The sequence below is a fragment of the Chryseobacterium camelliae genome, from assembly GCF_030818575.1.
In the GTDB taxonomy this organism is placed as follows: Bacteria; Bacteroidota; Bacteroidia; order Flavobacteriales; family Weeksellaceae; genus Chryseobacterium; species Chryseobacterium camelliae_A.
In genome coordinates this window covers 2825522-3056207 of the sequence record NZ_JAUTAL010000001.1, presented here as the reverse complement: position 1 = coordinate 3056207, position 230686 = coordinate 2825522, and the positions used below count along the sequence as shown (strand labels likewise).

General features: G+C 39.8%; 217 protein-coding genes, 9 tRNA genes and 4 pseudogenes (2 of these 230 cut by a window edge). 118 read left to right on the top strand and 112 right to left on the bottom strand.

What is annotated here, in order from left to right; all coding sequences use genetic code 11:
• From QE404_RS13990 to QE404_RS13955, 8 genes are all read left to right on the top strand, one after another.
• Positions 1-227 carry the 3' portion of an HPF/RaiA family ribosome-associated protein gene (locus tag QE404_RS13990; RefSeq protein WP_100075658.1) on the top strand. 64 nt of this gene lie to the left of the window's left edge, so only the last 227 of its 291 coding nucleotides appear in the window; its start codon lies beyond the left edge, outside the window; its stop codon occupies positions 225-227.
• A 106-nt stretch (positions 228-333) separates the two neighbouring features.
• Positions 334-407, top strand: a tRNA-Thr gene (locus QE404_RS13985).
• 18 nt (positions 408-425) lie between these two features.
• A tRNA-Tyr gene (locus QE404_RS13980) sits at positions 426-506 on the top strand.
• Between the two features lie 86 nt (positions 507-592).
• Positions 593-665: transfer RNA gene (locus QE404_RS13975), tRNA-Gly, on the top strand.
• A gap of 85 nt (positions 666-750) precedes the next feature.
• Positions 751-824, top strand: a tRNA-Thr gene (locus QE404_RS13970).
• Positions 825-842: 18 nt separating this feature from the next.
• Positions 843-923, top strand: a tRNA-Tyr gene (locus QE404_RS13965).
• An 86-nt stretch (positions 924-1009) separates the two neighbouring features.
• A tRNA-Gly gene (locus tag QE404_RS13960) sits at positions 1010-1082 on the top strand.
• 41 nt (positions 1083-1123) lie between these two features.
• Positions 1124-1195, top strand: a tRNA-Thr gene (locus QE404_RS13955).
• A gap of 165 nt (positions 1196-1360) precedes the next feature.
• Here QE404_RS13955 and QE404_RS13950 read toward each other — a convergent pair.
• Positions 1361-1828, bottom strand: coding sequence for an OsmC family protein (locus QE404_RS13950; RefSeq protein WP_307451438.1), 468 nt, complete (start codon positions 1826-1828; stop codon positions 1361-1363).
• Positions 1829-2235: 407 nt separating this feature from the next.
• Here QE404_RS13950 and QE404_RS13945 point away from each other — a divergent pair, with 407 nt between their 5' ends.
• From QE404_RS13945 to QE404_RS13925, 5 genes are all read left to right on the top strand, one after another.
• The gene (locus QE404_RS13945) at positions 2236-2916 is read left to right on the top strand and encodes a response regulator transcription factor (RefSeq protein ID WP_307451436.1); all 681 of its coding nucleotides are present in this window, start codon (positions 2236-2238) and stop codon (positions 2914-2916) included.
• Positions 2917-4281, top strand: a complete 1365-nt coding sequence (locus QE404_RS13940) for a HAMP domain-containing sensor histidine kinase (protein ID WP_307451434.1) — start codon at positions 2917-2919, stop codon at positions 4279-4281. It begins immediately after the preceding gene.
• 230 nt (positions 4282-4511) lie between these two features.
• Positions 4512-5753, top strand: a complete 1242-nt coding sequence (locus tag QE404_RS13935) for a TolC family protein (RefSeq protein WP_307451432.1) — start codon at positions 4512-4514, stop codon at positions 5751-5753.
• 1 nt (position 5754) lies between these two features.
• Positions 5755-6840 carry an efflux RND transporter periplasmic adaptor subunit gene (locus QE404_RS13930; protein WP_307451431.1) on the top strand — a complete coding sequence of 362 codons (1086 nt, stop codon included), beginning with the start codon at positions 5755-5757 and terminating at the stop codon, positions 6838-6840.
• 45 nt (positions 6841-6885) lie between these two features.
• Entirely contained in the window at positions 6886-9984 is a 3099-nt protein-coding gene (locus QE404_RS13925; protein WP_307453950.1) for an efflux RND transporter permease subunit, read from the top strand.
• An 84-nt stretch (positions 9985-10068) separates the two neighbouring features.
• On the opposite strand, the gene QE404_RS13920 is transcribed toward QE404_RS13925, so the two are convergent.
• Positions 10069-11580 (bottom strand): DUF4394 domain-containing protein, encoded by a 1512-nt coding sequence (locus QE404_RS13920; protein ID WP_307451429.1) that lies wholly within the window; start codon positions 11578-11580, stop codon positions 10069-10071.
• A 231-nt stretch (positions 11581-11811) separates the two neighbouring features.
• Here QE404_RS13920 and tuf point away from each other — a divergent pair, with 231 nt between their 5' ends.
• The 5 genes from tuf (at position 11812) to QE404_RS13895 (ending at position 15222) form a co-directional block, all read left to right on the top strand.
• Positions 11812-12999 (top strand): elongation factor Tu, encoded by a 1188-nt coding sequence (gene tuf, locus QE404_RS13915; protein WP_307451428.1) that lies wholly within the window; start codon positions 11812-11814, stop codon positions 12997-12999.
• Between the two features lie 52 nt (positions 13000-13051).
• Positions 13052-13122 (top strand) — tRNA-Trp (locus QE404_RS13910).
• A 12-nt stretch (positions 13123-13134) separates the two neighbouring features.
• Positions 13135-13341 carry a preprotein translocase subunit SecE gene (gene secE, locus QE404_RS13905; RefSeq protein WP_002976410.1) on the top strand — a complete coding sequence of 69 codons (207 nt, stop codon included), beginning with the start codon at positions 13135-13137 and terminating at the stop codon, positions 13339-13341.
• Between the two features lie 23 nt (positions 13342-13364).
• Positions 13365-13907 (top strand): transcription termination/antitermination protein NusG, encoded by a 543-nt coding sequence (gene nusG, locus QE404_RS13900; RefSeq protein WP_294205091.1) that lies wholly within the window; start codon positions 13365-13367, stop codon positions 13905-13907.
• Positions 13908-13986: 79 nt separating this feature from the next.
• A complete protein-coding gene (locus QE404_RS13895; protein WP_307451422.1) occupies positions 13987-15222 on the top strand; it encodes a hypothetical protein in 1236 nt (411 codons plus the stop codon).
• A 44-nt stretch (positions 15223-15266) separates the two neighbouring features.
• On the opposite strand, the gene QE404_RS13890 is transcribed toward QE404_RS13895, so the two are convergent.
• Positions 15267-15623: a helix-turn-helix domain-containing protein gene (locus QE404_RS13890; RefSeq protein ID WP_307451420.1), complete on the bottom strand. Its 357-nt coding sequence runs from the start codon at positions 15621-15623 to the stop codon at positions 15267-15269.
• A gap of 139 nt (positions 15624-15762) precedes the next feature.
• Here QE404_RS13890 and QE404_RS13885 point away from each other — a divergent pair, with 139 nt between their 5' ends.
• The 34 genes from QE404_RS13885 to QE404_RS19350 all read left to right on the top strand — a co-directional run bounded on the left by QE404_RS13885 (position 15763) and on the right by QE404_RS19350 (position 55555).
• Complete coding sequence (locus QE404_RS13885; RefSeq protein ID WP_307451417.1) at positions 15763-16041, top strand: hypothetical protein; 279 nt, start codon at positions 15763-15765, stop codon at positions 16039-16041.
• A 10-nt stretch (positions 16042-16051) separates the two neighbouring features.
• Positions 16052-16840: a GLPGLI family protein gene (locus QE404_RS13880; protein ID WP_307451414.1), complete on the top strand. Its 789-nt coding sequence runs from the start codon at positions 16052-16054 to the stop codon at positions 16838-16840.
• Between the two features lie 304 nt (positions 16841-17144).
• On the top strand, positions 17145-17588 hold the full coding sequence (gene rplK, locus QE404_RS13875) for a 50S ribosomal protein L11 (protein ID WP_050022254.1): 444 nt from the start codon (positions 17145-17147) through the stop codon (positions 17586-17588).
• Positions 17589-17599: 11 nt separating this feature from the next.
• Positions 17600-18292: a 50S ribosomal protein L1 gene (gene rplA / locus QE404_RS13870; RefSeq protein ID WP_034702035.1), complete on the top strand. Its 693-nt coding sequence runs from the start codon at positions 17600-17602 to the stop codon at positions 18290-18292.
• Positions 18293-18310: 18 nt separating this feature from the next.
• Positions 18311-18895, top strand: a complete 585-nt coding sequence (gene rplJ, locus QE404_RS13865) for a 50S ribosomal protein L10 (RefSeq protein WP_307451409.1) — start codon at positions 18311-18313, stop codon at positions 18893-18895.
• A 47-nt stretch (positions 18896-18942) separates the two neighbouring features.
• Complete coding sequence (gene rplL, locus QE404_RS13860; RefSeq protein ID WP_027380919.1) at positions 18943-19311, top strand: 50S ribosomal protein L7/L12; 369 nt, start codon at positions 18943-18945, stop codon at positions 19309-19311.
• 165 nt (positions 19312-19476) lie between these two features.
• Entirely contained in the window at positions 19477-20124 is a 648-nt protein-coding gene (locus tag QE404_RS13855; RefSeq protein ID WP_307451407.1) for a hypothetical protein, read from the top strand.
• A gap of 97 nt (positions 20125-20221) precedes the next feature.
• On the top strand, positions 20222-22285 hold the full coding sequence (locus QE404_RS13850) for an L-type lectin-domain containing protein (RefSeq protein WP_307451405.1): 2064 nt from the start codon (positions 20222-20224) through the stop codon (positions 22283-22285).
• A gap of 19 nt (positions 22286-22304) precedes the next feature.
• On the top strand, positions 22305-22739 hold the full coding sequence (locus QE404_RS13845) for a hypothetical protein (protein ID WP_307453948.1): 435 nt from the start codon (positions 22305-22307) through the stop codon (positions 22737-22739).
• Positions 22740-22743: 4 nt separating this feature from the next.
• Positions 22744-22899 (top strand): hypothetical protein, encoded by a 156-nt coding sequence (locus tag QE404_RS13840; RefSeq protein ID WP_307453946.1) that lies wholly within the window; start codon positions 22744-22746, stop codon positions 22897-22899.
• Positions 22900-23043: 144 nt separating this feature from the next.
• Positions 23044-23688 (top strand): hypothetical protein, encoded by a 645-nt coding sequence (locus QE404_RS13835; RefSeq protein WP_307451401.1) that lies wholly within the window; start codon positions 23044-23046, stop codon positions 23686-23688.
• 926 nt (positions 23689-24614) lie between these two features.
• Positions 24615-25781 (top strand): hypothetical protein, encoded by a 1167-nt coding sequence (locus tag QE404_RS13830; protein WP_307451400.1) that lies wholly within the window; start codon positions 24615-24617, stop codon positions 25779-25781.
• 34 nt (positions 25782-25815) lie between these two features.
• Positions 25816-28407, top strand: coding sequence for a T9SS type A sorting domain-containing protein (locus QE404_RS13825; RefSeq protein ID WP_307451398.1), 2592 nt, complete (start codon positions 25816-25818; stop codon positions 28405-28407).
• 474 nt (positions 28408-28881) lie between these two features.
• Positions 28882-32703: a DNA-directed RNA polymerase subunit beta gene (rpoB, locus tag QE404_RS13820; RefSeq protein WP_307451396.1), complete on the top strand. Its 3822-nt coding sequence runs from the start codon at positions 28882-28884 to the stop codon at positions 32701-32703.
• 84 nt (positions 32704-32787) lie between these two features.
• Positions 32788-37053, top strand: coding sequence for a DNA-directed RNA polymerase subunit beta' (gene rpoC / locus QE404_RS13815; RefSeq protein WP_307453945.1), 4266 nt, complete (start codon positions 32788-32790; stop codon positions 37051-37053).
• A gap of 105 nt (positions 37054-37158) precedes the next feature.
• Entirely contained in the window at positions 37159-37467 is a 309-nt protein-coding gene (locus tag QE404_RS13810; protein ID WP_034685220.1) for a DUF3467 domain-containing protein, read from the top strand.
• Positions 37468-37936: 469 nt separating this feature from the next.
• On the top strand, positions 37937-39541 hold the full coding sequence (locus QE404_RS13805; RefSeq protein ID WP_307451393.1) for a T9SS type A sorting domain-containing protein: 1605 nt from the start codon (positions 37937-37939) through the stop codon (positions 39539-39541).
• Between the two features lie 7 nt (positions 39542-39548).
• The gene (locus QE404_RS13800; RefSeq protein ID WP_307451392.1) at positions 39549-42881 is read left to right on the top strand and encodes a hypothetical protein; all 3333 of its coding nucleotides are present in this window, start codon (positions 39549-39551) and stop codon (positions 42879-42881) included.
• Positions 42882-42893: 12 nt separating this feature from the next.
• Complete coding sequence (locus QE404_RS13795) at positions 42894-46322, top strand: DUF6443 domain-containing protein (RefSeq protein WP_307453943.1); 3429 nt, start codon at positions 42894-42896, stop codon at positions 46320-46322.
• An 11-nt stretch (positions 46323-46333) separates the two neighbouring features.
• The gene (locus QE404_RS13790) at positions 46334-46777 is read left to right on the top strand and encodes a DUF4265 domain-containing protein (RefSeq protein WP_307451386.1); all 444 of its coding nucleotides are present in this window, start codon (positions 46334-46336) and stop codon (positions 46775-46777) included.
• Between the two features lie 257 nt (positions 46778-47034).
• Positions 47035-47571, top strand: a complete 537-nt coding sequence (locus tag QE404_RS13785) for a hypothetical protein (protein ID WP_307451384.1) — start codon at positions 47035-47037, stop codon at positions 47569-47571.
• Between the two features lie 10 nt (positions 47572-47581).
• Positions 47582-48001 (top strand): DUF3805 domain-containing protein, encoded by a 420-nt coding sequence (locus QE404_RS13780; protein WP_307451382.1) that lies wholly within the window; start codon positions 47582-47584, stop codon positions 47999-48001.
• Between the two features lie 119 nt (positions 48002-48120).
• On the top strand, positions 48121-48570 hold the full coding sequence (locus QE404_RS13775) for a DUF4265 domain-containing protein (RefSeq protein ID WP_307451380.1): 450 nt from the start codon (positions 48121-48123) through the stop codon (positions 48568-48570).
• A gap of 193 nt (positions 48571-48763) precedes the next feature.
• Entirely contained in the window at positions 48764-49486 is a 723-nt protein-coding gene (locus QE404_RS13770; protein ID WP_307451378.1) for a polymorphic toxin type 8 domain-containing protein, read from the top strand.
• Positions 49473-49859 (top strand): DUF2750 domain-containing protein, encoded by a 387-nt coding sequence (locus QE404_RS13765; protein WP_307451376.1) that lies wholly within the window; start codon positions 49473-49475, stop codon positions 49857-49859. Before QE404_RS13770 ends, QE404_RS13765 begins: the two co-directional genes overlap by 14 nt.
• A 181-nt stretch (positions 49860-50040) precedes the next feature.
• Entirely contained in the window at positions 50041-50277 is a 237-nt protein-coding gene (locus QE404_RS13760; RefSeq protein ID WP_307451374.1) for an RHS repeat-associated core domain-containing protein, read from the top strand.
• A gap of 85 nt (positions 50278-50362) precedes the next feature.
• On the top strand, positions 50363-50731 hold the full coding sequence (locus QE404_RS13755; RefSeq protein WP_307451372.1) for a hypothetical protein: 369 nt from the start codon (positions 50363-50365) through the stop codon (positions 50729-50731).
• A 59-nt stretch (positions 50732-50790) separates the two neighbouring features.
• Positions 50791-51774 (top strand): RHS repeat-associated core domain-containing protein, encoded by a 984-nt coding sequence (locus QE404_RS13745; RefSeq protein ID WP_373462512.1) that lies wholly within the window; start codon positions 50791-50793, stop codon positions 51772-51774.
• Between the two features lies 1 nt (position 51775).
• Positions 51776-52519 carry a hypothetical protein gene (locus QE404_RS13740; protein WP_307451367.1) on the top strand — a complete coding sequence of 248 codons (744 nt, stop codon included), beginning with the start codon at positions 51776-51778 and terminating at the stop codon, positions 52517-52519.
• A gap of 253 nt (positions 52520-52772) precedes the next feature.
• Positions 52773-53309 (top strand): hypothetical protein, encoded by a 537-nt coding sequence (locus QE404_RS13735; RefSeq protein ID WP_307451365.1) that lies wholly within the window; start codon positions 52773-52775, stop codon positions 53307-53309.
• A 10-nt stretch (positions 53310-53319) separates the two neighbouring features.
• On the top strand, positions 53320-53739 hold the full coding sequence (locus QE404_RS13730) for a DUF3805 domain-containing protein (protein ID WP_307451363.1): 420 nt from the start codon (positions 53320-53322) through the stop codon (positions 53737-53739).
• A 119-nt stretch (positions 53740-53858) separates the two neighbouring features.
• The gene (locus tag QE404_RS13725; protein ID WP_307451362.1) at positions 53859-54308 is read left to right on the top strand and encodes a DUF4265 domain-containing protein; all 450 of its coding nucleotides are present in this window, start codon (positions 53859-53861) and stop codon (positions 54306-54308) included.
• Positions 54309-54368: 60 nt separating this feature from the next.
• On the top strand, positions 54369-54926 hold the full coding sequence (locus tag QE404_RS13720; RefSeq protein WP_307451360.1) for a suppressor of fused domain protein: 558 nt from the start codon (positions 54369-54371) through the stop codon (positions 54924-54926).
• A gap of 122 nt (positions 54927-55048) precedes the next feature.
• Positions 55049-55555, top strand: coding sequence for an RHS repeat-associated core domain-containing protein (locus tag QE404_RS19350; protein WP_373462511.1), 507 nt, complete (start codon positions 55049-55051; stop codon positions 55553-55555).
• Here the strand turns inward: QE404_RS19350 and QE404_RS13715 are convergent.
• From QE404_RS13715 to QE404_RS13700, 4 genes are all read right to left on the bottom strand, one after another.
• On the bottom strand, positions 55491-55799 hold the full coding sequence (locus QE404_RS13715; protein WP_307451358.1) for a hypothetical protein: 309 nt from the start codon (positions 55797-55799) through the stop codon (positions 55491-55493). The genes QE404_RS19350 and QE404_RS13715 overlap by 65 nt on opposite strands.
• A gap of 148 nt (positions 55800-55947) precedes the next feature.
• A complete protein-coding gene (locus QE404_RS13710; protein ID WP_307453941.1) occupies positions 55948-56757 on the bottom strand; it encodes a FecR family protein in 810 nt (269 codons plus the stop codon).
• 211 nt (positions 56758-56968) lie between these two features.
• Positions 56969-57493, bottom strand: coding sequence for a sigma-70 family RNA polymerase sigma factor (locus QE404_RS13705; RefSeq protein WP_307451353.1), 525 nt, complete (start codon positions 57491-57493; stop codon positions 56969-56971).
• A gap of 160 nt (positions 57494-57653) precedes the next feature.
• Positions 57654-58109, bottom strand: a complete 456-nt coding sequence (locus QE404_RS13700; RefSeq protein ID WP_307451352.1) for a S24 family peptidase — start codon at positions 58107-58109, stop codon at positions 57654-57656.
• 40 nt (positions 58110-58149) lie between these two features.
• Here QE404_RS13700 and QE404_RS13695 point away from each other — a divergent pair, with 40 nt between their 5' ends.
• The 6 genes from QE404_RS13695 to QE404_RS13670 all read left to right on the top strand — a co-directional run bounded on the left by QE404_RS13695 (position 58150) and on the right by QE404_RS13670 (position 62625).
• The gene (locus QE404_RS13695; protein ID WP_307451350.1) at positions 58150-58755 is read left to right on the top strand and encodes an HNH/ENDO VII family nuclease; all 606 of its coding nucleotides are present in this window, start codon (positions 58150-58152) and stop codon (positions 58753-58755) included.
• Positions 58742-59224 (top strand): ankyrin repeat domain-containing protein, encoded by a 483-nt coding sequence (locus QE404_RS13690; RefSeq protein WP_307451348.1) that lies wholly within the window; start codon positions 58742-58744, stop codon positions 59222-59224. The genes QE404_RS13695 and QE404_RS13690 overlap by 14 nt, the downstream gene beginning before the upstream one ends.
• 912 nt (positions 59225-60136) lie before the next feature.
• The gene (locus QE404_RS13685) at positions 60137-60928 is read left to right on the top strand and encodes an SDR family oxidoreductase (RefSeq protein WP_307451346.1); all 792 of its coding nucleotides are present in this window, start codon (positions 60137-60139) and stop codon (positions 60926-60928) included.
• Positions 60910-61395: a GlcG/HbpS family heme-binding protein gene (locus QE404_RS13680; protein WP_307451344.1), complete on the top strand. Its 486-nt coding sequence runs from the start codon at positions 60910-60912 to the stop codon at positions 61393-61395. The genes QE404_RS13685 and QE404_RS13680 overlap by 19 nt, the downstream gene beginning before the upstream one ends.
• A gap of 20 nt (positions 61396-61415) precedes the next feature.
• Positions 61416-62219, top strand: a complete 804-nt coding sequence (locus QE404_RS13675; protein ID WP_307451341.1) for a helix-turn-helix domain-containing protein — start codon at positions 61416-61418, stop codon at positions 62217-62219.
• A 4-nt stretch (positions 62220-62223) separates the two neighbouring features.
• Complete coding sequence (locus QE404_RS13670) at positions 62224-62625, top strand: hypothetical protein (protein ID WP_307451340.1); 402 nt, start codon at positions 62224-62226, stop codon at positions 62623-62625.
• A 71-nt stretch (positions 62626-62696) separates the two neighbouring features.
• Here the strand turns inward: QE404_RS13670 and QE404_RS13665 are convergent, their stop codons facing one another.
• The 3 genes from QE404_RS13665 to QE404_RS13655 form a co-directional block, all read right to left on the bottom strand.
• Positions 62697-62966 (bottom strand): hypothetical protein, encoded by a 270-nt coding sequence (locus QE404_RS13665; RefSeq protein WP_307451338.1) that lies wholly within the window; start codon positions 62964-62966, stop codon positions 62697-62699.
• Between the two features lie 84 nt (positions 62967-63050).
• A complete protein-coding gene (locus QE404_RS13660) occupies positions 63051-63737 on the bottom strand; it encodes a response regulator transcription factor (protein ID WP_307451336.1) in 687 nt (228 codons plus the stop codon).
• A complete protein-coding gene (locus QE404_RS13655) occupies positions 63727-65025 on the bottom strand; it encodes a sensor histidine kinase (RefSeq protein ID WP_307451334.1) in 1299 nt (432 codons plus the stop codon). Before QE404_RS13655 ends, QE404_RS13660 begins: the two co-directional genes overlap by 11 nt.
• Positions 65026-65152: 127 nt before the next feature.
• Here QE404_RS13655 and QE404_RS13650 point away from each other — a divergent pair, with 127 nt between their 5' ends.
• The 8 genes from QE404_RS13650 to QE404_RS13615 all read left to right on the top strand — a co-directional run bounded on the left by QE404_RS13650 (position 65153) and on the right by QE404_RS13615 (position 73373).
• A complete protein-coding gene (locus QE404_RS13650) occupies positions 65153-67525 on the top strand; it encodes an outer membrane beta-barrel family protein (protein WP_307451332.1) in 2373 nt (790 codons plus the stop codon).
• Positions 67526-68168: 643 nt separating this feature from the next.
• Positions 68169-68783 (top strand): Crp/Fnr family transcriptional regulator, encoded by a 615-nt coding sequence (locus QE404_RS13645; protein WP_307453939.1) that lies wholly within the window; start codon positions 68169-68171, stop codon positions 68781-68783.
• Between the two features lie 113 nt (positions 68784-68896).
• Positions 68897-69739 carry a DUF5777 family beta-barrel protein gene (locus tag QE404_RS13640; RefSeq protein ID WP_307451329.1) on the top strand — a complete coding sequence of 281 codons (843 nt, stop codon included), beginning with the start codon at positions 68897-68899 and terminating at the stop codon, positions 69737-69739.
• 1 nt (position 69740) lies between these two features.
• On the top strand, positions 69741-70082 hold the full coding sequence (locus QE404_RS13635; RefSeq protein ID WP_307451327.1) for a hypothetical protein: 342 nt from the start codon (positions 69741-69743) through the stop codon (positions 70080-70082).
• A gap of 12 nt (positions 70083-70094) precedes the next feature.
• Positions 70095-70640 carry a YceI family protein gene (locus QE404_RS13630; protein ID WP_307451326.1) on the top strand — a complete coding sequence of 182 codons (546 nt, stop codon included), beginning with the start codon at positions 70095-70097 and terminating at the stop codon, positions 70638-70640.
• A complete protein-coding gene (locus QE404_RS13625; RefSeq protein WP_307451324.1) occupies positions 70637-71158 on the top strand; it encodes an ankyrin repeat domain-containing protein in 522 nt (173 codons plus the stop codon). The genes QE404_RS13630 and QE404_RS13625 overlap by 4 nt, the downstream gene beginning before the upstream one ends.
• Positions 71159-71161: 3 nt before the next feature.
• A complete protein-coding gene (locus QE404_RS13620) occupies positions 71162-71935 on the top strand; it encodes a T9SS type A sorting domain-containing protein (protein ID WP_307451323.1) in 774 nt (257 codons plus the stop codon).
• Positions 71936-72098: 163 nt separating this feature from the next.
• On the top strand, positions 72099-73373 hold the full coding sequence (locus tag QE404_RS13615) for an alkaline phosphatase family protein (protein ID WP_307451321.1): 1275 nt from the start codon (positions 72099-72101) through the stop codon (positions 73371-73373).
• Positions 73374-73480: 107 nt separating this feature from the next.
• Here QE404_RS13615 and QE404_RS13610 read toward each other — a convergent pair whose 3' ends face one another.
• Entirely contained in the window at positions 73481-74359 is an 879-nt protein-coding gene (locus QE404_RS13610; RefSeq protein ID WP_307451319.1) for an NAD(P)H-binding protein, read from the bottom strand.
• A gap of 81 nt (positions 74360-74440) precedes the next feature.
• On the opposite strand from QE404_RS13610, the gene QE404_RS13605 reads away from it, so the two are divergent.
• Complete coding sequence (locus QE404_RS13605) at positions 74441-74800, top strand: winged helix-turn-helix transcriptional regulator (RefSeq protein WP_307451318.1); 360 nt, start codon at positions 74441-74443, stop codon at positions 74798-74800.
• Between the two features lie 34 nt (positions 74801-74834).
• Here the strand turns inward: QE404_RS13605 and QE404_RS13600 are convergent, their stop codons facing one another.
• A complete protein-coding gene (locus QE404_RS13600) occupies positions 74835-75896 on the bottom strand; it encodes an NAD(P)-dependent alcohol dehydrogenase (RefSeq protein WP_307451316.1) in 1062 nt (353 codons plus the stop codon).
• 286 nt (positions 75897-76182) lie between these two features.
• Here QE404_RS13600 and QE404_RS13595 point away from each other — a divergent pair, with 286 nt between their 5' ends.
• Together QE404_RS13595 and QE404_RS13590 are read left to right on the top strand one after the other, a co-directional pair.
• Positions 76183-77091 carry a helix-turn-helix domain-containing protein gene (locus QE404_RS13595; protein ID WP_307451315.1) on the top strand — a complete coding sequence of 303 codons (909 nt, stop codon included), beginning with the start codon at positions 76183-76185 and terminating at the stop codon, positions 77089-77091.
• An 18-nt stretch (positions 77092-77109) separates the two neighbouring features.
• Positions 77110-78474, top strand: coding sequence for a carboxylesterase family protein (locus QE404_RS13590; RefSeq protein WP_307451313.1), 1365 nt, complete (start codon positions 77110-77112; stop codon positions 78472-78474).
• 135 nt (positions 78475-78609) lie between these two features.
• Here the strand turns inward: QE404_RS13590 and QE404_RS13585 are convergent, their stop codons facing one another.
• The 6 genes from QE404_RS13585 to lpxK all read right to left on the bottom strand — a co-directional run bounded on the left by QE404_RS13585 (position 78610) and on the right by lpxK (position 84263).
• On the bottom strand, positions 78610-80082 hold the full coding sequence (locus QE404_RS13585) for an alpha-amylase (protein WP_307451311.1): 1473 nt from the start codon (positions 80080-80082) through the stop codon (positions 78610-78612).
• A 44-nt stretch (positions 80083-80126) separates the two neighbouring features.
• Positions 80127-81224 (bottom strand): DNA polymerase IV, encoded by a 1098-nt coding sequence (dinB, locus tag QE404_RS13580; RefSeq protein ID WP_307451309.1) that lies wholly within the window; start codon positions 81222-81224, stop codon positions 80127-80129.
• Positions 81225-81299: 75 nt separating this feature from the next.
• Positions 81300-81755, bottom strand: a complete 456-nt coding sequence (locus tag QE404_RS13575) for a GNAT family N-acetyltransferase (RefSeq protein WP_307451308.1) — start codon at positions 81753-81755, stop codon at positions 81300-81302.
• A 77-nt stretch (positions 81756-81832) separates the two neighbouring features.
• Positions 81833-82348, bottom strand: a complete 516-nt coding sequence (locus QE404_RS13570; protein WP_307451307.1) for a TlpA family protein disulfide reductase — start codon at positions 82346-82348, stop codon at positions 81833-81835.
• A gap of 90 nt (positions 82349-82438) precedes the next feature.
• Complete coding sequence (locus QE404_RS13565) at positions 82439-83254, bottom strand: purine-nucleoside phosphorylase (protein ID WP_307451305.1); 816 nt, start codon at positions 83252-83254, stop codon at positions 82439-82441.
• Positions 83238-84263 (bottom strand): tetraacyldisaccharide 4'-kinase, encoded by a 1026-nt coding sequence (lpxK, locus tag QE404_RS13560; RefSeq protein WP_307451304.1) that lies wholly within the window; start codon positions 84261-84263, stop codon positions 83238-83240. Before lpxK ends, QE404_RS13565 begins: the two co-directional genes overlap by 17 nt.
• A gap of 69 nt (positions 84264-84332) precedes the next feature.
• Here lpxK and truA point away from each other — a divergent pair, with 69 nt between their 5' ends.
• Positions 84333-85106, top strand: coding sequence for a tRNA pseudouridine(38-40) synthase TruA (gene truA / locus QE404_RS13555; protein WP_307451302.1), 774 nt, complete (start codon positions 84333-84335; stop codon positions 85104-85106).
• Positions 85107-85149: 43 nt separating this feature from the next.
• Entirely contained in the window at positions 85150-85488 is a 339-nt protein-coding gene (locus QE404_RS13550; protein ID WP_307451300.1) for a hypothetical protein, read from the top strand.
• 131 nt (positions 85489-85619) lie between these two features.
• Here QE404_RS13550 and QE404_RS13545 read toward each other — a convergent pair whose 3' ends face one another.
• Positions 85620-86198 carry a DUF6705 family protein gene (locus tag QE404_RS13545; RefSeq protein WP_307451299.1) on the bottom strand — a complete coding sequence of 193 codons (579 nt, stop codon included), beginning with the start codon at positions 86196-86198 and terminating at the stop codon, positions 85620-85622.
• 380 nt (positions 86199-86578) lie between these two features.
• On the opposite strand from QE404_RS13545, the gene QE404_RS13540 reads away from it, so the two are divergent.
• Positions 86579-88339, top strand: a complete 1761-nt coding sequence (locus QE404_RS13540; RefSeq protein WP_307451296.1) for an ABC transporter ATP-binding protein — start codon at positions 86579-86581, stop codon at positions 88337-88339.
• Here QE404_RS13540 and QE404_RS13535 read toward each other — a convergent pair.
• Positions 88334-88681: an FEKKY domain-containing protein gene (locus QE404_RS13535; protein WP_307451294.1), complete on the bottom strand. Its 348-nt coding sequence runs from the start codon at positions 88679-88681 to the stop codon at positions 88334-88336. The two genes, QE404_RS13540 and QE404_RS13535, sit on opposite strands and share 6 nt — an antisense overlap.
• Positions 88682-88937: 256 nt before the next feature.
• Between QE404_RS13535 and QE404_RS13530 the strand changes: the two genes are divergently transcribed.
• Entirely contained in the window at positions 88938-89150 is a 213-nt protein-coding gene (locus QE404_RS13530; RefSeq protein WP_307451292.1) for a hypothetical protein, read from the top strand.
• A gap of 58 nt (positions 89151-89208) precedes the next feature.
• On the opposite strand, the gene QE404_RS13525 is transcribed toward QE404_RS13530, so the two are convergent.
• The 7 genes from QE404_RS13525 to QE404_RS13495 form a co-directional block, all read right to left on the bottom strand.
• On the bottom strand, positions 89209-89958 hold the full coding sequence (locus QE404_RS13525; RefSeq protein WP_307451290.1) for a DUF3575 domain-containing protein: 750 nt from the start codon (positions 89956-89958) through the stop codon (positions 89209-89211).
• A 172-nt stretch (positions 89959-90130) separates the two neighbouring features.
• Positions 90131-91111 (bottom strand): T9SS type A sorting domain-containing protein, encoded by a 981-nt coding sequence (locus QE404_RS13520; protein ID WP_307451288.1) that lies wholly within the window; start codon positions 91109-91111, stop codon positions 90131-90133.
• A gap of 249 nt (positions 91112-91360) precedes the next feature.
• On the bottom strand, positions 91361-91534 hold the full coding sequence (locus QE404_RS13515; RefSeq protein WP_307451286.1) for a hypothetical protein: 174 nt from the start codon (positions 91532-91534) through the stop codon (positions 91361-91363).
• Positions 91535-91733: 199 nt separating this feature from the next.
• On the bottom strand, positions 91734-94193 hold the full coding sequence (locus QE404_RS13510) for a glycoside hydrolase family 3 C-terminal domain-containing protein (RefSeq protein ID WP_307451284.1): 2460 nt from the start codon (positions 94191-94193) through the stop codon (positions 91734-91736).
• 23 nt (positions 94194-94216) lie between these two features.
• Entirely contained in the window at positions 94217-95095 is an 879-nt protein-coding gene (locus QE404_RS13505; protein ID WP_307451282.1) for an alpha/beta hydrolase, read from the bottom strand.
• A 70-nt stretch (positions 95096-95165) separates the two neighbouring features.
• Entirely contained in the window at positions 95166-97466 is a 2301-nt protein-coding gene (locus tag QE404_RS13500) for a glycoside hydrolase family 3 protein (RefSeq protein ID WP_307451280.1), read from the bottom strand.
• Between the two features lie 11 nt (positions 97467-97477).
• Positions 97478-99742 (bottom strand): TonB-dependent receptor, encoded by a 2265-nt coding sequence (locus QE404_RS13495; protein WP_307451278.1) that lies wholly within the window; start codon positions 99740-99742, stop codon positions 97478-97480.
• A gap of 545 nt (positions 99743-100287) precedes the next feature.
• Here QE404_RS13495 and QE404_RS13490 point away from each other — a divergent pair.
• The gene (locus tag QE404_RS13490) at positions 100288-101037 is read left to right on the top strand and encodes an NUDIX hydrolase (RefSeq protein ID WP_307451277.1); all 750 of its coding nucleotides are present in this window, start codon (positions 100288-100290) and stop codon (positions 101035-101037) included.
• Between the two features lie 56 nt (positions 101038-101093).
• On the opposite strand, the gene QE404_RS13485 is transcribed toward QE404_RS13490, so the two are convergent.
• The 6 genes from QE404_RS13485 to QE404_RS13460 form a co-directional block, all read right to left on the bottom strand.
• Positions 101094-101453, bottom strand: a complete 360-nt coding sequence (locus QE404_RS13485) for a hypothetical protein (protein WP_307451275.1) — start codon at positions 101451-101453, stop codon at positions 101094-101096.
• Between the two features lie 226 nt (positions 101454-101679).
• The gene (locus tag QE404_RS13480) at positions 101680-102186 is read right to left on the bottom strand and encodes an SMI1/KNR4 family protein (protein WP_307453937.1); all 507 of its coding nucleotides are present in this window, start codon (positions 102184-102186) and stop codon (positions 101680-101682) included.
• 47 nt (positions 102187-102233) lie between these two features.
• Positions 102234-102584 carry a TfoX/Sxy family protein gene (locus tag QE404_RS13475; protein WP_307451271.1) on the bottom strand — a complete coding sequence of 117 codons (351 nt, stop codon included), beginning with the start codon at positions 102582-102584 and terminating at the stop codon, positions 102234-102236.
• A 152-nt stretch (positions 102585-102736) separates the two neighbouring features.
• On the bottom strand, positions 102737-103063 hold the full coding sequence (locus tag QE404_RS13470; RefSeq protein WP_307453935.1) for a hypothetical protein: 327 nt from the start codon (positions 103061-103063) through the stop codon (positions 102737-102739).
• A complete protein-coding gene (locus tag QE404_RS13465; protein ID WP_307451269.1) occupies positions 103060-103449 on the bottom strand; it encodes a DUF4267 domain-containing protein in 390 nt (129 codons plus the stop codon). The genes QE404_RS13470 and QE404_RS13465 overlap by 4 nt, the downstream gene beginning before the upstream one ends.
• A 71-nt stretch (positions 103450-103520) precedes the next feature.
• The gene (locus QE404_RS13460; RefSeq protein WP_307451267.1) at positions 103521-104093 is read right to left on the bottom strand and encodes a Crp/Fnr family transcriptional regulator; all 573 of its coding nucleotides are present in this window, start codon (positions 104091-104093) and stop codon (positions 103521-103523) included.
• A gap of 267 nt (positions 104094-104360) precedes the next feature.
• Here QE404_RS13460 and QE404_RS13455 point away from each other — a divergent pair, with 267 nt between their 5' ends.
• The 5 genes from QE404_RS13455 (at position 104361) to QE404_RS13435 (ending at position 107843) form a co-directional block, all read left to right on the top strand.
• Positions 104361-105059, top strand: coding sequence for a helix-turn-helix transcriptional regulator (locus QE404_RS13455; protein WP_307451266.1), 699 nt, complete (start codon positions 104361-104363; stop codon positions 105057-105059).
• 146 nt (positions 105060-105205) lie between these two features.
• A complete protein-coding gene (locus QE404_RS13450) occupies positions 105206-106339 on the top strand; it encodes an epoxide hydrolase family protein (RefSeq protein ID WP_307451264.1) in 1134 nt (377 codons plus the stop codon).
• Between the two features lie 122 nt (positions 106340-106461).
• Positions 106462-107007, top strand: a complete 546-nt coding sequence (locus QE404_RS13445) for a Crp/Fnr family transcriptional regulator (RefSeq protein WP_307451262.1) — start codon at positions 106462-106464, stop codon at positions 107005-107007.
• 43 nt (positions 107008-107050) lie between these two features.
• Positions 107051-107443, top strand: a complete 393-nt coding sequence (locus QE404_RS13440) for a tautomerase family protein (RefSeq protein ID WP_307451260.1) — start codon at positions 107051-107053, stop codon at positions 107441-107443.
• Between the two features lies 1 nt (position 107444).
• The gene (locus QE404_RS13435) at positions 107445-107843 is read left to right on the top strand and encodes a cupin domain-containing protein (RefSeq protein WP_307451258.1); all 399 of its coding nucleotides are present in this window, start codon (positions 107445-107447) and stop codon (positions 107841-107843) included.
• A gap of 12 nt (positions 107844-107855) precedes the next feature.
• Here the strand turns inward: QE404_RS13435 and QE404_RS13430 are convergent, their stop codons facing one another.
• The 10 genes from QE404_RS13430 to QE404_RS13385 all read right to left on the bottom strand — a co-directional run bounded on the left by QE404_RS13430 (position 107856) and on the right by QE404_RS13385 (position 114877).
• Positions 107856-108257: a DUF1761 domain-containing protein gene (locus QE404_RS13430; protein WP_307451256.1), complete on the bottom strand. Its 402-nt coding sequence runs from the start codon at positions 108255-108257 to the stop codon at positions 107856-107858.
• 186 nt (positions 108258-108443) lie between these two features.
• Positions 108444-109079: a LysE family translocator gene (locus QE404_RS13425; RefSeq protein ID WP_307451254.1), complete on the bottom strand. Its 636-nt coding sequence runs from the start codon at positions 109077-109079 to the stop codon at positions 108444-108446.
• A 97-nt stretch (positions 109080-109176) separates the two neighbouring features.
• Positions 109177-109506, bottom strand: coding sequence for a DUF2834 domain-containing protein (locus tag QE404_RS13420; RefSeq protein ID WP_307451252.1), 330 nt, complete (start codon positions 109504-109506; stop codon positions 109177-109179).
• A gap of 36 nt (positions 109507-109542) precedes the next feature.
• Positions 109543-110229: an aspartate/glutamate racemase family protein gene (locus QE404_RS13415; protein ID WP_307451249.1), complete on the bottom strand. Its 687-nt coding sequence runs from the start codon at positions 110227-110229 to the stop codon at positions 109543-109545.
• A gap of 196 nt (positions 110230-110425) precedes the next feature.
• On the bottom strand, positions 110426-111079 hold the full coding sequence (locus tag QE404_RS13410; RefSeq protein WP_307451247.1) for a suppressor of fused domain protein: 654 nt from the start codon (positions 111077-111079) through the stop codon (positions 110426-110428).
• A 243-nt stretch (positions 111080-111322) separates the two neighbouring features.
• Positions 111323-111889 (bottom strand): hypothetical protein, encoded by a 567-nt coding sequence (locus QE404_RS13405; protein ID WP_307451245.1) that lies wholly within the window; start codon positions 111887-111889, stop codon positions 111323-111325.
• A gap of 12 nt (positions 111890-111901) precedes the next feature.
• On the bottom strand, positions 111902-112747 hold the full coding sequence (locus tag QE404_RS13400; RefSeq protein ID WP_307451243.1) for a hypothetical protein: 846 nt from the start codon (positions 112745-112747) through the stop codon (positions 111902-111904).
• A gap of 346 nt (positions 112748-113093) precedes the next feature.
• The gene (locus QE404_RS13395; protein WP_307451242.1) at positions 113094-113585 is read right to left on the bottom strand and encodes a hypothetical protein; all 492 of its coding nucleotides are present in this window, start codon (positions 113583-113585) and stop codon (positions 113094-113096) included.
• 1 nt (position 113586) lies between these two features.
• Positions 113587-114324, bottom strand: coding sequence for a carbon-nitrogen hydrolase family protein (locus QE404_RS13390; protein ID WP_307451241.1), 738 nt, complete (start codon positions 114322-114324; stop codon positions 113587-113589).
• Between the two features lie 73 nt (positions 114325-114397).
• Entirely contained in the window at positions 114398-114877 is a 480-nt protein-coding gene (locus QE404_RS13385; RefSeq protein WP_307451239.1) for a pyridoxamine 5'-phosphate oxidase family protein, read from the bottom strand.
• A 254-nt stretch (positions 114878-115131) separates the two neighbouring features.
• On the opposite strand from QE404_RS13385, the gene QE404_RS13380 reads away from it, so the two are divergent.
• Both QE404_RS13380 and QE404_RS13375 read left to right on the top strand, forming a co-directional pair.
• Positions 115132-115557, top strand: coding sequence for a MarR family winged helix-turn-helix transcriptional regulator (locus tag QE404_RS13380; protein ID WP_307451237.1), 426 nt, complete (start codon positions 115132-115134; stop codon positions 115555-115557).
• Positions 115558-115622: 65 nt separating this feature from the next.
• Entirely contained in the window at positions 115623-116648 is a 1026-nt protein-coding gene (locus tag QE404_RS13375) for an FUSC family protein (RefSeq protein WP_307451235.1), read from the top strand.
• 117 nt (positions 116649-116765) lie between these two features.
• Here the strand turns inward: QE404_RS13375 and QE404_RS13370 are convergent, their stop codons facing one another.
• Complete coding sequence (locus tag QE404_RS13370; protein WP_307451233.1) at positions 116766-117395, bottom strand: hypothetical protein; 630 nt, start codon at positions 117393-117395, stop codon at positions 116766-116768.
• Between the two features lie 109 nt (positions 117396-117504).
• Between QE404_RS13370 and QE404_RS13365 the strand changes: the two genes are divergently transcribed.
• Entirely contained in the window at positions 117505-118182 is a 678-nt protein-coding gene (locus tag QE404_RS13365; RefSeq protein WP_307451231.1) for an SDR family oxidoreductase, read from the top strand.
• A 10-nt stretch (positions 118183-118192) separates the two neighbouring features.
• Positions 118193-118666, top strand: a complete 474-nt coding sequence (locus QE404_RS13360; RefSeq protein ID WP_307451229.1) for a hypothetical protein — start codon at positions 118193-118195, stop codon at positions 118664-118666.
• Between the two features lie 130 nt (positions 118667-118796).
• Here QE404_RS13360 and QE404_RS13355 read toward each other — a convergent pair whose 3' ends face one another.
• From QE404_RS13355 to QE404_RS13340, 4 genes are all read right to left on the bottom strand, one after another.
• Positions 118797-119177: a VOC family protein gene (locus tag QE404_RS13355; RefSeq protein WP_307451227.1), complete on the bottom strand. Its 381-nt coding sequence runs from the start codon at positions 119175-119177 to the stop codon at positions 118797-118799.
• A gap of 45 nt (positions 119178-119222) precedes the next feature.
• A complete protein-coding gene (locus QE404_RS13350) occupies positions 119223-119645 on the bottom strand; it encodes a VOC family protein (RefSeq protein ID WP_307451226.1) in 423 nt (140 codons plus the stop codon).
• A gap of 289 nt (positions 119646-119934) precedes the next feature.
• A complete protein-coding gene (locus QE404_RS13345; RefSeq protein WP_307451224.1) occupies positions 119935-120813 on the bottom strand; it encodes a carboxymuconolactone decarboxylase family protein in 879 nt (292 codons plus the stop codon).
• Positions 120814-120905: 92 nt separating this feature from the next.
• A complete protein-coding gene (locus QE404_RS13340) occupies positions 120906-121319 on the bottom strand; it encodes a DUF6157 family protein (protein WP_307451223.1) in 414 nt (137 codons plus the stop codon).
• Positions 121320-121562: 243 nt separating this feature from the next.
• Between QE404_RS13340 and QE404_RS13335 the strand changes: the two genes are divergently transcribed.
• Complete coding sequence (locus tag QE404_RS13335; RefSeq protein ID WP_307451222.1) at positions 121563-121931, top strand: helix-turn-helix domain-containing protein; 369 nt, start codon at positions 121563-121565, stop codon at positions 121929-121931.
• A gap of 118 nt (positions 121932-122049) precedes the next feature.
• On the opposite strand, the gene QE404_RS13330 is transcribed toward QE404_RS13335, so the two are convergent.
• From QE404_RS13330 to groES, 27 genes and pseudogenes are all read right to left on the bottom strand, one after another.
• Entirely contained in the window at positions 122050-122829 is a 780-nt protein-coding gene (locus QE404_RS13330) for a GLPGLI family protein (protein ID WP_307451220.1), read from the bottom strand.
• Positions 122830-122856: 27 nt separating this feature from the next.
• A complete protein-coding gene (locus tag QE404_RS13325) occupies positions 122857-123192 on the bottom strand; it encodes a hypothetical protein (protein ID WP_307451218.1) in 336 nt (111 codons plus the stop codon).
• 172 nt (positions 123193-123364) lie between these two features.
• Positions 123365-123841 carry a GNAT family N-acetyltransferase gene (locus QE404_RS13320; RefSeq protein ID WP_307451217.1) on the bottom strand — a complete coding sequence of 159 codons (477 nt, stop codon included), beginning with the start codon at positions 123839-123841 and terminating at the stop codon, positions 123365-123367.
• 129 nt (positions 123842-123970) lie between these two features.
• Positions 123971-124147 (bottom strand): hypothetical protein, encoded by a 177-nt coding sequence (locus QE404_RS13315; RefSeq protein WP_307453934.1) that lies wholly within the window; start codon positions 124145-124147, stop codon positions 123971-123973.
• A 175-nt stretch (positions 124148-124322) separates the two neighbouring features.
• Positions 124323-124865 (bottom strand): GNAT family N-acetyltransferase, encoded by a 543-nt coding sequence (locus QE404_RS13310; protein WP_307451214.1) that lies wholly within the window; start codon positions 124863-124865, stop codon positions 124323-124325.
• 43 nt (positions 124866-124908) lie between these two features.
• Entirely contained in the window at positions 124909-125271 is a 363-nt protein-coding gene (locus QE404_RS13305) for a DUF4180 domain-containing protein (protein ID WP_307451211.1), read from the bottom strand.
• A complete protein-coding gene (locus tag QE404_RS13300; RefSeq protein WP_307451209.1) occupies positions 125237-125731 on the bottom strand; it encodes a GNAT family N-acetyltransferase in 495 nt (164 codons plus the stop codon). Before QE404_RS13300 ends, QE404_RS13305 begins: the two co-directional genes overlap by 35 nt.
• Positions 125732-125805: 74 nt before the next feature.
• The gene (locus QE404_RS13295) at positions 125806-126339 is read right to left on the bottom strand and encodes a dihydrofolate reductase family protein (protein ID WP_307451208.1); all 534 of its coding nucleotides are present in this window, start codon (positions 126337-126339) and stop codon (positions 125806-125808) included.
• A 116-nt stretch (positions 126340-126455) separates the two neighbouring features.
• Positions 126456-127136 carry a hypothetical protein gene (locus QE404_RS13290; RefSeq protein ID WP_307451207.1) on the bottom strand — a complete coding sequence of 227 codons (681 nt, stop codon included), beginning with the start codon at positions 127134-127136 and terminating at the stop codon, positions 126456-126458.
• Between the two features lie 161 nt (positions 127137-127297).
• The gene (locus tag QE404_RS13285; RefSeq protein WP_307451204.1) at positions 127298-127873 is read right to left on the bottom strand and encodes a DUF6273 domain-containing protein; all 576 of its coding nucleotides are present in this window, start codon (positions 127871-127873) and stop codon (positions 127298-127300) included.
• Between the two features lie 171 nt (positions 127874-128044).
• The gene (locus QE404_RS13280) at positions 128045-128590 is read right to left on the bottom strand and encodes a cysteine hydrolase family protein (protein ID WP_307451202.1); all 546 of its coding nucleotides are present in this window, start codon (positions 128588-128590) and stop codon (positions 128045-128047) included.
• Positions 128591-128655: 65 nt separating this feature from the next.
• A complete protein-coding gene (locus tag QE404_RS13275; protein ID WP_307451199.1) occupies positions 128656-128790 on the bottom strand; it encodes a hypothetical protein in 135 nt (44 codons plus the stop codon).
• 7 nt (positions 128791-128797) lie between these two features.
• Positions 128798-129526 carry a hypothetical protein gene (locus QE404_RS13270; protein WP_307451197.1) on the bottom strand — a complete coding sequence of 243 codons (729 nt, stop codon included), beginning with the start codon at positions 129524-129526 and terminating at the stop codon, positions 128798-128800.
• Positions 129527-129846: 320 nt separating this feature from the next.
• Positions 129847-130287, bottom strand: a complete 441-nt coding sequence (locus QE404_RS13265; protein ID WP_307451195.1) for a hypothetical protein — start codon at positions 130285-130287, stop codon at positions 129847-129849.
• A 125-nt stretch (positions 130288-130412) separates the two neighbouring features.
• On the bottom strand, positions 130413-131507 hold the full coding sequence (locus QE404_RS13260) for a hypothetical protein (RefSeq protein ID WP_307451193.1): 1095 nt from the start codon (positions 131505-131507) through the stop codon (positions 130413-130415).
• A 168-nt stretch (positions 131508-131675) separates the two neighbouring features.
• On the bottom strand, positions 131676-132038 hold the full coding sequence (locus QE404_RS13255) for a hypothetical protein (protein ID WP_307451191.1): 363 nt from the start codon (positions 132036-132038) through the stop codon (positions 131676-131678).
• Positions 132039-132244: 206 nt separating this feature from the next.
• A complete protein-coding gene (locus QE404_RS13250) occupies positions 132245-132904 on the bottom strand; it encodes a DUF2461 domain-containing protein (RefSeq protein ID WP_307451189.1) in 660 nt (219 codons plus the stop codon).
• Between the two features lie 431 nt (positions 132905-133335).
• The gene (locus tag QE404_RS13245) at positions 133336-133740 is read right to left on the bottom strand and encodes a helix-turn-helix domain-containing protein (protein WP_307451187.1); all 405 of its coding nucleotides are present in this window, start codon (positions 133738-133740) and stop codon (positions 133336-133338) included.
• 350 nt (positions 133741-134090) lie between these two features.
• Positions 134091-134561, bottom strand: coding sequence for a hypothetical protein (locus QE404_RS13240; RefSeq protein WP_307451185.1), 471 nt, complete (start codon positions 134559-134561; stop codon positions 134091-134093).
• Entirely contained in the window at positions 134554-135930 is a 1377-nt protein-coding gene (locus QE404_RS13235; RefSeq protein ID WP_307451183.1) for an AAA family ATPase, read from the bottom strand. The genes QE404_RS13240 and QE404_RS13235 overlap by 8 nt, the downstream gene beginning before the upstream one ends.
• Before the next feature lie 227 nt (positions 135931-136157).
• A pseudogene (gene groEL / locus QE404_RS13230) lies at positions 136158-136367 on the bottom strand (chaperonin GroEL); the annotation flags it as partial.
• A gap of 14 nt (positions 136368-136381) precedes the next feature.
• Positions 136382-136693 (bottom strand): putative quinol monooxygenase, encoded by a 312-nt coding sequence (locus tag QE404_RS13225; RefSeq protein ID WP_307451181.1) that lies wholly within the window; start codon positions 136691-136693, stop codon positions 136382-136384.
• A 114-nt stretch (positions 136694-136807) separates the two neighbouring features.
• On the bottom strand, positions 136808-136969 hold the full coding sequence (locus QE404_RS13220) for a hypothetical protein (RefSeq protein ID WP_307453436.1): 162 nt from the start codon (positions 136967-136969) through the stop codon (positions 136808-136810).
• Entirely contained in the window at positions 136936-137817 is an 882-nt protein-coding gene (locus QE404_RS13215; protein ID WP_307451179.1) for an alpha/beta hydrolase, read from the bottom strand. The genes QE404_RS13220 and QE404_RS13215 overlap by 34 nt, the downstream gene beginning before the upstream one ends.
• Positions 137818-137905: 88 nt before the next feature.
• Positions 137906-139531: a chaperonin GroEL gene (groL, locus tag QE404_RS13210; protein ID WP_307451177.1), complete on the bottom strand. Its 1626-nt coding sequence runs from the start codon at positions 139529-139531 to the stop codon at positions 137906-137908.
• A gap of 54 nt (positions 139532-139585) precedes the next feature.
• Complete coding sequence (locus QE404_RS13205; protein ID WP_307451176.1) at positions 139586-139945, bottom strand: four helix bundle protein; 360 nt, start codon at positions 139943-139945, stop codon at positions 139586-139588.
• A 26-nt stretch (positions 139946-139971) separates the two neighbouring features.
• On the bottom strand, positions 139972-140250 hold the full coding sequence (gene groES / locus QE404_RS13200; RefSeq protein ID WP_100075570.1) for a co-chaperone GroES: 279 nt from the start codon (positions 140248-140250) through the stop codon (positions 139972-139974).
• Between the two features lie 212 nt (positions 140251-140462).
• Here groES and QE404_RS13195 point away from each other — a divergent pair, with 212 nt between their 5' ends.
• The gene (locus tag QE404_RS13195) at positions 140463-141017 is read left to right on the top strand and encodes a hypothetical protein (protein ID WP_307451173.1); all 555 of its coding nucleotides are present in this window, start codon (positions 140463-140465) and stop codon (positions 141015-141017) included.
• A 38-nt stretch (positions 141018-141055) separates the two neighbouring features.
• On the opposite strand, the gene QE404_RS13190 is transcribed toward QE404_RS13195, so the two are convergent.
• Positions 141056-143440, bottom strand: coding sequence for a M1 family metallopeptidase (locus tag QE404_RS13190; protein ID WP_307451171.1), 2385 nt, complete (start codon positions 143438-143440; stop codon positions 141056-141058).
• Positions 143441-143507: 67 nt separating this feature from the next.
• Entirely contained in the window at positions 143508-144086 is a 579-nt protein-coding gene (locus tag QE404_RS13185) for a HupE/UreJ family protein (protein ID WP_307451169.1), read from the bottom strand.
• 67 nt (positions 144087-144153) lie between these two features.
• Here QE404_RS13185 and QE404_RS13180 point away from each other — a divergent pair, with 67 nt between their 5' ends.
• Genes QE404_RS13180 through QE404_RS13170 form a run of 3 tightly spaced genes read left to right on the top strand, consistent with a single transcriptional unit; the run spans position 144154 to position 145180 of the window.
• A complete protein-coding gene (locus QE404_RS13180) occupies positions 144154-144405 on the top strand; it encodes a hypothetical protein (protein ID WP_100075566.1) in 252 nt (83 codons plus the stop codon).
• Positions 144381-144683, top strand: coding sequence for a hypothetical protein (locus QE404_RS13175; RefSeq protein ID WP_307451167.1), 303 nt, complete (start codon positions 144381-144383; stop codon positions 144681-144683). The genes QE404_RS13180 and QE404_RS13175 overlap by 25 nt, the downstream gene beginning before the upstream one ends.
• On the top strand, positions 144680-145180 hold the full coding sequence (locus QE404_RS13170) for a DUF6702 family protein (protein ID WP_307451165.1): 501 nt from the start codon (positions 144680-144682) through the stop codon (positions 145178-145180). Before QE404_RS13175 ends, QE404_RS13170 begins: the two co-directional genes overlap by 4 nt.
• Before the next feature lie 37 nt (positions 145181-145217).
• Here the strand turns inward: QE404_RS13170 and QE404_RS13165 are convergent, their stop codons facing one another.
• From QE404_RS13165 to radA, 5 genes are read right to left on the bottom strand one after another with little or no spacing between them, the layout of a single operon-like run.
• A complete protein-coding gene (locus QE404_RS13165) occupies positions 145218-145814 on the bottom strand; it encodes an acyl carrier protein phosphodiesterase (RefSeq protein WP_307451163.1) in 597 nt (198 codons plus the stop codon).
• A complete protein-coding gene (locus QE404_RS13160) occupies positions 145811-146518 on the bottom strand; it encodes a VanW family protein (protein ID WP_307451161.1) in 708 nt (235 codons plus the stop codon). Before QE404_RS13160 ends, QE404_RS13165 begins: the two co-directional genes overlap by 4 nt.
• Entirely contained in the window at positions 146515-147183 is a 669-nt protein-coding gene (locus QE404_RS13155) for a class I SAM-dependent DNA methyltransferase (RefSeq protein WP_307451159.1), read from the bottom strand. The genes QE404_RS13160 and QE404_RS13155 overlap by 4 nt, the downstream gene beginning before the upstream one ends.
• Positions 147184-147205: 22 nt before the next feature.
• Positions 147206-148753: a M12 family metallo-peptidase gene (locus QE404_RS13150; protein ID WP_307451157.1), complete on the bottom strand. Its 1548-nt coding sequence runs from the start codon at positions 148751-148753 to the stop codon at positions 147206-147208.
• Between the two features lie 60 nt (positions 148754-148813).
• Positions 148814-150163 carry a DNA repair protein RadA gene (gene radA, locus QE404_RS13145; RefSeq protein ID WP_307451156.1) on the bottom strand — a complete coding sequence of 450 codons (1350 nt, stop codon included), beginning with the start codon at positions 150161-150163 and terminating at the stop codon, positions 148814-148816.
• A gap of 502 nt (positions 150164-150665) precedes the next feature.
• Here radA and QE404_RS13140 point away from each other — a divergent pair.
• The 3 genes and pseudogenes from QE404_RS13140 to yidC all read left to right on the top strand — a co-directional run bounded on the left by QE404_RS13140 (position 150666) and on the right by yidC (position 155110).
• The gene (locus QE404_RS13140; RefSeq protein WP_307451154.1) at positions 150666-151235 is read left to right on the top strand and encodes a YceI family protein; all 570 of its coding nucleotides are present in this window, start codon (positions 150666-150668) and stop codon (positions 151233-151235) included.
• Positions 151236-151423: 188 nt separating this feature from the next.
• Positions 151424-153037 (top strand): CTP synthase, encoded by a 1614-nt coding sequence (locus QE404_RS13135; protein ID WP_307451152.1) that lies wholly within the window; start codon positions 151424-151426, stop codon positions 153035-153037.
• Between the two features lie 272 nt (positions 153038-153309).
• Positions 153310-155110: pseudogene (gene yidC / locus QE404_RS13130) on the top strand (membrane protein insertase YidC).
• A gap of 122 nt (positions 155111-155232) precedes the next feature.
• Here yidC and QE404_RS13125 read toward each other — a convergent pair.
• Entirely contained in the window at positions 155233-155817 is a 585-nt protein-coding gene (locus tag QE404_RS13125) for a ribonuclease HII (RefSeq protein ID WP_307451148.1), read from the bottom strand.
• A 123-nt stretch (positions 155818-155940) separates the two neighbouring features.
• Here QE404_RS13125 and QE404_RS13120 point away from each other — a divergent pair, with 123 nt between their 5' ends.
• From QE404_RS13120 to argS, 3 genes and pseudogenes are all read left to right on the top strand, one after another.
• Positions 155941-158976 carry a SusC/RagA family TonB-linked outer membrane protein gene (locus QE404_RS13120; RefSeq protein WP_307453932.1) on the top strand — a complete coding sequence of 1012 codons (3036 nt, stop codon included), beginning with the start codon at positions 155941-155943 and terminating at the stop codon, positions 158974-158976.
• A 10-nt stretch (positions 158977-158986) separates the two neighbouring features.
• On the top strand, positions 158987-160441 hold the full coding sequence (locus QE404_RS13115; RefSeq protein ID WP_307451142.1) for a SusD/RagB family nutrient-binding outer membrane lipoprotein: 1455 nt from the start codon (positions 158987-158989) through the stop codon (positions 160439-160441).
• A 122-nt stretch (positions 160442-160563) separates the two neighbouring features.
• A pseudogene (argS, locus tag QE404_RS13110) lies at positions 160564-162334 on the top strand (arginine--tRNA ligase).
• Positions 162335-162373: 39 nt separating this feature from the next.
• On the opposite strand, the gene QE404_RS13105 reads toward argS, so the two are convergent.
• From QE404_RS13105 to ccoN, 5 genes are all read right to left on the bottom strand, one after another.
• Positions 162374-163303, bottom strand: coding sequence for a YihY/virulence factor BrkB family protein (locus QE404_RS13105; protein ID WP_307451138.1), 930 nt, complete (start codon positions 163301-163303; stop codon positions 162374-162376).
• A gap of 1 nt (position 163304) precedes the next feature.
• Entirely contained in the window at positions 163305-165632 is a 2328-nt protein-coding gene (tamL, locus tag QE404_RS13100) for a translocation and assembly module lipoprotein TamL (RefSeq protein ID WP_307451136.1), read from the bottom strand.
• On the bottom strand, positions 165633-170663 hold the full coding sequence (locus QE404_RS13095) for a translocation/assembly module TamB domain-containing protein (protein WP_307451134.1): 5031 nt from the start codon (positions 170661-170663) through the stop codon (positions 165633-165635).
• A gap of 289 nt (positions 170664-170952) precedes the next feature.
• Positions 170953-171840: a cbb3-type cytochrome c oxidase N-terminal domain-containing protein gene (locus tag QE404_RS13090; RefSeq protein ID WP_307451132.1), complete on the bottom strand. Its 888-nt coding sequence runs from the start codon at positions 171838-171840 to the stop codon at positions 170953-170955.
• Between the two features lie 19 nt (positions 171841-171859).
• On the bottom strand, positions 171860-174139 hold the full coding sequence (gene ccoN, locus QE404_RS13085; RefSeq protein ID WP_307451130.1) for a cytochrome-c oxidase, cbb3-type subunit I: 2280 nt from the start codon (positions 174137-174139) through the stop codon (positions 171860-171862).
• A 182-nt stretch (positions 174140-174321) separates the two neighbouring features.
• Here ccoN and QE404_RS13080 point away from each other — a divergent pair, with 182 nt between their 5' ends.
• Positions 174322-174618: a helix-turn-helix domain-containing protein gene (locus QE404_RS13080; RefSeq protein ID WP_307451128.1), complete on the top strand. Its 297-nt coding sequence runs from the start codon at positions 174322-174324 to the stop codon at positions 174616-174618.
• Positions 174619-174644: 26 nt separating this feature from the next.
• Here the strand turns inward: QE404_RS13080 and QE404_RS13075 are convergent, their stop codons facing one another.
• On the bottom strand, positions 174645-175847 hold the full coding sequence (locus tag QE404_RS13075) for a GAF domain-containing sensor histidine kinase (RefSeq protein WP_307451127.1): 1203 nt from the start codon (positions 175845-175847) through the stop codon (positions 174645-174647).
• A gap of 467 nt (positions 175848-176314) precedes the next feature.
• Between QE404_RS13075 and QE404_RS13070 the strand changes: the two genes are divergently transcribed.
• The 4 genes and pseudogenes from QE404_RS13070 to QE404_RS13055 all read left to right on the top strand — a co-directional run.
• Entirely contained in the window at positions 176315-177700 is a 1386-nt protein-coding gene (locus QE404_RS13070) for a T9SS type A sorting domain-containing protein (protein WP_307451125.1), read from the top strand.
• A gap of 141 nt (positions 177701-177841) precedes the next feature.
• Positions 177842-188155, top strand: coding sequence for an RHS repeat-associated core domain-containing protein (locus tag QE404_RS13065; RefSeq protein ID WP_307453930.1), 10314 nt, complete (start codon positions 177842-177844; stop codon positions 188153-188155).
• 3 nt (positions 188156-188158) lie between these two features.
• Positions 188159-188728: a hypothetical protein gene (locus QE404_RS13060; protein WP_307451119.1), complete on the top strand. Its 570-nt coding sequence runs from the start codon at positions 188159-188161 to the stop codon at positions 188726-188728.
• 89 nt (positions 188729-188817) lie between these two features.
• Positions 188818-188997: pseudogene (locus tag QE404_RS13055) on the top strand (IS3 family transposase); the annotation flags it as partial.
• 288 nt (positions 188998-189285) lie between these two features.
• On the opposite strand, the gene QE404_RS13050 reads toward QE404_RS13055, so the two are convergent.
• On the bottom strand, positions 189286-189720 hold the full coding sequence (locus QE404_RS13050; protein WP_307451117.1) for a hypothetical protein: 435 nt from the start codon (positions 189718-189720) through the stop codon (positions 189286-189288).
• Between the two features lie 571 nt (positions 189721-190291).
• On the opposite strand from QE404_RS13050, the gene QE404_RS13045 reads away from it, so the two are divergent.
• Positions 190292-190774, top strand: a complete 483-nt coding sequence (locus tag QE404_RS13045) for a hypothetical protein (protein ID WP_307451115.1) — start codon at positions 190292-190294, stop codon at positions 190772-190774.
• 201 nt (positions 190775-190975) lie between these two features.
• Here QE404_RS13045 and QE404_RS13040 read toward each other — a convergent pair.
• Positions 190976-191046, bottom strand: a tRNA-Gln gene (locus QE404_RS13040).
• A gap of 104 nt (positions 191047-191150) precedes the next feature.
• Here QE404_RS13040 and QE404_RS13035 point away from each other — a divergent pair.
• The 5 genes from QE404_RS13035 (at position 191151) to htpG (ending at position 196429) form a co-directional block, all read left to right on the top strand.
• Positions 191151-192161 carry an AMP-binding protein gene (locus QE404_RS13035; protein WP_307451113.1) on the top strand — a complete coding sequence of 337 codons (1011 nt, stop codon included), beginning with the start codon at positions 191151-191153 and terminating at the stop codon, positions 192159-192161.
• A 37-nt stretch (positions 192162-192198) separates the two neighbouring features.
• Positions 192199-192591, top strand: coding sequence for an alternative ribosome rescue aminoacyl-tRNA hydrolase ArfB (gene arfB / locus QE404_RS13030; RefSeq protein WP_307451111.1), 393 nt, complete (start codon positions 192199-192201; stop codon positions 192589-192591).
• 40 nt (positions 192592-192631) lie between these two features.
• On the top strand, positions 192632-193303 hold the full coding sequence (locus QE404_RS13025) for a hypothetical protein (RefSeq protein WP_307451109.1): 672 nt from the start codon (positions 192632-192634) through the stop codon (positions 193301-193303).
• 26 nt (positions 193304-193329) lie between these two features.
• Complete coding sequence (locus QE404_RS13020; protein WP_307451107.1) at positions 193330-194301, top strand: deoxyhypusine synthase family protein; 972 nt, start codon at positions 193330-193332, stop codon at positions 194299-194301.
• Between the two features lie 235 nt (positions 194302-194536).
• Positions 194537-196429 carry a molecular chaperone HtpG gene (gene htpG, locus QE404_RS13015; RefSeq protein WP_307451105.1) on the top strand — a complete coding sequence of 631 codons (1893 nt, stop codon included), beginning with the start codon at positions 194537-194539 and terminating at the stop codon, positions 196427-196429.
• A gap of 191 nt (positions 196430-196620) precedes the next feature.
• Here htpG and QE404_RS13010 read toward each other — a convergent pair whose 3' ends face one another.
• Genes QE404_RS13010 through QE404_RS13000 form a run of 3 tightly spaced genes read right to left on the bottom strand, consistent with a single transcriptional unit; the run spans position 196621 to position 198031 of the window.
• The gene (locus QE404_RS13010) at positions 196621-196944 is read right to left on the bottom strand and encodes a hypothetical protein (protein WP_307451103.1); all 324 of its coding nucleotides are present in this window, start codon (positions 196942-196944) and stop codon (positions 196621-196623) included.
• 44 nt (positions 196945-196988) lie between these two features.
• Positions 196989-197771, bottom strand: coding sequence for a GLPGLI family protein (locus tag QE404_RS13005; protein WP_307451102.1), 783 nt, complete (start codon positions 197769-197771; stop codon positions 196989-196991).
• A gap of 50 nt (positions 197772-197821) precedes the next feature.
• Complete coding sequence (locus QE404_RS13000) at positions 197822-198031, bottom strand: hypothetical protein (RefSeq protein ID WP_307451100.1); 210 nt, start codon at positions 198029-198031, stop codon at positions 197822-197824.
• A 137-nt stretch (positions 198032-198168) separates the two neighbouring features.
• Between QE404_RS13000 and QE404_RS12995 the strand changes: the two genes are divergently transcribed.
• Positions 198169-198546 carry a helix-turn-helix domain-containing protein gene (locus QE404_RS12995; protein WP_307451099.1) on the top strand — a complete coding sequence of 126 codons (378 nt, stop codon included), beginning with the start codon at positions 198169-198171 and terminating at the stop codon, positions 198544-198546.
• A 5-nt stretch (positions 198547-198551) separates the two neighbouring features.
• Here the strand turns inward: QE404_RS12995 and QE404_RS12990 are convergent, their stop codons facing one another.
• Positions 198552-198848, bottom strand: a complete 297-nt coding sequence (locus tag QE404_RS12990; RefSeq protein WP_307451097.1) for an MGMT family protein — start codon at positions 198846-198848, stop codon at positions 198552-198554.
• A gap of 105 nt (positions 198849-198953) precedes the next feature.
• On the opposite strand from QE404_RS12990, the gene QE404_RS12985 reads away from it, so the two are divergent.
• Entirely contained in the window at positions 198954-199100 is a 147-nt protein-coding gene (locus QE404_RS12985) for a hypothetical protein (RefSeq protein WP_307451095.1), read from the top strand.
• 78 nt (positions 199101-199178) lie between these two features.
• Here QE404_RS12985 and recA read toward each other — a convergent pair whose 3' ends face one another.
• The 3 genes from recA to QE404_RS12970 all read right to left on the bottom strand — a co-directional run bounded on the left by recA (position 199179) and on the right by QE404_RS12970 (position 202435).
• Positions 199179-200180 (bottom strand): recombinase RecA, encoded by a 1002-nt coding sequence (gene recA, locus QE404_RS12980; protein ID WP_307451093.1) that lies wholly within the window; start codon positions 200178-200180, stop codon positions 199179-199181.
• Positions 200181-200374: 194 nt separating this feature from the next.
• Positions 200375-201562, bottom strand: coding sequence for an oxygenase MpaB family protein (locus QE404_RS12975; protein WP_307451090.1), 1188 nt, complete (start codon positions 201560-201562; stop codon positions 200375-200377).
• Positions 201563-201637: 75 nt separating this feature from the next.
• Positions 201638-202435 carry a response regulator transcription factor gene (locus QE404_RS12970; RefSeq protein WP_307451089.1) on the bottom strand — a complete coding sequence of 266 codons (798 nt, stop codon included), beginning with the start codon at positions 202433-202435 and terminating at the stop codon, positions 201638-201640.
• 181 nt (positions 202436-202616) lie between these two features.
• Here QE404_RS12970 and QE404_RS12965 point away from each other — a divergent pair, with 181 nt between their 5' ends.
• Positions 202617-203561: a hypothetical protein gene (locus QE404_RS12965; RefSeq protein ID WP_307451087.1), complete on the top strand. Its 945-nt coding sequence runs from the start codon at positions 202617-202619 to the stop codon at positions 203559-203561.
• A gap of 57 nt (positions 203562-203618) precedes the next feature.
• On the opposite strand, the gene gap is transcribed toward QE404_RS12965, so the two are convergent.
• From gap to QE404_RS12945, 4 genes are all read right to left on the bottom strand, one after another.
• Entirely contained in the window at positions 203619-204623 is a 1005-nt protein-coding gene (gap, locus tag QE404_RS12960; RefSeq protein WP_307451085.1) for a type I glyceraldehyde-3-phosphate dehydrogenase, read from the bottom strand.
• 30 nt (positions 204624-204653) lie between these two features.
• Positions 204654-205640: a 6-phosphofructokinase gene (gene pfkA, locus QE404_RS12955; protein WP_307451083.1), complete on the bottom strand. Its 987-nt coding sequence runs from the start codon at positions 205638-205640 to the stop codon at positions 204654-204656.
• 218 nt (positions 205641-205858) lie between these two features.
• On the bottom strand, positions 205859-206617 hold the full coding sequence (locus QE404_RS12950) for a TIGR03915 family putative DNA repair protein (RefSeq protein WP_307451081.1): 759 nt from the start codon (positions 206615-206617) through the stop codon (positions 205859-205861).
• Positions 206618-206950: 333 nt separating this feature from the next.
• Entirely contained in the window at positions 206951-208210 is a 1260-nt protein-coding gene (locus QE404_RS12945) for a putative DNA modification/repair radical SAM protein (RefSeq protein WP_307451079.1), read from the bottom strand.
• Between the two features lie 146 nt (positions 208211-208356).
• Here QE404_RS12945 and QE404_RS12940 point away from each other — a divergent pair, with 146 nt between their 5' ends.
• From QE404_RS12940 to QE404_RS12930, 3 genes are all read left to right on the top strand, one after another.
• On the top strand, positions 208357-209685 hold the full coding sequence (locus QE404_RS12940; protein ID WP_307451078.1) for a hydroxymethylglutaryl-CoA reductase, degradative: 1329 nt from the start codon (positions 208357-208359) through the stop codon (positions 209683-209685).
• Between the two features lie 166 nt (positions 209686-209851).
• Positions 209852-210922 carry a hypothetical protein gene (locus tag QE404_RS12935; protein WP_307451076.1) on the top strand — a complete coding sequence of 357 codons (1071 nt, stop codon included), beginning with the start codon at positions 209852-209854 and terminating at the stop codon, positions 210920-210922.
• 1 nt (position 210923) lies between these two features.
• Positions 210924-211310: a DUF423 domain-containing protein gene (locus QE404_RS12930; RefSeq protein WP_307451074.1), complete on the top strand. Its 387-nt coding sequence runs from the start codon at positions 210924-210926 to the stop codon at positions 211308-211310.
• Between the two features lie 162 nt (positions 211311-211472).
• On the opposite strand, the gene QE404_RS12925 is transcribed toward QE404_RS12930, so the two are convergent.
• The 4 genes from QE404_RS12925 to QE404_RS12910 are packed head-to-tail and all read right to left on the bottom strand — an operon-like array spanning position 211473 to position 216525.
• The gene (locus tag QE404_RS12925; RefSeq protein ID WP_307451073.1) at positions 211473-212876 is read right to left on the bottom strand and encodes a TolC family protein; all 1404 of its coding nucleotides are present in this window, start codon (positions 212874-212876) and stop codon (positions 211473-211475) included.
• Positions 212860-214173, bottom strand: coding sequence for an HlyD family secretion protein (locus QE404_RS12920; protein WP_307451071.1), 1314 nt, complete (start codon positions 214171-214173; stop codon positions 212860-212862). Before QE404_RS12920 ends, QE404_RS12925 begins: the two co-directional genes overlap by 17 nt.
• Positions 214174-214183: 10 nt before the next feature.
• Complete coding sequence (locus QE404_RS12915; RefSeq protein ID WP_307451068.1) at positions 214184-215848, bottom strand: peptidase domain-containing ABC transporter; 1665 nt, start codon at positions 215846-215848, stop codon at positions 214184-214186.
• A gap of 5 nt (positions 215849-215853) precedes the next feature.
• Positions 215854-216525, bottom strand: a complete 672-nt coding sequence (locus QE404_RS12910; RefSeq protein WP_307451066.1) for a TetR/AcrR family transcriptional regulator — start codon at positions 216523-216525, stop codon at positions 215854-215856.
• 96 nt (positions 216526-216621) lie between these two features.
• On the opposite strand from QE404_RS12910, the gene QE404_RS12905 reads away from it, so the two are divergent.
• From QE404_RS12905 to QE404_RS12890, 4 genes are all read left to right on the top strand, one after another.
• A complete protein-coding gene (locus tag QE404_RS12905; protein WP_307451065.1) occupies positions 216622-216762 on the top strand; it encodes a hypothetical protein in 141 nt (46 codons plus the stop codon).
• Positions 216763-216835: 73 nt separating this feature from the next.
• Positions 216836-218026, top strand: a complete 1191-nt coding sequence (gene sucC / locus QE404_RS12900; RefSeq protein ID WP_307451062.1) for an ADP-forming succinate--CoA ligase subunit beta — start codon at positions 216836-216838, stop codon at positions 218024-218026.
• A gap of 109 nt (positions 218027-218135) precedes the next feature.
• A complete protein-coding gene (locus QE404_RS12895) occupies positions 218136-218579 on the top strand; it encodes a hypothetical protein (protein ID WP_307451059.1) in 444 nt (147 codons plus the stop codon).
• Between the two features lie 14 nt (positions 218580-218593).
• Positions 218594-220792: a reprolysin-like metallopeptidase gene (locus QE404_RS12890; RefSeq protein WP_307451056.1), complete on the top strand. Its 2199-nt coding sequence runs from the start codon at positions 218594-218596 to the stop codon at positions 220790-220792.
• Between the two features lie 46 nt (positions 220793-220838).
• On the opposite strand, the gene QE404_RS12885 is transcribed toward QE404_RS12890, so the two are convergent.
• Entirely contained in the window at positions 220839-221720 is an 882-nt protein-coding gene (locus QE404_RS12885; protein ID WP_307451054.1) for a mechanosensitive ion channel family protein, read from the bottom strand.
• 93 nt (positions 221721-221813) lie between these two features.
• Between QE404_RS12885 and QE404_RS12880 the strand changes: the two genes are divergently transcribed.
• Entirely contained in the window at positions 221814-222449 is a 636-nt protein-coding gene (locus QE404_RS12880; RefSeq protein WP_307451053.1) for a peroxiredoxin, read from the top strand.
• 100 nt (positions 222450-222549) lie between these two features.
• Here the strand turns inward: QE404_RS12880 and QE404_RS12875 are convergent, their stop codons facing one another.
• From QE404_RS12875 to QE404_RS12865, 3 genes are all read right to left on the bottom strand, one after another.
• Positions 222550-223140 (bottom strand): hypothetical protein, encoded by a 591-nt coding sequence (locus QE404_RS12875; protein ID WP_307451051.1) that lies wholly within the window; start codon positions 223138-223140, stop codon positions 222550-222552.
• 128 nt (positions 223141-223268) lie between these two features.
• On the bottom strand, positions 223269-223784 hold the full coding sequence (locus QE404_RS12870) for a PepSY domain-containing protein (RefSeq protein WP_307451049.1): 516 nt from the start codon (positions 223782-223784) through the stop codon (positions 223269-223271).
• An 82-nt stretch (positions 223785-223866) separates the two neighbouring features.
• Positions 223867-226056 (bottom strand): TonB-dependent siderophore receptor, encoded by a 2190-nt coding sequence (locus QE404_RS12865; RefSeq protein WP_307451047.1) that lies wholly within the window; start codon positions 226054-226056, stop codon positions 223867-223869.
• A 174-nt stretch (positions 226057-226230) separates the two neighbouring features.
• Here QE404_RS12865 and QE404_RS12860 point away from each other — a divergent pair, with 174 nt between their 5' ends.
• A complete protein-coding gene (locus QE404_RS12860; RefSeq protein WP_307451046.1) occupies positions 226231-227295 on the top strand; it encodes a Gfo/Idh/MocA family oxidoreductase in 1065 nt (354 codons plus the stop codon).
• Between the two features lie 33 nt (positions 227296-227328).
• On the opposite strand, the gene QE404_RS12855 is transcribed toward QE404_RS12860, so the two are convergent.
• Complete coding sequence (locus QE404_RS12855) at positions 227329-229209, bottom strand: ABC-F family ATP-binding cassette domain-containing protein (protein ID WP_307451044.1); 1881 nt, start codon at positions 229207-229209, stop codon at positions 227329-227331.
• Between the two features lie 108 nt (positions 229210-229317).
• Here QE404_RS12855 and QE404_RS12850 point away from each other — a divergent pair, with 108 nt between their 5' ends.
• Positions 229318-230454, top strand: a complete 1137-nt coding sequence (locus QE404_RS12850) for an 8-amino-7-oxononanoate synthase (RefSeq protein WP_307451042.1) — start codon at positions 229318-229320, stop codon at positions 230452-230454.
• Here QE404_RS12850 and QE404_RS12845 read toward each other — a convergent pair.
• A protein-coding gene (locus QE404_RS12845) for a glycoside hydrolase family 25 protein (RefSeq protein WP_307451040.1) crosses the window boundary here: on the bottom strand, positions 230451-230686 show its 3' end. The gene runs 628 nt beyond the window's last position; only the last 236 of its 864 coding nucleotides appear in the window; the start codon falls outside the window, past its right edge; its stop codon occupies positions 230451-230453. The genes QE404_RS12850 and QE404_RS12845 overlap by 4 nt on opposite strands.

Sequence of the window (230686 nt, the reverse complement as noted above, 5' to 3'; positions counted from 1 at the left end):
AAAAAGTAACGAAACTGGAAACATTCTATGACAAAATCCATGAATGCAAAGTGTTTCTTAAAGTAGAAAATACCTCGGACAGGGCCAACAAAACTGCCGAAGTAATCCTGGCGGTTCCGGGAGAAGATATCGTGGTAAAAAAGACCAGCACCACCTTTGAAGAAAGCCTGGATCTTTGTGTAGATGCAGCTAAAAAGCTACTAATCAAGAAAAAAGAAATGGCTTAGATAAAAAACTCAAAAAAAAGCCCTGAAAAATTTGAGAATTCAAAAAATCCGTTCTATATTTGCACTCGCAAAAAGGAACAGCGATCTTTTGAATTCTTTTTAATTTGCCTCCATAGCTCAGTTGGCCAGAGCACGTGATTTGTAATCTCGGGGTCGTGGGTTCGAATCCCTCTGGAGGCTCATTAATATAAAATATCTGGGGAGATTCCAGAGTGGCTAAATGGGACTGACTGTAACTCAGTTGCTTCGGCTTCGTAGGTTCGAATCCTGCTCTCCCCACATTTTATATTAGAAAAAAAAGTTGCAGATTTCATTGGATTTTCCTAAGTTTGCACAGCGTTACCAATAATTTTGGAAACAGAATTGCGGAAGTAGCTCAGTTGGTAGAGCGTCAGCCTTCCAAGCTGAATGTCGCGGGTTCGACCCCCGTCTTCCGCTCAAAATCACACCAGAGGGCGTGATTTTTTTTTAACTACTGATCCGCTTCGGGTAGCATTTCCCACAAGCTTCAGTCTTTTAATTTGCCTCCATAGCTCAGTTGGCCAGAGCACGTGATTTGTAATCTCGGGGTCGTGGGTTCGAATCCCTCTGGAGGCTCATTAATATAAAATATCTGGGGAGATTCCAGAGTGGCTAAATGGGACTGACTGTAACTCAGTTGCTTCGGCTTCGTAGGTTCGAATCCTGCTCTCCCCACATTTTATATTAGAAAAAAAAGTTGCAGATTTCACTGGATTTTCCTAAGTTTGCACAGCGTTACCAATAATTTTGGAAACAAAATTGCGGAAGTAGCTCAGTTGGTAGAGCGTCAGCCTTCCAAGCTGAATGTCGCGGGTTCGACCCCCGTCTTCCGCTCACATAAAAATCACGCTCACAGTGTGATTTTTTTGGTTCAGGCCGACTTAGCTCAGCGGTAGAGTGCTTCCTTGGTAAGGAAGAGGTCACGGGTTCAAGTCCCGTAGTTGGCTCAGAAGAAATCCCGGATTGTCCCGGGATTTTTTTATGCACTCATAGCTGCAACGTTATTCTGGATTTTTCTATTCAAAAGACTTTCTCCAGCAAACCTTCTTCTTATTACTTTCCATTTTTGTGCCTGCCGGAAGGTTTTATTTTTATCAGAAGTCACTCACAGTTCAAAAGGTAATTTCAGGCTCATGGCGGACTTTAAAGTTAAGTGAATTGGCGATGAAGCAGTATTCACCAGCCGAATGATGGAGTTCAACGGCCTTTTCCACCATATCTTTTTGAGCGACTTTGATTTTAGGTTTTAATACGATATCTGTAAATCGTCCGCTGCCATTTTCATGCTCCTCCATGAAACCTTCCGCACAATCGGTATATTCCTCTACCAATATATGATGAACGGAGCACAGGTGCAGGTACCATAAGAGATGACATGAAGAAACGGAAGCCAATAAAAGATCTTCAGGATTATGAAGCTGCGGGTTTCCTAAAAACGCAGGATCAGAAGATCCGCTAAGGTCAGCTTTCCCTTCAACAGAGATGGTATAGGTCCTTTCATACGAACGGTAATTTTTTGTAGATAACCCGGTGTTTCCGGTCCATATTGTCTTGTTGTGATAATGGTGTGTTTTTTTCATTTCGTGTAACATTTTAGTATTAATACGTTAGGGGATGTTATTTCACTGTATGGATAAAAATTAACTTTTAACAAGCAGGTTTCATCCCAAACAATGATACAAAAAAAAGTATAAGCCAGATAATGGACAACCGTATTTACCGAAACTTTCTTATCATGCTTAAAGGTATTCATGGTAAGCAGTATGATCAGGATAGATGTGAAGGAATACTCCGTAAACCATTTAAAATTACAGAAATTATTATGTTAAATTTTATGCTATCATAAAAAATATATTAATACCGTGGTGTGGAGTTGAGTAAGAATTTAAGATATCTAAACTTAAAATAATATTATAATTCAGGACATATTTCCCAGGCGTGGTAGATATCACAAAATTTTATTTAATTTAGTGGAAAATAATTTTTGATGAACATTCTTTTATTGGAAGATGACCTGATCCTATCCGCGGAATTGTGTAAATTTTTAGAATCCAATCATTTCAGCTGTCAGAGGGTATATGACGGCGAAACTTTCCTGAATCAGATCAAGGACAGCGGTTATGACCTGTACCTGCTGGACATCAATGTTCCCAAGATCAACGGCCTGGAAGTATGTCAGACCATCCGTTCTTTCGATAAGAATACTCCCATCCTGATTATTTCGGCTTACGGCGATATTTCCGATAAAAAGGATGCTTTCAACAGGCTTGCTGATGACTACCTTGTTAAGCCCTTCCAGTTTGAAGAACTGCTGTTACGGATCAATTCCTTACTGAGACGTAAGGCTCCTTCTGAAAATTCAGATCAGGAAATCATCCGGATCGATGATCTTATCATCAACAAAACCGAACAGAAAGTATACCGCAGCGGCCATGAGATCAGCCTCACCCTGAAAGAGTTCCAGCTGCTCGTCTATCTTGCGGAAGCCCAGGGAAGGACTGTTTCCAAACAACAGATTACTGAGCACGTATGGGAACATAATTTCAATACCAATACCAATACGGTAGAAGTATACATCAACTTCCTGCGGAAAAAGATTGACAAGGACTTTAAAGTAAAACTGATCCACACCCGTTCGGGCTTCGGATATTACCTAAGCCCTTTATAAATGTCTTTAAAACGGAAACTGGCCCTCAACCTCAGCATTGCCTTCTCACTGCTCTTCGGTATCGTGATGGTGGTAATCTATATGTCTTTTAACGATTTCAGGAAAGAAGAGTTTAAGGAGCGGTTCAGGCAACGCCTGGAATTTACCTCTCACTTCATTTCCCGGTCCAAAGATTTTGAAGAGGAAGCGCCGCTCTTTTTCAATGAGAATTCCGATAATATCCTCCTTAACGAAACCATCCTGATATTTAACAGTAAAAAAGAGCTGATATACAGTACGATTAAGGACCAGAATGTATCCTGGGACGACGGCTTACTCCAGCGGCTGGATGAAAAAAAGATCATCTATGACGAAAATTCGGTGCCGGAAATCTATGCCGCCTTACGCACCATCAAAGGGGAGAATTATTATATCTTGACAAGTGCCTATGATTCCAACGGCAACTCTAAACTCCTGTACCTGAAGTACCTCCTCATTACAGCATATGTCATGAGCACACTGCTCATCGGCCTTTTCAGCTACTATCTCCTGGAGCAATTCCTAAGGCCTCTGGAAGAGCTGAACCAGGAAATTTCAGAAGTAACGGCCCACAAGCTCACGACCCAGATTCCGGTGAAAGAATCCAATGACGAGATCAGTGTTCTGGCCAACTCTTTCAATACGATGATAGCCCGGCTGAATGATGTATTCCAGTCGCAGAGAGATTTTACGGCCAGTGCTTCCCATGAGATTCGCACGCCCATCACCAGAATGGCTTTCCAGCTGGAAAACATGATTAAGCTTGGAAATCACAGCCCTGAAACCATTTCCTCACTGAAACAGATCCAGCAGGACGTATACCAGCTGTCCGATCTTACAAATTCCTTGTTGCTGCTTACGAAATTTGACAAAGAAAATATCCAGAGCCTTTACGAAGAAGTGCGTATTGATGAAGTGATCTTTGAATCTTTTGAAACCGTAGAGAAAAGCTATCCGGATCTGAAAATGGATTTCCTCATATCCGAAGACACTTCCGAGCATGCCCTTTTTACGGTAAGCGGAATACAGTCGTTGCTGGATATCGTCTTTATCAACTTATTTAAGAATGCAGCGATCTATTCCGATGATATGGAAGTGAATGTGCTGCTTACTGAAACGGAGTCTTCCATCATCATAGATGTGATCTCCAAAGGAGCTACCATTCCTGAAACGGAACAGCAGAAGCTTTTTGAAGCCTTTACCAGAGGAAACAATGCCCAGAATATTTCCGGCTCCGGCCTCGGGTTGCGCATTGTGAAGAGGATTATTGAATACCATGGTGCCCACATCGGCTATCTGGCTCCGGATGAATATACCAATACATTCCGGATTACATTCAATATATGAATTCCGGCTGCTGAAAAATGCTTCCGGGTATTGCTGGCAAGAAAGGAACCCATTTCTGAAACTGCGATAATAAAATTCTGAGTTTTTAATTATAAAGTTAAAAAATTAAATATAATTTCTTTAAAGACACTGTTTTAACAGATGTGTCTCTGAAATTTAATTTTTTTTTAATTATGATTTAAGTTGTTTTTAAGAGCATAAAACCATTTTTGTAATATAAAATTGAAAGAATGAACAGAATAGCAGGGCTGTTGCTCGTTGCATCCTCTTTGATGGCGGCACAACAGCAGATGTCACTGGCAGACTGTGAAGAGGCTTTTCAGAAAAATAATCTTCAGCTTCTTGCCGAACAGTACAACATCAACATGGCTGATGCGGATATCTTACAGGCTAAAATCTGGGAGCTTCCTCAGCTCAGCGGGCAGATCAATGCCTATAATCCGGAAGGCAAAAAACTTTTCGATGCCGGGCATGCGAAAGGGGCCCAGGTAACCCAACTGATTTATATGGGAGGCAAAAAGAAAAATGAAATTGCCTTTGCCAAATCCAACAAAGAACTAGCCCAGCTCCAGTTTTCCCAGCTTATGGTAGACCTCAGGACCCAGCTGAGAACCACATACTTCAACCTCTATTATGAAAAACTGAAACTCGACAATGTCAACAGGCAGCTTGGTTATATGAATGACCTGCTGAGTGCTTACCGGGTTCAGACCGCCAAGGGAAACGTCTCGCTGAAAGACCAGGTCCGCCTGCAAAGCATCGTTATCCAGCTGAACAGTGATAAAGTGGAAATCAATAAAAATATCCTTGAATTTGAAGAAGACCTGAAAATTTTAACCGGCATTACCGATGATATTGATCCGCTCCTTTCCGAAAGCGAAGCAAAAGACCTGCTTGCTGCCCAGCCTTTCGGAGATACTGAAGAGCTGAAGAAAGTAGCCCTGGAAAACAATGCAGATTACCGGTATTATCTGAAACTGATTGATAACAGTAAGCTGTACTCCCAGTGGCAGAAATCCCTTAATGTACCGGACGTGAATATAGGGGCAGGATGGGACCAGAACGGAGGGACATTTAAAAATGAAGTCAACCTGATGGTGGGAATACCGCTGCCGTTATGGAAAAGCAACCGCGGCAATGTTGAAAAAGCCAATTATGCCATTCAGCAAAATCAGAAAAATGCGGATTTTCAGAAGCTGAGCCTCGAAACAAAAGTACAGGCGGCCTATCAGACATGGAAAAACCAGTATGACCAGCTTACCGGTATCCACTCTACAGACCTCGATAACCTTGAGCTGGTATATACCGGAATGCTTAAAAACTTCAGGAGCGGCAATATAAGCCTCATTGAATTCACCGACTTTATGGATAGCTACAGGGATGCTGTGCTTCAGGTGTACGACATGAAAAACAATGTGATACAGTCTGCTGAAAAACTTAATGAATTAGTACAAACAAAAATCTTCTATTAACATGAAAAGATATATTATCCCTTTATTTATTGCCCTGTCACTGGCTTCATGCTCAAAAAAGCAGGCAGAACAGAAACCTCAGGCCAAAAAAGGCTTTGAGCTGAGCAATACCATGCTGAAATCTATTGCTTTGGCAAAGGTGGAGAAAAAATACATAGAAGATGATTATAATTTTTACGGGAAAATATCAGCAGATAAAAACAGCTATATAGACGTTTATCCTCTGGTGGGTGGCAACGTGCTGAGCGTCAATGTTGAGCTGGGAGATTATGTAAGGAAAGGGCAGGTACTGGCTACCATCAGAAGTACAGAGCTGGCTGAGGTGCAGAAAGACGTAAGTGATGCCAGGACAGACCTGGTGGTCGCCCAGAACAATCTCAGGGTAGCCAAGGAAATGTATGAAGGCAAGCTGAATACCGAAAGGGATGTCCTTGAAGCTAAAAGCCAGTTGCAGAAAGCTGAGGACCAGCTGCAGAGAGCGGCAGCGGTAAGTACGGTCTATAATGTGAAGAAAGGAAACATCTACAGTGTTGTAGCGCCCATCAGTGGCTACATCGTCCAGAAGAACATTAACAAGGATATGCAGCTGAGGAGCGACCGCAGCGATAATATTTTTGATGTGGCCAATACTACGAATGTTTGGGCGATTATGAATGTGAACGAATCTGATATAGACAAAATAAGCCTCGGAATGAAAGCGGAGGTTTCCACACTCTCATATCCGGATAAAATATTCTACGGGAAAATAGATAAAATATTCAAGATCATCGATCCTCAGACCAATGCTATGCAGGCACGGGTGGTACTTGATAATGCCAACGGGTTGCTGATCCCGGACAGTAAGGCAACCATCAAAGTATCTACCTCCGAAAACAATATGGCACTGGCCGTTCCATCCAAAGCCGTCATATTTGATGACAACAGGAATTTCGTTGTGACATTCAAGTCCAGAACCGAAGTGAAAGTGAAGGAAATAAAGGTGCTGAAACAGGTTGGTGACGTTACGTATGTTTCGGAAGGCCTGTCTGAAGGAGAACAGGTGGTAACCGAAAACCAGCTTCTGATCTATCGTTCACTGAACAGCTAAATGAAATGTTATCAAGACTTTTCGGAGTCGTAAATTCAATCCGTCATGAATAAATTCATAAAAAATATAATTGCTTTTTCATTAAAGAATAAGGCATTCACATTCATCTGGGTAGCCATCTTAGCGGTTTCAGGTTTTATCAGCTTCAAAAATATGCCTATTGAAGCCTTTCCGGATGTTACCAATACCCAGATTGTAATCATTACCCAATGGAACGGGCGAAGCGCAGAGGAGGTGGAACGTTTTGTAACCACCCCAATAGAGCTGGCCATGAGCCCGGTCCAGAAGAAAACCAGCGTGAGGAGTACCACTATGTTCGGTTTATCCATCGTTAAAATCCTTTTTGATGACGGTGTGGATGACACCTTTGCCAGAAACCAGGTAAATAATCAGCTGAGGACCGTCAACCTTCCTGATGAAGTAGATCCTGAAGTGCAGCCGCCCTACGGGCCTACCGGTGAAATCTTCCGTTATACCTTACAGAGTAAAACCAAAGATTCCCGCGAACTGCTGACTTTGCAGAACTGGGTGATTGACCGTGCCCTGAGAGGCGTTCCCGGCGTAGCGGATATCAATGTGTTCGGAGGACAGGATAAAGTCTTTGAATTGAGTATCGATCCAAGAGCACTCGATAAATACAACCTTACCCCGTTGCAGGTCTATGATGCGGTTACCAAAAGCAACCTGAATGTGGGTGGCGATGTCATTGAGAAAAACGGCCAGGCTTATGTGGTGCGAGGGATCGGACTGGTAAAATCCGTGGCCGATATTGGTAATATTACCATACAGAACGATAGCGGAAACCCGGTTCTGGTGAAGAATGTTGCTGATGTTCATGAAAGCTCCATGCCTAGGGTAGGACAGGCCGGCCTGAATAATCAGGAAGATACCGTAGAAGGGATCGTTGTGATGAGAAAAGGAGAGAACCCGCGTGAAGTGCTGGTGGGGGTAAAAGCGAAAATCAAGGAGCTTAATGAAAAGATCCTGCCTAAAGATGTGAAAATGGTGACGTTCTATGACCGTGACAACCTGATGGATTTCACTACCCATACCGTAATGCACAACCTGATTGAAGGAATTGTGCTGGTAACGGTAATCGTGCTGATCTTTATGGCCGACTGGAGGACAACACTTATTGTTTCCATCATTATTCCGTTGTCTTTGCTCTTTGCATTCCTGTGCCTGAAAATGGCGGGAATGAGTGCCAATTTACTTTCTTTGGGTGCCGTAGACTTCGGAATTATCATCGATGGGGCCGTCGTCATGGTGGAAGGGCTCTTCGTAATGCTCGACCACAAAGCCCACAAGTACGGACCTGAAAAATTCAATAAAATGGCTAAGGCCGGATGGATCAAGCAGACCGGGACCGGATTGGGGAAAGCCATTTTCTTCTCAAAACTGATCATCATTACATCCCTGATCCCGATTTTCTCATTCCAGAAAGTTGAAGGAAAGATGTTCTCGCCATTAGCGTTTACTTTAGGATTTGCTTTAACGGGAGCCCTTATTTTTACTCTTACCCTGGTGCCCGTTCTGTCACATATCCTTTTAAATAAAAATGTAAGGGAAAAGAATAATCCGTTTGTCAACTTCTGGGACAGAATTGTGCTCAAAGGGTTCAACTATACTTTTAAGCATAAAAAATTAAGTCTTATCGTTGCCCTGCTATTCCTGGCCGCAACTTTATTTTCCGGTAAATTCTTAGGAACTGAATTTTTACCACAATTGAATGAAGGCTCGCTCTGGATTACTGCAGAGATGCCGATGAGCTCCTCGCTGAAAGAATCCCTGAAAACAGCGGATCTCCTGAAGAAAGATATCAGGAGTTTCCCTGAAGTGACGGATGTACTGGCACAGACCGGAAGAAGTAATGACGGTACAGACCCCAACGGATTCGGATTCGTGCAGTTCGCGGTCAACCTTAAGCCTAAAGAAGACTGGAAACGGCATATTACCTATGAACAGCTGATCGAAGAAATTGATAAGAAGCTGAGATCTTATCAGGGAATCACGTTCAATTATTCCCAGCCGATTTCCGATAATGTAGCTGAAGCCGTGGCAGGTTTCAAAGCAGAAAACGGAATCAAGATTTATGGGGACAACCTTCAGACCCTGAACCGCTTGGCAGAAGAAGTCCTGAAGCAGGTAAAAGATATCAACGGAGTGAAGGATGCCGGGATCATCAAAAATATCGGACAGCCCGAAGTGAGCGTGGTACTGGATCGTGATAAGATGGCTGCTTACGGCGTGATGCCGGATGATGCACAGTCGGTTCTTGAAATGGCATTCGGGGGGAAAACGGCGTCAGAAATGTTCGACGGTGAAAGAAAGTTCCCGATCCGCCTCCGGTATGAAAAAGAATACAGGAAAGATGAAAACGATATCGCTGCATTGATGGTTCCTACACAGGACGGGTCTAAGATTCCTTTAAAAGAGATCAGCACGATAGTCAAGGATAACGGAGCCGCATTTATTTACCGGGACGATATCAAACGGTATATCGGGATTAAATTTTCCATCCGCGACCGTGATTTGGGAAGTACGATTGCCGATGCACAGAAAGCGGTTTCAAAAATCGATCTTCCGGATGGATATTCTGTAGGATGGACCGGCCAGTTTGAAAACCAGCAGCGGGCTTCAAAAAGGCTGACTCAGGTAGTGCCGATCAGTATCCTGGGAATTTTCTTCCTGCTGTTTGTACTGTTCGGGAACATGAAAGATTCACTTCTGGTGCTGGCCAATGTGCCGTTTGCCCTGATCGGTGGCATCATTGCCCTTCATGTAACCGGAATTAATTTCGGGATTTCCGCCGGGGTGGGAATGATTGCCCTGCTGGGAATCTGTATCCAGAACGGAGTCATCCTCATTACGGAATTCCATCAGAACGTCAAGAACGGGCTGCATCTGGACCAGGCCATCCTGAATGGCGTAAAATCCAGGACAAGACCCGTGATCATGACGGCCCTGATGGCTTCCATAGGACTGATGCCGGCAGCATTGTCTACAGGAATCGGTTCAGAATCCCAGAAACCCCTTGCGATTGTGATCATCGGAGGATTGATTACGGCAACCGTTCTTACTTTGCTCATCTTCCCGATTATTTTCTGGATCTTTAACAGGACCAAGAAATCCCAACAAATCTGATCATTCTTTCATTTTATAAACAGAATCCCGGAAACATAATGTTCCCGGGATTCTTCGTTAGAGGAGAAAAACATAAATTTATCTTTAAAATCCTAGTCCTATTGTAAATGCCTTTACCGAATTAGGATAGTCGGATACTGCAGTAGCAGCCCCTGTAGTGGTATTCACCGTATAGATCTTTGTAGCTCCATTTACTGTGGCCATCAGGTACGCCTTCTGGCTCATGCTTCCGATATCAAAACCGTTAGCACTGCTGATATTAATGCCCAGTGAACCGGTTTCTACCAGAACACCGTTGTTGGGAGGAGTCTGCTGGTACAGTTTATCTGTATTATGATCGATCACGAAGAGGGTAGTGGCTGTAGCGCCTGCTACATTATTGGTGTAAGCGGCTGCACTTACTGCCGGAGTTCCCGGATTGATCGTGAGGTCAACCGCTGAAATGGTTCCGTCATTAGGATTCAGCCTTAAATTCTGCCCTGTATTGCTCACCACACGGATCCTGTCTACGGTAGGATTGAAATCAAATCCGAAATCCGTTCCGGAAAGCTGTGTGCTGAATGCCGAAGACCCTACAGCGGTCAGTGTTCCCGTGCCCAGGTTGACCGTATACATCCTGCTTGAGCTGCCCATGGCATACAATTGTCCGTTTGCTGGCCGGAAATCGATGCCTACGATACTTTCACCGCTTTGCATTCCTGTCATGGATTTAGAGACCGGCATAGGATTGTTAGGGTTAAAGATCTGGAGATTATTGGAGTTATCTACGGCATAGGCTACGGGATCCGTAGGAATGGCAAGATCTATGACCGTTTGTGGCAAAGTACCGATATTAGAGGCTTTCCCGGAAGTGAGGTCAAGCGTGTACAGGATATTTTGGTTGCCGGCCTGCACTGCCATCAGAGCAGCGGTATTGCCTGGATTGATGTCAAAAGCAGCCTGTCCTGTGAATGTAAAACCAAGGCTGCCCACTTCAACTAAGGTTCCGTTATTAGGCGGATCCTGCTTGAAAAGCTTGCCCGATGCCGCATCAATATCATACAAAGTTGTTGACGAAGCTCCGGATTTGCTGTTGGTATACGCAATACCGGTAACGGAAGGCATTCCCGAACCGTTGATGTTGCTGTCTGTAGCAGCGGTGACACCGGTTTCAGGGTTGATGCGCAGGTTCTGTCCCGTATTGCTTACCAGACGGATGCGGTCAACCGTAGGATTGAAGTCAATAGAGATGATGCTTCCGGAAACAGATGGGCTGAAAGCCGTACTGCTCACGGCTCTTGCCGAAAAAGACGAGGTATTGATGACATAAATTTTACTAGCGCTGGAAACAGCATACAGTTCCCCTGTCGCAGGCCTGAAATCAACACTCATTAATTTCTCTCCGGAGCCTATTCCGGTGATGGTATTTTTTGACGTAAAGCTTGACGGATTGGAAGCATTAAAGGAAACCAGCTCATTGTTAGATGTAATGCCGTACACCATGAGATCAGGTCCAGGATTTGATGCCGGCGGATTTAAGCTGTCTTCATTGTCATTGCAGGATAACAGGGCAAAAGAAGCAAACAGTACCGTGCTCAGGTAAGATAGTTTTTTCATACGTTTATACTTAAAGGTTTAAAAGGATATACGAGAAAAAACACAGACCAGATTTTTTCAATTGAGAAAATTGTGTAAATTTGCACTTCAATACATTGAAATATAAGGTTTGTACTTCTATGGATCTGAATATTGAAACATTTTTTTCATTAAAAAGGTTTTGGTATTTAAAAATTCATTATATTTGCACACCGAAAATTTGAATAAACAATAAATAAATAATTTTAAATCATGGCAAAGGAAACGTTTAATCGTAACAAACCACACTTGAACATTGGTACTATTGGTCACGTTGACCATGGTAAAACTACTCTTACTGCTGCAATCAGTAGTGTATTAGCAAACAAAGGTCTTGCTGAGAAAAAAGACTTCTCTGCTATTGACTCTGCTCCAGAAGAAAAAGAAAGAGGTATCACAATTAATACAGCTCACATCGAATACGAAACTGAAAACAGACACTATGCTCACGTTGACTGTCCAGGTCACGCGGACTATGTAAAAAACATGGTTACTGGTGCTGCTCAGATGGATGGAGCTATCCTTGTATGTGCTGCAACTGATGGACCAATGCCTCAAACAAGAGAGCACATCCTACTTTGCCGTCAGGTAAACGTACCAAGAATCGTTGTTTTCATGAACAAAGTGGATATGGTGGATGATGCTGAGCTTTTAGAGCTTGTTGAATTAGAACTTAGAGATTTATTATCTACTTACGAATATGACGGAGATAACTCTCCAGTAATCCAGGGATCTGCTCTTGGTGCTCTTAACGGAGATGAGAAGTGGGTTAAGACTGTTGAAGAATTGATGGATGCAGTTGATACTTGGATCGAGCAGCCTGTAAGAGATCAGGATAAGCCATTCTTGATGCCAATTGAAGACGTATTCTCTATTACAGGTAGAGGTACTGTTGCAACTGGTAGAATCGAGGCTGGTGTTATCAACACTGGTGATCCAGTAGATATCGTTGGTATGGGTGATGAAAAATTAACTTCTACAATTACAGGGGTTGAGATGTTCAGAAAAATCCTAGACAGAGGTGAAGCTGGTGATAACGTAGGTCTATTGTTGAGAGGTATTGAAAAAACTGACATCAAGAGAGGTATGGTTATCGCTAAGAAAGATTCTGTGAAGCCACACAAAAAATTCAAAGCTGAGGTTTATATCCTTTCTAAAGAAGAAGGTGGACGTCACACTCCATTCCACAACAAATACCGTCCTCAGTTCTACGTAAGAACTACTGACGTTACAGGTGAGATCTTCTTACCAGAAGGTGTAGAAATGGTAATGCCTGGTGATAACTTAACAATCACTGTAGAATTGTTACAACCAATCGCTCTTAACGAGGGTCTTAGATTCGCGATCAGAGAAGGTGGTAGAACAGTAGGTGCTGGTCAGGTTACTGAAATCTTAGATTAATCATCTTAAAATAATAATGGCTTCCGTAAGGAATTGCGGAAGCTTTTTATCTACGGGCATCGTCCAATGGTAGGATACCGGTCTCCAAAACCGTTGATCAGGGTTCGAATCCTTGTGCCCGTGCAAATAATAATTATGAGTTCATTTGTCGATTTTTTAAAAGGTTCTTATAACGAATTCAGACATAAAGTTGAATGGCCGAAGTGGGCTGATCTGCAGTCTTCCACTATTGTAGTGACTATTGCAACCGTTATTCTGGCATTGTTTACCTTTGGAGTTGATGAATTGTTTTCTAAAGCAATCAGCAACATCATAGGAATGCTAATTAACTTGTTCAACTAAAAAAACAAAAGTATTTTCCCATAATGAGCGAATTGAAATGGTATGTGCTGAAAGCCATCAGCGGACAGGAAAATAAAGTGAAAAACTATATTGAGACGGAAATCAAGCGTTTAGGCTTTGAACAGTACGTTACTCAAGTGGTTATTCCTATGGAAAAGGTAATTCAGTTAAGGAACGGAAAAAAAGTTCCTAAGGAAAGACCTTATTATCCTGGCTACCTAATGGTGGAGGCTGACCTTATGGGAGAAATTCCTCACATCATTAAAAATATTCCGGGTGTTATCTCTTTCTTAAGTTTAACCAAAGGAGGAGACCCTGTTCCGATGAGGAAATCTGAAGTAAACAGGATGCTGGGAAGAATGGACGAACTTTCCGAATTTGCCAGCGATGTGGAAATTCCTTATGTAGTTGGAGAGAATGTAAAAGTAATCGACGGTCCGTTCAACGGATTCAACGGTACGGTTGAGAAAATTCTTGAAGACAAGAAGAAAATTGAAGTTTCAGTATTGATTTTCGGAAGAAAAACACCTATGGAACTTAGCTACATGCAGGTAGAAAAAGTATAATAATAAAAACACTCCATATAGTAAGGTAGACATTTGTCTGCCTTTTTTTATTTTTGTATCCACCTATGCCTATCGACAGATGAAAAACATTTCCGCCATACCGCTCATAAAGAAGATCCTTAACTGGAAATTTTTTCTTGTCTGTAACCTGATGATCTTTGTCCTGAAAATTATTTTTTCAGTGAGATCAGGTTTTAAGGCTGAGCATTTCGAGGATTGGTCCATTGCCGAAAATATTGCCGCCTACGGAAGGTATGCCATGGATATGAAGTTTGGAAGTTCTGCCTACAAGCTTCCTGTATATCCTCTCTTTCTGAGTGTCTACATGAAGATTTTCGGGAGCGGGCCTGCAGCCGAGTGGATCATCATTACACAACATCTTTTTTATTTCATTATTCCTGTATTGCTTATCAGGATTTTTCAAAATTTCAAATTTCAGGAAGCAGGATTTTTGGCTGCCTATTTTTTTATTTTCTCACCGGCGTATTTCTATTATTCCAATATTATGGAAGCCACCAATATCTTCTTGCTCCTTTTTACAGGATGGCTGTATGTATATTCAATGATCTGGATGAAGGGATATTCTGTCCGGACACTTTGCCTGTTTTCATTGTTAACTGCTACCGTAGGATTGACGCAGGTTGTGGCTGTGCCAATTATGGCTTTGCTGTTTGTAGTCCTGATACTCTGCCGTAAGATATCCTTTAAAAATGCTCTTATCGTTGCTTTGGGGTCTATACTATTGTATTCCCCATGGGTAATCAGGAATTACAGGGCTTTTGATACCGTAATAGTGAGTAAGTCGCCTGTATGGCAGAATATGTACCTGGGCTACCTTCCGGATTACCAGATTCTTGATTATCGCTTTATTTCGGAAAAACATAAAGAAGAAGTTTTTTCCCGTATAAGCAAGTATAACGAATTTGAAGATGAAAACATTTACAGAAACGAGGTCGAAAAGATTATTCAGCACGATCGGTGGGCACCCTTTAAAAAAGCTGTGAATAATACCATCAGTCTATGGTTTGTCCCTAAAAGGTATTTTGATGATCACAGCTTATCTGTTCTGGTAGGAAGAAAATGCTATGTGATCATCATTAATTTGGCATTGCTGATAAGCCTGGTTTATTTTTACCGTACGAATAAAAAACTTTTTTTCATATTGATTCTGGTTTTTTCGGGATTCACCTTTCCTTATCTTATCGGGCATGCTGCAAACATCAGGTTCAAGCTTGACTTTGAGTGGATCCAGACTGCTGTCATCGCTTTGTTTGTCGCTTCGTATTTTTTTAAAAGTTCTTATAATGAATTATAATCTTTACTTTCAATATAAATAAAGACTACTTTTAAGTGGCTTTTTTATGATTTGAGAAATTTATCAATCATTTTTGTTAATAATGAAATTTGATCATCTTTGCTTTGTAGTAGCTTTTCATAAACTTCTTTACTTTCAACCGTCATATTTTGTACTACTCCGTTTGAATGATCATAGTTATTTTGATTTTGAATAGTAATTTTATCGGTATCAAAGAAATCTATTATACTTGTTTCTAGGATTTCAGCTATCTTATGTAATCTGTCAACTGTTACTTTAGTATCTTCGTTTTCCAGTCTTGCATAAGAGGCTTGACTTATATCTAATACATTAGCCATATACTCCTGTGAAAATCCTTTGGACTCTCTTATCTTTCTGATATTAAAACCAATATTATTCATATTCTGTATAATTTCATACGTAAATTGAATACAAATATACGTATTATATTAAATATCATAAAGTCAGTTCGTATAGGTTTGTAATATAAAATTTCGCGAAAAATTATTTGAAATATTACTAACTTTAAACCTACGAATTATGAAAAAATTATTAACAGTTGCTTGTATAGTATGTGGAACAATATCAGTGTTTTCTGCAACTAATGAAGAAGCTAGTGTAATTGAAAACAAAAATTTATGTAAAATGATGTTGATCTATGATCCTATAATACCTATTACTTCTTCATGCGGATATACAGAATATATTGATTTAGCCGGTTCTCCTATATCATGTCTTGAGGTTGAAATTAATAGAATGGAAGAAGAGTGTGCTGCTCCAGTTGAAGGATCGGGATATGCATATAATGGTTATTCTTAATAATTGATTTGTGAAGTCTATTTTATTTTTTTTATCTGCTGTCTTTATTAATACTTTTCTTTTTGGGCAAAATGGTGGAAGTAAAAATTTATCTGAAATGGAGGTGAAGTATACATATACTTTTGTTCGTGATACTATTGATTCAGATCAAAGTCATAGAGCAATTGAAACTATGATCTTAGATTTAAATACGAATTCTTCAATCTACTATAGTGAAGGTTTTATGAAAAGACGCAGGGCTCTTGAAAATATTGTTAATACAGCCAGAAGTTCAAAGGTATCCGCTGAAATTAAAATTGAAAATTTACCAAAATATACGATTGGATATTCTGTATATAGGAATGGTACTCAAATTTATGTTACAAATAATTTGTACAGGGATTTCTATACTTTTGAATCTGCATTTTTAAAATGGAATGTAGATTTTAATGAAGTAAAGAATATTTTAGGATATAAATGCTATAAAGCAACTACAATATTTAACAAAAGATTGTATACTGCTTGGTATACGAAGGATATTCCAATTTCAGAAGGACCTTATAGATTTAAAGGTTTGCCAGGGCTAATCTTAGAGCTTAGGGATAAGAAGGGATTGGATACTTTTCAGGCGGTGGAAATTGAGAAAAAGCAGGTTGAGATTATTCCTCTTCAAAAAGGAATTCCTGTTACGAGAGAACAATATATTCAGAAACGTGAAGAATTTAGGAACAATCCTTATCCTGGAAGAATAATGGATAAAGTAAAAAAGGAACAATTAATGGAGATGAATAAAAAGAATAATAATCTTATAGAAAGATAAAATTTAATCAAACTTTATAGGGTGGCCGTCTCACAACTTGTGAAAACGGCCTTTTTTATGATTTTTATCGGCCTCCTGTTGTAGACTGGTGCTCATCAAGACAATCCTCAACCTACATTATTGAATCGTGAGATTGACCTTTTATTTTATAATCTTTCTAAAAATCAGTCGATTAATTTGCTAATTAAAAAATATTTTATACTTTTGCAATCCGAAAAGTAGGCTTATCTAATGTGAGAATGGATAACCTACTGAATAATAATGCTTCCAAACTCATTCATTATTCAAATTTAAAAAACAAACAATGGCTAAAAAAGTCTTTAAAATGGTAAAGCTTCAGGTGAAAGGTGGCGCAGCTAACCCTTCTCCACCAGTAGGTCCAGCATTGGGTTCTGCAGGTGTGAACATCATGGAGTTTTGTAAGCAATTTAACGGAAGAACCCAGGACAAGCCAGGTCAGGTTTTACCTGTAGTAATTACAGTATACGAGGACAAATCTTTTGAATTCGTAATTAAAACCCCGCCTGCAGCAATTCAGTTAATGGATGCGGCTAAGATCAAAGGAGGTTCCGGTGAACCAAACAGAAACAAAGTAGGTTCTGTAACTTGGGATCAGGTAAAGAAAATCGCCGAAGATAAAATGGCTGACCTTAACTGCTTCACAATGGATTCTGCTCTTTCTATGGTTGCAGGTACTGCCCGATCTATGGGATTAAGAGTAACAGGAACTAAACCAACTAACGCTTAAAACTTAGAGAAATGGCAAAATTGACTAAAAAGCAAAAGGAAGCTTTAAGCAAAGTAGAAAAAGGAAGAATCTATAACCTAGAAGAAGGTTCTGCTCTTGTAAAAGAAGTAAACACAACTAAATTTGATGCTTCTGTAGATATCGCTGTAAGACTTGGGGTAGACCCAAGAAAAGCTAACCAGATGGTAAGAGGAGTAGTATCCCTTCCTCATGGTACCGGTAAAGATGTTAAAGTATTGGCATTGGTAACTCCGGATAAAGAAGCTGAAGCGAAAGAAGCAGGTGCTGATTATGTAGGTTTAGACGAGTACTTACAGAAAATAAAAGAAGGCTGGACAGATGTTGACGTTATCGTTACTATGCCGGCTGTAATGGGTAAATTAGGACCATTAGGTAGAGTATTAGGACCAAGAGGTCTGATGCCAAACCCTAAATCCGGTACTGTTACCATGGAAATCGGTAAAGCGGTTACTGAAGTGAAAGCAGGTAAAATTGATTTCAAAGTAGACAAGTACGGTATTATCCACGCTGGTATTGGTAAAGTATCTTTCGATGCTGCCAAAATCAAGGAAAATGCTCAGGAACTGATCTCTACACTGATCAAAATGAAGCCTACTGCCGCTAAAGGAACTTATGTGAAGAGCATTTATTTGTCTTCTACCATGAGCCCGGGTATTGCAATTGATACTAAATCTGTTAACTAATTATAAATCCTTAAGACAATGACAAAAGACCAAAAAGTTGTAGCAATACAAGAGATCAAAGATTTGCTTCAGGATGCTAAAGTAGTTTATGTAGCAGATTTGGAAGGTTTGAACGCTGCTAAATCTTCTGACTTCAGAAGACAGGCTTTCAAGCAAAATATCAAAGTGAAAGTTGTTAAAAATACGCTTTTACAAAAAGCAATGGAACAAATGGAAGGAGTAGATTACTCTGAAATGTTCCAGTCTTTCAAAGGTAACTCAGCATTAATGATTGCTGAAACTGCCAATGCTCCTGCGAAATTAATCCAAGGGTTCAGAAAGAAAGAAGAAAAGCCGGCGCTTAAGTCTGCATTTGTTCAAGAAACATTCTATGTAGGTGACAATAACCTGGATATGTTGGCTAACATCAAATCCAGAGAAGAAATGATCGGTGAAATCATCGGATTACTTCAGTCTCCAATCCAGAGAGTGGTTTCTGCTCTTCAAAACAAACCTGAAACCGTAGAAGCCAAAGCTGAAGAAGCGGCTCCTGCTCAGGAAGAAACCCCAGCTACCGAAGCTCCGGAAGCTGCTGCAGAAGGAGAAACTCCGGCTGCTGAATAATTACACTCAAAAAATTAAATAAATAATCAACAACAAACATTACAACAATGTCAGATTTAAAAAATTTAGCTGAAACGCTAGTAAACCTAACTGTAAAAGACGTAAACGAATTAGCTGCTATCCTTAAAGATGAGTACGGAATCGAGCCTGCTGCTGCTGCAGTAGTAATGGCTGGTCCTGGTGCTGGTGAAGCTGCTGAAGAAAAGACTGAATTCGACGTAATTCTTAAGTCTGCAGGTGCTTCTAAATTAGCTATCGTTAAATTGGTAAAAGATTTAACTGGTGCTGGTCTTAAAGAAGCTAAAGATATCGTAGATGGTGCTCCTGCTCCAATCAAAACTGGTATCTCTAAAGACGAAGCTGAAGCGCTTAAGAAGCAACTTGAAGAAGCTGGTGCTGAAGTAGAATTGAAGTAATTAGTTTACTTTATACATCATAGAGCTGTCCTGAATTAAGGACAGCTTTTTTTTGCATTAAAAAAAGGTTTTATTATTGTTAATTTGAAAATATACTTAAATTAATAATGATTTAATGTTAAATATTCGGAATTTATAAGTAAATTTGCAATAAGTTCCCTGTTGTTGAAAAAAAGAATACAAACGTTCCCTGTCCGTGTTCCCAATACCGCCTTTCCACCCGGATTGAAGGGATTTGCTGTGGTTATTCTGCTTCTCTTTTTTGGACCTTTATATTCACAGGAAGGGGTTGGGACAACTCCTGTTATAAGTCTTCATGAGGATGCCAAGATATATTCTGCTGATCCTAATTTAAACAGGCAGCTTATTTCGCAGGGGAATGTGGATTATAAACTGAATGCGGGTAAGAAGGGTGTCGTGTTCAACGCAAAGAATACATCGTTCCGTAAGAAGGTTAAAAAACTACAGTCAAAGATTTATGTCCGGAACAAAGACCAGGAAAGCTTACAAAAAATAAAGCAACAGGTCTCCAATTTTGAAAAGCGTAAAAAATCTTTTGATCTTTACGGTATTCATTCCTTTCCTTCCCCACACGAATTTCTTTCTTCTTCTTATTTTAACCGGGATTATACAGTTCCTACCCGAGACTCCAACGACTTTTCAAAAATAATTTTCCAGGATTATAATAACCTGGCCAGGATTCCGCTGGATTATCTTTATCCCCGGGAATACCATTATTACAACAATAATCCCCTGGATTTTTGTTATTCCAGTGTGTACTCTGTGAGGCCACCGCCCGTCGCCTTACTTTAACAGAAACAATTTCTAAAGTTTTTATTATGGCTTTTTCTTAAAGAGAAAGACACACACGATCTATTACCTTATGATAATTAAATACGTTTTTACACAAATGAAAAATACAGCAATACTTTTAATGGTATTGATGGGGCACATTGCTTTTGCACAGTCCACTCCGTGCACGGCTAAGGCAGAAGGAGCCCCTATTTACAAAAATGATTTTGGAACTGGAAATGCAACAACTACAGATGCCAATGTCGTAGGACATTCTTATCAGGCTATTACTCCTCCTGACGGTTCCTATACAGTTACCCGGTCACTTGCCCAAACTGAAATGTATACCCGGACCGACCTTACCGGAGACAAGGATGCCGGATATAATACAATTACCGCCGGGTCCACAGATGGCAGATATTTGATGATCAATATCGATTCCCCCGGAACAGTTAATCAGGCTATTTACCGTATCGGCAGTGTAAGTGTTGTACCCGGACAAGAATACCGGTTTAGGCTCGATATGGCAGGATTATGCAATAGCTGCAGTGACGTTCCTAATTTACAGTTGAGTATCAAGGATACCAACAACAACACTCTTGCCAGCGCTAACTCAGGCAATCTGGGGATGGTTAATGATGATGTATGGAGAAGGCTCATGCTTTCGTTTACACCTACTACATCTACTGTTAAACTTGAAATCGTTAATCTGCAGGCTAACGGAAATAATGGGAATGATGTAGGGATTGATAATATTGTCTTTACTCCTATTGAATGTGATTCGGATGGGGATGGGATTGCCAATTCTCTTGATCTGGATGACGATAATGACGGTATCGATGATTGTACTGAAAAAGGATTTGATGCCAACTCTTCAGTGAGCACCATTTTCAAACTCAACGGCAATGCTACACAGGTCAATTCAAAACAGGTTAGGCTGACCGAAGCACTGACTAACGAGGCAGGACAAATGTGGTCTTACGGAAAGGTAGACTTCACCAAGAGCTTTACGTTGAGCTACGAGGCCAATTTCGGAAGCAGTGATGCCGGAGCAGACGGAATTGCAACGGTATTCCATAATTCACCAGCAGGCGTTAATGCTGTTGGAGCTTCAGGTGGCGGATTGGGTGCTCTGGGAATCCAGAATGGCATTGTATTGGAGGTAGATACTTATGATAACGGAACCGGCGTAGGCGATATTCCTAATGACCACGGCCAGATCTGGGCTTCTGCCAGCCAGAGTGGCGCTAATTTACTGACGACCGCAGTAGATCTTGGAAACGTTGAAGATAATACGTGGAGATCTGTTGTGATTACCTGGGATTTTCCCACTAAGAAGCTATCGTATACGGTGGGTGGTGTTTTAGCAGGAGCTTATACTTTCCCGTCTTCTAATCCTATAACCAGCTATTTTGGCGGAGCCAGTAAAGTGTATTTCGGATATACCGCATCTACGGGAAGCGCGGTAAATGAACAAAGTGTACGATATACCGATTTCTGTTCCCAGCTTCCGCTGGAACTTGATACAGATGGAGATGGTATCCCGAATCACCTGGATACGGATTCCGACGGTGATAGCTGTCCGGATGCCCTTGAAGGTGCAGAAAATGTATCCTATACTATGATTTATCCAATGACGTCATCCACATATCCCGGACAGATCAGGGTAAGGTATGACGGGGTAACTGTAGGCACGCCGGATCAGATCATCAGTACCGCATCTGCGGCAAACGGTATTCCACAGGTGGTTAACAATGCGGCAAACAATACCAATTCAGGGATCGGTTTATCAAACGTTCAGGGAGCTGCTGATGTTGGCTTCAATACCATTGGGCAGGGTGTAGGTACTTCCCAGAATGCTTCCCAGAAAGATCTGGACTGCAGATGCTTCCGTCCTGCTACATCGCCCGGGACAGGAGGTTTGTCAACTTCGTATGGAATAACAGCACTTCAGAGAGGAGGCGCTAACAGCGGTGGCTGGCCGATGAAGATCACGGGAGCTCTTATGGTCTTGGATGCCAAAACTAACGGATTTGTTATAAACAGGTTAACTACTACTCAGATCAGTCAGCTTACTGCTGTAAAAGGCATGATGGTCTATGATACAACTGCCAACTGCCTGAAAATTTATGATGGTACTGTTTGGGCATGTTATACACAACAGACTTGTGACCAGTTTTAATATTTAAAGATTTATGAAAATGAAAAAATTTATAGCATTCATGATGATTCTGGGTTCAGTGAAGGGCTGGAGCCAGATTACAATCGGTAAAACCGATAATTCGGCTGCCCCTTCTAACAGTTCCGTATCCCTGGAACTGGGAAATGCCACCGGAGGCGCCAAAGGACTTGTGCTGCCTTGGGTAACTTCTGCTGCTGCTGTAGTGGGAACTTCCCCTACACCGGCTCCTGCACTGGGTACACTGATTTTTGATACTTCAGTACAAAAAGTGATGTACAGGAGAATTGTTTCAGGATCAACAGTTTGGGAAGATCTTTCGAGAGGTGCTCAGACACCGGTATCGTCCAGTATTCCTGATTCCAATGCTGAAAATATTTCAGCCAAGGTTATTATCGGAGGGGTTCCGGCTTCGGACGCCACAAGAGGTGTGCTGGTTTTTAGCGGATACCAATAAGGCTATGGTTTTGCCAAGGGTAAGTTCGGTGGCTGACATTGTCAATCCGAGCGCAGGAATGATGGTGTACGTAACCGGTACTTCTAACGGGACAGGATCCAATGCCAATCAGCTTGCTGTTTTCAACGGAAGAGAATGGTCGTTCTGGGCAAAACAGTGATATAATAAATATTGTACTACCAAGGCTGTCTCTTATGAGGCAGCCTTTTTTGCCTCTTCTATCTGCATGGGTTGTTAATGTATAAAAAACCATTTTAACTTATGTAAGGATATTTAATCCTACAGATATAAATGACTATCTTCAATGAGACATAAATTACTGTTTGTGATGTTTTTTATTGTCAGTCTGTTTTACGGACAGGACAGCCTTCAGGTAACAAACTGCGGCGAACAGCTGAAATCATTCTACCTGGGTATGGATGTCCTCCATAAATGGCAGTCTGGGCAGCACATCGACTGGCAGACAGGCGAGCCGGATGATCCTGATGCTGTTTCAGGAATCAGAACGCATTGCAGCGCATTTGTAGCAGCAGCTTGCGAACGGATGGGAATTTACATCCTCAGACCTCCTGAACACCGGCAGGAACTGTTGGCCAATGCTCAGTTCAGCTGGCTGAATTCAAAACAGGCAAAAAATTACGGTTGGCACCGTATTGATACCAATGTTCTGTACGAGGCTCAAAGGTTGGCGGATCAGGGGTATATGGTTGTAGCCTGTGCTCAGAATCCGGACAGGCATAAGCCGGGGCATATTGCACTGGTAATGCCTTCAGACAGATCTGGCGAGAACCTCAGAGAAAATGGTCCTGTACTTATTCAGGCTTCAGGAAAGAATTCCGTTGACAAATCCTTCCGGGATTCGTTCCGTCATCATATCTCAGACTGGAATACTTTTTCAGATGATGTACGTTTCTATTATAACGACAAGAACTTTAACTGCCAAAGATAAACCCACAAATACAACCAAATCAAAATCCCAGGTATGATATAAGTTGCTGGTGGATAAAGCTATATCATTCATTATAGCAGTGATATGATTTAATTTGCTTTTCAAACAACAACCATAATCCAATATGAATTAACAAAAAAACAACATATTTGTTTATATTTAAATATTTGGCAATTTATTTTGTGTTTTATTGATTATTATTTCTTTGATTGAAATTTTTATTGAAAAAATTTTGTATAAATATTTTTTTTATTAAAAAGTTACTATATTTGTATGTACAAAAACACACAAATTGAAAAGAATTTATTTTCTTTCCTATAGCCCTATTGCCGTCTGCTCAATAAGGAGATTGACGGTATCAGTTATAGGAAACATGAGCACGAAACCAGGGCTGCTGTTCCAACAGCCCGTTGCATCATTTTTTCCTTCCATACTGTCTGGAACTCTATACACGCAGTTTTGGAAAAAACAAGATTCTCCCTCAGAATCAGGATATCTAAAAACCTTCATTAATGATCTGTACCTTAATGGTAGCAGAACTGTATTACAACCATCATTACGCAGTAATATGGATCATTCCGGATCTTTATTGCATGAAAAGGTCTGTTTGAAGTCTATGGCTATCTGTTTTACAGGACTTTACTCAAGAATTTTTGTTAATCCCTTTCTGTCAATTGCAATAGGAAGTTATAATACTGTAATAGGTTTGTTATTTCAGCCTAAAAAACCTTCTTTATTACCGGTTGACTGATAATATAGTGTTCTATATATAAAATTCCGGACCAGTATACCTTCTGCTTCGGATTAGCACCACCTTTATTTCTACCACCATATACTGTATTAAATATTGTTTTTCCATAAAAGGAAGAGCATGCTTGCTGCGTGACATTGAGCCAATATATAAAAACAACAAATATCATTAGAAAATGAAAAACAAATTATTTACAATCGCAGCATTGTCTATGAGTATCTGGGCATGCGCACAAGTGGGTATCAATACTTCGGATCCTCAGGCTACCCTTGATGTGGTAGGCTTTCCATCTGTAACGACAAAATTAGACGGGGTTATTGCCCCGAGACTTTCCGGTTACCAGCTGAGGCAGAAGACCTATACCGGGTCACAGACAGGAGCTCTTGTATACGTAACTTCGGCAGACGGCAATCCAGATGGACAGACTGCCAGTGTCTTATCCGCAGGTTATTACTATTTTGACGGTTCCAAATGGTCGCAGTTAGGAGCGGACTGGCATACTATGGGAAATATAGGAACTTCAGCCACCACATCTGCACTGGGAACGGATATTACATCCGGGAATTACCTGGGAACGGCAGATGATCAGAAGCTCATCCTGGCGACTAAAAAAAATGTAAAAGGAATTCTGGATTCCAATGGGAATTTCCAAGGCGGAAATATGAATGCTTCCGGGCCATATGCTTCTTTTACCTGGGGCTCCAATAATACGCTGGGGAATACCGCCTCCTCCAATATTGCTTTAGGAAGAGAAAATACGGTGTATGCCCAGGGGGCCAATTTTCCGGGTATAACCATTGGTATGAAGAATAAAGCAGGCAGCGGTGCTAAATTAATCGGAAATAACAATTATGGAATCGGAGCCAATACCCTGGTATTCGGAAATGGAAATGGGAGTGATACTTTTGATGTAGCAGGCATTACTGTTGGGAACGGTAATACCAATGACGGCGGAATTATTGTGGGGAGCGGAAATACGGCTGGCACAAATACGATGGCTTTTGGTGCCAATGCATCAGCCAGCGGCAGTTATGCACTGGCATTCGGGTTTTCTGCACAGGCATCTGCAAGCCAGTCTGTGTATGGAAATACAGCGCATGTCTTTTCCGGGCAGGGTGCGGCAGGTACTGCTATTACCGATGTAGGGGTGAATATGGTTCCCAATGAAAATAATTTTGCGGACCTTGAAGTAAGCAAAGCAATTCTTATTAAGGCGAGTACGAGACCTGCATGTAATGCTTCAAATGCCGGGACCATTATTTACGAGCTGTCAGGGAACACAGGCAGTTTTGTAGGCTGCAAACAGACCGGGGCCAATACTTTCGCCTGGCAGACCCTTTAACAAAGAACACAATTTTAAACAAAAATACAAAACAATGACAAAAAAATTATTTGAGAGGATTGCTGTAGTCGTTATGGCATTCGTACTTTCGGCAACAGCATTTTCACAGCAGGGGTATGAGCCCATCCGCGGATTGGGAGTAGAGGCAAAACCTGTTAACAATTCGGGGATTTGCCTTGCATGCTACAACGGGAGCATGAATGCGGTAGTTGACGCGGACCTTAATAACAATGTGAATTTAGGGAACTTTATATCCGTGGTAAGCGGAAATGGGATCTCTGTTAAGAACAACAACAGTGTGTACCCGGCAGGATACATTACGGGCTTTAATGTGGATCTCGGAACCAGTTTTATTACATTGGATCTTTTGAGTTCCATAAGGATCAGTACCTATAAAAACGGAGTCCTTCAGGAGAGCACTACAAGTGGTACCCTGCTTTCGGTGCCTGCTTTCGGCGGAAGTAAAAACCGGGTGTTCCTGCATTTTAAGACGACAAAAGAGTTCAATGAGGTAAGACTGTACCAGACGAATGTGCTCTCGCTGTTCAGTGCGCTTAATGTATATTATGCCTTCGCTTTCGATCCGGCCAAAGTACCTGTGGATAACAATGGGATCTGTGATGATATCATTGCCGGAAGCGGTGTAGACGGTAATATTTCTGCCAGCAGCAGTTTCATCGCTCCGCTTTCTTATGTTCAGAACAGGGAAAGGATCGGTGACGGTGACAAGAACTCTTATGGTTCCATTGTGCTTCCTGCCGGTATTTTAGGATCCTACTCCGTTGGAGTGCTGGATAAAAACCAGGTGTATCCTGCTGGAAACAGGGCCGGATTTGTGATCTCTCCCGATGACGAAGGTAAGCTTATCAGTGCTGAGTTTCTAAAAAATATTACCATTGAAACCTATTTATACGGACAGCTTCAGGATTCAAAAACCTTATTAGACGGAGGAGGGCTGATCAATATCAAGGTTCTTGGTTTTGGATCAGGAAAACAAAAAGTAACGGTTACTACAACTAAGCCTTTCAATGAAGTGCGTTTAAAAGTAACCCAGACAGCCGGTATCAACCTTGGTTCGCTCAAAGTATATTATGCATTTGAAGAGCCTGTGGCATGTGACTGTGATGACAAGGTTCAGACAAGCGGTTCTGCGATTGCAGGAAATATTGTGACCGGAAACAACTGGACATCCGGACCTGGCTTTTTAGGAATCATTGTTGCGAAGCTAACCAATCTCGGAGCGATTGTAGACAATGACCCTTCCAATTATGCCACCGCAACAGTGCCGGCAGCATCTCTGTTCAGTATTTTCTCAGCATATGCTACCGTAGGGGTCAATACTACCTTGCCTGCCAATACCTATGCCGGATTCACTCTGGAAAAGGCAGCCAACCTTATCGGAATCAGTGTTCTGGATAATATTACGGTGACATTCTATAAAGACAATACCGTAACGGATACCTTTACCGGTGCGGGAAGCCTTTTCAGCGGTAACTTATTCACGCTTAATTCCAACAAATTCTATGTAGGGGGTAAATCGACCAAGCCTTTTAACAGGATGAAGATTACCTTTAACAGCGGAAGCGCTTTGCGCATCCCTCAGAGTTACAATATCTACAATGCTTTCGCCAGCAAGGATGATGATAATGATGGCGTACCGAACTGCTTCGATCAGTGCCCTAACGGAGATGACAGCATCGATAATAACGGGAACGGTATTCCCGATTGCGCCGAAGGATGCACTGCGGTAACTGACAAATCTCCTGTCCTTGATACTGACGGGGACGGAATTGTAGATGCCTGCGACCTCGATTCGGATAATGACGGCATTCCGGATTCAGTAGAAGATGCCAATGCCAATGGTAAATACGAAGATGACGATGCTGAAGGAGACTTACTGCTCACTCCTGTCCTCGGAGATTCAGTTCCTAACTACCGCGATCTGGATTCGGATAATGACGGTATCCTTGACCTTTTTGAAGCCGGCATTCCTGTTTCGGTTATCAACCAGATTGATGCGGACCATAATGGTGTTGTGGATGCTAATGTAGCAGTGGGTCAAAACGGTATTGCCGATGTCCTGGAAACATATCCGGATTCAGGTGTGATGAAATATCCGGTTCAAAATACTGATGGCGACGATAAGCTGGACTTCCTGGATCTTACTTCCAATGGTTCAGATTATGATCTGTATGCAATCGGTAAGAGCGACCTCGATGATCTTGGCGGCGGATTCATTTCCAGGATCAGTGACCAGGATAAAGATGGTATCCAGGCGGTAGTAGATACAGATCTCGTAGAAAGAGGTGCGCCTGATTCTCCATTGTCTCCGTATGCTGTACAGGCTAAAAATGCACAGAAAACATCCAAAGCATCAGACACCGGCATCAGGACAGCAGCAGATGATATAAAAATTTACCCTAACCCGGTAAGATCCGGTGAAAGCCTGACCATACGATCACAGCAAGAGGGAATTTACAGTCTGTTCTCTGCCCAGGGACAACTGATTAAAACCGGACAGTTTAAAGGTAATGTGGAAATAACCAATACTTTGCCTGCGGGGATTTACATCATCAAGATAGAAACCCAATCGGCTGTAAAATCATATAAGGTACTGGTAAAATAAAATAGTGCCACTCACTATTCATGATTGATATGCAAAAGCCACCCGCAAGGGTGGTTTTTTTATTGTGTCAAAATAATTTAACCGGATGGAGTCCAGACTTTAACTTATTTATATTAAAGCACTTTGTTTGTGTGTTGTGAAAATATTTTGTATCTTTGCTAACTCTTTTGGCGCGAATAATTGATTGTAAATCTGTAAAATACTAAAACCCAGACTCTTTCATTAAGATGGAAGGGCTTTCGTATTTATGGTTGCAGGAAGTTACAGCCTCAGAAGTGATAAAAATATTTTGCATTACGCTGTGAAAAGATATACCAGTGTTGCAGTTAGAAAGAGCCAAGTACAAAGTAAAGAAGCCAAGGTCTTTCGTGAGCGCCAAAAACACTTACCTTACTGCTTTTGCCTTGTTTCTCAGTTCTTTTCTGATATTTTTTAATGAATCAAAATATTTTTTAACCCTTTCTTAAAAGTTTTATGAGTAAAACAAAAACAGCAACTCAGGGAAATCCGAGAATCAATTTCTCATCGGCGAAAGGAAAAATCATCACTCCGGACTTCCTGGACATCCAGATCGAGTCTTTTAAAGAGTTTTTCCAGCTGGATACCCTTCCTGAAGACAGGAGAAGCGAAGGTCTTTACAAGACTTTTCAGGAAAACTTCCCTATTACAGATTCCAGAAACCAGTTTGTATTGGAATTCCTGGATTACCTGGTAGATTCACCACGATATTCCATCGATGAATGTGTGGAAAGAGGACTGACGTATTCAGTGCCTTTGAAAGCAAGACTTAAACTATATTGTACAGACCCTGAGCACGAAGATTTCCAGACTGTGGTTCAGGATGTATATCTAGGCCCGGTTCCTTACATGACGCCTAGTGGTTCTTTCATCATCAATGGTGCTGAAAGAGTTATCGTTACGCAGTTGCACCGTTCACCGGGTGTATTCTTCGGGCAGACTTACCACGCTAACGGAACCAAACTGTACTATTCAAGAATTATTCCTTTTAAAGGATCTTGGATGGAATTTACAACCGATATCAACAGCGTAATGTACGCGTATATCGACCGTAAGAAAAAATTACCTTTAACTACCCTGTTAAGAGCGATCGGTTATGAATCTGATAAGGATATCCTTCAGATCTTCGACCTTGCTGAAGAAGTGAAAGTTTCTAAAGCTGCCCTGAAAAAAGTAGAAGGAAGAACATTGGCTGCGAGAGTTCTGAACACATGGTTCGAAGACTTCGTAGACGAAGATACAGGTGAGGTGGTTTCTATCGAAAGAAACGAAATCATCCTGGATAGAGAAACTATTCTTGAAAAAGAACATTTGGATCTGATCCTTGATGCCGGTGTGAAATCTATTTTGATTCACAAAGAAAACAGCAATGAGTTCTCTATCATCCAGAATACATTACAGAAAGACCCTACCAACTCTGAAAAAGAAGCGGTAGAATATATCTATCGTCAGTTAAGAAACGCAGATCCGCCAGATGAGGAAACGGCAAGAGGAATTATTGAAAAATTATTCTTCTCTGAGCAGAGGTATTCATTAGGTGAGGTAGGACGTTACAGGCTAAACAAAAAATTAGGTCTTAACATTCCTACTACAACTGAAGTTCTTACTAAAGAAGATATCATCGCAATCGTAAGACACTTGATCGAGCTTGTAAACTCTAAAGCTGAGGTTGATGATATCGACCACTTATCCAACAGAAGAATTAAAACTGTAGGTGAGCAGCTTGCGGGACAGTTCGGGGTAGGTCTTTCAAGAATTGCAAGAACCATCAAGGAAAGAATGAACGTTAGAGATAACGAGATCTTTACTCCGCTGGACCTTGTTAATGCGAAGACATTAACGTCGGTGATCAACTCCTTCTTCGGAACCAACCAGCTTTCTCAGTTCATGGACCAGACCAACCCACTGTCAGAGATTACTCACAAGAGAAGATTGTCTGCACTAGGGCCTGGTGGTTTATCAAGAGAAAGAGCAGGTTTCGAGGTACGTGACGTTCACCATACCCACTACGGAAGAATCTGCCCGATTGAAACTCCGGAAGGACCAAACATCGGTTTGATTTCCTCTTTAGGAATCTATGCAAAAATCAACAGGCTTGGTTTCATCGAAACTCCATACAGAAAAGTAGAGAACAGCAAAATCGATCTTAATTCTGATCCGATCTACCTGAATGCGGAAGACGAAGAATCTAAAGTAATTGCCCAGGCAAACGTTGAACTGAGCGATAACGGTGAATTTGAAACAGACAGGATTATCGCAAGGCTGGATGGTGACTATCCGGTAGTGGAGCCTAGCCAGGTTGACCTTATCGACGTGGCACCAAACCAGATTTCCGGTATTTCCGCTTCATTGATTCCATTCCTGGAACATGATGATGCGAACCGTGCATTGATGGGATCCAACATGATGCGTCAGGCCGTTCCGTTATTGAAGCCGCAGGCTCCGATCGTAGGTACAGGGCTTGAGCAGCAGGTGGCAAGAGATTCAAGAATCCTGATCAATGCTGAAGGTACCGGTACTGTAGAGTATGTGGACGCTGATAAGATCACTATTAAATACGAAAGAAGCGAAGACGAGGATTTAGTACAGTTCGAGTCTGCTACCAAGACTTATAACTTGACCAAGTTCAGAAAAACCAACCAGAGTACTACCATTACCCTGAGACCAAACGTAAGAGTAGGTGATGTGGTAGAAAAAGGACAGGTTCTTTGCGACGGGTATGCTACCGAAAAAGGAGAATTAGCTCTGGGTAGAAACCTTGTGGTTGCGTTCATGCCTTGGAAAGGATACAACTTTGAGGATGCGATCGTAATCAACGAAAAAGTAGTACGTGAAGACTGGTTTACTTCAATCCACGTAGATGAATATTCCCTTGAGGTTCGTGATACCAAATTAGGTATGGAAGAACTGACTGCGGATATTCCTAACGTTTCCGAAGAAGCCACCAAAGATCTTGATGAGAACGGTATGATCAGAATCGGTGCTGAAGTGAAGCCTGGAGACATCATGATCGGTAAAATTACTCCGAAAGGGGAATCTGACCCGACTCCTGAAGAAAAACTCCTTAGAGCGATCTTCGGTGATAAAGCCGGTGATGTGAAAGATGCTTCACTGAAAGCTGACTCTTCACTGAGAGGGGTGGTAATCAATAAGAAGCTGTTCTCCAGAAATATCAAAGACAAAAAGAAGAGAACTGAAGAAAAACTGAAGCTTGAAGAGATTGAAAATACCTACAAAGCTAAGTTTGATGATCTGAGAAATACATTAATTGAAAAATTAAATACGCTGGTAAGCGGTAAGACTTCTCAGGGGGTTAAAAATGACCTTGATGAAGAGATCATCGGTAAAGGAGTGAAATTCACACACAAATTACTGACTTCAGTTGAAGATTACGTGAATGTAAGCGGTTCAGACTGGACGGTTGATGCAGATAAAAACGAATTGATCAAACAGCTGATCCATAACTATAAAATTAAGTTTAACGATATTCAGGGAGTTAAGAACCGTGAGAAATTCGCTATTTCCATCGGGGATGAACTACCGGCAGGTATCATGAAGCTGGCTAAAGTTTACATCGCTAAGAAACGTAAACTAAATGTAGGGGATAAAATGGCAGGACGTCACGGTAACAAAGGTATCGTTTCAAGAATCGTTCGTGAGGAAGATATGCCGTTCCTGGAAGACGGAACACCGGTGGATATCGTACTGAACCCACTTGGGGTACCTTCCCGTATGAACATCGGGCAGATCTACGAAACCGTTTTAGGATGGGCAGGTCAGAAGCTGGGAATGAAGTTTGCGACGCCGATCTTTGACGGAGCAACGCTTGATCAGATTACTGAATATACTGAAAAGGCAGGTCTTCCTAAATTCGGACATACGTATCTGTATGACGGAGGTACCGGAGAAAGATTTACTCAGGCGGCTACCGTAGGGGTAATCTATATGCTGAAACTGGGTCACATGGTTGATGATAAGATGCACGCACGTTCTATCGGTCCGTATTCATTGATTACGCAGCAGCCGTTAGGAGGTAAAGCACAGTTCGGAGGTCAGAGATTCGGAGAGATGGAGGTTTGGGCTCTTGAAGCATTCGGTGCATCCAACATCCTTAGGGAAATCCTTACTGTGAAGTCGGATGACGTAATTGGAAGAGCCAAAACTTATGAAGCAATTGCTAAAGGGGAAGCAATGCCTGAACCAGGTATTCCGGAATCTTTCAACGTATTGCTCCACGAGTTACAAGGTCTTGGATTAGACGTAAGACTAGAGGAATAATTTTAAATTTTAAATTATCAATGCTGAATGGAAACATTCGGAAATTAATCTAAAATCTAAAATCTAAAATTTAAAATCTAACAAATGTCAAATAAAAATAAATCAAGTAGATTTAATAAAATTTCAATCGGTTTGGCCTCACCCGAATCTATTCTTCAGGAATCGAGAGGAGAGGTTTTAAAACCTGAAACCATAAACTACAGAACACACAAGCCTGAAAGAGACGGGTTATTCTGTGAAAAAATCTTCGGTCCTGTAAAGGATTATGAGTGTGCCTGTGGTAAATACAAGAGGATCCGTTATAAAGGGATCGTTTGTGACCGTTGTGGAGTGGAAGTTACTGAGAAGAAGGTAAGAAGAGAAAGAATCGGGCATATTAATCTTGTAGTTCCTATTGCACACATCTGGTATTTCCGTTCTTTACCGAACAAGATCGGGTACCTTTTAGGATTACCTTCCAAAAAGCTGGATATGATCATCTACTACGAAAGATATGTAGTGATCCAGCAGGGTATTGCTAAAAAACTGGACGGTTCGGATTTTGAGGAAATGGAATTCCTTACTGAAGAAGAGTACCTGGATATCATGGAAACCCTTCCGGTGGAAAACCAATACCTTGATGATTCAGATCCGAACAAATTCATCGCCAGAATGGGTGCTGAAGCTGTAGAAGATCTTTTGAAGAGAATCGATCTTGATGCCTTGTCTTTCGACCTGAGACACAAAGCACACAATGAAGGTTCTAAACAAAGAAGGACTGAGGCTTTAAAAAGACTGAACGTTGTAGAAGCCCTGAGAGGTGCCAATACAAGGATGATCAATAAGCCAGAGTGGATGATCATGCGTGTGCTTCCTGTAATCCCGCCGGAACTGAGACCATTGGTTCCTTTGGATGGAGGGCGTTTCGCTACTTCTGACCTTAACGACCTTTACAGAAGGGTAATCATCAGAAACAACCGTCTTAAGAGACTGTTGGAGATCAAAGCTCCGGAAGTAATCCTAAGAAACGAGAAGCGTATGCTTCAGGAATCTGTAGATTCACTATTCGATAACACCAGAAAATCATCTGCTGTAAAATCTGAATCCAACAGGCCGCTGAAATCACTTTCAGATTCATTGAAAGGTAAGCAGGGACGTTTCCGTCAGAACTTGTTAGGAAAAAGGGTAGACTACTCTGCACGTTCCGTAATTGTTGTAGGTCCTAATTTACAGCTTCACGAGTGTGGTATCCCCAAAGATATGGCGGCAGAATTGTACAAACCGTTCATCATCAGAAAACTGATCGAAAGAGGAATTGTAAAAACTGTAAAATCAGCCAAGAGAATCATCGACAGAAAAGAGCCTGTAGTATATGATATCCTTGAAAATGTGATGAAAGGACACCCGGTTCTTTTGAACAGGGCACCTACGCTCCACAGACTTGGGATCCAGGCATTCCAGCCTAAGATGATCGAAGGGAAAGCAATCCAGCTTCACCCGTTGGTAACTACGGCATTCAACGCTGACTTTGACGGTGACCAGATGGCGGTACACTTACCGCTGGGCCCTGAAGCCATCCTTGAAGCACAGTTACTGATGCTGGGATCTCAGAACATCCTGAACCCGGCCAACGGTTCTCCGATCACCGTACCTTCTCAGGACATGGTTCTTGGTCTTTATTTCATGACCAAAGAAGCCAGCTCTACGGATGATTATAAAGTGAAAGGTGAAGGCCTTGCTTTCTATTCTCCGGAAGAAGCGGAAATCGCTTATGCAGAAGGAAGAGTATCTTTAAATGCTAAGGTAAGATGCCGACTGCCGGTTAAAGAAAACGGAGAACTTGTAACAAGATTAATTGAAACTTCTGTAGGTAGAATCCTGTTCAACCAGATTGTACCTAAGAAAGTAGGATATATTAATGAACTTCTTACCAAGAAGTCATTAAGAAACGTTATCGGTAAAATCCTTGCGGATACAGACTTCCCTACCACAGTGAAGTTCCTGGATGATATGAAGAACCTAGGGTATTCCAATGCATTCAAAGGGGGTCTTTCCTTCTCATTGGGTGATATTGTGGTACCGGTAGAGAAAAAGCAGATGATTGCCCAGGCTGTAGAGAATGTAGATGAGATCAGAGCCAACTATAACATGGGTCTTATCACCGATACAGAACGTTACAACCAGGTAATTGACGTTTGGACGAACACCAACGCCGGATTGACGGAAATGATCATGAGCAGAATGAAATCCGATCAGGGTGGATTCAACTCAGTATATATGATGCTTGATTCCGGGGCGAGGGGTTCCAAAGAACAGATCCGTCAGTTATCCGGAATGAGAGGGTTGATGGCAAAACCGCAGAAAGCCGGATCTACCGGAGCGGAAATCATCGAAAACCCGATCGTTGCAAACTTTAAAGAAGGTCTTTCGATCCTTGAGTACTTCATCTCTACCCACGGTGCCCGTAAAGGTCTTGCGGATACCGCTCTTAAAACGGCGGATGCCGGTTACCTGACCAGAAGGCTGGTAGACGTTGCACAGGATGTTATCGTTACCGAAAACGACTGTGGTACTTTAAGAGGAACAGAAGTTACTGCCCTTAAAAAGAATGACGAGATCGTTGAAAAGATCTCCGAAAGAATTTTAGGTAGGGTATCCCTTCACAATATCTATGATCCTGAAACTGATGAGCTGATTGCTGAAGCAGATCAGGTAATCATTGAAGCCGTTGCCAAGAGAATCGAAGAAGCAGGACTGGAAGCCGTTGAAGTACGGTCTCCGTTAACCTGTGAAGCGAAAAAAGGAATCTGTGCAAAATGTTACGGTAGAAACCTGGCAACAGGTAAGATGATCCATATGGGTGAAGCAGTAGGAGTAATCGCTGCCCAATCCATCGGGGAACCGGGTACACAGCTTACCCTGAGAACCTTCCACCAGGGAGGTACCGCAGGAAACGTATCTGAAAACCCATCTATCGTTGCAAGAAGAGACGGTATCGTTGAAATGGATGAAGTAAGAACCATTACTTCTGAAGATGAAAACGGAAACACTGCTGAAGTAGTGGTATCGCGTTCAACGGAATTCAGGTTAGTAGCTGATAACGAAGTAAGAACTCCGTTAATGGTGGCTAACGTTCCTTACGGTTCCGTACTGGCTGTGAAGCCGGGTGATAAAGTGAAGAAAGGAGATATAATCTGTAAGTGGGATCCGTATAACGCGGTAATCATTGCAGAGACATCCGGTAAGGTTGAATATGAAGATATCATCCAGGGTATTTCCTTCCAGCTTGAAATTGACGAACAGACCGGTTTCGAGGAGAAAGTAATCTCTGAATCCAGAAATAAGAAAGCCGTTCCTACCCTGAGAGTAGTAGACTCTAAAGGAGTGGAGCAGAAGTCATACAACTTACCGGTTGGTGCCCACTTGATGGTTAATGACGGTGAGAAGATCAAAGCAGGAAAAATCCTGATCAAGATCCCTAGAAAATCTGCGAAAGCAGGGGATATTACAGGGGGTCTACCGAGAGTTACCGAATTGTTCGAAGCAAGAAACCCTTCCAACCCGGCAGTGGTGACAGAAATCGACGGGGTGGTATCTTACGGAAAAATCAAGAGAGGTAACCGTGAATTGATCGTTGAGGCTAAAACAGGGGAAAGAAAGATTTACCTGGTAAAACTTTCCAACCAGATCCTGGTTCAGGAGAATGACTTCGTGAGAGCAGGTTCACCGCTTTCCGACGGATCCATCACTCCGGATGATATCTTAAGAATCAAAGGCCCTACCGCTGTTCAGGAATATCTTGTTAATGAAATCCAGGAAGTATACCGTCTTCAGGGGGTAAAAATTGACGACAAGCACTTCGAAATCATCGTAAGACAGATGATGACCAAAGTATCTATCGTTGACGGTGGAGACACCCAGTTCCTTGAAGGAGCCCTTGAGCACAAATATGACTTCCTAGAAGAAAACAACAGAGTATTCGGACTGAAAGTAGTGGTAGATGCAGGAGATTCCAAGGTATTCAAGCCGGGTCAGATGATCACTGCAAGAGAGCTGAGAGACGAAAACTCCAAACTGAAGCGTGAAGACCAGGCTTTGGTTGAGGTAAGAGAAGCTTTGCCTGCTACGGCTACACCTGTATTACAGGGGATCACCAGAGCAGCGCTTCAGACGAAATCTTTCATGTCTGCCGCATCCTTCCAGGAAACTACCAAAGTGCTTAATGAAGCAGCGGTTGCCGGTAAGGTAGATGACCTGAACGGCCTTAAGGAAAATGTAATTGTGGGACACAGAATCCCTGCAGGTACAGGTCTTAAGGAATACCAGAATGTGATCGTAGGTTCCAGAAAAGAATTCGAAGATATTAACTAAAATATAGAAATTGGAAGTCAGACTTAAAAATTAGAATTGTACATTTGCAACCGAAGTTTTTAATCTGACTTCTAAAATCTAACATCTAAAAAATTTAAAAAAGACATGGACAATCAAAATCAAAACCCACAAGACGGGAACATTAACATTGAACTGAACGAAATGGTAGCAGCTGGAATCTATGCTAACTTAGCATTGGTAAACCACTCTCCATCTGAGTTTGTTGTAGACTTCATTCAGTTAATGCCGGGGGTTCAGCAGGCGAAAGTAAGATCAAGAGTGATCCTTGCTCCGCTTCACGCTAAAAGAGTATTAAGCGCTCTTCAGCAGAACATCGCTAACTACGAGCAGCAATTCGGAGAAATCAAAGAAGTTGAGCCTTTCGTATTGGGAGGAAACAACGTACAAGCTTAAGATTTCCCTTACATACATAAGAATACCCTGGTTTTACCGGGGTATTTTTGTTTATACTACCTGATTTATCTAACCGAAAAATAGATCCGTAAAATCACGGATGCATTTACCGTGAAAACCCGGATGTTTTGCTAGGAAATTAATCATTATATTTGTCCCGAAATTTTTAACGAAAACATAGCGTAAGCTATCGTGTTAGATTGGGAAACTGCGAATCTTCTGACTTCTAAACTCGATAGACTTACGCCCGTGCTTACAATATGGGTGCGGGCTAAGTCAATCTAGAAGTCGGGTTCTTCGCAGTACCTCCAATCAGTTTGTATTTAGTCCCGCACCTTCTGATTTTAAATTATAATAGTAGGTTATTTAGGGATTTAGATCAAGAGTATAATAGCTGGTAGGACAGGTATTAAAAATTTTAAGCTAATAAAATTGAAAGACAATAATAATAACATCAAACTCAATAGATATGAGAAAACTTTATTCAGGCATCATCTTGTTATGTGCTACTTGGGAGCTATCAGCTCAGAATGTACTCTGGCAGAAAGATATTAAATCTTCTTCGCAAGATTTCCTATCACAGGTAACTACCACCATTGATCAGCAGTACCTAATTAGCGGCAGTTCAATCCAATCAGAAAAACGTATTGCTGGAAAGAATCAAAACAATGGTTTCGATTATCACTTGGTTCAATTAAATCAAGCAGGAGAACAGGTCTGGGAAAAATACTTTTCAGGGCAGAACCATGATTTTCTTTCGGCTACGGTCAATACACAAGAGGGAGGATATCTTATTGCAGGGACGAGTTTTTCAGGCAAAGGCCTGGATAAGAAGGATGATTCTAAAGGTGGCAGTGATTTATGGCTCATAAGGCTTGGAAGCGCTGGACAAGAGATATGGCAGAAGACCATCGGCACTGTCTCCGACGAGGAAGCTAAAGCCGTTGTACAAGGAACCGATTTAGGCTTTTTTGTTGCCGGAAATACCCAGAACTCCGAAAAAGGATACAGGTCCAAGGATGCCTTAATAGTCCGTTTAGACAAAGATGGCAAAGAACTTTCCCAATTGATTTTAGGAGGCAAAGGATTAGATGAAGTGGAAAAAATGATTCCTACTACAGATGGTGGCGTTTTGGTAGGGATGTATTCCCGAAGCGGCGCTAACGGATCAAAGAAGACTGATAACTACGGCGAAGGCGACTATTGGGTTGTCAAGCTGAGCAAAGACAACAAGGTTGAGTGGGAAAAGAATTTCGGAGGTAAGGCAGACGATCATTTGAGAACTCTAGCCCTGACTTCTACCGGCTATCTCATCGGTGGTGAATCCAGATCAGAAAGATCAGGCAATAAAACCGTAGGGATAGAAGAAGGAACTGATATCTGGCTGATCGCTTTAAATGAAAGAGGGGAAGAAGCCTGGCAGAAATCCTACAACTTTAAGAACCGGGATGTCTTGATGGGCATGAGTGTGGTGAATAAGAGACAAGAGTCAAGAACCAAGAGCCAAGAGTCAGGAACCAAGAATCAAGATGGGCAAGATACAACAAAAGGTATTTTACTGGGCGGTTACACGCAGGCAGAAGGAAGGATAGAATCCAATGATGAAAAATTCTGGATGCTGTATGTGGACCAGAATGGCAGTGAACAGTGGCGCAAGCATGTGAAGGGAGAATCCAGCAAGAAAGAGGAAAGGTTATCAGATATTAAGCTGAACCGTGACGGCTCCATTATCCTGGCAGGAACCAGTGCAGAGGAATTAGGAAAGGAAAACTGGAAGATCGTGAAGCTTGGCGACAGCCAGATTGATGAGCTGATTGAGAAGGCGGATATTAAGATCTACCCGAACCCGGTCTCAGATTACGCGTACGTAGAAATAGGGCTTGAGGACCAGAGAGCTGGCGTGTTTGATGCTGAGATCAGCGTATATGATATGGGCGGAAGGCAGCTTCAGAGCATCAGGACTAAAAACAAGGTGACGAAGATCAACACCCAGGCCTTGGTTCAGGGCGCTTACCTGGTGAGTGTAAAAACTAATGACAATAAAACGGCAAGTGCTAAACTAATAAAGAAATAAAACTCAGATGAAAAGAACCTTACTTCCACTTGGATTCTTACTTCTTGCTATGAGCAACTTGAATGCCCAGCAGCAAGCCACTAACGGCAATATCAATATTGCCAATATAATTCCTCCTTCGCCCACAGCCTACAGCTTAGGTAATTATGGGAATGTACCTGTCGGTCAATTTACCGGTACTGCTAATGTCTCAGTTCCTCTACTATCTTTTAAAACCAATAACATTGAACTTCCGCTTAGTCTTTTTTACGGTTCCAACGGACTTAGATTAGATGAAGTTTCTACCAATGTAGGATTGGGCTGGGGCCTGAATTGTGGCGGTGTTATATCCAGGACGGTGAGGGATAAGCCTGATGATACATCCCAAAAACTACAGGTTCCGGCCAATGCATTTGCTGCCAATAATACACCAGCCTTTCAGAATTTCATCTATAACGTAGGAAACGCAAGTGACGGCATTGATATGGAGGCGGATATCTATTCCTTTAATTTTAATGATGTCTCAGGTAAGTTTTTCTATGACAGGGATAACCAGATCCACCTTATCGATCAGAAAGCGCTGAAGATTGAGAAGACGACCAATGGTTTTTCCATTACCAAAGACGATGGTGAGAAATATTATTTTGAAGAAAAAGAAATTACCAATTCTAAAACAACGGGAGCCGGGCACCAGCTTCCTAACATTGGCGTAACAGCCTGGTACCTGACCAAAATCGTACACCCCAAAGGTGATGAAATCTATTTTACCTATGAATCCATGTATCTGGATTATGTCTCCTCCCAATCTCAAAATTATAATGTCACAACGCCGTACACGACCTGTTTAGGTGCAGCAATTCAAACACCCAGCGGTGCTGCGAGCGTAGTCATGCAGAATCTCTTAAATATCCAGGGTAAAAGGATTAAGACAATCAGCAGCAACAATCCGGTAGATGGTTCTATTACTTTTACATATAGCACAAATACTACCAATATTGATGTCGATGGAAACCAAAAAATTCAAACCATCTTACAGACTGATAAGAATGGGAATGTGATCGAACAGGTTGGACTCAGTTATTTACATACCGATAACAAAAGGAATTTCTTAACGGCAGTTACTTTTAAAGATCCGAATAAATCTTATGTGTTTGATTATGTAAGCCCTGAGCAACTTCCTGCGAGGCTGTCATTGCAAAGGGATTATTGGGGCTACTATAATGGCAAAGCCAACACAACATTACTTCCCTTGGTTAAAGATTATAACCTGGACACTTTTAACTATTCTAACGCAGATCAAAGCCCTGATCCTAATTTTGCCAAAATAGGACTTTTAAGAAAGATTACCTATCCAACGAAAGGATATACAGAACTTGATTACGAATCAAATACCTATTGGGGGACTAAAACGGTTAATCCACCATATACTACCCTGAATATGACGGCTGCCAATAACAGTGTCGCAGGAATAGTAACTCAGACGTATTCGATAACGTCACCTGTTGCTCAGCCCATCAAGCTATCAGGCTATAGTAATTTCAATGGCAATTGCAACGAACAGGAGCAGACCCATAATCCGATTGGACGTGTAGAAATAGTTGGAGGGGGTAGTTTTCAAGGTTCAGGTAACGGTGGTTCATCCAACTATGGATCATCGTATCAATTCACACCTAACCAAACGAGCAATATTTACTTTAATGCAAGTGCAGGTACCACATATACCTTGAAATTGTCCGCTTCAAGGTGTACGTACTTAGATATAGATGCCAAATATTTTGCTACTGCACCACAGGTATTTGACACGAATCTGGAGACCGGAGGTATCAGGATAAAGTCTACGAACGATTATGATGCTCCTTCTTCTGCTCCAAGGTACACCAGGTATTATTACGGGCCGCTCAATGATAAGGATCATTCATCCGGAGATAAAGGGACCGATCCTTATTTTGTCTATACCTATTCATCATCTGAAAGTTGCCAAGGCGGAGAAAACACATCTGCCTGTTCCATCATAACAAAGCAGATCATCACGTTAACGTCAAACAGCCTGCTTCCGCTTTATGATACGGATAAAAATACTTCTACATTTTACAAATATGTCACTGTAAGCTACGGAGGAGATCAGTTTGAAAGAGGGGGTGAAACAAAAGAATTCACCATTAACAGAGATTATTCCGGCTCGCATCTTTGGGGATCTAACCAGATACTTAATACCCCATATACCAACCACGGGTGGAATAATGGAAATGAAGTCACAGCACAATTGTTGGTGAAGAAAGCCGATAACAGCATAGAGCCCGTACAGCGCATCGATAAAACGTATGAAAAAGATGATGCCAGCACTTTTATATTCAAGAACTATACGCACAGGAGGAATGATCTGAATACCTGCCAGACTTCAACCACCTATAACTGTACTCAGTATGATGTTGCTAATTCCGATCATGCGTGTTACGGAAAAGCAGTAGGGACTACAATCAGCTTACCATATATTGAAAATCTGGATGTCAATGAATACCGCACAATATCATACCGCACCTACCTGAAATCCCAGAACAAAACCGACTACCAAAATGGTGTACCTGTCCTTACACAGACGGAGTACTTTTATAATAACCCGGTCAATTACCAGCTTAGCAGGCAAAAGGTTACTGCTGCGGATGGCACTATAACCGAAACCAATTACAGCTACGCCCACGAGAAAGGCAACCAGCTGATGATTGACAGGAACGTGATTGGTATACCGCTGGAAACAGTCACTACCCAAACTGTGGGGAATGCTACTAAAACCCTTGCCAGGTCAGAAACCCTCTATCCTACATCGCTGCCTACGTCCCAATCCGGAAACTTAGTCGTTCCATTATCGGACAGGTCATACGACAAGCTCGGAACAAGCAACTACACCGATATAACGTACGATAAATATGATGCTAAAGGGAACATCCTTCAGTACACTACCAATGATGGCACGCCGGTAAGCTTTATTTACGGATATAGCAACAATGAGGTTATTGCTAAAGTAGAGGGGATAAAATACGATGACCTGGTGGCAGCGCTTTCTCCTGATTCCATAGTCTCTGCTTCCAATGATGATGCATCAGACCCAACCAAAGAAAATCTTTTACTTGATGCTTTGAGTAATTTTAGAAAAGATGATACACTGAAAGGAAAACTGGTTACTACCTATACCCACGACCCTTTGATCGGGGTAACATCTGTTACTCCGCCATCCGGCATCAGGGAAGTCTATCAGTACGATGATTTTGGCAGGCTGAAAGAGGTAAAAGTCCGGGAAAAAGATACAACCGGAAACTATGTGCTGCGCACTATTAAAAACTACAATTACAACTATAAACCATAAGGGAAGCATACGATGAGAAAACATATTATCACAACAGTTTTATCTGTATTCAGCTTTTTTTGGGCGGGTGCTGCCTTTGCGCAGACTTCTGCCGAGAACTATGTGCAGTCGAAAACCTGTCTGAACGCAGATTGTTCGAAGATATCCGAGACGATCACTTACTTTGATGGCCTGGGCAGGCCAAAGCAAATCGTTAGTGTCAAAATTACCCCAACCGGAAAAGATCTGGTGACTCCTATTACCTACGATGGATTCGGAAGGCAGGTCAAAGATATTCTTCCTGTTCCGGTAACGACCCAAAATTCAAACATACACAGCAGTATTACAAGCGAAAATGCTGCTAATACTTACTACGGTGTTTCCAATGCGTTTGCGGAAAAGGAGATTGAAAACTCACCGCTGGATAGGGTTAAGCAGGTTGCTGCTCCCGGTGAACCGTGGAAGCTTCAGTCCGGCCATACCAGGAAATACCAGTATGAAGCCAACGCAGCCAATGAAGTAAGGAAATTTGTTACATCTACGTCTGTTAATACCGTAAATGGTGTTTCCAATACCGTATCTGCGCTGTCCATTTCTTCTGACAATAGTGGCTATTATCCTGCGGCGGTACTTTATAAAAATACGGAAACGGATGAAGACGGCAATCCTGTGGTGACCTTCAGGAACGGAAACGACCAGACGCTTTTAATCCGCAGGAACGATGGCAGCCAGAATATCGATACGTACTATGTGTACAATGAATATGACCAGCTTGCGTTCATTATTCCCCCAAAAGCAGTAGAACAGATCTCGCAGAATGGAAACAGCATCGCATCTTCCGTTTTAGATGAGCTGTGCTACCAGTACCGTTATGATGGCAAAGACAGGGAGGTGGAAAAGCATATTCCGGGTAAAGACTGGGAATATACCGTTTATGACAAACAGGACAGGGTGGTTCTTACACAAGACGGGGTGCTAAGAGGGACTGCCAATAACTTTGGCTCTAAAGGTTGGATCTTCACAAAGTACGATGAATTCGGGAGAGTGGTGTATACAGGATTCTTCTCCAATACGGCTAGTAGACAGGCAATGCAGAATGCCTTGAACAGTATGGCCGCCAATCCATACAATAATGAAAAGAGAAGCAGCAGTTCGTTTACGCTCCAGGGCCAGCAGGTGTTTTATGACAAGCAGGCTTTTCCTACAGGAAGTATGACCTTGCTTACGGTTAATTATTATGATACGTACCCAGCGGAGATAAATGCTATCCCTGCACAGGTTCTTGGAGAGTATACCCTTCAGCAATCATTAACTACCAGTGAAGATCCGTCTACCAAAAGCCTTTTGACGGCATCATTTGTCAAAAACATAGAAGATGACAACTGGACCAGAACCTATCACTTTTATGATACCCGGGGAAGAATTATCCGGACAAAAACTGACAACCATTTTGGTGGCCATACCAATTACGAGTATAAGCTCAATTTTTCCGGACAGCCCTTAGAAAAATATACCTATCACCAAAAATCGGCATCAGATCCCGAAGTTCTGGTCAAAGAACGGTTTATTTATGATGATCAGGAAAGATTGGTGCAGCAATATCACCAGTTCGGGAACAACCCGGAGGAATTGCTGGCTGAAAATACGTATAACGACCTCGGACAGTTGGTTAATAAGAAGACAGGAAACCAGACTGGCACTTCGCTTCAGTCAGTAGACTATACTTACAATATCAGAGGCTGGCTTTCTTCCATGAATAATCCTAATTCCGCGGCTGGGAACGGGAAGTTATTCGGCTATGAGCTGAAGTTTGAGAAGCCTTCGGGCAACAGCCCGGCTGATCCGAGATTTAACGGCAATATTTCTGAATTTGACTGGAAGACGACCAACGATAATATACTGAAGAGATACGCCTACGAATATGACAGGCTGGACCGGATGAAAAACGCCTTTTACCTGGAACCTGAGGCAACCACTCCGGTAAACAATGCTTTTTCTGAATTCGTAACCTATGATACGGGCGGAAATATCCAGACCCTCAAAAGATACCGGAAATTTAATACCACCCCTATCCTCGTTGATGACCTGAATTACCAAAGCTATCTGGGTAACCAGCTTCATATCGTGACCGATGCCAGCGGAAATGGTTCCGGCTATCCTTTGGGCGGCAATAACATGGAGTACGATCCCAATGGCAATATGACCAGCCATCCGGATAAAGGCATCGAAAACATAAGCTATAATTTCTTAAATTTACCCAGGAAGGTAACTTTTCAGGAAAGCGTTCCTAATTTTAAGCCAACCCTTAGTTTTCTGTATCGGGCGGATGGCGTTAAGGTAAGAAAATCATTCATCTATTATGAGCCGAGCGCCGCAAGCCGTCGAACGGAAAATACCGATTACCTGGACGGCTTCCAGTATGTAGATGATGTATTACAGTTCTTCCCGACCAGTGAAGGGTATTACGATGTAGCGAACAGCCGATATGTCTACAATTACCTGGACCAGGTGGGCAATGTAAGGGTAGCGTATTACAGGGATGCCTACAACTCGGTCATAGCTGACCGGGAAACGAATTATTACCCTTTTGGACTGGAGTATCCTTTTAGCTGGGTGTGGACGCAGCAGTATAATTACCGATACGGTTTCCAGGGACAAGAAAAGCAGATTGAAACCGGATGGAGCTCTTTTAAATGGCGAAACAGCATCCCGGAACTGGGCAGGTTCTTTAATATAGATCCACTTTCTGAAGATTACCATGATTGGTCTGTTTATGCGTTCAGCGGTAACAGAGTGGTCGATTCAAGGGAACTAGAAGGGCTAGAGCCTAAAAAAGTAACAGAAGTTAGTCTTCCTGATGATCCTACAGAATTTGCTGAAATGATTGGCGGTGGGATTAATAGTTTAAGGTCTTCAGTTTCCAATTTATCTGCAAGAGCATATAATGTCCTTATTAGTGATAGGGTTAGAAATAAATATGAAGTTGATGAAAGCGGATATCTAAATCTTGTCACTGGCGTTCCAAAGGAAACAAAAAAAGAAAAAATTGTAAATACAATCGGCGATTTAGCGACTATCGGCCTTGCAGCGATTGGTGGTCCGGAAGGTATGTTGACAGCGCAAGGAACGAAACCAACATTTCTTAGAGCATTTGAATCAGTACGAGCTTATCAAAAAAATGAAGCAAGAGCCGCTAGATTGAATAAAGTGGATCGATCAGGAATGGATTTCACCAAAGCGGGGAAACAAGTTGTTATAAAAAGAAATGAAATCAAATATGGAAAGGTTAAATGTGAGAGATGTGGAGTTGCAACTACACCTGCAAAGCAGTCGAAGAAGGGCATAGTTCCTAAGAAAACAGAAACACAAGTTGATCATATTAAAAGAAGAAGAGAAGGTGGACGTGGCAATCCTGATAATGGGCAGGTATATTGTAGAAAATGTAATTTAGAAAAACATTAAGTAAAATAAATATGGATAGTAAAATCGTTTTAACGTATTACGATGTTGAAGATAATATAGCAGAAGAATTAGTGAATGCAGATCAAATTGATGAACTGAAATTTCAAGTAAAGAATGTACCATTCTTTGCGCCAAACATATCTTATGATGATATAATAGCAGTGGAAAATGATGAGGGGATATTATACTTTGAAGAATTGTTAGAACCATCTGAGCATAGCACAGTTCAAATTGTATTTTTTAATCTGGTAGAAATTCCTAATGTCATCAAAGGAATTGAAGAACTAGAATGTAATTGGGAAGGATTTTCTGAGCAAACAATAATAGCCATAGATATTCCGCCATCTATAGATTATAAAATGGTTAAACACTATTTAGATACCAAAGCTAATGAGGGCGTTCTTGATTATAAAGAGGCTTGTCTGTCCGATACTCATAAAAGTAATTTAAGTTAAATAATATAAACTTAAATGAGTAACCTTCTGCTGTTAAAGAAGCGGCTGAGTGATTAGCCGCGTTATTCTCAAATAAATGAAAATGGGTATGAAGTAGTTAGAGTTCTTTTAAATGGCGAAACAGCATCCCGGAACTGGGCAGGTTCTTTAATATAGACCCGTTAAGTGAAAAGTACGCTTACCAATCCCATTATAACTTCTCTGAAAATGCAGTAGTAGCCCACAGGGAACTTGAAGGTCTTGAGAAGCAATATGTTTTGTATACGCCATTTGGTGTTATTACCTATACATCAGCAGCGGCCGGAAGCCGAAGCCAGGCAGGAATTTATGAAACGGCCAAAAGCAATGCAATCAGCAACTATAATGGGTTAGTAAGAATTGCGGGCAATAATTACAATATCATTAAAGGCAGTATTGTAGCGGGAGTAGCGCTAACTGAAAGAGTGTTAAACAGTGAAGGTGAGAGCAAAAAAGAAAACGGAAATAGTGACAGTAAGAAAGTTAGAAATCCAAATGGCGCAAAGGGAAAGCCAGATCATCAAGCCAAAGTAAAAGAACTTGAAGAAAAGGCTAGAGCAGAACATCCCGATAAGGATGTTGTCACTGAAAAAAAGATTAAAAAAGAGGGTTCAAATAGACGTCCAGATGTTCAAGTAGTTAACCGCGAAACCAAAGAGACAGAGCAAATCTATGAGGCAGAAAGAAAGCCTAACAGTGCCAGAAATAAAAAACGTGAAGCGGAATATAAAAGATTAAACATTCCTAACGAAACTCATCCTGTAGGAGGAAACTAAAAATAATATTATGAATTATAAAAAATTTAAATCCAATCAAGGTTGGCTATCATTTGAATATCCTTCTAGCATGATCCAAATTGAAGAAGATGAAGGTACCTATTTATTTTATACTGAAGATACAGGAAGTTTTAGAATTACTCCGCTATTATTGGAAGGCAAAGGAAATTTTGATACTGATCAGTTTTTACGTAATCGTCAGCGAGAGTATGGAGGAGAAATTAAATTAAATAGTGCTCAAAATGAATATTTATATTACAAATCGCTTGATGAAGATGACGATCTGATCATCTATAATTGGATTTTTGCCAAAAATGATAAAATCATCTATTGTAGCTACACTATTGACGTTGACACGGAAGAACAGGAAAAAATTATTATTGAAAAACGCGAAGTGCTGACAATTATAGAGAATCTGAATTTTGTATAACGAAAGCTAGAATTAAAGGATAAAAAATTTAAAAATATCAGGAAAGAGATATATAATATTAGAACTACTGTAATCCCTTTAAATGTACAACCTGTAACAGAATCCATAATCAATTAAATATGGAAAACGAAATTAAAAGTATAAAAGTAGCCTTTGTACAAAAAGTAGGAGACGATCAATACGAAACAGAAACAATGTGGTGTGACATTGTAGATAATAATAACTATAAGATTGCTAATATCCCGGCTATCGTCAAAAATGTTTCATTGGGAGATATAATCGAGGTCGAGTATGATATTGATGAAGAACGTTATTATTTTGAAAACCTTGTTTTGGCATCTGGTAATTCTACTGTACATATATTCGTATATAGAGATGAAGATGTAGACCCAGTAAAAATATGGTTAGAAGATAATAAATGTGAATCAGAAGTATTGCGACAACGCAATATTGTTGCAGTAAATATTCCAAAACAGATTAATTATTCTCCTATTAAAAAATACCTAGATCAGGGAGAGGAAAAAGAAATTTGGACTTATGAGGAATCTTGCTTGGAACATGACTATTAATTCTGAATAATTGCACTGCAGCTGACCGGGAAACGAATTATTACCCTTTTGGACTGGAATATCCATTCAGTTGGGTGTGGACGCAGCAGTATAATTACCGATACGGTTTCCAGGGACAGGAAAACAGATTGAGACCGGGTGGAGTTCTTTTAAATGGCGAAACAGCATCCCGGAACTGGGTAGGTTCTTTAATGTGGATCCCCTTTCAGAGGATTACCATGATTGGTCCGTTTATGCTTTCAGTGGCAATAGAGTAGTCGATTCTCGTGAACTTGAAGGCTTAGAACCTAAAAAAGTAACGGAAGTTAGTCTTCCTGATGATCCTACGGAATTTGCTGAAATGATTGGCGGCGGGATCAATAGTTTAAGGTCTTCAGTTTCCAATTTATCTGCAAGGGCCTATAATGTCCTTATTAGTGATAGGGTTAGAAATAAATATGAAGTTGATCAAAATGGATATTTAAATCTTGTTACTGGTGTTCCAAGGGAAACCCGTAGAGAAAAAATCGTTAATACAATTGGCGATTTAGCAACGATTGGCCTAGCAGCTGTTGGAGGGCCAGAAGGGATGTTAACAGCGCAAGGTGGCAAAGCTTCGATTTTGAGAACAGTAGAAGAAGCTAAAACTTTGGCTAAAACTGGTAGGTCCGGCAAGCAAGCGAGACTAAGAGAACTTGGAAGTGACATGAAAGTCAGCCGCTTCAATAGAGGATGGATTAAGAATGAAATTAGGCATATAAAAACCGGTAATAGAAAAACAATTCGTAATCCTAGAAATTCCCGAAACTCGAGGACAAGAGGTACGGAATTGGCTCATCCACGAGGAAAAAGAGCTAAAGATGGTAATAGCTACAAAGATGCTAAACTTCAAGATGCAGATTTACATAAATTAGAACATAAATATGGCGGATATTAATAAAAAAATTGGGAACATTCTAAGAATGTCTGAAAATGAGAGATATGACTACTTTATTAGAAAAGTAGCTGATTTTGAAGTGCTGTGGGGATTAGATGATAATGGCTGGGCTTTACTAGGGGATAATGAGGGCAGGCAGGTTTTACCACTATGGCCAGAAAAAGAGTTTGCGGAATTATGTGCTATAGATCAATGGGAAGGTTTTAAACCTAAAGAAATCTCCTTAAATGATTTTTTCGAAAAATGGATTCCTGGAATGACAAACGATAATACTCTAGTAAATATTTTTTTAACTCCTGAAGAGAAAGGTTCAGTGATATCACCTAAAGATTTAGGCGTTGATTTACAAAACGAAGCAGAGCAATATGAATAGTTAAACTTTGATATTGGAGGAACAATGTTCCAAGGGTAAAATATTTTTCATTATGTAGATTAGCTATTAATCAACCTCATGGCACTCCTGAGGGAAGAGCGCATATGCTATTAACTAACGAAGTTTTTTAATGAGTTTCAACCGATAAGTCTATAATTTTTACGGTCATTTAAGCAACATAATGATAGCCTATTACAAGAATGGTTTTAATGCATCAGTTCTTGACCGTGTTACCGATTATTATCCTTTTGGGTTGGAATATCCTGAGAGCGGAGTATGGCCACAGCAGTATTTATACCATTATGGTTTCCAGGGCCAGGAAAAGCAGATTGAAACCGGATGGAGCGCTTTTAAATGGCGAAACAGCATCCCGGAACTGGGCAGGTTCTTTAGTGTAGATCCATTAAGTGAAAAGTAAGCTTATCAATCTCACTACAATTTTTGTGAAAATCGCATTGTTGATGGCAGAGAGAAAAGTACCTAATTGTATATAAGAAAATATTATGACGGAAATAGATTTAACAGGAATTCAAAAAATTGTTGAAACAGCAACAAAGTTCTTGGAAGAGTTAAAGGAGTTTGCTCCATTTGGATTAATTTTCAAAAATGGAGAGTGGATTGACTTGGCAACTTATGACGATTCGATGGATTCTGATAAGATGAAAAGTTTTTTGATTGAAACAATTGTCAAAGATTTTGAACACGAAACAACCAAATTTGGTGCAGTATGTGTAAACGCAACTATAAAGAACGTTGGTGATGTAATTATAATTTATAATACTTCTAACGGAAAAGATTGGTACGAATTAGTTTATAAATATGAAATAAGAGGGAATAGTGTTGATATCATAATGAAAAATGTCAAATACTAATATGTGATTTGATCAATTTCGTTTAATTGAAGTTTTCAATGCTAGTCACCAACATTTAAATTCTAGTAGGCAATGTAAGGGTAGCCTATTACAGGGATGCCTACAACTCGGTAATAGCTGACCGGGAAACGAATTATTACCCTTTTGGACTGGAATATCCTTTCAGCTGGGTATGGTCGCAGCAGTATAATTACCGATACGGTTTCCAGGGACAGGAAAAGCAGATTGAGACCGGATGGAGTTCTTTTAAATGGCGAAACAGCATTCCGGAACTGGGCAGGTTCTTTAATGTAGATCCACTTTCTGAAGATTACCATGATTGGTCTGTTTATGCGTTCAGCGGTAACAGAGTGGTGGATTCTCGTGAACTTGAAGGCCTAGAGCCTAAAAAAGTAACAGAAGTTAGTCTTCCTGATGACCCGATGGAGTTCGGTGAAATGATTGGTGGTGGGATTAATAGTGTGAGATCGTCCGTATCAAATTTAAGTGCGAGGGCTTATAATGTCCTATTTAGTGATAGGATTAGAAATAAATATGAAGTCGATCAAAACGGATATTTAAATCTTGTTACTGGCGTTCCAAGGGAAACCCGACGCGAAAAAATTGTCAATACGATTGGTGATTTAGCAACAATTGGTATGGCAGCTGCTGGAGGACCAGAAGGAATGCTAACGGCTCAAGGTGGCAAAGCATCAATTTTAAGAACATTTGAAGAAGTTAAAACAACCTTAAAGGCTACAAATGGAAATTCTAAATCTAGTACCAAGGCTCAACACCTTTACGAAATATTTAGAAAATCAAATGGAGATGTCATAAAAACTGGTGTTAGCGGAGGGAAAATTTCGAAATCCGGAAAGTCGTATCGAGCTACAAGTCAGGTTAATAGAATTAATAAAAAAGCAGGAAAAAAAATAGTTGATTCCAGAGTTATAAAGAAAGAGCCTGCCGGACCAAATGCGAGAAAAAATATCCTTGAAGCTGAAGTAGCGAACGCGGAAAAAAACAGAGCAACATTAGACCCAAATTATCATAAAAGACCATAATATGAATTTAAGATATATAGCTATAGGATTAGATTATAATACATATATTGAAAGAGATAACAAATTGCGATATCAATTTCAACTCAACACGAGATTTATATCAAATTATTTATCAAAGGAGGTAAGAAAAATCAAATTTCAAACAGATGGAACTTTCAACATGATTACAATCGCACTAACGGAAGATAAATTAAAGGAAACTGACATTGTGCCAATAGATGTTTTACAAACTTATCTTCCATTTGATCGTAATAAATACGAAAAAATTCGAGGTACCGATGATTGTCAATATTATATAGAACTATTTCAAAAAGGATTCGTAAAGGCTTCTAAATTCAAAAAATTACCTTTAGAAAGCTTATTAGAAATTTTAAGAAATTTTGAAGATGGTGGTTGTAAGAATGAGTGGCTACACAAAACGAAAAAGTTTAAAGAACAGAATCTTGAAATTAAGCTAGTTTGTGATTTTAATACAAACTTCTTTCAACTAACTGCAATCATCAATCAACTATCTGATAAAAAGGAAATCTTTAATAAAGCAATTATCAAAACAGAGCCTGATGAAGTTCTATTTGATAAAATGTTCAAAGATATAAAGATTGCAAACGGAGATATAATTATTACTGATAAGTCTGATAGTCCCCGAATAAAAATCAGTATTGATGATCTTTATTCAAACAATTGCAAAGCTGAGATCATTGGAAATAAGGAGATAAAGAGGATACTTTCTTATAAGTTATCCTGAGAGTGATTTAAAGAAGGTACCTATAGAATATCTAAAAGTGGAGGATACCTAAGTAGCTTTAGTTTTCAGAGTGATACCACGACTTTTAGCGGGGTAGAGTTCTTTCCAATGGCGAAACAGCATTCCGGAACTGGGCAGGTTTTTTAACATAGACCCGTTAAGCGAGCAGTATGCTTATCAATCCCATTATAATTTCTCTGAGAATGCGGTTGTAGCCCACAGGGAACTTGAAGGTCTTGAAAAGCAATATGTTTTGTATACGCCATTTGGTGTTATAACATACACATCAGCAGCGGCCGGAAGCCGAAGCCAGGCAGGAATTTATGAAACGGCCAAAAGCAATGCGATCAGCAACTATAATGGGTTAGTAAGAATTGCGGGCAATAATTACAATATTATTAAAGGGAGTATTGTAGCGGGAGTAGCGCTAACTGAAAGAGTGTTAAACAGTGAAGGTGAGAGCAAAAAAGAAAACGGAAATAGTGACAGTAAGATAGTTAGAAATCCAAATGGCGCAAAGGGAAAGCCAGATCATCAAGCCAAAGTAAAAGAACTTGAAGAAAAGGCTAGAGCAGAACATCCCGATAAGGATGTTGTCACTGAAAAAAAGATTAAAAAAGAGGGTTCAAATAGACGTCCAGATGTTCAAGTAGTTAACCGCGAAACCCAAGAGACAGAGCAAATCTATGAGGCAGAAAGAAAGCCTAACAGTGCCAGAAATAAAAAACGTGAAGCGGAATATAAAAGATTAAACATTCCTAACGAAACTCATCCTGTAGGAGGAAACTAAAAATAATATTATGAATTATAAAAAATTTAAATCCAATCAAGGTTGGCTATCATTTGAATATCCTTCTAGCATGATCCAAATTGAAGAAGATGAAGGTACCTACTTATTTTATACTGAAGATACAGGAAGTTTTAGAATTACTCCGCTATTATTGGAAGGCAAAGGAAATTTTGATGCTGATCAGTTTTTACGTAATCGTCAGCGAGAGTATGGAGGAGAAATTAAATTAAATAGTGCTCAAAATGAATATTTATATTACAAATCGCTTGATGAAGATGACGATCTGATCATCTATAATTGGATTTTTGCCAAAAATGATAAAATCATCTATTGTAGCTACACTATTGACGTTGACACGGAAGAACAGGAAAAAATTATTATTGAAAAACGCGAAGTGCTGACAATTATAGAGAATCTGAATTTTGTATAACGAAAGCTAGAATTAAAGGATAAAAAATTTAAAAATATCAGGAAAGAGATATATAATATTAGAACTATTGTAATCCCTTTAAATGTACAACCTGTTACAGAATCCATAATCAATTAAATATGGAAAACGAAATTAAAAGTATAAAAGTAGCCTTTGTACAAAAAGTAGGAGACGATCAATACGAAACAGAAACAATGTGGTGTGACATTGTAGATAATAATAACTATAAGATTGCTAATATCCCGGCTATCGTCAAAAATGTTTCATTGGGAGATATAATCGAGGTCGAGTATGATATTGATGAAGAACGTTATTATTTTGAAAACCTTGTTTTGGCATCTGGTAATTCTACTGTACACATATTGGTATATAGAGATGAAGATGTAGACCCAGTAAAAATATGGTTAGAAGATAATAAATGTGAATCAAAAATATTGCGACAACGCAATATTGTTGCAGTAAATATTCCAAAACAGATTAATTATTCTCCTATTAAAAAATACCTAGATCAGGGAGAGGAAAAAGAAATTTGGACTTATGAGGAATCTTGCTTAGAACATGACTATTAGTTCTGAATAATTGCACTGTCACACAATATTTTTCGTATTTCCAAAGATAGTTGATAAATAATGGAATTAATAAAACACATAGAGAAATACTTAGGTGTAATCACTAAAGGAGAATCAATAAGCCATGAGAAAGACCAAAAATTTCTATTTGCAAAGTTTAGAGATCTACCTATTGAGAATGTTACAACATATACATCTTTAGGGTTAAGCAATCATGTACTTGCCATTAAAGATGATAAAAATGTAAGAATCGAAATCCTATTTAGTATTTATACTGAGCAGGAAAGTGAGCGAGTAACTGACCTTTTATTTTATGTAGCGAATAAAATAATCGATAAACATAAGTTTCCTTTACGTGGTCAGATTATTGATATACCGGAAAGTATTCTAGAAGATAGCTCTCTAACGTCATTATATGTTAGCATACCCGTGTTTTTTGACGAAAATTTTGCTGTGCTAAAAGGTACAAATCCAGATACTGTTTTTGCTTGGCTGTTTCCAATTTATAAAGAGGAAAAGGATTTTATAGTAAAACATGGATGGTCTAAGTTTGAAGATATCTTAGAGAATGGAGAATGCGACTTCTGGGACCTAAATAGAGAGAATATAGATTTGTAGTAATAGTATCTCTAAAAGATTAACTGGATGGTAGCTTTTAGTCTGTTGATGATAATTTTAAGTGTGTTCCTACAAGGGAAAGTTACTACGATGTAGCGAACAGCCGCTATGTCTATAATTACCTGGACCAGGTAGGCAATGTAAGGGTAGCGTATTACAGGGATGCCTACAACTCGGTAATAGCTGACCGGGAAACAAATTATTACCCTTTTGGACTGGAATATCCTTTCAGCTGGGTATGGACGCAGCAGTATAATTACCGTTATGGTTTCCAGGGACAGGAAAAGCAGATTGAGACCGGATGGAGCTCTTTTAAATGGCGAAACAGCATTCCGGAACTGGGCAGGTTCTTTAATGTAGACCCGTTAAGTGAAAAGTACGCTTATCAATCTCATTACAATTTTTCTGAGAATAGAGTTGTTGATGGTAGAGAAATAGAAGGTCTTGAATGGGCATCTACAAAGGACGAGAATGGAAAAACAACTACTCGACAACTTACAGTGTCGATAAACAATAAGAGTACTAAACTTAATGATAAGCAATTTAACAAGCTAGTTGAATCTATTAAAAAGGATTTTTCGTGTTCTCGTAGATCAATGCCTCAAATGGCAATCCCTTTAGTATTTTAGCAAGGCAATTCAGTACACTTTCGTTGGTGCATTTTACCGGTCTAATGCGGTAATCTTTAAGCGACTCTCTTGAGTAGGCAAATTGTTTAAATTTGTTTTCTTCCAAAAAGCGCTCTATAGCTTCGCTTGCAGGAATGGAGCCTGCTTGATAAGTGACCCTCATCGCTGAGGTCTTTTGTTGCTGTCCGTTCAGGGTGGTTAATCCCAATAGAAAGAAAACGGCAGTGGTGCAAAGATTTTTCATACTTTTGCAGTGTATTTAAGATTGATAATTCAGTTAGACGTCTTATTTATTTCTAAGTACTTCGACCGGTGGGTGCAACCATCGGTCTTTTTGTACTAATGGTGGCTATCTGTCGGGTATCATGGCAGGGGTGATCAGGCACCACAGCTTATTTCTCCAGTTCAAATGTTGTATCATTCTTCTTCTTAAATGTTAGGTTCAGTTGCAAGGCAAGGGTTTGTACCAGTAATCCGGCCGCAGCATCCGGCAGGGTGACCGATATTTTTTTCTCGTCTAGTTCAGCAGGATATGTTATATGGATGCCATAGCCCTGTTCTATTGCATGAACAGCATCTTTTAAGCTGCATTCCTTAAATGTAAAACTTGCTGTTGTTGCCTTTGGCTGTACACTTTTATTATCTGATATGGTGATCACAGAAGCGACATGGAGATTACCAAAATTGGTAAATTGCTCTTTTGGCTTAAGTTTTACAACTTCCTCCGTACGATCTTTCCGGTATACCAGTACTTTACCTTCATAAAGGTGGACCTTATATGTGGCACCGTTTTGTACGACCTTAAATATGGCTCCCAACACTTTTGTATCATAGCTTGCACCATGAACTATAAAGGGATGTTCTTTGGATTTTGTTACTCTAAAAACTGCGTCACCTTTCAAAGTCACCTCCCTCGTATCAGCCGGAAACGATTTTTGAACGGTGAGTTGGGCGCCTGCGGATAGCGTTACTTTTGAGCCGTCTTTCAGGGTGATTTCTGTGGGATTGCCGTTAGCCATATAAACGTCTGGCATAACAAAGCTTCGGTAGCCGATCGCACAGCAAAATATTAATAGAAGTCCAATTGCTCCATAAGCAATATTTCGACGTCTGCGTTTTCTGCGTATTCTGTCAAATACTTTTGTCCATACTTCTTCATTTTTTTCTTCGTGCGTTAACGGTAGATGGTCATGATCTGTCATAATTTCTCTTTTAGTTTTTTTTGGCTTGATTACGCTGCGCTTTGAAAAGTCATAACATTTGTTGGCCGAATGCCATAACGTGAAGGCTACTCACAAAGCCACAGTTGTAACTGTTCTCTATATAGTAATATGCAGAGTTTAGAAAATTGAACACGGTTCTTTAAAACTTTAACTATTTTTAAGAATATTTAACTCTTTTTAAGATGAAAAGCTAATCGTTTTTATGAAGATCACGTAAGAATTGCATAGCGTGATCCAGATGGTGTTGTACAATTCTCCTTGTAAGTTTTAACTGCAAAGCGATTTTGTGCTGCGAGAATCCCTGTAGTTTATTCATTTTAAAAATCGTCTGGCGAATAGGAGGGGTGATTATTGCTATGCTTGTGTCCAAAACAGTCAATAACTGTTCTTTATAGTCGGCAGAGTCACTATCATCCCATAGATCATCCGATAAATCACCAAAGTCATGATCGTTATGAAGCACATTTCTGTTTTTCCTGAAAAATTCAGCGATCTTCTGATGGCAGGTATTAAATACGATACTTTCCCAGCGGTCAGATTTCATTTCGGAACGATGGTTCCAAAGGTGCACAAGAACATCCTGCAACACGTCTTTTGCATTTTCACGATCTTTAATTCTAGAGGTGATTCTTGAAAATAATTGAGTGTTGTAGGTATCAAGAAGCGTTTTAAACTGATACTCCTCGCTGGTAATATGGCGGCGGGAAAAGCCCACTTTGTTAATTTTAGATGTAACAAAATTTAGTTTATTTTTAAATACAACAATGTTTCATTGATGAAAATTTAGTTCCTCACCTTAAAATTTTGCAACTTGATAAAAGCTAAATTTCATCTTCTGTCAAAATTATATCAGCTTGCTGAACGAATAGTCTATTTTAAGATTTACCTTTCAACTCCTCCCGCATCTTCTTCATATCCTCTTTTAAAGACAAAAACATATCCTTAACCACGTTATTGGTAAGATCAATTAGTTCGTATTCATCGGTCAACGCCTTTACAAATTTCCATACTTCCAAAATTTCACTAAATAAAATGTCGTAGGTTTCATAAAATGTATTCTTAGAGCGGACTGTAATGGAATCAGGATTGATTTTTTCAAGAGATTTATAAACGAGACCACCTTGTGTAACAATAAGGTATGTTTTATCTACCTTTAGTTCGGATAGCTCCTCTACAAATTCACCAATAATATAGGTACCATCTTTAAATGGCGGCATAGAATCACCTTCTGCAGGAAAGGCTCTGTATTTTCCATTTCTTAGAAACGGTAGTGACATATATTGAAGACTCTCAATATATTCCGGATCAGCATAACCATTAATATACCCCATTGAAGCTTTGTAAGGTGAGGACTACCGTTTCAGAATGGCTATGAAACAAAAAGGTGGGATACAAGCCAGGGCAGAGGCAGAAGATCAGCAGGCACATAGTGCAACCTTCATGGCCGTTATAAAAACAGTAACTCCTGTCGAAGAATTATATACCTTAGCGACTGGAAGAGATTTAGATGGAAACGCTGCAAGCAGAAAAGATGCAGCAATTTTACTGGGACTAAATTTAGTTCCTGAAGTCAAAGCAGAAGTTAAAGCAGCCAGTACTGTAGTGAAGGCAGAAGCGAAGGCGGAGGCTAAAGCATCAGCTAAAGCTGAGGCTAAGGCTTCTACTAAAAAGCCCTATACTAAGCATAGGCCATCTTATTCTAAGGACCAAGTTGAAGAAGTGTGGCAAAATGCTAAACAATTGGATGGGAAGGTTTATGACCCTAATACAGGAGAAGAGTTAACATGGGATAAGGCAAAAAAAACCAGACAATGGGATATGGGCCATAAGCCTGGTAAAGAATATAGAAAATTACATAAAGATTATATGGAGGGAAAAATTTCTAAAGAAGAGTTTTTAAAAGAATATAAGAAGCCTTCAAATTATCAACCTGAATCAAAATCAGCAAATAGAAGTGGAAAATATGAACAAAAATAGTATAAAGGAAGCCTTTCAGCATGTGAGATATGGAGAAATTGACGAAATAAAGTCAAATGTTAATAAAAATAATGTTAATGACTTTATAAATGAATATAATGAAAATCTGCTTCAAGAAGCGATTTCCAGCAATTCAGAAAGTATTTTTGATTATTTGCTGAATTGTGGTATTGATGTAAATCATCAGGATAAGAATGGTAAAACTGCTTTACACTTTAGTGTTGCGCACGGCAACTATCTATTTACAAAAAAATTGCTGGATTTTAAGCCAACGCAAATTGATTTGAAAGATAACTATGGAAATAATGCAATGTGGGTTGCTACTTTTAATGCAAGAGGTAAATATGATTTTGTTGAATTATTAAAAAAGTATGGAGCTGACTCAAATTCTAAAAACAACAGTCATAGATCTGCGATTGATTTCGCTAATCAAATTGGAGATAATGAATTAATTAAAATTTTAACGTGATTCGATTTAATAGTTGTTTTATTATACAAAATTAAACAGATTTCAAAAGAAAGGATACACATTAACATCTGTCGAATTGATATTTGTATTAATTCTTATTACTATAAGTAGCTTTGGAAAGGCACATCCAAAAGAACTACTGTCATGTTCTGCATTTAGGAGAGGGACCTTCCACATAATAAATAAGAGCATCAACAAGAAGTTTGTAATTGAAAGAAAGAATGACTTTCAAATCGAAAGCACATATGATTTGGTTACAAACCAAAAGATAAAAGCTGATAGAATTTATAAGATATCATGGAAGAATGATTGTGAATATGTATTGAAACTGGACACCTCAAAAAGCAAATATGACGAAACCGATCTGTATATTAACGCAAATGGAGGATTAAATTGTAAGATAGTCAGTATTAAAAACAAATGCTGTACTATTGAAACAAAGTTCGCAGAAAACACAACAGTTTCTCAATTATGTAAGATTCGGTGAATAGCTGGTAGTAAAATTAGTTTTGAATGAGTACAGATGTTGTAAACCAAAGCGGCAAATTCATCTGCCGCTTTGGTTTTAAGAGATATCAAAAACAGTTTGAAACTGAGTGGAGTTACTTCAAATAGAGAAACAGCATTCCGGATCGTACTAATTTTGATATCGAATTTGGTTTAAAGATTGATGATGGCGACGATTTTTTCTATCCTGACTTTTCAACACCTGAAGGAGTAATAATTCAATTGGAGAAGGCTTACAATGCTAAGTCACTTGAAGGTGTTTTATAATGTAAAGACTTCATAATGGATGCTGAAAACGTCTTGAACTATCCTGAACGTCTTAGCAATATCATTTTGAACCTCTCACAAACTAATTTTATATCTAATTGGCTCAATTTTGCTCTATAATCTTTAAATATAAAAAATATGAGCAAGAGAATTTTAATTACAGGAGCTGCAAGCGGTTTTGGAAAAATCGTCGCTTTTGATTTAGCAAAAAAAGGCCACAAAGTAATTGCAACGGCACAAGTTTATCCGCAAATGAGCGACTTGATAAGAGAAGCCAAAGAGCAAGGCATAGAAATGTCTGTGGATAAACTGGATGTAACCAATGCTACAGACATCGCCTACATTACTGAAAAATATGACATCGATATTCTAATCAGCAACGCTGGAATTATGGAAGGTGGCCCAATTGCGGAACAACCCATAGATTTAATCCGTTCGATGTTTGATGTCAATGTTTTTGGTGGATTGCAACTGGCTCAAGGTTTCATTAAGAAATTTATTGACGAAAAAAGGCCGGGTAAAATTGTTTTCACGACATCAATGGGCGAATTATGGACGGTTCCTTATGTGGCTGCCTATTGCGCGTCCAAACACGCAATGGGTTCAATCGCTGAAGGTTTGAAAACCGAATTAGCACCATTTAATATCAAAATTGCCACTTGTAACCCAGGTGTTTTTGGAACTGGTTTTAACGATCGTGGTGTGGATACCATTTCTCGCTGGTACAATCCTGAAACCAATTTCACCCCTCTGTCTGCGTTCGACGGTACTGCTGAAGCGCTGGCTAATCAGCTAGACCCACAATCTATGGCTGATTGTATAGTTGATGTGGTTTTGGACGAAAACTCTAACTTTAGAAATGTACATCCAAAAGAAACCGAAGATTTTGTAAAACAATTGCAGGCAGATGCTTGGACAGCAAAAAGCTAAATAAAATTTCTAAAAGTGCAGTCCAACAAACTGTACTTTCTTTTTTCATTAATAAAATCAAAAAAATGAACATAAGCTATAAAGAAGCGACAAAGGCATTGAATGCTTCCATAGAAAAAGCAAAAGCACTAAATATTCCCGTAAGTATTGCAGTGGTAGATACTGGCGGACATTTGGTCGCATTTGCAAGATTAGACAGTGTTTTTGGTGTGATAGAATTTGCCGTAAAAAAAGCCAAGACTGCTGTAATGTTTGGCGTAGATAGTGACATTATGGGAACAATCGTTTCTGGAGCAGACATTCACGGCTATGGAATGTTGAATTCAAACGACGGACTATTAACTATTGCAGGTGGTGTGGTTATTAAAAACAAAGAGGGCAACATCCTCGGCGCCATTGCTTCTTCGGGTGGTTCACCAGAACAGGATAAAGAAATTGCGAGTGCAGGAATGGTTGCGCTCAATTAAAAATGTAAGATATTTGTAGTATGGATGCAAAGCGTGAAATCATTTTTGATAAATTGGTCTATTCCTGTCTTTTTGAGAAGGACAGAGGGAATGAAGAATTTATTCCCGAGCATTTTTTAGGATTTCAATTATCGGGTGAAACACAGGCTTTTCACGCTGATGGGAATACGGTAATTTCTGAAAACACAATCATATTGGTTCGGAAAAATCAATTAATAAGAACGATAAAATATCCTGCAAAATCTGGGAAATACCAATTTTTATCAATTACATTAGATAAGGAAACATTGCAACAATATGCCTTGGAAAACAAAATTGTGGTTGACAAAAAATATGCAGGTAAGCAAAAATTATTTTTTGAACCTGATGATTTTCTGCAAAATTATTTCATTTCATTAGCGCCATATATCAATAAGAAAAAAGAAGCAACGCCACGATTAGCAGATTTAAAAATCAGGGAAGCCATAGAATTATTACTTCAATGCAATCCTGATTTTAAACAAATTCTATTCGATTTTTCTGAGCCTTACAAAATGGATTTGGAAGAGTTTATGAACCAAAATTATATGTTCAATGTATCAGTCGCATCTTTCGCAAAACTAACAGGGAGAAGTCTTTCAGGCTTTAAACGAGATTTTGCCAAAATATTTGGGACAACACCCAAAAAATGGCTGTTGGCAAAACGTTTAGACGAAGCGCATTATTTAATCAAGCATAAAAAACAAAAGCCGACTGATTTTTATTTGGACTTAGGCTTTGAAAACCTCGCTCATTTTTATGTTTCATTCAGAGAAAAATTTGGTATAACTACTTCGCAAATTTAAAATAATGGAACTTTTACAGCAATTTCATATTTGGACAAAAGGAGAAATAATGCAAGGACGATTGATGCTGGCATTTTCTATCCTTTTGCTGCCAATCATCTTATTAGTCATCAAAAGCACTCATTCTTTGCAAAGAGGAATAACAATACCATTTGTTCTTTTATTCGTTGTACAGTTTAGCTATGGAAGCTATTTGTTAATTTCAAGAACCAAACAGCAACAACAAAGTGAAAGTAGATTCCAACAAAACCAGCAACAAGCAATTACTAATGAGCTATCCAAAGCAGAAAATGACAGTAAAACTTATACATTATTAAAATATGCTTGGGGAATATTTACTGTTATTTCTTTAATAGGATATCTTTCGATTTCTAGCGAATATTGCAAAGGTCTGGCTCTAGGTTGAATAAGCCAATACTTAATCTGTTTTAAAGTTATTTAATTTGATTATAACTGTCAGATTAAGTATTGACTAATTCAGTTTAGCGATGGTTTTGGCAAAGAAATGGTCGCTGCTGATGACGTTTTTAATAATATACTTACAGGTGTATGAAAATTTTTGGAAACTTTTAAAATTAATCCATCTAGTAAAGTTCTAAAATCTGTTAGTTTTTCAATTTTTGACTCAGCAATTTTATATTTTTCATTTGATCTTATTCTAGAATTATCTGATTTTGAAATAAAATCTTCAATTTCCATAAAATAATCAATAATTATTAACTGAAATTTTTCTTTAGAATTTTTCATCGTTTTGTGAGACTATAACTTATTTCAATATGGACTAAAACATAATATGATTTTACTAAACATCCGAAAAGTAGCCCAAACAATTTAGCTTTCCGGAAATTCCAGTTCAAAACCAACCCCTCTGATGGATATAATTTTAATACTTTCGTCGTGGCGAAAATATTTTCTAACTTTGCTGATATAAACATCAAGACTTCTTCCGGTAAAATAGTCATTGGTCTTCCATATTTTGTCCAGGATTTCGTCTCGTTTTATCGTTTGACGATTATAATTTAAAAACAAGATTATTAAATCTTTTTCACGCATGGTAATGCGAACATTTTCTTTGTGATGGGACAATGATAATTTTTCAGCATTCAAAATATATTCTCCAATCTTTATTTCACCTTTCGTATTTTTTACAATTGATCTTTTAAGAATGTTTTTAATTCTAAGGATTAATTCTTCAGGATCACAGGGTTTGGAGATATAATCATCGGCTCCAATTTTAAGACCTGTAATTCTGTCGATCTGCTGATTTTTTGCTGTCAAAAAAAGAATAGGAAAATCAGGATGTCTTTCTAAAATTATTTTAGCAAGAGAAAAGCCATCTATATTAGGAAGCATGATATCAAGAATCCCTATATCGAATGATAGTAGATTGATGCCTTTTCGCAAAACATCCTTAGGATCTTGAACCCAATATATTTCAAAGCCACTTAATTCAAGATATTTTTTTAAGATCAGACCAAAGTCATGATCGTCTTCTACCAAAAGGATCTTAGTCTTCATAAGGCAATGTGATTGTAAAAGTTGTTCCAATATTTTTCTCGCTGTTTAGATCTATTTTTCCGTCATATTTCTCAACGATATTTTTAACCAAAAAAAGTCCTAGTCCCAATCCTTTTGTATTATGAATATTATCGGACTGAATCCTGTAGAATTTTTCAAAAACATATTTTTGCTCAGATTTTGAAATCCCATTTCCATTGTCCGATATTTTAATTTGTAAACGATTGTAGACTGAATCAACATCAATGTCAACTTTTTGAGCTCCATATTTTACACTGTTATCGCAAAGATTCTTGATGATGGTCTCCATATCTGTTTTGTTGAAAGGCAGACTGTCGAATGTGTTATTCCTAAAGCAAAATTCAGTGTCTGAATGTAAAAACTTCAGATCTTCAAAGAAGTCGCTCCAATCTCTGTTGAATGTTTTTTGTATTTCAGAGGCATTCTTTTCATCACTACTAAGCTGGATCATTAGATTTTCCAAACGATTGATCTGTCTTTGTACCAAAGGGAGATCATTTCTGTCCCAGTCTATATCCAAAGCTTTTGCAGCAATTTTCAAAGTTGCAATCGGTGTTTTGAACTCGTGGGCGATATTGTCCACTACGGTGTGAAGGACTTCAACCTTTTTTTGCTGAATCATTAAATTCCGTATGGTCAAAACGAAGATCCATAATACGGCTGTTAAGATTAATATACAGCAAAGAATTAATGCCCATAGGTCTCTGAACACAATTGACTCAATATTCTTTATTTCATAATAATTTGCGATCGTTGTCCTGTATGTATTTTTATTTTCAGTATCGTTTTCTATGGCTGAAGTATCCCACACGCCTTCTTCGGTCTTGCCGGGTTTTACTACTTTTCGATTTGTTTCAAAGAGCGTAACAGGCTCATCAAAAAGGTATTTGCCAGTAGGAAGGTATTTGGTGCTCAGTAGATCATATCTGTTGGCTACCTCGTATTTTGAATTGCTGAAGATGCTGTCAACCTTATTACTGTAGGAGGTTGTTGATTTCGTATTCAAATGGCCAACATCCTTAATAAACTGACTCTTTGAAATTTTTCCTTCTCGAAATTTTACGAACAGATCATGAAGCTTGTGATTGCGAAGTCCATATTCATTTTTAGAATCGTCACGGTAGATATCCAATTTTTCTGTAACAGAGCTATAGATCTGGCTTTCTTTTATTTTATAGGTTTTATATAAAAAGTAGACCTGTATAATCGCTAAAATAAAGAAAAGCAAAGCAAAAATACCAATCAACTTTCTATTATTGTTAATCATAGGTCAAATATAAAATTTTCTGTAATGCTAAATCGGCATTAACCGCTTCTTAACCTTCTTTTAACCTAAATTCTTGCTTTCAAAGTTCAATTTTGCGGTACTAAAATCAAACTTTAAACGAGATCAAATGAAAAACATTCTTTTAACATTATGTTTACCTATTATTACTTTTGCGCAGCAACATAAAATAGAAGGCAAGGTGACTAATGAGGAAAATCAATCAATTCCTCAGGCCACGATAGAAATTTATAACACCAATAATGTACTGATAAAAACATTATTAAGTAATGAGCAAGGTGTTTTTACGATAGAAGAGATTACCGGTAATCAGGTAAAACTGATCGTTAACGACTTAGAATATAATGGTTTTGAAAGGCAGATCGATTTGCTACAACCTAACCAGGTCATCAATATCAAGCTCAAAAAATCGGCCGTTTCTGAAATTGCCGAAGTTGCAATCGTCAAGAAAAAACCGGTCATTAAAAGGAAAATTGACCGTTTGGAATTCAACGTACAAGATAGTAATATTTCCAATCTCAGTGCATGGGCAATCCTGAAAAAGACACCAGGCGTTGTTTTCTCAAACAATGAGTTCAAGATAAAAGGAAGTTCTGACATCCTTATTACCATCAATGATAAAAAAGTAATGGTAACAGGAGATGAGCTGAAAACACTTTTGGAAAACACGCAAGGAAGTGACGTTAGATCTGTAGAGGTCATCACCAATCCGCCTGCGAAATATGAAGCCTCCGGAAGTGCAGTGCTTAATTTTGTGATGAAAGAAAATAAACTCGAAGGTTATCGTGGATACATTTCCGGAAAGTATGAGCAATCCATATATCCAAAGGGAACAGGAACCATCGCCCAATATTATCAGAAAAAAAGAATATCGGCTATGGCAAGCTATACGCGCGGATCAGGCACCTATTATCGTGCACAGAATACTCATATTTATTATCCCGAAGATCAAACCACGTGGAAAGGGGTTTTTAATAGAAAGGATATTGATGATCAACAAAATTCACTCAATACCTCCATAAAATACCAGGCTGATGAGAATACCTCCATTGCCTTGGAATACCGTGGTTTTTATGATCCCAAATCTTACGGAATTTATGATGTTCCCACAAACATCCACAATGCCCAAAATATGTTGGAGTCCTATTATAGAACGATCAATGATCATCATAGCAGAACGGCAAAAAACAATGTTAGTTTACAGGCCGATCATCAATTTGGGAAAAGTAAATTATCTTTTATCACCTACTATATTTCGAATACCAGTAAAAATTATCAAAATATTTTCACGGCACTTAATTTTGCCAATCAGTTGCCGTCTTCTCAGACTTTTATCAATGACAGTGGTCAGGATGTCAGATTGTTCTCACAACAGACAGATTATAACTGGAAGAATGAAAAATGGGAAGTGGATGCCGGTGGAAAATACAGCGTAGTAAAAACAAACAGTATCTTGAATTTTTCCGATGACGACAAAGGCATTTTAGCTTACAAACCAGAAAAAAGCAACGTTTTCGATTATCGGGAATCTAATTTGTCGGCCTATGCATCATTGTCTTTAAATTTGGATAAATGGATTTTCAAAGGCGGTTTACGAGCAGAAAATACGGATTTAAGAGGAACAGTTAGTGAACCTTATGAAAACAACAGCAACCAATATTTAAAGTTGTTTCCTACTGCCTATATTCAGTATACTACAGAAAGCAAACATCAGTTTGGTTTAACCTATGGCAAAAGGATCTCACGACCTAATTATTCATGGTTAAATCCTGCCAGATCCTACTTCAATCTCTTTTCTTATTTTCAGGGAGATCCCAACTTAAAGGCTACAATTAGGCACAATGTCAATTTCACATACGATTATAAAGGCTGGAGCTTCGAAGCGTTTTATCGTAAGAAAACCGATCCTTCGATGGAGCTTAATTTCCAGATTCCGGAGACGAAAATGCTGGTGTATCGTTACACCAATATTAAAAAATCCAGTGCTTACGGCTCAAGCATTGCCAAGGACTTTGAAATAAAACCGTGGTGGACGTTAAGTACATCAGCAGACCTGTACCACGATGAAAACTACTTTTATGGTTTTGATCAGCAATTGTACAAAAAACAGATCTGGGTCTTTAACTCAAGCATGTCAACAAATTTTACGTTAGACAAAGCTTTAGACTGGACATTGGAGTTTGGAAACCAGTACTCCTCACCTGGAATACAGGGGACTTTTGAATACTCAGGGGTTTGGACTGCTTATCTTGTAATGAGCAGAAAATTCTTCAATAAAAAACTGGAGGCAACTCTCTTTTTTGATGATATCTTTAAAACTTCAAAGCAAAAAATTTCGACTAAATATTCTGATCAGAACAGTTCCTTTAGTGATTATCAAGACACACAGCTATTCTCTTTAACCTTAAAATACAACTTCGGAAATCAATCTGTTAAAACTGCAAAATCAATTAAGAAATCTGATGAACAGAGCCGATTATAAAATTATATAGGTAATTAAACTCTAATATTATTAAGTATATAAGACACATCAATGTTCATTAGATTAAATTTATAAAATTGCGAGTAAATATTAACCGATTGGAAAGATTATTATTCTACAAAAAAGTGATATTAAAGGGGCATTAAACTTGAAAAATTATCAAGCGTCAATCATTATCCAACTTTTTTAGATACTGATAATAGTTTTCAAAAAAGGGATAATGTTATCAAAGTCTCTTTTGTTAATTTAATAATAAGCAATAATAATCAATACGCCGCTATTGAAGTTATTAAATCTTTAGGTCATGGTGCAAAGCTTGAACTTTATTATTTTAAGCAAGTAGATGGAAAGTGGGTTTTTGATAGTAAAGAAGTCCTGGCATTAGGATAAAATCGGAAATAATTTTTAGAAAACAGGTTGCCTCATTTGAGACAGCCTGTTTTCTAAAATCATAGATCTATAACCATCAGGTTCAATAGCTTGAAAATAAACCTGAAAAAATTTAATATTAATTTTTTTTAAGATTAATAATTTTAATAGATTAAAAAATAGGATACAGACTTTACAATTGTATATCTTTGTGGGTAGATATGATACAAAGGATATGGTGAATAATCAATTTATTCTCAATAAATTCGGCTTTATGGGTGCGGAATTTTTAAAAGAGATAGAACAGCATGCTGTGATCGTTACTATTAAATCGAAAACAGAAATCGTAAGGGAGGGGCAAAAGAACAAATTTATACCTTTTCTCATCAAAGGCTCAGTGAGGGTTTTTACACTTAACGACGGCAGGGAACTAGTTTATTATTACATCAGGAACAGTGACAGCTGCCTGATGACTTTCACATCCATTTTTAAAGACTACGTCAGCCGTGTGTATGCCGTAGCCGAAGAAGACTCTGAAATCATGCTCATCCCCGTCTCCGTTATCCATGAATGGCTGATCCGGTTTCCTGAAATTAACCGCGTGTTCTACCAGGAGTATGACAAAAGGTTTTCCGACGTGATGAATATGGTCAATGATGCCGTATTCCACAGGCTCGATAAAAGAGTACTCAATTATATCCGCCAACAGATTTCGCTCACCGGAAACAATCCTGTAAAACTCACTCACCGGGAAATTGCCAGTAATCTGGGGACTTCAAGGGAAGTGGTGAGCAGGGTGCTGAAGAAAATTGAAAATGAAGGCGAGATCATTCAGACCAAATCAGGCATTAAGGTATTGATGAATGACGGAATAAGCATGATTCAATAAAATATTACTATTAATAGCGTTTATTGATAAAAACTATTCGCCCGGTGACTTTTATCACACAATTCTGAACCTTTATCTCTCTAAGTTTGTTGTACAAAATTTATCTGATTTGTATGACAAAAACTCTCTTATTTTTGTCGATGTTTGCTTCAACGCTTGCCTTCTCACAGGAGGATCTACTGAAGGACATTGACACCGCTGCTACCCGTCAGGATACATCACAGCCCGCATTTAAAGGGTTGCAGATCGTTACGGGGCAATCTACAAAACTTACGGCTAAAAATGAATGGTACATTGTGGTAGCCCACCGCTTCGGGGACCTCAGTACCGGTTTTAAAAACTTTTTCGGCCTTGATGACGCTTCCACGAAATTAGGCGCTATTTATGGAATTACGGACCGTATATCAGTCAGCCTCTCCAGGGAAACCAATATGAAAACGTTTGAAGGCACGGTAAAATACCAGCTGGCCAAACAAAACGAGCACTTTCCGGTAGATGTTGTAGGATACAACGTATGGGCAGTAAATACCGATCTGGATAAAGACAGGTATCCTTACCTCCGCTTCAGCGACCGGTCTTCATACTTAACCCAGGCTCTCATCTCCAGAAGGTTCAGTGATAAGTTCTCTCTGCAGCTCAGCCCTTCCTACATTCATAAAAATCTGTATGATCCTTCGATTGAAAACAATAACCAGTTCCTTACAGGTCTTGGCGGACGGTACAAGATTTCCAAAAGGGTTTCTATCAATGCGGAATACTTTGTGAATTTTGATTCCCACAGCTATTACAAAAATCCGTTATCGCTGGGAATGGATATTGAAACCGGAGGACACGTATTCCAGCTGCTGCTGACCAATTCTCAGCTCAATTCGGATATAGGATACCTGTCCAATGCCACCGGGAGTTGGGGGAAAGGACACATTTTTTTCGGGTTTAACCTTTACAGAGTTTTTTAGCATGAAAAAGTTTTTATACATACTGCCGGTCTTGGCTTTCCTGGTTTCATGTGAAAGCAGGACTTATGAAGAGATTTCAGACAATACGCCTATAACTGCTGTGATCCGATATAATTCTGATATCAAGCCGATTATGGAAAGCAACTGCATATCCTGCCATTCTGCGGCAAGCTCAATTCCGCTGGCTAGCTATGCACAGGCAAAAAACAATATTGAAGGAATACTGAACCGCATTCAGAGGCCAGCCGGTGATCCGCTGAAAATGCCTCAGGGCGGCTCTCTATCTGCCACACAGATCAACATATTCATCAAATGGAAGGCGGACGGCCTTTTAGAAAACTAAACAGAATAAAATATGAAAAAATTAATTGTAATAAGCTGTACAATACTGTTTTCAGGCATTTTATCAGCGCAGAAATACAGTTCCAAATCAGGAAAGGTGACTTTTGAAGCCTCAGTGCCTATGTTTGAAGACATCTTTGCACAGGATGACACCAATGTGGTGATTCTGAATGCGGATACCGGGGATATTGCTTCCGTATCGATGGTGAAAAACTTTCATTTTAAAACGAAACTGATGGAGGAACATTTCAATGAAAACTATGCTGAAACCGGAAAGTATCCTAAATCCATTTTTACCGGAAAGATCCTGAATTTTGATAAGTCCAAGCTGACTGCTTCACCTCAGAAATACACGGTTCAGGGTAAGATGAATTTTCATGGTGTTGAACGGCCCGTAACTTCTACGGCTACTTTATATGCCAAAGATGGTAAGATTTTCATGCAGGGAGGATTCGTGGCCAGGCCTGCAGATTATAACGTAACCATTCCTAAGATGGTCACCAAGAAGATTGCTGAAAATGTGAATGTACAGTATAACTATAAACTGGTAAAACAATGAAAAAAACACTAGCGGCGTTTTTTATTTTTATTACGCTTACTTTTTTGTCTGCCCAGGAAAAATCAATTTATGATTTAGCCAGGAGTGGCACCGTGGCGGAGGTAAAAACACTGATGAAAAAAAATCCTGACATCATCAATCAGGCTAATGAAAACGGCTTTTCGCCATTGATCCTGGCATGCTACAGAGGCAATGTTGATGTGGCTAAGTTTTTGATAGACAACGTTAAAGACGTTAATTACAAAAGCAAAGAGGGGACAGCTTTATCAGGACTGTCGGTAAAATATAACAAAGAACTCGTACAGTATCTCCTCAATAAAAATGCGGACCCTAATATTGCAGATGCCACAGGGGCTACCCCTTTATTCTGGGCGGTAAAATTTGGCAATAAAGAACTGGTGGAGCAGCTGCTTCAGCATAAGGCGGATAAAACCATCAAGGATGAGATGGGAATGACACCTTTTGAATACGCACTCCAGACCAACAACCAAGAAATTATTAATCTTCTAAAAAATTAAAGTATGAAAAAACTTTTACTGGCTTTATCAATTGCCGCAGCTTCATCGTTAAGTGCGCAATTTTTCTCTACCGGAACCGTAAACTTAGGATCTTCCGGTATGACGGTGAAGATGGTTACTTCTTCCAGCAATGTTACCTTAACCCTTACCGGAACTTCTACCGGATATCTGGGATTAGGTTTCGGCGGTACAGGGACAAGCGGAGGAATGGCTTCCGGAGTTGACGGATTTATCTACAATTCAAATTCAACCACAAACACCAACCTGGATTATACTTTCGGAGGTATAGGGGTAACACCCAGCGCTGATGCATCCCAGGACTGGACCATTACATCGAATACCGTCTCCGGAGGAGTAAGGACGATTGTAGCCACAAGGTCACTGGCCGGAGGAACGGGTGATACGGCTTTCACCAATTCTAACAGTTCTATTAACATCTTCTATGCGGTAGGACCCAGCTTAACTTTACAGAATAATCAGCATTCCAATAGAGGATATGCTGTTTTAACGAGAAGTTCTGCCCTTGGAACGAGTGATATTACGGTTGAAAATAAAGGAATTGTCTTATATCCGAATCCTGCCAGAGAAACGGTAAGCTTCAAAAATGCAGACAAGATAAAATCTTTAGACATTTATGAAACGACAGGAAAAAAGGTAAAATCTGTCGAACTCAACTCAAAGGATCTGGATGTTTCAGATTTAACGTCAGGAACATATTACCTGGAGCTTCGTTTGAAAGACGGAACTACAGCCTATGAAAAATTGATTAAGGAATAATTCAGGGACGGTCTTTTCAGGCGGCCTGCTGATATTGAAAGCTGATTCAGATCTGAATCAGCTTTTTTTTATGTACACTGATAAGCAGGCATTTAATATTTTTTTAATCCTGAGTATTTTTTGTTTGTTCCGTACAGGTAGTACCTTTGCATAAATTTTTATTATGAAGAAAGGAATGCTGTTTTTACTGCTGATGCTGTCCGTAACGGTATGGGCACAGAAAGGAGAGGTCGACACGGCCCAGATAGTGGTTGCAGGCAGATACAATACTGCTGAGGCTGAGGCAAAACCCTATGTAATTATGATTTCCGCAGACGGGTTCCGATATGATTATGCCAGGAAATACCATGCAGAAAACCTGCTGAAGCTTTCCTCGCAGGGGGTTAAGGCAAAAGCAATGATCCCGGCATATCCAAGCATTACATTTCCCAATCACTGGAGCCTTATAACCGGGCTTTATCCTGCTCATCACGGATTGATCGATAATTATTTCTACGATTACCGCAGGAAGGAACCCTACGCAAAAAGCAACAGAAAAAATGCTGAAGACGGCAGCTGGTACGGAGGTACCCCTTTATGGGGACTGGCTGAAAAGCAGGGTGTGCTGTCAGCTTCCATGATGTGGGTAGGTTCGGCAAGTGATGCAGGGGGAACCAGGCCAACATATTACTATCCATACCATGAAAAGTTCAGTCCACAGGAAAAAGTAGACAAGGTCATCAACTGGTTGAAAATGCCTGCTGACCGGAGACCGCATTTTATTTCGCTGTATTTTCCTGAAGTGGATGCTGCCGGTCACCATTACGGACCGGAGGCCAAGCAGACGGAAGAGGCGGTTCACCTGGTTGATCAGGCAGTGGGAAGCCTGGTGGAAAAAGTACGGGAGACCGGATTAAAGAATGTCAATTTTATCTTTGTTTCAGATCATGGAATGATTGGAGTCAATACAGAACATCCGCTGGAAATTCCGGCGATGCTGATGGATAAGAACAGGTTCGATTATTACAACTCCGAGGTCCTGCTGAGCGTTCATGTAAAAAATCCTGCTGAGGTACCATCTGTTTACAAGGCATTGAAAGCTGCCAAAACAGCTGATTATGAAGTTTATCTGGATAAAAAACTTCCGCGGTATCTCCACTTTGCTGAAAGAGATGACCGTTATCACCGGATCGGGCAGATCCTGCTTCTTCCGAAAGCCCCTGAGATTTTCCTGGAAAAAGGCAAGAAAACAACGGTGGGAAAACATGGATACGACCCCAGGACAACTCCTGAAATGAAAGCGACATTCTTTGCATGGGGACCTGAGTTTAGAACCGGAATGACTGTAAATGAATTCGGTAATGTGAATGTCTATCCGCTCGTAGCGGAACTTTTAAAACTGAAAATTACCCAGCCGGTTGACGGTACTATTAAAGTTTTACGGAAAACACTGCAATAAGCCTGGTGTCATTTTTCAATTGGTGATACGATTGATTGGTATCCTGAAATCAGTGTTCTATTAAAGTGTTTCGGCGCGCCACAGGCGCGCCGGAACACTTTAATTATTTATTTAAATCTCGCTGCAAATTCCTCTGCAAAATCTTCCAGCCTGATTCCGCCTTGTACCGGCAATCCATACTGGATAAAATCTTTCTGTACGACACCGTTTCTTATTCCTCTTCCCATTTCTTCATACAGTTTTGCCATTTCCTCGGGAAGTCCGGCCTGAAGCATGCCTTCAAAAGCCTCTTGGTCCGTGAACTCGATCCATGGCAGTGATGGATTGCTGATGGCTGAACCCAGTACCGTGGCAAAGTCTCCGGCTTCACGGTAATCACTTACAGCATACCGGATTGTTTTATCCGGTGAAGTCCTTACCAGTTCCTCAGCCGCAGCTTTGGCGATATCAGCTGGATGTACCAAAGGGATTTTAACGCCAGCAGGATAATTACCTCCTATGATCCCGGCATTTTTAATCAGGGGAATATCATTGAACAAATTAATGTAAAAGTAACCGGCCCTTAGAAAAGCAGCCGATGCATTCAGCTCCCGGTAGATATTTTCGATATGGTGAAGGCCTGCAATAGGCCCGTTTTCCACCGGTGAGTCTGCACCTACACTACTGAGCATCACGATACGCGGAACATGAGCTGCTGAAATAGCTTCCGCATAGCTCTTTCCTGTGTCAATTGTATTTTTAATGATGTTTTGATTGCCCAGCATAGGTGGCGTCATCAGGAAGGCAGAATCTGCTCCTCTAAACGTTTCTGTAAGAAAGGATACATCTGAGATAGATCCGATGGCAGCCGTGGCTCCTAAACGTTCTATTTCATTTTTTCTGCTTTCCTGACTGCTGATCACGGTAATTTCATGACCTTCGGATACGAGTTGTTGTACTAATGGCCTGGCTACATTACCTAAAGAACCTGTAATAATAATTTTCATAATAAATAAGGTTTGTTTCTGAAAACAAAGGTATATTTGTACTTACTTTTTTACAAGTACTTACCCTAAAGTATGTATTATATGACTGCTATTAAAGAAAATTCTACCATTCAGGAGAACAGGAAAGATATGCTTGACCAATGCCCGGTGATGTATGTCATGGAAAAGATATCAGGATTCTGGAAGCCGATTATTTTATTTCAGCTTTCAACAGGGGAAAAGAGGTACAGTGAACTTAAGAAGGCCATTCCTAAAGTCACTGAGAAAATGCTGATCCAGCATCTGAAGCAGCTGGAGGCTGATGGGCTGATTATCAGGACCGCAAGGCCGGTGGTACCGCCCCATGTTACCTATGAGCTGAGTGAAGCCGGCAAAAAGCTGTCTCCGGTTATCGATGCGATGGTAGACTGGGCGTATGAGGATATGAAAACTATTCAGTAAATAAAAATGCCCTTCAGGTGAAGGGCATTCTGTATTAATTTTGCAGGGACTGCATGTCAATCACAAAACGGTATTTGACATCGCTTTTCAGCATTCTTTCGTAAGCGGTATTGATATCCTGCATTTTAATGACTTCAATGTCAGAAACAATATTGTGTTCTCCGCAGAAGTCCAGTAATTCCTGGGTTTCAGCAATTCCGCCGATCAGGGATCCTGCAATGGAACGGCGCTGAAAAATCATCGGTACGGAACTTGGCTTAACCTCTTCAAATTGTCCCACGAAGCCCACCAGAACCAAAGTGCCGTTCAGGGTCAGGGTTTGCATATAAGGATTAACATCGTGCTCATAAGGAACCGTATCAATGATCAGATCAAATTTTCCGGCTACAGATTTCATTTCTTCATCATCAGTAGAAATCACGATATGATCTGCACCAAGCCTTTTTGCATCCTCAGTTTTTCCCGGTGTCCTGGAAAAAAGGGTTACCTCGGCGCCCAGTCCTTTTGCTAATTTGATTGCCATATGTCCCAGTCCGCCTAATCCTACTACTGCTACCTTGGAATCCGGCCCGGCTTTCCAGTGTCTTAATGGTGACCAGGTAGTAATTCCGGCGCAAAGTAGTGGCGCCACTGCTGCCAGGTCCAGGTTTTCAGGAACTTTCAGAACAAAGTGCTCGTCTACCACCACTTTTTGAGAATATCCTCCGAAAGTATGCCCGCCAAGATGTTTGTCTTTACCGTTATAGGTACCGGTAAAACCGTTGAGGCAGTATTGTTCCAGGTCTTGCTTACAGCTGTCACATGTCCTGCATGAATCTACCATGCATCCTACAGCTGCAAGATCGCCTACCTTAAGCTTGGATACTTCGCTTCCCACCGCTGTTATTCTTCCTACGATTTCATGACCCGGAACTACCGGATACTGGGAGCCTCCCCAGTCATTTCGTACCGTGTGGAGATCCGAATGGCATACGCCGCAGTACAGGATTTCAATCTCGATATCCTTGGCCGTAACTGTCCGTCTGTCAATATTCATTTCTTTCAGGTCTGCAGTGGTGGATTCTGCGCCATAAGCTTTTACAGTAAAAGTATTCATGCAATTTTTATATTTAGTTAATGTTGTAAATCATTCAGTAAAATCAAAAGGCTCAAATGTAAAGCAGCTGTAATTCAAAATATATACCTAACCGATTCATTAAAAGAAACTTCTGTTATTAAATCATTGTTCTTGAGTAAAATTTTAATATTTATAAATATATACAAAAATCAGCACTTTTCAGGGAAAATGGCTTATATAAATTACAGAATGATGTACCACTTTTACGGTTATTGTTCAATCTGTAAATGAAATCGTATTTTTGATCTGCAATAAAGCAAAGGATATGAGCAGTCAGAAAGTTGATGTTATTAACAGTGTTTCAGAATACAATGCACTCATGCAGCATGAAACGCGTCATCCGCTGGTCAGTATTGTGGATTTTTCAAAATGTGGTCCGGTAAATCAGTTCAGGAGGACCTATGGATTTTACACCGTTTTTCTCAAAGACGTTGTCTGTGGGGATCTTCATTACGGGAAACACAGCTATGACTATCAGGAGGGAACACTGGTATTTATAGCTCCGGGACAGATTTATGGGATAGTTAATGACGGAGCCCCGATTCAGCCGGCCGGTTATGCGCTGATCTTTCATTCCGACCTCATTAAAGGCACGCACCTGGGTAAAAATATCAGCGAATATAATTTCTTCTCCTACGATGTTCATGAGGCTTTACACCTATCGGAAAAAGAACGGCAGGTAGTGTTGGAATGCTTCAGGAATATCAGGCTGGAATTAGAACAGTCCATCGACAAGCACAGCAAGGCTTTAATAGTGAGCAATATCGAACTTTTCCTCAACTACTGCATGAGATTTTACGATCGTCAGTTTGCTACCCGAGACCATATCAACCAGGGTGTCATAGGAAAGTTTGAAGCTCTTCTGGTGGAATACCTCAAATCTGACAAACCAAAGAGCATCGGATTCCCAATGGTAAGTTATTTTGCCGGTAAGCTGCATCTGTCTGCCAACTATTTCGGCGACCTTATTAAAAAAGAACTTGGGATTTCAGCCCAGGAATACATCCATAATACGCTGATCAGCATCGCTCAGGAGCAGATGGAAGATACACAAAAGGCCATCAGTGAGATTTCCTATGATCTCGGATTCAGGTATCCGCAGCATTTTACCAGGCTGTTCAAAAGTAAAGTCGGGATTTCTCCGAGCCAGTATAAAGTTTTGCACCATTCATAATTCCTGATTTCTGTAATTATGTTATCTTTATCTGAAAGAGCATTGCAGACTACAGTGAAGAATCAGACAATACACCTTCATACATTTGATACCCCATTCGGAAAAATACAGGCCCTGAAAGAAAACGGAGTCCTTAAGGCGGCAAGCATCAGGTATGCCCGTTCAGAACGGTTTAAAATGCCTGTTCCGCTACCATATGCTGAAACCGAATCGGTTCCGGATAAAACACCGGTCTGTCCCCAAAATATCAGCCCGTTGCTGGAAAGGCTGATCGGCAGTACGGATCCGGAAAAGTTTGAGGTCAATGAATCACCCCAGTTTTTAACGGTCACCCGGCCAGAAACTTTTTCAGAAAATGAAAAGCTTCCCGTAGTTGTATGGATTCATGGCGGTTCTTATGAAATAGGCTGCGGCGACCTGCCTACTTCGGATCCTGCTGCCTGGGTGAAAGAACAGAACATCATTGTAGTTTCAGTATCTTACAGGCTGGGCTTGTTCGGCTTTCTGGGCGGTGATGAAAGGCGGCCTGCCAATTTAGGGCTGTTTGATATTATTGAGGCACTGAAGTGGATCAGAAACTATATCACCTCCTTTGGCGGTGACCGGGAAAATATTACGCTTTTCGGGCAGTCTTCCGGAGGGGATGCAGTAGCTCACCTGATGATTTCGGAAGGCATTGAAAACCTTTTCAGAAGGGTGATTATCCACAGTGCACCTTTAGGGTTCAGGCATAAAAGGCAGAAGATGTCTGCCGAGTTTTTAAGAAATACCGCATTGATGCAGGATGAAAAGGAGGTGTTGAAAATGACGGAGCAATACACCAAATTTTTGCCTTCTACCTTACGCTACGGACTTAAATCAGCCATGCCGTTCTGCCTGCAATACGGATACGCTCCTTTATGCAAAGAAGAGGAAAGCCTTGCATTGTGGAGGGAAAGGGCCCGCCAATACGATGTCCTTATCGGTTCTAACCATGATGAAACAGCTTTCTATGTAAAAACGGCTGAAAAAGGAATCTATACGTATCTTCCTAACAGCGTTCTTGACAGGATTGTTCGCATCACCACCGTATCCATTTACGAAAAGCCTGCACGTATATTCGCGGAAAATTATGCAGCCGGTGGCGGGAATATCTATACATTCAGGATTCATTCCAAAATTAGAAATAATGCTGTGGGAGCATCGCACTGCGTCGACCTGCCACTGATTTTTGAGAACCGTGAAGCATGGAAGCATTCCGAATTGCTAAAAAATGTTCCTTGGGAATATATCCGGAACAACGGAAGGAAGCTCCGCACTTTGTGGGCGGAGTTTGCCCGGACCGGACGTATAAGCAATGATTCTGATCTACCGGAGATCCTGGAACTGCATAAAATACAGTAAGGGAGTTTCAGCCGATTCAGAGAAGATCAACCATCTGTAAAAAATAATCACTCCGGAGAAATCCTTCATGGGTTGAACTTATTCATAGGGCAACCGGATCAGACTTCTGCGGAGTGGTTGTATAGTATATTTCTTTTATTCAGCGATCCAGACACTGACATTTCCTGCCGGAACAGGGAACGTTCCCCAACCGTTTTCGTCAATAGTCACTTTATCTTCTGTTCTTCCCAATACATCGTAAAAGGTTTGCCCGATATACCTTTCACCCATTTCCATAGGTTTTTCGTAGGCATCCTTATTGCTCAGCACGACTGCACATCCAGAATGCTCATCATCGCCTTCACGCACCCAGCCCAGGCAGTTGGCATCCTCGAAATAATCACTCTGCTCACCGTAGGCATGATCTTTCCGTACTTTAAGCATTTCCTCAATGCCGTCTACTTTATCCAGGAATATCTCCTGATCATTGCCTTCCTTATCCTTATCTACATAATGGGCACCATACAGGTCAGGATAAAAAACGCATGGATAACCGTCCTGCCTCAATAGGATAAGCGCATAAGCCAGGGGTTTAAACCAGGCTTCCACAGGAGCTTCCAGGTCCTGTAATGGCTGCGTATCATGGTTATCCACCAGCGTAACCGAGTGAAGCGGATCTTCTTTGGTTAACGTCTCATCGAAAATTCTTCTCAGGTCATATGCATTGCCTTCGTTGGAAGCATTATGGAAATTGTGATGGAGCGAGCTGTCAAAAAGGCTCATGCATCCTTCGGTTGCTGCAATGTATTTTCGGAGCAGCGGCAGGCGGCCCGGAGCCCAGTATTCACCTACGGCAAAAATATTCTTGCCGGAATTGGACCGCAGTAAAGTCAGCCATTCTTTATAAAAATCATAGGAGATGTGTTTTACGGCATCCAGGCGGACTCCGTCAAAATCAGTCTGTTCAAAATACCATTTTGCCCAATAATTGAGCTCTTCACGCACATGAGGATTTCTGTGTTCGATATCGTTGAACATAAGGTAGTCATAATTTCCTTTTTCATCACCGATCACTTCCTCCCATGTATCCCCATATTCGGATTTGATCTTATAAATATGCGTATCCATGCCCTCTGCATAGTCTACGCCGCTAAAACAGGTAAAGTTCCATTCAAAGTCAGAGTACTTTTTATTCCTTCCAGGAAATGTAAATTTTGTATAGGATTGTATTTCAAATTCATCCGAGATAATTTTATCCCGGTCGTTTTCATCTACCTTAACCACAGGAAAAGTTTCCAGCTCGTCACCGCCTCCTTTGTGGTTGAGCACTATATCCACGATTATCTGGATATTGTGTTCTTTCAGTGTTTTGATGGCAGCGAGATATTCATCCTTGGTTCCGTATTTGGTAGCGACGGTACCTTTTTGGTCAAATTCTCCCAGATCAAACAGGTCATAGCTATCATATCCGATAGAGTATCCGCCACTTGCTCCTTTATATGCCGGTGGGAACCACACGGAGGTAATTCCCAGTTCTGCTAAATGTTGTGCTTCTTCTTGCGCGTGTTTCCAGAGTTTTCCACCTTGTTCTGTATACCAGTGGAAATATTGAATCATCGTTTGGTTCATAAATTCTTGAAATTTGGTTACTACAAGATAGTGAAAAAAATTCATTAATCCCTTTCGAATTCTTTAAACGGGATTTTTAGTTGAACTGAAACCTGCTTTTTTTCTTCGGTATTCAGCTGCGATACTGAAAGGCCCAGTAACCGGACAGGTTTATCAAACGGGCGGAGTTCCCAAAGTTTTTTCCCGGTTTCAAGGTATTTTACGGGTGAATTGAAGTATTCTTCCTGGGTGATGCTACGGGTAAACAGAGAAAAATCTTTGTACTTGATCTTCAGGGTCAGAGAACGTCCGAGAATATTATTTTTCTGAAGCCTTTGATGGAGCTCCTGACTTAAGCTTTCCAGTTTATCATTGATTTGCTGGTCATCCATCAGGTCTTCGGAAAAGGTACGTTCCACAGCCACACTTTTCTGGATGCGGTGGGGCTTTACCTCGGAATTATGGACTCCGCGTACCACATGGTAATAATATGATCCTGACTTGCCGAAAAGCCGGGTAAGTTCCTCCAGTGTCTTTTTCTTCAGGTCTTTGCCTTTAAAAATACCTAAGGTAAACATTTTATTAGCGGTAACTTTTCCTACGCCGTAGAATTTCTCTACCGGAAGTTCTTCCAGGAAACTTTCTATGCGGTCCGGATGGATGGTCTTTTGCCCGTTCGGCTTGTTGATGTCTGAGGCAACCTTGGCTAAAAATTTATTTACGGATATTCCGGCGGAAGCGGTAAGTCCGGTTTCCTCGAAAATCCTGCGGCGGATGTCCCTGGCAATCTGATTGGCAGATTCTATTCCTTTTTTGTTTTCAGTAACATCCAGATACGCCTCATCCAGCGATAGCGGTTCCACCAGATCGGTATATTCATAAAATATTTCCCTGATTTTGGCTGAAATTTCCTTGTAGCGGGGAAAGCGGGGAGGAACAAAAATAAGATGCGGGCATTTTTCCTTCGCTGTTTTGCTGGGCATAGCAGAGCGGACGCCGTATTTCCTTGCTTCGTAACTGGCCGCAGCTACTACGCCACGGTGCTGGCCGCCCACGGCTATGGCTTTCCCTTTCAGTGCCGGGTTGTCATGCTGCTCTACAGATGCGTAGAACGCATCCATATCCACATGAATGATTTTGCGTATCTGAAAAGGAAGATCCATATCACAAAGATATGGATCATTTATTATTTCATAGGGCGATTGGCAAAGTATTGCCAGGCCTAAAGATGCTTCTTTTTAAGGTTTTAAGCGCATAGTGACCAATAAGGGTTCGAATCCTGCCTTCTCATATGCCTTCAGTGCAGGCTCATTTTGAGCATAGACATCCAGTCGTATTTCTGAGATATTTTTTGATTTTGCCCACGAAATTAAAGCGTCGGTAATCATTTTATTGACATCTTTTCCTCTGTATTCCGGCAGCACATACATAAATCCCAGGTAGGCATATTCCTTGAACTGATTATAATCTTTCTCAGCTTTTTTAATCAGGGCATATCCGGATCCGATCACCTGATCCTGATCTTCCACTACTATTACAGCAGCATCAGGAGACAAAATAAAGCTGCGGAGATCATAATAGTGGATCTTACCTTCTTTCAGGGTGCTGTCAAAAGGCCTTTCTGCAGTAATTATACCCTGTTCAAATTCAAGAAGAGTATCTAAATCCTTTAAGGTAGCTTCTCTGGTGATCATGAGATAATGATTAAAAGTTATCAGTCATAAATATAAGCATAATGATCTATACAATGACGGCCTGGGATATCTGTTCCTTATTTTGACAGTCTGTCAATGGTTGATTGGATTTCTGGATCTTCAGGAGATATTGCATAATATTTGGCAATACCAGATTTTTGATCAATCACCATATATCTTGGAATCCAGTTCAGGTCTACATAATTGTTGAATTCATTTTTCCATCCGGAAGCAAACCAGTAATTGGCCTTATCTTTCATGTTAAATCTTTCCAAGCTTTTATCAAAACCTTCTTTCGACCTTTCAAGTGAGAGGAATACAAAATCAACATTCGGGTTGTTCTTTTCCAGTTCTTCGGCTTTGGGCAGCGCTTTCAGGCAATCTCTGCACCATCCTGCCCAGAAATCGAGTACTACGACTTTGCCTTTATGCTGATCCAGGATCTGCTGAATGGTAATGCTTTTACCCTCTTCGTCTTCGAGTTTCTGCTGTAAAGCCTCTTTTGAAAATCCTGTTTTAAGAACTTTAGGAGCCTGTTGTGAACAGCCCAACCCGAATATACCCATCATTAATAACAGCAACAACTTTTTCATTTGAATAAAATTTTGTACAAATCTAAATAATGAATTGCAATTGAGAAGTCTTCGTGAGAAATTTAAGAGATTGAAAATTTCTATAAATGATCAGCCAAGCTTTTTCAGCAATCCTTTAACAAGAGAAATTACATCCGGCATAGCCTTGTTGGCTGCGTTGAGTACTTCTTCATGTGATACAGCATACGCGATATCCGGCCCTCCAAGATCTGTGATTACGGAAATACAGAATACTTCCATATTCATGTGCCGGGCAACGATAACCTCAGGCACAGTGCTCATTCCTACCATATCGCCTCCGATGGCTTTAATCATCCCGTATTCTGCCGGTGTTTCAAAAGTAGGACCCTGAAGGGCAACATATACCCCTTGGTGCACATGGATGTTGTTTTCACGGGCTACCTCTTCTGCAGTGGCGATCATGCTTCTGCTGTATGGTTCGCTCATATCTACAAACCTGGGACCGAAAGCGTCAATATTCTTACCGCGGAGCGGATGTTCCGGCATCATGTTGATGTGGTCTTTTACAATGGCAATATCACCTATTTGGTAATCCTTATTCACGCCGCCTGAAGCATTGGAAAGGATCAGTTTTTTAATGCCCAATACATGGAAGAGCCTGATTGGGAATACTACTGTTTCCATGGAATGCCCTTCGTAATAATGGAAACGACCGCTCATCATCAGTACTTTTTTGCCTTCCAGCAAACCGTAGATCAGCCTTCCGCTATGTCCGGCCACCGTAGTCTGGGGGAAATCCGGGATGTCCTTGTATTCAAGGATGTAGACTGGCTGTATTTCATCCTGTAATTTTCCCAATCCTGAACCCAGCACAATGGCAAAATCAGGGGTTTCCTGAATGATATTCCTGATGAATTCAGATGTTTTTTTAATTTTTTCTAACATAATCAAGGATCATTTGGTTGAACTCTTCTTTGCGGTCGATAATGACATTGATAGGCCAGTAATATACAATATCCCTGAGATAATCAAAGGTCTTCAGGCGTACATAATCTTTTTCCGTGGTCAGGATCAGCTTGTATTCACCCAGTTTCTTATATTCCGCTATGATTTTTTTGATATCGTCATCAGAAAAATTATGATGGTCCCGGAATTTCAGGTGCTTGACCCGTTGTGAAAATTTTGCTAGATGCTGCAAGAGGGGTTTTGGATTGGCAATGCCGGTAATCAAAAGGATATCGTAATAATTAAGGTTGTTATCCGGGAGCATTTTTTCTTTTCCATACACATTCTCATCATACCCGATCGAAGAAAAGAATACCTTTTGGCTGCGCTCCGGTCTGATCCTGGAGATATAATACTGTTTTGTTTCCTCAGTAAGTTCATCTGGGCATTTGCTGACCATGATGATGTCTGCCCTTCGGACACCTTTCCTGGATTCCCTGAGGTCGCCGGCAGGAAGCAGGTGGTCCCTGAAATACGGATCATTGAAATCTGTCATCAGTATGGTAAAGCCGGGCTTTATTGCCCTGTGCTGGAGGGCATCATCAAGGATAAGCACATCCAGGTCCATTTCTGAAATCACTTTCTTGGCGCCCGGAACACGGTCTTCACAAACGGCAATCACAAAACGGTTTTTAAAGCGTTCAAACAGCTGCATGGCCTCATCGCCTACCGTTTTATAGTTGCTTTCGTAGTTGGTCACGGCATATCCTTTCGACAGCCTTCCATAGCCGCGGGACAGGACCCCTGTTCGGTAATGCTTGGAAAGATACTGCGCAAGGTACATCACCATAGGTGATTTTCCGCTGCCGCCCACAGAGAGATTCCCGACATTAATGATCGGGGTTTTGAATTTCGTAGATTTAAAAAGCCCGAGGTCATACAGGGTGTTCCGGAAGCCGGTTACGACATGATAACCAAGGGAAAAAGGATACAGATACCATCTTTTCATACGCTTACAAAAATAATAATTTTTGGCAGGATTTGCTTCACTATTCCGTGTACTTTTCTGTAATAATTCATGAAATTAAAGTATTTTTGCTCACTTATTCAGATTACATTGAGGTACTTCATAGAATTTTCATACAACGGCAAAAATTATTTCGGTTACCAGATCCAGCCGGATGCCGTTTCCGTGCAGGAGGAGATGGAAAAAGCACTGTCCACAATTTTAAGGGAGGAAATTAAGACCACGGGAGCCGGGCGAACGGATACCGGTGTACATGCCAGAAAGATATTTGCCCATTTTGATACCCAAACAGAAATTGATGCAAACCTTCCGCACCGGCTGAACAGCTTTCTCCCACCCGATATAGCCGTGCACAGAATTTTTCCGGTAAAGGATGATTTCCATGCACGTTTTGATGCTACCTACCGTACCTATGAATATTATATTTCCCTGGAGAAAAATCCTTTTACCCAGGATTCTGCCTGGCAGCACTGGAAAAGGCCGCTGGACATCACTCCCATGAATGAAGCATGCAGAATCCTGTTTGAATATGAGGACTTCACCAGTTTTGCCAAGCTGAAGACGGATAATAAAACCAACATCTGTAAAATCTATAGGGCTGAATGGGAGCAGAGCGGCAGCGAGCTGAAATTTACCATATCAGCCAACCGTTTCCTGCGCAATATGGTACGGGCTATTGTAGGAACGATGGTGGAAATAGGGGCCGGAAAAATACAACCTGACGACCTGCGCAGAATCATTGAAGACAAAAACCGGAATGCCGCTGGAACTTCGGCACCCGGCCATGGCTTGTATCTGGTGGATGTCGGGTATGAATTTGATTGAAATAGAGCAACTAAATCTGTATAAAAAACTAAAAACTAATACTATGATAGGAATATTTATCCTGATTGCCGCTTACCGGTATTATGCAAGCCTTGCTGAACGATTTGGGAAAACAAAATGGCAGTATGGCCTTCTGGCCTTAGGAATTTATCTGGGAACACAGTTGGCTTTCGGATTCTGTTATGGGATGTATAAAGCTATATCTGATCCCGCATCTCTTGATGACAATAACTATATGGCATTTTCGGGAATCAACCTGGTAAGCTGGATCCTTTCTGTTATTGCGGTCTGGGGCTTCTATAAGATCCTGGAAGATCGACTCACAAAAGAAAGCCTGAAGAAGCCTTCGCTGGAGATAGAGGAAATAGGGAAGGGAGAATGATGGGATGCAGGAATGGCTTTGGGGATCTCGCTTGTTTCTACAAATGAATGGTCTTTAATGAGGTGAAATTTACAAACAGAAGGTTGCCCTTCCGGATAATCTTCAAAAGTATCTCATATAATATTTATGTTTTATTGCTTTGTGAAAATCAAATCTTTCGTTTCAGGAAGATAGATCGTGGTATCCGTTCCTGGCGGACAGTCGCTGTTGTCGATTATGGTACTGTCAGGAACGTATTCCCAGGATATCTGTGAGGAATTAATTTTCTTTAAATAAATATCTCCCCAGCCAACGCCACAGTTGGTGCCTCCATAGATAAATGCACTATTATTTAAATTATATACTGGTCGGGTTATCAAGCTATAAATTGTATGTTCATGTTGATCGGATTGAAAATTCATATTCTGTGTATCCTGCAATATTGCTCCTGAGGAATTCTTTATCTGATATCTTATTGAAAGGATATCCTGATAAAATTTTCTATTTCCCAAGTGTATGAACTTCTTAGGCTGTTTAGTTATAAATAAATTGATTTGTCTGCCTTCAAAATCAGCTTTATAATTTCCGACTAATTGGTCAAGCTCATTATTCATATCCTTTATATAGGAATAATTCGGAATCGTTGTAAAGTCTGTATTTAATGGATATACTTGCTGGGCTTTGCAAATAAACGCAGTAAATGTAATCAGAAATATTATTAAACTTTTCATTGTTGTTTTGTGAAAATTAAATCTTTTGTTTCCGGAAGATAGATGGTTGTATCCGTTCCTGGTGGACATTTGCCGTTATCGACTATAATGAAGATGGCATCTTCCTTTCACAGGCTTTTGGAATGGTATTCCTTAGAAGCCGGATCAGATTTTTAATTATTAAATGTAATAATTTTTGTCATATAAAAACATGCTTTCTACTTTTTTTCGAAAAAACGTAGAAATAGTCCCTGATTAAATATAAGCCGACTATAAAAAGATATAGTAAATAACAGTGATCATAAATTTTCATTATGAATTCATCAAGTTGTAAAGCCTGACAATTTTTAAAGTCTTATTTTTGCATAGAATTTTATGTAATTCTTTCTTCAATTCGTACAATGAAAAAACAAGATACCGGAGGAATCATCAGAAGGCTCTTCTTTATCGGAATGAAGTTCCGCTCGTGGTTCATCCTTACCCTAATTATTTCAATCATATTGTCTGTCGTTTCCACTTACCGGCCATACCTCACTATGGAAGTTGTGGACAATGACATTACCAGGCTTAAAGATAAAGGGCTGATGATGCAGCACATCTACATTTTGGTAGGACTGGTGTTTGCGGAAACGATCCTTAACTTTTTCCTGGTGTATTTTTCCAACTTCATTTCGCAGAACGTAATCCGGGATATTCGGGAAAGGCTGTACGCAAAACTGATCTATTTCAGGACTTCCTTTTTTGATAAGACCCCTATCGGACAGCTGGTAACCCGTGCCGTGGGCGATGTTGAAACCATTGCCACAGTGTATACGGACGGATTCCTGATGGTCTTCGGAGATATCCTGAGGATTGTGTTTGTGCTCGTGATGATGTTCAGCACCAACGTGCATCTGAGTTATATTACCCTGGCGATCCTGCCTCTGATGGTAGTTATTACCAGGTTTTTCCAGAAAAGGCTGAAGAAAGCTTTCGGGGATGAAAGGACATGGACGGCTACCCAAAACTCCTTCGTGCAGGAAAGGCTTGCCGGGATGCCGATCATCCAGGTATTCAACAGGCAGGAAGCTGAGTTCAAAAAATTTGATGAGATCAATATAACGCTGAAAGAAGCCTTGTTGAGGACCGTATTTATCTTTTCTCTATTCTTCCCTGTAGTAGAATTGATTTCTTCACTATTTATCGGTTTCATATTGTTTTATGGGGGATATATTACCATCAGTGCCGGGGTGGTGATTGCTTTTATCCAGTATATTTCCATGCTGATCCGCCCGTTACGTCAGATTGCCGACCGTTTCAACAATATCCAGCGCGGTATTGTAGGAGCTGAGCGGGTACTTGGACTAATGGACGAAGACAACTCGATGCCCAATAACGGGACGGTGGCTAAAGATCATTTTGACGGTAAAATAGAGTTCAGCAATGTACATTTTGCTTATGACGAAAAACAGGAAGTGCTGAAAGGGATAGACTTCAAAGTAAATCCTGGTGAAACCGTAGCGATCGTAGGGGCTACCGGTGCCGGTAAATCTACGATCATTAGCTTGATTACCAGGTTGTATGATATCAATTCGGGAAATATTCTCATTGATGATATTGATCTAAAGGATTATGAACTGTATAATCTCCGGAGCCATATCGGAGTGGTTCTGCAGGATGTTTTCCTGTTCCATGGAAGTATTTTTGAAAATCTTGCCTTCGGTGACGATACCATTACGCTTGAAAAAATCAAAGCAGGAGCCAGACAGATCGAAGTAGACCAGTTCATCGAACAGCTTCCCGGAGGTTACGATTATGTCGTGAGCGAAAGAGGGTCTTCCATCTCACTAGGCCAGCGACAGTTATTGTCATTCCTAAGAGCTTATCTTTCTGATCCTAAAATCCTTATTCTGGATGAGGCAACTTCCTCTATTGACCATGAGAGTGAAAAGCTTATTCAGCGTGCTACAGAAAAACTGACTAAAGGCAGGACGTCCATTATCATTGCGCACAGACTTTCCACCATTGAGAAAGCAGATAAGATCATTGTTATGGAGCACGGTAAAATTGTAGAGGAGGGTAAGCATCTGGAGCTCCTGGATAAAAACGGGTATTATGCCACTTTATACAAAGCCCAGCTCAGGCATGAAATAGAGGTGGAAGCAGAGCAGGACAAATTATAGTCCGTACGGGATAATCTCCAGGTCTTTTTTCCAGCTTTCACCGTACTTTTTTGTCAGGAATGCTGCAATTGCCCTATTATTTTCCTTTGCCTGTTGTGAACGCAATGGGCCAATGACGCAGTTTTCATAGACTACATCCACCTTATACTTTTCCCTGAACTGATCATGGGAATGTGACATGATGCCGAACTGAATGAAGTGAGGCATATTCTGCTGACGGGATGTGTTTTCAATAGCATGTCTTTTTTTATCTTTTATGATGATCTTCGTGTCATTCTGCTGGGCAGAAATAACGCCGGAAATCAATAATAAAATCAGTACTGCTGTCCGCTTTGTTTTCATAGCATATATTTATTTCTATGATGGATAATCGATGCTCAGGTTAAATCTTATGACAGTGAAAAATGCGGTTGCCCATCTATAGCCGATTGAACATTTTTAACCTTTAGGTAATTCAGAATGATCGGATACCGTTTTTAAAATGTTTTTGCTCTATGTACGGTTGATTATATTATTGATAATCAAAAAATCACTACATTTATTTAATATTTGTGATTTTCTTATTTATAAAGCAATAAACCTAACTAAAACCACATCGATGAATAACATACATGACGAGTTTCAGGATTTTAAAGACGAACTGAAAAAACTGAATATTGAAGTACAGAAAATAACAAAAGTGGGCAACGGAAGCATGGATTTTTATGAGGTTTTCTATAAGTCCCCGCGCTATAAAGAAGTAAAAAGCGTATATGTACAGCGCCATAGAATAGACAATATCCTGGAAAAATTCAGGCTGGCTTACCGGTAACATCGTTTCGGCGCAGGGAACCTGCGCCGAAACTCATTTATATCCTATTGACTGAATTCTAAAACCTATAACCCAGTGAAAGCCCGCTCCTGAACCCGATCCATGGACCATCTACAATAACTCTTGCTCCGCGTTCATTTGTTTCTACAGAGTAGTTGACATAAGGAATATCCAGGTCTTCAATCTCGCGTTTAAGCTGCGCCTGCATTTCAGGAGTGAGGATATAATCGCTGGTCATCGTAAAATCCCCCTTTCCTGCACCGTAATGGGCGCCTGCTATCCACAGATCCAGGACCAGATTTTGCCTCCTGGTCAGCAGGAATTGTACGCCGACCATTACTCCGCCGCTGTTTCCGTTTACACTTCCGAATCCTTTAAGCGGTATCCGGTAAGAAATGCCGTTTGGCCCGTTATAGTCGTAATAAAAATCAAATGTATTGGAGGTTACTTTTGAATACCGGTAATAAGGAGCTGCATAAAAACCTTTGCCGTAGCCGTGGCCGAGATAAAAACGCGGTTCTATGGTGAAATTGAATGCCTTTATGTCAAGGTTCTGGAACCTTTTCTCATCCTCATCATTCAGGAAAGAATTGATGAAGGGTACTTTTCCTTCAGGTACCGCCCCGAATCCCATATTGACGGAAAACCATCGTGTAAATGCCCTTTCATAGGTCAGATTGATGTTCCGGAAGACATAACCTGTTACATTCGTTTTAATGATATTCATCTTTTCTGAAGCATCCGTGCCGGTTTCCTGTGCCGAGACTGTTGAGAAAAGAAAGGGTAAAAAAAGCAGATATTTTTTCATGATTCTGGATTTAATAATTTAAGATATTTACCTGAATACAAAAAGTGGGCAATATTATTAATTTTTAACACAACAAGTGTAATATTTACATTAAAAAATAATGAATTTTTATTTAAAAAATAAAAAATCCGTCCAGAAATCTGAACGGATGTTGTTGTTGTTGTAAGCAGACTTATTTTTTGATCAGCTTATGTGCCTCTTTAGTTTCCTTTCCTGTAAATTCAATAAAATAAGTGGCAGAAGGAAGTTCTGAAACATCAATTGTACCGGAATTCAACGCAGATGTTTTTAGGATTTTCCCGTCAAGGCTGTAAATACGCGCTGAGGAAAATGCTGCTGTATTGCCTCTGATCTGAACAGCATCTTGAGCAGGATTAGGGTATATGCTTAAACGCTCCTTATTGAAATGCTGGTCCAGAACGGCCAGGAATGTTTCATTTAAAGCCTGCGCTGTGTTGGTCGTCTGGTTGATGTTCAGTAATGATATATTGATATTGGCAGTAGTAGAGCTCAGCAACGGAAACTTGTGGGTGGCGTCATAATACATATAAGAAGTATTGGAAACCGTACCCAAAGGAAAGCCGCTGCTGGTAAGGTTGAAATTCTGTACTGATTTTATTCTCAGCACGTTAGTATAAGTTTTATTCCCGATAATAAGCGTTCCTGAAGCATCAGCCGAAATATTAATGGTTCCGCTGAAATTTCCGGATGCACCTGACGCAGTGAAGGTTCCCTGTGCAGTATCCGTTTCAGCATAACCATAAGCCGCAGGATAGGAGATATAGGTTCCGTTATTGGCCGAAAAGTTCAGGGTAGCGTCGGGAGTCACCAAAGCGGTGATTTCAAGTTTAGAAGCCGATGCTTTAAAATAGGCGGTTGTGGTCCCGTTGACCATTTTAATGGTCGTTCCAGGATAACTGCTTATTTCAGAAGCGGTAGGTGCAGAATAGGTAGAAGGAGAGGCAGAACCGGCAGTAAGACTGCCGTTGGAAAAGGTCGCATTGCTTCCTGTAGCGGAATTATTCACGGTTCCGTTAACATTCACATTGTTCACGACATCTCCGGTAACGGGATCATTGAATGCTTTGGTAATGGTGGTTTGGGCTGTGCATAATCCGCAGGCAGCCAATACAGTAAGTAGAGTTTTTTTCATATCTGAAATTTTTGTTAAAGATAATTAAAAAGCAATTCCGCTGATGAATTATTTCATTCTTTTGATGCAGAAATGGTATTTCATTCAGTTCATATAGGGATAAAAGCGGATGGTTTTTCATGAAGGAATACATCATGAACGAGATCATTCAGAGGATGGTAATCTTTTATAAGCACTTTTGGATGCCCTGCTGGTTCCAAAAGGACAGACAAATATGCGTTCGAAAGCCGGATTGCAGCACTCATGATTTTACCTTTCCCACTGAACGGTTCTACAGGCCAGTATCCCCGTGCTTGCAGGAGGACCTATAAAAAGAGAATCTTTTTCATATTCCGGGGCATACAATTCAATTGTGAACTGGTTATTCTGAGCAAAAATTCCATGGCTGAGCATGATGATAAAAAGAAGGATTGTGTTTTTCACTGATTTGTTATATACAGTAACAAATGTAACCAATATACCAATAGGCAGCTCTGGTTTTTATTCTATCCTTGAAAAACAATTGTTGGTAGGGTCATATCCCTGAAAAATCCCGCCCTGAAATCAGGACGGGATCAGACTACATAAAAAAGATAACCATATATATGTAGAGAATATTTGGTGTGCGTCAGTTCCGGAAAAATTATGGCTTCAGCTCGTTAAACGGCTGGTCTTCCGGAAGTACATGCTGTACTTTTTCAACTGTGATTTCCTTAGGAAGCTGTAAATCTGCAGATTGCCTGATATCCAGGGATGAGGACCCCACTGATACAGTATATTTTCCTGCTTCCGCAATCCATGCACTTCTTGCTGTAACATATGAAGCGAGGTCTTTCGGGGAAAGCGTCATAGTAACGGTTTCGGTTTCTCCGGGTTTCAGCAGCTTTGTTTTGGCATAAGCTTTTAATTCAGCTTTCGGTTTATCGGTCAGTTGATGCGGAGCCGATAAATAGAGCTGTACCACTTCCTTTCCATCTGTTTTTCCCGTGTTTTTCACATCGATGCTTATGGTAAAAGAAGAATTGGATGTTGGTGAACTGATTTTGATGTTTCGGTAGGTAAAATCGGTATAAGATTTTCCATATCCGAATTCATAGGATGGCTTTACATTAAATGTGTTAAAATAACGGTACCCGACATAGATGCCTTCTTCATAGGTAACCTCTTTAGGATTGTCCGCAGGAATGCCCGGGAAATTCTTTGCTGAAGGCGTATCTGTATAGTTTACCGGGAATGTCATCGTCAGTTTTCCGGATGGATTAACTTTTCCGGAAAGCACATCAGCTACCGAATGTCCGCCTTCCTGTCCCGGCTGCCATGCCAGGAGGATGGCATCGGCTTTTTCTTTCCAGGAAGCTGTTTCAATAACACCGCCGATATTCAGGATTACCACCACTTTTTTCCCTTTGCTATGGAATGCTTTAGAGATTTTATCCAGCATGTCAAGCTCATCTGAAGCCAGGTTGAAGTCGTTGTCTATTTTCCGGTCACCACCTTCACCCGAATTTCTACCCAGGGTTACGAAAGCTATTTCTGATGTCTCGGCTTTTTTAGCGATAAAGGCATCATCCATTTTCATTTCGGGAAGCCTTTCCGGCAGGGCCAGTATTCCTTTGGCCTTCCTTCTGTCTTTTTCAGCGGCCACTTCCTTATCAGCATATGGTATGTACAGGTCAGCCAGTTCCTTATCCAGCCTGTATCCGGCTGATCTAAGCCCTTCCAGCAGGGAAACCGTATGCTTGTTGTTGACGCTTCCGCTTCCGGTTCCTCCCGTAATCCATGCATAAGAAGTTACCCCGAACAAGGACACTTCTTTCTGTTTATTGCTGAAAGGAAGCGTGTTATTTTCATTTTTAAGCAGAACCATGCCTTCGGATGCTGCATTTCTTGTCACCTCAGCATGCTTGTTGAGCTCAGGTTGGTTGCTGTATTGGTAACCGGCAAAAGTAGGCGTACGGAATATATACTCCAGGATTCTTTTTACATTGAGGTTTGCTGTTTCCTGGGATACTTTTCCGGAATCAAGGGCAGCCAGCAGCACCTTTTTCTGAGCCGGAATCCCGGGCATCAGCAGGTCATTGCCCGCATTCATCTGTGCGATGACATCGGAAATTCTGCCGCTCCGGATAGACTCAAAGCCCGGGAATCCCCCGAACCAGTCTGTCATCACAATGCCTTTGAACCCCCATTCTTTCCTCAATACCTGGGTAAGCAGATCTTTGCTGGCTGATGTATAAACCCCGTTTACTTTATTGTAGGAGGACATTACCGTCCATGGTTGTGATTCTTTCACGGTAATTTCAAACCCTTTCAGGTAAAGCTCACGCATTGCACGCTCAGAAACATGTACATTAATCGTCAGGCGGTTGGTTTCTTCATTATTGGCGGCAAAATGCTTGATGGACGTCCCTACGCCCTGGGACTGGATACCATTAACGATAGCGGCCGCTGTCTTCCCTGAAATCAGGGGGTCTTCTGAATAATACTCAAAGTTTCGTCCGTTGAGCGGATTTCTGTGAATGTTGAGGGCGGGAGCCAAAAGCACGTCTACTCCGTATTCTTTCACTTCATTACCCATAGCTTTTCCGACCTGCTCCAGTAAAGACTTGTTCCACGTGGAAGCTAAGGCCGTGCCTACAGGAAATGCAGTTGCGTAATAGGTTTTTGAATCGTTTTTCCGGGTGGGCGATATTCTGAGGCCGGCAGGTCCGTCCGCTACTACTGTCGGAGGAATTCCAAACCGGTCCAGGGAAGCGGTTCCACCGGCTGCGCCGGGAACCGCCCCCTGTTTAGAGTCGCCTACAGGTCCGGTAAGCACTTCGATGCCGGGCATGCCCGTCCCGATCAGGAGATCTGCTTTTTCAGCATTGGTCATCTGCCGGATGATCGCATCTATTCTCTGGTCTGTTGTAAGCCTCGTATCTTCCCACGCGTCAAGCTTTCCGTTTCTGTTGAAATCTTTAAAGCTCTTTCCGTCGGCTTTTACTACAGGATATGTGTCCTGTCCTTTTGCGTAAGGTGAAGAAACCACCAGGGCAAGGAATAATCCGGAATATTTTACTTTCCGGGAAACACCGTTCAGCGTAAATGTGTTCTTGTTCATAGGTGCTATTTTGTAATTGGATGTTATAAATACTTGTGGAAGGCTAGCCATTCCATATAAATGTCAGACCAATGGTCTACAGGCAGATTCTGCTTTCCCATGCCAAATCCGTGGCCGCCTTTCTCATAGATATGGAGTTCGGCAGGCTGTCCGGCTTCGGTCCATTTGTTATACAAAAGGATGGATTTAGGAGCCAGCTTTAACTGGTCATCACTGGCAGCACAGATAAACAAAGGAATGGGAGGTTTAGGTATTTCAGCCTTGAGTAAGTCTTCTGAAGGACCTCCGTATATAGATGCTGCGAAGTTCGGGATTGTAGAGGCGTCACTGCTGTGAAGCACGCTTTCCAAAATAACGGTTGAGCCGGCAGAAAATCCGATGACACCTAAACGGTCTGCTTTGATATTCATTTCTTTAGCATGCGTTCTTAGGTAAGAAATCGCAGTCCTGATATCTTCTCCGGCCATCATTTTAATGGGCGCGGTACGCTCATCAAATGAAGTTCTGCTTTTAAGGTTCTCCATCATTTCGCGGGCAGGGTCATTGGACTTGGTCTCCAACAGCCTGTATTTCAGAACAACGGCAGTAATACCTTTTGCGGAAAGCTTCTTAGCCAGATCAATTCCTTCACGGTTAATGGAAAGGCTCTGAAACCCGCCTCCGGGAGCAATAACAATGACGGTTCCGTTAGCTTTGGCCTTATCTGCTTCAAAAACCAGCATGGATGGCTGTGCGACGTTATAAACGACTTCTGTTTTGAAGAGGTCCGAATACTGCTGGGCTTCTTTTTGGGTCCAGCTTTCGGTGCCGGGTGCCTTGCCCTGGTAAAGTGGTATGGTCTTCTGGGCATCAATGCTGCCCGCTGCCATTAAGAATAGTCCTGCTATGATTAATTTTTTCATGTGATTAATGTATTAATAATACTGGTTTCAATATTTAAATTGCTAACGGATGATATTTGCTGATCCGTTTTTATTTTTTGTATTTTACGGTCCTGGCATCTTTGATCACCCCTGACCAGTTCATCCCGTACCCGAAATCATAATGATGGCCTTCGGAATCCAGATGCGTTTCCATATCGTAAGGTACGTCTTCTTTCTGTTCTTCTACTGTTTTCATATCAGCAGGCATCTGAAGCGGAAGCAGGCCGGAAGGCTCGTATGTTCCTGAAACGATGTCTACCACTGCCTGGTTGGAAACATTAAAATTCATCAGAATAGCATCGGCATGCTTTTCAAATTCATTAAAAACCATAGGCTTTGAAGCCGTTACCGAAACTACCACAGGTTTTCCGTTCATTGCCCTGTAGGTATTTTCAATGGTTTGCAGATCTGTGAAATTGGCTGCCGTAGATGTTTTATTCTTAAAAGTACGGTCCTTTACCGTAGGAGCTACCACAGGATCCCCGGCAGCAATGCTTTTCGCACGTGCTTCTGTTGCTGTATACGTCTGATACTGGAGGGAAATCGGGAGGTATCCGTTTCCGCCTTCTGCGGCATCGATATCACTGTAACCACCTTCTTCGCTATGAGGGCTTTTTACAAAAACCAACGCAAAATCGGCTTTGGCGGGATCATCCGTTATATTGAAATATTTTTTTACTTTTTCTGTATCTACAGGATAATCGAGGGATGGCGCTGTATATATTCCCCACCAGTTGAAGGTAGCGGGAGAATACCTTTTGGGGATATAAACGGTTTTTCGTTCCTTCACGGGAAGGATGTTGCCTTTGTTTTTCAGCATTACAATAGACTTTACCTGCGCTTCATAACCTGCTTTCATAAAATCAGGGTTCCCAACGATCTTTTTCGTTTCCTCTACATTTACATAAGGGTTTTCAAACAGGCCTGTCCTGAAGAAATTTTTCAGCAGCCGGACTGCCGACTGCTCAAACCGGTTGCGCATATATTTCTCGCCGTGCTCTTTTACGCCCATCTGATAAGCCTCTAAAACAGGGCCTTTGTCATTATTGCCACCGAACTGGTCTACACCAGCTTCCAGGACTTTGTAATGGCGCTCGGCGATAGACATTTTCTCAACGCCCCACGGTTTCCCGGCAAATAGTCCCGGAGTTTTAGGCTCATTTGCCGTAATCAACCAGTCTGTGCATACCACGCCGTCATAGCCGTATTTTCCGCGGAGCAGGTCGGTAATGATATATTTGCTGAAACCATTGCCAACATTTTCCCTGTTTTTTTGGTCCTGGTTGTAGCTGATGGTGTAGTAAGGCATTACGGCAGCTGCTTCGCCTGTTCCTCCATTCAGCTTGAAGGCTCCTTCAGTGAAGGGTTTCAGGTGGGTCTGAAAATTATTTCCGGGGTACACGGCATATTTACCCATGGCCCAGTGTGCATCACGACCGCCTTCTTCCGGACCTCCTCCGGGCCAGTGTTTTACCATAGCATTGACGCTTTTATTTCCCCATCCGTTTTTAGCCGTTCCTTTTCCTGTCGTGGTTTGGAAACCGTCTATATAGGCCCTTGCCATATCTGTAGTCAGTTCAGGGCTTTCACTGAATACGTAGGCAATCCTATACCATCGGGGTTCCGTACCCAGGTCAATCTGAGGCGAAAGAGCAGTTGAAATCCCCAGAGCCCGGTATTCCTGTGCTGCAATATTCCCGAATTTCTTTACCAGTTCCGGATCAAATGTAGCTCCCATGGCCAGTCCGTCCGGCCAGAGAGAAATCTGTCCGCCGGCCCCTTCATTAAATTCTGCGGTAACGGTAGCCGAATGCCTTGGATCGGTACTGTTATTGGCCGGGATTCCGAGACCGAGACCTTCCACATAAGCCTGCAAGGTATTGCTCCAGCGGGCAGCTATTTCGGGAGATTCCACAGTAGTCACCAATACATGGCGGAGGTTATCTTCTTTCAGGAATTTTTTCTGCTGGTCGGTAAGGTCCCAGGCGTTTGCGCCGCTCTCTTTATACAGCTTTCCATTGTATTTTCCCGCTCGTATGCCATCCGCCGGCGCCGGAACCGACTGGTGTCCGCTGTACAACATCAGGCCAGCTATCTGTTCAACCGACATTTTAGCGGCAAGGTCTTTTGCCCTTTCTTCGGCAGTCAGGCGCCAGTCCTCATACCGGTCTAGCCGGCCGTTTCTGTTTAGATCTTTGAATTTTTTTCCATTGACTGTCAGGATTTTAATTCCTGAATCTGCTGAATAGCCTAAAACAGGGCCTTCAGAATTCGATACAGTCTGAATGTTCTGGGCAAAAACCGTGACACCCAGGAACAATGCTGATATTTTTAGAACTGATTTTTTCATTGGATTAAAGGCTAGAAATTAAAGCTTACAGATAACTGGCCTGTGAGAGGCATGATATAGGTTCCGGTGAGCAGTTTTCCATAGTACGGACTGGCATCGGTGATCAGCTCGGCACCGTTGATGGTTCCGCTGGCCCCTCTCTGGTTGAGGAAGTTGATTACCGTAGCACCAATATTAATGTTTTTATTAACGGTGTAGCTTACCCCTCCGAATGTTTCCCATCGTGGCGCAAAGTAAAGTGCATTGGTAAGGTTGGCATACTGTTTTGAAAAATACCTGAAGCTGGCCCAGAACCTCCACTTGTCCACCGTATAGCTGGGATCTATTTCCATCAGGATTTTAGCTACGCCTAATACATTGTTGTCATTGTAGTTGTAATCTTTTCCGAAAGCAGTGAATGTAAAGTTTTTGTATACCGGGTTTTGTAGAGTAATCAGATAATGGAGGTTAAATCCTTTGAATGGCTTCAGCACGAAATCTGTCGTCCATCCTATGGTCTGGATGTCATAGTAAACCGTGACATTCTGAGACTGGGTGGTATTGGCAGGATTAACCAGGTTGTACCGGCTGAGGTTGTTGTTCTTCTTCAGGATGGTAGCCTGGGAAATCAGCTGGATATAGTCTGTATTCCAGAATATCCCTACAGCACCCAGCGGGCTTTTGATTTTATTGGTATTGGGATTGAATGCCTGGGAATAGCTTTCCAGCCTCCTGTTTTCCTCTGTATACAGGAAATTAGCTAAGACACCAAAGTTCTTGCTGATGTTGTATGTTGCATTTAAGCTTCCTGCCACTTGCAGCCAGTTGGTTTTGATGCTCTGAAAATCGTTAGCCCCAAATACAAATCCCGGTGTCCTTGGTGCCATGGAAAACTCACCGTCAATCAGGTGGTTTCTAAGATGCAGTCCGTAGCTTAAGTTAAGATTGTCTGTAACTTTCCACTCATCGGTAGCATACAGGGAAAGCTTGTTTTCTGTTCCGCTGTGAAATTCACCGCCGATGTTGTAATTATAGAAGCCATCTGCATCCGTAGAAGGCCCGATCAGTCTCTGCGGCTGTGCCTCTACCGTCTGGAAGAAAAAGGACCGGTTGGAAGTATACTTATCTATATGATAATATTGTTCCAGTAATCCGATGGTTAGGTGGTGATTACCGATCTGCTTATCCACTGAAAACCTTCCCGCAATATTGGTGGTAGGGGTTTCAGGGGTGTGCATTGCCAGCTGTGTTCCTACGGCACCTGAATACGGTTGCCCGTTGGAAGCCAGCCTGTATCCCGCGGATGCATCTGCGTTGAATATGCTTAAAGGAATGATTGTAGACATTTTCACTTTCCCGAAGTGGGCCAGCGCGGAAAATTTAAAATCCCAGCCATTGTCAAGCTTGTAATTTCCGAATACACTGAAGTTGTGGGCTTGTGATCTGTTATCATCACCGCTCATGGAAGCCCAATAGGTTTGTCCGGAAAGGATATCTTTCATTTTAATTCTGCCGTCACGCACAACATAAGAATCCCTGCCGATTCTGAAGTTGTCAAGTTCTGTTACTTTTCCGTTCTCACCGTACTGAAAAACGGCATAGTTGCCTACACTGTAAGAATCTGAATACTTATAGAGCAACGAAATTTTCCCTTTATTTTCTTTGAAATATTTGGTAATCCCGGCCCTGAATATTTTAGTCTCATCTACATTTCTGGCAAATCCTAGCTTAAAGGTGCTGGGATCATAATTGACCAGAGCTCCTGCAGTATAGGTCCAGCTTTTATCTTTTGACATTGGCCCTGAAACATTGGCATCGCCCTGAAGCCAGCCGAAAGTACTGGTAGTAAACTTACCTTTTATCTTCAGGTCCTTAGTGCCGGTTTGGGAATAGGAATTTACGGCAAAGCCAAGATCACCCATGGTATTGGCCAGTTGGTCCATTTTCAGGAGACCTGTTTTTTCCAGTCCCACACTCTGGCGCCATGTTTTATTGGGAAGTTCGGGCCAGAAAAAATAAACTACCGGCAGGTCATTTTCCAGGATGGTGATTCCTCCTACAGTAGATGGTAGGCCGATATTCACATCTCTCGGACTTGTGTTGTTAGCTGCATTCAGCATTACATTCCTGTTATTATCTTCCTTGGATGATGAAGTAACCGTCTTGATTCCTTCTTCGTTCTTTGTGGCAGCCTTTACTGCTTTTTTTATTGCCAGGCTGTCGGTTTGCTGTCCTGATGCTGCTCCGAATGAAAGCATCAGTGCCAGTGCTGAAAATTTTACGCTCAGTCTATTCATTGCTTTGAATTGTGTATTTTCATTTTAATTTCTTTTTTTTTTTGACATGACTTTACCTGCATCCAATATGTACGGGATGAGCATTGTTTTAATTATTCAGCACCAGTTAGATTATTTCCAAAGCAGTCTTTTCATCAGCATGATACCGGTGGTTACAAGAGCATTTTTCAAATGAACTCTTAGTATTTTTGTAATAATCAATTCAAAGAACGATCATTAAACAATTATTACTTTTTAACTGTAAATCCTGAACTTTTTCTTAGATTCAAAATCATTTTACCATTGCTTCAATATGAAACATTACAATACTACATTCTTTCTTCGGGATTACCAAAAAAAATGTTAACAAAATTTAATATTGAGTTTAATTATTTGATTTATAGCTAATTAAAATTATTGTTGTGCGTGTAATTTCTATTGTTTCTATAGGAAACAATAGAAATTAATGATGAAAAAAATTCCCAAAATATACCTCATGGCGCATACTTTGAACGGAACAATTATATTATCATTAAATTTGTCATTCAAACATCATCAATAAGAGAATGGATTCCAAAGACCTGATTTTACAACGATCCGAAGAGGCAAAACAGAAATACCTTCCCCATTTATCTGCTGACCCCGTGATTTTTGGTTTCGACCAGAATGAACTGAAAGTTTTGCTGCTGAAAATGAACTACCGGAAGCAGTGGCTGCTGCCAGGCGGATATGTGCAAAAGGATGAAGATCTGGAGGATGCCGTTGCGAGAATCCTTAAGAACAGGGTAGGCGTTACTGATGTGTATCTTGAACAATTTGGGGTTTTTGGAAAGAAGAACAGGAGCGAATTTTATTTTGAAGATTTTGACGAAACGCTTTTCAACAAACAAAGGTTCGTAACAATAGGATACTATGCATTATATAATCCGGACCGTTTCAGCCTGGTTGCCGATGAGTTAAGCGAAACCTGCGAATGGGTATACCTGAGCCGGCTTCCTGACATTGAACTTGCCATGGATCACCGGGAAATCATCAATCAGGCATTGTTGACACTCCGTGAAAAAATTTCATATAAGCCTATAGGTTATAATCTCCTGCCTGAAAAGTTCACCCTTTCCGAACTTCAGAAGCTGTATGAAGTCATCCTGGGTAAAACCCTGAACAGGGGAAATTTCTACAGGAAAATAAAAAATATGGGGATCTTGACAAAGCTTGACGAAAGCAGGAGAGGAGGTGCACACAAAGCCCCTGATTTATACTCATTTAATGAAGAGAATTATTTAAAAGCACTGGAAAACGGACTGAACAACTGGTAAGTAAAACTTTTATCTATCATATCTGGAAATGATCTTAAAACTTTAAAATAGCCGGATCATTCTATGACCAGTTTTACGTAGATTCGTCCGTCCTTACCTGTATACTCAGTATTGTAAACTCTTTTTCCTATGATAGCCTGCAGCGCTCTATGCATATCTTCCTGTTCGCCGGCTAACTCAACAACCATACTGCCGGACTGTTTGGAAAAATCTGTAACGCTAAAATCAGAAATGTAGAGGCAGAATTCCTCCAGCACATCTTCCAATGGGTACTGGGAATTGTCCCCTTCTTCAAGATCGAAATTTAAAGTGCAGACAAAAATATTTTCCTCAGTATTCTCGAAAATATTATTTCCTACAGACTTATAAATTGGATCCTGGTACTTATCAGGGAGAATGGGATGTATATTTTTCATAAGTATAAGGTTACTTTTCAATCAATCCACTACAAATAGTTTTTAAAACTGTTGATGAAACTTCATGATTTAAAAGGGCTTTTATCGATAAGTTGATGAAATCTACAGCAAAGAAATCCGATGCTGTTATTCAAAATCATATTCATGAATGAAGTCATAACCTTTATCCATAAGCATTTTCAGGTATGCTTCAAAGCTGTCCGCAATCACGCTGAACTCATCCGGGTCATGCAGGAACCGTACGATCTGGCCATAAGTCCCTTTTTTCAGAAGGACTGAAATCGATGAACAGCTGTGAACTCCCGCCACCGTTCATGCAATCTGAAAAATGCAGCCAGTTCAGTGCATCTGCACGTTCAGCGATCCTGTTGTCTATTTCTACCTCCTCATATTCCCTGTTGATATAACCGGCATAAAACTTAACGGCCAGATTGCGATTCTCAATGATTTTATCTGAAGGCAAAAGGTAATAGGGATATTCTTCAACATCTGAGCCCAGAAAGTAAAAGGTCATTCGCTCACCGGCATATTGCCTCCTGTATGTACCGTCTGCATACTCTAAAAGACTGATCAGAGCATCAGGGATTTCGGGATATATCCTTTTAAGCTCCTGAATATTGGTATCCGAAAGGCCATGTTTGATCTTTTCAAAATGATCCCAGGCTTCTCCTCCGTGATGATCAAAATAAGCCTGTTTAAGTCCTGCTATGTATTGGTCTGCTATAGGATTCATAAGAATATTTTAAAATTTTGGATTGGTATTGTAATCTGATGAAAATGCTAGTCTTTCTTTTTCTTTTTTTTTGATGCTTTGGCTATTTTGTTAAAGTCAAGGCACAGGTGTACCAGCCGGTTAAAATCTTTTGGGTTTTTATAACCTTCTTCGTCAACGAAGATGTATCCTTTCATCGTTTTACCGTTATGGATCATCGGCCTGCAATTTCCTTTTTCAAGTTCAGCTTCAGCCTGTCCGGGATCCATCCGGCATATGAGTTCAAGGTCTCTTACGCATATACACATTTTATTATCAACCATGAAGCAAAGCCCCTGAAACATGTTTTTTTCGGTTACGTCTTTCGGCTTTACAAGGGCTTCCCTTACCCGGTCTGCAAGCTGTTCATCAAAAGCCATACATCTGTGTTTTTTATTGTTGTTAAGGATAGCCGTTTTCTGATTATTTTGATATCCTTTGTTTAAAACTAAGGTACAAAAAACTAAAATTAAAGATGAAAGAACATCGTATATCAAACACAACTTTAACAAATTTTACCATTGCTTTACTTTCAGCTTTTATATACTGCAATCAGACTGGCCAGGAACGTAAAAAGAAACAGTAGATAATGGACCTTATCCGGAACGGGCTTTTTGCTATAGATAGCGCAGAATACTGAGATCAGTATAAATAAGACGGATTTTGGGATGATTTTATAATAGTTGATATGAGGGTAGCGCAAAACGGACAGTAAGATTCCGGTAAGTAAAATAACTGCACCTACTATGATGGAGTGTTTGTTCAGTATCTTTTTTTCCTGAAAAAAAAGCTGTGTCAGCATCATAAGGAAAATCAGAAATGCTGAAAAGTGTATGATAAGGACTGTATTGAAAATCATAGTGTGTAATTTCTGGAATAATAAATACCGCATGCCATGCATATCACAATAGCAATGGCATGGGCGATCAAATGACCGGAGCTGAAATCTGGATGGGAGATTACGATTCCTAAATCTGCCGCGGGAATCGTGGTTCCGAAAAGAAGGACCCATCCCAAAGCATTCAGTTGTTTACGGAGCAAAAGGCAGATGATTATAAAACCGAAGAAAAAATCCCTTATTCCTTTTATGTAATGAAACGAATAATCTGAAGCAGTTGAAGTGGAGATTCCGTAATTCAGTTCGGCCTGGACCGGATTCACATAGAAGTTGATGCCAATGTACATAAGCGATATTCCTGAGAGCAGACAAAGCCAGAAAGCTATTTTTGTAAATGAATTTTTCATACTGTAGTATTTTAGTACAGCAAAATTCAGAAAGGCTATGATTTTATTAATGCACCTCGGTTAATAAATTGTCAGAACGAGATTCTTTTGCGGATTCGGCTTAAGGATTGAGGCTTTACTCCTACATATGAAGCGATATAATATTGTGAAATTCTCTGCTGCAGATCAGCATTTTCACGGATGAAATTTTCGTAACGGGTTTGTGGCGAGTCTGTATACAGTGAGTTCAGGTTTTGTAATGTTTCTATAAAAACTTCACTCATCATAATTCTTCCGAACCGTTCACCGTTTCGTACTTCAGCATAAAATTTTTCCAGATCCTGAAATGAGATGACGTATATGCTGCTATCTTCCAGAACCTGTATGGATTGTTTTGAAGGTTTCTGAGGCCCAAAGCTTTCATAGTTGCTGGTAAACTGGTTTTCTTTTGAAAAGCTATATATTTTCTCTTCCCCGTCATCGTTGATAAAGTACCGTACGAGACCTTTCTCAATAAAACCAATCTGTTTGCATACCTCTCCTTCACGAAGGAAAAAGTCACCGGCTTCAAACCGTTTAAGTCTGAACAGGCCTGCTATCAGGGATTTTTCTGAATCGGTGATGGCAACTACATTCTCTATGGCTGAAAGGAGTGAATGGACCAAGGCTTTAATTTGTTATTGTTATTAAGAACATCATTTTTCTACTCTAAAATACAAAAACTAAAATTACCGATAAAAGAATATCATACAGAACTTTAATGAATTCGTCTTTATAAAAGGGTATGGATGTAATGAGTATCGCAATTCAATTCAAAGAAGTAAATTTATTATCTTTAGTTCATTCTTAACATCCGTTTTTCTCACTGCAAAAAACATAAAGAACGGTCACTTTAATCTGACATGTGAATTCAATATTATATTTGAAAATATATGAATGATAATCATACTATAAAAAGACTTCCCCGGTTAACGGCAATTTTAAACCATTTACAATCCAACAAGGTCATAACTGCTGGATCGCTGTCTAAAAAATTTAATGTGAGTATCAGGACGATCTACAGGGACATCAGATCACTTGAAGAATCGGGTGTTCCGGTAATCACTGAAGAAGGTAAAGGCTTTTCTTTAATGGATGGATACAGGATTCCACCAGTCATGTTTACGGAAAAAGAAGCACTTTCATTAATTACACTTGAACAGATTGTTTTAAAAATGTACGATGAATCCTTGAAAAAAGAATTCATATCATCAGTCGAAAAAATTAAAGCTGTTCTCAGATTGTATAGTAAAGAAAAATCCGAGATCATATCCCAGAGACTTTATATCGGAAAAAATTTTGAAAACATTATAAAGAGTTCCTGCCTTGTCGATTTGGAGGGTGCTTTGGTTAACAGGCTCTGCGTAAGGATTTTCTATAAGGCTTTAGATGAAACAATGAGTGAAAGGATAGTTGAGCCTTTTTCATTCTATCACAATCCTGAAGAAAACTGGCTTATGGCAGCATTTTGCAGATTGCGGAGTGATTTCCGAATTTTCCGGATAGACCGGATAGAATCATTTACTGTGTTAGACGAAGTGTTTCCTCCACATAAGATATCAATGAAACAATTTGTAGAAAAATATTTGTGAGCCTAAGATGAGGTATGACATACCCTTGTCTTATACCTGTCTTATTTTTGTGTAAAGAATTATAAAAGAAAGGCCAGCCTTTCGCCTGCGGTTTTTTTAGCAGGAGTACAAAATAAATTATATACACAAAATTAAAGTCTTACACAATGGAAAAATTTGAAATCAATGTTCCGGAAAGCGAACTTACAGAACTTCAATGGAGACTAAAACAAACACGATGGACAGATGAGCCTCTAAATGCTGGCTGGGACTATGGAACGAACCCGGAGTACCTGAAAATCCTGGTTGATTATTGGAGGAATGGTTACGATTGGCGGAAACAGGAACTTTTGCTCAATCAGTTTCCTCAATTCATTGCTGAAATTAAAGGGATAAAAATCCATTTCCTGTATATAAAAGGAAAGAGTAAAAATTCAAAACCCCTGATCTTAACGCACGGATGGCCGGACAGCTTTTACAGATTTTATAAAGTAATACCAATGCTGACAAATCCCGGAAGTACAGGTGATTATCCTGATGTATCGTTTGACTTGGTTATCCCTTCTATCCCCGGCTTTGGATTTTCAGAAAAAATAGCTGTAAATACTGACGAAACCGCAGCAATCTGGGCAAGATTAATGACAGAGGTTCTGGGATACAATCACTTTTTTGCTGCCGGAGGAGATCTGGGAACACCTATTACGAAATCATTGGCAAACCAATTCCCTGAATGTGTTAAAGCAATTCATCTTACGGATGTTGGCTATCCTACAGGTGAAGAGGATTGGTCTCAAATGTCAGCTGCTGAGCAGGCATTCGGACGTTTTATTCAGAACTGGTGGTATACAGAAGGAGCATACAATATGATTCAGTCAACCAAACCGCAGACTTTAGGATATGCGCTTAATGACTCTCCTGTGGGTTTGGCATCCTGGATCATTGAGAAGTTTAATTCATGGAGTGACCATAGAGGACATATTGAAAATACCTTTACCAAAGATGAGCTGATTACCAATATTATGATTTATTGGATAACACAAACAATAAATACTTCTATAAGAACCTATGCTGAAGATGCAAGGACTTCATGGATGGGAGGATTGAGGTCACAAAAAAGAGTTGAGGCTCCTACAGGAGTTAGTGTTTTCCATGCAGAAGCCCCTATTCCCGAAGAATGGGCGAATCGAATGGCGAATGTTACTTATTTTAAAAGGTTGGATACAGGCGGACATTTTGCACCTATGGAACAGCCTGAATTATGGACGAGCGAAATAAAAAACTTCTTTTATCCCAAAGAGTAAAACAATTGTTACCGGCTTGGACATTTTAGATCTGCGCCGGTAAATAATATTCCTGACTACAAGGAATTAATCAAACATCTTATATTTTGTACATTTACAATATATGCAGTAAACATCCATCTATGCTTACAGAAGAAAATATCACCCTGTTCAGGACAATAGCCCGAAAAGTCACACTCCGAAAAGGCGAATTCTTTGTACGGGAAAATGAATGTTGTCAGTGGTTAGGAATAGTGGAAAGCGGAACACTGTATTCTTACTTTGAAGATGCAGAGGGAGATATCATCGTCAACGAACTCTATAGTAAACAATCCGTTGTCACTTCATACAGGAGCTTTTCAACGGGGATCCCTTCTCCGGCTTTTGTGAAGGCCTACTCGGATACTGTTATTCATGTGTTAGATAAAGATCTGTACAATAAATTGATAGCTGACCGTAAATACCTGCTGCTGTTTAAAGATATTCTCGAAGAACTCTACATCAACAAATGTTTTAAGGAAACTTCACTGGTGAAATTAAAAGCAAAAGAGCGTTACCTGGAATGTATCGCTGCAAGAAAGCATATTGAGCAGGATTTTCCTCAACATCTTATCGCTTCTTATCTGAAGATCCGTCCGGAGACTTTATCCCGGCTTAAAAGCCTTGACCTACATCAAGGCCGTACTTAAAATTGTTTCCGGAGCTTTGTGGTATCATTAAAAACTATTTATTATGCCATTAGTAAGAATTTCACTTTCAGAAACTTATCCACAGGACAGTATTGACAGCATCTCATCATCCGTCCACAAAGCATTAATGGAAGCATTCCATATCCCGGAAGATGATTACTTTCATATCATTGAATCCCTGGGCGGCCAATCCCTGAAATATCCCAGTGAATACCTGGGAATCAGGCATTCAGCTAAAATAATGTATATTCAGATTTTTGCTTCCAAGGGACGGACTTTGCAGCAGAAAGAACTTCTGTACAGGCGCATAGCAGAGCATATAAAAGACAGTACAGGCATTCCATCCAATGACATCATCATTCTCTTAACCGAGATAGACGGCAAAGAAAACTGGTCTTTCGGAAACGGAGCCATACAAAACTTTACACATATCTAAGATGAAAATCAGCAATGTCAGCCCGGCCCTGGAAGCAATCGATAACGACTGCAGCATCAGTGCGAAAATAGTATGCCTCACCGGCGATGAGCATGCTTCAGTTTTTGCCATAGAATTGCATCCCGGACAATTTATTCCGGTGCATTACCATACAAAAGGAATAGAAATGTATTATATCCTTTCCGGTGAGGGGCTCATCCTTGTAAGGGATATACAAGATGCCCGGCCGACTTGGAAACATATTCTGCGGGTTTCCTCCGGGGATTGCTTTTCCATCTACCCTGGACAGGTCCATAAGTTTGAAAATAATTCAGCCCAAAACGTACAGCTTCTCGTCACCGCTCCCATGTCTCATACCAATGATGAGGACCGTTTCTTCGTAGTCGAGTCTGATTCCTAAGCCCATAGAATCTCAACCTATCATACCAATTACCATAGCCATGATCATATACAGTGCCAGTTGATACAGCGTATTGATCAGTGTTAATTCCGAAGGCTTCTGTTCAAAAGCGTTATGCTGTACAAGTGTTGCTGCAGAAAACGCGATCCAAGTAATAAATCCGGCTGTTAAGCAAGCCTGGACCGTATTTCCATGATAATAAGTCTTGCTGATGCCGATGATGAAATTCAGTCCGGCAGCGGTAATGAAATTAGAGATCAGTAAGAGAACAAATGCTGTATTGCCGCCTTGGGTAGTAATTCCGGTAATAACAGTCCAGGCTTTACCTACCAGTTTTGTATACCATATGGCAGCAACGGCCATACCTGCAGCTGTTGCAGCCAAAACTGCCAGCCAGTTAAAATAAATTTCCATTGTATTTGTGTTTAATCTGTTTTTAAATGATTTTGTATCAGTAAGATGCAATATCAAGGCAAATATAGTTAAAGTTGCCTTATATTAATATTTTTTTTAAAGATAATTCGTTAATAAAGGTAATTTATAGTATAAAATAAATATCTATCTCCTTTTATCGAAATATCTGTGATGTCAGCTTCTGCTTTATTTTGCTTTTGAAAGGGCCATTTTCACTGCTAGAAATGTCAGTACACTGGCCATAAACCATTTCTGAACCCGAATCCACAGCGGATTTTTAGCAAAGAATAAAGCGGCTTTTGCAGCAGTAAGAACGATGATGAAATTGATGCTGAAGCTTACAAAGACCTGGGTAATACCAAGTTCAAGACTTTGTGTAAGGACAGACCCGTATTCCGTTTTAATGAACTGCGGAAAAAAAGACAGGTAAAAAACGGCAACTTTGGGATTCAGGACATTGGTAAGGAAGCCTACAGAAAATAGTTTTTTAGGGGCGTCAATCTTTATGTTTTTATCCACATCAAAAATATTCCTGCTGTTGGGTTTTATGGCCTGATAAGCAAGATAAAGCAGATAGATCGTTCCTAGGGTCTTTAGTACGAAATAGGCATATGGGACCGCAAACAAAATGGCTGTCAGGCCAAAGGACACCATAACAATGTGGAACATAAATCCGCAGATAACTCCTGCAAGTGAGGTTAAGCCGGCTTTTCGTCCCTGAGTAATCGTGCGGGAAATCAGATAAATCATGTTGGGTCCGGGACTGATAACCAGGACCAGAGCTGCCAAAGCGAAAAATAAAAGTTCGTGAAATGGGATCATAGTGTTTTAATTAGTGTTTACATTCGTTCTTAATGATTATTACAGGTATTGTATACAGATCAGGCATGCTCCGTGGCTAGATACCAGAATGCATTCGCTACCTTTGATTTTGTATTTCAGATCTGAGTCTGTTCTCTCTCATGAACAGAAATAAAGGCAAAGCGCAGGAAACACCGGCAAAGACAAGTCCTGCATAACAGATCCATGTGTTGCTGATATTCAGCCTTCTGGACTCATACGCTATAAAAATGATCATTACCACTGCTGAAACCAGCACATCCATAGCAAAAAATGATGATATTCTGTTGGCGAACAGCTGGCTGAAAAAAAGATTGACATTGAGTCCGTATTGTGTTACAAACGGGAAAAACTGGGACAGCGGCAGGAGCGTTCCTGCAATGCATAACAGTAAATACACGTATTTCATAAGTCTTAAAGGTTATAATTATTCAGCTATTCTCCATTATTTTGATGACAGCAAATACTCCACGATCGCTTCCGAATGGATTTTCGTACTGTCGAAAACCGGCAGGGTAAAATCTTCCTGGCTTAAGAGCATCGGAATTTCCGTGCATCCCAGAATAATGCATTCGGCTCCCTGGTTTTCCAGATCTGCGACAATCTTCAGGTACTCCTTTTTGGTCTCGGGTTTTACCACACCGGCTCCCAATTCCTCTTTTACTGTATACTGAATATAATCCCGTACTTCCTGATCTGCCGGAACCAGCACCTCAAGGCCGTATTCTTCCAGCTTCTGTTTGTAAAAATCCATTTCCATCACGAATTTAGTACCCAGAAGCCCTACTTTTTTGAGGCCAGTTTTCTGAATGGCCTTTGCGGTTTCAGATACGATGTGAATAACCGGAAGGCCAACCTCCTCTTCCAGCCTGTCGGCAAAAAGATGGGCCGTATTGGCACATAGTGCAATAGCTTCGGCCCCAGCTTTTTTCACGCTTTCGCAGGCTGTAAGCAGAAGAGGGAAGGAGTGGGGCCAGGTTTTAGCCTGGATATCTCCAAAGTTCAGGGAGTAGATAAGGATTTCAGCGAAATTCAGTCCGCCGAGTTTGGCATTGACGCCTTCATTGATTAATGTGTAGTAATCTAAGGTGGAGACCCAGCTTAATCCGCCGATCAGACCTACTTTTTTCATAGCCTCTTGTGTTTTTAATGTTTTTCCGGTGGTTTACAGATGGGAAGCGGAACAAAAGATAACGGTCGTCTGGTCCTGACTGATGCCCTCCGGCTATTCAAAAGTACGAAAAAATAGTATTCGTTATCTTTTATTTGTTATTTTATTGCACACGTTTGTACTTCTGATGGAATCTCCTGAGGAATGCCATCGGTTTTTACAGTGATTGACGTTTAAGATCAGTGATAAGCAGCGGATTGCTCTGCTTCAGGGTGTCCAGTAATTTTTCTGTTTCTGAAGGTCTGGGATCCTGTTCAAGCTGGTGGTATTCACTGGTAGTAAGCCCAACGACCTGAAGGAAAGAAACTTCCCCGTGCGGACTATCTATTTTCCCAAGTTCAGGATCAAGGACAAAAGAAAGTGCTGTGATATCAGTATCAAATCCGCTTCTTATCGGTCCGTTAGCCGGGATGAGGTGGTATTCTTCAAACCACTTTCCGGTCTTGAAGACGTAGCGGGCAAGATTCTGAAGGAGGTTACAGGCCCAGGATATATTATCATCTTCATGTTCCATAGCAAGCCTGAAAGTCAGCTCGAAACCGAATTTACTGAATTCACCGCCTGCTGCTTTTTCATTATAGTAAAGATCAGAAAATCCATACGTTACAAAATGAAAATGATTGGCCTGTCTCCGGCTTTTATAAACACTGATGCCATCAAGCGGATCATTTCCACCTACCATATAGTGGAGTTCAGGTACAAAATGAAGCGGTTGTTGGTCAGGATAAATGTTAAGCAGCTCCCGGTCAATACATTCCCAGCCTACAGCATTTTCTTCGTTAAACTGTTTCCTGTATTCTTCTGTATCCATCCGTTTTAAATTTTTATTGAATTCAAGTTACAAAAAATCCAAGACAACAGGGCCTGGGCGAATCGATGAAATGGAAGTGTCTGTATGTTTTTATTGATAGCAGCCACGGTAAGATCAGTCTCTTCATTCTCGATAATTCATTGACGAAAAATAGGTTCAAAACGAAGAGAGGCCGTAAAAGGCCTCTCTTTTTGCGGTATCTCTTTGACTGAAATACCTTTGATATTATAAAGCAATCTATAATTATTTCCTGTTGAGAATAAAGGATGTTACAAAATTGATGTACGCTTTATCATTCAGTCCCAGACTGGATATCGTCTGTTCTATTTGTTGAGGAGTGCTGTTTTCCCTGATCTTTAGCTTTTGATATTTTCCGTTGTAGGACATCAGGTAATTCTGGGATTTCCTTCTGCTCTCATCAGTAAGATCCTCATTGTACAGTTTAAATCCTAAGCTGTCGAGCACCACTTTTTTCAGGGTATGATCATAATCTACCCGTTCCCAACGTACGGTTTGATCTCCGTTTTTCAGGTTGACTTCAGTTAGCTTTTTATCATACAGGTCAATCCTGATGTTGTCTGCAGTAATATAGGAATTTCTGATGCGGATAAGTCCTGATGTAATATCTGAATTATTATACTTTACAGAGCCGGTAAATGGTTCCTCAAAGGAAATATTCATCCTGGCATTCTTTATCGTAGTGGCGTTTCCCCCTGCTCCTGCAAGATTTCTGTATAAAAGGGCCTGTGCTCCTTTCTGGGCTATGGCCAGGTTTATCAGAAATAGTAAACTTAAGGTTAGGATTTTCATAGGATAAAATTTTTATGGGGTGTCCGGACTGATCCAGTCTACCAGGGCTGCTCCTCCTGAGCTCGCTCCTGCTGCACCGGCAATTGCTCCTGCTACAGAAAGGACTCCGGAACCTGCTGCTGTACCGGCGGCACCACCGGCCACATCACAAACAGCTACAACCAGCCATTTCCACCATTTCTTTTTCCCGGTAACGGAAGATACTGAGTCTGCCTTGTCTATCGTATTGGACCACAAGTAAGAAGAATAGCGTGCTATAGAAGTTGTTTTTAGCAGCTGATCTTTTTCTTCCTGGTTCAGGCTGGCATCATTCATAATGCTGTTTTCAAAATCCACGATACTGGCTTTTACATCCGCGTACTCTGTATCTTTGTCAGTAGATGCCAGGTTGTACATCATATTGATCAGTTCAGAACTTTTCTCTTTTACTTTATCAGAAGTGCTCAAACTCTGGATGACATTGGTGAATTTATTGTCACCGTCATTCAGGATGCTCCTGATTTTATCTACGGTAAACGGAGACTGGATATTATTGTAATCCTGGGCGTATTTCTGGTTGAAATAATTATTGCTGGCCATAATGCATTTGTCAGCGATTTCTGAATTGGTCAGTCCGGAATTCTCCAGGGTTTTCTCATAATTGATAACATAGGTTAAAATGACATTATGTTTCTTGCCACATTCTTCCCAGTTGTTCAGGGGGTTCTCCGGATCATCAGTAGCTTTGGCGGCATGGTTTCCGGAATTTGAAATTTCAGTCTTGGCGGATGAATTGAGATCACTCATTTCATTGGTGTTGCAACTCACTGCACTCAATAGAAGAGCGGCAGTTAAAATAGATTTTAACATTGTTTTCATGGCATTGTTTAAAAAAAAATTAGTACCTAAATGTAAAAACTATTTTCTATATAAACAAGCTTTTTTCACGAATTGAAGAAAAAAATTAATAAAAATATGAATATTTAACTTTCATCAGGTGAATGAGTTGGTGTTCAATAAAGGGAATAGGAGCAGGGGTGTATAATTTTTTTCGTATAAATTTCTGGTATGTTTTCCGGATTGTTTTTCAGTTTCTGTTAGATAAAGATCCAGATTATAAGTTTTTGAGTCGATTTGCAGGTTTCTATTACCAGTGTGCAAATGCCTTTAACCTATTTCTGTCGGGTCCTAAAAATAAATTGTGAGCGTAGAAGTTTTTTTTAAACTATAATTTTTTAACAATGAGTTGTGTGTCAGGCTCCCAGAAATAGTCATCTGATGCAATATATGCCCTTAGCCAGAGTATGCCTTCTATATTGCGCAGGTAAAATCCTTTCGGGAAATCATCACTGTGGAGCATCGGTTTTGAGAAAATGAGGATGGAATCCGGCGGGTGTCCGCTTTCCGTTTTTGGTTGTGCTATTTTTTGTGAACGGTAATGCATCCTGATATAGGGAGCGGCTTCTAACGGACAGTAGCTGTAACCGCTTAATTGTACGGCTTCTTCTATCTGCTTGAAATTCCCTCCGTCTTTCAGGCCCAGATCATGCAGCGTTAATTCAGCAATCGATATTTCCTTTTCGGCATCAGTATAATTATAGGCAGGATGGTTAAAAATAAGATCAGCATAGGCATTGGTTGGTATTCCAGCTGATTTGAGCGCATGAAATAAAGCTTCCCGGCTGAGGTTCTGATTGATGATTTTTATTTCCTGCATTTTAAAATTTTTGAAGTGATACTGCTACGGCTTTTTCTGTTTCAGTATCAAAGATCAATATCCCTTCCGCTTTTTCATCCAGCTGGCCGGCTATATGTCCATGTTGTGTCCATACGCTTGTTTGTCCGGCACTTTCAAAACTGTCGCAAGGCCCAATGCAGTTAGACATCAGTACCGGGACTGAGAATTTTTTTGCAACTTCGGGATAGTGTATCAATGCTTTGTCGATGCCATTCTGCGATTTAGCCACGCACGCAACATAAATATTCATGCCCATTTGATAGGCATGCTCTGCATGAGAGTGCTGCATGGTTTCGTAGCAGATGCCGGGTGCGATCTTTTCATCGTTGATGGTCAAAAGAATTTGATTTTCGCCATGAATGAAATATGGAAATTCGTCGGCGTGCAGCTGTTGTTTTGAATAGGTCTGCCTGGGTATCGCCGGCTGAAACAGAATCATGCTAATCATAATTCCCCGATTGGAACGCGTCGGCAAGCCCAGCCCGATGATTATATTATTTCTGGTGCTGATTTCCTGGAAGCAGTCCAGCCTTGTATCGTTTTGATCGGAAGCCAGTTCTTTAGCCAGTTCCGGCTCATAGCCTGTTAAGGAAAGTTCCGGGAAAAAGATGGCGTCTGCCTGATGAGCAATAGCCTGATTAATACATTGTGTATGCAGATGAATATTTTCGGGAATATTTCCTGAAATGGGCCTTATCTGTGCTGCTGCTATTTTCATGCTGTGTGTTATTATTAAATATTGATATGAAACCATACCTGAAAATCATTGAACTACATTATGCAAAAAGATATCATCCGTGCATTTTGTTTGTATGGACAGCCTTTACCTGATAGGTTTTCAGGGCACTTTCCACCTGGCTTTCTTCTGTAGTTTCCGGATAAAGGTAGTAGCTGGGCGCAACAATTGTATCAACCTTTTTAACCTCAATTTCGATGATGGAACGGATAGGAAACCGATTGGAAAAAAGATCGGTCAGTACATTGAGTTTTTCCGGATAAGTACTGTCGGTTTTCTCAATTATTTTGGCAATCCCTTTTATTTTGTACCCTTTCTGAACAAATACATCTATGAAACTCACGCAGACATTTGGATTGGCATTAATATTTTCAACAGTATTAGGAGATGCAATATGGGCAATCAATAAAGTAGTTTCACCATAATAGGTGAACATTTCTTTGGGGGAGACATTAGGTTCATTGTTTTTATTGGAGGTAGCGAGCCAGCATAGTACGCTCCGGCGGATGTAGTCTTTAACTTCTTCTGTAATCATTGTGCATTTTTTTATTTCAATCTCTTGTTTCTGTGTTTACAGAAATGAACATTAAATATAAAAATAGTTATTTGAATTCCAGATCAAAAATTTTGAAGATGTTTTCCGATAGAATTTGATCTGTAAATTTCCTTTTATTTTTATGCCCTGGAAATATGATTCTATGCAAAGTCTTCCGGTAACTTTGAATTTGATTTTTTTAATGTATGTTGGTTGAATATTCAACTAAATAATTAAATTTGCATAAAAAACAAATGGAAAATTCACCCCGAATTACTTTACTGCTATCTCAGTTTCTTACACTATACAAGAATAACCTCAATGCTTTATTGGCAAGAAATGATATTGATCTTACTACTGAAATGAGTACTGTGCTTGCTATTCTCTGGAAAAAAGATAAACGTAAGCAACAGGAAATAGCGGATATTCTTCTAAGGGATAAAGGAGGTATTACAAAAATTATCAATAATCTTGAAAAGAGAGGGCTGGTGAAAAGAGTTGCAGATGAAGCTGATGCCAGAACCAAAATTATTGCTTTAACAGATACCGGAAAGGACCTGGAAAAACAAGTTGACCCACTTTCAAGGGGCCTGCTCGAAAAAGCCCTGGGAAACATAGATGAAGAAGTATTGGCCACAACACGATATGCACTGAATCAAATGATTCAACAATTGAAATAAAATTTTATAAAAAAGTTGAATATTCAACTATATTGGATATTTGTAAGTATTAAAAAACACTTGTGATGAAAATATTAGATATGATTATAGCTGTTTTGGCTATAATTATTCCCCTCGTCTTCGGCTATTTTATAGATTATGCGCAATTAGGTGTAGTTGCAGGTTTAGCGGGGTTAATGCTAAGCCAGGACCATTTCAGAACATCATTAAAAGAGCAGTTTGATCAATCCTTTTCTACTGCTTTAGCAAGTGGTATTGCTTTTATAGCAGGTTTAAGGCTCACTGGACACTTTTACTTATCACTATTTGCAATTCCTGTGATTATATTTACCATAACTACCTTAGGGAGATTCAGCAGGAAGTGGATGAGGGCATCAGTATTGTTTTCGATATTTTTAGTAATAGGTTACGGTTCCGGTTCAACGGGCAAAATAGCCTTTGTTACAGCAGTTACATTTATACTGGGTATTATCTGGGTGCAGTTGCTGCTCCTCATCATGCATCCTGTTTACATGGGATATTTAAAGAGAAAAAAAGTCCTGTGGAAGGAAGAGCCTAAACGCAGTATTTCTAATAAGCAATTATGGTTGCACTGGAAAAAAGGTTTAAAAAGTTTAAAAGGCTGGCAGTTCCAGTTAAGGCTTACCTTATGCATTGTAATTGCACAGATTATCCGGTATTTTATTTCGGAGCATCATACGTATTGGATTTTGCTTACGATCACCATTGTAATACAATATAATCTCGAACATTCTACAGAAAGGATAGTAGGCCGAAGTATGGGCACCCTGATTGGGGTATGTATCTCAATGATATTGGCATTTCTGAAAGGACCTGCTGAACTGTATTTCTCCATATTGGTATTTCTGACTATTCTGCGTTCATTTTTTTCGAAAAAAAACTATTTCCTTTATTCATTGGCCAGTACACCACTGATCATGGCCTTATTGGGATTTGGGAAACCAATGACAGACGCTATTTTTACGGACAGGATTTTCACTACCTGTTTAGGTTGTATAATTTCATTTATTTTCGGTTACTATATTTGGAAAAAGTATATACTGAAACCATCTGCTGAAGTTAAAAAGTAAGCATTTTTTAAGATTATAAGAATACAACCCTGATTTCGATATCCCACCAAAAGCAACTCTAGTTTGCCACGTAGTCACACCAAATCTTTATATAATCTGGTCTGATTTAAAGCAGATTTATTCAGTCTCCCTTCTGTAGATTTCTTCAAAAGGAACTTTCTTATCAGAAACGGCAATGCCGGAAAACTTTATTTCAACAGGCTTTAACAATTTAATGCTGAGTAATATATCATCTGTACTCATATCTTTAAAAATCACCTGGTTTACTTTATCGAGTAATTCATAGCAGCTTTTGAGTTTCCTTTCACCTTCAGCGGATAATGAAATAATTTTTGAACGTTTATCATTGAGATCTGCTTTTTCAAAGATAAAATTTTTCTTTTTCAGCCGGTCCAGAATCAAAAGCCCGGATGACAACTCATTGAAATTATTATTGATGATGTCAATTTTTTTAGGATTTTCAGTATTATAGATGTTATTAAGATACAGGAACTCATCAAAGCTTCCTATATCGATGGTTTTAAGGAGGTCCACTGCATACAGCATATAGATCTTAGCAAGCCGGTCAATAATTTTAGCCAGCATCTGATCGGGTTTTGGTGGAACCACACCTCCCAAAAACTTGTTGTCCGGTTGTTTCTCCCTTTCTTTAATAAGCTCATACCTGAAGAAATCCTGGATACTTCCGTCAGGATGCTTTTCTTCAAAAGCAGCCCATTGATTGACTAATTCAACTGTTTTATTCATAATTCAAATATACATCATAAATGTTGTAAAATAAAAATATTTACAACATTTGTAATTTATATCATTAATGTGTATCTTTGCTTCAAATTACATCATAAATGATTTTATTATGAAACACATTCTTGTTACAGGCGGTAATGGATTCCTTGGAAAATCTATTTGTTCTATCGCATCCCGAAACGGCATTCACGCTGTAAGCATTTCCAGGCATGGGCGGCCAAAACATATGGCTCCCGATGATTACTCATTGGTGCAGTGGGTAAAAGCAGATATTTTTAATCCGGTAGAGTGGAAGCCATACTTAAAAGACTGTATTGCAGTGATCCACTGTATAGGGATTGCTGAAGAAATTCCGGATCGGGGAATTACCTACGAGCATATGATTTATGAATCGGCAAAAATAGTAGCCATTACGGCAAAGGCCAATAATGTACATAAACTGGTCTATATATCTGCCGGTGCTCCTCCTCCTGAAGCATCTGAAGGTTATATGAATAATAAAATTGCAGCGGAGAAATTTCTCCGTTCGCCTGAACTGGATTTTGACCTCACTATTCTGAAACCCGGAATGCTCTATGGTTTGGAAAGACCAGAAACTATTGAAGAAAATAAGGAGATACAGAAGCTCTTACAGGATCCTGTAATAAGGAAGGAGATATGGCCGAATCGCCCTTTACCGGTAGAAACCGTTGCCAGGGTTGCGTTGTATTCGGCAATGCATACACTGGATGCAGCGGATTTATACGTGGATGACATCGAACATCTATCAAAAAAAATCAATCTTTAAACCTGCAGATATGAATGAAAACAGAGAATACAGTCTATCTTCCTTCTTATTGGTGGTATTCTGTGCTATAATATTATACTGTTTCGGTGCAAGTGTAATGGACAGTTTTGTTGTGTACCCGGGATGGCGGTTACTGAGGGCTAATGAATTCATAGAATTTCATGGACAGCAGTCTGTATGGATAATTAATGTTTTTGTCATTCCGCTGATCATAGCAACAATATTAAATATATGGCTGCTGTGGCAAAAGCCTGGTTGTATACAAAGGAAGATGGTGTTTGTTTCCCTGTTATGTATGGCTGTCAACTGGGGCATGTCATTCCTAATTCAGATTCCCATGCACCATCAGCTCAGTGAGACCTATAATGCCATTCTGTTGGAAAAGCTGATTTCCACCAATTATCTGCGTGTTGCCTTGCAGACGGTTCAGATTATTATTGTGCTTAAAATGTTAATAACAGCTGTTGCGCGGTGTTCTGCATAATTTTCCGGCTGATCTGATTGTTTAAAGAATTTAATCATCAGGGTTATAACTAATATGACCATGCAGTATCAGGCTTTTATCTGATTGCAAACCGATTATTCCTGATAACCCTTTTGAACCTGCCGTTTTGTTATCCACCAGTAATTCCCACAAGGATCAATGATTCCGGACGTCTGTCCTGATAAGGCATATCGGCGGGCTCAAAATCAACCTTTGCGCCATATGCAACAGCTCTTTTATGCAAAGCCTCCACGTCATCCACAAACAGGTAAAGTGCTGTTTTCATATCGTCAAAAGGTGCTCTGGCCTGGCTGATCATAAAACAGGTGTCACCAATCTGTAATATACAATTGGCAATATCACCAGTTGCGGGATTTACAGAACGATTAATTTCTTTAGCAAAAAAGGTGTTTTTCAGGAATTCAATCAAAAGATTGGGTTGATCAACAAATAAGTAGGGTGTTACCGTGTGAAAGTTGTCAGGTTTATATGTTTGAAATATATTTTCCATGATACTGTTTTATTTTACCGGTGGTTTGCTCAATAGTTGATTTTATTAGTCTTTAGGCATAAAATCAGGGTTATAGACAATTTCCCACAGATGTCCGTCAGGATCCTGGAAATACCCTGCATAACCGCCCCAAAAGGTATCTGCGGCAGGCTTGATCATTTTTGCTCCTGCCTTTTGAGCGGTTTTCATGACTGAATCTACCTCTTCTTTGCTTCTGACATTGTGCCCGATGGTAAATTCCAATGCAGAGTTGTTTTCCAGCGGTATGCCTGTATCATGCATCATGCTCTTCCTCGGCCAGAGTGCAAGCCGTAAGCCGCTTTGCAGGTCAAAAAATGCGACGGCACCGTATTCAAATTCCTTTCCGATAATTCCTTCTGTGGACAATCCAAATCCGTCACGATAGAACTGAACAGATCGTTCCAGGTCTGCGACACCTAATGTCAATACTGAAATTCTTGGTTTCATTTTGTGTTTTTTTTGATTTGTTTATTGTAAAACCGGTCAAACGATAATGTTAAATAATTCATTCAAACCTTAATACAGAACAAATATAGGTAAAAGTTAGGGCATAAAGAACGTCCTGTTTCCAGGATGTTTATCAGCTGATATGATTGAATATCTTGGTCATAGCTTTTACCAGGTCATCACTTATATTCGGCCTTTTTATTGACAATGGATTCCGCAAGACTGAAATAATCAGTTTGATGGTCAGTCGTCTTTATTTTAGTCAATCTTTTTTATAATGCCGAACTGGCTAACGATTGCTATTGTCTTTTTCACGTTCTGCAAGAACTTCTTTCAGCACATTGATTCCGTTAATGGCGGATGGAAAGCCTGAATAAACCGTCATCATCAGCATGATTTCTTTTATTTCATTTTCTGTAAGCCCGATATTTAGGCCGCCGTAGATGTGGAATTTAAGCTGTGGCTGTGCTGTACCTAAGGCCGTTAATGCTGAAATGGTTGCTATCTGCCGGTATTTTTTATCTAAATTATCCCTTGCGAAAATATCTGCATAGCCGTATCCCAAGATAAATTTGATAAGGTCAGGTGAAAAATCCTGATAAGCTTTTTTTAGTTTTTCTACCTGCTGGCTGTCTAGTTTCGATATTTCCTGTTCGCCCAATTTTATACGGTCTGTTTTTGTTTTTGTGGCTGTATTTCCTCTTTTGTCTTTAATTCCCTGCTGCTGTCTGTCGTGCAGTACCTCTTTTAATGCATTCATCCCATTCATAGCCTTTGGAAAGCCTGCATATACGGACATTTGTAAAATAACTTCTTTAAGTTCGTTTATTGAACTTCCTGTATTCAGGGCCCCGTTGATATGGACTTTCAGCTGTGGCTCCGCATTTCCCATAGCCGTTAACGCTGCAACAACAGCGATCTCTCTGGATTTCAAATCCAGGGCGTTTCTGGTATAGATATCTCCATAAGCATATTCAACAATGAACATTCCCAAATCCGGAGAAATGCCCTGTAAGCTTTCAATCACCTTTTCTCCTGTTTTTCCTTCAATTTCCCTGAGCTTTTCCCAGCCTTTTTGATATCTTTCTGATTGCATTGCACTTGATTGTATTTGTCCGCCTGCATGGATGCCCAATACAAGAAGCGGAATAATGATGAGTAGTTTCATGAATAGGTAAAATATTAATCCCTGATGTACATTTTCATTAAGGTATAAAATCCTGTCGTAGAGTTAACAAAGGATTGTAATTGTTCTAATGATCACTTTCCCGATTTCATAGCCTTTATCTTTTTAACCTTGGGGTCGGCCAGGAATTTTTGGTAGTCTTCAGTATCCATTCCATACAGGGCAATTTTACCTTCACTGTTGCTGTGAATTCCGAAACCATACATTTTGGTGAGTGGTGAAGCCCTGAAACAGGGCTGGCCTTTGGAAAAGAATTGTTCCCTGGCTTCCTTGTATTCTGCTTTCGTAAGGTCGTTCCTGTCTGCGAATACCTGGAATAAAACGTCGTCTGAAGTGTATTGGTATGGATGCCCGGCAATGTAGTCGTATTGCATTTCGGCGACGGTTTTTTTGTCTTTTGCCGGTGGTTTCATACTGCCGTTTCTTTTCGTGTCTTCTGCCACTTCAATAAAAGTGTCGAAATAATTTGTTGAATGAATTTTTTTCATATCGTGTTGTTTTTGGATGTGTTTATAGTGAGCATTTTGCTGTCATTCTGGGAATTACCAGAAAGTAAAATGTATAAGTAAATATACTTTAATTTTTTAAAATCAATAGCGAAAAACAGAATCATTGACATTTAGGTTCCGAAAATTTCCTGCCAATTGCGGAAAACCTTCGGAGAGCTTCGGAAGCCTGCCGCATATTCCTTCATTTTCTCTATATTTGTAATAAAACACAGCAACAACGTTATGGAAAAGCTAAGAAATCTAAGAAAACAAAGAGGCTACACTCAGGATTATATGTCTAAGATCATCGCTACCGATGTCTCTAATTACTGTCGCAAAGAAAATGGCGAAGTTAAGATTTTCGATGACGAATGGGAAAAACTGGCCAAAGCGCTGGATGTTTCCGTAGAGGATATCAAGGAGGAAAGGCGTATCAATGCTGTTCAGAATAATGATAATCTTACGTTTAACGATGGTTCTTACAATCAATCTGGCAATTATAATTATTACTGCAATGTACCCGAACATGTTTTAGCCAACCTGAATGATTATATCGCTTTATTGAAAGAGCAGAATGAGGCTTTAAAGAAAGAATCAGGAAAAGGGAAGTAGGAGATTTCTTTTATTTGCAGATCATTTTTAATCGGTATATAAACAGAGCTTCCACATGGAAGCTCTGTTTTTTTAATTTTTAGCTGTTAAAACTAATAACCATGAATTACACCAATATCTAATCAATGTAATTATTAAATCTTCTAACGTTACTATTAATTCTTGAAACATCTGAAGGTCGTACAGAAAGTCCCGTTTGACTCATAAAGGTTCCTGAAGGATTATCTATAAAATTTTGTCTTGCCTTGTGATAGATTTCATAGTTAGTTTTAGCAACATCATTCATAAGAATTATTGGTTTTGCAACTTTTTTAAAACTTACCATAGAAAAGCTTACATGGTTATTAGTATCGTAAACCTCCAATACCAAACCCGGTAAGCCTTTAAAAACATAGGGACCATTAGGAATGGGAACAGCTTCGGTAAACCAAGCTGTGTAATTCCTACCTTTATATTTTCCAATAGCTTTTTTACATAAATATGTAGCTATTGTTTTAGTATCACTTTCAATTTTCCAATCGATCGGGTCTTCTAATGGATAAGAAAAGCGGTTTTTCAACAGTTCTTTATAAACAGTTTGTTTTCCGCCTTCAGAAAAAACTTCCGATTTAAAGTTGACACCGGGAACAGTTCGCATATCTAATATGACTTTACCGTCTACAGGATTTTCAAAACTTTTTTTTCCTATTGCCATTGCTATTGAATCTCGGATTGCTTTTTTTGTACTTTTAAACAAAGATTTATCGCCTTTTATTAGTAATGATACATTTTCCTCTATTACATTGTTTTTAGATGTTGTATCAGGGTACATTTTGACCTTGTATATAACTTCATACTCGGAGTTAAGCTGTTCTGATTGAGCGTAAATAATACCACATACTAATAGAAAAAAGAACATGTAAAACCGCATTTCTTTAAATTTTAATTAGTTTCCGCCGGGACCGCTTCCAGTTCCAGCACCACAAGTAAATTCTGTCAAAAGTTGTGAATTGTGAATTGAATCAGATACAGCTTGTTCATAAGTTGATGTTCCTGAACCTTCACCCCAGCATACAGTGTCGGATACAACTTCGTTAGTACACCAAACTAGCATACCAACCTGCATACACTGCATTTTTAATGCTTCACTTTCTTCTGAACTTTTTGTGTCTTTCGATTTTTTTTCAATTTTTTCATCGTTTTTGTCTTTTTTTACATCGATGTTTTTAGCACTTGCTAAACCTGCAATCCCTAAAGCTGCAACTAAAATGATTTTTTTCATAAGATTTAATTTTTTGTGTTTAATAAAATTTCGTTTGAAATGTGTTCATTACAAACTTAATAAAATATTTTAATTCATAGCTATGGGAAACCATCATATTATCAAAATCGAAAAGTATAAGATAACTTATGTTTAAATAATAAATTGTCTCATTGGCATTAATGACTTTCCATCACTTCAGAGATCTTTCCAGAACCACCATATGCTTCGCCTGAATGCCATTCTCAAAAATAGTTTCAGCATAATGGTCCAGGAAGAAATTCCTTTTGATCTCTGTCATTTCAAAGCCTAATTTCTGGTAGAGGAGGAGTTGCCCGATACTTGAATTGGCTGTGCCTATCATAATGCTTTTCATTCCGTTGTTTTTGGCTGCCAGAAAGGTATTTTCAATAAGGAAAGTGCCAATTCCCTGTTGTTGAAATTCCGGTTTTACTGCAATGTTTTTAATTTCAGCCGTATTTTTTTCAAGAGGGAACAGGGCGATAACCCCTATGGTTTCTTCCTGGTATACAGCTGTAAACACTTCAGAATGCCTGATGTATGTATCAATCATCTTCTTAGACGGATCTGCAAGCAGCAGAAGTTCATAAGGAAATTTATCATTCTTTCCCAGTTGCTTGAATATAAAGCTGTTATCTGTTATTTTCATGGATTAATATTTTTACTATGGTTGATAATTGATCTTCAAATATAAGCATAACAAAAACCGTTCTGTAAATAGAACGGTTATGATAATAAATGGTGTTATTGATACATTTTTATAAAAGATATACCAATCTCACCGGATAGTAATTTCTTTTCCATCATGATTGAGCCATACCCGTGCAGCACCACTTTCAACATAGTAGATGTTATCAGCAATCTTTTGTTCGAGCACAAGCTTCGTCTTTGCGGGGAACTCATGCCGCGTAAATATGTTTTTTATTTTTTGTATGGTTTCTGTATTTGGCTGCATCCTGTGGTAGTTTTAAAAGTTTTTCATTAAAAGGATCTCAAATAAAATATGATGTTTCAGACTTTCAAAACAGAAATGTGCTGCATATTGCTAAGGTTTATTTAAAAAACTGCTGTTGAGTTTTGTGCTTCAGCTGTATTACATGAAACCGCATTGAAGGTCTGTATTTTTCCGGTTATACCCTGAGCGTCATAAAAATGGCTTCTTCAGTGATCCCGTCATCGTATACATCTGTTCTTAATCCTGTTATTCTGAAGCCTTGTTTTAGATAAAACCGAATGGCGGGCACGTTGGTGTTCTGGGTTTCAAGGTCTATGATCCTGCAATTTTTGTCTCTTGCATGCCGGATGACTTTTGCCATTAAGAGTGTTCCAATACCTTTCTGTCTTTGTTTTTCCGAAACCAACAGATTGCAGAGATGCAGGCTGCTATTCCAGTGTTGCTCTTCACAGATGGCCATTCCGGCAAGTTCCTCGTTGTCATATGCTCCGAATGAATCTCCTTTCAGGATGATTTCATTATATTCTTCAATATCTTCAGGCGTTGTGCCGTAATCTTTTATATACGTCTCATTCAGATCCGTTAGTGACAGGCTGAATGAAAACGAATGAATCTCCCGAGTGGTGGTCAGAACAAATTTCTGATCGGAAGTATAGCCGTCATTTCCTAACGATTCAAATTGTTCAACAGTAAGTGCTGCTAAGCGTTCTATCTTCATAAGTGAGCATGGTATTGGTTACATCTCATGAAATCGTTTGCATTTAGATATGGGACCATACTCGTATGGCTTCGGACCGGGAGGGTAGGAAGTTAACCTGTCTGCCTTTATTGCTTTCGTAGATGAAGTCGTTTAAACTCTTGCTGCTGAAAGAAGAAAAATCACCAAGAATGATCAGCGGCATCTGATATTGTGCGAACTTCTGAAGGATTTCTCCCGCGATTTTAGTTTTCAAATCAAAAAAATCTGGGGTGATATTTTCTTTATGGATCATTATACCATCAAAGCCCTGATAATACAAATTTCCTAATATATCCAATCCTTCTTCGGGAGTACTCAAAATAATCTGGTCCGTTATAATTTCAGCAATTTTAAGATGGTTGATATGATGGGTTTCGATTTTCATTCTGATTATATTTTGTTTTATATTCCATATTATACATATCAAATCCCTCTGCCCAATAATCTTTTTTAACTTCAAAAAGCTCAAATCCCAGCTTCTCATAGAATCTATATGCAACCTGTGAAGTCCTTACAGTAATTTTCTGTATTCCGTCAATAGAATTTAGCTTGTCTATTCGGTAGTTTAGTAATTTTGTTCCCAAGGACTTTCCCTGATAATCTGGATGGAGTATGTCCCAGCTAATTTTTCCCACTGTATTATTGTCTGCAAAATTGATCCCACCACAGCCAACAATTTTTTGATCATACAATAAAACATAATAAAGTTCCCTTTCCGTTTCCAGGTATTGATTCAAATCTTCTTCTTCAACTGCAAAATATTTGGGCGTATTTAGCCTTATTAAGTTAATGACCTCACTTTTGTCTTTGGTTTGGTATTCTCTAATTGTAATGGAGCTTGTCATCTTAGTTTCAATTTTTAGGATAATTTTCTTTCACTGTCATTTCAGCCTTATTGGTAAAAGTTCGGCATTTATGATCAATAGATTATATTGAATGTCATCAATTGTAATCCGGCCTCATATATTGAACTGTCTACCAGCTCCAGTTTATAGCTTGAAGTAGAATCCCCGAACAGCGTGACCCCTTCTCCCAGTATCAGAGGATTCAGTTTGACCTTCACCGTGCTGATTTTCTGATGGTCCAGAAGCCAGCCTGCCAACTGTCCGCCGCCGCAAAGATAAATGTCTGTTCCTGCTTCTCTTTGCAGCTGATCTATTTCGGAAAGGTCCAGCTTTTTTACCTGTACCTGCGGATGTGGGTTTTGAAGTTCCAGGGTGTCTGAAAAGATATAATGCTTCATATGCGGATAGGCAGGCTGTCCGGGCTCCATGCCGTATTTATAGCCAAATTCATAAGTATTCCTTCCCATGATAACCGTATCGAACCGGGCCAGATCTGCCAGGTATTGGTCCACGCCGTTTCCTGTTCCCACGAAACCGCTGATGTCGTCATTGAGGCCTGAAATAAAGCCGTCCAGTGAGCTTGCCACGTAATAGATTATTTTTCTCATTGTATTTTTTATTTGTTTCATTTTGTAATGCTCTTTAATAACAAGAATAAGATGCTAGAGCTAGTTCAGGATTTCGGTTTTGTACATAAACATCCTGATCCAAATTTGTATTCATCTTAGTCTTTATTTTTCATTGTAAAACTTAATTCATTTATTAAATCAGAAACATAAGTGAAATCTTCTTGATCAAATTCCTCTTTATCATCAATTTTTTTCCGCAATTTTTGGATTTCAAAATATAGAAAACCTGTTTCTGCTTCTACAGTCATTTTATCTTTTTCAGATTCTGTTATGTGCCATTTTTCAATTGGTATTTTATGAAATGTGCCTCTATTAAAAAAAGTTATTTCGGACTTATTGAACTTGTTTTCAATTTGTTGTAATAATTGATCAAAGATATTTTTTAAATCAACAATGTTTAAAGATCTTCTACTTTGAATAACGTATCGTTTACGTGCTTCAAAATATACATTATTTTCAAAATAATAGTGTATTAAGAACTGTATTAATTTATCTTCGGAATCAAAATCAATAACAAAATCTCCCGGACCTGGTCCGGGAACCCAGTCCCAACATTTTGCTGAAAAAATGTTTTCGTTTTTATAAATCTGAATTATTGGGCAATCTGAGTACAATTCTTCATCTTCAAGAGCAATACTTATTTTCGATATACTGTTTTCTGGTAGATAATTTCCGCTCAATCCTTTTGGTTTTATAACGCTTATTCTATCTTTTTCATTACCGGAAATTTTTAACCCTTTGGATTTTAAAAATTCTATATTTTCTCTTTGAAACATAGCTGTGAAATTATGGTTAACGAATTGATTTAGTTTTTTATATCAGCACTGAAAATTAAAGTTCCATTGCCTATATTGTTAATGCTTGGTTAGATGACTGTTGTTATTATTTTCTTCAGTCTGCCTGCTGAAAATGGTCTGGTTTTGTTTCAGTAATGTTTTCAGTCAGTTTTCAGCCATAATGCAGGGCGTATGCCGCCGCCGTCTTTCGGAGTTCCGTAAACGCCGTTGCCACGGACATACACATTCCCGTTGGAATTCACACTTGCAGAAGTCCGGCCGTAATAACCGGGGGAACGAAGCCTCCACCAATGATTTTTACCCTTAAACTTTGCTTGTCGTTCCTGGTTATTCTCGTCATCAATCAGCCATTTCTGTTTGCCTTTAACGAATAAGTTTTCTTTACTATCTCCAAAGTATTCACAGACATCTTCAAGACCAAGTAGGAATATATGGTCAAGAGTGTCACTTCCACCTTTTGTTTTAAACCATTGGTTATCGCTGTTGATATTGGTTACCGCAATAATTTTTGCTTTTTCATCCGGGTTGAATGTATTATAAAACACCTTATTCAGGTAGTTCCTTAATTGACAGTCAGCCCAGGTAATATCGGTAAACTCACGATGATACCACTGAAGTTCTATAATGTCTCCTGTGATAATTAATGCTCTGCCGTTTTTGATGTCAAGCACCCGCCAGTTATGATTGCCGAAAATAATTGTGTCATTTTTTACCATTGATCATATATAAAATCATCAGTAGGGAAATTCATTTTGCTGATGTGTATATCCTGCGTGTTTGTCACTTTATTAAATACAAAATATGACATCTTATTGTGGTACAGGCAGAGTAAATGTGTCTTCATATAACAGGAGTTTCCTGCAACCTGTTTCTTATTATATGGCCATTTATTGTTTTAAGTATTCTTCTGTGGTCATTACGGTTGAATAAAAATAATTCAGGGCCGATAAAAATGCGGTCTGTACATCAGCAGCTTTCACCGTAGCTCCGTTTACAGCAAGGTCTTTTGTTGCACAGGCATCGCCGATAACAATACAGTTAAATCCAAAATCTTTTGCGGCTCTTGTTGTTGCATCTACACACATATGCGTCTGCATGCCGCAGATAACCAGATCGGTGATATTTTTAGATTTCAGGTATTCCAAAAGATGGGTATCCCTGAAGCTGTTCGGGTAATGCTTGATAATAATCTGTTCCTGATCTGTGGGCTGCACGTCATGGTGGATTTCCGCACCTGGTGAACCGGAGATGAAAAATGTTGCCTCGGGCCGGCTGGCAATATGCTGAATATGGACAACAGGCAGATTTTTCCTTCTGAAATGTTCAAGCAGTAATCTGGCATTAGCGCTTGCTTTATCGGGATGTGACAGTTCTGCTTTCCCGTTCTGAAAATAATCGTTTTGGATATCGATGATGATTAAGGCTGTATTCATTGTATTATCTGCTAATTAAATTTAATGCCATAGTAATATGATACTTTCATGGTGAAGTTTAGGCTTTACGTAATAGAAGTATTGATCATTTTTTTCACAGCCCAGCTTCCGTCTTTCTGTTTTTCCAGCAGGTACCCGAAACCGATCCCGAAAGAAGAATCGTAGGACATAGATTCTATATAAACGGTTGGTTCAGGCATGCATTTTTTAAGTCCAGTCGTAAGTAAATAGCACAATCCGGCTTTCCGGTTCATAGAACATCAGGATAGCATCGGCTCCTTTTCCGCAGTAGTTGTATCCGGATACTTCACCGACATATAGGAATTCTTTGTCCTGATAGGAAATTGAAATTCCTTCATTCCGCAGGTCTTCACCGGATTCATCCACATTCATTTCAAAGGCGGGCGGAACAGGCGCCATGAATGTCCAGTTGCCTTCCCACAGTTCTCCGCCTAACCTGTCCAGGAAACTTTGCGGGTTGTCTTCCTGCCAGGGTAACAGCTGGCCTGTCATTTTAAATCTGGCCTTTGTCCTCCGGTAATTTTCCCGGATTGTATTGATGTGTTCTGTAAAGTCAGCATCAATGTCATGCTGATGTTTTGGAGCAGAAAGGAAATATTCTTCCTTTCCTAAGAAAGCATACTTATTATCTTCTGTAAGCCGGAAGGCCATCCAGTTTTCTGTGCAGAATTCAGTGTAGAAATCGGTGGTTTTCTCACCAATCACTCCCTCGTAAGGTTCAGTAGGATTGAGAAGGTGTACCACGGTTCCTTTTAAATCCGGCCATAATATCCCCAAATCAACCGATATCAAAGGCAATACGTAGCTGCTTAACCAGGCTTGGTCTGCCACAAATATATCCTCAGGAAAAGGCGTTAATCCTTCTTTTAATTCCCTGATGTCCTCTTCGTAAAAGTTAGTGTGATCGTTTTCCATAGGTAAGGTTTTGTGTACATGATTTGCGTTTGAATGAAAGTAAAGATACGGAAATGATGGATTTATGAATGTTTTTATCTTCCTTTTCCGTGGTGGCAAGAGCGGGTACGCTTGCCAAATTCTCCCTATGCTACCGCGAGAGTCACGCACGTGGTGATTAAAAACATAATACCTCCTTTACGGCTTAATGTGTTGAAACTGTTTTCTATTTATCATTAAGGAAGAGTTTTATGTAGACACAAGCTAGAAGCTCGCGCCAGCGGGAGATCGTGTTAAATATTTTGATAGTATTTAAAAAAATATTTTATCAGAAATATTTCTTAATGCCATTCATCAAGCCGGGATATGTTTTTCAATGATCCTCCGAACATTCCCATATGTCCTTTTGAATTCATATCAAATTTTCCTATTATAATCACATATTTCTTATTGAATTTTTTCAAATCCTTTTTATGAATTAAATCTTCACTGAAATCAACCCACATTCCATTTCTTGATGACCCTTTTTCATAATCTTCCTGATGAAAATATATTGCATTTCCTTCAAACTCAAGATTTAAGTATCCAATGACTTGTACCGTTTTATTATGATATTTTTCCGGAGTAACAATTAATCTCAGCATAGAAATATCATACTCATCAAAACTTATAATTTCACCAAATTCTTCTTCATCAGAATTCTGTTTATTTTGAGATTCGGAGTTTTGTGCACAACTTACTGAAAAAATTGATAAATAGATAATGAATAAAATTTTTTTCATATAAAATAATTTAAAAGTAATATGAGTTGGTATTTTTTGTACCCGAGTTAATTTGCGTTTCCACGCGTATTTTTAAAGTATTGTTTTGGTTTATAGAATGTTTATTGCGCCAGTGATGGATGTTTTTATTTGATTCTATTTAATTCAACTGCATTCTGAACACCTCCGATGGCTTCAAAAACTTCATCTTGATTTTTTTTGTCCGACCATCCTTTTCCGGCAAGTTCTTTTCTTACTTCCTCTTCCGATTTATTTTTAACAAAATGATAACAGGCAAAATCCACTACTTCGGCCGGTATTCTTTCAAGAACATATTTCGTAAGAACTACTGCTGTTTTCAGATAAGTAAAAAGTCCTGTTAATCCTAACTGTATAATCCAGCTGATAATCCAACCTATCCAGCCCAGATTTATTTTATTTACAACAAAGCCCTGGGAAAACCTAATTTGTAAAAAGCTCAGGAATCCAATTCTTTCCAAATTATTTTCGTGAAGAATTATTTCATACTGAAAATATTGATTTGATGAATAAATCAATATGACCATAGCAGCTAACAAATACTGAAGCTTTCTAAAATTAGTGTAATTTGAATATTTAATGAAATATTTCATTGCAAAAACAAGTGTTGTTGCTACAAGAAATTCAAATAAGCCGATAAAATATAATCCTTTAACAGAAAGGAATGCTACTATAAATCCCAAAATAAGTGAGACTAGTAAACCGCCGATTAAGGGAATTGTAAAGTCGGGAGTCTTTGTCTGCATCGGCTTTGGCAAAGTATCCGGAATAATATAGTCGTCCCAGTTGTTTTTTTTCTCTGCTTCCTTCTCTAATTCCTTAAGTGCTTCTTGGTCGAACGTCTTTAAGGTTTCTTGATAAGCATAGATGAATAATTGTACCCTTTTCGAGTTTTTACCGGCGTCCCAGATCTCATTACCCAAGGATTCGCTTTTTACAGAAATATTTCCGTTTTTGTACGTTGTCGTGATGATTTCTGTCCAACGTTCATTCATCCAGCCTGCTTCCTTACGTTTTGCTTCTATATTGAAATTATCTTTATAAATGACATCCCAACCAAGTTTTTCAAATGCTTTTTCTGCAACTGCAATAAAAATGATCTCATTAACCGGTGTATTAAACTCTTCTTTGTATTTTGGAGTAAAGCTGATGCTATGCTTTTTAGTAATTGTTTTCTCGTAATTTTTGAAATTCTCTTCCATTAGTAGTTTAAATGGTTAGTCAGCTTGATTTTAGCTGCAAATGTAATAAAATAGGATTTAGTAAAACGGATCGTAAAACATTAAAAATGATAATGAAATTAATTTCTCCTACACTGCCGCGAGCTTCTAGCTCGTGGCCATCAAAAATATAATACTTTCATTTATAACTTAAAGTGTTGAAAAGGTTTTCTCTTTATTAATAGGTGATAGTTTTGTGTTGGTACGAGCTGGAAGCTCTTGCCAACTGAGGTAAGAGAATATAGGCCAGCTCGTATCGGGTTTGATATAGCCAAAAATTAAATACTCGGTATTTTTATCGTAAAACAGATCACAGGATCTAAGCTGAGATGAAAAAAGGGTTGCATCTTTTTTGTAAAAGTCTTCATAAGCATTCGACTTGTAAATTTTCTTAACCTGTATTTTGCTGAGGTAATTATTTAAAGTTTTGAATCCCGTAGGGATCTGAACAATGTCATACACCTTTTCTATAAAAACAAAATCTGCATATTTAAATGATTTCTGAATGCTCATATTTTCGCATTTACATCCGAATAGTTTTACTGAAATCAGAAATGAAAAGATAAGAAGCTTTATTTTCATGATTATTTCAAGGGATGGTTAATGGTCTATAACTTTTAAAGTAATTGAAAGAACAAGTGAGTTTAGTTGATGATTGATAAAATTATGTAAATATTAACTGCTCTATGCAGGGAGAAATTCTCAAACACCATTTACATTTAAATTAAGGAAGCTCCATTCAAATCCGTCGTAAGCACTTCGCTCATGTAATCGAAAAAAGGGCGCATGGCCAGTAAGGTGAGCACCGCTTCTTTTGGGAAATCGGCAGAAAAAACTTCCTGATCGGTCAACGGCCGCATAACGACATACTGCTTTTTTCTGATCAGGTCGATGGCGGGAAGGTTTTTATCGAAACCTCTGGGTGCTGTTTTCACGGCATCACCTTTAATTTCTTTGAAATAATTGATAAAGGTTTGGTCTGATGTAATCTTTTCAATTTCCGCGGTGCTGATTTCAAATTCTTTGCGGATGCGGAGCAGGTCTTTGGCATCCGGTCCCCAGAATCCGCCGCCCACGAAGCTGTTGCCGTGCTCAAGATGGATGTAATAGCCTCCTCTCAGCATCGGTTTCAGGCGGGAATACCCGACCCCGAAATGGGTTTTGTACGGCGTCTGATCCTTTGAAAACCTAACATCCCGGTAAATCCTGTACATATGGATTCCCGGTACCTGGTCATGTTGCTGAAGCTCTGCATGGATCTGATTGAAAAGGGTTTTGTTTTCTTTTGCTATCGTCTCATACTCCGCTTTGTGGGTGGTAAACCATTCCCGGTTGTTGTTTCTTTCCAGCTGCTTGAGGAATTCAAAGGCTTTTTTCATCTTACGGTTTTTAGCAAATTTAAATATTTTATAAACGAATGACAATCTGCGGGATCAGATCAGATATTAAATAATGAAAGACTGGAACTCTAACTTTCACCAAACCCGTCAGGTTTTATGCGCTTTAGTAGGGCAGGGCAAGCGGACATAATTATTTAAAGTCCTTTTCGTTGTAATATAAATCAACAAGTTTAACAACCTGATTGCCATCCCCTACGATGCAGCAAGCGTCACACTAGTCTTTATCAAAAAACATAATACTTTTCTTTACGACTTAAAGTGTTGAAAAGGTTTTCTCTTTATTAATAAATAGAAAATTTTTGTGAGCACGAGCTGGAAGCTCGCGCTAGCGGGGGACGCTCGCGTCAACGTATTAGTTTTAGAACAGCTGAACAGAAGAATACCCGAAAGCACCGCCAGGAAAATCCGGATCACGGTTTCTGCAAGTATTGCTCCAGCTTCGCCATCATTTCGTCTTTCTCTTTCAGCATTCTTTCGTACAGAGCAATTTTCTCTTCGTGGAGTTGCAGAACTTTGTCTATAGGATGGAACGAAGGATTATAGTTGATTCCATTAAGTATAGAACCATTGTCAAAAGTATTGGCAATAATATTCACTGCCTGGTCTTCTTCCATGTTTTCAATAGCTTCTACCGGAACATTCAGAAGGCCGGCAATCTTTTCCAGCATATCCTTTTCGACAGTCTCTTTTTGCTCAATAATAGATATCTTTTGCTGGCTGCAATTGAGATCGAAAGCCAGTGCTTCCTGCTTGATGCCCAGCATTTCCCGGAACCGCTTGATGTTCCTGCCCTGATGTATTTTCTTGTCCTGCATATTTGTGTATTTTAAGAAAAACAAATATAGGTAAAAGTTTTGCGGATTGGAAGTAGAGTGGGTGGGTAAATTATTCTGGGAGGATTGGTTGTTTTTATTAATATCTTTATCCTTTTGCTAGCGCGAGCGTCTCGCTCGTGCTTTCCACGAATAGTTTTTTTTGTAATGGTGAAATACGCATGCAAGTATGGAGGCACGAGCGTGACGCTCGCGCCAGCGGGGGATTTGAAGTGATATTTTGCTTTGAGGATTGAAATGGCGCAAGCTTATAAGCTTGTACCAAGCAAGTGGTGGAAAAAATTGCTAAGATTCTTATTCTGTACTTAATAGTCTATTTTTTAAGCATATTGTTATAATTTATAATTGATTTCAGATGCTGTGACAATTGAAATATTAATTTCTTTTTTTATAGTGCCCCTTTTTTTAGTTTTATAATCTTTAAAATCGTGTGAAGCCAATATTTTTTCACTAGAATTATAAGAAACTCTAAGAAACATCCTATCTTTTTTGTTTTTAATTATTTGCTCAATATATTTTTTATGAACGTTTGGAATTTTATTAGAAACAAAAATTAATCGTTCTGACATTATTAAAGAGATTATAAGATTATAACCGAGAGAACTAGGTTGAAGATGCTTTATATATTCTAATCCGATATAGCTTTTATTATCTGATGATTCGATACTAAACCCCTCATCTACAACGCAGTTTATACTATTTTTAAGCATCTTCTCTATAAAAATTACAGAATCTTCAAAATATTTAGAATCTGGATTGTTTGCATGTACTAATGTACAAGTATCAATAACAATATCAATCATGTCTTTTTTTTCTTTTTACTTGTTCACTTGCCATGGCTAATGATTCTTTTAATGACTCTCCAAAAAAATCTTTAGGCCAATCAATAGGTTTAATATTCCCGTTTTCTTGTAGCTTAATTTCTTTAATATTTGATTCATGGTTTTCACGCTCAACAAAATAAATAGCGACATTTTCTGCATTTAATTTTTCTTCAGCTACTAATCTACGAATTCTTAACAATAAATGTTCACTATGTGTTTCTACAACAACAGTTTGACCTTTATTAGCCATTGATGCAAAAAGTTCAGCTAGTTCACATTGAATTTTAGGATTAAGGTGGATTTCCGGTTGTTCAGCTATAGTAATACTTCTTTTTGGGGATACAATTGCTTGTACAATTAAAGGCAAAACTTGAGAAGCTCCAAAACCTGCATTTGCAATACTAGTATAAAAATGCGTATTGTCCTTTAAAAATCTCAAACTATAAGTATTACTGTAATGATGTTTTAATTGAATTCTATCTCCGAACCCAAAACGCTTCACCCAATTATTCAATTCTTCATTATCATCTCCGATTTTCTTAATAAGATTGGGCATGTTTTCACCTTTACTTCCAACTGTACTATAAGTCTCATTGGTTATTTCATAGATTCTATGCGGGTTGTCACGAATAGGTCCAATAAAACTTAAATCTCCTAAATATTGTCTCACTCGAGAATTATTATAAGATATAGCACCAAGAAATTGGGAAAAACCTTTAGTAAATCTTTCTACTTTTCTTTTGATTTTTTCATTTTCATTATTATCTTCTTCTTTTGTTTCTAGATCTGAGAGCACTGAATTTGGGGAAAAAAGAAAATTTATAGGTTCACTGTTTAAAATGGCACTTTTTTCATTTTGATTCATTCCATCAGAACCAATTCCAGAATATTTATATTTTCCATTTGATTGGTAAGATAGTGTTAAAAACTTGCGATTAAAAATATCATAAATAGTTTTCTTTTTAAGTTTAATTTCTCCGTTTTTTTCTTCTTTGAATGTGACTTCAAAAGCTCCTGGTGCATACGAACCAAGTTGTTCTAACTTTTGGTCCGTATCGTGTATGTGATATTTATACCCAAAATATATTTCGTTTTCAGTTCTGTAGTCTTTGACAATTTCTTGATAATTTCCTCCGTCATACATATCTCCTTTAACAATTAATGGTGAAAATCTATCTCTAGAGTTGATGGTTTGATTCATCAATAAGAAAGGTGCAAGAAAACTAGTTTTTCCACAGTTGTTTGATCCTAAGATTATCGTAATCGGTTTTATTTTAACCCAACCAGTATCAGCAAATCCTTTGAAGTTTTTCCATCTAACTTCAAAATAGCTTAAATGTTTGTCCATGTTAATATTTTAGTGAAATTAAATTATGCCCAATTTTCAAATTTATACATTATTATAATATATAATGCATATAGTTGTGCTAACATTCTTATTTTTTTATAAAATCTTTTTTGATACTTGTAAAAATATAGAATATTGTTTAATTAAAATTATGGTAACCCGTATTAAAAAAAAACGCTCTGAAAATCAGAACGGGTAGTATACTTAATTGCCTCGGTTGCTAACCATTACATCATTCCTGGCATTCCGCCACCCATTGGCATGGCAGGCTCATCTTTTTTCACTTCAGTGATCACACATTCAGTGGTTAACAGCATTCCGGATACGGAAGCAGCGTTTTCAAGGGCAACTCTAGTTACTTTCGTAGGATCGATGATCCCTGCTTCAAGCATGTTGACATACTCGTCAGTTTTCGCGTTGTATTCCAATTCTTTTTGTTCATTAAAGTTATTTATATCCCTACACCTCCCAAAATCTCCAATTCCTGCCCTTTTGTTGGTGCCCCATCCAGTATTGGCATGGCTTTCATAATAAGTTCTCTGACGCCTTCAACTTTCAGGGAGTTGTCATGGTCATCTTTACTGTCCCAGATTTCTGTCACATAAACAGCATTTTCATCCTCTTGATCATGGCTAACGGCATACAGTGTACAGCCTTTAGCTGTTGATACCAGTTGGGATGCCTGTATTAGAATATCCGCAAGTTCCTTTTGCTGTCCTGGTTTTGCAGTGAGTTTCCCATGAAGTAAATATTTGTTTTCCATAATTGCTGTAATCGTTTTTACAAATATATCTATTTATTAGGATATTATTAAGAAACAAAAAACCGCCCTATAAAATAGAGCGATTAGTATATAAATTGTCTTGGCGACACGCCATTACATCATTCCCGGCATTCCGCCACCCATTGGCATAGCTGGTTCGTCTTTTTTCACTTCAGTGATCACACATTCAGTGGTTAAAAGCATTCCGGATATGGAAGCAGCGTTTTCAAGGGCTGCTCTTATTACTTTCGTAGTGAAGCTTTTTGCTTTATCCACTGGACCGCAATATCAAACGGTTCTGTATCATTGCGGGAAGAGGTGCTGTGTCCCAGCTTACTGAAAAGAGCATACTCGAAAGGTTTGCCCTGCGCTTTGAATGTATTCAGGTGTTCGATGCACAGCTTTACTGGAATCTGTATATCTTTTTCACCATAGAGCCAAAGTCCGGGAATGGAGAGGGTCTTCAGCGAGACTTTTGGGTCGGTTGCTGTAAATTGATACCGGTCAGGGTCATTTTGAGTATGTTCCACGGCATCAGCCTGGGTGTGGTTTTCCCAGAAATTCTTGTTTCCATTGGTATAGAACTGAAAGCGGAGCTGTTCCAGTGTTGTAATGGTAGGGCAACTGAATAAAACCATGAACCTGATGTGCGGATTTTTGTTTGCAGCCATCGGGATGATCCATCCTGCCTGGCTGAACCCGACCAATCCGATGGGTATTTTTTTATCTTTTAAATAGGTCCGGAATGTTTTTACCGCAGCGTCTGCATCCTGAGCCAATAGGTTGAGATTAGCAGGGTCGATATTATTGGTGCCCACGGACGGTCCCACATACACACCGCCGGATTCTCCCACGCCGCGTTTGTCATAGGTAAGTACGGCAATGCCTTTATCAGCAAGGCGCCTGGCAAATTCCATTTCCCTTTTTACCGGATCGGACCCATGAACAATAACCACTGCTGCAAACGGCTTTTCGAGTTTTACTATTGAGCCGGCAAGCGTGATGCCCTGGCTTTCAAATTTTATATCCCGGACAGTAAAGCTGTCCGACTGTGCAAATGCAGATCCTGGAAGCGTTATTAATAACAGCAGAATATATATGTTGGAAAAAATATTGATTTTCATAGGTTATGGATAGGTTGTCAAATATACCATAAAAAAACCGCCCTATGAATAGAGCGGTTAATATATAAATTGTCTCAGCGACACGCCATTACATCATTCCCGGCATTCCGCCACCCATTGGCATAGCTGGTTCGTCTTTTTTCACTTCAGTGATCACACATTCAGTGGTTAAAAGCATTCCGGATACAGAAGCAGCGTTTTCAAGGGCTACTCTTGTTACTTTCGTAGGGTCGATGATTCCTGCTTCAAGCATGTTTACGTATTCGTCAGTTTTTGCGTTGTATCCGAAGTCACCCTGTCCTTCTGCTACTTTAGCAACGATTACGGAACCTTCGCCTCCGGCGTTGGCGACGATTTGTCTTAATGGCTCTTCAATCGCTCTTTTTACGATCTTCATCCCTGTAGTTTCGTCAGCATTGGCTCCGGAAAGGTTGTCAAGGGAAGAGATGGCTCTTACCAAAGCAACACCACCACCGGCTACGATACCTTCTTCTACAGCAGCTCTCGTTGCGTGAAGAGCATCATCAACTCTGTCTTTTTTCTCCTTCATTTCCACTTCGGAAGCAGCTCCTACGTAAAGAACGGCAACACCACCGGCTAGTTTAGCCAGTCTTTCCTGAAGTTTTTCTCTGTCGTAGTCGGAAGTTGTAGTTTCCATCTGAGCTTTGATCTGGTTTACTCTTCCTTTGATCTTGCTCTCTTCACCGCCACCGTTCACTACGGTTGTATTGTCTTTATCAATGGTTACTTTCTCAGCAGTTCCCAGCATATCCAGGGAGATGTTCTCCATCGTGAAGCCCTGCTCTTCTGAAATTACCTGACCTCCTGTTAAGATCGCGATATCTTCCAGCATCGCTTTTCTTCTGTCTCCGAATCCAGGCGCTTTTACAGCAGCGATTTTCAGGGAACCTCTTAATTTGTTCACCACTAGAGTAGCCAAAGCTTCACCTTCAACTTCTTCAGAAATGATCAGTAAAGATTTACCTCCCTGAGCGATCGGCTCAAGTACAGGAAGCAATTCTTTCATGGAAGAGATTTTCTTCTCAACCAAAAGGATGTATGGGTTTTCCAGTTCGGCCACCATTTTTTCAGGGTTGGTTACGAAATACGGAGACTGGTATCCTCTGTCAAACTGCATTCCTTCTACAACGTCTACCGTTGTATCGATCCCTTTTGCTTCTTCTACCGTGATGACCCCTTCTTTACCTACTTTCCCGAATGCTTCAGCGATCAGGGAACCGATGGTTTCATCGTTGTTGGCAGAAACGGAAGCTACCTGCTTGATTTTATCGGTAGAATCTCCTACTGCCTGAGACTGAGACTTAAGGTTTTCCACAACTACAGCTACCGCTTTGTCGATCCCTCTCTTAAGATCCATTGGGTTAGCACCTGCAGCAACGTTCTTAAGGCCTTCTCTTACGATTGCCTGTGCCAGAACGGTAGCGGTAGTCGTACCGTCTCCTGCGATGTCATTGGTTTTGGAAGCTACTTCCTTCACCATCTGCGCACCCATGTTTTCCACTTTATCTTCCAGTTCGATCTCTTTCGCTACAGAAACCCCGTCTTTCGTTACATGCGGTGCCCCGAAAGATTTTTCGATCACTACATTTCTTCCTTTTGGACCTAAGGTTACTTTCACTGCATTAGCCAATGCATCAACCCCTCTTTTTAAAGCGTCTCTCGACTCGATATCGAATTTTATTTCTTTTGCCATTTTTTTAAGCTTTAAGCTTCAGGCTGTAAGCAGTATGCTCTTACCTGTAAGCAGTTAATTATTATTTAATAATCTTTTTCTAAGTTGTATAAGTTTTTGTCTGACGATATTCAGTTTTGGATTGAGGTACAGTAAGTTGTCTTCAGAACAGAATCCCAGATCACACGCGAGGAAAAGCAAATATTCAGTTTCGTTCGTTGAACCGATGCTGATCTCTAAAAATCTTGCAAATTCTTTATCGGTAGATCTTCCACAACCTTCTGCAATATTGGTCGGAGTGGAAACCGATGCTCTTCTGATTTGAGAGGTTAAACCAAAAAGTTCTGATTTTGGAAAATTTTCTGAAATGGTATAAATTTCTTTGACCAGCTCATGGGTCATTTTCCAGGTTTCATATCTTTTGTAGTCTCTCATTGCCTACTGCCTCAAGCGTACGGCTTTTAGCCGATAACTCCTAATAAATCAGATTCCTTTACAATTAAATAATCTTTCCCGTCCAGTTTCAATTCAGAACCGGAGTATTTTCCGTAAAGAACTTTGTCACCTACCTGAACCGTTGTTGGCTCATCTTTCTTACCCGGGCCTACTGCCACTACGGTACCTTCCTGTGGTTTTTCTTTGGCGGTGTCCGGAATAATAATCCCTGAAGCGGTCTTTGTTTCTGCAGCGATAGGCTCTACAAGAACTCTGTCTGCTAATGGTTTAAAGTTTACTGACATAATATATTTAATTTTTTTAATTATTCTATCCTGTACTTCTCTAAATATATGCCAAGCTTCCCAAAAGAAAAATTTGGCAGGATTTTCATTGCCGGTGTGAAAATTTGGCAGACAAATTTTTATTGGTGAAATTGAAATAATTATATCGAAATATGTTTTGTATTTCGGATTAAATTATATTTTTGCAAAATCATTATAAAAAACTGAATTAAATGAGAAAAACTCTATTATTGGCTGCAATGAGCCTATGCAGCATCAGCATGTATTCACAGACTGCTCAGGAACCGGAATTTATCGGCGAATGTTTATTGCTGAAACCGGATCAGTCTACGGTATTGCTTGAAAAACACACCACGCAAACACGTTCTGCCATGAATGCGGGAATGGTGATCACCGGTTTCGGAAGTGTCAAATCCAAACTGCAAATTGACGGATGCTGTTCTTCCACTAAGGTCAGATCGGGCGATGACATCCAGTTCATCGTGCGTGCTGTAGATAACAATACGGACCCGATGGCCATCGTCAAGATTTTTGAGTTCGATTCCAACAAGAAATTCAGAAGGGCGGAAATGGCTTCTGTCAATACCTTCGGAACTATGAAGACGAACAAGCTGCATTACCTTAACTTCACCGGGAAGAAGTACGGACAGAATTCCTATCTGATCACGTTGAAGGATAAGCCTCCGGGTGAATACGGGATTACGGTAACCAACCCTAATTCCCTGGATGAGAAAAGCACCATCATTGCTACATTCTCTATTTTATAAAATAGAAAACGGCTAATATCAATTAGCCGTTTTTTTAATTAGTTCTTCTTTCCTGCCGCCTGCATCGGGTTTACTTTCCCACTGGAAGCACCTCTGGCAGATCCGCCATCCTGCTTCTGCTTGAACAGCTGGAATTTGGTAGTTTCACCTGATGTACCATCGTTGCTCCAGAAGTTGTTGGAGGTATCAATATCTGCGGTTTCCCTCATTGGGTCCAGCTGAATGGACTTCAGTTTTTTATCAAAATAATAAGTCTTTGAAGTTTTCTGTTCATTCAGCCTCCAGATCTGTGCAGAAGATTTATCATAGAGCTTTGTGCCGTCTTCGAAGGTAAATTCAAGGATAATAGGCATCACAAGCCCGCCTTTGTTGACAAAATCGATCTGATAGGCCGTCAGGTTTTTGAATTTCTCTTTGTCTTTGCTGTCCAGAGCTTCACTGCCATCCATTTTAAGGGCATATTCTTTATTGGTGTCTACTTTCTCCTGTCCTCTGTCATACCGGTAATAGAAATCCTGAACCTGCTTATCGGTGTCTGCATAGAACGTGATGTTTTTGTCCTGCCTGTTCCTGATTTTTGAAATGTCCTCAAAATCATTCTGCAAAGGTTTGTCGGTTTTATATTTTACTTCTTTGCTTTCCTTTGGTGGGGTATCGAAGTCCGGTGTGGCTACGGTTACTTTGTCAATCGCGATATCTACAGGGTCCGTTCCGTAGAACCAGCCTCTCCAGAACCAGTCAAGGTCCTCGCCGCTCGCATCTTCCATGGTCCTGAAAAAGTCTGCCGGTTCAGGATGCCTGAACGCCCATCTTTTGGAATAGGTTTTAAATGCTTTATCAAACAGCTCCCTTCCCATAATGGTTTCACGAAGGATGTTCAGCCCTGTGGCAGGTTTTGAATAGGCATTCGGTCCGAACTGGACGATGTTTTCAGAATTGCTCATGATAGGCTCCAGCTGGTCTTTGGGAAGCTTCATATAATCCACGATTGTCCATGCCGGACCTCTTTTGGAAGGGAATTTATTGTCCCAGCGTTCTTCGGTAAGGTATTCCACAAAAGTATTCAGGCCTTCGTCCATCCATGACCATTGCCTCTCGTCTGAGTTGATGATCATAGGGAAGAAGTTATGTCCTACCTCATGGATCACCACACCCAGCATTCCGTTCTTAATTCCTTCCGAATAGGTGCCGTCTTTTTCCGTCCTGCCGTAGTTGAAGCAGATCATAGGATATTCCATCCCGTTCGCCGCTTCCACCGACTGGGCTACCGGATAAGGATACGGAATTGTAAATTCTGAATAGGTTTTAATGGTATGAGCTACAGCTTTGGTGGAAAATTTCCTGTACAATGCATAAGACTCCTTCGGATAGAAGCTCATTGCCATTACTTTATTATTGTTTTCAGGAATAGTAACGCCCATTCCGTCCCATATAAATTTTCTTGAAGATGTCCAGGCGAAATCCCTTACGTCATTGGCTTCAAAGCTCCAGGTTTTTCTCTGCTTGGAATGGTTTTTCTCCGCCTTTTTCGCTTCATCCAGTGTTACAATCTCAACAGGTTCGCTAGAAGTCTTCGATCTATTGTACCTGGCCAGTTGATCGGCCGTTAAGACCTGACTGTAGTTTTTACACTCCCCGGTACCGCCTACCACGTGGTCTGCCGGAACATTCATGGAGACTTTAAAGTTCCCGAAAACCAGGGCAAATTCGCCTCTTCCGGTGAACTGATGGTTCTGCCATCCGTGGAAATCACTGTAAACACACATCCTGGGATACCATTGCGTCATGGTATACAGGTCGTTCCCGTCTTCTGCGAAGTTTTCATAGCCTCCGCGGCCGCCCATTTTGATTCTGTTGGGAATATTATAGTTCCAGTCGATCTTAAAGACCAGTTTTTCTCCTTTTTTCAGGACTTTCGGCAGGTCTATACGCATCATGGTCTGGTTGACCATATATTTCAGTGGAGTACCGGCTGCATCGGTCACTTTTTCAAGGTTTACACCGTAGCCGTTATCTTTCACCGGAAGTTCCGTTGCTCTCAGCTGCTGGTCATTGGCAGCTTTGGCCAGGGTGGAAGGGTAGGGGAAATCAGCTTTTTTTACGGTTGACTGCTGGTTTTCATCCAGCTGAAGCCAGATGTAATCCAGGTCGTCCGGAGAATTATTGTAGTAGGTAATCGTTTCAGATCCCTTTAAATTCCTTTTGTCTTCATCCAGATAGGCTGAGATATCATAGTCAGCCCTGTTCTGCCAGTAGCCGTGTCCCGGTGCTCCGGATGCCGTACGGTATATATTCGGCGTAGGGAGGATGGTTCCCAGCTGCTCGAATTTATTTCCATGGTTGCTGCCGGGGTTATTCTGAATATTCTGAGCGGTTACACCGGCACCGACCAGTACGGAAAGTACGGTAATCTTTAACTTCATGACCAAAATTGTTTAAGGATGTTCAAATATAATAATAAGTAGTTGAAAAATCGGAAATGTTTCAGCGTTAGAACGGAATTCTTTCCAAAGCCATTTTCAGGGATAGGGCAAATACGCCTGAAGAAACAAACAGGACCCAGTCTTTCTGGTTGACCTTAAAGATTTTAATCAGGATGAACAGCAGGATCAGAATGCCGAAAACAATAGCGATCTGTCCCAGTTCCAGGCCGATATTAAAACCTAACAGCGGAACGGCAATGCTCTGGCTTTTGGCGATCATCACCCGCGCTGTATTGGCAAAGCCCATACCGTGAATAAGGCCGAAGATCAGCGCCAGATAATAATTGGCTTTCATCAGCATCTGCTTTTTATTCTTCATCAGGATATTGTCCAGGGAAGTGATGACAATCGTCAGCGGAATTAAAAATTCCACCCAGGCGGAGTTGATCCTTACGATATCAAATGTGCTCAATGCCAGTGTAATGGAATGCCCGATGGTGAACGCCGTTACCAGGATCAGGATTTTTTTAAGGTCGTTAAAAGAATAGACGGCAATTAAGGCCAGTACAAAAAGCTGATGATCAAGGGCGTCCAGTGAAATGATGTGTTCCCAGCCCAGGTTCAGGTAAAATAAAAAGTCCTGCATTGTTAAATGATTTTTTGGAAATGCGATGATACAAAATTTATTTTAACTTTGTTGAAAATACATCGTCATGACAGTGAATATAGAACTTGAAAATGCAGAAGATTTCCCATTCATCAAAGAGCTTCTGGAAAAACTGAAGGGCGTGAAATCTGTTTCTGTACAGGAGGATGAAGAGTTTTATGAAGACGGTACGCCTAAATGGTTTATTGAACGGCTGGCTGATTATGCAGATCGCCTGGAAGAAAAGGACATGATTTCTGAAGAAGAGTTTTTCAAATATGTAGATGATCAGATATGCAGGTTGAACTCTCAAAAATAGCTAAACAAACCTTACGTGAAGAAATCGAATTTCTTGAAAAGACCTGGAGTAATAAAGAAATTGTAGCATTTCTCCATGATATTAAGCGTGTTTCTGCTGTTTTAAAAGAAGGGCACTTCAAACGTTATCCAATATATTCCAGAGATATCCGTTCCGCACTCATCGGTAAAAAACATGTGCGGATGTTTTTCAGAATGGAAAATCCCCATACTATTAGAGTCCTTCTCTTTTTCGACATGAGGCAGGACCCGCAAAAAATTATTGATTTATTAGCATGAAAAAAGCCCTTTTATTATTTTCTTTTCTGTTTTTCCTTTTTTCGTTCACTGCCGGAAAGCATCCTTACCATGTAGGTTCTGTAGAGATCAATTACAACCAGAAGTCAGGGACTTTTGAGGTAACGGGACGTTTTTTCCTGGATGACCTGGAGAACGGGCTGAACAAAAAATACGGTAACGCACTCCATTTTAACGATCCGGCTTATAAAGCCAGGCTGAATGAAGCCCTGAAAAATTACAGCGCAGAATACTTTAAACTGAAAACCAATAACAAATTTCTAAAGGTCAATTTCGTAGGCTATGAAGAAGACCATGAATCGGTTAATATCTATCTGGAATCTGAATCGGTAACGAATCCTAAGAAAGTGGAGGCTGCAGTGAGTTTCCTCTATAATTTATTTGATGACCAGATCAATATTGTGCACATTATTGTAGGAGGACTGCGAAAAAGTGAAAAACTGACGTATCCAAACCGATATTTATACCAGCAGTTTTGATATTTCGGCGGCTGTCCGGAGAACAGCCGCCGAAATATCAGCGACTTTCTAATTGAAGCAATGCATTAATCCCTTCCGCATGGGCTTTGAGATCAGGAAAAAAGTCATTGTAGTATTGCTGCAAAAGCGCCTTATGTTTCAGGAACAGTTCAAAAACAGGAATGGTTTTATCCAGATATTTAGCTTTATTCAATACATTCTGCATGCTGAACTTTATGCCCTGGTCATTGCGGTAATGATAGAGCCAGTCATCCTGTTCCATCCTGCTTAACATACGCCTGAAATTTTCCGGAAGCCATTCATTATGCTCATTCAGTACCTTATATACATGCAGGGAATGTTTCTTCCATTCCGGGGAATTGTGGAGCGCAGTATCATTAGCGATAAAATAATCCATGCTAACGTCTACAAAAGCCCCTGCATACAATCTTACCAGCGGACTGAATATTTTTTTTGCCTCATGAATCACAGGATGCGCATCGGTAAAGGTATCAATTTCCCTGTGCAGTGTAATTCCGTCCTGAATATCTTTCGGGAAAGAAAAGCGGTCCTTGTTCCGGATGAAGTCCGCCAGGAACTGACCGACAATCTGTCCGTCGGAGAAGGTGAGGAAGGAATGCGCAAGGTAATTCATAAACGAGTATAAAAATTTTTAAACAAAAATTTATTATTGCTGAGTGTCTCTACCCAGACTCCTTTTTCGGTTTCGGACTTTCTGAAATCGATGGTGTTTAACTCAAGTTCATTTTGAGAAATAAGATTAAGGGAAAGTCTTTCATCACCTACGAAACACTTCAGCTGAACGGGAAACGAATACGGATTTTGAATCTGCAGATCTTTATAGCCATAAACAACAGTGCAGTCTGAACCTAATGGTGTAAAACGTTCATGTTCTTTATAAATGTCCATTGAATGCGGGAACCTTTCAAGAATTCTCAGACCGGATTGCAGGGCCATAAAATATAAAATCGAGGAAAACTGGCAGATCCCACCACCGAAATCACTCGAAATTTGAGTTTTAATTAAATTTCTTCCTTCTTTAAATCCATTCTTTTTATTGGGTTTTCCAACCAACTTCCAGAAAGAAAAAACTTCATTAGAATTAATTATCAGATGGTTAATTTTTTCTCCAACAATTTTTAAGTTATGAACTTTATTTTCACGAAATTCACTTTTTTTAATGATTTGGTGAAGTTGAATTTCATATTTTCCAATTTTATCCGGGCTGTAATTTTTAGAATAAGAATATTGGGTTTTGCTTTCATCAAAATGCCTTTGCAATAATTTCAACTGCATTTTCCAATGATGGGGGAGCCATTTTCTTAATTGCTGTCTCATATCTTTTCAAGAATAACAATTTGATAAGAAGCCCAGTTTTTCAGGAACGTTTTACACAATAAAATATCCAGAGGCAGAAAATGTTTTCTTAAACCATTAGGAATTCTGTGAATTGGAAACAGTAAAATTCCAATCGTGTTTTTTATTTTCCATCTTTTTTCAGATAATTTAGAAATTTCTTTTGGTGTAAAACGGTTTTCAGCATGCCAATCTTCCTGTGAAGAAACAACTTTTCGCCGTTTTTTCGTCGGATAGTCGAAAATTAGAGTTCCTTTTTTATTTAATTTCGAATAGCATTCATCTAAAAAAGCTTCTGTTTCCTTTTTGTTTTGGTGCATAATGACGTGAAGGCAGAAAATACAGTCAAATTCATCAGTAAAAGGAATTTTTGAAATTTCTCCTTTTTCCAATTTTTTATGAGGATACTTCTGCCGTGCAATATGCAACATTTCTTCACTGAAATCTGTACCGTGAGTTGCAAAATTCAATAATCTTCCGGTCCCGCAGCCTAAATCTAAAACTTTAGAGTATTTTCTATCCTTAAAGAAATCCGTTAAAAAATTTCTTTCCTGCCGATCAATATATTGTCCATATGAATTAGCGAATCGGTTTTGATCATACATTTCTGCAAGACTGTCATAATATCTGAGAACGCTTGTTTTCATGGTTGAAAAAAAGAAGTGATTTTTATTGTGCTTTATTAATAATAAATTTTTTACTTCCGATTTTTACATTATGTTCATCATTTATCACTAGAATGTATTCGCCTTGAGATATTCCTGTTAGATCAATTTTTTTATTTTCACTAGTCAATACTAGTTGACCAATTGCATTGAAAATTTTGAATGAAAGCTTTTTATCACCATCTATAACTACATTTATCTCATCTTTGGCCGGATTTGGGAATATTATAAAATCTTTAATGTTGGAAATATTTTCTTCTGTACTAAGAGATGAGTTGGAAGGCATAAAATTGGCAACCATGCAAGCAAATCGAGAAAAAGCGAAAGCCTCGTCGCTTGAATTTGGATCTCCTATAGGGATCCCCATAGGTTCTAAATTATAATTTATATTAGGATTTGACCATCGGTTAAGCTTTGTACAGTTGAAGCCATTTGCGGCACATTCATCATTGTATGTCATGAGAGTTCTCCATCTTTTAGAAGGAGATCCTGCCATTCCTAAATTAATAGCAGTTCTATTAATATAGCCGTGCTGATGAATACAAGGAATATCGAATGTATCCATATATCGGTCATGTCTCAGACCCATATTATGGCCTAGTTCATGTGCCAAAGTATAATTAGTAAGTACACAATTATAAATCGTAGTTGAGAACCCTTGTGTATTACTATATCCGGTCGGATCAATATTAATATAGGCTAAACCACATGTTGTAACTGGCCCGGCAGTAACTAGTGCACATAAGTCTGCTCCAAAAGTTGTTCTTAAATCGTGAATATCATCCATATAGCCATCATCATCAGCTTTAAACCTCATCAGATCTGTAGCAATATCTCCTGATTCAACATAGCCAGTTTCTCCTGAATATACCAAATTAATATTTACATTAGTTATTCCTGAATTGAGCAATGATATATTAAAATTGGTAATGGCTGTAGCAATCATTGAATTACTTTGCGCTGTTCCTCCCCAGTTGATGCGTGAATTCCAGGTATAAATAACCATGACGTCAATTGTTGACATAGGACAAATAGGAGTTGTTTCTAAACAGATACTCGGACTGTGTTTATTGGAACTTGCTAAATCACCAAGAAAATAATCATCTTTAGAATCCTGACTTATTATTTTTGATTCATTCACTAAAGACATTGCGAAAATATTGCCATTTGTTTGATGAAAAACAACTTTTTCTTCGCTGCCTGACGAATACATCCCTGTTACTATATTATTATATCTTGAAAGAACGAATTCTGCATTGGGTTCATTATCAATAGAATAAACGTAAGATTCGCTTTTGTTTCCATATTTGAAAATTCGTGTAAATCTCGCAGTGATTAATTTATTTGTCGGTAATAAAATCTGCAAATCCGATTTTAGATCAAATGTAGGTTGTGAATAATATTTTGTTTGTGTATAACTTGAAGCAAGCCCTGGACTAACTTTTTGATTAGAATTAAGATCGTTTTCATTAACTAAATTACTGAAAAGCCTATTCTGAGCAAATAAGAATGTGCTAAAAAGAATTACGAAAGCAGTAAAATTTATTTTCATGATTTGTTTTAGAGTAAGGTTGTAGCTTTACAAATATAACTATTAATCTGTAGATTACAATTAAAAAAGTCTTTCATGAAAATCTTCAATCTTGCTCACTTCTTCAATCTTAATCCCGAATTTTTTCTTCGGAAGTTTATTGAGATTGGAAATGAAGATTTTCTCATAACCTAACTTTTCGGCTTCAGTAATCCTTTGTTCAGCCTGTGCAATCGGACGGATCTCCCCGCTAAGCCCGATTTCCCCCGCAAAGCAGTAATGTTCAGATACCGCAATATCCTCATTGGAAGACAGGATAGAGGCAACAACCGCCAGGTCCAGTGCCGGATCGTCCGTTTTTATGCCTCCGGTAATATTCAGGAAGACATCTTTGGCTCCCAGCTGGAAACCTGCTCTTTTTTCCAGGACAGCCAGAAGCATATTCAGTCTCTTGGCGTCAAATCCGGTGGAGCTTCTTTGGGGCGTTCCGTATACAGCGGTGCTCACCAGTGCCTGGATTTCCAGCAGCATCGGCCGGTTACCCTCCAGTGTTACGGCTACCGAATTTCCGGAAAGTTCCTCAGATTTTTTGGTGATCAGGATCTCAGAAGGATTTTTGATTTCTTTTAGTCCCTGCGAAACCATTTCATAGATTCCGATCTCGGCAGTGGAACCGAAACGGTTTTTATTAGCCCTCAGCAGCCTGAAAAGGTGGTTACGGTCACCATCGAAGTTCAGGACCACATCCACCATATGTTCCAATACCTTTGGGCCTGCAATCTGTCCGTCTTTGGTGATATGTCCAACCAGAAATACCGGTGTATTGTTTTCTTTAGCGTATTTAATAATCTCATTGGAGCATTCCCTGATCTGCGATACCGTTCCCGGTGAACTTTCGATAAGCTGCGACTGCAACGTCTGTATGGAATCGATGATGATAAAGTCAGGGTCCAGCTTTTTCGCTTCCTGAAGTATTTTTTCCAGTGAAGTTTCTGTATAGAGAAAGCAGTTGGGGTTTTGGATTTCTGTTAGCCTGTCGGCCCTCATTTTAATCTGAGAAGCACTTTCCTCACCTGATACATAGAAGATCTTTTTCTTCATCTTCAGGGCCAGCTGCAGAAGCAGGGTCGACTTTCCGATCCCCGGTTCACCCCCGATGAGTGTCACCGATCCCAGGACAATTCCTCCGCCCAGAACCCTGTTAAGCTCTTCGGACGGGGTTTTAATTCGCGGTTCCTCACTGGTTTCCACTTCTATGATGTTGATGACATGCTGTTTTGACCTGGCGGAAGGAAGGCTCCTGTTAGACGGTTTTTCAATAACTTCCTCCACTAAAGTATTCCATTGCCCGCAGCTTTTGCACTGCCCCATCCACTGGGAGTATTGTGCACCGCAGTTCTGACAGAAATATGCTGTTCTTAATTTTGCCATACTGCGAAGTTCAAAATTTTTTTTGGATTTCTGTTTGGGATTTTAGTTAATTTTCATCATGAAAACTATTTTTTAAAGCTTGATTATTTTTGGGTAATGTCCTTTTGTAGTGCCCTATTTACTGACAGGGCTATAAAATTTTTAAAATTACCGGGAGGCAGCTACGGAATGTATTCTTTATTATCCTGATATGTTGTTCGATAATTATTATAATAGGATTGTCAACAATAGTTATTTTTTAGAAAAAGCTATTATACCATATCAAGAGCTGCAATTTTATTTGAAATCATTTATTTGCTATCCTTAATGATTCAAGGAAATAATCCATTTGCTTATTTTTAAAATCCTGATGATCGCTTTGGCCATATTTTGTATCATATGCCTGCGTCATGCGCTGTACTCAAAAATAATTTCACCAGCATCAAAAAAATAACATACATCAAGACGAGATCCTATTCGCCCGCATACCTTTGCATCAATAATTTAATCAAAAAAAATTACAATGAAAAAGGTATTTTTAACTTTTGTATTTGCACTTTTAAGTGTGGTAGGTTTTGCCCAGACTGTCTGGCAGGTAGACCCAATGCATTCTTCTGTTAATTTCAACATCAAGCATATGGGGATCAGTTTTGTGCAGGGAAGGTTTGATAAGTTCGACGGGAAAGTGACAACTCAGGGGAACAGCATTGATGGTGCTTCCATGTCTTTTATGGTAGACGTGAATTCTATCAACACCAATGTTGAAATGAGAGACAAGCATTTGAAAAGTGCCGATTTCTTTGATGCAGAAAAATATCCGCAGATGACTTTTGAATCAACTTCCATTACCAAAGGAAAGAATAATTCATATGTATTGAAAGGGAAACTGAAGATTAAAGATGTCGTTAAGGAAGTTAGTGTTCCGGTAACATTTGGAGGAATTACCAAAAACCAGCAGGGAAAAGAAGTATTAGGTTTCCAGACCGCATTTAAAGTAAACCGTCTGGATTATAATATTAAATATGATCCTACAGGGGCAGGAGTTGCAAAAGATGTTGATGTTAATCTATATTTTGAATTAATCAGACAATAGTTTTCATAAATTAATTTAGTTTAGTAAAAGGTTTTCATTTTTGAAAACCTTTTTTTATGCACTGATGGCCTGAACTTCCGGACAGATCAGCCCTTCCCGATAATAATTCCAGTTTTTCTTTCGATTTAAAAGCTCAACACAATTGCTTTGTATTTCTTTTTCCCATAACTTTGCACAAACCTAATCTAATGAGTAAAAAGAATACAAAGTACATCTTTGTGACAGGAGGTGTAACTTCATCTTTGGGGAAAGGAATCGTATCTGCCTCTCTGGGGCTTCTGCTAAAATCACGCGGTTTCAACGTGACGATTCAAAAGCTTGATCCGTATATTAATATCGACCCGGGAACCCTTAATCCTTATGAACACGGAGAATGCTATGTAACCGAAGATGGTGCGGAAACGGATCTGGATTTAGGTCATTATGAGCGTTATCTGGACGCTCCTACTTCTCAAAATAACAACGTTACCACAGGGAAAATTTACCAGACTGTTATTGAAAAGGAAAGAAAAGGAGACTTCCTGGGAAAAACAGTGCAGGTAATTCCTCACATTACCAATGAAATTAAGCGAAGGATTAAAATCCTTTCTAAACAAAATTATGATATCATCATTACCGAAATTGGTGGTACAGTAGGGGATATTGAATCCTTGCCGTATATCGAAACAGTGCGCCAGCTGAAATGGGAATTGGGAGAAAAGAATTCGATGGTAATTCATCTTACTTTACTGCCTTACCTGGCATCAAGCGGGGAGCTGAAAACTAAACCTTCCCAGCACTCTGTCCGCCAGCTGATGGAAAGCGGTATCATGGCTGATGTCCTGGTATGCAGGACGGAACATAAAATTCCGAAAGACCAGAGAGCGAAACTTGCACAGTTCTGTAATGTTCCGCTGGACAATGTGATAGAATGCAAGGACCTGGAAACCATTTATGAAGTGCCGATGTATCTTCAGAAGCAGAATTTTGATGATGTGGTTTTAAAGGAACTGGATCTGAAAAGTGATAAAGAAGCTGATCTTAAGGACTGGAAAAGTTTCCTTAAGAAATTCCAGAACCCTAAAAAATCGATTGAAATTGCCCTGGTAGGAAAATATGTTTCCCTTCAGGATTCTTATATTTCCATTGCTGAAGCATTTAAGCATGCCGGTGCCGACCTGGAAACCGAAGTGAAGATCAGATGGGTATACAGTGGGGATATTACCGAGGAAAATGTTAAAAATACCCTTGCCGGAGTGAACGGAATCCTGATTGCACCGGGATTCGGAGACCGCGGTATTGAAGGAAAAGTGCTTACGGCACAGTATGCCCGTGAACATAAGGTTCCTATGCTGGGAATCTGTCTGGGGATGCAGATCATGACGATTGAATTCGCCAGAAATGTATTAGGATATTCCAAGGCTAACTCTATGGAATTTGATACGTCTACCGAACATCCTGTAATTTCATTGATGGAGGAACAGAAAAATGTGGTGGATAAAGGTGGAACCATGCGTCTGGGGGCCTGGAAGTGTGCCTTGAAAAACGGTTCTGCTTTACATGATGTGTACGGAAGCAAGAATATTACAGAAAGACACCGTCACAGATATGAATTCAACAGTGATTATATCGGTGAATTTGAGATGAACGGATTCCATGCAACCGGGACCAATCCTGAGACCGGACTTGTAGAAGCACTGGAAATGCCGGATCATCCTTTCTACATCGGTGTACAGTACCATCCGGAATATAAGAGTACCGTAGCCACGCCGCATCCTCTTTTCAGAGCCTTTATCAAGGCCTGTGGAAAAGAAGTAAAGTAATTGCAGACAGCAAAACGTCATATAATAAACTCAGACTGATTATTCTCAGCCTGAGTTTATTATATAGTAATGCATTATAGCATAGAGTTTTGATAAAAAAACAGTATTTTTGTCGACTCCAAATTGTATGTCATTTGATGTACATTTTAAATTGAAAGTTTACAACCGCAAAAGAAACGAAACGCATTGAACTTGAAAAGATTTACAACTTTAAGTGTCGTGATTGGTGGTTAAATAAAAGGAATACATTTAAAAATTTTAATTAAAATAAAATGCAACAGAACAACGGACTTGATAAAAGTCAAATGATCAGTTTTGCGGTGTTATGTCTTGTCCTCTTCGGATTTATGTTTTATTTTCAGAATAAGCAATCGAAAGAAGAACAGGCAAAGGCTCAGCAACAGAAAACCGAACAGGTAAAAAATGCTGTGAAACCGACTCAGGCCAGTAATATCAACCCTAATGTGACGCCAGGAGCAATTCAGACGGCCAGTCTTGGCAATAATGAGCTGAAAATTGAATTTTCAAGTCTGGGGGGGCAGGTGTCCAAAGTGGAACTGGCTAAATACAAAGCATACGACCACAAAACAGATAATGCCGATCTTCCGCTGTATCTGATTACAAAGAATAACTCCAACTACGGTTTCCAGTTCAAGGATAAAACAGGAAAGGTAATCAATACCAAAGACCTCGTATTTACCCCTTCAGTAAATGGAAATACCGTAACGATGACTGCAAACTACAATGGAGCGGTTATCCAATTCGTCTATACATTGCTTGAAAAGTATACTCTTGATTTTAAAGTAAGAACTCAGGGGCTGGCTAAAATTACTTCTGATAATAAAGCAGACTTTATCTGGGATTATAGTGTAAGGAACCTTGAAAAAGGACGTGCTCAGGAGCAGTCGCATTCAGAATTCTCGTATGCCTTCAATAATTATAAAGATTATGATTATGACGGAAGGACTACGATGGATGAAGAAAAAGAAACGCTGAACTGGATCGGAGTGAAACAGCAATTCTTCGCTTCTGTGATTGAAGCTAAAAACGGGTTTACCCAAAGTAAAGGAAATCAGGAGAATATTGAAGAAGGCGAATACCTGAAAAAGCTAAATTATGAAGGTTTCGTTCAAATGACCGGCAGCGAACTGAACCAGGATTTTACCTGGTATTTCATGCCGTTGGATTTGCCATTACTGAAATCATATGATAAGAACTTTGATGAAATCTTGCCGTTAGGATGGTCTTTTATCGGGTGGATGAACAGAGGATTCTTTATTCCGATCTATAATTTTATCTCTTCATGGGGCTTAACTGCAGGATGGGCGATCTTTGTACTGACCATTTTGGTTAAGCTGATCCTTTCACCCATCATGTACAAGCAGCATAAATTAAGTGCTATGATGCGTGTGATCCGTCCGGAAATCGATGAGGTAAATGCCAAGCTGAAAGATGCAGATCCAATGAAGAAACAGCAGGCTACCATGGAAGTATACCGTAAGGCAGGAGTTAACCAGATGGCGGGATGTCTGCCGGCATTGGTACAGATCCCGATCTTCTATGCATTATTCCGCTTCTTCCCGAATTTCATTGACTTGAGAGGGAAAGGATTCTGGTTTGCCAAAGATCTTACTGCCTATGATGATCTTATTAAATTGCCATTTAAAGTTCCGTTCCTGGGGGGACCACCTGAGTATTTTTGCTCTTGCCTGTACCATTGTCATTCTCATCTACACGATTATGACTTCCGGTAATATCCAGCAGCCTCAGCAGGAAGGAATGCCGAATATGAAAGTACTGATGTATATTTTCCCGGTTACTTTCCTGTTCTTCCTGAATACTTCCGCATCCGGTCTTTCATGGTATTATTTCGTATCGAATGCGATTAATATCCTGATCATTCTGGTGATCAAATACTGGATCCTGGATGAAAAGAAAATCCATGCACAGATCCAGGCCAATAAAGAGAAGCCTAAAACTGAAGGGAAGTTCCAGAGAAGGATGAGAGAGATGATGGAGAAGGCTCAGGAGCAGCAAAAAGCTACTGAACAACAGCGAGGAAAAAAGAAATAGAAATATATAAATCTTTTATAACGTAAAGAGAAGCAATATTATTGCTTCTCTTTTTTATTTAGAATCCATATAAATTTCAATATATGCGGATTCAAATGTTATAACTCACTTCCACTTGACAATTAATCATACTTCAATCGGAAAGAACGCCTGTGGTATTTCGTGGGACCATGCTTAATCAGGGCTTCTTGGTGTTTTTTTGTTGCATATCCGAAATTGGTATTCCATCCATATTCAGGATGCTCTTCATGGAGGCTTATCATAAGCTGATCACGGTAATTTTTAGCGAGAATGGAAGCCGCAGCGATAGACAGCATCTTTGAGTCTCCCTGTACAATACACAGGTGCGGAATATAATTGTAAGGATGGAACCGATTGCCGTCAACCAGAATGAATTCAGGTTTGATTGTCAGTTTATCCAAAGCGTTATGCATAGCATGTATACTGGCATTCAGTATATTATGCTGGTCTATGAATTCGGGTGGTAATTCAGCAATGGCGTAGCATCTCACATTTTCCTTAATGTAAATATCCAGTTCCTGCCGGGTTTTGAAATTTAATTTTTTTGAATCATTAATGAGGTTTTGTTCAAAGGTATCATCTATAATTACGGCCGCTGCAACTACAGGTCCGCTCAGACATCCCCTTCCTACTTCATCACAACCTGCTTCGATATAACAATCGGTCCATTTTTTTAGCAATTCCATAATTTTATGAATAATTGTATGATACAAATTTATGGATATTTAAAATACTATGAAAGGAATAGTTTTTTGTTGTGATTTATTAAGAAAAGTTTTACAAATTTGTGTTAACAAAATTAATCTGATATGAAGAAAATAACTGTAGGTATACTTACATTAGTACTATCTTCATCCCTAGTTGTATTTAAGGCTCAAGAAAAAAAGTCTGATACAGTGAGAACTCAGGAGATCGAAGGGGTTGTAGTTACTGCATTGGGTATTAAAAGAGAGAAGAAATCGTTGGGGTATGCTACCCAAGAAGTAAAAGGAGAGGACGTCAATAAAAATCCGACACCAAATTTTCTGAACAATCTATCCGGACAGGTTGCCGGTATGGATATTAAGCAAAGTACAAATTTTGGAGGCTCTATTAACGTAGTGTTAAGAGGGTTTAAGTCTTTTTCGGGAAGTAATCAGCCTTTATTTGTTGTTGATGGTGTTCCTATTATTAACAATAATATCAATACATCCAGTCAGGCTACCGGACGTTATGGAATCGACTATGGTAATGCTGCCTCGGACATTAACCCAAATGATATAGAAACCATCAACGTACTCAAAGGAGCAGCAGCAGCAGCTCTGTATGGTTCACGTGCTGCCAATGGTGCGATCATTATTACTACTAAAAAAGGTAAAAAGAACCAAAAAGGAATCGGGGTTGAGTATTCTAGCTCAGTTACCATTTCTTCTATCGATAGGACAACTTTCCCTAAATATCAAACGGAATATGGTGAAGGATATGTAGGAGAAGATGAATGGGGAAGTTATAATGGCGGCTTAGCAGCAGGGTTTGGAAGTGATGCTTCTTATGGACCTCGCTATGACCCTAATTTACTGGTCTATCAATATGATGCATTCATACCGGGCTCTCCAAACTATGGTAAAGCAACACCTTGGACTATGGCTAAGAACGGGCCTATCTCATTCTTTAAAAATGGTTCCAACTTCACAAACAGTATATCTCTTAGCGGAGGAGATAATACAGCTACTTACAGAATTAATTACACGAATCAGGATGCTACGGATATAATGCCAAATAGCTCATTGGTGAAAAATAATTTTGGTGGTAATGCATCTTATAAAATAACAGAAAAGCTAACAGCATCCTTGTATGCCAATTATATTACTCAGAAAACCAAAGGAAGAAATGATACTGGATATAATGGTAATATATTGTCAGGCTTTAGGCAATGGTGGCCTACAAATGTTGATATCAAGCAACAGGAAGATTTCTATAATCTCTCTCATCAGAATTATACCTGGAATATCACAAGCCCTACAAATCTTGCACCACAGTATTGGGATAATATTTATTTTCAACGCTATCAAAACTATCAGAATGACAGTCGAGACAGATTTAGTGGCAATGTTACTTTGAGTTATGATGTTTCAAAAGAATTAAATTTCTTAATGAGATTAAGTAATGATAGCTATAGTATGACTACTGAAGAGAGAAAAGCTAACGGATCTGTTCCTAATATTTTCGGACTTAATCCAAACACGCCTCAGCCTTCAGGCTATCAATTGAGTAATTATAGATTATCTGAGAGGAATTATGATTTCATTGGTACTTATAAGAAAGATCTTACAGAGGACTTTAATTTGAATGGTGTACTTGGTACCAATATCCGCTATAATTCTGCTTATTCTGATATTCATTCTACTGTAGGAGGGCTAAGTGTTCCCAATTATTTTGACATATCAAACTCTAAAGAAAGACCACTTAATCAAACCACTGATATAAGTAAACAGATTATAGGACTATTTGCCCAGGCTAGCCTAGGGTTTAAAAATACATATTACCTGGAAGGAACAATAAGAAGAGATCAAAGTACAGCTTTGTCAAAGGGCAATAATGTGTATTGGTACCCGTCCGTTTCTGGTAGTGTTGTATTCTCAAATTTAATCAAGGCGCCATGGTTAAGTTTTGCCAAAGCTCGAGCCAATTACGCTGTTGTAGGAAATGATACGGATGCTAATCAGTTGATAGATACTTATTTGGCGGGCTCTCCGTTTGGGTCGCAACCTGTGTATCAATTTAACGCAGTTCTAAAAAATCCAGATCTGGTAGCCGAGAAATTGAAAAGTATGGAATTTGGTATCGAAACATCCTTTTTAAAAAACAGAATTGGTTTTGATGCGACCTGGTATAAAAATGATTCCGAAAATCTAATTTCAAATGTACTTGTTTCTTATGCATCCGGTACCACATTGCAGAAACAGAATATTGGTAATTTAAGAACCGAGGCATTTGAACTTTCATTAAGGCTGACTCCAATTAAATCTCAAAGCTTTTCTTGGAATTTGGTAGCAAACTGGTCTAATCCGAAAACAACAGTTACAGCTCTGAAAAACGGAGTTGATAACCTAGCTTTACAAACCAATACTTCTCAAGGGGGGGTTACTTTGAATGCTCCTTTAGGAGGTTTATACGGAACGATTTATGGCTCTGATTTTATCTATGCTCCGGATGGACAAAAAGTAATTGATCCGGACACGGGTGCTTACATGAAGACAACTACGACCAATAATAATCTGGGTAGCTATCAGGCCCAGTGGTTCGGAGGATTAAGAAATACGGTGACTTATAAAAATCTTTCTTTGAGTTTCTTAATTGACATGAAGAAAGGAGGAAAAGTATTTTCTTTAGATCAGGCATATGGTTACGGAACAGGTATATATGCTGATTCAGTAGGCTTGAATGATTTAGGTAATCCAATCAGGAATACTTTGGCAAACGGTGGTGGAATTATTCAGCAGGGGGTTATCCCGGATCCTAACAATCCCGGACAATACATAACCAATAATGTAAGGTTAGATAAATCATGGTCCAGCCAGGTATTAAATACAGATCCTCCAGCGGCTGCATTTGTTTATGATGCAAGTTATGTAAAGCTGAGAGAAGCATCTATTACCTACAACTTATCGAAAGAGGCTTTAGGCTCTAAATTTATTCAGGGAATGTCATTTAGTTTAATAGGAAGTAATCTTTGGATCATCCATAAGAACTTACCCTATGCTGATCCTGAAGCGGGATTGTCATCTGGAAATTTGCAGGGATATCAAGCAGGAGTTATGCCTACAACAAGAAACTTCTCATTTAATGTAAAAGTTAATTTTTAAACAGTAAGAAATGAAAAAAATCATAGTACCGATATTAATAGGGACGTTGACATTATTTACCAGTTGTGCATCGGATGACATCAATCTGGATCCACACTCGGCCTATACAACTATTCCTTCTACATTAGTAACGAATGCCCAAAAAGAATTAAGTGATTATGTGAATACATGTAATGTAAACGAAAATAATTTTCGATTGACCATGCAGTATTGGCAAGAAACTACTTATGTTGAAGAAAGTAATTATAATTTCACCAATAGAAATGTATCTAATCAGATATATTTAGATAATTATGTTAATGTATTAAACAGTTTGGTAAAAGCGAAAGAATTGATAAATGCTTATCAACCTGTACCTTCCGAGGTAAATGACTGGCCAAAAATCAAACAGAATCAATTAGCAATAGTAGACATCCTGCAGGTTTATACTTATCAGATTTTAGTAGATACTTTTGGGAATATTCCCTATTCGCAGGCTAATCAGCTTGGGAGTAATGTTGCACCTGCTTATGATGATGGTGCAGGAGTCTATGCCAATTTGATAACAAGATTACAGCAAGATATAGCCAATATTGATACAGGCGGAGGTATAAATTCTGCTTCAGATGATTTTTCTAGTGCAGATAAATTTTATTCAGGAAGTCTGTCGGGTTGGAAGACTTTTGGGAATTCTCTTTTGCTAAAGTTAGGAATTGCAATTGCAGATTCTAATCCGTCACTAGCACAGCAAACTTCAGCCACTGCTATTAATAATGGAGTAATGACTTCATCATCAGATGACTGTAAGTTACAGTATCTGTCAGGTTCTCCGAATTGGAATCCGGTTTATGAAAATGTTAAGGCAAGTAATAGAAATGATTTTGTAGGAGGGAAACCGTTAATTGATTATATGAATGCCAATAACGATTCCCGGATATCAAGGTATTTCAAAACTGTTGGTACCACAGGAAATTATATAGGTCAGGCTATTGGTCAGCCGGCAGCTTTTGCAAATTTTTCTGCACCAGGCAATTTTGCATATACTGCTACTACACCAGGAATAATAATGAATTATACTGAAGTTGCATTTTACCTGACAGAAGCAAGTGCACGTTGGGGAATAGGAGGAAGTGCGGCTGTAAATTACGCAAATGCTATTACTTCATCTTTTACTGATTGGGGAGCAACTTCAGACGCTGCAGCTTATATTGTAACCCATCCTTACAATCCTTCAAATTGGAAGCAATCCGTAGGTCAGCAAGCTTGGGTAGCAATGTATAATCAGCCTCTTACTTCTTGGAATTTTTGGCGAAGATTAGATTACCCAGTTCTGCAACCGGCAAGTGCAGCCACAATATCTAGTGTTCCTGTGCGTATGAATTATCCGGCAAGTGAATATCAGACAAACGGAGCAAATGTTAGTGCAGCTGCTTCAGCAATCGGTGGAGATTTGCTTACTACCAAGATCTTTTGGGACAAACAGTAATAAAAGTACACTTTTTAACATTTAATATTATAATACCGCCTTCGGGCGGTTTTTTTATTTCAGTATATTTGTACCTTAGTTTATACCATTCAGGATCTGCCTGAATGAAATGCATATCAATAATGAACATCAAAAATATCGTAGGCGAAAAGCTTTCAGAAGTTATCCTCAATATCTACCAGCTGAAGGATGTCAAACTGGAAGTTCAGGAGAACAAGACTGAATTTGAAGGCGATTTCACAATCGTAACTTTTCCGCTGGTGAAGCAGCTGAAAAAAAAATCCGGAAAGTATTGCTGTGGAGTTAGGGGAGGCCCTGACTACACAAACCGATCTGCTGGAAAACTTTAATGTGATAAAAGGATTTTTAAATATTAAGATCAGGAACCAGTTCTTCATCGGTAACCTGCAGTCAGTATCAGAAAATATTGATGAGGTTGAGTCGAAAAATGCTACGGTAATGATCGAATATTCATCTCCGAATACCAATAAGCCGCTGCATTTGGGGCATATCCGGAATAACCTTTTAGGATTTTCTGTATCTCAGATTCTTAAAGAAGCCGGATATGATGTCATCAGGACCCAGATCATCAATGACCGGGGAATCCATATCTGTAAATCTATGCTGGCCTGGGAAAAGTTTGGGAACGGTTCTACACCTGAAGCTACCGGAATCAAAGGCGATAAATTTGTCGGGAACTATTATGTAGAGTTTGATAAGCAATATAAGCAGCAGATTGCCGCATTAATGCAGGATGGGATGACCGAAGAGCAGGCCAAAAAGGAAGCGCCGCTTATTAAAGAAGCGCAGGCCATGTTGCTGGACTGGGAAAATGGAGATGAAACTGTAAGGAATCTATGGAAAGAAATGAATTCATGGGTATATGCGGGATTCAATGAAACTTATAAGAGGCTGGGGGTTGAGTTTGATCAGATTCAATATGAAAGCAATACTTATATTCTGGGAAAGGATCTTATCCAGGAAGGGCTTGATAAAGGTGTACTATACCGGAAAGAAGACGGTTCGGTATGGTGTGACCTGACAGATGAAGGACTCGACCAGAAACTCCTGCTGCGTTCAGACGGAACCTCGGTATATATGACTCAGGATCTCGGTACTGCCGTAGAGCGTTTCAAGCAGAATAACATCCAGAAACTGATTTATACGGTAGGAAATGAACAGGATTACCATTTTCAGGTCTTATTTAAAATACTGAAGAAATTAGGGTACGAATGGGCAGATCATCTGTATCACCTTTCTTATGGAATGGTAGAGCTTCCAAACGGTAAAATGAAATCCCGTGAAGGGACTGTGGTGGATGCCGATGACCTGATGCAGGAAATGTATGACACAGCTAAAGCGAAAGCCATTGAATTAGGAAAGCTTGAGGGCCTTTCAGAAGAAGACCGCGAAGCTTTGTACGAAACTGTAGGGATGGGTGCACTGAAATACTTTATGCTGAAAGTAGACCCTAAGAAGAAAATGCTATTCAATCCTGAAGAAAGTATAGAATTTAACGGAAACACAGGCCCTTTCATCCAGTATACGTATGCACGTATCCAATCCCTGCTGGCCAAAGCAGATACAGGATTTGCGGAAATAAAGGATTATGCAGGGACTGAACTAAACCAGTCTGAAAAAGAGCTGATCATGCTTCTCGCAAATTACAAGCCTGTGGTGGAAAAAGCTGCTGAATCCCTAAGCCCGGCTCAGGTTGCCAATTATGTATATGAGTTGGTAAAGGCATACAATTCATTCTACCAGAGCAATACCATCCTGAAGCTTGAAGATGAGCAGCTGAAAAACTTCCGGTTGAGCATATCTGACCTTACCGGGAAGGTAATCAAAAAAGCTTTGCGACTGCTGGGAATAGCAACCGTGAACAGAATGTAACCATAAAAAAGCCTCCTGAATTTCAGGAGGCTTTTATTTTTATGCCTGACTGTTTTTATCTTTCATGCTTTCCTCATACAGTTTGGCTTCACTCCATTTAGCATGTTTGGACGGAATAATCGGATAGCCTTTTTTCAGGGTATAGACCTTGGTGAACTCTGCACCGAAGAAGATCAGCATGCAGGAATAATTGATCCACATCATAATCAGAATAATCGTACCGGCGGCTCCAAATGCTGATGTCGGTTTAAACTGCGCGAAATACAGGCTCAGCAGAAATTTCCCCAGGGTAAACAGGACGGCGGTCAGCAAGGCGCCTTTCCATACCGATTTCCAGCGGATCCTTACGTCCGGAAGTACTTTAAACATCAGCGCAAACAGCAGCATGACAACAGCAAGCCCAATGGCAAAATTAATTACCTCCACCAGCATATAAGTTTCATATCCGAAATAGCTCGTAATCCAGTTATTCAGTAGGCTGATGAGGGAAGATAAAATCATCGTGATCATCAGAAGGAACCCTAAAACCAGGATCATTCCCAGGGAGTTGGCCCGGTCGATAAGGAATTTCACGAATGCTTTTTTAGGTGCAGATTCTACATCCCAAAGAGTGTTCAGGGAATGTTGCAGCTGGAAGAATAAGGTAGTGGAACCGAATACCAGCGATCCTATTCCTACAACTTTCATGAAAATATTTTCTTTGTCAATCAATGCGCCGGCAATCATATCCTGAATACTCTTGGCCACATCAGTACCCATAATTCCACTGATCTGGCTGCTGATTTCCCCGCGTATAGCTTCTTCACCGAAAAAATTCCCGGCAATCCATATGATGATGATCAGAAGACCCGGAATTGAGAAAATGGCATAATACGCAAGGCTTGCAGAATCTTTAGAAGCAGAGGAATTATTCCACTCCTTAAAAGTATCTTTTAACACATCCCAGAAAAATTTGAGGTTGTTCTTCATATTAAAAAGGATATCCGATAGCAATATTTAAAATAAGGTTATCTTTCCTCCAGTCGGAATTTCCGAAATCTATTCTATCGAAAGTCCAACGGTCGCCTTTCTCATAATAAGGTACCCTTAACGGCATAGCAAGGTCCAGACGCAATACGAGAATAGAGAAATCCAGTCGAAGACCCACCCCGGCACCTACAGCAACTTCACTCAGGAAGTCCTTGGAAAATTGGCCTCCCGGCCTTTGTTCGTCAGCATTAACCAGCCAGATGTTTCCGGCATCGGCAAAGACCGCTACGTTTAAAAACTTGTAAAGGTTTGCTCTGTATTCTGCATTCATCTCCAGTTTAATATCACCCGACTGATCAAAGAAAAATGTATCCTTCTGTGTCCTCGGATCGTAGCTTCCAGGCCCGAGTGTTCTTGCCCGGAATGCCCGGATACTGTTGCTTCCTCCCACGAAAAACTGTCTAGAATACGGAACCTGCACAGAATTTCCGTAAGGATAGGCAATACCGGCTATGATTCTCGATGCGAACGATGTTTTCTCTGCAAACTTATGGTAAAACCTGAAATCATGTTCCATTTTCACATACTGGCTGAAAGGTACATCAAAAATTGTTTTCTGCTTCCCCTCCTTGGCATTGGCCCCGCTCAGGAGTCCGGTAAGGTTTCCTGCTAAATCTACCATTCCTTTATAATAAATGGTATTGGTTTTAGGCAGCATCGTATTAGTATACGTATAGCTGTAGGTAGGCCCGAAAATTAGCTGTTTATCAACTACCCTTTGCAGATAGGGATTCTGGCTGGCCTGCTCCTGGAATTTCGGGGTAATATTAGCCGGAGAAACATAAGTGACATCAATAATTTTCAGGTCATGTTCCTTTCGTGCGTTTTCTTTCCAGACATAGCCAAAAGAGGCATTGAATGTATTTAGGGTATATAATTGTGTCCGGTTCTGGAATTCATATCCTAACGTAATGTTGGTTCTCGGCACGAAGGCACTGGAAGAATTAAAACGGAATGGTGCCACGATCCTTGGGATGGAAAGCTGTGCATTCGCACCGGCACGGAAAATATTGTTGGCATCTTTCGGTCCGCCCACCTGGACGTCAAAAGCTCCGTAAACAGCTGCTTTAAACTGTTCCGCTCCACGGAAGAAGTTACGGTGGGTCCAATTGAGGTTCAGCTCGCTTCCCGCATAGTTGGCCGAATTCGTTCTTCCTAAAGCTTCCAGTCGCAGCGACTGGAGCTCGCGTGGCGTAAGAAGGTAATAGGCATCAAAACGGTGCTGAAGGGAATCTGAAACCACAAATTCATTCTTCACAAACTTGAATACCCCTAAACTGATCAGCCTGTTTAATGTAAGGTTATGGTCCGTACGGTTATATAAATCTCCGGTCTTGAAATATAAAGCCCGGTCAAAAATCTTCGGTTTGAATTTATGTTGCGGATCAATAACGTAAATATCTTCATAGGCATATTTAGAAAGCGAGTCTTTATCCACAGGAATGGTATATTTCCCGTTTTTAACATCCAGAATATTATAGTTCGGGAATACGATCACTTTATCAATGCTGAATTGCTGTGTAGCCAGGGCCGGAGTATTATCCTTAAGCTTCACGTTCAGTTCCACTTTATGGTTTTTGCTCACGGTACTGTCTGCCTGAACAATAATATTATCCGGATGGAAATAATAAAACCCTCTTTCTTTTAAGCCGTTGTCTATTCTCTGGCGTTCAGATTTGATGACATCCAGGTCAAACGGATTGCCGGGCTTTAATAATGTATTGCCCGTCAGCTTCTGGATTTCCTGATTGATTACTGTAGAATCCCGCTGGAATTTAACGTCGCTGATGAGGTATCTTGCTCCCGGCCTTAAGGTATAAATGACTTCTGCTTTCCTATTTTTGGAAATGGTATCATAAGTTGCTCTAGCATTAAAGTACCCCTGATTCTCTGAATAATTTTCAATAATATCCCGATTGAATTCCTGGTCGACATCACTTAGCAGAACAGGTTTTTCTCCAACCTTATATTTGAGCCAGTAACGGAGCCCTTTCTCTTTTTTAGGTTCTTTGGTAATATTGTAGAAAAACAGCCTGGGGCGCAATCCGAGAAAGGAAGAATTGGGTTTTGGCGTCAGGTTGCTTTCCAGCTCGGATTTCAGTGCGTTTTTTTCTTTTTTGGGAAGTGTGTCGTTTTCTATTTTAACTTCAGCCCCGGTATACAGCATCTGTCCCTGTTTCAGGTATTTGGTATTGCTGCACGAGACTACAGCAGAACTAATTCCTGAGGCTAAAGCATAGGTAAGATATCTATTGAATCTGTTTTTCATTTATTTAAATTCTACGGCTTGGTTGTTTTTATTCTCTTTTACTTTCTCCTTTCTGTTCCTGGACTTTTTGAAAATATCCTTGAACTGGTCATAATCCAGGGTGATCACAAAGCCTACACCCGTTTCGATGATCTGACCCTGAAGTGCTACCTGATATTCGTTTTTACGGTAGGCTCTCAGCATATACCTGCCATCTCTGGAGAGGCTGTAGTCCACTGTTACGTCTCCGGCGATATTGGTGGTGCTTTCATTCTGTCGCGCTTCACCTTCCACTCCGAAATTACTTCCTACCGAAACTTTTAGGCGGTCATTCAGCAACCTTTTGCTGATGCCTACATTAAGGTCAGTACGGGTATTCTTTTGGCCGGTTGTATAATCCTCAGAAGATTCCAGGTCAAAGTTCAGGTCTACACCTTTGATGAGTCCGGAAGCTAAATTATTCAGTTGCTGAGAAAGGATTTTGCTCACACTCTGCCTTGCCATAGCTTCTGTACTGAGGCCTGCACTGTTCTCAAACGGGTTTTCTCCTATGAAACGGTTCAGGAGCAACAGGGCAAACACCTGCTTATTCATTTCAGATTCTTCCGTTCTCAGCTGAGCCAGTTTGGCTTCTACGGTTTCCACTACAGAGGAAGCGACAGCATTATTTTTATCATCGGTTGTAATGTCAAAGGTGATCACTGGTTTCATCAGTTCACCTTTCATTTGGAGAAGCGTATTAAAAGGAATTCTTTGTTTGTACTGATTGATTTCTCCCGGAGCCAGTCCGCTGATCTGCTGCTCGACTAAATCAAGCGGTGCCGTCTCAGTTTTATAGACTGCCGTGATATCAAGATTGGCAGCGGTAGGCTCGCCGGTCCATGTGATGGTGCTTCCTTTCTGGATATCAAATTTACGTTTGAGTAGACTTACCGACAGTTCATAGCTTCCTTTTTCCACTTCATAGACACCGACCAAGGTAGTTTTACCTGAAGGATCAACTCCTCCGGTCAGTTCAGCCTCTCCCTGAAGCTTCACAAAATCCCCATTAGCCTTATCGATAATAAGCGATATTTTGGCTTCTTTGCTGACTTCGATATTCACGTTAACGTCCATTCCTTTGATCTTACTTTGTGTATCAAGGGAGTCCGCTTTGATGGTTTTATTAAGAGTCACCTGATCCTGATCAATAAATTCCACAATACCATCCCTTTCCTGTAACGAAGGTGTAGACTGCGGAAGCACAAACGTAAAATCCGTATTGTCAGCTACGGCAAGCCTTCCGTCTACTTTAGGCAGGTCTAAATTTCCCCGTACATGAAGCCCGGCATCAATGGCCAGGATTCCGTACATCATGGCATCATTGGATTTTTCTGAGTTTACGACTTTAAAATCCTTGGCATTGACGTCCAGATTAAAAGCAAAATCCCTGTAAGTCTGTGTAAGTACCTGTCCGTCGATAACCAATGAGTTTCCGTCTTTATCATTGATTTTAAAATCATTCAGTTCGATGCCGCGGTTTGTAAAATTGATTTCATCGCTGATGTTTCTGAAATCACTTCCGGTTTTGGCGATTTCAAGGCCAACGTTGTTCATTTTTACCGTACCTAAAATTTTCGGTTGGCTTGTAGTACCGGCAATTTTAAGATTTCCAGACAGATAGCCTTCCGTATTCGTAATGGCATTCATGGAAAAGCCTTGTACACTTCGCATTTGCAGCTGGTTAATGGCCATGTTCAGGTCAAAAGAACTCGCTGAAGTGTCATAATTTCCCGTAATTCTTACATCGTTGTTGTTTCCGCTAAGGGCAATATCAGCATTCAGCAGCTTCGCAGTGGAGCTGTTGACCTTCACTGCAAGATTTCCGACAGGGTTCTCGTAGACAATCAGGTCCGAAATATTAATGTCTGAAGTAAACGTCATATCCTTCGTCAGGTTCCTCAGTTGTGCAGTACCATTGATAGTTCCGCGCGCCAGGAGTGTATCTTTCTTAATCAGTTCAGTAATGGTTTCAATCTTAAAGTCCTTCAAGGAAACATTCAACGGACTTCCCGGTGAACTGTTTTCAGACTGCAGAAGAATTTCGCTTCCTGAATTAGAGAGCCTGAAATTATCTGCCAGTATGCCATTATTGCTGATCTGTATCTTATTGTTATCTGCTACGGTCCAGTCTGTATAATTCAGCTTCAGTCCGTCAGGATTAAGGGAGATTTCAGTAACGTCATTCAGTGATTTGGCATTACCTGCAATCAGGAACTGGGTAACATCCTTGTTATCCTTCGTTATAATAGTGTAAGTGATGGTATTGTTGGCTACATCACCGTTAATATTCACTTTATTTAGAGCAAGGCTTGGGCTCTTCAGGCCGCCGACATTCAGGACATATTGTAATGCCTGGTTTTCATTCGTAATTCTCAGTGAAGCATTTTCAATGGAGTTTTCTCCGTACAGCAACTGTGGAATCTGGCCATCCACTTCAATTTTTTGCGAATCTGCATTGTAATTCCCGGTGAGTACAATCGGCTGGAAATCTTTCAGGTCCGGAGCAAACTTGCGGATCAGGTCGTCATTCTTGATTTTAGCATTGAATGTGAAAAATTGTCCGCCGTCAATTTTCTGAGTTTTACCAGGCTTCTGAAACTGATAATATTGATTAATGGTCTGGCTTAATGCACCAAAAATCTGAGTGAGCTTATATTTACCGGTCAGCTCCACATCTGCAATCTGTGAGTTGAACAGAATTTGAGTGGAATCCTGGGTAGAGCGTGCTTTAAGGTTGACCTCCTGAATAGGATATACTTCTTTGGTATCTGAAAACGCAAAATCTTGCAGGTTCAGGTACCCATTAAGCTGGTCAGGGTTGAGGTCTGTAAAATCACCATCTATTTTTCCGGCTAGGATCATTGGTTTAGCGTAAAAACCAAGCTTGTTAAGGTCCAGCTTATTGATGTTTCCATTTACCTTCACCGTCTGGTTTCGGTCATTATACACTCCGGTAGCTGTCAGCTGCAGATTGGCATTCGGATCTTTGGAATTGAGTATGATATTGTAATTCCCACCATTAATTTTTCCGGTAAGGTCCATATTCTGGTAGCGGTAACCCTTATAAACAGCAGAAGCCACATGGCCTTTAAGGTCAGCCCTGGCATTTTTAAAATCAAAGCTTTCACCTTTTGCATAAATCTGGGCACTAATGGCTCCGATATCTTTGTTCTGGATAATTTTTCCGATCTGAAGACCCTGTAAATTGGCTTTTACGTCATACAGTTCCCTGTTCTTCCTCCTCATATCAACATTAGCTGTTACAGAAGCATTTCCGAGGGTTGAATACAGATTAAGATTCGTATTCACCATCTTGGTCGTTCCTTTTGCATTTCCTTTGATGCTGAAATGGGAAGGGAGGGAGATATTGGAAGGGATCGTTCCTTTAGGAACCAGGTTGAAAACAGTCCTGCCTGTGGTAGAAAGCTCACCTATTTTAAGATCGTAATAAAGGTTTTCAGGGTTCATCGCATTCCTGATCCGTCCTGAAGCTGCCACTCTGAGCTGATCCAGGCCTGAAAGTTTTAAGTCCTGAATAAACAGGTCATTCACACTTCCTTTGGCATTGACGTTAACATTGAGAACGGCATTAGGATATTTGTTGAAGGGAGCTGTATTTCTGAGTGTAGGAACAAGGTTAAGGATATCAGAAAAACCGACTTTTGAATCCCTGATGTTGGCATTCACCTGCACTGCTCCCGGATTGGAGCTGAGTTGCTGGATTGAGTTGTAATTCAATACTACTTCATCCCTTAGCAGTGTTTTAGGGGTCTGAAGGTAAAGGTCTTTCAGGTATGCCTGTTTTTCACCATAGACGAAATCCGTGTTGAATTTCTGGATATTCAGTCCCTTTGCTTCCTGTATTTCCGCTGAATTGACTGAACCTGCAAAAGTATTGTCCTTCATTTTGAAATTGCGGACTTCCACATTCATTTTTGAAAAATTAAGGTGATTGAAGTCCATTCCCTGTTTTGTAGGGGCTATTGCCGTATTATTGTAAGCGACTTTCACATCGTTTAAAACTAGTTTTCCAAGAAGAAGCTGCATGGCTTTCTGAGTAGAGGTTGAAGTTTTATCCTGTCCTTTGGTATCTTTCATATTGGCATCCTGTGCAGGCAGATAAAGATTGGCATTAATGTCAGCACCGGATAAAAACAGATTGCCTATGTTATAGGCATTGTTTTCCAGATCAAGGCTGTTGACACGGGTGCTTAATTCCTTAAAGAGTACCTTGGCAAATGTTTTGGTATTGTCATCACCGTAATCGATGTTGAAATTAGTCAGTTTGATTCCCCTTAAACCGATTTTCATAGGGTTTTTCTGTTCCAGTGAATCCACTTTTTTCTCCACCTTTTTGGAAACTTCTTCTATCAGGTCCTGTTTCAGTTTAAGCCTTAATCCGTCCAAATTGATATCGTTAACGGCATAATTATTTTTACTCAGGTCAAATGTCCTTACCTGGGTATCGAAAGAATTGAAATACACTTTGATATCATTCCTGGACTGCTGGTCATTAAAGGTAATGCCGATATCTTTCAGTTTGATTTTATCCAGGGAAATAATAAAAGGTTTTGAAGGGCTTTCCTGTTTATCACTGGTAGCAAACGCATTGATGATATAGTCGAAATTAAACTTTCCGTCCGGTTTTCTCACCACGTTGGCTCTTACCCCTTCCATATCCACTGAAGTAATATCAGCTTTAGAGTCGATGAGTTTAAGCATATGAAGGCCTACGTCGAGCTTTTTTACTGCCAATAGCGTATCGATTTCCTGACCTTTCAGGTACAGGTCTTCCATGATCAGGCTGTTGGGGAAGCCTATGTAGACTCTTTTGAGGCTTACTTTAGTTTTGATTTTCTTTTCAAGATAAACAACAAGCTTATCTTTTACATAGTTCTGGACAGCTGGAAGCCTTAGGCTCAGAACCAGCAAAGTGATGATGACCAGTATTGAGATAACGAATATCACAATACCCTTAAGAATTTTTCTCTTGTTAATTTTCAGTTTCAAAGTATTGGGTTTTTAACAATGATAATCATTCCGATAAAGGAAATTATCCGTTATGGTACCCATTTACAATACAAAAACCCTGCCTTGACTGTCCGTTATGGAATTTTTAGTTGAGTTTGCTGTCAAGTGAATAGTTGATGAAGACAGCCAAAGCATCGGGTTTAAGTTAAAAAAAGCCCCCTTTTAGGCATATAAAGTGAAAAGGTTAGCAAAAATGAAAATTCAAATGTTAGTTATAGCAAAAGGGGGCATGGATATGTTTTATTTGGTTGGTTATCAGTTTTAAAGGTTATTCGTTGCCGTTTTCCCATTCTACAGTTTCGCCCTGAGGCGCAGCACCGCCCTGAGCTTCGGTAACCGGTGCCTTTTCCCGGTTAATGTGATAGACATAGGCGGCAATTTTTTCAGCATCCCTTCCGGTGATCGTTCCTTCTTTCACAAAAGGTCTCATGGCAGGATTATTAGGGGAGCCGTTTTCCAGCATCCAGATCACATTTTTAAAAAGGCTCTTCTGTTTAACGTTGATCCAGTGGGTGTCTGTCAGGTTAGGTCCGATTCCTCCTATCCCTCCGTCTCCGTGGCAGGTTGTGCAGTTGGTTTTAAAAAGCTGTTCTCCTTCTGCAATATTATCGGCACTGTATTTTGCCGTTTCCAGGTTCACCGGCGGAGCGCTTTTTTCAAACTCAGTAATGGAGGCAAGCATGGTTTTGGTTTCCTGATCATATTCCTTTTCCTGATGGGCATAATCCGTAAAGGCATAAGCAGCCATATAGACTATGCAGAATACGCATCCGAACCAGAACAGGCCTGTCCACCATTTTGGAAGAGAATTATCGAGTTCTGTAATCCCGTCAAATCCGTGGTCGATGAGAATATCTTTTTCCTCAGATTGGGATTGTTTTTTAAATGCCGAATTCCATAATTTCTGATAGTAAGGAATTTTCTTCTGTTCAAGATAAGCCTGCTTTTCTTCTTCGGTTAGCCTGCTGAAATTTTCATTTTCAATCAGGTCACCTATCGAATTCATGATCAATAAAAGGATTGTGGCGATTAAAAGAAGTCCCCAGAAAAAGGCAGAGGTAAGATAGCTTCCGTCCGGACTGAACATACCAAAGAGCAAGGTGCTGAGTACGACGGTTAAGACAATATATACTGAAATGGGTGTTCTTGGTTTCATTGTAATTCAGGTTTAATGATTACTCGATGCTTGCGGTTTTGATGTCAGTGGTTTTGATGTCGGTGCCCAGTCTTTGCAGGTAAGCAATTATCGCGGTAATCTCCCTTTTCTCAAGTGGGATGAATGCGGTTCCTCTGGTGATCTTTTCTTTTTCCATCTGTGTTTTCACATCGTTGGCTTCGGCATAAATTCTTTTCACAATAGCCTGAGCCTGATGGTCTGCCCACTGATTGGATGAATCGATCTGGGCTTTGGTATAAGGGACATCGAAGGCATTTTTCATGAGTCTCATTTTATCAGCCATCTGTGAGCGATCCAGCTCATTGCTGATCAGCCATGGGAAGCGTGGCATAATAGACCCCGCAGAAGTAATCCTTGGGTTATACATATGCTTAAAGTGCCATGAATCAGGATTTCTGCCTCCCTCTCTCTGAAGGTCCGGTCCGGTTCTTTTGGAGCCCCAGAGGAACGGCCTGTCGTAGATAAACTCGCCCGCTTTGGAATACTGTCCGTTTTTGCCGTTGAATCGTACAACTTCATCCCGGAACGGTCTGATCATCTGTGAGTGGCATGAATTACATCCTTCGCGGATATAGAGGTCTCTTCCTTCCAATTCCAGCGGGGAATAGGGTTTTACTGCTGAAATAGTTGGCAGGTTGCTTTTCACGGTCAGTGTTGGGACAATTTCTACCAGACCTCCGATGGCAATGACGGCAAAAGCAAGGACAGAAAGCAGGGTAGGGGTTCTTTCAAGCCAAAGATGGGTTCCCTCGCCTTCTTTTCTTCCGCTTCCTACCCTGGCTAATGCTGGTGCTTCTGCTGGAACGTTTTTCTGGAACGATCCGGCACGTACGGTTTTGAATACATTAACAGTCATCAGTACAGCGCCTGTCAGGTAAAATATTCCTCCAATAAATCTCATCTTGAAATATGGAATGATTGCTGTCACCGTATCGAGCCAGTTTTTCCAAACCAGTGTTCCGTCCGGATTGAACTGTTTCCACATCAATCCTTGTGTAAATCCTGAGATATACATCGGTACAGCATAGAAAATGATCCCCAAGGTGCCCAGCCAGAAGTGCCAGTTGGCCAGTTTTTTAGACCAGAGAGGTGTTCTCCACAGGATCGGTACAAGATAGTATACAATCCCGAAAGCCATAAAACCGTTCCAGCCGAGGGCACCTATATGTACATGACCGATTACCCAGTCGGTATAATGCCCTATTTTATTCAGTGATTTTGTTGCCAGAAGCGGTCCTTCAAAGGTCGCCATACCATAACAGGTTACTGCTACCACAAAGAATTTAAGGATTGGGTTTTCCCTTACTTTATCCCAGGCTCCTCTCAAAGTAAGAAGGCCGTTCAGCATTCCTCCCCATGACGGAGCGATCAGCATAATGGAGAATCCGGTTCCCAATGCCTGGGCCCATCCCGGAAGTGCAGTATACTGAAGGTGATGCGGGCCGGCCCACAGGTATACGAAAATCAGGGACCAGAAGTGAATGATGGATAGTTTATAAGAGAATACCGGGCGGTTGGCTGCTTTAGGCAGGAAGTAATACATAAGGCCCAAAACAGGGGTTGTGAGTACGAAAGCCACTGCATTATGCCCATACCACCATTGTACCAGCGCATCTTTTACGCCTGCATAGGCCGAATAGGATTTCCAGCTGGTAAACGAAAGCGGAACTTCGAGATTATTGAAGATATGTAACATCGCTACGGCAATCCAGGTAGCAATAAAAAACCAGATCGCTACATATAAATGCCTTACCCGTCTCTTGGCAATGGTTCCGAACATATTGATTCCGAAAATGATCCATGAAAATGCAATTAAAATATCAATCGGCCATTCGTGTTCAGCGTATTCTTTAGAGGTGTTGATCCCCATCAGGAAAGTAATGACAACCGAGATAATCATGATCTGCCAGGACCAGAAATGCAGCCAGGATAAAGTATCACTGTACATTCTGGTTTTAAGCAGCCTCTGAAGGCAGTAATAAGCTCCGCAAAAGAATGAGTTACAGACAAAAGCGAAGATCACAGCGCTGGTATGCAGCATTCTGACCCTCCCGAATCCCATTGCTCCCTGCGTATTGATCAGTCCCTGGATGTTGCCGCTTCTCAGACTTTGGATGGTAACATCATCGGTTCCGAATAAAAACTCAGGCAATTCAGGATAAAACAGCATTAAAGCAGCGGTAAGTCCCAGTAAAAAGCCTATGAGCCCGAATACAATAGTGGCATACAGGAATGCCCTGACAATAGTATTGTCATAATTAAATTTTTGCGTATCCATAATTGCAAATGTGTTGACTGAGATGATATTATTCCTTTCCTATTCAATTTTTAAACCCGTAAATGAGAAAGAAATTAAATATCATGTAGGTGTGTAATGTTTTGCCAAAGGTATTTAATAACTTTGTCGGAGTCTAGTAGGTATTCTTCTAAACTATACTGAAAACTACTAAAGCAGTTGAGATGAAAATATGCAGTCAAAACATCAGAAAAGTACGCCGGAGTAAGGATTTTACTCAGGAATACATGGCTTTTGAAATGGGAATTTCCCAGAAAGCATACTCGGATATAGAGAATGGAAAGGTGAAGATCAACCTTGATACACTGACCAAAATTTCAGAAATCCTGGAAATAAAGCCGTCCGATATCTGCAGCATTTCGGATAAGTGCGGCATGAACGATTACCAGGATAAATACCAGGATCTGATCAAATATATGAAGCAGAATAATATTCCGGTTCCTAAAGAGTACCTGGAGTAATTTATATTGTATGGAGTATTGCTTCCTCAGTGTCTAGGAAGCTCTACAAAGAAGGTAGTTCCTTGTCCTATTCCCGGGCTTTCTGCCCATACTTTTCCGCCGTGCATTTCAGTGAGCACTTTCACCGTGTACAGGCCGAATCCGTGGGAACGTTCATTTCCTGTAGGTTTGGAAGACAGGCGGGAAAATTTCCTGAACAGTTTGTCAAATTCCTCCTGTGCAATCCCTGCTCCTTTATCGCTGATCTGAAAAAGCACTGTTTTCTCCGATTCTGAATAGTGGAGATTGATAACAGATCCCAGAGGCGAATACTTGGATGCATTGCTTAAAAGATTAGCCAGAACATTATGGATCCTTTTACGGTCAATGTGCAATATGGTATCGGTGACGCCCTGTATCTTCAAAACCTGCTGTTTATGTTCCATAATCATTTTAAAGTCTCGGTACAAATGGTTTATCAGATCCCTGATTTTTACAGATTCTTTGGATAACTGCTCTTCTCCTTTATTCAGGGAAGCATCACTCAGGAGATTGCTGATGCTTTTCTGCATGAAATCGGCTCTTTCCAGAATACTGTTGCCAACTTTCTGAATTATCTCATTATCCCCGGCCTTTTTCTGGATCAGCTGGGCGGAAATCATGATTGAAGTAAGAGGATTCAGCAGGTCATGGGTAACCTGGTGCAGGTGGTCGTCAACAATCTGTGACATCTGCCGTTTCATTCTTCTGGATTCCAGTTTTTCCAGAGCCAGGGAAGCCAGTTTTTTCAGAAGGGAGGCCTGTGTTTCTGTAATGGCATTCCTGGGCTGATCATCAATCACACAGACAGTGCCTATATTATGCCCCTCCGGTGTTTTTATGGGAGCCCCGGCATAAAACCGGATGCCGCCTTCTGTATGCACGTAAGGATTTTGGCTGAGCTCATTGAACTCATGTGTATCATAAAATACAGTAATATCATCTTCGAGAATCGTAAGTGAGCACAGGCTGTCATTTCTATGCACCTGGTTGGTTGGAAATGTACTCAGGTTAGATTTAAAAAATACTTTTTCCGCATCCACAAAATTGACAAAAGCGCCGGGAGCCTGAAAAATTTCCGCAGCAATGCTTGAAATTGTATCGAATTCCGGTTCCGAAAGCGTATCAACAACATCATACTGCTTTAATTTAGACAGCCTTGCTCCATCATTGGAAGGGATGAGGTCATCAGGAAAGGAATATTTTTTCATGGTCCTTTTAGTGTATCATTTGTATTACCTACCCAAAGATAAATAATTTAATCTTAAAAGTGAATGGATGAGAAAAATTAACAAAAACTATCCTGTAAAATTATTATGAAAAAGCACAAAGTATAATTGAGTTTAGTTTCTGGTCAATATGGATAAGTAATCATATGAAATGTAAATAATCCGGAAATAAATTTTAATGCGTCAAGTTTTGACGCTTACTCCTTTGATATTTGCTAAAAATAATGGAAAATGAAAATTACTAATAGGACAATATTTCATATTTAATGCCGTGTTATGGTGAAAAAAATAAAATTATTGATTTTTTAATAATAGATAGGATTATTTTTCTTACTTTCGTGACTTAAAAATAGATATATCTTTTTATTGTGAAAAATAATCTTAAATGGTTACAGTAATTTTCTAATTATTTAAAAGCTGCAAATATATAAAAAACAACTATACTTTATATGATTAAAACTTTATCCTCTAGGATGTTCATGGCATTGCTGGTGTCATGTTCATTCTCTGCGTATTCCCAACTGGTGGGTTCAGATGTCCAGTTATGGGAAAAGGCAAATCCCAATGCCCGGGAATCAGCCAGGTGCAAAGATGAAAGCCTGTTGAATTTTCATTGCGGCATCAAAGACAAGCTGCTCAAAAAGTACATTAAGTACAGTAAAGACAAGAGCCATACCTTAAGCCTTGTTCATGCATCAAAAGAAGATGAAATGATCTGGGAAATTGAAGACAAAAATGTGTCTTTAAGCAATCATGCTTATACCAAAGGTAAAAGTTCAAAGGAAATAGGCAAAAGGCCGAGTATATTTTCCTTTACTGGATCTGCAGACTTAAGAAAGGAAAAAAAAGATAGCTTAAGGATCAGATTTGAAGATCAGAGTCTTTATGAAATGATTTTTCTTCCCAGGAAAGCTAAAATGATGGATCTGAACAAAATTCACTCCTACCTTTCCATAAAATACGGGATCTCTCTGGAAAAAGGAAAGTATTATGCCAGTGATGGTAAGGTACTCTGGGATCCTGAGAAACATCAAAACTATAGGTACAGGCCGACAGGTTTGGGCAGAGATGATAAAAACGAGCTTTATCAGAAGCAGTCATCTAACCAGGCAGATCCGTTTCTTGCGATTGGTCTGAATAGTGTCCAAAGGACAAATTTTGAAAATCCTTCCGTCATTGACAACTATAATTTTGCAATGTGGTCAGATGACAATAAGGAAATGTCTGTAAAGCCGGAAAAAGATCTTGATGTTCTGGAGAGAAACTGGGAAATCAGTTTTATCGGGAATACCATTCCTAAAACAAATTATACGGTACGGATTGTCAAGGAAAAGATAAATCCACGTGCTATTCCCCTTTCTTACTGGATGTTGCTGAAAAAAGATAACGGCGAAATCAGAAAACTGCAGGGTGTTGAACAGGAAAGCTATATTATATTCAATAATATTGAATTCCTTGACGCTTTTGATTCTGTTAATACGGCGCATTTTACATTTGCAGTAAGCCCAAGAAATAATAAATCAGAAGAAATAAATCCAAGTTCAGGTTCCAATACGGGCAGTATTCGTAATATAAACGATTTGTCACTGGATATCAATAAAATTGCTCTTTACCCTAATCCTGTTAAGAAGGATCAGAATTTTACCATTGTGTTTCCTAAGATGGATGGCCTTGTAATCTCTATTTACGATGCTGGCGGAAGATTGGTGAAGCTTGATAAGATAAGCAATACAGCCAGTTCCTATATGAATCATCTGCCAATTCAGACTTCATACCTTATCAATCTTACCCAGAACGGGAAAATCATAAAAACATTCAAATTAATCGTAGATTAAATAATCATGAAAATACACATTAACCGGTTTCCTTTTACCAGGAAATCATGTCTTCTGCTGTGCTTTTTTGCCTGTATGTTTGTGTTCGCAAGCTTCACCAAAAAGGACAGGCAGAGAGTCAGGGAGTTTAAAAAAGACTGGATGAGTAAGCTGACCGATAAAAAAGAGGTCGATGCTCTGAAAAAAGATCAGAAAGAAAAATCTTCTGATAAATCTTTTGCCAATAATACAATTAAGAAAACTAACAGGGATATTTTATCTGAAAATAATCCTTTCCAGGCTGTGAGTTCAGATCCAGAATTGCCCGAAGTCAATGATGCAGTTTCGGCGAATATCGCTTCTTATCCTTCACGGGAAAAAGAAGGAACTATCGGAACTTTCTCAGATCAGGAAGAGGACCGAATCTCGGACAACTTTTTTACAATTGACGTTCCTAATGTCAACAAAGAAAATACAGTCGCTTATCTGGAATATGATCTTTTCGGATTGGCATCGCATCAGTCTGTTCCAAGGTCAATCAATAATAACTTAGCCATAGGAGGAGACGTTGTTGTTCCCAATGCTCAGTGGAGCCATCAGAGAGAGGCTTTGAACTCAAATATTATTAAGAACGGGTTAAATACTGTTTTGTTTACTTCACCTTCTGATGGAGTAAAATATAAGGTTAAGAACTTAAAGATTGTTTTTGGTAAAGACAAGAAATCTTATGAGAATATTCTTGTAAGCTCAATACTTTCCGGAGATAAACTTTATGTAAAAGGCAATAACGTTAGTGGAGCAGGTGCTACGATCAACAATGAATATGTTTCTGCAAAAAACGGTGAGTTTGAAAAGTTAATCCAGTTATCCGAAAGTGATAAGGCAAAAGGCAGTTTTTCAGTTACTGCCAATGGAATTACAACACACCATAAAATTCCTGCTTCGACAAATTCTTTTAAGGCGGTAAACAATGCTTATTTTAATGCCAAGGGAATTTTCGTCTCAAAAGATCAGGAATTGAGTGTAGATTATGAAGGACTGAATATTAAAGTTCAGAAAGAAACTTCCGAATCAGCATACATTGAGGTTTTAAAATTAAGGTCTAAAGATTTTCCTGCGACATCGCAGGGAATAAAAAATGTTACACCGAATAATGAAGCATTTAGATTTTCTGTAGTTTCCGGAACATTAAAAAAAGGAGTTAAAATTACCATTCCGTATGATGAAAAACGTTTAGGTACAATTTCTCCTCAAAATATTAAAGTTTTTTACTTTGATTACAAAAATAAACAATGGAAAGTTGATAATTCTGCAGTCCTTGATGAAAAGTCAAGAACTACCACTATTGAAAGTGATGGTAGCCATGATTATATCAATGGAGTAATTTCTATTCCAGAATCTCCTCAGGTGAGCGCTTTATCCGCTACTAGCATGAATGGATTAAAGGCAGGAAGTCCTACTGCAGGAGTTCAGTTCATAACACCACCTATTGCAAGCCAGACAGGTGATGCAAATACATCTTATCCAATTGTAGTTCCTGCCGGAAGGAACAACATGCAGCCTGATTTATCAATTTCATACAGCAGTGGTAGTAGTAACGGCTGGATGGGAGAAGGATGGGACATAAGTGGTTTATCGTCCATAAATGTGGATGCCCGTTGGGGAAGTCCATTGTTTGATCCTTCCACGGAAACTGAATTATATTCTTTAGATGGGGAAATGTTGGTTTATGATGGTAATTATTTACCTCATAGACACAATAACATTAATGAAAATTCTTCTGTTTTTGATACTAATAAGCAGCTTAGAACGGCTAATTTCACGAATAACAAAAAAGTTTTCTATTTAAGGAAAAATCATGATTTTACAAAAATAGAACGGTACGGTGCTACTCCTTCTGCTTATACATGGGTAGTTACAGGTTCAAACGGAATAAAAAATTATTATGGAGGTCTTAATACAGTTGTAAATTCAACTGCTGTATTAAAGAATTCAGCTGGAAACATAGTAAAATGGGGATTAGTAAAAACAGAAGATACCTATGGAAACTATGTAGAATATATATATGATAATACTGTAATTAGTGGCCTGAGTGGTGATAATGCTAATTTGAATGGTGGACAAATTTTCCATATATCTAAGATTATATACACTAAAAAAAATGGAAGAAGGATTAATCCTTTACAAAAATTTTATTCTGTAGAATTTGAGCGGGAACAAACTATTACAAGACCTGATATTAGTATGAATGCTAAGCTTGGAGTTAATATAGTTGAACCTTACAAGCTTAAAAATATTTACGTAAGATATAATGGCGAACTTATCAGAGCGTATTCATTGACTTATGGGCAAGGAGAATTTTACAAAACATTATTAACTAAAATTCAGGAGTTTGATAAAAATTATCAGCCTGGTGATACGTCTGCTCTGATTAATGAATACAGCCTGGAGTATTATAATGACATTCAGGATGATAAAGATCGATCAAAAACTCTTTTTGATAAAGACATTGATGTCTCAGGAACAGGATCATCAAATGGTGCTTTTCCTCTTTTGCCTAGTTCCCTTATGCCTTCAAAAATCGGAGCGACCAATACATTTGAATGGGGTATTAACGGTAGACTTCCTGGAGTAGGGCTTAACTTCCTGTTTCCCACGATGAATGCTTTTGGCCATATCATGGCTGCATTTAGTTTGGGGCTTTCCAGAGCTGAGGCAAAAAAAGCTCAGGAACTTATAGATTTCAATGGTGATGGTATCAGTGATATTATTTATAGAAAGCCAAACGGAGGATTATTTTTCAGACCGGGAGTATTGTCTTCAAACGGAAGTATTACATGGGGGGCTGAAAAAAGTGTTAAATATCTCAATAGTAATTTTTCATTTACAAAAACCAAAACAGATCATTTAGGATATGATGTAGGAATCAATGTTTTTGGATTTGGTTTCAACTTTTCTCAGATGTGGTCTACCAGTAAAAGTGAAACCTCATCATTTATTGTAGATGCCAATAATGATGGGATCATGGATGTGGTTAAGGATGGAGAAGTGTTATTCAACAAGATCGACAGTAATGGAGATGCCGAAATGAGTAGATATAGTGATAATACCGAAAATATGGTAATTGTTGCAGATACTACTACACCACATGAACCGCCTTTAGATGGCTGGAGTACTATTTCCAGAAACGATATAGTAAAAGTTTGGGTAGCTCCTAAAAGCGGCACAATCAAATTCACGGATCGTATAAGAGTTGAGAGTTTACCCAATGCAAAAGCTGTATATTCTGTCGAGATTAAAAATCCTTTAAATCCGACTAAAAATGGTAGGATATATTTAAAAGAAATTTCCGGAACATTATCTCAGACTATTTCAATTACGAATTATAATACATATTACTCTCAAATACAATCACTCACGCCTGCAAATCAAGATCATTTAGGAATAGATTCATCAAATATATTGTCTGTAGAAGAAGGAGATAAAGTGTATGTAAGGTTGCATAAAGATGATAATTATAGTTACCAGGTCTTATCTAATCCGCAGATAACTTATGTTGGAGGACGGTATTTACAAAATCCTGACTTGTATGAACAAGACGGATTTTATCTCAATAACGGAAGCTATTCACAAAACTTTTTCTTAAATAATCATACGAAACCAATTCAAATTGATCATCCGGGAACAATAAATATATCTGTTCCTCAAGTAGTGTTTCCAAAGACAACAGATGATATAACATTTAAAATTGTAAAGGTTAATTTATCTAATAATGTAGAAACAGTAATCCATGCAACTCCAACGTATGCTCAAAATGATAATGGAATTACGGTTCCCGCTATTCAGCTTAACAATATATCAATTAGCCAGAACGAAGTACCATCCATAATTAAATTTGTGGTAGAAACAGATTCTCATACGAACTTTAAAGATTATAATTGGAATAAAATTGATGTTGATTTCATGCCTTCAGCAGGGGGAGCTTCAGTACACTACAATGGTGTAGCAGATTATCCTTCATCATACATTATTGATCTTAAACCTAAGTTTAGTATTACAGATCTAGCTTTTACGACTACATATCCATCAGGTGTACAAACGTATAAAATTGAATTGAATAAAAACTTACCGTCAACAAATGCACTTACAAACGGAACTTTTTATTATATAATAAAGAAAGCAGGCCATGTTTTAGGAAAAAGAAGAATTATTATTACAGGAAATGGAACAAACATTACTGAGATAGATATGATAAATAATCAGGCTATCTCAGGAAATTCCCCAATGGCTTTTTATACAGGAGATATGAGCAATGCTTCTGGCACTGTTCTCCCTAATAGTGAGATGATTAATATTCAGGTATATTGTAACACCGAAGCTGATTATCAATTGTATAAAAAATATCAAAATATTCTGCAGGGAGGTACTTTCAATATTTATTATGATCAAGGAAATACTTTTTTAGCAACCACTGGCCATACATCAATAAATACCTCAAATCTTGAACATATAGGTCAATTTTATAAGAACTGGAGCCAGTTTTTATATAATCAATATGCAGATGTTGTTCCTGTAAGCACGCCTGACGGTTTTGCCTTAAATCAAAACACTCCTTCGGATAATTATGGTATGCTGATTAATCCTGATAAGCTTACTCCTCTTACTATACCGGTAAGTTTAAGTTATCCGACATGTGATAATTTGCCTACTGCTCAGGAAACTGCAGAATGTATCGCCCAGCAAATTAACAATTCCGGATATTATCAAAATCCGGCAAATTTTAGCCCTACAGCAGTAAGGCCTTTAGAAGTTTATGTGACTAAGTCAGGAAGAAATGACCAGCAGGTCATTACTGAAAAATGGATTGGTGTAGGGCCGGAACAATATGCAATGGCATCTTCCTTTAAGGATGATGAAACAGTAAGTGGTTTCTTTGATCCTTTTGTAGCAAACCCTGATCTTCCAGATAATCTTATTCTTCAGGGAAATGTTGATACTAAGATGTATGGGATTAACAAGAAATATTATAGTAAGTCGCGAACTAACACATTGAGTGGTTCATTGTTTGGTGCAGGACTTCAGAATGCGAATTCAAATCTTGTAGGAAAAGGAAGTATTTGTCTTCAGGATTATATGGATATGAATGGAGATGGTTATCCAGATATTGTATATAGTGATGCTGTACAGGTTACGAATTCAACAGGAGGGTTGAAAAGCCTTCAACTTGCGCCTAATGTATATGCTAATGCCTATCTTACTAATTCAAATAGTGATGTCAATACCGGATCATTACAGTTTTCGCCAAACACATTTACATCAGCAGGTGTAAATCAAAGACATGGGGAAGTATTATCAATGGGAAATAATCCTGCTGTTCGCATTATTGCCGAAGCGGATAATTCTTCACCTTGGTCAGCGAGTGTTTCAGCAAATTACAATTCAAAAGATTCTGGTGAGTCTTATTGGGTAGATATTAATGGTGATGGGTTGTTAGATAGAGTTGTAGGAGGGGGAACTTCCTCTATAAGGTATAATCTGAATTTAGGCTATCAATTAAATTCAAATACTCAGTATTTTAAAAATTTTGAAACATATGCGTCACATCCTGTAGGTGGAGCGGGATTAAGTTATGGATTCGATTTAGGCTCAATTGCAAATGTTGGATTTGTAGGAAGTGTAGGTGCTACATTCTCTTTAGGAACATCAGACGCTACTTTTGAAGATATTAATGGAGATGGATTAGTGGATATTTTAAATGTAGGAAGTGATGCAACGTATGTAAAATATAATCTTGGTAACAAGTTTTCCGATGCTGTAGAAATATTCAAAAAACAGGGTGAAATACAGAATAAGATAGACTATAATAATGAGTCGAAGACTTATAACGGATCAATTTCTGTTGGAGCCAGCTACTTTTATTGTTGGCCTATTGTCTGGTGGCCATTCCCTCCGTTTCCGCTTATTTATATGAAAATTGGAGGAGGAGCAACAGCTAATGTAGGAATTTCAATTGCTGAAGTTGACAAGACTTTTAAAGATATGAACGGTGATGGACTTCCTGATTTAGTAATTTCTAAAAATGATGGATTTGTTGTCAACCATTCTAGGATAGGAAGAACTAATAAATTAAGCGTAGTTACTAATACTTCAACCAGAGGAAGATTTACCATTGATTATGCGTATTCTAAGGCTAATTACGATAATCCATATGCAAAATTGGTCATGACGGAAGTGAGTACCAATAATCCGGATGTGAATGCTCCAGATTATTCTTATTGGGGTAGTGATCCAAATAAAAACTATACGACAAAATTTGAATATGAAGACGGGAAATATGATCGAAGAGAAAGAGAGTTTTTTGGTTTTAGTGTTGTTTATACTAAAGATATGGAGGGCCAAAATATCTATAGAACAGTTAAAGACACCTATTTTAACCGAAGCTATTTTTTAAAGGGACTTCTAGTAAAATCAGAGTTTTTTGCAGGTTCAAGTGTTGGGGGAAATTTAATGTATAAAACTGAAAATGACTACAAGCTTTATAAGTTAATTAATAATAATACGCAGCTTGATCTTACCAATCTATTACCTCTGGATTTTGACACAGGTGGAAAAGAAGGAAGAAAAATGGCGGTTGCCTTATTAGCTGAATCCAGAAAAATAAATTATGCTGGAAATCAAAATATAGAAACTAAGAGCAGGTATACTTATAATGACCGGCAACAATTGATTCAGTCTGATTATATAAGTAATAATTCCAATAATAATTCTACTTCATTAATAAGCTATAATACAGATCCAGCATTAATATCTTTAAATATTTTAAATATACCAAATAATGTCAAGCTAATCGATGGTAGTGGAAATGTATTAAGAGAGAGAAGCTCTTCTACAAATGCATATGGTGACATTGCACAAGTGAGTATAAGATTGAACAGCAGTGAAACAGCGGATACCGATTTTAATTATGATGCATATGGAAATATGGTATCGGTACAATATCCTCCGAATGAAGCCGGCCAGAGATATTCATTGACCTATAGCTATGATGTTGACTTGAATAAATATGTTACAACAGTTAGGGATGATAGCTTTGGTTTAGAATCATATAAAATTTATGATCCATTATTTGATGTTGTAACACAGACAACTGATGTTGCAGGAAACAGTATTAAATATGAATATGATTCAAAAGGTAGGTTGGTTTCTGTCTTATCACCTAAAGAAGCTGCTCAGGGATTACCTTATACTACTAAGTATGATTATTTTATGTCCCCTTACACGGTTCAGAATGGTGGTGGTTATGTGGTAAATCTATATGGGGTAAATGCTCAGAATTATGATCAGTTCAATCAGGGAAATGATATAGAAACTATTAGCTTCGCAGATTTCTTAGGAAGGACAGTACAGGTTAAAAAAGATATTGATATTGATGGAGTAGAGAAAATGTCTGTATCGGGTATGGTAATATATGATGTGCACGGAAGACCTATCAAAAATTACCATCCTACTGTAGAGCCTAAGAACACAGCTGTTAATAAAGTACTGAAATTATCACTGTCTAATTATTTTAATACTAATGAGTATGACACTTTAGACCGAATAATTAAAGCAACTAATGAAGACGGAAATATTGCACAAAGTTCTTATAGCATAAGTGGAGGTCTGTATAAAGTTACATTGTGGCAAATGCAAAATTCATCAAGTCAGTTAAAGTCTGAAATACTTAATGATGCAGAAGGAAGAACTTTGAACTCAAAGCAATATTTAGCAGCCTCAGGCCAGGTTTTATCAAGTAGCTTTAATTATGATGTAGCAGGAAATGTGATAGATGTAACAGATGCTGAAGGTATTGTAACCAGTTACAGATATGATATGGCAGGAAGGAAAATTATGGAACAACATCCTGATAAGGGAGTGTCAAAATACAGATATGACTTTGCTGGTCAGCTTATCGATTATAGATCTGCCAACATAATTAATGATCCAAATGGCAGCTCAGGTATCAGATATTTATATGATTATAACAGATTGATAAATATTATTCTTCCAAAACTTCCTGATGGAAGTGATAATCCAAATAACGTAACATATAAGTATGGAGACCAAGGATCAGGAAACACTACCGGAAGACTTATATTTAAAGAAGACGGTACGGGGGTAACTGAATATGATTATGGGAATATGGGTGAAATTACTTTTGAGAATAGAAAAGTAATTGGTTATAATATTCCGTCATTAGGATTTGCTACTAAATATGAATATGACAGCTGGAATCGTCCGGTAACTTTAACTTATCCGGATGGAGAAACCTTAAAATATTCTTATAATTTAGGCGGTAACCTAAAACAAATCTGGAATAATGATAATTATTATTATGCAGATGTACTGTATGATGAGTATAGTCAAAAGAAATTAATCAAATATGGTAATGGGGCAATAGAATCATTCTCATATCTTCCAACCAATAGAAAATTGAGTAATCATTTGCTTAATGATGCCAGTTCAAATACACTTCTAAATAATAATTATGTATATGACTTTGTAGGAAATATTACCAGTATGAATAATACTGCGGGAGTCTCACCTAATGGTATGGGCAACACATATAATTATACATATCATTATGATCAGCTTAACAGGCTTGTCAATTCTGCAGGTATTTTTGGTCAGCCGGGTAGTGGATCGTCTTCACCGTATGCTGTTTCAAACTCATCATATAATGTAGATTTAAAATACAATGGCTCGGGAGGTATCGTACAGAAAGTTCAAGCCCATGATCAAAATAGTAATATTATCAATGCTAACACTTATGAGAACAATTACGAATATCAATCTGGAACTCATAAGATAAAAGATATATTCGATTCAAATACAGGTAATTATGAGACTTTCACTTATGATAATAACGGTAACATATCAGAACATACTGATAGTAATGGTACAAAAAGGATATTATGGGATGAATTAGATAGAATGAAGGCTATCTCGGATCCTAATTATGGAGTTTTCCAATACTATATGTATGATAACAAGGGTGAAAGAACGATAAAATATATGCTTAGTCAACAAACTCAGCTTTATCAGAATGGTGCAGTTGTAGATACAGGAAATTTGGTTTTAGAAGGGTATAAAATTTATCCAAATCCATATGTGGTAGTCAGTTCGGATGATACCTATACTAAGCATTACTATTTTGGAGGTCAGAGGATTGCAAGCAGGCTTTTAAATGGTCAGGCAAGTTTTAGTAAAAATTCTTCCAGTTTTAATAAAGCTAAAGACGAGCCGGGGACAAATCCACAAATAGATTTTAACAATTATTTGAAAAAAGCTGACATCGATATTGAAAATATTCAAAATGAATTTAATGTAAATAATGCTCAATCCGGATTATATTATCTGCATAGTGATCATTTAAGTAATGCAGCTTATGTTACAGATGAAAATTCAGTTACTACGCAATTTTTTATCAGCTTACCTTATGGTGAAACTATGGCGGAACAGCAATGGATGTCTGCTTATGAAAACCCATATAAATTTAATGCTAAAGAGCTGGATGCAGAAACGGGCTTGTATTATTATGGTGCAAGATATTACAATCCTAAATTAAGTATTTGGTATAGTGTTGATCCAATGACAGGAGCTACACCAATTAAATCTCCCTACGAGTATGCTTTCTCCAATCCTGTACGCTATACTGATCCTACAGGAATGTATCCTGATGGTGGGCCGGGTGATAGAGAAGAAAGAATAAGGGAGCGAAAAATTGAAGAGATTATACTTAGGAAGAAAGCAAAAATGGGGTGGTTACAGAGACTTATCTATTCTTTTACAAGTATATTTGATAAAGCTCCTGATCTATCTACTAAGGATGGTGCCTACGGAGCAAATGGATTATATAAAAATGATAAAAAGTATGGTGCTGCAGGTTTGATATTGGGATATAATAAAGAAGGAAAAGGATTCTCAACAAAAAGCAACCTTAAAATATTTAATATTGAAGGGGAAAATAAATCCACAATTGGAGTAAAAGGAGCTATTATTGATGCAAACATAAAAGCTGCTGTTGCAAGTGCACAATCTGAAAATTACCTAGGTAATAGTGATCATAATATGTATGTTTCAGGAGAAGGTCAATATATATACGCTAATGCTGAGGCAAATAATGGATTTTATTTAGGAGAAGATGATAAAATTGGATTTATTGCAGGAGGTGCAGCAGAAGCTGGAGGTGCAAAAGGAGAAGTTAGCTATGGGATAACAACCTTTGGGTATAAGCTAGGATTTACAGAAGGAGCGTGCTTTCAATGTGGAGGTGTAAGTTACAGGCTGGGAGCAATCTATGACATGAAAAAAGGAGAAGTTACAGTTCAGGGGTTTGGAAGTGTGGGACTAGATGTTGGAGCAAAGCTTGGCGGAAATGTTACCGTTCCTTTAAAATGGCTAAAAATAATAGATAAAATAAAACATAAGGAATAATTAATGAGATTAAGACAAGTTAGATTAAAGATTAACGGAAAAGATATCTTACCCTATATTATTATTGGTATAATAATAATACTGATGATAGTGAGCCAACTAGGTTTCAGAGGGATAATCAATTTTAGATATAACAAAGAATTTTCACAAATTGCTATATTGGTAATGATTATTGGTATTATAAATTATTTTAAGACTATCAATATGCCTAAAGGAGTAGATTTACGTAATCTGATTTCGACAAATGATATCAGGACCCCAACAGTAGCTTTTAGAGGTTTTATTAACCAGGGAACAGATATTTCTTTTGTTAAATTTTATTTTAGTAATGACTGTATTTACATGTACTACAGAAGTTTTTTGAAAGTATATAATGGCCCTTTAATTGTAAAGGAGAAAGAAAAAGCTTCGGAAAATGACTTTTATATCAAAAAATTTAATAAGTTATCTCAGAATGAAATGATTCTGGAAATATCAACAAAAACAGAGTTAACTCAATATGATCTGACTTTAATAAATATAAGCGATAAAGACGTGGTATTATTAGATAAAGAATTTAATAAATTATTATGATCTAAAAGCAAAGGCTGTCTCGTTTGAGGCAGCCTTTTTTTTATCATCTTTGCCCCGGCCTGAAGAAGTTGATACAAAATAGACCTATTATGAAAACCCGAGAAAAAACAAGAGAAAAGCGCACACAATGCGATTACACTATACTTTTTAAATCAGGACTGGTCAATCGAATAGAAAAAGACGAGTTTACTTACCGGCAGACGCAGAAACATTATGGAATCCGAGGCAGAAGTACGGTTTTGTTTTGGCTAAAAAAATATCCCAATCTTTTGATACAACTTATCTCAAAAGAAAGGACAAGTGTTTGCAAATAATATAACTTATGTAAAACAAAATGAATAAATATTCATGATTTAAAATACATGGTTAAAGAAAGTATCTGTATTTACAACAACAAAAGACCACATCTGAGTCTGAAGATGAAAACCCCGGAAGCAGAGCATAAAAAATCCGGAAAATTAACATCTTCTGGATTAATATTGTAATTGATAAATTGTCAACTTATTTTAGGACTAGTCATTTAATGGCTATTAGAGATAAACATACAACTATTTGTATCATTCGGTATTTTCAAGGTTCAATCTATATCCTTTAATTTTTATATTATCATCCTGATCTTTGGTAAGCGTAAAAATCTCTTCAGTTTTTATCTTTCCTCTCTGAACATTATAGGTTAATAGGTATTCAGATTTAGCATCAGTTCCCTTTTCAACATGGGTTTTCCAATCTATCAAAACATGTTTAGAAGATATTTTTCCTTCTTCAATTGCCCATGTAATAATTTGATCTAAATCTTTTTTACTCGTTGCCCTATAAAATTCATTATTAAATAACTTAAATATTTCTTCCTTTTTATTTTGTTTTAGAAATGTATAGAATTTTTCAGTTACTTTTTCTGCATCTTCCTTATCTGATGTAACATTTTCACGGTATGTTTTTACGAAATCACAACTTAAAAAAAAGAATAAAAATAATATCGAATATATTTTCATGACTTATTAGAAAAGATTTATTATAACTGCAAATATATGCATACTTATGCTCATATAGGTATTATGGTATTAATTTTAAATGTAGTGAACGAATTATTTCCACTACCAAAGCTTGTAAAATGTAAATAGTGTAAAGAAATTGGGATTTGGTAAACAATGTTAATCTAAATTACAGACCAGGCAAAAGCTATTTGATATTAAAATAATTGATCATTAGTATGCTGATATCTAAAATATCTAAAATAGCTTAATGATTATATTAGAAATACAATCATTTTGATCATACCCATTTCCCACTAGAAAAAAAACACTGGTTTTTGTGGATTGACCGGCAATCCTTTTAAATATAATTTTGTTAGAGACTATCCCATGAATCACTGACTGCTCAATTTAACCAACAGCAGAAGTATTAAGTTTTGCGGAAGTTTTTCCTTACCAAGAAAAGAGATAAGCAAAGTGAACATGGATTCAGCAGTTTCATCGGAAATTTTTCAGAACACCTGAAAATATTTTTAGTGATGAATGAGGAAATTGATAAGGGGAAATTACAACAACACTAAAATAAATTCACATGAAAAATCACCTAAGTATTAAAAATTTCACAGCCATTTTGTTACTGATCTTTGGATGTATTTCCATCAGTTCATGCAGCAGTGATGATGATCAGGCAACACCGGCAGATGGGAACAAAACCTATAAGTTCACGATCAGCGTCAACTCTGCCATTGACGATGCGGACTATATTTCTTTCGTCATTGTAGGAGCAAGCTATGACACCAATCAGAAAACATTCTGGAAAGTAAATGGAGTAACAAAAAACAATGAAGCCGGGGTTTCTCTTGGCGACAACGATTTTACCGGCGGAACGACAACGTATGTGATAGAATCTGTAACCCCATTTAAAATGGCTACCTCGGGAATTCAGGTGATCAATTACAACTCCGATTTGAAGTTTAGCTTCAAAGCAGAAGTAAACGGCGAGGTGGTAGTCAATGAAACGAATAAAACCCTGTCCGGAAATGGAGCGGATTTTACAAAAGATTATGATTTTTAAAGCGGTAATGTAAGTAGTACAGTCAGATGACGGAATGGAGAACATTATGTTCTCCATTTTGTTTTTTTATGAATTCGTAATCTTTATTTGATGTACAGCAAACTATTCCTTATTCATTCTGTGTAATTTTCTGATCTATCCCAAAAGCATCGATTCATGCAAACAAAAAAAAGAGACAAATCTCTAAGATTTGCCTCTCGGTAGACCCACAGGGATTCGAACCCCAGATGACTGAACCAAAATCAGTAGTGTTACCGCTACACCATGGGTCTGTGTTTGTTTGTTTCAGTGGTGCAAATTTACAGCTTTTTTCTTTACATGCAAGGGGTTCACAAACTTTTTTTTAAATTTACTCCACTTTTTATGAAGGACGAATATGGCAAGTAAATTCAATAATCTCAGAATTAATAATTTAGATGCGGGAGCTGAATTTGAAAAAAAAATCGTTTTTTTTCTTGAAAATTGGTTTTCGGATTCTGAAAAGGTAGAGGTACAGACTTCAGGCTCAACCGGAATCCCTAAAGTTTTTGAAATTGAGAAAAAGCGGATGGTGAATTCTGCAAAAATGACCTGTGATTTTCTGGGACTGAAAGAAGGAGACACAGCATTGTTATGTCTTCCGGTAGAATACATTTCCGGAAAAATGATGCTCGTACGGTCAGCAATAAGGCATCTTGAGCTTTTCATTTCCGAACCGTCAGTAAAGCCTCTAAAGAATCTTGACCGGGAAATCGACTTCTGTGCGTTGACACCTTTGCAGGTAGAACATTCTTTGGACCGGCTGCCGTTGGTGAAGAATCTCATTATTGGCGGAGCGGCAGTTTCCGAAAGTCTGAAGCAGAAAATATCGGGTTCTGAAAATCATATCTACGAAACATATGGCATGTCGGAAACCCTCTCTCATATTGCCTTAAAACAGCTTGCTCCGGTAAGCGAAGATTATTTTACAGCTTTTGATCAGGTCTCCATTGCTACAGATGATAGGGGATGTCTAAAGATTTACGCTCCGGAGCTGAATGAAGAAGTTCTGCAGACCAACGATCTGGTGGAGATTATTAACGAAAAGCAGTTCAGATTTCTGGGAAGGGCGGATAACGTAATTAATTCTGGCGGAGCCAAAATATTCCCTGAACAGCTGGAAACTGTGGTAAAGAGAGAAATTCCGAATGAAGCAGTATTCTTAGGGCTGGAAGACGAAATTTTGGGTCAGAAATTGATACTGGTTATAGAAGGAGAGGATTCGGATAAAATCAGGGAAGTGATTCAAAATATTCCTTTTGAAAAAAGTTTTCATCATCCTAAAGATATTATATTCATTTCTGAAATTCCAAGGACTCCAAACGGGAAGGTCAGCCGGATAGGACTAAAAGAGAAGGTCAGTCAGTAAAAAAGAAGCATGAGCAGATTCAAATTGTAAAAATGGTATGAGAGATTTTTCAAAGGAACTTCAGTTTAAAACGTCACGCAGCAGTGGGGCAGGTGGCCAGAATGTCAATAAGGTGGAGACTTCTGTTACCGTATTGTGGAATGTTTCCGGCTCAGCATTTTTTAATGATGCTCAAAAGGCTTTGATTTCGGATAAGCTCAGAAACCGGATCAATGCAGAAGGCATGTTGTTTCTTACCGTGTCTGAAAGCAGGACGCAGCTGATGAATAAGAACAAAGCCATTGAAAAAATAATGGAGGTGGTAGATAAAGCGCTGATTGTTCCTAAGAAAAGGTTTGCTACAAAACCCTCTAAAGGACAAAAGCAAAAGCGGCTGGATACCAAAAAGAAAATTTCTGAAAAGAAAGAAAACCGGCGGTTTAAATTTTGATACTCCTGTAAAAAACTTATTTTTGCCGGAAAATTTGATCATGACAAAAAAACTAATAACACTGGGAGTTTTATCCCTTTCCCCTTTTTTCTTTGCACAACAGAAATTTTCCATCATACCATCGGTAGGATACGCCTGGAGGACAGCGGAAACCGCTTCCGGATTGTCCAGGGATGAAAGAGAATACGTAAAGGACCTGAAGCATGGGGTCAACTTTGATATTGCGGCGTATTATCACCCCAAAGGAAGTGCTACCATTGCGATAGGAGTGAAGTATTCCGATTTCAGTGCTTCCAGCAGCGGATTTATGACAGCTTCTAATAATAATGGTACCGTATATTCTATTCCTGTCACTACCAAAGATAGAATTACATTCTTCGGACCATCCATTTTTATTTCCAATTATAATGAGCCTTCAAGACATAAGCTCTTTGTTGACCTGGCATTAGGTGTCATTACGTATACCACAAAAACTACGGCGACCAATACGCCGGTCAATGCCAAAGGAAAAGGAAGCAATCTCGGGATGGATGCCGGTATAGGATATCAGTATATGATCCACAAAAACTTCATGATAGGTCCTAAGCTCGGGCTTACCGCAGGAACGCTGAGGAAGATGACCGTTAATGGTGTAGCTTATGAATTCGGGGAGAAAGAAAGAGAAGGTTTACACCGAGTTTCTCTGAGTGCAGCCGCTACATTCCGTTTTTAAGTTTTATCTTTGCAAAAATCAAAATAATGAGCAAACCGATTTCTGAATTTATAGAAAAATATTACCTTCATTTCAATGCGGCTGCATTGGTGGATGCTTCAAAAGGCTATGTTGCCCATCTGAAAGACGGCGGGAAAATGATGATTACGCTGGCAGGAGCCATGTCTACGGCTGAACTGGGAAAAATCCTTGCAGAAATGATCCGTCAGGGAAAAGTGGATTTCATTTCGTGTACAGGAGCCAACCTGGAAGAGGACCTGATGAACCTGGTGGCGCATTCTCACTATGAAAGAGTACCTCATTACCGGGACCTGACGCCGCAGGAAGAATGGGGTCTTCTTGAAAGAGGGCTGAACAGGGTAACCGATACCTGCATTCCTGAGGAGGAAGCGTTCAGAAGGTTGCAGAAACATATCGTGGAAATCTGGAAAGATGCTGAAGCCAAAGGCGAGCGTTATTTCCCTCATGAATACATGTATAAAATGATCCTTTCAGGAGTTTTGGAGCAGTACTATGAGATCCCGAGAGAAAACTCATGGATGATTGCAGCAGCTGAGAAAAACCTTCCGATTGTAGTTCCGGGATGGGAAGATTCTACTATGGGAAATATCTTCGCTTCTTACTGCATCAAAGGTGAGCTTAAGCCTTCTACTATGAAATCAGGAATTGAATACATGACTTACCTTGCTGACTGGTATACTAAGAATTCAGCAGGAAAAGGAGTAGGATTCTTCCAGATCGGAGGAGGTATTGCAGGGGATTTCCCAATCTGTGTGGTGCCGATGCTGTACCAGGATATGGAAATGCATGACATTCCGTTCTGGTCGTATTTCTGCCAGATTTCAGATTCGACAACCTCTTACGGATCGTATTCAGGTGCTGTTCCTAATGAGAAAATTACCTGGGGTAAACTGGATATCACCACACCGAAATTTATCGTCGAAAGTGATGCTACCATCTGTGCGCCTCTGATGTTCTCATATATCCTTGAAAACTAAATAGACTAGTAAATAAAATACAAGACGCTTCAATTTTTTGAAGCGTTTTTTATGGCTTATTTTTCAAGGTAAGTTAAGTGATTTTGTAGTAATCATTGGCTAAGTTTGAGAAGCCGTAATGGTCTGTTTTAGATCTTGCTTTTTGCATCACGTTTAACGAAATGTCAATATGTCACTTTATCCGGATCGGTATTTTTTTTGTGAAAGTAAAGAAAATTAAAAACAAAAAATTATTATGACTAAGGGAAATATTAATGTATCGGTGGAAAACATTTTTCCGCTTATCAAAAAGTTTCTGTACAGCGATCATGAAATTTTCTTAAGGGAACTTATTTCAAATGCTACAGATGCGACTTTAAAACTGAAACACCTAACCGGGATCGGTGAGGCAAAGGTAGAATACGGAAATCCGAAAATTGAAGTAAAGCTTGATAAAGAACAGAAAACTCTCCGTATTATTGACCAGGGAATCGGGATGACCGGCGAAGAAGTTGAGAAATACATCAATCAGGTAGCTTTCTCCGGAGCAGAAGAATTCCTTGAAAAATATAAGGATACGGCTAAAGATGCAGGAATTATCGGGCACTTTGGTCTTGGGTTTTATTCTGCCTTCATGGTGGCTGAAAAAGTTGAGATCTTAACGAAATCTTACAAGGATGAACCGGCAGTACGATGGATCTGTGACGGAAGCCCTGAGTTCACTCTTGAAGAAACCACAGAAAAAACCGACAGAGGAACGGAAATTATCCTTCATATTGCGGAAGATTCTACCGAGTTTCTGGAAGAAAGCAGAATCCGCGAACTGCTGCTGAAATACAATAAATTCATGCCTGTTCCGATTAAATTCGGGACCAAAACACATACATTGCCTTTACCGGAAGATGCCCCGGAAGATGCTGTGGCTGAAACCGAGGAAGTGGACAATATCATCAATAATCCTACGCCAGCATGGACGATTGCCCCAAGCGAACTGACTAATGAGGATTATATGAAGTTCTACCATGAGCTGTATCCGATGCAGTTTGAAGAACCTCTCTTCCACATCCATCTGAACGTGGATTATCCTTTCAACCTTACTGGTATCCTGTTCTTCCCTAAGCTGAATAATAATTTAAATATTGAAAAGGACAAAATTCAGCTGTACCAGAACCAGGTGTTCGTTACAGATGAGGTGAAAGGCATCGTTCCTGACTTCCTTATGCTCCTGCGAGGAGTTATCGACTCTCCGGATATCCCATTGAACGTTTCGCGCTCTTACCTGCAGGCCGATGGTGCTGTGAAGAAAATCTCCTCCTACATCACGAAGAAAGTAGGGGATAAAATGGCCTCACTGATCAATGAAAACCGTGAGGATTACGAGAAAAAGTGGAATGACATTAAGGTGGTCATCGAATACGGGATCGTCACTGAAGAAAAGTTTGCTGAAAAAGCAGATAAATTTACCTTATACCCTACTACTGACGGCAAATACTTCCTATGGAATGAGCTGGAAGAGAAGATAAAACCTCTACAGACCGATAAAGACGGTAAACTGATCATCCTCTATGCTACCCATGCTGATGAACAGCACAGCTACATCCAGTCTGCCAGAGATAAAGGATATGAAGTGCTTCTTCTGGATTCTCCAATCGTTCCGCATGTGATCCAGAAGCTTGAAGGGTCAAAAGAAAATGTTTCCTTTGCACGGGTAGATGCCGATCATATTAATAACCTGATCAAAAAAGATGAACCTGTCATAGCCAAGCTTAACGATACGGAAAAAGAATCCCTGAAGAAAGAAGTGGAAGAGGCGATTAAAGATGCCAAGTTTACGGTTCAGCTTGAGGATCTCGACAGCACGGATGCTCCGTTTACCATTACCCAGCCTGAATTCATGCGAAGAATGAAAGACATGCAGGCGACCGGAGGAGGCGGAATGTTTGGTATGGGAGGATTCCCGGAGATGTATAATCTCGTGGTGAACTCCAACAGCGATTTTGCCGGCCAGATTTTAAAAACAGAATCTGCGGAAGCCAAAGAAAGCCTGATCCGCCATGCGCTTGACTTGGCTAAACTTTCACAGAACTTACTGAAAGGAAAAGATCTTACTGACTTCATCCAGAGAAGTTATCAACAGATTACCCAATAAAAAAAGCGTTTCGGCGAGGCCACAGGCCTCGCCGAAACTTTTAACACATCACTCCCCTCCATAGGTTAAATTAACCTCCACATTTCATTTTTTCTGAATGCTGATAACCTCAGATTCTTTACTGTTGTACTCCATCACCTGAATATCAGTACAAATATTATATAAAAAGAGGCTGATGGACAGCCTCTTTGTCACTTTTTAACGGCGATGATAACTGTTTTTACGTTTCCGTAAGAATAGTGTAGCTTTTCTATTTCCGCGCTGTCTTTAATAATGGTAAAGTCCCTGATCTTACCCCGGGCCATCAGACGTTCAATGTCCACCAAATCAGAAACCTTCCCGTCCAATAAGGCTATGGTCTGCTGCTTTTGTACTTTGGCAGCATAGTTAAGATCAAGCATACGGCGGTTTTGTTCATAATCCGTGCTGTAATCGACAACGGGTTGTGAGGATTTTTTACTGCAGCTGCAAAGCAGGGCGAAAAACAGGATTATAATAAAAAAGTATTTCATCATTTTTTATATTGTTTCATCAAATATAAAAATTTCCAAGTGACTGATTAATCTATGCTTAATTCTATCGGATTATAATGTTGGGCTCTTTCCCTGGCTTTTTTCAATATATAACTTAATGTTTCAGGATCTGTAATCAGTTTATTGTAATTATTCGGATCTGTAATTTCTTTCCTTTGGAAATCAAAAACTTTACTTTTCCGGACAGTTGATGCATCAGGTGACATATTTGCCGATTGACAGAAGTATGTTCTTTTCCTGAAATCATACAGCGAAAATACATAGTCTTTATTTTCATCGTACACTTCTATGATCAGTCCGGGAAGCTTATTGAATTTATACGGTCCGAACGGAAAGGGAATGTCCCTGGTGAACCAGGCAACCCAGGTTCTGCCGTATTTTTTAGTAACCGCTTTTTGGCAGCGGTATCCGTTTAAAGATTGATGCTCATTAACGATTTGCCATTTAAGGCTGTTGGTTTCTTCATAGGTAAAAGGTTTATTGCCTATAGGCAGTGTTACATACAGCTTGCCTGATGTGGTGCCGATATATTCAGGGAAATCGGTGATGAATCGCAGCCCTTCCCTGAAGTCCGTCTTCTCATGGATTTTCTTCTCATACTTCAAAGAATCCTCTCCATATTTCTTCATGCTCTTATAATAAGATGCTTTGGTATTTATGAGTAAGGCAAATGTTTCTTCCTGGGTTATTGGATTTACTTTCTGATCTTTGTATACCATCTTATAATCTGCTTCATAAAGGAAATTAAAACCCTGGGATTTCGCAAAAACTGTAATCAGTATCATTGCCGGCAAAAGGTATTTTTCCATGGTGATTGCGATTGAAAGCAATATCGTTTGGTATATACCTTGAAAAACGATTAATGATTGTAGATTATAATGAAAGTATTTGCACTTCCGCATACATCGCCAATAATGGGATTTAAGGTATTTAAAATCTTTCTGTACTCCATATCTTTTATTCCTGCATCACTTGCATTCACAATTTTTCCACACGAAGTTCTGAAAAGAAATGCACTGGCGAATCCCGCAACTCCAAGAGCTGCCAATAAAAATAATTTTTTCATCATTTGAAGAATTAAATGGTTTGCAGGACAAACTTATGGATATGTACAGCTTGAGACAAGGATATTGATTGCACATTTGTTGTTAATTTGTTGTGCAATAGGTGTACAAATTGTACTTTTATTGCTTTAAAAACTTTATCATGCAAAAGGAAAAGCTACGTTTATTAAGGAAGAGAAAGGGATACACACAAAAAGATATTGCAGAAGTCATTGCTACGGATGTATCCAATTACAGCAGGAAGGAAAGTGGCGACGTAAGAATCATTAAAGATGAATGGGAAAAAATTGCTAAATTTCTCAATGTATCAGTAGATGAGATCTATGAGGAGGACGAACCCAGAGTAATTGTCAATAATGAAAATCCTGTATTCAATGACAATGCAGTTTCAGCAGGGGTTATGACACAATTCAACAGTATTTCTACCTCTGTCATTCAAAATCTTCAGGACTATATCGATCTTTTGAAGAAAGAAATAGACCGGCTGAATGAAGAGGTACAGGAGTTAAAAAATAAATAGATGCATTAAATTTCTTTCAGAGGATCCCAAAAGAGCGTTTTAAAATTTTTGATTCTCAAATTCTGTATGGTAATTCCTTCTGCTTCAAGCCTGGATTGGAATTCCGGAACAGACAGGATGCCTGAAGCGGAAATGACCCGGTGTGCCGGCACATCCTTAGGACAGCCGCCCATCGCTTTTCCAACATGCCTGGAGTGGTTAGGATACCCTACAGCTTTAGCTATGGCTCCGTAAGTGGATACGCGGCCTTTGGGAATCATCCTGACCAGTTCGTAGACCTGCTTTTTAAAGATATTGTCCATATGGTTGTGCTTTTAATCTGTGATTGTTAAACTGTTTGCATCATTTTTGAACTCTGTGTCTGGCAGTGTTCTGAAAGCCTGGATGCTTTGCTAAAAGATAAAGTTATGAAAAAATCATTTTTTAAATTCCTTAACCGGGTAAATAAAGCCGTCCTGCCCAAATTAAGCGGCAAAGATCCGAATAGCCTGACAAAGTTACAAAAGGCTATCCTGGCCTATCGGTATTTCGTGCTGGTCAATTCTCTGGACTGATTGTTTTGCTAAAGTGCAGATTTTAACAAACAAAAAAGACAGCCCTGAAGCTGTCTCTATATTCAATCTCTGAAAACCTTATTTGTTTTTCAGTTCTTCCTTAATTTTATTTTCCAGCTCTTCAGCAAGATCCGGATTATCTTTCAATACATCTTTGACAGCATCACGTCCCTGGCCTAATTTGGTCTCTTCGTAGCTGAACCATGAACCGCTTTTCTTCACGATTCCCTGTTCTACAGCCTGATCAAGGATTTCTCCTGTTTTGGATACACCTTCTCCGTACATAATGTCGAATTCAGCCTGTTTGAATGGAGGAGCTACCTTATTTTTAACAATTTTAACCTTCACACGGCTTCCCACGGCTTCATCACCATTCTTAATAGGTGCACTGGCTTTTCTGATGTCAACCCTTACCGAAGCGTAGAACTTCAAAGCGTTCCCACCGGTAGTGGTTTCAGGATTCCCGAACATGACCCCGATTTTCTCTCTCAGCTGGTTGATAAAGATGACGGTACATTTAGTTCTTGAAATCGTGGCCGTCAATTTTCTTAACGCCTGAGACATCAGCCTTGCGTGAAGACCCATTTTGGAATCACCCATTTCACCTTCAATCTCCGCTTTTGGTGTAAGTGCGGCTACTGAGTCGATTACTACGATGTCAATGGCACCGGAACGGATCAGGTTATCCGCAATTTCCAAAGCCTGCTCACCGTTGTCCGGTTGTGAAATAATAAGGTTTTCCAGGTCGATTCCCAATTTTGCCGCGTAAGTCCTGTCAAATGCGTGCTCGGCATCGATAAAAGCTGCGATCCCGCCCGCTTTCTGTGCTTCAGCAATAGCATGCAGGGTGAGAGTGGTTTTACCTGAGGATTCAGGGCCGTAAATTTCGATGATCCTTCCTCTTGGATATCCGCCAACGCCTAAAGCGATGTCTAACCCTAAGGATCCGGAAGGGATTACTTCAATGGTATTGTCCACAGAATCATCTCCCAGGGTCATTACAGTCCCTTTTCCGTACGTTTTGTCAAGTTTGTCAAGCACTAGCGCAAGTGCTTTTTTCTTATCGTCTATATTGCTCATTAGTTGTCTTAAATACTGTATCAAATTTACGAAAATTTAACGTCAAAAACTAGTAATATTTGTTTTTGAGCACGGATATTATAGTTAAAATTTTTATAAAAAATGCATTCTTTTGAACCAGCGCCTAATCAATTTTTAAAACGCTTGTTTTTTCTCCGGTACGGTTTTGATTTTTAGGGTTAAATGATTGGTAATCAATGAAAATTTGATCTTTGTGTAATGTTATGATAGTCATTCAGGACTTTCATCTGGCTGCTGTCACCTTTTCTGATTCTCGCTTTTCGGCTTACAAATGCATCATACATTCTGTTGATTGTTCGTTTGGTTAAAGGAAATGCCTTCTTGAGAGGGACATCAGGAATCTGGAGCCTTTTGCAGACTTCATCATCCAGCAAAAACCATGTACAGCAGATATGCAGGTACCGTAAATTTTCCCTTTGAAAATCATATTTCAGGATAGGATTTTCCAGGGATTCATTGAGTAGGGAATGGGCAAGCAAAACAGAATCCCGGTCGGCAGAAGGCTGATTGGAAGTCCAGAGGTAAAAATACTCGGTAGCCTGTTTTTTATTATCCGGCAGCAATTGTTCCGGTATGCCCAATAAGTAGCCGACATATTTCCAAAGGTGGAAAATACCTAATTCTTCTTCCTCTGAAAATCTGTTTCCAAGCTTATGCAGGCTGTGGAGGAATACGAGGCTGAATCCTGTGTAGGTAGCCATCATATCCCATGAATTAATAGGCTCTCCCCAGTTTTCTGTATCCCACTCCTGATAATGTTTTTTGATGGAAAGCCGGGCGAAGGAGTGGATCATCCGGGTTTTGATGGCAAATTCGTAGCCTTTCGCATGCAGGTCCAGAGCATCATACCGGGTAACATTCACCCAGAAGTCCAGGGTTTCCGAAAGCCTTTTTACGGCCCCCTTTTTCAGGGCACCGGTAATGATCAGCGGTTTATTCAGGTAGGCGAAATCATAACCGCCCATCAGGCAGTAATCCCGGAGTGAAATCAGTGAATCCAGGTTGCAGCGCATGCACAGTTCGGCACCACTTCTTAGGAGATTGTAATCCAGCCAGTCAGGGATCTTTTGGGTTTGAAGGAAAAGTTGTCTGACACTTTCTGGAACATCATCCTGTCCTGAAACCGGATTCCGGATGAACAGCTCGATTTCTTTTGACGCTTCCAAAAACTGACGCGTAAAATATATCTCTTTTACTACCTCGTCTCCGGCTTCATCAGTATGGTAAAAGTAGGGGGCAAACTTTTGAAATTCGTCAAGGCTTACTTCAGCTCCCGAAAATTCAATAAGCTGCTTCCCATTGCCTTTGGTCCAGAAATGCCTGAAGTGTTCGGAATCTGAAAATCTCGGTCCTGTCATCATACGCTTTCTTTATACTAAAGGTACAATTTTTACACCGTAACAGGCAATGAGCTTTATCATGCTACCGGCTATTATTTACAGGTATCCCCATTCGAAAGCTTTCCTGATCAGTTCCGAACTGTTCCTGGCATCAGCTTTTTTCAGGATGTTTTTCCTGTGCGTTCGGACCGTTTCCTGAGAAATATTCAGCATGTCGGAAATTTCACCTGTGGCATATCCTTTTGCAATACAGCTGAGAATTTCCACTTCTCTTTTGGTAAACACTACAGCAGCGGATTTTGAGCAGCCATCATTTTTCATCCATTGCATCTGGTGGAAATCTTCCCGCCCGTTGATGCCGGAAACCAGTATTATATAGGAATTGTAGCGCGTAATGTGTTCAATATGGGTATGGATATTAATGGCTTGTAGGAGCCTGCCGTTTTCGTCCTTATAGGTATGCAGGGCCTGATGGTGAAAAAGTTCGTAATTGCCTGTGGAAGTCCTCATCCTGAAACAGTAGCTGGCTTTAAGATCCTGCTGATAATCAAAACCTTTGATTTCCCTCATTTTTTCTATAGACATCCGTTCGGCTTCCATAACAAATTCAAGGTCATCAGGATGGATCAGGTCTATGATCTCTTTCAGGTGTAAAGGATATTTGCAGAGACCATGTATCTTCAGGATGTTTTCATGATGATGGCTGAGGGTACTGTCTGCAAAGTTGATTACATAATAATAAAACTTACCCGGGGCAAAGACTTCCCCGATTACCTGCTCGATAGGCGGAGCGGGTAATATCCTGTTGTCATTTTGCCGTATTTCCGGGTAATCATTCCATACTTTAATAAGGGGATGCGGTTTTCTGGCTTGGGGCAGATATTTTTTATTCATGGCTAAAGTTTTTATAAAATTAATGAAAATTCTGAAAATCACCCTTTTGCGGTATTTTCAATAAGAGAGATGTATCGTAGTTTTACAATACAAACCATGAAAACTCAATTCTTAACCGCTTATCGTTTAAGGATGGGTTTTCTGATTATGCTACAAAACTTTAACCTAAAAACGAATAATTATGAGAACAACAACCTTACTATTGCTTTTACTTGGCTGGGTAGAAATGACAAATGCTCAAATTAATCAAGATAATTTACAAAAATGGCAGGAAGATAAATTTTCTGATGATATTTATAATCCTATAAATTTTATAACTATTACTGAACGAATGCCTAAAGCTAATGGATCAAATACAAGATATAAATTTATCTTAAATGCCGGACTCGATTATATTAAAAAGGGTTCTCAGATACACATAGATTTTGATAGGAAGTCTGTAGATGCCTTAGGTCCTAATTGTAAATTACGAGTATTAGCATACATTCAAAGAAAAGATAAAACCATAAAGCCATTAAATGTTTTTGGATTTACTGTAGTCGAAGAAAAATCAGAGAATATTGAATCTATGAAAAATGGGAATATTTCAAGTTCAAATGATGTCAAATATGTGTATGCAGTCAATACCAATAAAGAGAACGGAGAATCTTATTCCGGAGAAATTAATCTGGCATGGGAGGAAATCTCAACTGATGACAAAATTGTTTTACATATAACCAACGAAGCTAAAAATAATACGGGTTTTACAATGGTTTTGGTTTATGATGATTTCGGATGGAAACAAAGTCCAACGGGAGGTTTTAGTTTTGTTAAAATAGCGGAAAAAGAATTTACAGAGTTTTCTCCTGCAGCAAGTATTGGATATACTTTCAGATATGAACCACGTAAATCAAGTTCTTTTTGGCTGCATTTTTTATCTCCAAGCTTCGGGCCAATGCTGCACGTATTTCAAAATAACGAAAACACTACAATTGGCGCAGGATTATCTGTGTCAACATTTTACAATATGGTAAGTTTTGGCGGAGGATGGACCATCAATGGAGTCAATCACAATAAACCCTATTTTTCAATTGGGCTTAATTTTATAGAAAGCTATAATACCTTAACCGGACTATTGAAGAAGTGATATAATAAAAAAACCTTCCATCTGGAAGGTTTTTTATTACTTATCGCTCATTACTCATTACAAAGAAGCTGCATGGATCAGCATGTCAACTAATTTGTTAGAGTAACCCATTTCATTGTCATACCAAGAAACAAGTTTCACGAAATTAGGAGAAAGCATAATTCCGGCATCTTTATCGAAGATAGAAGTTCTCTTATCTCCTACGAAATCCTGAGATACTACCGCATCCTCAGTATATCCAAGGATACCTTTCAATTCTCCTTCGGAAGCTTCTTTGATCGCTGCGCAGATCTCATCGTAAGAAGTCGCTTTCTCAAGTCTTACAGTAAGGTCAACCACAGAAACGTCTACAGTAGGTACTCTGAAAGACATACCGGTTAATTTTCCGTTCAGCGAAGGAATTACTTTACCTACTGCTTTAGCAGCACCGGTAGAAGACGGGATGATATTGTTTAGAGCGGCTCTACCACCTCTCCAGTCTTTCATAGAAGGACCGTCAACGGTTTTCTGGGTAGCTGTAGTTGCATGTACAGTAGTCATCAGACCTTCCTCGATCCCGAATTTATCGTGGATTACTTTAGCTAAAGGAGCCAAACAGTTGGTTGTACAAGAAGCGTTGGATAAAATTTTGATATCGTCAGTAAGCTCTTTGTGGTTTACTCCCATTACGAACATTGGAGTATCATCTTTGGAAGGAGCGGAAAGGATTACTTTTTTGGCTCCTGCGTTAATGTGTTTAGCAGCATTTTCTTTATCTAAGAAAAGCCCTGTAGATTCTACGATATAGTCTGCACCTACTTCATTCCATTTAAGGTTGTTCGGGTCTTTTTCAGCAGTAACTCTGATCTTTTTTCCGTTTACCACAAGGTCATTTCCTTCTACGGAAACTTCTCCCGGGAAAATACCGTGTACAGAATCATATTTCAGCATATAAGCCATATATTCTGCGTTGATCAGGTCATTGATTCCTACTACTTCGATGTTATCTCTTTCAGTCATTGCTCTGAATACAAGACGTCCGATTCTACCAAACCCGTTGATACCTACTTTGATTGTTGACATAATAGTTTGTTTTAATTATAAAAAATAATATTAGATTGCTAAGATTTCAGAAATTAGCAAAAGGTCTTTATTGATTTCATTATGTTTTTTAATGGCTTCCTCGATAGGGGTGAATACCAGTTCATTGGAACGCATTCCGGCCATTACATTGGTTTGCCCGTCCATCAGGCCTACTACGGCACCGAAGCCCAGCCTGCTTGCTAAGACACGGTCTGCGCAGCTTGGGGAACCGCCTCTCTGGATATGCCCCAGTACGGTAACCCGGATATCATAATCCGGAAACTCATCTTTGGTCTGCTTGGCCAGGTCATAAACATTTCCCAGTTTTTCTCCTTCTGCAACAACAACGATGCTGGAGGCTTTTCCTGTCTTCTCAGCATTTCTGAAGTTCGCAAAAAGATCATCCATGCTGTCCTTTGTTTCAGGAATGAGGATGTCCAGTGCACCTGTTGCCAGGCCACTGTTCAGTGCAATAAAACCGGCATCTCGGCCCATTACTTCCACAAAGAAAACCCTGTTGTGAGAAGTGGCGGTATCCCGGATTTTATCAATGGCTTCCATGGCTGTATTCAGGGCAGTGTCATACCCGATGGTATTGTCTGTACCGAAAATGTCATTATCAATGGTTCCGGGAACACCCACAACCCTGATTCCGAATTCTTCGTTAAAGATTTTCGCTCCTGTAAAGGTACCGTCTCCACCGATGCAGACTAAACCGTCTATGCCCAGTTTCATACAGTTGTCGTACGCTTTCTGGCGTCCTTCCTTCGTTTTGAATTCCATGGAGCGGGCTGATTTGAGGATCGTGCCACCCTGGTTGATGATATTTTTAACGGAACGTGGCCCCATTTTCAGGAAATCCCCGCTGATAAGGCCATTATAGCCTTCTCTTACTCCGTAGCATTCAATATGATAATAATTGGCGGTCCTTACTACCGCTCTTAAGGCTGCGTTCATCCCCGGAGAATCTCCTCCTGAGGTAAGAACCGCAATTTTTTTCACAGCACTCTCTTTCATCTGGTAAAAAATTTCGAACACAAATCTACAAAAACAAGTTCAGATAATAGTAGTAACTGCATAAGACTTTTGGATATTGTACGTTAAAAACTTCTGAAATTTACAGGATTGAAAATTTATCCTGCAACTTTTATTTATTTTGAGCCTGTGTTCAGATCGTACATAAAGGAATTTTTTATGAATCAGGTTGAGGGGAGCATAAATTTCCGGATTTGCAACTACCATTTTTCGGTCAGGTATTTCCAGTACCTTCTCGGAACATGCTGAAGATGCAGTTTGATGTTTTTCCGTTCTACAATATTGGTTCTGGTGAAATACCTTTGCCAGAGTGTCTGGTAGTTTTTTTCCTGATCATGGAACTTCTGCTCATACTTTTTCAGGTCGATCTTTTCGTCCGGGTAGAAAAAATCACAGGTTTCAAGGTCATACAGGAGGCCGTAGTTCCGCCTGAGGTCATAGATCATCCACTTCTGGTCCTGATACCGGTCTTTAAAATGTTTCCGGATCAGGGGAAGGACATTGAAGTCGGGATCGATTTTAGCAAAAAATACCTCATCCTGCATTTTTTCAAAGCGAACGAAGGCGGTCATCCTGTGCCTCTCGCGGCTTACCGATTTACAGATCTTGGAAATTTTCAAAATATGGCTGTCGGCATAATTTTGCAGGATATTCTCTCCGGGAAACTGTACAGATTGCCTCACTGCCGATAAAATCAGCTGCTCGGCTTCCGGATCTTCGGACAGGTACACTTTCAAAAGTTCATGGATGCCGTGTTTACCTATATTTTGCTCCAGTTTATTCAACACCCGTTCCGATTTTTCCTGCTGGGTAATCACTTCATGGATGTCTGCAAAAATATTCTCCTGACAAAAATTTTCCCTGCTTACGATTTCAATATCTTGATACCGGTATTCAAAAACTTCAAATACCGCTGTGTATAAACCATCAAAACTTCCGTCATAGACTAGCGTAGTCATTAATTAATGTTGAAATTTAATAATTTGAAAATGTGATCATTCAAAAATAATTCGGGATATCTTTGCTTCCGTGAAGAACTCTTACCAAATTCCGAATTTTTTATGGATTAATCAAAAATATCTTCCAAATCTTGATCTGCATTTCTGATAAAACATAAAATTTTTCAGGCATTGTTGCTGTTCTTTTTCTTTCTGGACGTAATAATATCTTTTACTGAACGGAAACTTACATTACTATTCTATCCCTTTTCTATATTGTTCCTGTTTTTGGTGAAACAGACGTTCATCTTACGTTGTTTTAACAATGTCCAGATTTAGCAAATACGGACATTGTTAAAACAACGTAAGCTGCTGGGAAAACTGATTGTGAAATTTGGATGAACTTCCTCCGGTGATCAGTTTCCTGAAGTTTTTATCAGTCAGATACCTTAAATAAGCATTGCCAGCATTAAAATCAATAAAATATTTGGCCCGGTTAACGGCGGCACCTAATTTCGTCAGGTGATCCATGGTAAGTACCTGGAAACGTCTTGCACTGACAATCTTCTTAGCGGTTTTTACACCGATCCCCGGAATTCTTAAGATCATCTGGTAATCTGCAGTCTGAAGATTAACCGGGAACTGGTCGAGGTGCCTCAATGCCCAGCTCATTTTAGGATCCACTTCAAGATCCAGGAACGGCATATGCGGATCCAGGATTTCTTCTGCCTTAAAACCGTAAAACCTCATAAGCCAGTCTGACTGATATAAACGGTTTTCCCTGAGCATGGGAACTTCCGTTGTTAAAGCCGGAAGCCTTTTGTCTTCTAATACCGGTACATATCCTGAATAATACACCCTTTTAAGACTGAAATTTTTATAAAAGTGATCGGCTACTTTGATGATCTGAAGGTCATTTTCATTGGTAGCACCTACAATCATCTGGGTAGACTGCCCAGCCGGAGCAAATTTCGGGACTTTCCTGAAGATTTTCTTCTCGTCCTTATACTGATCGATCCCTTTCTGGATGTACTTCATGGGATTCAGCATATCCTGGCGGTTCTTTTCAGGAGCCAGAAGCTTAAGCCCACTTTCAGTAGGAATTTCAAGGTTGACGGAAAGGCGGTCTGCATATAATGCCGCTTCCTGCATCAGCTCATCACTTGCACCCGGAATGGATTTTAAGTGGATATAGCCATTGAAATTCTCTTCAAGGCGCAGCTTTTTGGCTACCCTTACCAGACGCTCCATCGTGGTATCAGCATTTTTGAAGATTCCGGAACTCAGGAATAGGCCTTCAATATAATTCCTGCGATAAAAATTAATGGTAAGGTCTACCACTTCTTCCACCGTGAAGGCGGCTCTTTTAATATCGTTCGAGCTTCTGGACACACAATAGGCACAATCGTAAATACAATGATTGGTCAGCAGGATTTTAAGAAGTGAAACACATCGTCCGTCCTCAGTATAGGTATGGCAAATGCCGCTTACTGAACTGTCGCCCAGAGCTCCTTTTTTGTTTTTTCTCGTTCCCCCGCTGGATGAGCAGGAAACATCATATTTCGCTGCGTCGGCAAGGATTTCAAGTTTTTCTTTCAGACGGTCAAAATTCATTCTTTAAATTGAAAATCTATATGTTAGATGAAATTTATACATCAAATGTAGGGTTAAAATTGACAAATATCAACGTTTTTTGATTGAAGTTATCAACAAGTGAAAGTTACAAAATCACTATATTTACCCTTCTTTAAAGTTACACTATGAATCATCAACCGGTTGAAGGTTTTTCCAAACTTTCAAAGCAGCGAAAAATCGATTGGCTAATCTCAGAATATCTCAGCAACGATCGCAGTTACGAGCAGATCCTACAGCAATATTGGAATAATAATGCCGAACTGCAGAAGCTCCATGAAGAGTTTTCTGAAAATACGGTCTCCAACTTTTATATGCCTTACGGGATTGCCCCGAACTTCCTGATTGACGGGAAACTGCTGGCCCTTCCCATGGCCGTTGAAGAAAGTTCCGTAGTGGCGGCAGCCTCCAAGGCAGCTAAATTCTGGATTGATAAAGGCGGATTTAAAACCACGATCATCAATACCGAAAAGCTGGGACATACCCATTTTATATTGAACGTAGAACCGCATAAATTATTGCACTTCTTCAACTTCAGGCTGAAGAAAAAACTGCTTGAAGCCACGGAAGATATTACTGCCAATATGAGAAAACGCGGTGGCGGAATCCTGGACATCAAACTGATTGACAAGACCTCCGAAATGGCACATTATTACCAGCTAAAAGCCAGCTTTGATACCGTAGATTCCATGGGGGCAAATTTCATCAACTCCTGCCTGGAACAGTTCGGAAAAACCCTGAAGCAGGAAGTGGGAGAGAGCAGTGATTTCTCCCGGGAAGAGAAAGATTCGCTCCAGATTGTGATGAACATCCTTTCCAATTTCACTCCGGACTGTATCGTGAGAGCTGAGGTATCCTGCAAAATTGAAGACCTGAAGGATGACAGCGGGATTTCCAATGAAGAGTTTGCCCGTAAATTCAAACAGGCAGTTACCATTGCCGAAATCGAACCTTTCCGAGCTACTACCCATAACAAAGGGATCATGAATGGAGTAGATGCCGTGGTTATTGCTACAGGAAACGATTTCAGGGCTACTGAAGCCTGTGCCCATGCGTATGCCGCAAGGAACGGAAAGTACTCATCCCTGACGCATTGTACAACAGATAACGGGATTTTCAGGTTCTGGATAGACCTTCCTATTTCTGTAGGGGTGGTAGGTGGTTTAACGAACCTCCATCCTCTGGTGAAATTCTCACTGGCACTTTTGGGAAAACCGTCTGCACAGGAGTTGATGAGTATCCTGGCCGTATCCGGACTGGCCCAGAATTTCGGGGCGTTGAGGTCTTTAGTGACTACTGGAATCCAGAAAGGGCACATGAAAATGCATCTGCTGAACATTTTGAATCAACTGGGTGCAACCGAAGAGGAAAAGCAGCACTTTGTCACTTATTTTAAAGATAAAACGGTGAGCCATCATGAGGTAATCAGTGAATTTAACAGATTGAGAGGCCAATAATGATACAGATCATCCTGTCCGTTGTATTTTTGATTTTCGGTGTATTTCTAAAGGTAACCCGTCATCCAGGCTTCAGGAGTTCCAAAAGATTTTCTGTGCTGTTTATCATTTTAGGAACGTTAACGCTGATGGCGAAATTAATATTAATCTATTTAGCATCAAAGCAATGAAAAAGATTTTTGTCTTATGCATCATGATTTCCGGATTGTGTTTTTCCCAGCAGAAAAATGTGAAAATTACCGATTTGCCGCCGAGATCTGAAGACTTCGTTTTTCCAGTGGTTGCGTATCCGCAAAATGAAAGGGTGGAGAATAAGATCAATACATTCCTGCAGGTAGATCTGCTGAAATATATTCCGGGAAGTGCAGGTAGCCCTTTTCAGAAGGTAGCGGCCAGTGAAAAGTCCCCTTCTCGCTATGTCTATTTTTACAGCTGGAAAAAAATGGATACTCCGGAAAATATCCTGAGCATCGATATCGAAGGCGAAGCTTCAGGGGCGTATCCCGAAGGCTTCCGTATATGGGAGAATTTTGATCTCCGGACGGGAAACGCGATCAATACCGAAGATCTTTTTCTGCCGACAGCTGTAAAAACCGTGGAGGGCATGATAACAAAGAAGGTACAGAAAGAGATCAACGATTTCCTGGTTAAATTAAAAGCAGAGAAAAACCCTACCGAAGATATCAAGGATCAGATTGCCCTTTATGAGGGATGCGATACAGATTATCCTCTCGGAACTATCGGATACTATTTTGGAAAGGATAAAATAACATTTGTTGCAGAAAGATGCTCTAATCATGCCATGAGAGCACTGGATGAGCTGGACAGCTATTTCATTGATTTTTCTTACAGGGAGCTACAGCCGTATTGGGCACCTTATACAAAAAATCTGTTGTCAGGCTCTAAGCATGTAGACCAAACTGGGCTCAGCAATAAATTGTATCACGGGAAGATCGACGGGAAGTATCCAATTACCGTATTAATGGGCGAGCTCGACTCTGATGGTTCTTTTTCTGCAGATTACTGGTATGATAAAAATAAAAAACTGATCGAGTGGTACGGAAAACTGAAAGGAAACCATATTTCCATTACCGAAAGCGACCATTACAGTGAGGAAGCAAGGCAATGGATGCTGAAAGGTTTTGTAGAAGCAGAACTGAAGGGCAATACCATTACAGGAACCTGGCAGGATTATGAAACAAAAAAATATTTAAAACTGGAATTAGAAGAATTATAGTATGAAAACACTTACATTGATTTTTGGTGCCGTTTACGGAATGCTGTCCGTGATTTTGGGAGCGTTCGGGGCACACGCATTAAAGAAAATCCTTTCTGTGGAAAGGCTGGAGAGTTTTGAAACTGGTGTGCGCTACCAGATGTATGCCGCCTTCTTTTTACTGATCGTAGGGTATATCCTTAAATTTGAAACCACTTCGGAGAAATGGGTTTCGATCCTGATGATTGCCGGAACCATTCTTTTCTCTTTCAGTATTTATTTACTAAGCCTGCAGGACTATCTTGGCGCCAACCTGAAGTTTCTGGGTCCGATCACGCCGCTTGGGGGCCTTATGATGATCCTGAGTTGGGGAATGCTGATCTGGTATTTCGCGAAAAACAGAATATAATATCATGCTTTTAGTCTGCGCTGGATTAATACACTGAGCACCAAAAGCTTATTCTATCCCTTTCAAAGCCTGAACTCTGAAAGGGATATTTGTAATTTAGCAGTATGAAGCTGATGTGAATCTGAAAGTAAAATCATCAGTTCGCTTTTTGGGCAGAGATTTTTAGAACTGGAAATTTTCTTTCATCCACTTCAGTTTATTATAGCTTTTCAGGAACTTATTATTCAGCAGGATGAACTTTTCCTGTGCGTCAATCATCTTATTTTCTCTTGAATTGATCAGGAACAGAGAGCTTTCTCCATTGCTGTACCTTGTTTCCTCTGCCTGAAGCAACCGCTGGTAATTCGTCAGGTTATTCCGGGCAATATCAATCTGGGAATGATAGTTCAAAATCTCATTTTTATACGTCTGTATTTTTGTTTCGATCTCCCTTCTTTTCACCTGTGTGTCCAGTGCATTCTGTTCTATTTTGATTTTTGCGATCTGGTAATTGGCTTTAGCTTCCCTTTGGAAAACCGGTATTTCCAGCTTAAGTCCGTACTGGAAGTTATTATCGAAAAGCGGAAGGTAATCTGCCTGGTAATTTTCCTTATTGAAAAAATTATAGGTAAAATCCAGTTTAGGCAGGAAGCTTTGCCATTTGAGCCTCTTTTCGCTTTCCAGGATATTCCCTTTCTGAAAATAATACAGCACGGATAAATGGCGATCAGGATCCTGGGCCTCCATATGCTGAACCAGCATTTCAAAATTGCTGTACGCCTCACTGTTGTGCATCCTGTCAGCAGGATAGATCATGGCTGTCATGTCATACATCTCCTGATTATCTTTCCAAAGAAACAACTGTAGGTCCTGTGTGCTTTTTACGAAATTCAGGAAAGCATCCCTTTCCTGCAGCTGGAAGCTTTGTAGCTGTGAAGCTGCCTCTACCGTATCAATGGCTGGCCTTTCCCCGAATTCATAGGTTCTTTTCGTTAATTCCAGACGGCTTTTATTAATGGCAACCGCCCTTTGCTGAAGGCGGTAGATCTCAAAATTCTTTACCCACTCCCAGTACGTGTTTTCAGCTTCAAGGAGAAGGTCATTCGTAAGCACTGCCTGTTCTGCCTCTGTCATTTTAAGCGCATATTTGGCCTGCTCCAGCATAGCTCTTCTTTTATCGTACAAAAGATTTTTTGCCAGCGGGATGGTGATGCCGAACTGATATAGCCCTCCCTTGGTATCGCTGTTATTGATTTTCTCTCCGTCAAGGTAATTATAGCTTGCCGTAAGATCGATTCCGTACCAGGTCGGAATCCCCAATTCAAGGTTCTTCTGCCTGTAATATTGTACCCCGTCTATATTTTTTTCTCCGAGCTTTCCTCCGAGCACAGGATCAAAATTACCTCTGGCCCGTGTGATCTCAGATTCTGCAATGCTGTTCTGAAGCTGATATTTGATCGCAAGAGGATGGTAAGCCTTTACAATGGCAATAAATTCTTGGGCGGAAATCCTAAGCGAATCCTGCGCTGAAAACAGCTGAGAGAATAACAGTGTAAAAATAATGATGATCCTACTTCTGTTTTTCATTGCTGCCGGTTTTTTCAGTTTTAACTTCGTAATAATCCGGAGGGAATCCGTTGATGTTCCTCCATAGTTCATACCATACCGGTACATCATTGAGAATGGCAATTCCCTGTACGCCCGTTCCCATTTTAATCTTCGGGGGCCATTTTTTTTCTGTTTTATCTTCAATAACCAATGCTTTGAAAAGGCCGTTTGCGCTGATGTTGCTTTCAACGGCAATCACCTTTCCTGCAAAAATGCCGTAACTGGAATCCGGCCAGCCGGAAAATACAATAGCCGGGAATCCGTCAAATACACACATCACCCTTTGTCCTTCCTTGATCAGCGGAAGATCTACAGGTTTGATGTAAATTTCTACGGCATAATCCGTTGTTTTAGGTACAATGGTCCCGATGCTCTCCGTTTCTTTCAGGATTTCTCCGATTCCGGCCTTATTCAGCTGAACAATCTGCCCGTCCTGGGAAGCTATGATGAAGTACAGGCCCTGACGGAACTTGTAGTTGGCTACCTGGTTTTCAAGCTTGGCAATATCGCCCTCGCTGCCTTCAATCTGGCCCATGCTCTGGAACCGTTCTCCTTCCGTTTTGCTGAGTTTTTCGGTATAATCCTGAATGACGGAATTTTGTTCGATTCCCGTGTTTACGATTTCCTGTCTTGTCTGGGCCACTTTATTTTCTGATGCCGTTTTTTTGGCAATGGCATTCTGGTAGGAAATGCTGCGCTGCTGAAACTGAGTAAGGGAAACCAGTCCTTCATCATACATTTTTTTCTGCCTAGCAAACTGGTCTTCGGAGAGCTTGAGTTCATTGGCAGCGGCGGCAAGCTCAGCTTCTTCACCGGCAAGCTTGTTTTTAAGCTGGCTGATTTTAATCTGAAGCTGGTTCAGTTTAAGGTCCTTGGCTGTAGCAAGTGCCTGGAGCTGGCTATTGGTAGTTCCCACTTTGGCTTCATAATAATCCCGTACTCCTTTTTTAGCCTCTACCTGCTGTTGCGTCCTCTGGACCAGCAGCGGATCAAAATAATCATCTTTTACCTCAGAAAGCTGCAGGATCGTATCTCCCTTTTTCACATAATCCCCGTTTTTCACATACCACTTGATGATCTTACCGGGAATAGGCGAGTTAAGCTGCTGCGGACGCTGCTCCTGATATAGGGAAGTAACGGTCCCCATTACTTTGATATTCTGGGTCCATGGAAGGAAAAGCACAACCACTGCGGTAAGGAAGATAAATAAGAACCATCTTTTTACCCGCGATTTTTTATGGATGTTGTATATGTTATCAAAAGACTGAATTTTCATACCTGTATTTTTAAAATAAACTTTTTATCGTTCCGTTTTCCATATGCAGGTGCTGGTCTGCATGTTTCATGATATCCGGATTCTGGGAAACAATCACAACCGTAGTCCTTTGTTTGATATCCTGAAGGTACTGCAGCATTTTATGCTTGAATGTTTCATTCATGCCGTCAATAGGGTCTTCCAGCAGTAAAAGCCGCTTATTGCCCATAAGTGCCCTGAGCAGAAGGATTTTTTTCTTTGAACTGAATGAAATTTCAGGATCCGTTTCGCTGATCTCAGTAAAGAATCCGCTGGTAAAGAGGTTTGAAATGTTATCGGCACCAATCTGCTCGGAAAGATAGAGGATGTCTTCTGTAGTGCTGGTTTCATTACCCAAAAGAATATTGTCCTGTACGGTGCCCTGGATGATCCTCATGTCTTCAAGGTATACGCCTAGCTCGCTTCTGAGTTTGTTTTTATTAATATTTTTCAGCGGGATTTTATTGAACAGCACACTTCCTGCCGACGGTTCATAAAATCCAGCCATCATATTGAGCAGAAGTGACTTTCCGGATCCCAGTTCACCTGAAATAACGGTAATGCTGTTTTCCCTGATGGTAAAGTTGATATTCTGGAGGATATGCACATTACTGTTAAAGTTGAAATCCACATCTTTAAACTCAATTTCAATTCCTTCATCTTTTTGGGCCAGGACGATTTCCCCGTTTTTCTCTTCTGCCAGTTCAGTTACTTTGGTCAGTTTCGCCAGCGATGCAATGACATCATAATAACTCTCCAGGCTTACAATAAGTTTCTCAACAGCTGCCATAATGCTCAGTACGACAATCTCAGTGGCTATAAATGCACCGATGTTAAGTTTCTGGTTGACCAGGAGATACGTGCCGATAACCAGCATGGCAAGGGTGATAATCACTTTAAACGCAATGATGGTTTTATACTGGATGACGAGAACCTTGAAATGCGATGTCCTGTGGTCCAGGTATCCCATCACTCTTTCATCAGCACCTTTCAGGTGTTTTTCCGTTTCGGAATTGATTTTAAAAGTTTTTACCGAAGCGGCTACATCCTCGATCCATGATGCCGTTTCATACTTTTTATCACTTTCATCCAGGCTGGATTTAATTCCGCTTTCAAGGGTAAAATTAAAGATCAGCACCACGCTTAGGACTACCAGTGCACCAAAAGCAAGAAACCACGGATGGTAAAAGGACAACAGCAGGATTCCGAAGAGGATCTGGATGATAGCAGCCGGAATTTCAAGTAATATTTTCGAGATCCCTTTCTGAAGGTTCTGGGTATCAAAGAAGCGGTTCACCAATTCAGGCAGATAATATTTCCGGGTGCTTGATAAATTGACTCTGGGAAGTTTTTCAGCAAAGGCAATGGAAAATTCAACAAAGATTTTCTGTTGGATCTTCTCAATGATCTGCATGACTTTCAGCCTGAAAAAACCTACCAGCCATGTTCCGATAACCACAAAGAAGATCAGGATGTAAATAGATGTTGCCATGGTGGCGCCCATCACAAAACTTACGATAGACTGTATCCCTAGCGGAACGCTGAGCTGCACAAGACCGCTGAGGATAGCATAAAAGTAAATATTGGTTACATCCTTTTTTTCTTTGGTGATGTATCTGAAAAGTTTGTATCCTTGTTCCCTGGGTGTTGTTTCCATACAGTTTATATAAGGTTAAAGGTTATATGTCTGAGGTAGTTAAGTACATATCTCTGATGCTCTTTTCTTTCAGCGTTATCGGTGAGTTTAGGCAGATGTTCACTGAAAAACTGCTGATCGTGCGCGGTTTCCAGCAGGGTACTGGCAAAAGAACGCGGATAGGCAAAGCCCGGGCTGGCATCTGAAATGATATCCGCAATAAATCCGCACAGACTCTTTAAAGGATTGAAAACCATCTCCTTGTTGATGACGTCCACATCTTTTACATGATAGGATTTGCTGCTTTCTGAAATAACGATGGTATGAAGCCTTGAAAGGTTATAATCTTCAATGTGGTCATGCGTCTCATCATTATGCGTGATAATTTCCAGGATCTTTTCCATTTTCCGGTGCGGGTCTTGAAGTTCCAGCAGCCTTTGCTTGGAAATGAATTCTATGTAAGACCAATACCAGTTCAGGATGTAGGTAAGCAGTTTATGCTTTGATGAGAAGTACCTGTAGATAGTCGCTTCGGTAGAGTTGATCTTCTGCGACAGCTTTTTAAAGGTGAAATGCTCAAAACCGATCTCGTAGATCAGGTCTATGGCATTTTTAACAATGGATTTGCCTACGGTACTGGTCTCGGGGTCCTTGAGGTATAAATGTTCGTTGACTCTAAATTTTACTTGAAATTCCATAAGTGTAAATGACTCATGAAAAATAGCAAAATACATACCAGTTATAATAAAACAATCTTTAAAGATAGTAATACTATTAAATTTAATTTAAATTCAATGGAGCTAAGATTAGAAGTGGTTGGGAACAATACAAATCTGTTCAATTTCAGCGAAACAGGGAGGATATTAACAGGCCATTTCATCCTTAATTATTTTTACCGGTCTGTACTCAATGGTAATGAGTTAAAAGATGAATAAATTCTTTCCTGCCTTATTCATTTTTATTAAATTTGTCAACCTTTAACTATTAAAATAAAATAATAAAAATAATATGAATCTTCACGAGTATCAATCAAAAGAGATTTTATCAAAGTATGGAGTAGCGATCCAACGCGGTTTCGTAGCGAATAACGTAGACGAAGCTGTAGCTGCTGCTGAAAAATTGACTGCCGAAACAGGCGCTCAGGGCTGGGTGGTGAAAGCACAGATCCATGCCGGTGGACGCGGTAAAGGCGGTGGTGTAAAGTTTTCCCCGAATATGGACAAGCTGAAGGAAAATGCACAGAACATCATCGGGATGCAGCTGATTACTCCGCAGACTTCTGCTGAAGGTAAAAAAGTGAATTCTGTTTTGGTTGCGGAAGATGTATATTATCCGGGAGAATCTGAAACGAAAGAATTTTACGTTTCCATTCTTTTAGACAGGGCTGAAGGTAAAAATACCGTAGTATATTCTACAGAAGGTGGAATGGACATCGAGCATGTTGCTGAAGTAACTCCTCACCTGATCCACAAAGAAATCATTGATCCTGCTTTGGGCCTTCAGGGATTCCAGGCTAGAAAAATCGCTTTCAACTTAGGACTTGAAGGAAATGCGTTTAAAGAATTTACAAAATTCATTACTTCTTTATACAATGCCTATACCGGAATTGATGCTTCTTTATTTGAAATCAACCCTGTACTGAAGACTTCAGATAACAAGATTATCGCTGTAGATGCTAAAGTAACTCTGGATGACAACTCATTATTCCGTCACAAAGACTTAGCTGAACTAAGAGATACAAGGGAAGAAGATCCAATGGATGTAGAAGCAGGTGAGGCGGGTCTTAACTTCGTGAAACTGGATGGTAACGTTGCCTGTATGGTAAACGGAGCAGGTCTTGCTATGGCTACTATGGATATCATCAAATTATCCGGCGGTAACCCGGCTAACTTCCTGGACGTGGGAGGAACAGCTGATGCTCAGAGAGTACAGACTGCTTTCGGAATTATCTTAAGAGATCCTAACGTAAAAGCAATCCTGATCAACATCTTCGGAGGTATCGTAAGATGTGACAGAGTAGCTCAGGGTGTTGTAGATGCCTACAAAGCAATGGGAAGCCTTCCTGTTCCTTTGATCGTGAGACTTCAGGGAACAAATGCTGTTGAAGCTAAGAAACTGATCGACGAATCAGGCCTGCCGGTGCATTCTGCCATTACCCTGGAGGAAGCTGCCAATAAAGTAAAAGAAGTTTTAGCATAAGTGCTTGACCTATCATACAATTAAGACCGCCTTTTAAAAAAGGCGGTTTTTTTATGGATTGCATTTTATCCGGGAAAATTTGTTATTTTTACTATAACTCACTGTTTATATGAAAATATATTTATTTTTTCTTGGATTTCTCTTCTTACAATGCCAGTCTCAGAATGGCCGGAAATCAGCAGTGCACACTCAGAATATCACCTTTGAAGACCGTACCCATTATTCATTTTCCGTAACCAGGGATTTTCTGATCATTGATTCCCAGGAAAAAATGGACGGTATATTTACACTCATCCATCAGAAAAGCACCGGAAACCGTCTGGCGCCTATTCCTGCTGTCATTCCCGGGGAAACCTATGTTATCGTAAAGCCGGAACTTAAAGACAGCAATGACGTACATATTGAAGCTATTTCTTTGAACGGAAATACGCTTGTGCTGAAAATCAAGCCCTTTGATAACCCTGATTTTGACCCCAGAAGTCGGGCTAACCCCAGTATTTTACTTAAGCTCAACGGAGATATTAGGTTTGAAAACATTAAATGGACCAACTAAATCGAAAATAGATTATGAAAAGCAAGACATTTATTATTTTGGGGTTGCTCATGGCGGCCCAGGGTTTCGGGCAACAGAATTACTGGTCGAAGCTTAAAGACAACCGGATTAGTCCGGAAAATCTGAATCCAAGGTGGACCAACCCCAATACATTTGCCCTCTATCAGTTGGATACGGAGCATATGAAAGCAGAACTGAAAAAAGCACCTCAGCGTTTTTCCAGAGATGAAAGCCTGGTCATTAAATTTCCGGATTCGGAGGGTACTATCAGAGACTACATCGTACAGGAAGCCTCTGTAATGGAACCTGAATTACAGGCTAAATTTCCCAAAATCCGTGCTTATACCGGCTGGCAGAAGAACCATCCTGAAAATACCATCCGTTTCAGCATCACACCGGAAAACGGGATGAACGTTATGTATTTTGATAACTGGGACATCAGCTACCTGGACAGCTATACCAAAGATAATTCAACATTTATCCTCTATAAAAGAAAAGACCTGCCGAAAAATGACCGGCTTTTTGAATGCCATGTTGAAGAAGGACTGGAAGCACTTGCAAATAATGACTCAGCGAATAAAGCACCATTGGTGGCAGACGGACAGTTCAGAACGTACAGGCTTGCCCTGTCGGCAACAGGGGAATATACGGCATTTCATGGCGGAACCGTAGCCGCTGCGATGGCTGCGATGGCTACTACAATGACCAGGGTGAACGGGATTTATGAAAAAACGATTTCTACTACGATGGTCATGATTGCTAACAACAATCAGATTGTATATACCAACGCTTCTACGGATCCGTTTACGAACGGCAGTCCGGGGGCCATGATTAATGAAAATCAGACGAATACAAATTCGGTAATCGGCTCTGCAAATTACGATATCGGGCATGTTTTCGGTACCAACAGCGGAGGGCTGGCCGGGCTGGGCGTCGTATGCCTTTCCGGAAATAAAGCCAGAGGGGTTACCGGTTCGGGAGCACCGGTTGGTGATCCTTTCGATATTGATTATGTGGCACACGAAATGGGCCATCAGTTCGGAGCCAACCATACATTCAGGGCAGCCACTTCTTCGTGCCAGGGTAATGCCAATAATAGTACGGCCTATGAACCGGGAAGCGGAAGTACCATTATGGCGTATGCAGGCATCTGCGGCTCTGCCAATAACGTTCAGAATAACAGCGATGCCTATTTCCATGCGGCAAGCGTTCTTGAAATGTATGCCGTTTTACAGCGGGCTAATGATTGTGCTACTAAAATTTCCAATGGAAATTCCGTTCCTGTTGCAGATGCAGGTGCAGATTACAATATTCCTAAGGGGACGGCTTTTGTGCTGACAGGAACAGGAAGCGATCCCAATGGCGACACACTGACATACCTGTGGGAGCAGTATGATAACACCTCCAATACACAGCCGCCGGTTTCTACAGCTACCGTAGGACCTGTTTATCGTTCACTCATCCCCACAACATCCCCTTCAAGATATTTTCCGATGCTGAGTTCTGTTGTGGCCAATAACCTGGTTCCTAAATGGGAGGTTACGCCAAGTGTAGCCAGAACGCTGAACTTTTCCCTCCTGGTGAATGATAACAAGCCTACCGGAAACCAGTCTGCAAGGGATGCTATGGTCGTAACGGTTACAGATGACGGACCTTTTACAGTGACTTCACAAACCAATAACAGCCAGTATGATGCTGCTGTGCCGGCAACAGTTACCTGGAATGTGGCAGGAACCAATGCAGGAACCATCAATACACAAAATGTAAGCATTCTGCTGTCTAAAGACGCCGGGGTAACATTCAATACGGTACTCGCGGCCAATGTACCGAATAATGGTTCGGCTATGGTCAGCTTTCCGAATGAGGATATTGCTTCTGCCCGGATTATGGTAAAAGCGGTGAATAATATTTATTATGCTTTAAATTCATCACCTTTTTCGGTAAAGAAATCAACGCTAGCTACTGCCGAGACCAAAACAAAAGCCTTCTCCATCTATCCGAATCCTTCCCATGAAGAAGTGAATATCATTTTGAAAAATGCTCAGAAAGCAGAATATTCTCTTTTTGATGCTTCCGGAAGGCTGGTGAAAAGCGGAAGTTTCAAAGCAGAAACGAAGGTAAGGGTTCATGATCTTACCAATGGAAATTACGTTATCAGCCTTGTCCTTGATAATGGGGATAAAGTCACGGATAAACTGATTATAAAAAAGTAATACTTTACTAAAATGAGAAAAAGCAGCTGTTAAGCTGCTTTTTTAATTATTGGTCCTGATTTTTGGTCGATATATCTCCGCCGTTGATGTTAATGCTGGTAGGCGTAACGAGATGTATGCCGTCTGCATCAAGACGTTGTTTTATTTTCATATAGGCTTCGCTTTTCACCTGCATCATATTGGCTCCAACTGCCATCCAGAACTTGGCCTGAAGGTTGAAGACGCCCTGTTTCAGATCGGTGAAAATCACTTCGGCAGTATCATTGCGGTCAATATTATCAAGGCTCTGAATAACTTCCAGGATACCCTGCTGTGCCTGAGCCAGATTCTCATCCGCCGGAATATCAAAATTAAAAATGATTTTTCGCTGAGGGGAAGCCGTAATATTGGAAAACGGAGCATTGAAGATGACCTGATTGGGAATGTATACTTTCTTACCGTCATCACTGATGATCTTTGTAGTAAGGAAACCAATTTCCGATACAGTTCCGGAATTCGACCCGATGATAACATAATCACCAACCTTAAATGCTTTGTCAATCCCGATAAGCATACCGGAAAAAATACTTGACACGAGATCTTTAAGCGCAACCCCTGCGATAACACCGGCAACCCCCAAACTCCCTATAAATTTCCATAAAAATCCGCTGAATCCCATAATTTCAAGCGCGATAAACGTTCCCATGAGCACAATCAGAAACCTGAATATGCTGATCAATGTGACCAGTGAACTTTCTTTTTTGCTTTTAGGAAAGAATTTATGAAACAGTTTTACCGCAATCTTGCTGAGGTATTTACTGGCAAACATAAAAAATAAGAAAACAGAGATCCCTACGATCAGCTTTGGTGTTATTGCTGCAAATTTCAGGTACCAGTTTTCTAAAACATTGTAAACGACATCAATATAACCTAATCCACTTTTTTCCATATGGCAATATAATAATAAGTAAAATTTTTAACAAAAATTTTGCCAGTTTCAAAAAGTCTATTAAATTTGTAGACTAACAATAAACAAAGTATTATGTCGATAAAACTAGGAGATACCGCACCCGATTTTCAGGCTGAAACATCATCCGGGCCTATCCGTTTTCATGAATTTTTAGGAGATTCATGGGGAATTCTGTTCTCTCATCCGGCAGATTACACGCCTGTCTGTACTACAGAACTTGGATACACTTCAAAACTGAAATCAGAATTTGATAAGCGTGGAACCAAGGTCATTGCCCTGAGTGTAGATGGAGTAGAAGACCATCAGAACTGGATTAAGGATATTAATGAAACACAGGAGACCGATGTGCAGTTTCCGATTATTGCAGATAAAGACCGGAAAGTCTCTGAACTTTATGACTTCATCCATCCTAATGCATCTGCCACTGCTACCGTACGGTCCCTGCTGATCATCGATCCGCAGAAAAAAGTGAGGCTGATTATCACCTATCCGGCTTCTACAGGAAGAAATTTTGATGAGATTCTCAGGGTGCTGGATTCACTTCAGCTGGTTGATTCGCATAAAATTGCCACACCTGTTAACTGGAAAGATGGGGATGATGTTATCATTCCGCCTGCCGTAAGTACCGAGGATGCCAGAGTACTGTTCCCAAAAGGAGTAAAGGAAATTAAGCCTTATCTGCGATATACTCCTCAACCTAATACCTGATTGATTTGATTTTTTATAGTTTAGTTTTAATTGAAAAAGCGCATCGGAAATCATTCCGATGCGCTTTCTCTTGTAATGTATGTGTATGTGAAGTGAGTGATTATTTTACATCATTGATAACTTCTCTACCTTTTGAAGTTGGAAGATAGATCTGGAAACCAAGTCCGAAAGTGATTCTGTTGGTATATCCACCGTTACCGAATCCGGCATTAGCGTCATATTTTACTAAACCTTCAAGACCGATATTCGGTGTAATGAAGTAAGAGTAACCAGGACCGAAACCGAAGTTAAGACCATTGGAAGAAGAACCACCTTTAGAGATGGAAGTACCTCCAACACCTAAGTTACCTTCGAAGAACCATCTTCCGTGGTTAAGAAGATTATCTACTCCCTGCTCTCCCGGAGAAAGATAGTAACGGCCTAATGCCCCAACGTTATACGTAAATGTAGTAGGTGAATCTTTAGCTCCGCTGAAGCCTAAATCTACGTAACCACCTACCGCTACATTGTCCTCAACAAAATAAGCACCTTTAGGCTGAATGGCAAAATTATATCCACCACCACTATTCAATCCGAAATTTGCTCCTACTAGGTTACCACCTACCATCCAGTTTCCTTTTTGAATTTGAGCATTTGCAGTAGATACTAATCCGGCTACTGCAAGTATACCTGTAAAGATTAATTTTTTCATAATTTATAATTTAATAGATAATTTATTATTCTAGGTCTTGGGAAGAACAATAAATGTGCCACAACAAAAAAAAATGAGATTTTAAAGGCTTTAACAGGAATCCGGATTAAAATTGTATATTATAATATTTATATAAATAAAAGAATAATTGAAACAATGAGTCCTGCAATGGTGAAAATCATACCGCGCTTGAAAGCTTTTGTTTTGGGTTTGAACATCCAGAAACTGGAGATGACAAAAAAGAACAGGGAAATCCCGAAAAAGGTGTTTAGGAGAGACAGGGAGTCTTTAGACTGGGATTTGTGAAGCTTGGTCATTTTATCCAGGACAAAAGGCAGTTCTTTCTTGTCATACTGAGCCTGGCCTGTAACTGAATTATAGGTTCCCTGCTTAAAATACAAAACGCCGTTTTCCGTTTTCTCAACCTCCAGGTTTTTTATCTTAAGCTCTTTGCCGAGTTCTTTTTCAGACAGGTTTTTAGCAACAACCTTATCATAATGTTTTTCCTTTTTCAGGAAATCTGTATCCCGGTAGACCAGCATGACACCGCTGATGGCATATACGGCCATGATTCCTGCCAGAAAATAACCCAGATACCTGTGGGTAATACGCATAAAGCTTCTTGTATCTTTGATCTTATCCATAGATGAAATTTTTGTTTTTTTTAATGAGCAGGTGGAAGAAAACTGCTTCTTCCACCTGGCAAATTTAATGTTATTTAACTGATCAGAGCTTATACGTCACAGTGAAATAAACGTTTCTCGGCATGATGGGATTGACGGAGTAATTTTCATGAACGTTATAGTTCACTACGTCAAACAGGTTGCCCAGCTTTCCCTGAACCATTAATTTTTTCCATTGATATCCAAGGCTTAGATCCACAGTAGTAAATCCGCCAACATCAATCATTCTGGTTACCTGTGACTGTCCCTTTACATCATTCCATCCCGCTTTCCGGTCTCCGGTATAGAATGCACTGGCACCGATGACCAGCCCTTTCGCAAACTCGGTAAAGGTATAGAAAGCTGAAGCATTGGCAGTAAAGGCAGGCGTTCTTACCAGTCTTTGGTCTTCTACAAAACCGTCATTCGGCGTTTTTGTGTATACGGCATTATTATAAGATAATCCGCCAATTAAAGACAGGTTTTTGGTCGGGTTTCCGGTAAGGTCCAGCTCTGCACCCCGGCTTCTTACCGCACCGGCATAAATCCTGAGGGTAGTATCTCCCGTAGGATTGTTAATTGGCTGGGTATAGGTATTATTGTTGTTGATCTGGTATACGGAGAGATTTACAGCAATCGCATTGTTCCAGAGGTTCTTTTTAATCCCGAGTTCATATTGATCTACGGTAGATGGGTCAAGGGCTCCTCTGGTATAAAAGTCAAATCCGGCATTAGGAACAAATGAGTTGGTATAGGTGGCAAATACAGAAAGATTCTCATTCGGGTTGTATACCAATCCCACCTTAGGAGAGAATGCATGATTTTTGGTTTCAGCGCTGACGGCAGGAATTTTGGTTCCCGGAATAAATATATTATCAGTGGATTCTCCATTCGTCAGATAAGAATAGCGGATCCCTGCGAGTAATTTTACAGATTTGGTCAGTTCAACAAAATCCTGAAGGTAAACCCCGAAGCGTTTGGTAGGAATTCTTCTTCTGTATGACCTGTCAGCAGCAGGCATTGTAACTTCATTAGTCCATGTTGCAGGATTATTCAGGTATAGTGTACCGAAATCTCCGGAGCTGATCGCATAGGTATAGTTGTCCGCCTGGTTATAGTCTCCATCTGTACCTACCAAAAGTTTGTGGTTTACTTTTCCGGTTTTAAATTCCCCGTTGAGGTTTACCTGAAGCGAAGTGTAATTCTGTTCATTGTACGTTCTTCCTACACTTCTCTTCCAGCTTGGGTTGAGGTTGTTTTTGGAAGAGTCATAATTCCATTGGATCCTTTCGGTAGAAAAATAATCTTTAGTATAGTTCTGATAGGAAGCTACGGCATTCAATGTCCAGCTGTTACTGAATTTATGATTGAGGATAACATCCGTAGTAGCCTGTTTGTTGGTCTGGTATTGCCAGTTGGCACCCAGGAACTGCTTCCTGTCAATCTCTGTAGCCAGCCTCGAAATACCGGTTGCTCCATCTACCACGCTTCCGATACCGAAATCCGGCGTAAACTGATGCTGAAGGTAGTCTCCTTCTACGATAAGCTGTGTATTTTCGCCGATGTTGAATACAAAAGAAGGGTTAAAATAATGTTTCTTAGATTGTACGATATCCCTGAAACTTTCTGCATATTCATAGGTGCCGTTCATCCTGAATGCAATGCTTTTGCTCAAAGGACCGTAAACATCTACCGTAGGTTTGTATGCATTCCAGCTCCCCGCACTGAATCCAAGTGTACCCCCGAACTCAAACCTCGGTTTTTTAGTAATCAGATTGACAATTCCGCCAGGTCCTACATTTCCGTACAGCATTGCATTGGCTCCTTTCAATACTTCAACTCTTTCAAGGCTGGTTACCTCAGGAAAAACACCGCTGTTTACCCTGGCTCCGTTCTTGAAGATATTGTCATTAGCAAATGTGAATCCCCGTCCCCCGAAACTGTCCTGTGAACCTCCTCTGGCAGACGTAAGATAAATCCCGTTAACATTTTTTATCACATCACTCAGCTGCCTGGCCTGTTGCTGCTCAATAATCTCATGGGTAACAATCGCAATCGGCTGTGGATTTTCCATGACCGTAAGATTCGATTTTGTGGATAGTGGCTTGGCCTTGTTCGGATTACCGGTTTTGTGAAGATTAATATCCTCAATAGTCTGAATTCTCACCGTATCCGTAACAGGAGCATATTTCATTTGAGAATATGCCGTTGAGGTCATCACGATAAGTCCTAATGTGATAAAGTTTTTATTCATAGCTTATTTAGAGTAATTTTAAATAATGCGCAAATGTAAAAAATTAGCGGACTTTATTTAGAATGGTTAAAAATAAAAAGTATGATTTTTATCATACCCGATTCTGTTATGGATGAAACACTTAAAAATCCTCCTAAGACAAAAGTTTATGATATATTTGTTAAAAAATAGAGTATGCAATTGGTAAAAGCAGGCCTTTGTGCCTTTGGAATGAGCGGTAAAGTATTTCATGCTCCTTTTCTTAAAGAGCATCCCGGATTTTTCCTGGCTGCTATTGTGGAGCGAAGCAAAAATGATTCTGCGGAAAAATATCCGGATGCCACCATTTACCGTTCCGTAGAAGAAATGCTGGAGCAGCAGGATATTGAACTTGTGATTGTCAATACTCCTGTACAGACTCATTTTGAATATGCAAAAAAAGCCCTGGAAGCCGGAAAACACATCATTGTTGAAAAGCCTTTTACCGTGAATGCTTCAGAAGCACAGCAATTGGTAGACCTCGCACAAGAAAAAGGACTTTTCATCAGTGTATACCAGAACCGAAGGTTTGACCGTGATTATCTTCAGGTGCAGAAAATCATCAGTGAAAAAAAACTTGGGACTATAAAAGAAGCAGAAATCCGTTTTGACAGGTTCCGTAAGGATCCGAGCGGTAAAGAGCATAAGGAAAATCCCGAACAGGCTGGTTCCGGCGCATTGCACGATTTAGGTTCACACTTAATTGATCAGGCAGTTCAGTATTTTGGAATGCCGGACCGTATTTTTGCCGATGTATTTTCCATGAAAGGGGAGGCCTTCGCCAACGATTATTTTGAACTGATTCTTTTTTATCCGGACAGGCTAAGGGTTCGTTTAAAATCTTCTGTATTCAGTAAAGAAGCGCATTATGCCTACACTATCCACGGTGACAGAGGAAGCTTCCTGCAGGAAAGATCGGACGATCAGGAAAATGAGCTTGCTGCGGGTGCGATTCCGGAGTATGGTACTGCATGGACAAAACCTTTGACACAAGCGGACGGAATATTAAATTTCATCAATGAACGTTCAGAAACTGAAAGGCAACTTACCTTCAGCGAACCCGGCAACTACATGAATTATTACCAGCAGATTTACGAATATATGGTATTCGGATATGCACTGCCGTCACAAGGCATTGAAGTATTGCAGAACATGAAGATTATTGACGCGGCACTGGAGAGTGCGCGGGAAGGGAAGATCGTTGATGTAGTTAAAAGTTAAGAATTATGAATGGAATCAGATAGCTGTAGCCGCTTAAATTTCCTGAAGTTCCAGCCAGCGCATTTCATACCCGTCCAGTTTTTCTGAAAGGGCTTCCAGCTCGGCAGAAAGTTTTGATATTTTCTCGTAATCCGCTTCATTGTTCAGCTGTTCCAGAATCTTAGCGCGCTGCTGCTCCAGCTGTGGCATCTCCTTTTCAAGGGTTTCCAGTTCGTGCTGCTCTTTGAAGGAAAGCTTTCTTTTCTTAGGAGCAGTGGTGTCCTTTACAGGTATCTGTTCCTTTACAGGTTCCGGCTTCGCGGCAGTTTTCTCCAATGCTTCTTCGCGGCTTCTGGCCTCGCGGTATTCTGAGAAGTTTCCTGAAAAGTCTTTGATTTTTCCATTGCCTTCAAATGCCAGGATATGGTCTACGATCCTGTCCATGAAATACCGGTCGTGGGAAACAATGATCAGGGAACCCTGAAACTGCTGAAGGAAGTTTTCCAGTACGGTTAGCGTCGGCAGGTCGAGGTCATTGGTAGGTTCATCAAAAATCAAAAAGTTAGGATTCTGGTACAAGATGTACATCAGGTGCAGCCTTCTCTTTTCACCTCCGGAGAGTTTTGAGATGGGAGAATATTGCGTCTGATCATCAAAAAGGAATAGCCTCAGGAATTGGGATGCAGATAAACTCTTGCCATTAGCCAGAGGATAATATTCTGCTACTTCCTTGATGAAATCAATGACTCTCTCATCCTCTTTGTAGGTAAGTCCCTTTTGGGAAAAATAACCGAAAGAAATGGTTTCTCCTGTCTCAATGGTTCCCGAATCAACTTTTTCAAATCCCTGGATAATGTTGAGCAGCGTAGATTTTCCGGCTCCGTTTTTTCCGATGATCCCTACTTTTTCACCCCGCTGGAACTGGTAGCTGAAATCCTTCAGCAATACTTTGTCCCCAAAACTTTTATCGATATGGTGAAGCTCAAGAATCTTACTTCCTAAACGCTTCATTTCAAAATCCAGCTCCAGTCCCTGTTTTCGGGTATCTGTCTTGGCTATTTTTTCAGTTTCGTAAAATGAATCGATCCTGCTTTTGGATTTTGTAGTCCTGGCTTTAGGCTGCCGGCGCATCCACTCAAGTTCTTTCCTGTACAGGTTATTAGCCTTGTCAATGGTTGCATTAAGGTTGTCCTCACGGATCATCTTATTCTCCAGGTAGGTTGCGTAGGCGCCATTATGTACATACAGGTTTCTGTCTTCCATCTCCCAGATGATATCACAGACACTGTCCAGGAAATACCGGTCGTGGGTAACCAGCAGAAGGGTTATTTTAGCTTTATTGAGGTAGTTTTCCAGCCATTCCACCATTTCCACATCCAGGTGATTGGTCGGTTCATCCATGATGAGAAGGGTATGCCGGTGTTCTGCTCTGGTTTCCGTAAGAAGCTTTGCCAGGGCAACTCTTTTGATCTGCCCTCCTGAAAGCGTTCCCATCTTAGCCTGCAGATCGGTAATTTTAAGCTGGGAAAGGATTTGTTTCATTTCATTTTCCAGGTCCCAGGCTTTATGGACTTCCATATCGGCCAGGGCTTTTTCAATGAAATCCTGGTCCGTGGAATGGAGCGACCGGTGGTAGTTTTTAAGCGCCATGATAGGCGGTGAATCCAGCGTCATCATGAATTCATCCACTGTGAGCGCAGGAGCGTAATCAATTTCCTGATCAAAAAGTACTACCTGGATATCTTTATTGATGTTTACCGTTCCGCTATCCGCAATTTCCTTTCCCATAAGGATTTTCAGCAGCGTAGATTTCCCACTTCCGTTTTTTGCAACAATGGCAATTTTATCGCCCTCATTAATGTTGAAAGAAATATTTTCAAATAACACTTTTATTCCGTAAGACTTGGTCAGGTTTTCAGCAGCAACGTAATTCATTTCCGTAAAGATTTCGTAGCGCGAAAATACAAAATATTAAAGTCTGATGCAGATAAATAATCGGCAGGCCTTTTTTTACCGGGATTTAATGTAATATTGTATGTTGATATGCTGCGTGAATTCAGAATCTACCGCAAAGCTGCTGAGCTTCCCGAAAACTGGAACAGTACAGTCGGTATTCAAAATATCCTGCTTACCAGGGAATATTTTTCGGCACTTGAAGAGTCGGGCCCTAAAAATATGGACTGTTATTTTGCAGGTTTTTTCTTGAACGGTGAGCTGGTAGGCGGTGCATTGTTCCAGTGTCTTGATTTCCGACGGCATTCCACATTCCAAAAAGATACAGTTTCTTTCAGCATCAGGAATGTTTTAACCCGGCTATTCAGTAAGAATGTGATGATCCTGGGAAACAATATGCTGACCGGCCAGAATGGATTTTATTTTAATCTTTCCGGAATATCCGCAGGTGAAGTAATTTCATGGATTAACGAAGCTTCACGCCATATACAAAAGATGGCAGGAAGAACGTCTATTGTCATGTTTAAGGATTACAGGCCGGATTTTGCTGCATTCTTTAACCAAAAAAGCTACCGTCATTACCACCGCTTTTCTGTGCAGCCTAATATGGTATTAAGCCTGCGGCCGGATTGGAAGTGTTTTGAAGATTACTTAAATGATATTTCGAAAAAATACAGGGCCAGGGCAAGAACAGCAAGAAGAAAGCTTGAAGGGATACATGTAAGGGAGATGGATCTTCATCAGGTCACAAGCCAGCGCATCCGGATTAATGAGCTGTATTACCATGTTGCGGAAAATGCTCTATTCAATACGTTCTTCCTTGCTGAAAACCATTTTGAGAGCATGAAAGTGCACCTGGGTGACCATTTCAGAATATTCGGATATTTTTCTGGTGAAGAGCTCATCGGATTTTATACCCTGATTTTGAATCACGGAGATGTGGATACCTATTTTTTAGGCTACGACAAGAATCTGCAAAAACCTAAACAACTGTACCTTAATATGCTTCTCGATATGGTTGAATTCGGTATCCGCCAGCGTTTTAAAAGGATTATTTTCGGGAGGACCGCACTGGAGATCAAATCAACCGTTGGTGCAGCTCCGGTAGAGATTGTCGGACTGATCCGCCATACCCATCCGGTTATTAACCTGTTTATGGAAAAGGTTTTCTCTTCTGTCAGTCCGAAAGCGGATTGGATACAACGGAATCCGTTTAAAAAAGACTAGTCTAAAGTAAGGCTTTTTAAGGACCACGTACTTCCGTTATAGATGTTCAGGTCGACTTTGGTATTGATTCCGTATACGATGCCGTTTTCTGTAAATTGCCAGAAATTCCAGTTGGCATCCGGGGAAGGCGCAGGAACATCATTGTAATTGGCCAGCCAGAGGGGATAATCATCAAATTCGCCTTTCAAAAAATCTTTGTAATAGTGATAATACGTATAAAGAATAGGCTTTT

Excerpts from the sequence above, each read along its gene's own strand:
- QE404_RS13950 (WP_307451438.1), bottom strand. The coding sequence starts at position 1,828 with ATGAAAAAAACACACCATTATCACAACAAGACAATATGGACCGGAAAC.
- QE404_RS13945 (WP_307451436.1), top strand. The coding sequence starts at position 2,236 with ATGAACATTCTTTTATTGGAAGATGACCTGATCCTATCCGCGGAATTG.
- QE404_RS13940 (WP_307451434.1), top strand. The coding sequence starts at position 2,917 with ATGTCTTTAAAACGGAAACTGGCCCTCAACCTCAGCATTGCCTTCTCA.
- QE404_RS13935 (WP_307451432.1), top strand. The coding sequence starts at position 4,512 with ATGAACAGAATAGCAGGGCTGTTGCTCGTTGCATCCTCTTTGATGGCG.
- QE404_RS13930 (WP_307451431.1), top strand. The coding sequence starts at position 5,755 with ATGAAAAGATATATTATCCCTTTATTTATTGCCCTGTCACTGGCTTCA.
- QE404_RS13925 (WP_307453950.1), top strand. The coding sequence starts at position 6,886 with ATGAATAAATTCATAAAAAATATAATTGCTTTTTCATTAAAGAATAAG.
- QE404_RS13920 (WP_307451429.1), bottom strand. The coding sequence starts at position 11,580 with ATGAAAAAACTATCTTACCTGAGCACGGTACTGTTTGCTTCTTTTGCC.
- tuf (WP_307451428.1), top strand. The coding sequence starts at position 11,812 with ATGGCAAAGGAAACGTTTAATCGTAACAAACCACACTTGAACATTGGT.
- secE (WP_002976410.1), top strand. The coding sequence starts at position 13,135 with ATGAGTTCATTTGTCGATTTTTTAAAAGGTTCTTATAACGAATTCAGA.
- nusG (WP_294205091.1), top strand. The coding sequence starts at position 13,365 with ATGAGCGAATTGAAATGGTATGTGCTGAAAGCCATCAGCGGACAGGAA.
- QE404_RS13895 (WP_307451422.1), top strand. The coding sequence starts at position 13,987 with ATGAAAAACATTTCCGCCATACCGCTCATAAAGAAGATCCTTAACTGG.
- QE404_RS13890 (WP_307451420.1), bottom strand. The coding sequence starts at position 15,623 with ATGAATAATATTGGTTTTAATATCAGAAAGATAAGAGAGTCCAAAGGA.
- QE404_RS13885 (WP_307451417.1), top strand. The coding sequence starts at position 15,763 with ATGAAAAAATTATTAACAGTTGCTTGTATAGTATGTGGAACAATATCA.
- rplK (WP_050022254.1), top strand. The coding sequence starts at position 17,145 with ATGGCTAAAAAAGTCTTTAAAATGGTAAAGCTTCAGGTGAAAGGTGGC.
- rplA (WP_034702035.1), top strand. The coding sequence starts at position 17,600 with ATGGCAAAATTGACTAAAAAGCAAAAGGAAGCTTTAAGCAAAGTAGAA.
- rplJ (WP_307451409.1), top strand. The coding sequence starts at position 18,311 with ATGACAAAAGACCAAAAAGTTGTAGCAATACAAGAGATCAAAGATTTG.
- rplL (WP_027380919.1), top strand. The coding sequence starts at position 18,943 with ATGTCAGATTTAAAAAATTTAGCTGAAACGCTAGTAAACCTAACTGTA.
- QE404_RS13850 (WP_307451405.1), top strand. The coding sequence starts at position 20,222 with ATGAAAAATACAGCAATACTTTTAATGGTATTGATGGGGCACATTGCT.
- QE404_RS13845 (WP_307453948.1), top strand. The coding sequence starts at position 22,305 with ATGAAAAAATTTATAGCATTCATGATGATTCTGGGTTCAGTGAAGGGC.
- QE404_RS13840 (WP_307453946.1), top strand. The coding sequence starts at position 22,744 with ATGGTTTTGCCAAGGGTAAGTTCGGTGGCTGACATTGTCAATCCGAGC.
- QE404_RS13835 (WP_307451401.1), top strand. The coding sequence starts at position 23,044 with ATGAGACATAAATTACTGTTTGTGATGTTTTTTATTGTCAGTCTGTTT.
- QE404_RS13830 (WP_307451400.1), top strand. The coding sequence starts at position 24,615 with ATGAAAAACAAATTATTTACAATCGCAGCATTGTCTATGAGTATCTGG.
- QE404_RS13825 (WP_307451398.1), top strand. The coding sequence starts at position 25,816 with ATGACAAAAAAATTATTTGAGAGGATTGCTGTAGTCGTTATGGCATTC.
- rpoB (WP_307451396.1), top strand. The coding sequence starts at position 28,882 with ATGAGTAAAACAAAAACAGCAACTCAGGGAAATCCGAGAATCAATTTC.
- rpoC (WP_307453945.1), top strand. The coding sequence starts at position 32,788 with ATGTCAAATAAAAATAAATCAAGTAGATTTAATAAAATTTCAATCGGT.
- QE404_RS13810 (WP_034685220.1), top strand. The coding sequence starts at position 37,159 with ATGGACAATCAAAATCAAAACCCACAAGACGGGAACATTAACATTGAA.
- QE404_RS13805 (WP_307451393.1), top strand. The coding sequence starts at position 37,937 with ATGAGAAAACTTTATTCAGGCATCATCTTGTTATGTGCTACTTGGGAG.
- QE404_RS13800 (WP_307451392.1), top strand. The coding sequence starts at position 39,549 with ATGAAAAGAACCTTACTTCCACTTGGATTCTTACTTCTTGCTATGAGC.
- QE404_RS13795 (WP_307453943.1), top strand. The coding sequence starts at position 42,894 with ATGAGAAAACATATTATCACAACAGTTTTATCTGTATTCAGCTTTTTT.
- QE404_RS13790 (WP_307451386.1), top strand. The coding sequence starts at position 46,334 with ATGGATAGTAAAATCGTTTTAACGTATTACGATGTTGAAGATAATATA.
- QE404_RS13780 (WP_307451382.1), top strand. The coding sequence starts at position 47,582 with ATGAATTATAAAAAATTTAAATCCAATCAAGGTTGGCTATCATTTGAA.
- QE404_RS13775 (WP_307451380.1), top strand. The coding sequence starts at position 48,121 with ATGGAAAACGAAATTAAAAGTATAAAAGTAGCCTTTGTACAAAAAGTA.
- QE404_RS13765 (WP_307451376.1), top strand. The coding sequence starts at position 49,473 with ATGGCGGATATTAATAAAAAAATTGGGAACATTCTAAGAATGTCTGAA.
- QE404_RS13760 (WP_307451374.1), top strand. The coding sequence starts at position 50,041 with ATGATAGCCTATTACAAGAATGGTTTTAATGCATCAGTTCTTGACCGT.
- QE404_RS13755 (WP_307451372.1), top strand. The coding sequence starts at position 50,363 with ATGACGGAAATAGATTTAACAGGAATTCAAAAAATTGTTGAAACAGCA.
- QE404_RS13740 (WP_307451367.1), top strand. The coding sequence starts at position 51,776 with ATGAATTTAAGATATATAGCTATAGGATTAGATTATAATACATATATT.
- QE404_RS13730 (WP_307451363.1), top strand. The coding sequence starts at position 53,320 with ATGAATTATAAAAAATTTAAATCCAATCAAGGTTGGCTATCATTTGAA.
- QE404_RS13725 (WP_307451362.1), top strand. The coding sequence starts at position 53,859 with ATGGAAAACGAAATTAAAAGTATAAAAGTAGCCTTTGTACAAAAAGTA.
- QE404_RS13720 (WP_307451360.1), top strand. The coding sequence starts at position 54,369 with ATGGAATTAATAAAACACATAGAGAAATACTTAGGTGTAATCACTAAA.
- QE404_RS13715 (WP_307451358.1), bottom strand. The coding sequence starts at position 55,799 with ATGAAAAATCTTTGCACCACTGCCGTTTTCTTTCTATTGGGATTAACC.
- QE404_RS13710 (WP_307453941.1), bottom strand. The coding sequence starts at position 56,757 with ATGACAGATCATGACCATCTACCGTTAACGCACGAAGAAAAAAATGAA.
- QE404_RS13700 (WP_307451352.1), bottom strand. The coding sequence starts at position 58,109 with ATGGGGTATATTAATGGTTATGCTGATCCGGAATATATTGAGAGTCTT.
- QE404_RS13695 (WP_307451350.1), top strand. The coding sequence starts at position 58,150 with ATGAAACAAAAAGGTGGGATACAAGCCAGGGCAGAGGCAGAAGATCAG.
- QE404_RS13690 (WP_307451348.1), top strand. The coding sequence starts at position 58,742 with ATGAACAAAAATAGTATAAAGGAAGCCTTTCAGCATGTGAGATATGGA.
- QE404_RS13685 (WP_307451346.1), top strand. The coding sequence starts at position 60,137 with ATGAGCAAGAGAATTTTAATTACAGGAGCTGCAAGCGGTTTTGGAAAA.
- QE404_RS13675 (WP_307451341.1), top strand. The coding sequence starts at position 61,416 with ATGGATGCAAAGCGTGAAATCATTTTTGATAAATTGGTCTATTCCTGT.
- QE404_RS13670 (WP_307451340.1), top strand. The coding sequence starts at position 62,224 with ATGGAACTTTTACAGCAATTTCATATTTGGACAAAAGGAGAAATAATG.
- QE404_RS13665 (WP_307451338.1), bottom strand. The coding sequence starts at position 62,966 with ATGAAAAATTCTAAAGAAAAATTTCAGTTAATAATTATTGATTATTTT.
- QE404_RS13660 (WP_307451336.1), bottom strand. The coding sequence starts at position 63,737 with ATGAAGACTAAGATCCTTTTGGTAGAAGACGATCATGACTTTGGTCTG.
- QE404_RS13655 (WP_307451334.1), bottom strand. The coding sequence starts at position 65,025 with ATGATTAACAATAATAGAAAGTTGATTGGTATTTTTGCTTTGCTTTTC.
- QE404_RS13650 (WP_307451332.1), top strand. The coding sequence starts at position 65,153 with ATGAAAAACATTCTTTTAACATTATGTTTACCTATTATTACTTTTGCG.
- QE404_RS13645 (WP_307453939.1), top strand. The coding sequence starts at position 68,169 with ATGGGTGCGGAATTTTTAAAAGAGATAGAACAGCATGCTGTGATCGTT.
- QE404_RS13640 (WP_307451329.1), top strand. The coding sequence starts at position 68,897 with ATGACAAAAACTCTCTTATTTTTGTCGATGTTTGCTTCAACGCTTGCC.
- QE404_RS13635 (WP_307451327.1), top strand. The coding sequence starts at position 69,741 with ATGAAAAAGTTTTTATACATACTGCCGGTCTTGGCTTTCCTGGTTTCA.
- QE404_RS13630 (WP_307451326.1), top strand. The coding sequence starts at position 70,095 with ATGAAAAAATTAATTGTAATAAGCTGTACAATACTGTTTTCAGGCATT.
- QE404_RS13625 (WP_307451324.1), top strand. The coding sequence starts at position 70,637 with ATGAAAAAAACACTAGCGGCGTTTTTTATTTTTATTACGCTTACTTTT.
- QE404_RS13620 (WP_307451323.1), top strand. The coding sequence starts at position 71,162 with ATGAAAAAACTTTTACTGGCTTTATCAATTGCCGCAGCTTCATCGTTA.
- QE404_RS13615 (WP_307451321.1), top strand. The coding sequence starts at position 72,099 with ATGAAGAAAGGAATGCTGTTTTTACTGCTGATGCTGTCCGTAACGGTA.
- QE404_RS13610 (WP_307451319.1), bottom strand. The coding sequence starts at position 74,359 with ATGAAAATTATTATTACAGGTTCTTTAGGTAATGTAGCCAGGCCATTA.
- QE404_RS13605 (WP_307451318.1), top strand. The coding sequence starts at position 74,441 with ATGACTGCTATTAAAGAAAATTCTACCATTCAGGAGAACAGGAAAGAT.
- QE404_RS13600 (WP_307451316.1), bottom strand. The coding sequence starts at position 75,896 with ATGAATACTTTTACTGTAAAAGCTTATGGCGCAGAATCCACCACTGCA.
- QE404_RS13595 (WP_307451315.1), top strand. The coding sequence starts at position 76,183 with ATGAGCAGTCAGAAAGTTGATGTTATTAACAGTGTTTCAGAATACAAT.
- QE404_RS13590 (WP_307451313.1), top strand. The coding sequence starts at position 77,110 with ATGTTATCTTTATCTGAAAGAGCATTGCAGACTACAGTGAAGAATCAG.
- QE404_RS13585 (WP_307451311.1), bottom strand. The coding sequence starts at position 80,082 with ATGAACCAAACGATGATTCAATATTTCCACTGGTATACAGAACAAGGT.
- dinB (WP_307451309.1), bottom strand. The coding sequence starts at position 81,224 with ATGGATCTTCCTTTTCAGATACGCAAAATCATTCATGTGGATATGGAT.
- QE404_RS13575 (WP_307451308.1), bottom strand. The coding sequence starts at position 81,755 with ATGATCACCAGAGAAGCTACCTTAAAGGATTTAGATACTCTTCTTGAA.
- QE404_RS13570 (WP_307451307.1), bottom strand. The coding sequence starts at position 82,348 with ATGAAAAAGTTGTTGCTGTTATTAATGATGGGTATATTCGGGTTGGGC.
- QE404_RS13565 (WP_307451305.1), bottom strand. The coding sequence starts at position 83,254 with ATGTTAGAAAAAATTAAAAAAACATCTGAATTCATCAGGAATATCATT.
- lpxK (WP_307451304.1), bottom strand. The coding sequence starts at position 84,263 with ATGAAAAGATGGTATCTGTATCCTTTTTCCCTTGGTTATCATGTCGTA.
- truA (WP_307451302.1), top strand. The coding sequence starts at position 84,333 with ATGAAATTAAAGTATTTTTGCTCACTTATTCAGATTACATTGAGGTAC.
- QE404_RS13550 (WP_307451300.1), top strand. The coding sequence starts at position 85,150 with ATGATAGGAATATTTATCCTGATTGCCGCTTACCGGTATTATGCAAGC.
- QE404_RS13545 (WP_307451299.1), bottom strand. The coding sequence starts at position 86,198 with ATGAAAAGTTTAATAATATTTCTGATTACATTTACTGCGTTTATTTGC.
- QE404_RS13540 (WP_307451296.1), top strand. The coding sequence starts at position 86,579 with ATGAAAAAACAAGATACCGGAGGAATCATCAGAAGGCTCTTCTTTATC.
- QE404_RS13535 (WP_307451294.1), bottom strand. The coding sequence starts at position 88,681 with ATGAAAACAAAGCGGACAGCAGTACTGATTTTATTATTGATTTCCGGC.
- QE404_RS13530 (WP_307451292.1), top strand. The coding sequence starts at position 88,938 with ATGAATAACATACATGACGAGTTTCAGGATTTTAAAGACGAACTGAAA.
- QE404_RS13525 (WP_307451290.1), bottom strand. The coding sequence starts at position 89,958 with ATGAAAAAATATCTGCTTTTTTTACCCTTTCTTTTCTCAACAGTCTCG.
- QE404_RS13520 (WP_307451288.1), bottom strand. The coding sequence starts at position 91,111 with ATGAAAAAAACTCTACTTACTGTATTGGCTGCCTGCGGATTATGCACA.
- QE404_RS13510 (WP_307451284.1), bottom strand. The coding sequence starts at position 94,193 with ATGAACAAGAACACATTTACGCTGAACGGTGTTTCCCGGAAAGTAAAA.
- QE404_RS13505 (WP_307451282.1), bottom strand. The coding sequence starts at position 95,095 with ATGAAAAAATTAATCATAGCAGGACTATTCTTAATGGCAGCGGGCAGC.
- QE404_RS13500 (WP_307451280.1), bottom strand. The coding sequence starts at position 97,466 with ATGAAAAAATCAGTTCTAAAAATATCAGCATTGTTCCTGGGTGTCACG.
- QE404_RS13495 (WP_307451278.1), bottom strand. The coding sequence starts at position 99,742 with ATGAATAGACTGAGCGTAAAATTTTCAGCACTGGCACTGATGCTTTCA.
- QE404_RS13490 (WP_307451277.1), top strand. The coding sequence starts at position 100,288 with ATGGATTCCAAAGACCTGATTTTACAACGATCCGAAGAGGCAAAACAG.
- QE404_RS13485 (WP_307451275.1), bottom strand. The coding sequence starts at position 101,453 with ATGAAAAATATACATCCCATTCTCCCTGATAAGTACCAGGATCCAATT.
- QE404_RS13480 (WP_307453937.1), bottom strand. The coding sequence starts at position 102,186 with ATGAATCCTATAGCAGACCAATACATAGCAGGACTTAAACAGGCTTAT.
- QE404_RS13475 (WP_307451271.1), bottom strand. The coding sequence starts at position 102,584 with ATGGCTTTTGATGAACAGCTTGCAGACCGGGTAAGGGAAGCCCTTGTA.
- QE404_RS13470 (WP_307453935.1), bottom strand. The coding sequence starts at position 103,063 with ATGATTTTCAATACAGTCCTTATCATACACTTTTCAGCATTTCTGATT.
- QE404_RS13465 (WP_307451269.1), bottom strand. The coding sequence starts at position 103,449 with ATGAAAAATTCATTTACAAAAATAGCTTTCTGGCTTTGTCTGCTCTCA.
- QE404_RS13455 (WP_307451266.1), top strand. The coding sequence starts at position 104,361 with ATGAATGATAATCATACTATAAAAAGACTTCCCCGGTTAACGGCAATT.
- QE404_RS13450 (WP_307451264.1), top strand. The coding sequence starts at position 105,206 with ATGGAAAAATTTGAAATCAATGTTCCGGAAAGCGAACTTACAGAACTT.
- QE404_RS13445 (WP_307451262.1), top strand. The coding sequence starts at position 106,462 with ATGCTTACAGAAGAAAATATCACCCTGTTCAGGACAATAGCCCGAAAA.
- QE404_RS13440 (WP_307451260.1), top strand. The coding sequence starts at position 107,051 with ATGCCATTAGTAAGAATTTCACTTTCAGAAACTTATCCACAGGACAGT.
- QE404_RS13435 (WP_307451258.1), top strand. The coding sequence starts at position 107,445 with ATGAAAATCAGCAATGTCAGCCCGGCCCTGGAAGCAATCGATAACGAC.
- QE404_RS13430 (WP_307451256.1), bottom strand. The coding sequence starts at position 108,257 with ATGGAAATTTATTTTAACTGGCTGGCAGTTTTGGCTGCAACAGCTGCA.
- QE404_RS13425 (WP_307451254.1), bottom strand. The coding sequence starts at position 109,079 with ATGATCCCATTTCACGAACTTTTATTTTTCGCTTTGGCAGCTCTGGTC.
- QE404_RS13420 (WP_307451252.1), bottom strand. The coding sequence starts at position 109,506 with ATGAAATACGTGTATTTACTGTTATGCATTGCAGGAACGCTCCTGCCG.
- QE404_RS13415 (WP_307451249.1), bottom strand. The coding sequence starts at position 110,229 with ATGAAAAAAGTAGGTCTGATCGGCGGATTAAGCTGGGTCTCCACCTTA.
- QE404_RS13410 (WP_307451247.1), bottom strand. The coding sequence starts at position 111,079 with ATGGATACAGAAGAATACAGGAAACAGTTTAACGAAGAAAATGCTGTA.
- QE404_RS13405 (WP_307451245.1), bottom strand. The coding sequence starts at position 111,889 with ATGAAAATCCTAACCTTAAGTTTACTATTTCTGATAAACCTGGCCATA.
- QE404_RS13400 (WP_307451243.1), bottom strand. The coding sequence starts at position 112,747 with ATGAAAACAATGTTAAAATCTATTTTAACTGCCGCTCTTCTATTGAGT.
- QE404_RS13395 (WP_307451242.1), bottom strand. The coding sequence starts at position 113,585 with ATGCAGGAAATAAAAATCATCAATCAGAACCTCAGCCGGGAAGCTTTA.
- QE404_RS13390 (WP_307451241.1), bottom strand. The coding sequence starts at position 114,324 with ATGAAAATAGCAGCAGCACAGATAAGGCCCATTTCAGGAAATATTCCC.
- QE404_RS13385 (WP_307451239.1), bottom strand. The coding sequence starts at position 114,877 with ATGATTACAGAAGAAGTTAAAGACTACATCCGCCGGAGCGTACTATGC.
- QE404_RS13380 (WP_307451237.1), top strand. The coding sequence starts at position 115,132 with ATGGAAAATTCACCCCGAATTACTTTACTGCTATCTCAGTTTCTTACA.
- QE404_RS13375 (WP_307451235.1), top strand. The coding sequence starts at position 115,623 with ATGAAAATATTAGATATGATTATAGCTGTTTTGGCTATAATTATTCCC.
- QE404_RS13370 (WP_307451233.1), bottom strand. The coding sequence starts at position 117,395 with ATGAATAAAACAGTTGAATTAGTCAATCAATGGGCTGCTTTTGAAGAA.
- QE404_RS13365 (WP_307451231.1), top strand. The coding sequence starts at position 117,505 with ATGAAACACATTCTTGTTACAGGCGGTAATGGATTCCTTGGAAAATCT.
- QE404_RS13360 (WP_307451229.1), top strand. The coding sequence starts at position 118,193 with ATGAATGAAAACAGAGAATACAGTCTATCTTCCTTCTTATTGGTGGTA.
- QE404_RS13355 (WP_307451227.1), bottom strand. The coding sequence starts at position 119,177 with ATGGAAAATATATTTCAAACATATAAACCTGACAACTTTCACACGGTA.
- QE404_RS13350 (WP_307451226.1), bottom strand. The coding sequence starts at position 119,645 with ATGAAACCAAGAATTTCAGTATTGACATTAGGTGTCGCAGACCTGGAA.
- QE404_RS13345 (WP_307451224.1), bottom strand. The coding sequence starts at position 120,813 with ATGAAACTACTCATCATTATTCCGCTTCTTGTATTGGGCATCCATGCA.
- QE404_RS13340 (WP_307451223.1), bottom strand. The coding sequence starts at position 121,319 with ATGAAAAAAATTCATTCAACAAATTATTTCGACACTTTTATTGAAGTG.
- QE404_RS13335 (WP_307451222.1), top strand. The coding sequence starts at position 121,563 with ATGGAAAAGCTAAGAAATCTAAGAAAACAAAGAGGCTACACTCAGGAT.
- QE404_RS13330 (WP_307451220.1), bottom strand. The coding sequence starts at position 122,829 with ATGTTCTTTTTTCTATTAGTATGTGGTATTATTTACGCTCAATCAGAA.
- QE404_RS13325 (WP_307451218.1), bottom strand. The coding sequence starts at position 123,192 with ATGAAAAAAATCATTTTAGTTGCAGCTTTAGGGATTGCAGGTTTAGCA.
- QE404_RS13320 (WP_307451217.1), bottom strand. The coding sequence starts at position 123,841 with ATGAAAATAACAGATAACAGCTTTATATTCAAGCAACTGGGAAAGAAT.
- QE404_RS13315 (WP_307453934.1), bottom strand. The coding sequence starts at position 124,147 with ATGCAGCCAAATACAGAAACCATACAAAAAATAAAAAACATATTTACG.
- QE404_RS13310 (WP_307451214.1), bottom strand. The coding sequence starts at position 124,865 with ATGAAGATAGAACGCTTAGCAGCACTTACTGTTGAACAATTTGAATCG.
- QE404_RS13305 (WP_307451211.1), bottom strand. The coding sequence starts at position 125,271 with ATGAAAATCGAAACCCATCATATCAACCATCTTAAAATTGCTGAAATT.
- QE404_RS13300 (WP_307451209.1), bottom strand. The coding sequence starts at position 125,731 with ATGACAAGCTCCATTACAATTAGAGAATACCAAACCAAAGACAAAAGT.
- QE404_RS13295 (WP_307451208.1), bottom strand. The coding sequence starts at position 126,339 with ATGAGAAAAATAATCTATTACGTGGCAAGCTCACTGGACGGCTTTATT.
- QE404_RS13290 (WP_307451207.1), bottom strand. The coding sequence starts at position 127,136 with ATGTTTCAAAGAGAAAATATAGAATTTTTAAAATCCAAAGGGTTAAAA.
- QE404_RS13285 (WP_307451204.1), bottom strand. The coding sequence starts at position 127,873 with ATGGTAAAAAATGACACAATTATTTTCGGCAATCATAACTGGCGGGTG.
- QE404_RS13280 (WP_307451202.1), bottom strand. The coding sequence starts at position 128,590 with ATGAATACAGCCTTAATCATCATCGATATCCAAAACGATTATTTTCAG.
- QE404_RS13275 (WP_307451199.1), bottom strand. The coding sequence starts at position 128,790 with ATGCCTGAACCAACCGTTTATATAGAATCTATGTCCTACGATTCTTCT.
- QE404_RS13270 (WP_307451197.1), bottom strand. The coding sequence starts at position 129,526 with ATGGAAAACGATCACACTAACTTTTACGAAGAGGACATCAGGGAATTA.
- QE404_RS13265 (WP_307451195.1), bottom strand. The coding sequence starts at position 130,287 with ATGAAAAAAATTTTATTCATTATCTATTTATCAATTTTTTCAGTAAGT.
- QE404_RS13260 (WP_307451193.1), bottom strand. The coding sequence starts at position 131,507 with ATGGAAGAGAATTTCAAAAATTACGAGAAAACAATTACTAAAAAGCAT.
- QE404_RS13255 (WP_307451191.1), bottom strand. The coding sequence starts at position 132,038 with ATGAGCATTCAGAAATCATTTAAATATGCAGATTTTGTTTTTATAGAA.
- QE404_RS13250 (WP_307451189.1), bottom strand. The coding sequence starts at position 132,904 with ATGAAAAAAGCCTTTGAATTCCTCAAGCAGCTGGAAAGAAACAACAAC.
- QE404_RS13245 (WP_307451187.1), bottom strand. The coding sequence starts at position 133,740 with ATGCAGGACAAGAAAATACATCAGGGCAGGAACATCAAGCGGTTCCGG.
- QE404_RS13240 (WP_307451185.1), bottom strand. The coding sequence starts at position 134,561 with ATGATTGATATTGTTATTGATACTTGTACATTAGTACATGCAAACAAT.
- QE404_RS13235 (WP_307451183.1), bottom strand. The coding sequence starts at position 135,930 with ATGGACAAACATTTAAGCTATTTTGAAGTTAGATGGAAAAACTTCAAA.
- QE404_RS13225 (WP_307451181.1), bottom strand. The coding sequence starts at position 136,693 with ATGGAAAACAAATATTTACTTCATGGGAAACTCACTGCAAAACCAGGA.
- QE404_RS13215 (WP_307451179.1), bottom strand. The coding sequence starts at position 137,817 with ATGAAAATCAATATTTTTTCCAACATATATATTCTGCTGTTATTAATA.
- groL (WP_307451177.1), bottom strand. The coding sequence starts at position 139,531 with ATGGCAAAAGAAATAAAATTCGATATCGAGTCGAGAGACGCTTTAAAA.
- QE404_RS13205 (WP_307451176.1), bottom strand. The coding sequence starts at position 139,945 with ATGAGAGACTACAAAAGATATGAAACCTGGAAAATGACCCATGAGCTG.
- groES (WP_100075570.1), bottom strand. The coding sequence starts at position 140,250 with ATGTCAGTAAACTTTAAACCATTAGCAGACAGAGTTCTTGTAGAGCCT.
- QE404_RS13195 (WP_307451173.1), top strand. The coding sequence starts at position 140,463 with ATGAGAAAAACTCTATTATTGGCTGCAATGAGCCTATGCAGCATCAGC.
- QE404_RS13190 (WP_307451171.1), bottom strand. The coding sequence starts at position 143,440 with ATGAAGTTAAAGATTACCGTACTTTCCGTACTGGTCGGTGCCGGTGTA.
- QE404_RS13185 (WP_307451169.1), bottom strand. The coding sequence starts at position 144,086 with ATGCAGGACTTTTTATTTTACCTGAACCTGGGCTGGGAACACATCATT.
- QE404_RS13180 (WP_100075566.1), top strand. The coding sequence starts at position 144,154 with ATGACAGTGAATATAGAACTTGAAAATGCAGAAGATTTCCCATTCATC.
- QE404_RS13175 (WP_307451167.1), top strand. The coding sequence starts at position 144,381 with ATGCAGGTTGAACTCTCAAAAATAGCTAAACAAACCTTACGTGAAGAA.
- QE404_RS13170 (WP_307451165.1), top strand. The coding sequence starts at position 144,680 with ATGAAAAAAGCCCTTTTATTATTTTCTTTTCTGTTTTTCCTTTTTTCG.
- QE404_RS13165 (WP_307451163.1), bottom strand. The coding sequence starts at position 145,814 with ATGAATTACCTTGCGCATTCCTTCCTCACCTTCTCCGACGGACAGATT.
- QE404_RS13160 (WP_307451161.1), bottom strand. The coding sequence starts at position 146,518 with ATGAGACAGCAATTAAGAAAATGGCTCCCCCATCATTGGAAAATGCAG.
- QE404_RS13155 (WP_307451159.1), bottom strand. The coding sequence starts at position 147,183 with ATGAAAACAAGCGTTCTCAGATATTATGACAGTCTTGCAGAAATGTAT.
- QE404_RS13150 (WP_307451157.1), bottom strand. The coding sequence starts at position 148,753 with ATGAAAATAAATTTTACTGCTTTCGTAATTCTTTTTAGCACATTCTTA.
- radA (WP_307451156.1), bottom strand. The coding sequence starts at position 150,163 with ATGGCAAAATTAAGAACAGCATATTTCTGTCAGAACTGCGGTGCACAA.
- QE404_RS13140 (WP_307451154.1), top strand. The coding sequence starts at position 150,666 with ATGAAAAAGGTATTTTTAACTTTTGTATTTGCACTTTTAAGTGTGGTA.
- QE404_RS13135 (WP_307451152.1), top strand. The coding sequence starts at position 151,424 with ATGAGTAAAAAGAATACAAAGTACATCTTTGTGACAGGAGGTGTAACT.
- QE404_RS13125 (WP_307451148.1), bottom strand. The coding sequence starts at position 155,817 with ATGGAATTGCTAAAAAAATGGACCGATTGTTATATCGAAGCAGGTTGT.
- QE404_RS13120 (WP_307453932.1), top strand. The coding sequence starts at position 155,941 with ATGAAGAAAATAACTGTAGGTATACTTACATTAGTACTATCTTCATCC.
- QE404_RS13115 (WP_307451142.1), top strand. The coding sequence starts at position 158,987 with ATGAAAAAAATCATAGTACCGATATTAATAGGGACGTTGACATTATTT.
- QE404_RS13105 (WP_307451138.1), bottom strand. The coding sequence starts at position 163,303 with ATGAAGAACAACCTCAAATTTTTCTGGGATGTGTTAAAAGATACTTTT.
- tamL (WP_307451136.1), bottom strand. The coding sequence starts at position 165,632 with ATGAAAAACAGATTCAATAGATATCTTACCTATGCTTTAGCCTCAGGA.
- QE404_RS13090 (WP_307451132.1), bottom strand. The coding sequence starts at position 171,840 with ATGAAACCAAGAACACCCATTTCAGTATATATTGTCTTAACCGTCGTA.
- ccoN (WP_307451130.1), bottom strand. The coding sequence starts at position 174,139 with ATGGATACGCAAAAATTTAATTATGACAATACTATTGTCAGGGCATTC.
- QE404_RS13080 (WP_307451128.1), top strand. The coding sequence starts at position 174,322 with ATGAAAATATGCAGTCAAAACATCAGAAAAGTACGCCGGAGTAAGGAT.
- QE404_RS13075 (WP_307451127.1), bottom strand. The coding sequence starts at position 175,847 with ATGAAAAAATATTCCTTTCCTGATGACCTCATCCCTTCCAATGATGGA.
- QE404_RS13070 (WP_307451125.1), top strand. The coding sequence starts at position 176,315 with ATGATTAAAACTTTATCCTCTAGGATGTTCATGGCATTGCTGGTGTCA.
- QE404_RS13065 (WP_307453930.1), top strand. The coding sequence starts at position 177,842 with ATGAGTAAGCTGACCGATAAAAAAGAGGTCGATGCTCTGAAAAAAGAT.
- QE404_RS13060 (WP_307451119.1), top strand. The coding sequence starts at position 188,159 with ATGAGATTAAGACAAGTTAGATTAAAGATTAACGGAAAAGATATCTTA.
- QE404_RS13050 (WP_307451117.1), bottom strand. The coding sequence starts at position 189,720 with ATGAAAATATATTCGATATTATTTTTATTCTTTTTTTTAAGTTGTGAT.
- QE404_RS13045 (WP_307451115.1), top strand. The coding sequence starts at position 190,292 with ATGAAAAATCACCTAAGTATTAAAAATTTCACAGCCATTTTGTTACTG.
- QE404_RS13035 (WP_307451113.1), top strand. The coding sequence starts at position 191,151 with ATGGCAAGTAAATTCAATAATCTCAGAATTAATAATTTAGATGCGGGA.
- arfB (WP_307451111.1), top strand. The coding sequence starts at position 192,199 with ATGAGAGATTTTTCAAAGGAACTTCAGTTTAAAACGTCACGCAGCAGT.
- QE404_RS13025 (WP_307451109.1), top strand. The coding sequence starts at position 192,632 with ATGACAAAAAAACTAATAACACTGGGAGTTTTATCCCTTTCCCCTTTT.
- QE404_RS13020 (WP_307451107.1), top strand. The coding sequence starts at position 193,330 with ATGAGCAAACCGATTTCTGAATTTATAGAAAAATATTACCTTCATTTC.
- htpG (WP_307451105.1), top strand. The coding sequence starts at position 194,537 with ATGACTAAGGGAAATATTAATGTATCGGTGGAAAACATTTTTCCGCTT.
- QE404_RS13010 (WP_307451103.1), bottom strand. The coding sequence starts at position 196,944 with ATGATGAAATACTTTTTTATTATAATCCTGTTTTTCGCCCTGCTTTGC.
- QE404_RS13005 (WP_307451102.1), bottom strand. The coding sequence starts at position 197,771 with ATGGAAAAATACCTTTTGCCGGCAATGATACTGATTACAGTTTTTGCG.
- QE404_RS13000 (WP_307451100.1), bottom strand. The coding sequence starts at position 198,031 with ATGATGAAAAAATTATTTTTATTGGCAGCTCTTGGAGTTGCGGGATTC.
- QE404_RS12995 (WP_307451099.1), top strand. The coding sequence starts at position 198,169 with ATGCAAAAGGAAAAGCTACGTTTATTAAGGAAGAGAAAGGGATACACA.
- QE404_RS12990 (WP_307451097.1), bottom strand. The coding sequence starts at position 198,848 with ATGGACAATATCTTTAAAAAGCAGGTCTACGAACTGGTCAGGATGATT.
- QE404_RS12985 (WP_307451095.1), top strand. The coding sequence starts at position 198,954 with ATGAAAAAATCATTTTTTAAATTCCTTAACCGGGTAAATAAAGCCGTC.
- recA (WP_307451093.1), bottom strand. The coding sequence starts at position 200,180 with ATGAGCAATATAGACGATAAGAAAAAAGCACTTGCGCTAGTGCTTGAC.
- QE404_RS12975 (WP_307451090.1), bottom strand. The coding sequence starts at position 201,562 with ATGATGACAGGACCGAGATTTTCAGATTCCGAACACTTCAGGCATTTC.
- QE404_RS12970 (WP_307451089.1), bottom strand. The coding sequence starts at position 202,435 with ATGAATAAAAAATATCTGCCCCAAGCCAGAAAACCGCATCCCCTTATT.
- QE404_RS12965 (WP_307451087.1), top strand. The coding sequence starts at position 202,617 with ATGAGAACAACAACCTTACTATTGCTTTTACTTGGCTGGGTAGAAATG.
- gap (WP_307451085.1), bottom strand. The coding sequence starts at position 204,623 with ATGTCAACAATCAAAGTAGGTATCAACGGGTTTGGTAGAATCGGACGT.
- pfkA (WP_307451083.1), bottom strand. The coding sequence starts at position 205,640 with ATGAAAGAGAGTGCTGTGAAAAAAATTGCGGTTCTTACCTCAGGAGGA.
- QE404_RS12950 (WP_307451081.1), bottom strand. The coding sequence starts at position 206,617 with ATGACTACGCTAGTCTATGACGGAAGTTTTGATGGTTTATACACAGCG.
- QE404_RS12945 (WP_307451079.1), bottom strand. The coding sequence starts at position 208,210 with ATGAATTTTGACCGTCTGAAAGAAAAACTTGAAATCCTTGCCGACGCA.
- QE404_RS12940 (WP_307451078.1), top strand. The coding sequence starts at position 208,357 with ATGAATCATCAACCGGTTGAAGGTTTTTCCAAACTTTCAAAGCAGCGA.
- QE404_RS12935 (WP_307451076.1), top strand. The coding sequence starts at position 209,852 with ATGAAAAAGATTTTTGTCTTATGCATCATGATTTCCGGATTGTGTTTT.
- QE404_RS12930 (WP_307451074.1), top strand. The coding sequence starts at position 210,924 with ATGAAAACACTTACATTGATTTTTGGTGCCGTTTACGGAATGCTGTCC.
- QE404_RS12925 (WP_307451073.1), bottom strand. The coding sequence starts at position 212,876 with ATGAAAAACAGAAGTAGGATCATCATTATTTTTACACTGTTATTCTCT.
- QE404_RS12920 (WP_307451071.1), bottom strand. The coding sequence starts at position 214,173 with ATGAAAATTCAGTCTTTTGATAACATATACAACATCCATAAAAAATCG.
- QE404_RS12915 (WP_307451068.1), bottom strand. The coding sequence starts at position 215,848 with ATGGAAACAACACCCAGGGAACAAGGATACAAACTTTTCAGATACATC.
- QE404_RS12910 (WP_307451066.1), bottom strand. The coding sequence starts at position 216,525 with ATGGAATTTCAAGTAAAATTTAGAGTCAACGAACATTTATACCTCAAG.
- QE404_RS12905 (WP_307451065.1), top strand. The coding sequence starts at position 216,622 with ATGGAGCTAAGATTAGAAGTGGTTGGGAACAATACAAATCTGTTCAAT.
- sucC (WP_307451062.1), top strand. The coding sequence starts at position 216,836 with ATGAATCTTCACGAGTATCAATCAAAAGAGATTTTATCAAAGTATGGA.
- QE404_RS12895 (WP_307451059.1), top strand. The coding sequence starts at position 218,136 with ATGAAAATATATTTATTTTTTCTTGGATTTCTCTTCTTACAATGCCAG.
- QE404_RS12890 (WP_307451056.1), top strand. The coding sequence starts at position 218,594 with ATGAAAAGCAAGACATTTATTATTTTGGGGTTGCTCATGGCGGCCCAG.
- QE404_RS12885 (WP_307451054.1), bottom strand. The coding sequence starts at position 221,720 with ATGGAAAAAAGTGGATTAGGTTATATTGATGTCGTTTACAATGTTTTA.
- QE404_RS12880 (WP_307451053.1), top strand. The coding sequence starts at position 221,814 with ATGTCGATAAAACTAGGAGATACCGCACCCGATTTTCAGGCTGAAACA.
- QE404_RS12875 (WP_307451051.1), bottom strand. The coding sequence starts at position 223,140 with ATGAAAAAATTAATCTTTACAGGTATACTTGCAGTAGCCGGATTAGTA.
- QE404_RS12870 (WP_307451049.1), bottom strand. The coding sequence starts at position 223,784 with ATGGATAAGATCAAAGATACAAGAAGCTTTATGCGTATTACCCACAGG.
- QE404_RS12865 (WP_307451047.1), bottom strand. The coding sequence starts at position 226,056 with ATGAATAAAAACTTTATCACATTAGGACTTATCGTGATGACCTCAACG.
- QE404_RS12860 (WP_307451046.1), top strand. The coding sequence starts at position 226,231 with ATGCAATTGGTAAAAGCAGGCCTTTGTGCCTTTGGAATGAGCGGTAAA.
- QE404_RS12855 (WP_307451044.1), bottom strand. The coding sequence starts at position 229,209 with ATGAATTACGTTGCTGCTGAAAACCTGACCAAGTCTTACGGAATAAAA.
- QE404_RS12850 (WP_307451042.1), top strand. The coding sequence starts at position 229,318 with ATGCTGCGTGAATTCAGAATCTACCGCAAAGCTGCTGAGCTTCCCGAA.